Raw genomic sequence first — 225852 nt, 5'->3', positions numbered from 1 at the left:
ACCGGATCGCCGAGCTAGACCGTCAGGGTGTCGTCGAGGCGCTCAATTATCCGACGTTGGCGAGCCTCGTCGAGCACTCGTCGGCCGACGATCCGGAGCTCACGCTGGCCATCATCCATGCCCTCAATCAGTGGATGGCCGAGCACTGGTCGTACGTCTATGAGGAACGGTTGTTCTCCACACCGATCATCAACCTCTCCGAGGTCGCAGGCGCGCAACGGGAACTCGAGTACATCCTGTCCCAGGGTGCGGCGGTGGCGTTGGTCAAGCCGGGCCCCGTCCGCGGTGTGCACGGCTGGCGTTCACCGGCGCTGCCGGAGTTCGATCCGTTCTGGCGCGACGTCGAGGCCGCCGGCCTGCCGATCGTGCTGCACGCCAGCTATCCGCCGCTCGATGACTACGTCGGTAAGTGGGAGCCGCCGTACACGCAGAACTTCATGGCGATGAGCGCGTTCCGGTGGATGGTGCTGGGCCACCGCGAGATTGCCGACATGATCACCAGCTTGATCTGTCACGGCACGCTGACCCGGTTCCCGCGGCTGCGGATCGCGAGCGTCGAGAACGGCAGCTCGTGGATCCTCCCACTGTTCAACGACTTCGAAGATCTCTACAGGAAGATGCCGCAGAACTTCCCGGAACATCCCCACGACGTGTTCCGGCGCAACATCTGGGTCAGCCCGTTCTGGGAGGGCAGCGTCTCGGATGTGGTGAACACCGTCGGCTGGGACAAGGTGCTGTTCGGTTCGGACTACCCCCACCCGGAGGGCCTGGCCGAGCCCCGCGGTTTCTGGAAGTACGCCGAAGGCATGGACGAACGACGGACCTACGACTTCATGGGCGACAACGCCCGCCGGTTCATGGGTCTGCCACTGGCCAACCCGGACCCGGCCGCGCTCAACCCGCCGGTGCTGGCGGTCCCGTCTTAAGGAGCTGCGATGGATTTCACCGAAGTCGACCTGAGCGCCGAAGACGCGGCCTTTCAACGAGAACTGCGGGCATTCCTGTCAGAGATCGTCACCGAGGAGGTCATTCTGCGGGACCGTCAGACGGGGGACAACTTCGACGAAGGCGTGCACCTGGCGCTCGGCGCCCGCGGACTGCTGGAGAAGGAGTACAAGACGGGCACCGACGAGGGATTCAGCCGCGTGCAGCGCCGGATCTGGGACCTCGAGCGTCGGCGGGCGCACGTGCCGTGGGTGACGTGGGGGACCACCGTGATGGTGGCCCGGGCGGTCGCCGCGTTCGGCAAACCGGACCTGGTCGCCGAGGTCATGCCGAGGGTGTTCGACGGCACCGCCCGAATGTGCCTGGGCTACACCGAACCTGAAGGTGGTTCGGACGTGGCGACCTGCAAAACCCGCGCTGTTCGAGACGGCGACCAATGGGTGATCAAAGGCTCGAAGATGTTCACCACCGGTGCGCACAACTGCCAATACGTGTTCCTGCTGACCAACAGCGATCCGAGCGCGGCAAAACACAAGAGCCTCAGCATGTTTCTGGTGCCGTTGGACACACCGGGGATCGAGATCCAGGGCATCCGCACCGTCGACGGTGACCGCACGAACATCGTGTACTACACCGATGTGCGCGTAGACGACAAGTATCTGCTCGGCGAGGCCAACAACGGCTGGACCGTGCTGCGCGGGCCACTCGATGCCGAACACGGCGCGGCACCGACGGAAGCCGATGGGCTGTCGGACGTCTCGATCATGGCGCACCAGGCCGGCGTCATGGCTGCCGCTGTCGACGCGGTCGCCGCCCATGTGGGGCGGGTCGATGCAGGCGGAAGACGCATGGTCGACGACGGCGCGGTCGCGTACCGCCTCGGTCGTAGCGCGGCACGCCTGGAGGCATCCCTGTCCACACCAAGCATTTTCGGGCGGGTCGCGCAGGCCCAGACCATGCGCGACATCGCGCCGGATCTGATGGACCTCGCCGGTGCCGCCTCGGTGTTGCCGGTTGGCACCGAGGGGGCGGCCGACAACGGCGCGTCCGAATACGCCTTCCGGTTCGCGCCGCTGTTCGGCATCTACGGCGGGACGCTGGAAGTGTTCCGCAACATGATCGCGCAGCACGTCCTCGGACTGGGCAAGCCGAACTATTCACCACCGGCAAAGAAGGTCTCGACCTCCACATGACAACAACAGCGGTGGTCTTCGACCCGTTCTCCGAAGACTTCTTTGTCAGCCCGTACGACACCTACCGCCGGATGCGCGAGGAAGCCCCTGTCTATTACAGCCAGGAGTACGACTTCTACGCGTTGACCCGGCACGAGGATGTCGCCGCGGCGTTCAAGGACTTCGAGACCTTCTCGTCGGCGTACGGCGTCGACCTCGGTCAGGTACGGAAAGGCGAGGTCACCAAGCACGGGTCGATCATTGCGATGGACCCACCCGCGCACCGGCGGATGCGAAGCCTGCTCAACAAGGTGTTCACTCCTCGGGCAATCGAGGCGCAGCGCGCACTGGTCACCGAACTGGTCGAGAAGCATCTCGCTGCTGTCGACCCGTCCGGATTCGACTTCGTGCAGGACTTTTCGGCGCTGTTCCCGGTCGACGTCATGACCTCCATGCAGGGGGTGCCCGTCGACGACCGCCAGCAGATCCGGCTGTGGATCGACGAGCTGCTGCATCGCGAGACCGGCGACGTCGAGATGACCGAGGCGGGCCAAAAGGCCGCCGTCGACATGGCGATCTACTACTTCCGCCTGATTAAGAAGCGGCGTGATGACCTCGGCGACGACTTGCTGAGCAAGCTCATCGGCGCCGAGATCGAGCGCGAAGACGGCCAGATGGAGCCGCTGGACAATATCGAGATCACCGAATTCGCCACACTATTGGGTGGAGCCGGCGCAGAGACAGTGACCAAGCTGATCGGCAATGCGGCGGTGGTATTCGCACAGAACCCCGACCAGTGGCAGCTGTTACAGCAGGACCGCAGCAAGATTCCGCTGGCCGTCGAAGAACTACTGCGCTACGAGGCTCCGGCCCAGTACAACGTGCGCTGCTCGCTGCGCGAGGCCACCCTGCACGGTGTCACGATTCCGGCAGGCAAGCCGGTGTTCCTGGTCGGCGGATCGGCCAACCGCGACGGCGCGGCGTGGACCGACCCGGACCGTTTCGACATCGACCGCGACCGCACCCAGGCGCAGAACCTGGGACTCGGCTACGGAATCCACAGCTGCCTGGGCGCGGCCTTGGCACGCCTGGAGAGCGCCATCGCACTGGACAAGATGCTCGACTTCATGCCCCGCTTCGAGGTCGACTTCGCCGGCTGCAAGCGAGTCAACATGCAGAACGTCGCCGGCTGGAGCAACGTGCCGGTCAAGGTGTTGAGCTGACCCCGTATCTCTGTGGAATTATCAAGGTGCACTGTAGTTTTCAGTGTTGACCGCTAGGCGGCATCGTCGAGTCGCATGGTGCGCCGGTTGTATGCGGGCAATGGTGTTCGCTCTCGGTCGACCGTTGCGGGCGGGATGAGCCACGGATGTTTGTCGTAGCCGAGGATGACGTTCCAGCCGTTGTGGTGAACATCTGTGTGACAGCCCGGGCAGAGTAGGCAGCCGTTGTTCAGGCTGGTTTCGCCTTGGTGGCTCCAGTGCTGAATATGGTGACAATGGGTCCTGCTGGCAGGGGCACCGCACTTGATACAACACCGATCCCGCAGATACAGCGCTTTGCGCAGATGTGCTGGGAATAGGCGTTTGTCATGCCCCATGTATAGGGGAACCTGGTGTCCGTCCACGATGATCGTGGTGACGCTGGTATCGCAGGACAACCTGCTCAGGCTGGCGAGGCTGATGGGTCCCATGAATTCCAGCTCCGCAGCATCGGGGGTGTTGGCAGGCACGGTCAACAACAGCTGCGTGCTCGGCGGTGAGGCGCTGTCACCGGCGCGCGAGGCGGTGTCGAGTACCGCTTCCAGGGCATCGGCGCGGCGTCGCTCGGCAGGCCGGAGATCGGGTGTGCCGTCGGGCTCGGGGCGTGGTGCCGACCCCTCCTCCAAGGCGGCGGCGAGTTTGACGCCCACTTCGGCGTCCAGATCCCCGCGCACCCGCCAGCGGCCCTCGCTCGTTTTGACGCAGTGGATTTCGTTGATCGAGCGGTCTTCGGCCGCCGGTAACCCATCCTGCTCCTCGGCGAGCTGGTTGCCCAGCTTCCGTGCCCGATCAGCGATCTCGGCCGGAGTGGCCCCGGACAGGGCTTGCCCCAACAGGTCGACCTGATGTCGATACCGGCCGTCCTCATCGACCGGCTCCGCCGACCGTGTCCGAATATGGTTGGCGCCCTTCACCACTGCATCCACATGTTCACCGGACAACGCCCCGTCAGCGGCGTGGGCCATTACCACCGGCAACGTCTCGGCAGCAGCGCCGACACGGAGCATCCGCACGGCCACCGACGGTGCACACCCCAACGCCATCAAAATTTCTCGCGGTCGTCTCCCGCCGCGGGCCGCAACATCCAGACGTGCCAGAGCGCCGGCCAGCATTGCAGCTCGGTGATCGGCGAGATGAACTACGGCGAGTGCTGCCCGTAGTTCACTGAGCACATCACCATCATCGAGCTCCAGGTCGCGCAGTTCCTCGGCGATCCGGATGAGTTCCGCGGTTGCGGCGTTCACGTCTTAACGGTATTCGAACATATGTTCGATGTCAAGTCTGGCGGGCAACTGATTGGCCACTCGCCACCACTCCTAGATCACCGTTGCGATGCCGTCGCCGCCTTGAGCGCAGCGTTCGGATCGGATGCGCCGTGATCATGCTTGCTCAGTGCCTGGATGGAGACGTCGTGTCCCTCAGCAGCTTTGCGTAACGCGCCGATGTTCGCCTGGTCCTTCGCGATGTGGGTGAACGGGTCCCAGTGGTACCAGCGCATCGCGTTCTCGTAGGTCATCTTGTTGATCTCGTCGTCGGGCACGTTGTGTTCGCGCAGGACCTCGTCGAGTTGTTCGGGGGCGCCGGGCCACATCGAATCGGAGTGGGGGTAGTCGGCTTCCCAGCAGATGTTGTCGATGCCGACGTCGTTACGCAGTTGCACCCCGACGTGATCGGAGATGAAACAGGTCAGGAAGTGATCGCGGAACACCTCCGAGGGCTTCTTGCCCTTGAAGTCCTGCCCGGTCCAGGTCGAGTGCATCTCGAAGGTGCGATCGGCACGCTCGAGGAAATACGGGATCCAGCCGGTGCCGCCCTCACTCAAAGCGATCTTGAGATCTTTGTATTCCTTGATCGGCCGTGACCACAACAGGTCGGCGGCAGCTTGGACGATGTTCATCGGCTGCAGGGTGATCATCACGTCCATCGGCGCGTCCGGGGCGGTGATCGCCAGGCGCCCCGAGGAACCGATATGGACGTTGAGCACGGTGTCGGTGTCGACCAGGGCATCCCACATCGGCTTCCAGTGCTCGAAGTCGTGGAAACTGGGATAGCCCATGGCGGCCGGGTTTTCGGTGAACGTCAGCGAGTGCACGCCGCGGGCGGCGTTGCGCCGGATCTCCGCGGCGCAGGCCACCGGGTCCCAGATCACCGGCAGCGTCATCGGAATGAACCGCGCCGGATAGGCCCCGCACCATTCCTCGACATGCCAGTCGTTGTAGGCCTGCACCAACGCCAGCGAGAACTCCGCGTCTTCGGTGGCGAACAACCGGCCGGCGAAACCGGGGAACGACGGGAAACACATCGACCCCAGGATGCCCCCGGCGTTCATATCCTTCACACGTTCATCGACGTTGTAGCAACCGGGCCGGATCTCATCGAGACCCTGCGGCTCCAACCCGTACTCCTCCTTCGGCCGACCAGCGACAGCATTCAACGCAACATTCGGGATGACCACGTCCCGGAACTGCCAGCAGTCCGACCCATCAGGGTTGTGCACCAGCCGAGGAGCCTCGTCGATGTACTTCCTCGACAAGTGGTTTTTGAACATATCGGGCGGCTCGACAATGTGGTCGTCGACGCTGATCAGGATCATGTCCTCTTTACGCATGGCAGTACCTCTCGTCAAATGATGCCGTCGCGGCGCAGAGCCGCGATCTCGGAAGTCTGGTAACCGATTTCGGCCAGCACCTCGTCGGTGTGCTCGCCGAGCAACGGGGCTCGCCGCCGGATCGAGCCCGGCGTTGCGGACAGGCGAAACGGTGTCTCGATCAGCGGCACCGGCTTCGACGCGCCGGGAAACGGCACCCGCTTGAGGTAGCCCATCGCCGCCACGTGCGGATCGTCGAGCACTTCCTGCGGCGAATTCAACGGCGCAGCAGGTAGTTTCGCCGCTTCAAGCGCGGCGAGTGCCTCGGCCTTGGTCTTGCCCGAACACCACTGCTGCATCAGGTCGTTGAGGAAGTCGCCGTGCTCCCAGCGGGAGTCGTCGTCGGCGAAGCGCGGATCGTCGAACAGCTCCTCCCGACCGATCAGCCGGCACCACCGCTTGAACATTGGCTGACCGGCGATCTGCAACAAGACCCACCCGTCGGACACCTCATACAGGTCGCACGGTGCGACGGACGTGCCTCGGTTTGCCGCCCTGGGTTTGTCCACACCGAGCAGCTCACGTTCGATCAGAAACGCGTTGGACAGCATCAAAGCCGTTGGCAGCAAGGCGCCTTCCACGTGTTGTCCCTGCCCGGTCTGGCTCCGGTGGTACAGGGCCATCATCACCCCGATCGTCAGCGTGAGGGCGGTACCGAAATCGGCCTGGGGGACCACGGTGCGGATCGGCAGATCGGGCAGGCCCTGCCGGTACACCGCACCGGACATCACCTGGCCCGCGCCATCGAAGCCGATTCGGTCGCTATACGGGCCGCCCTCGCCGTACGCGGTCGCGCTGGCCAGGATGATGTCGGGCTTGACAGCGCACAGTGATTCGTAGTCCAGCCCGCTGGCTCGCATGCCGGCGGCGGGCATGTTGGCGATCACGATGTCCGATCGGGCCACCAGCCGCCGGGTGATGGCGGCGCCTTCCGGCGTCGTCGAATCGAGCGTCAGTGAGCGCTTGTTGCGGTTGCACTGCAGAAAGGTGCCACCTTCACCGCCGTCGGTGACCGACTGCACCCAGCGGTCTTCGCCCCCTTCCCGCTTCTCGACGCGCAGAACATCGGCGCCCATGTCGGCCAGCAGTGCACTGCACCACGGCGCGGCGATGAACCGGCCGTAGTCCAGGACCCGCACTCCGTCGAGAACCCCCATCGTTCAGCGGGTCAAGATTGTCGCGGCCGCGGTGCCCGGTGCGCCGTAGAGCTGCGTGAAACCGACCTTCGGTTCGCCGGGCACCTGGCGGTCACCGGCCTCGCCGCGCAACTGCCGGACGATCTCGTGGATCTGCCGCAAACCAGATGCGCCGATCGGCTCACCGTTGGCGATCAGGCCGCCGTCGGTGTTGATCGGCATGGAGCCGTTGATCTCGGTCTCGCCGTCGGCCAGCAACCGCTCCTGATCACCGTCGGCACAGAACCCACACTCGGCCATGTGAATGATCTCCGCGCCGGCGTCGGTGTCCTGCAACTGGATGACGTCGACGTCTTGTGGTGACACACCGGCCTTTTCGAATGCGGCCTGGGCCGCGAACACCGTCGGTGCCGCAACCTCGTCGACAGGGCCGAACGTGGTGTTGACCTCGTAGGCGCCGTACGTGCGGGTGCGGACCTCGACGGCCTTGAGGTAGACCGGCTTGGAGGTGTAGCGGTGCGCGATGTCGGCACGGCACATGATGACGGCTGCGGCGCCTTCGTCGGGTGCGCAGAACATGTACTGCCGCAGCGGGTAGTTCAGCACCGGCGATGCCATGATGTCCTCGACGGAGATCTCCTTGCGGCGGAACGCATTCGGGTTGAGCACACCGTTGCGGAGGTTCTTGTTGGCCACCCGCGCCAGCGTTTCCTCCGAGATACCGTGGTCGTGGATGTAGCGGTTGGCCTTCATGCCGAAAAATTGGGTGGTGAGGTACTGGCCGTTCTCGGCGTACCAGCGCGGCATTCCGACGAGGGCCGGATCCTCGGTGAAGGCCCCGCGGGGGTGCTTGTCCAAACCGATCGCGATGCCGATGTCGTAATCACCCAGCCGGATCCCGTCGGCACAGGCTTTGGCCGCGCTGGCCGCTGTCGCGCAGGCGTTGAAGACGTTGGTGAACGGGATCCCGGTCAGTCCGACCATGCCGACGATCGCGTCGGGGTTGGCGACGGTCCAGCTGCCGCCGGTGGCGAACTGGACGTCCTTCCACTCGATGCCGGCGTCGGCGACGGCGGCGAAGATGGCGTCGACAGCCATGGCCATCGCAGATTTGCCTTCGAGCCGGCCGAACGGGTGTAGGCCGACGCCGATGATGGCGACATCGTTCATCGATGGTTGTCCTCTCGGGATCCGCCGTATAGGCGAACGAACTGTAACACTTACAGTATCGTGGGCTTGTGGCTTCCACGATCGAGCACAAGACCACGTTCTGCCGTATCTGCGAGCCCCTGTGCGGCATGGTGGCCACCGTCGAGGACGGCCGGCTGACGGCACTGCGCCCGGATAAGGACCACCCGCTGTCCGCCGGTTTCGCCTGCCAGAAGGGCATCGCGTTCACCGAGGTGCAGAACGATCCGGACCGGGTGACCACGCCGCTGCGCAAGACGCCCGATGGGTACGAGCCGGTGAGCTGGGAGGCGGCACTGTCGGATATCGCCGCCCGGTTGGCCCGGATCCTGAAGGCCAACGGGTCGGGCGCGGTCGGCTGGTACATGGGCAACCCCGGAGCGTTCAGCTACGCGCATACCTTCGCGGCGCTGATGTTCATCAAGGGCCTCGGTCGCGACAGTCACTACTTCACCGCGTCGTCGCAGGACACCAACAGCAGGCTGATCGCCAGCCAGATGCTGTACGGGGCGCCGACCTCCGTGCCGATCCCCGATCTGACGCGCACCGACCTGCTGGTCATGATGGGCGCGAATCCCGTTGTTTCGCACGGCAGTTTCCTGACCGCGCCGCGGATCAAGGACCGCATGCACGACATCGTCAAACGGGGCGGGCGGGTGGTCGTCGTCGATCCGCGCCGCACCGAGACGGCGGCGGCGTTCGAGTGGCTTCCCGTCATGCCCGACGCCGACTCCTACCTGCTGCTGTCGCTGTTGCAGGTGATGTTCGCCGAAGGTCTGGTCAACACCGCGCAGGTGAAGGCGCTCGCCGACGGTGTCGAATGGTTGCAGGCGCTGTCTGCGCGGTTCACCCCCGAGTTCACGGCTGCCCAAACGGGCATCGATGCGGACAGTGTCCGGTCGCTGGCGCGGGATCTGGTGCGCGAGCCTCGGGCGGCCGTCTACGGCAGGCTCGGCACGTGCGTCGGGCGGTACGGCACCCTCACCACATACCTGATCGACGCGGTGAATCTCGTCGCGGGCAACCTCGATGTCCCCGGCGGGTCGGTGTTCAGTTCGATGGAGACCCTCGGGGGACGCTGGCAGGCCACGATGATGGGCCTGGCGATGCGCCGGTCGTATCGCAACCGGTCCCGCGTCGGCGGGATCCCCATCGCCGTCGCCATGGAACCGGCCGCGCTGATGGCCAAGGAGATCACCACCCCGGGCGACAGGCAGATCAAAGCGATGTTCGTCTCGGCGGGCAATCCGGTGCTGTCGGTGCCCAACGGCGACGAACTCGAGGCGGCCTTCGAATCACTGGAACTGTCTGTCGCACTTGACTTTTACGTCACCGAGACGACCGGCCGGTGTGACTACATCCTACCGGTGACCACAATGTACGAACGCGACGACTTCCCGTACACGTTTCAGGCCTTCCAGGCCACGCCGTTCCGGCAGGCCACCGAAGCCGTGGTCGCACCGGCCGGTGAGGCCCGCCCGGAGTGGGACATCGTCGAAGACCTCGCAGTCCGGTTGGCGCCCGACGTGCGCGCGTTCGCCGTTTTCGGCGGCCTGCGAAAGGCGTTGGGCCGCTTCGGCGTGTCCCTCAAACCGCGAATGATGATCGACGGTCTGATCCGGATGTCGCAGGGTGGGGACCTGTTCGGACTGCGTCGCGGTGGACTCACGCATCGCCGACTGACCGAGGAGCATCCGCACGGTGTCGTGGTGGCCCCGCACATCCGCACCGGTGTGCTGCGCAATGCGGTGGCGTATGTGTCGCGCCGGGTACGGCTCGTCCACCCCGGTATCGCCGACGAAGTCGACAAGCTCAGCCGCGGCAGCCATCCCGAGGGTTATCCGTTGCGGATGATCGGCATGCGCGAGCCACGTTCGGAGAACTCCTGGATGCACAATTCGCCGCTGCTGATGCGGGGCGAGCGGGGACAGCGGGCGCTGATGCACGTGGACGACGCGGCCGAATTGGCCATTGCTGACGGGGATTTGGTGCAGGTGACGTCGCCGTACGGCGCGATCACGCTGGAGGTGACCACCACCAAGGACCTGATGACCGGCGTGATCGCCGTGCCGCACGGGTGGGGGCATACGGGTACCGGCACATGGAAGCTGGCGAATCGTGCCGGCGGGTCGAACGTCAACCGGCTGACGTCGAGCGCGCCCGAGGACGTCGAGTCGCTGTCGGGGATGGCCTGGCTGACCGGCGTCCCGGTTCGGGTCGAGCGAGTCCGCGAGTCAGTCCCCAGCTAGGCGATCGCGCCGGACTCCTTGAGCGCCTCGATGCGGTCCCAGTCGATGCCGACCTCCATGAGCACGAGTTCGGTGTGCTCGCTGGCCTGCGGTGCGCGGGTGGTCTCGAGCGGTTCGTGATTGAACTGGACCGGGCCGCGAACCACCTTGAACGGCGCCCCGCCATCGGCAGCCTCCACCTCGACGATCATGTCGTTGGCGATCGCCTGCTCGTCGGAGGCCAGATCGACCAGACTTTGGAATGGCGCCCACTGGCCCTTCATCGTCTTGAGGTGCTGGCGCCAGTACTCGAACGGCTTGGCCGCGATCGCCTCGGTGATGAGCCGCACCCCTTCCTCGGCGTTCTGGATCAGCGGCATCACGTCGGAAAACCGGGGGTCGTCGGCGAGCTCGGGCAAACCGAGATGCTCCCAGGTGTCGCGGATATAGCCGGTCGGGCTGACGATGCACAGGTTGATCGTGCCGCCGTCGGAGGTCAGGTAGTTGGCCATGAACGGGTTGACCGATGTCGTGGTGCCGGGCATCAGCGACCGCATGGTTTCGCCGGTCTCCATGCCCTGGGTGACGCTGGCGCCGGCCGCCCACCACGCGGTGCTCAGCAGCGACACGTCGATCTCCACTGCTTCGCCGGTGCGTTCCCGGTGGAACAGCGCGGCGGAGATGCCGCCGGCGATGTTCATCCCGCCGATCGAGTCGCCGAAGGCCGGAATGCCTTGCGGCAGAGCGCCACCGATCTCTTCGGGCGTCAGGGCGTGGCCGACGCCGCTGCGGGTCCAGAAGGCGGTCCCGTCGAAGCCGCCGACGAGGCGCTCGGGTCCCTTGTCGCCATATGCGCTGCCGCGGGCGTAGATGATGTTCGGGTTCACCGCGCGGATGTGCTCGACGTCGAACTTGTTCTTCTGCCGGGCCTGCGGCATGTAGTTGGTCAGGAAGACGTCGGCGGTCTTGGCGATCTCGTAGAGCACTTCCTGACCGTCCGGGGTGGAGACGTCGATGCCGACGCTGCGCTTGCCGCGGTTGGGATGTTCGATCAGCGGGTGGCGGTTGGGGTCGAGCTGGAAACCACCCATGTTGATGAAGCCGCGCTGGGTGTCGCCGCGCACTGGGTGCTCGACCTTGATGACGTCGGCGCCCCAGTCGGCCAGGATCGCCCCGGCCGCCGGAACGAACGTGAATTGCGCGACCTCCAGTACCCGGATGCCGTCCATCACCTTGATCAAGATCATTCCTTTCGCCCGGCCGTGGTAACCACATTCTCATACCCCGGCCACTGGGGGCCAGGGAATCGGGCCGCCACACACATTGATTGCTACTGTAACCTTTACAGTTGACCGTCCCAGAACAGAAGGTGGTGCCCGGGTGGGCGAGCACGATACGAGCGTCGAGCTGGGCTTGCGCGCGGCCGAACGGGCCGAGTCGCGAATGCTCATCGACGGAAAGTTGTGCGCGTCGGTCGACGGCGCGGAGTTCGACAACCGCAGCCCGGCCACCGGCCGCGTGCTCGGAGTCACCGCGGCGGCTAGTGCCGCCGATATGGACCGCGCGATCGCCGCGGCCCGGCGTGCGTTCGACGACACCGACTGGTCCACGAACCGCGAGCTGCGCAAGCGCTGCCTGGCCCAGCTGCAGTCCGCGCTGGAATCCGAGAAGGAAGACCTGCGCGAGGAACTCGTCGCGGAGGTCGGCTGCCCGGTGATGTCGACCGGTGACGCCCAGCTGGAGTGGCCGCTGGCCGACTCGCTGCGCTATCCGAGCCGGCTGATCGACGAATTCGATTGGGAGCGAACGCTCGACGGCGGCAGGCTGTTCGGCGACCGCAACGTGCGCACCGTCGTCAAAGAACCGGTCGGCGTGGTCGCCGCCATCACGCCGTCGAACTACCCGATCGAAGTCATCCTCAACAAACTCGGCCCCGCGCTGGCCACCGGCAACACCGTCGTCCTCAAGCCGGACCCCAACACCCCGTGGAACGCCACCCGCATCGGGCGGCTCGTCGCCGAACAGACCGACATCCCGCCCGGCGTGCTCAATGTGGTTCCCACCCCCGACAACGCTGTCGCCGGTCTGCTGGCCACCGACCCGCGGGTGGATCTGGTGTCATTCACCGGATCCACCGCCGTCGGCAAGCAATTGATGCGCGACGGCGCCGACACCATGAAGCGAATGCTCCTGGAGCTGGGCGGCAAGTCTGCGCTGATCGTCCTCGACGATGCCAATCCCGCCCACATCGTCGGTGGTGCGGTCGGGGTGTGCGTGCACGCCGGGCAGGCCTGCGCGTTGACCACCCGGCTGGTGATCCACGAATCCCTCTACCCCGAGGCGTTGGCCGCCATCACCGCCGCGTATCAGGCCGTGCCGGTGGGTGACCCGGCGCTGCCGGGAACATTCGTCGGCCCGGTCGTCAGTGCCGCGCAGAAGAAGCGGGTGCTCGACGCATGTGACCAAGCCCGTCGAGACGGCGCCGAAATCCTCGTCGGGGGAGACAGTTTCGAGGACGTACCGGATTACCTCGCCGGCGGACACTTCGTTCAGCCGACCGTGATCATCGGCGTCGACCCGCGGTCTGCGATCGCTCAGCAGGAAATCTTCGGCCCCGTTCTGGTGGTGCTGCCGTTCCGCGACGACGAGGAGGCCATCCGCATCGCCAACGACAGCGCCTACGGGCTGGCCGGTGCGGTGCTCTCGGGCTCGCTCGAGCGGGGCACCGCTGTGGCGCGCCGGATCCGAACCGGCTCCATTGGGGTCAACGGGGGAATGTTCTACGGTGCCGACGCACCGTTCGGGGGCTACAAGAGCAGCGGCGTCGGACGCCAGTGCGGCATCGAGGGTTTCGGTCAGTACCTGGAGACCAAGACCCTCGCGTTTCGCACCCCACGCCAGTCATAGGAGGACGCCCAATGGGCAAGTTGGACAACAAGGTTGCCGTCGTCTCGGGAGCTGCGCGAGGACAGGGCCGGTCACATGCGATCGCGTTGGCCGCCGAGGGCGCCGATGTCATCATCTTCGACATCTGCGCCGATCTCGAGGGCAACACCTATCCGCTGGCGCGCCCGGAGGACCTCGACGAGACGGCCCTGCTCGTGGAAAAGGAAGGTGCGCGGTGCTTCTCGGCGATCTGCGATGTCCGTGAGCGTAGCGCGGTGTGGCAGACGATCGCCGATGCTGTCGAGGAGATGGGCCACCTCGATATCGTCGTCGCGAATGCGGGTATCTGCCCGATGGGTAAGGGGCAGACCCTGCAATCGTGGTCGGACACCATCGACACCGACCTGGTCGGGGTGTTCAACGTGATCCAGGCCAGCATGCCGCACCTCAACGACGGTGCCTCGGTGATCGCGACCGGTTCGCTGGCCGCGCAACTGGGCAGCGCCACCAACCAGGGCCCCGGTGGCTCGGCCTACAGCCTGGCCAAGCAGATGGTCGCGCACTACGTCAACGACCTATCAGTTCAGTTGGCCAAGAGGATGATTCGGGTAAACGCGCTGCACCCGACGAACGTCAACACCGACATGCTGCACAACGAGGGCATGTACCGGGTGTTTCGGCCGGACCTGGCGTCCCCGACCCGCGACGACGCCGAGCTGTCGTTCCCGGCGATGCAGGCGATGCCGGTGCCATACATCGAGCCGTACGACGTGTCGGCCGCCGTGGTGTTCCTGGCCAGTGACGACGCCCGTTACATCACCGGAACGCAGATGCGGATCGACGCAGGGGGATACGTAAAGACCAAACCCTGGAAGGGGTGATCCTCAGACGGCGTCGAAGGTCACCGGCAGTGCGGTCGGTGACCGGAACGGCTGACCGTGGATGTGCGGGTCGTCGTCGGTGATGAGCGTGATGTTCGTCAGCCGGTCGAGCAGCGACTCCATGGCCACCCGGGTCTCCATCCGTGCCAGATGCAGGCCCATGCAGGTGTGCTCGCCCGCGGCGAACGTGATGTGCGGCGTGTGCTTGCGGAAGATGTCGAACGCCTCGGAGTCCGGCCAGCGGTTCGCATCGCGGTTGGCCGAGCCCATGCACACGTCGATCACCGAACCCGCGGGTATCGCAACACCTTCCACTTCGCTGTCTTCGGTCGCGAATCGCTGCACCGTGGTCAGCGGTGTCTCGTAGCGCAGGCCCTCTTCGATGGCCGGCGCGAGCAGGTCGCGATTGGCCTGGACCGCCGCGAACTGGTCGGGGTGAGTCAGTAGTAGGTACAACAGGTTGCTCGACGACCGGTACGTGGTCTCCAGACCGGCGGGAAGTAGCAGCCGCAGGAACGAGTAGATCGCCTCGTCGGACAACTTCTCGCCGTCGATGTCCGCGCTCACCAGGTCGCCGATGATGTCATCGGTCGGCTTCGAGCGGCGCTTGTCGATCTGCTCGAGGAAGTAATCCTTGAGCGCGGCCGAGGCCTCGAAAGCTTTCTCGTAGTTGACCGCATAGCTGATCAGTTGAACCGCGCGGCGGCGAAACGTAGGGAGGTCTTCCTCGGGCAGTCCCAGCAGGCGGGTGATCACGCGGGTGGGGAACTCGAACGTGAACGCCTTCACCAGGTCGGCGTGCCCGTCGCGGATGAATTCATCGATCAGACCGTTGACGATGGGCCGCACGACCTCAGGCTCCCAGCGCGCCAACGACTTCGACTTGAAGGCCGCCGAGACCAGATTGCGGTGATCCCAGTGGACCTTGCCTTCCATTGCCAGCAACGACGGGCCGATGAACAGGCCGATCGTTGAGTCGTAGATCTTGGAGTTGAACACCCTCCCGTCGCGCAGCACCTTGTTCACGGCATCGAACGACACCGCCGCGTACTCCTGTTTCGGGCGAAGCGATTCCGGCGTCTTGGAGTAGTCCATGACCGTGCCGCGAAAGATTCCCGGTCCGCGGCGCATCTCGGCGAAGAAGGGGTAGGGGTCACGCAGGTAGCCCGCGGGCAGCTGTGGCACGACGGCGTCGGTGTCCTGGGTTTGGCTTCCCACGGCTGCCCCTCTGCTCGCGACCTACTGTAATAATTACAGTAGCGTACACGATTCCTGTTGGTACAGCCTCGGAGCCTCCCCAGCAAACGAATCAGTGAGCAACAGGTGTAAACCGCCCATGCATTTTCCGTTAATTGGCCTGCGCTGTTGGTGATGCTCAGGCAAAGTTCCGTACTTGTGTGCGCTGACGCACGCGTTTTGGATCCGCTCGCGACCCCGTCTGACGACCAAGGAGCCCAGTGATCACATCTCGCAGTCATCGTTCGAGCTGGCTTCGGCTAGTCGCTGTGCTGGCTCTCCTGCCCGCCTTCGCGGCGCCGGTCGCCCATGCCGACCCCGGCCAGGGCGCCTACATCACCGACATTCAGCACGTCAACGACCGCTGGGACAAGGTGTCGGTGTACTCGCCCGCGATGAACACGGTCATCGTCAACGACGTGTTCAAGGCGCCGCGCTCCGGTGCCCCGACGTTCTACCTGCTGCCGGGGATCGACGGCGGTAACGATCTGGATCCTGGAGGCACGATCCCGCCCGGAGGTAAAGCCTGGTTCGGGATGACCGACATCCAAGGCTTCTTCGCCAACAAGAACGTCAACGTCGTCTCCCCGCTGGGCGGTGCTTTCAGCTGGTGGACGGACTGGGTGGCGGACGGCAGTAAGCAGTATCAGACCTACATGACGCGAGAACTGCCGCCGCTGATCAACAAGGAGTATCACGCGAACGGCAAGAACGGCGTCGGCGGCTTGTCCAGCACGGGCGGTACCGCCATCGACTACGCCATCCAGGCACCCGGTGTCTTCAAGGCGGTCGGCTCCTACAGTGGATTTCCCTCGGTGTCCGATCCGGATGAGGCACAAAACATTTCGTTGACGTTGTCGGGCGGCGGCCAGAGCGCGGAAGCCATGTGGGGTCCGCTGGGTGGTCCGGTGTGGGTGCAACACGATCCGTCGAAGAACGCGCCAAGGCTCAAAGGCGTTGCGGTGTATGCGGCGGCGTCGGAGAGCGGCGGCGTGGGTGACGTCGACCGCCTCCCTCCCGGCTTCGGCCCCAACATCGCGGGTGGCTTCATCGAGCGCATCGTCGCCGACAGCACCAAGCGGTTCGCCGATGCGGCCGCGGCCGCCGGCGTCCCGATTCACTACGTCATCCGTCCGGAGGGCTCACACACCTGGGGGTTGTTCGAGTCGGAGATGCAGGAGTCGTGGAACACGACGATCGGACCGGCACTCGGGGCGTGACGCCGCAGGGCTAGCGTTGCCCGCCGCGGGCCGGCGACGCCACCCCTCCGTTGGCGCCGGACACCAAACCCGGTGGAATCTCCGACAACTGGGACAACTGGCTCATCAGCAGCTGCATGTCGAACATATGCGTGACGTCGATGTTCTCGGTTCTGTTTTGCAACGCCCGTAACTGAGCCCGCAGTGCCGCTTCCCGCTGCTGGACGATCGCGGACAGCTCCGACCGTGACAGCGCCGGCGTGTCCCGAGCGGCCGGCGCGGGTGCGGAATGAGCGGTGCCGCCGCTCGGGGAATCGGGCGCGGCGTTGGCCGGCGCCGTGGCGGCCAGCACCGCGGCGCCGACAATGGCAGCCGCCGCTGTGACCAGGTATTTCACGAACTCATGCTAGACCAGACCGCGGTCAGATGTTCTGTTGTGGTCACGGTCGCCAGCAGGCCCAAGGTGTTGTCGATGATGGCCGTCCCGTACTCGGTGGGCACGCCGGCCACCGCATCGCGTGGCAGGACCACACGGTAACCGGCATTGACGGCGTCCATCACCAGGTTGGGGATCGCGACGTTCAGTGACACCCCGACCGCGACGATGGTGGTCGCGCCGAGGTTGCGCAGGATCGCGTCGAGGTCGGTGCCGCCCATCGGGCCCAGCCCATGCCAGCGGCTGAGCACGAGATCTTCTGGCGCGGGCCCGAATTGGGGAAGCAGCGTGGCACCGGGACTGCCCGGCGCGATATCCACTCCGCCGGCGCCGATCGCGAACAGCTTGGCGTTGTGGTTGGAGCCCAGGCCGTCGGGCCGCCGTTGCACGAGACAGTGCACCACCGTCACCCCGGCAGCGCGTGCGACGGGCAACAGTCGCTCGATGTTGGGCAGTGCTTCCCGTTCTGCTTCGCGGGCCAATGCCGCCAGCCCGGCGTCGGGTCCGACGACCGCGCCTTGCAACTCCTGCGTGACGACGACGGTGTGGGCCGGGTCTACGAGTTCGGGTTTCATACCGGGGCCGCGGTCGATACGTCGTAGAACTGCAACGCCCACTTACGCATCGCCATATAGGGTTTCGCGTCGACCTTGGCCAGCGCCGGGTGCTCGACATACTTCTGGTAACGCCAGATCTCGAGGTCGTCCCACACGGTACCGAGGTATTGCTTCTCCACCCGCTCGCGAACGTCGTCGGGTGGAATGTCACTGGTGTCCCCGGCTTTTCGCGGCCACCAGATCGAATAGAACATATTGGAAACCTCGTCGTCGACAGGTGTGCAGGCGAAGATCAGCCGGTGATTCGACGAGCCTTCGAACGCGCTGATCGCGAAACCCAACCCGGAGAAGTGGCTATGAATGCGCAGCGCCATCTTGTTCGGGTCGTCGCTGCGGGCGTCCGGCCAGCCGGTGAGGAACCGCCACTCCTCGTCGATCGCTTCCCATTCCAGGCACACCGGCGTGACCGTCGCCTTGTGGACGTAGTGGAAATGCGCACTGTCCGGGCCGTTTTCGGCCACGATCTGCGGATGCACCGGCTCGTTCTCGGCGAAGCGGGAGAACTCCGGGTACGGCCGGTAGTACTCGTCGGGGGCCGCGGTGAACTGGGGGAACTTGGTGAACATGTCGGGAAGCTCCCACCGCGGCGGCTCGCCGGCCGGATGGTGCCACAGGAAGATGCAGCCGTGCTGCTCTTGAACCGGGTAGGTCCGCAGACGCAGACCCTTGTTGGGCCGGTCGGGTTGGTAGGGAATGTAGGTGTTCGCGCCGTCGGGTCCCCACCGCCAACCGTGGAACGGGCACTCGACGCAGTCGCCGACCACGGTGCCGCCGTGCCCGATATGCGCGCCGAGGTGCTTACAGTGGCCCTCCAACACGTGCAGTTCGCCGGTGGAGTCACGGTAGATCACCAGGTCCTCACCGAAGTAGCGCAGCGGCCGGACATCTCCCACCGCGTATTCCGCCGACCAACCGATCATGAACCAGCCGGTGACCTTCCAGGTGAAGGGAACTTTCACTCGGCACCTCCTTGTCCACTACTAGAGACCAGATCACCCGCGATGACGGCTTCGCCGAACGCCGCGATGTACTCGACGGCCGCAGCGGGGGTGGGCGCCTCGACGTGGGCCACGGCCTAGTTCGCGCCGTGTGCGGCGAGCTCACTCAACGTGTCCTGCGCCTGCCGCACCGAGGCACCGTCATCCAGATCGATCCACGGGCAGATCACCTGAACGTCAAGGGACTCCGGGTCCCGCCCGGCCTCGGCCAGAGCCTCACGCAGGCGGCCCAACCGCGCGCCGAACGCGGCGGCGTCCTCGAGCGCAACCGTGCCGACTGCCGATGCCATTCCCGCGGGTGCGATCAGCGGCATCCAGCCGCTGCCGTATTCGACGACGCGGCGCGCCGCGGCCGCCGTATTGCCGCCGATCCAGATCCGCGGATGTGGCCGCTGCACGGGTGGCTGAAGCCACATCGGGCTGGTGGCCGTGAATCCGGCTCGGCTGACCGGCTTTTCGGGCTCGGTCCAGATGGACCGAAGCGCGGCCAGGGCTTCGTCGAGCAGTCGGGCGCGGTCGTCGACGTTGACGCCGAGCGCGGCGAATTCAGAGCGCAGATACCCGGCTCCCACGCCGGCGATCAGCCGGCCTGCCGAGAGGATGTCCAGGGTGCCCAGAGCCTTCGCGGACAGGTACGGGTTGCGAAACGGGAGCACGAACAGGTTGGTCATCAACTTGATGTCGGTGGTGACCGCAGCCATGAAGCTCAGCGCCGCGACCGGGTCGAGGGTGTCGTGGCCGCCGTTGCGGCGCCACTTCAGAGACGGCGCAGGATGCTCGGACAGCGCGATCGCGGAGAACCCCGCGGCCTCGGCGCTCATCACGACATCGCGGATCACGTCGGGAACGAGGAAGTCGTCGGGTGCGGTCGGCAGTTCGCTCGGATACTCCAGTGTGTACCGCATTAGCCTCCAATACTGTAAGAGTTACAGTAGCATCCGCCGTGCGGTGAAGAGAAGGGTCCTCCGGATGGATAGTGCTGACGTACTCGTGATCGGAGCAGGGTTCTCCGGTCTCTACATGCTGCATCGGCTGCGGCAGCTCGGGCTGCGGGCGCAGGTACTGGAGAAGGCTGAAAAAGTAGGCGGCACTTGGCTCTTCAACCGTTACCCCGGCGCCCGCTGCGACATCGAGAGCATCGAGTATTCGTACAGCTTCTCCGACGAGATCCAGCAGGAGTGGGTCTGGACCGAGACCATGCCGGCCCAGCCCGAGATCGAGGCGTACCTGAACTTCGTCGCCGACCGGCTCGACCTGCGCCGTGATATCCGCTTCAACACCGACGTCACCGCGATGACGTTCGACGAGGACACGGCGACCTGGACGCTGCACACGAACACAGGGGAGACGTTCACCGCCCCCTTCGTGGTCGCCGCATCCGGCATCTTGTCGGTTCCGCTGGAACCCGACATCCCCGGCATGGACACCTTCGCCGGCCAGTCGCTGTTCACCAGCCGGTGGCCTGAGAACGGATTCGACCTCTCCGGCAAGCGGGTCGGCGTCATTGGCACCGGGTCGACCGGTGTGCAGATGATCCCCGTGATCGCCCGGGAAGTGGAGCAGCTGTTCGTCTTTCAGCGGTCACCGGCGTTCACGTTGCCGTGGGAAGTGCGGCGGTTCGAGGCCGGCGAGCTCGACGAGATGAAGGCGAACTACGGCGAGATCCGGGAGGCGCAGCGCCAACATCCGGTCGGTGCGGCACGGCTCTCGGCGTTCTCGGTGCTGATCGACATGTTGGTCAGCCCACCGACCAAGACAGCCAGCCGGGAGGAGCAACTGCGCGCCGTGGAGGAGCGCGGAGTGATGGGTGCGCTCAACTGGGGCGATATCTTCTTCGACATCAAGGCCAACCGGATGGCTACCGCGCTCTACGGCGAGGCGATCGCGCGGATCGTCGACGACCCTGACACCGCCGCGGCGCTGGTGCCCAGCCACCCTTTCGGCTGCAAGCGGCCGATCATCGACCAGGGCTACTACGAGACTTACAACCGCGACAACGTCACGCTGGTCGATCTGCGCAAGGATCCGATCCGTACCGTCGACCAGGACGGTATCTCCACGTCAGCTCAGCACTACGACCTCGATGTGATCATCTACGCCACGGGATTCGACGCGATGACCGGCGCGCTGACCCGCATCGACGTGCGCGGGCGTGACGGCGTCCTGCTGCGCGACGTCTGGGCGAGCGAGGGTCCGGTGTCCTACCTCGGTCTGGCCGTCGCCAGGTTTCCCAACCTGTTCACCGTGCAAGGCCCGGGTAGCCCGTCAGCGGCGACGAACTTCGTCACCGCGCTCGAACAGCACATCGAATGGATCGGTGACTGCATCGCCTATCTGAAGCGCAATGGTTACCGCACCATCGACGCGTTGCCGCAGGCGCAGCAGGAGTGGATCGAGCACACCACTTCCCTTGTGGCACCGACCGTTCTGGTTCATCCGAGCTGCAATTCGTGGTACAACGGCGCGAACGCCCCAGGCAAGAAACGGATGTACATGGGCTACACGGCGGGCATCCCCGAGTACCGGCGCCGCTGCGACGAGATCGCCGACGGTGGATACGTCGGCTTCAAGCTGGCCTGATCGCATGCGGCTCAGCAGTGCGCATCGCCTCGCCACCCAGCTCGGCGGCGTGCTGCCGCGGTCGGTGGCGGCGTTGCGTGCCGAGGACTGGAACCCACTGTCCGTGCGCGGGATACGTCAGGTGTCCGAGGTAGCGCTCGACGAGTTGGTGGTCACCGGGATGACCCTGATGTCCTCGCCACCGAAGATGGACCGGCCGGTCGAGGAGTACGCCGCAGTGGCGGCCGAGCTGGCGGCGCTCGGGGTGGCCGGAGTGCATCGCGACCCGGAGCCATTGCAGGTCAAGGTGATTCGACCGGTACGGGCCGGTGTGCTGTCCTATGAGCGGATGAGCTACGACCATCACCCGCGACTGGTCTCCCCGCTGGCCGACGGCCACGACGGCCCGGCCGGTGCCGAGGTGGTGCTGTTCCGGCATGATGACGGGCCGCGGCCCTGGCTGGTGTGGGTGCATGGTGCGGGTCAGGGCGGCATGTCTGACATCCTGGTCGCCAGAGTCGGACGGATTCACCGTGAGCTGGGCTTCAACGTTGCCCTGCCGGTGCAGCCGGGGCATGGACCGCGGCGCGACCGCTGGCCGGCGTATCCCGGAACCGACCCGGTCGCCAACGTCGCGGGCATGGTTCGGGCGGTCTCGGAGGTCCGCGCCGTGATCGGCTGGATCGAGCCGGACTCGTCGGGGATCGCGGTGTCCGGCCTGTCATTGGGCAGTGCGGTCGCGGCTCTGGTCGCCGGTCTGGACGCGCGGGTAGACGCTGTCGCGCTCTACACGCCGATCCTGGGTCTGAACGGAATGATCGCCCGGCATCTGCACCGCTGGGGATCAACGGCCGATATCGTCAGCGCGGCAATGGGATCCGATATCGTCTCCGACCTCACCTCGGTGATCGATCCGCTCGCCCTGGACCCGCTGCCACCTGCCGACCGGCGGCTGATCGTCGGTGCCTGGCATGACCAGATGGCTTACCGGCAGTGTGCGCTGGCCATGCACGAACGCTGGGGCGGAGAGCTGTACTGGCACGACGGCGGGCATGTCGGGCACCTGTTTTCGGGCGCCGTGCAGGCGCGGACCGAGCAGTTCCTGCGTGCGCTGGCTCAGACGCCGTAATCTCGCAGGATTCGTTCGCGCGCGTGCACCAGCTCGGTGTCGAGGTCGAACCCCGACGGGAGCGCGACCCACTGGAACGCCAGGCCGAAGAACGCGGCGGTGATATCACTGACTGCTCGGTCCAGATCGATACCCGGACGAACAGACCTGTCGCGCTGGCCTTTTCGTAGACCGTCGACCAGATTGGCGACGCCCTCGGCCAGCTGTTGCTGGACCCGTTCGCGAAGTGGAGACGTGGTCTTCATCGCCTCGAACGTGGAGACGAACATCGCGCGCAGCACGTCGCGGTCGTGCGCGTAGAGGTCGCGGATCCGGTCGATGTGGGCGAGTACCTGGTCCATACCCGTCGCCTGCGGCAGGAGATCCGGACTCAACCTGCTGACATACTCCTGAAGGAAGTCCTCGAGGATCGCCTCCTTGCCGCCGAAGCGGGCATGCACCATCGTGCGGCTGTATCCCGCCCGCCGGCCGATCTCGGCGGCCGTCGTTGCCTCCCAACCCTTCTCGACGATCAACTCCGCGGCAGCCTCCATCAACCGCCGTCGCGAGGTCTCGACCCGTTCGGGTTGCGTCAAGCCGCGTGCAGGAGTGGGCACCCTTGCATATTAAACAGGCGACAACTATCTTGCGAGGGTGACTTCAGCGACGGCAGCGGTGCCGTCAGGTATCGATGCCGTCGACCCGGCGTGGCTCTCCGACGCGCTGGGCGCGACCGTCACCGATGTGGTCGCCGAGCAGATCGCCCAGGACAGCGGGTTCTCGTCGCTGCTGTATCGGTTGCACCTGACCGGTGATGGCGTCCCGGCGACGGTGATCGCCAAACTCGCGGCGCAATCGGAAGCCCGGGGAGCCATGGAACTCCTGGGTGGTTACCGACGAGAGTTGGCGTTCTATCGCGAGATCGCCGGCCGCGCCCCGATGGGCACCCCACGCGTCTATACCGCCCGAATGGCCTACGACTCCGCGGATTTCGTGCTGCTACTCGAGGACCTGCAGGCCTGGGATAACGCCGACCACCTGGCCGGCTTGTCCATCGAACGGGCCCGGCTGTGCATCGAGCAACTGGCCGGCCTACACGCCTGGTCGGTCCAGCCGTCGAATGCCCCAGCGCTGCAGCTGTTTCCGAAATTCGACATGCCGGCGGTCCGTGACCTGTTGGTTCCGGCCTTCGGACCGGGATGGGACATCTATCGCGCGCACTCCGCTCAGCCGGTGCCGGAGGCCGTTGCGCGCTTTGCGGAGCGGTTCACCGAGCATGCTGTTACGGCGCTCGACGGGCTGACCGAGCGGTCGATGCTGTTGCACGGCGACATCCGCGCGGACAACATGTTCTTCTCGGGTGACCGAATGAAGGTGGTGGACTTCCAGTTCGCCTGCGTCGGTGCCGGGGCGGCCGATATCGCGTATCTGGTCAGCCAGGGATTACCCACCAATACCCGCCGCGGCCAGGATGAGGCGCTGCTGCGCGGTTACCTCGATGACCTCGGTACCGTCGGCTATTCGTTCGACGAGGCATGGCGACATTACCGGCTCGCGACCGGCTTTCTGATCGTGCTGCCCGTCATCACGCTGATCGGCTGGGATGCGCTGCCGCAGCGGTCGCGCGATCTGTGCCTGACGCTGACTGACCGAGCCGTCGCTACGATCGCGGAGATCGGTGCACTGGAGGTGTTCGGATGAGCCGCACGGCACGCGAGGTCGTCGAGGCCTACAACCTGGTGGTCTGGAACACCCGTGATGTCGGATTGGCTGAGGAACTGCTGGGCGACAGCGTGATTCGTCACGAGGTCGGCGAGGCAGTGGTGCTCACCCACGAGGAGGCGGTCAAGCGGGTCGTCGACCACCTGGAGATGTTCGACGAAATCCGGTTCGACCTCAATCTGGTGGTGGCCGGCGACGACGGCGAGCACGTCGCGATCGTCTACCAGTCACCGATGACCCTGAAGGACGGCACGCGGGTCGACATCGGCAGCATGGAGATCTTCCGGGTGATCGACGGCCGGATCACCGAGGTCTGGAACTGCGGGTACAAACAAGGAGTGTGGGCGTGACGTCTGAACGTGTTCTCGACGAACTCGGTTACTACCTGCTGGCCGGTGCCGGCGGCGAGGGTCCGGCCACTCTGATGGACGAGGCCCGCCGTGGTGAGGAATTGGGCTTCGGCACCGGCTTTATCTCCGAGCGCTGGAACGTCAAGGAGGCGTCGTCGCTGGTCGGTGCGGCGCTCGCAGTCACCAGTCGCATGCAGATCGCCACGGCGGCAACGAATCACAACACCCGGCATCCGCTGATCACCGGCTCGTGGGCCACCACGATGCATCGGCTCTCCGGCGGCCGGTTCACGCTCGGCATCGGCCGCGGGATCGCGGCGATCTACGGGGCGTTCGGAATCCCGCCGGTGACCACCGCGCAGATGGAAGACTTCGCCCAGGTGATGCGGCGGCTGTGGCACGGCGAGCTGATCTTCAATCATGAAGGGCCGCTTGGCAAGTATCCGGTGCTGTTCCTCGATCCGGACTTCAACGAGGACATCAGGCTGGCGATCGTCGCCTTCGGACCGGAGACGCTGAAGCTGGGCGGCCGGGAGTTCGACGATGTCAGCCTGCACACGTACTTCACGCCGGAAACCTTGGCGCGCAGCGTCAAAACCGTCAAGGATGCCGCCGAGCAGGCCGGCCGCGACCCGGCCAGCGTGCGGGTGTGGTCGTGCTTCGCGACCGTTGGTGATCACCTACCTGAAGAGCTGCGGCTGAAGAAGACCGTCGCGCGGCTGGCCACGTATCTGCAGGGCTACGGCGATCTGCTGGTGTCGACGAACAATTGGGATCCCACTGTGCTGGAACGCTTCCGCGCCGACTCGGTGGTGCAGTCCGTCGGCGGCGGCATCGATCACAAGGCGACCGCCGAGCAGATCGAGCACATCGCCACCCTGATTCCCGACGAGTGGCTCGAACCGTCGGCGACCGGATCCGCAAGTGAGTGCGTCGACCGGATCCGTAAGGAGTTCGACTACGGCGCCGACGCGGTGATCCTGCACGGCGCGACTCCCGACGAGCTGGAGCCGGTGGTTGCGGCCTACCGCCAGACGGTGAAGTAGCGGTCAGCCCTGGGCCTCAGGATAATTCGGGCGCAGGCAGCGGCAGCGCGCTCGCGCCTTCCGGGCGTAACCCGTCAAAGATGATCGCCAGGTAGCGGCGCCACAGGTCGGGCGGCGGATCGGAAAGACCGTCTATCACGTGCACCGGTGCGCACATCAGTAGGAAGACGTCGGTCCCGGTGACATCGGGGCGGATCACGCCGGCGGCGCGGGCGTTGGCCACGAGCATGTCGACGCCGGCATGCACCTCGTCGCGGATCGCCACCACCCTGGCGTCATTCGCGCTGTAGGTCATCAGGTAGGTCAGATCGTGCTGGCGTCGCTGGTCGGCTGCAATGGTGAGAAATTCCAGCAGGGCCGCACCCGGATCCTCTGCCTCCGCCAACCGGTGCACGGCGTCGGTGAGGGTGACCAGGTGCTCGCAGACGAGGGAGGCGATCAGGTCTTCCTTGGAGGTGAAGTGCCGAAACACCGTGCCCTTGGCCACTCCGGCGCGACGGGCGATATCCGCGACCGAAGCCTCCACGCCGCGCTCGGCGAACACCTCTTCGGCCGCAGCCAGAAGCGACTCGCGATTACGTGCGGCGTCGGCACGCAAGCCACGAGCGGATGAGGTCACGCTCGCATGCTAGCAAGTTGACCGCTCGGTCATCTTCTGCCTACAGTGAGTGAATCAATGTGACCGACCGGTCAACTTATCTTGAACCCCGAATCACGCGGAGGGCACATGAAATTGGCAGGTTCCACAGCTTTGGTCACCGGCTCCAATCGCGGTATCGGCGCGCAGTTCGCGACCGAACGGCTCCGCCGCGGGGCCAAGGTGTACGCCACGGCCCGACGGCCCGAGCTCGTCGATATCCCGGGCGCCGAGGTGCTGCGGCTGGACATCCTCGACCCCGTCTCGGTGCGGTCTGCCGCCGAAATCGCCGGCGACGTCGACATTCTGATCAACAACGCCGCCGACACCGCGGGCGGCAACCTGGTGACGGGTGATTTGGAGGCCGTTCGGCGGGTGATGGAGTCGAACTACTTCGGCACATTGAACGTCATCCGGGCGTTCGCGCCGGTTCTCGCGCGCAACGGCGGCGGTGCCATCGTGAACGTGCTGTCGGCGGCCGCGTGGCTCACTGTGGACGGCAACACCGCCTACGCTGCCGCCAAGTCGGCCGAGTGGGGTCTCACGAACGGCGTTCGAGTCGAATTGGCCGGTCAGGGAACGCAAGTCGTTGGTCTGATGCCCGGACTCATCGGCACCGAGACGCTGCTTGACTTCGCGCGGAGTGCCGGGATCGAGTTCCCCGACGGCGCGGTCACCGAACCGGCCGCCCTCGTCGAGCTGGCCCTCGATGGGCTGGAAGCAGGCGATATCGAGATCGCCGACGCGATCGGGCAGCGGGCCAAGGCAACGCTGTCTGGGCCACCGCAAGCCTTCGCGCTCTGAGGCGACTAGGGCGTGATGACCGTTCGGCTCACCGGCTCGGCGGCTTCCTGACGGCTGAAGATGCCGCGCTGCAACGCCAGGATCAGCGAGTTGCGGGTCTCCTCCGGTGAGATCAGCTCATCGAAGCCCAGGCTGCCTGCCGAGCGGTAGGACGCCTCGAGTTCCATGTTCTTCAAGATCTCGGTGACGTCTTCGTCGGCGTGCGAGGCACGGCTCAGCGCGGCCGCGCTCATCGCACCCATGGTGGCTCCCGGGAAGGCGAATGTTGCCACCTGGTTGTCGAACCCCAACAGGGCCATCACCATCGAGCCGAAGCCGAAGGCTTTGCGCAGTGTGACATGCAGTTTCAACGTGGTGGCCGCGGTCTGCGCGGCGAACATCCTTGCCCCGCTGCGCAATACGCCATTGCGCTCAGACTGGCTTCCCGGCAACATGCCGGGGTTGTCGGCCAGGAAGACGATCGGCAGGTGGAACGAGTCGGCGACCATGATGAAGTGCGCGGCCTTGTCTGCGGCGTCGGAGTCGATGGAGCCGGCCAGTTCGGTCGGCTGATTCGCGACGACCGCGACCGGATAGCCGCCCAGATGGGCCAGCGCGCAGATGATGGCCGGGCCGAACTTCGGTTGAACCTCGAACCAGTCCGTCTCGTCGAAGACGACGTCGAGAACGGTGCGCATATCGTAGATGTTGCGGTTGTCACGAGAGATGATGTCGAGTAGTTCCGGCGTCGGGCGAAGGCCGGCCTCCTCGTCGTACAGCCGGGTCGGGGGATATGACCAAGCGCTGGAAGGGAAGTAGGACAGATACTGCCGGATGTCGTCGAGGACCGCTTCGTCGGTGTCGGCGACATTGTGGATGACGCCACTGGGCAGCGCGACCGTCGGACCGCCGAGCTCCTCCTTCGAAATGTCCTCTCCGGTGGCCTCTTTCACGACCGGGGGCCCCGCGGTGAAGATTGCCCCCTGATTGCTCATGATCGATAAATCACAGACCGGTGCGACGAGAGCGCCGTGGCCCGCGGACGGGCCGAGGACCGCGGAGATGGTGGGGACCTTGCCGGAGCACCGAGCCTGGGCGATGAGATCGGTTGGGGTGCGGCCGTAATGCTCGCCGCCGGCGGCTCGGAATCCGGCGCCCTCCAACAGCATTACCAGCGGAATCTTGTTGCGCAGCGCGAGTTCGGCGAGGCGATAACGCTTGGCGTTGCCACCGGGTCCGATACTGCCTGCCAGCGTCGTGAAATCCTCGGCGCCGACCATCACCGGTGCCCCGTCGATGCGACCGGCGCCCCCCACCAGTCCGTCCGCGGCGATCTCGCCGCCGACGAGCGTGCCGAACTCCTGGAACGTTCCCGGGTCGAGGAGGTGATCGATTCGGCCGCGCGCGTCGAGCTTTCCCTTGGCGTGGTGCTTGGCCAGGCGTTCGTCGCCGCCCATCGAATGCGCGTGTTGGCGGCGTCGACTCAGGTCGTGGAGCGTCTCCTGCCAGTCCTGCGCGTTGCTCATCGACGTGTCCTAACCGTGGCGGCGTTGACCATACTGAATTGCTTACTGTAGCGTCTGCCGGCATGGGCGAGGTCGGCGGTCTCAAAGTCGATCGGGGCGTCATCAGCCGACTCGCCGAGGTTGCCGACGCGGCACGTGAGCTGGAGCGGCTCGGCTACGACGGGTGTTGGACCGCGGAAATCAGTCACGACCCGTTCCTTCCGCTGACCCTGGCTGCCGAGCACACCACGCAGATCGAATTGGGCACGTCGATTGCGGTGGCGTTCGCGCGCAATCCGATGAACGTGGCCAACATCGGCTGGGATCTGCAGGACTACTCGCACGGCCGGCTGCTGCTCGGTTTGGGCACGCAGATCAAGCCGCACATCGAGAAGCGGTTCAGTATGCCGTGGAGCCAGCCGGCGCGCCGGATGCGCGAGTTCGTCCTTGCGTTGCATGCCATTTGGGATTGTTGGCGGGACGGCAACAAGCTGAGCTTCGACGGCGAGTTCTACACCCACCGACTGATGACACCGATGTTCGTCCCGGAACCTCATCCCTACGGGTCGCCGAAGGTCGTCATCGCGGCGGTCGGTGAGTTGATGACGGAGATGTGCGGCGAGGTGGCCGACGGTCTGATCGCGCACGCCTTCACCACCAAGCGGTATTTCGACGAGGTGACGATCCCGGCGCTGCAGCGGGGGATGGCCACCTCGGGCCGCTCGCGTAGCGACTTCCAGGTCATGGCACCAATATTCGTGGTCACCGGTTCGGATGAGGCCGAGATGGCGATCGCGGCGGCAGCCTCGCGCGAACAGATCGCCTTCTATGCCTCCACGCCCGCATACCGAAAGGTGTTGGAGCTGCACGGGTGGGGTGAGTTGCAGACGGAGTTGCACCGGCTGTCGTTGGATGGCCAGTGGGACATCATGGCCACGCTGATCTCCGACGAGATTCTGTCCACGTTCGCGGTTGTGGCGCCCCTGGACTGCCTGGCCTCGGCGCTGAAGGAACGCTGCGACGGAATCATCGACCGGGTGATGGTCGGGTTGCCGTCGTCTGCTTCGGAGGAGACCGTGCGCACGTTCCTGGACGAGGTGCGCTCGGCCAGCCTGTAGTTGGCGACACGTCCACTCGCGATTCTTCGCGATAACGACAGGCTCGGTGAGGCGAGGGAATGAATCGACACCTGCGGCACTTGTAGGCAAGCATGACGTTCACGCTGACTGACGACTCAGCCCTGCTCCAGCCGATCACCATCGGGGCGAACACCGCCCGCAATCGGCTGTTCATGGCGCCGCTCACGCGGTCGCGTGCACACTCCGACGGCACGCCGAGTGACCTGCAGGTCGAGTACTACGCGCAGCGCGCATCGGCGGGGGTGATCATCACCGAAGCAACCGCCATCTCGCAGGTGGGTAACGGCGCCTACGTCAACACCCCGGGCATCTACACCGACCAGCATCAAGAGAAGTGGTCCGAAGTGGCTTCGGCCGTGCATGCTCAGGACGGGCTGATGTTCGTGCAGCTGTGGCACGTCGGCCGGATGGCGCACCCGGATATCAGCGGCGCGGAGTCGGTGGCCCCCTCGGCGATCGCGGCGAAGATGCTGGCGCACACCCCGGCCGGCAAGAAGCCGCTGCCGGTGCCGCGGGCCCTACGAACCGACGAAATCGCCGGCGTGGTCGATCAATTCCGCCAGGCCGCTCGTCGCGCCGTTGACGCCGGCATGGACGGAGTCGAAATCCATTCGGCCAACGGCTATCTGCTGCATCAGTTCCTGGCCGATGCCACCAACACCCGCACCGACCGTTACGGCGGATCGGCGGAGAACCGCGCGCGGCTGACCGCCGAGGTCGTCGAGGCGGTCGCCGACGAGATCGGCGCCGACCGGGTCGGGTTGCGCATCTCGCCGGGAAACGGCGCGGGCGACGTCAACGAGGTCGACACCGTCTCGGCCTATGAGGCTCTGCTGGAACGTATTTCACCGCTCGGCTTGGCGTACTTGCACGTCCTGATCAACCCGGACGCCCCCGAGTTCGGGATCGTGCGGGCGCTGTGGTCCGGGCCGTTCGTCCTGAACACCGGCCGCGAGGTCGACACCAGCTTCTGCGAGCTGGAGAACCTCGCCGACTGGGGTGCGATCAGCGCGGCCGCGGTGGGTCGGGCCTACCTGGCCAACCCGGACCTCATCGAGCGACTGCGCACCGGTGCCGAACTGGCCGAGCCCGACCTGGCCACGTTCTACTCACCGGGACCCGCGGGCTATGTCGACTACCCGACGCTCGCGCCGACCGCCTGAGCCGACTTTTCATGCAGCCGCTGCCGCTCGACGGTGGCGAGATAGAACGCCCAGGCGAACGCGAAGCTGGTGAATAGGCTCGACACGAAGTACAGCCAGGGGCGGCGAATGCCGCGCCGGTAGCCGTCGATGATCGTGAACAACGGCAGGAGGAGCACATTGCCGATCGTGTAGTCCTGGCTGGCTGATGCCGCCGCCGGGTTGTCGTAGCCCAGGGTGATGAACTGCCACCAGCTCCCCGCGCCGGTGAAGACGTTGCCGCTGCCGTCGGCGTACTGGTGCACGAACTGGATGTTGAAGTACCAGCCCAGCACGACCGAAGCGATGCCGATCAGGTAGTAGAGGATCTCGAGCGCACTGACTGCGGGACCATTCGCCGGCCGGCGGAAGACCGCGGAATTGGATCCGATGATCCATGCGACGACGAGGACGGCCAGCACTGCGTGAACGAGGAGCGTCATGGCTTCGTAACTGTAGTGAACTTCAATCACCGTTTTGTCAATTTTGACAATTCTCTTTGAGGTAGGTTACCCCCGTGGTTCGCCCTGCTCAGACCGCGCGCAGTGAGCGCACGCGCGATGCCCTGCGTCGCGCCGCTCTCGTGCGTTTTTTGGCCCAGGGCGTCGAGGACACCTCAGCCGAGCAGATCGCCGCCGACGCCGGCGTCTCACTACGCACCTTCTACCGGCACTTCACCTCGAAGCACGACTTGCTGTTCGCGGACTACGACGTCGGCCTGGAGTGGTTCCGCGCAGCCCTGCAGGCCCGCTCGCCCGGCGAGTCGATCCTCGAATCGGTGCAATCGGCCATCGACGCCTCGCCCTACGATCCCGAAGCTGTCGCTCAGATCGCCGCGCTGCGCGCCAGGGAACTCGACCCCGGTCGCATCGTGCGCCATACCCGGCAGGTGGAGGCGGAGTTCGCCGATGCGATCGTCGACCAGCTCTCCAAGAGCAACGCGCCGAACACACCCGACGAGCGCCTCCGGGTGATCGTGACCGCACGGTGCATCGCCGCGGCGGTCTTCGGTGCGATGGAGCTGTGGATGGTCGGCGAGGATCGGTCGCTGGCCGAGTTGGGACGGCTGTGCCGTACGGCGCTGGAGTCCCTGCGCCACGGCATCATCGACGAGTGACGGCGTCGTCCAGTTCGGCGGGCTCGGCGATCGTCAGCACGACGTCGACGATGTGCGGATCGGCTTCCAGCCTGCGTTCCAGATCGCGCAGCGTGTGCGCGATTCGCGACTCGATCTGATCGCCCTCGAGGTCGACACTGGCAACCACGAAAAGCTGTCGGGGACCGACGAATTCGAGCCTGACAAAGCGGACCGACGCGACCTCGTCAAGCTCTTCGATCGAGGCCACGACGGCATCGCGTAGCTGCGGAGTCCCGGGCTCCCCGGTCAGGAATCGCCGGTTGCGGTCGATCAGCAGCACCGCCACCAGACCGAGCAGCAACCCCACCAGAATCGACCCGGCGGCATCCCAGGCCGCGACGCCCGTCAGCTGGTGCAGCCCAATACCGGCACCGGCCAGCACGATCCCGATCAGCGCGGCACTGTCCTCGGCGAACACCGCACGAACCGTCGGATCGGAGGTCTGCATCGCGTACTCGAGCACCTCGCGATCCATCGCGTGCGCATCCGCGCGCAGCTGCCGGACCGCCTGCGCCCAGGAGATGCCCTCCATCACCAGCGCGATGCTAAGCACGATGTAGGCGATGAGGTAGTGCTCGTCGGCCGGCCGATCGACGAGCAGTTCGTCGACACCGCGCCAGACCGACACCGTGCCCCCGACGACGAACAGCCCGACCGCCGCCAGCAGCGACCAGACATAGGCTTCCCGGCCGTAACCCAGTGGGTGCCTGCGGTCGGCAACCCGGCTGCTGCGCCGGTTCGCGATCATCAGGAACGCCTGGTTACCGGTGTCCGCCCAGGAGTGCGCGGCCTCGGCCGCCATCGACGCCGACCCGGACAGCACGCCCGCCAGAGTTTTGGCGACCGCGACGACCAGGTTGGCGCCGAATGCGATCGCGACTGTCTTCGTGCTCTCTGTCGGTGCCGTCATTCCCGCAGGGGTACCCGTGGCATGCTGACCACATGCATGCCTTCCGTACCGCCGTCGAAGCCGGTGATTTCGATGCCCTGCCTGCTCTATGCGCCGAGGATGTCGTCTTCCGCAGCCCGATCGCGCACAAGCCATACCAGGGTCGCGATCAGATCGGCGTCATCCTGCGGGCGGTGTCGCGGGTGTTCGTCGACCTCACCTATATCAAGGAGATCGGCGGCGAGGGGCAGGCCGATTACGCGTTGGTCTTCACCGCGAAGGTCGGCGACCTCGACATCAACGGCTGCGACTTCCTGCACACCCGCGAAGACGGGCTGATCGACGAGTTCACCGTGATGCTGCGGCCGCTGAAGGCCGTCACCAAGTTCGCCGAGCTGATGGCCGTGGAATTTGAAAAGGAAATGGCCGCCGCCGGTTTGGCGTAATCGCTCGGCGTGGGTCCGCACATCGGCCGCTCGGGCGGCGCAGTATCTAAGGCATGGCCCGGATCGGTGACGACTCCCTGATCGTCCGCGGCGAACAGCGCGCCGACGGCACATGGCTTTTCACCATCCGCTACACCGTGCACTTCGAACCTGGCGAGCTCGGCACCCGCTTCGCCGACTCGGTGCAGGTGTCCGCGGACTCCCGCGCGACGTCGGTGCCGTTCCTCGCGTGCGGACGCTCGGTGCTGCGCAAGAAGCGTGTCGTCGTCGATGACAGGACGCTGACCGACGAGGCGTATGCGACGGTGTGCGTACGACGCCGCGGCGGCGCCGACGCGCTGACTCAGTCGGCGCGGTTACGCAGGATCTCCACCCAGTCGCCGGGCACCCGCCCGCGCGGACCGGGTGTGGTCTCCTCGGACGGCCGGCTCTCCGGTGGGGCCAGGTCCGGCCCGTCGTAGTACTGATTGGTCTGGTAGTCCCAGAACCAGTCCTCGCCCGGCTCGAACGACCGGATGATCGGATGCCCGCTGTCCCGCCAATGCGCGGCGGCGTGCCGCATCAGCGAATCATCGCAGCAGCCGATGTGGCCGCAGGCGGCGCAGCGCCGCAGGTGCACCCACCAACCGCCGGACGCGTCGCATTCAACGCATCCGGTGCCACTCGGCGGAATCGTCGGATCAACCGCTTCACCCATGGCTGTGAGCCTAAGCCTCCGTGCGGAACTCGCGTGCAAATGCCGCTCACCAACTAGGGTCCACGCCATGGCAACTAAAGATTCTCGCGAGGTCGTGATCGAGGCCAGCCCCGAGGAGATCCTCGCGGTGATCACCGACGTCGAGTCGACGCCGACGTGGTCCCCGCAGTACCAGAGTGCCGAGGTGCTGGAGGCCTACGACGACGGCAGACCGCACAAGGTCAAGATGGTGATCAAGGCGGCGGGTCTGACCGACGAGCAGACCGTCGAGTACACCTACGGCGACAACGAGGTGAGCTGGAGCCTGCTCAAGGCCAGCCAATTGCGTTCGCAGGAGGGCAAATACACGCTGACCCCCGACGGCGACAAGACCAAGTTGCGCTTCGACCTCTCGATCGACCTTGCCGTTCCGCTGCCTGGCTTCGTCGTCAAGCGCGTGATCAAGGGGGCGATGGACACCGCCACCGACGGCCTGCGCAAGCAGGTGCTGAAGGTCAAGAAGGGCTAGTTTCGAAACCGCGCTGGCGGGCAATGGTGCCGATATGGCCATCACCGAGACCCGCGAGGTCACCATCGAGGCAACACCCGACGAGATCCTGGCTGTGCTGTACGACCTCGAGTCACTGCCAACGTGGTCCTCGGCGCACCAGAAAGTCGAAGTACTGGAGCGAGACGACGACGGTCATCCGAGCAAGTCGCGCCAGACCGTCAAGGTCGTCGGCGTCAACGACGAGCAGGTACTCGATTACGCCGTTCACCCGGACGGGGTCAGCTGGAGCCTCGTCAGCTCCAAACAGCAACGGGCGCAAGAGGGTCGGTACACGCTGACCCCCGATGGCGAGTCGACCCGGGTGCGGTTCGAGCTCACCGTCGACCCGCTGGTCCCGCTGCCCGGCTTCGTGATCAAGCGCGGCGCCAAAGGTCTGATGGAGACCGCCACCGACGGATTGCGCAAGCAGGTTCTGAAGACCAAGAAGGGTGGCTGAGCTACCTTTCCCTGGTGACGAACACCGGACCCCTGGCCGGGGTGAGAGTCATCGAACTCGGCGGCATCGGGCCGGGCCCGCACGCCGGCATGATCCTGGCCGACCTCGGCGCCGATGTCGTCCGCGTGCGCAGGCCGGGCGGGTTGGCCATGCCCGCCGAGAACGTCGACCTCATGCACCGCGGCAAGCGGGTGGTCGACCTGGACGTCAAGACCCAGCCGGACGCGCTGCTCGACCTGGCGGCCAAAGCCGACGTCCTGCTGGACTGCTTTCGACCCGGCACCTGTGAGCGCCTGGGCATCGGGCCCGACGACTGCGCCGCGGTCAACCCGCGGCTGATCTTCGCCCGCATCACCGGCTGGGGCCAGGACGGGCCGCTGGCGTCGACCGCGGGCCACGACATCAACTACCTGTCCCAGACCGGGGCGCTGAGCGCGATCGGCTACCGCGACCGGCCGCCCGTCGCGCCGCTGAACCTCGTCGCCGACTTCGGCGGCGGGTCGATGCTGGTGCTGATGGGCATTGTCGCCGCGCTCTACGAGCGGGAGAAGTCCGGCCGCGGTCAGGTCATCGACGCCGCGATGGTCGACGGGGTCAGCATGCTGGCGCAGATGATGTGGACGATGAAGGCGACGGGTTCGCTCACCGACCAACGCGAGTCCTTCCTTCTCGACGGTGGTGCGCCGTTCTATCGGGTCTACGAGACGGCCGACGGCGGGTATATGGCCGTCGGCGCGATCGAACCGCAGTTCTTCGCCCAGTTGCTGGCCGGGCTCGGGCTGTCGGCCGACGATGTGCCCGGCCAGTACGACCGCGCGCGCTACCCCGAGATGCGCGAGCTGTTCACACGGACGTTCGCCGACAAGACCCGCGACGAGTGGACGGCCATCTTCGCCGGAACCGACGCGTGCGTCACGCCCGTACTCAGCTGGACTGAGGCCGCCGCAGGCGAACACCTTTTGGCGCGCCGAACCCTCATCGACGTCGACGGCACCCAGCAGGCGGCACCCGCACCGCGGTTCTCCCGCAGCGCTGCCGGACCCGTCGGCCCGCCACCGCAGGCCACGACATCGCTCGACGACATAGATTGGTAATGGTTCAACTCGGCGAAAGCCGACACAGCGGCCCGCTTCGGTAACTACGTTTGCTGATTGTGGCGGTACGGGCCTCGCGCGAGATTGTGATCGACGCCCCGCCGGAGGCCGTCCTCGATGCGATCGCCGATATCGAGGCGGTGCCGACGTGGTCGTCGGTCCACAAGCATGCCCATATCGTCGATCGCTATGACGACGGCCGCCCGCGGCTGGTCAAGGTGACCGTGAAATCGCTCGGACTGGTCGACCATGAACTTCTCGAATACCACTGGGGACGCGACTGGGTGGTGTGGGACGCCGACCGCACCGCACAGCAGCACGCCCAACACGGCGAGTACACCCTGAGTCGTGAGGGCACGGCGACCCGGGTTCGGTTCGACATCACCCTGGAACCCTCTACGCCGCTGCCGCACTTCCTGATCAAACGCGCGAAGAAGACGGTGTTGACCGCGGCGACCGAAGGTTTGCGTGGGTTCGTCCTGGCCGGCAAGGGTTCACTTCAACCCGAATAGATCGGAATGCTGGGCGGTTCGCCCGGCGTTGGCCCAGGCATGACGACCGGAGTGGTGCTGCTGCCTAGTGCCGAAGCCGACAACGCCGTGGACGATGTCATCGACCAGGCCCGAGCCGCGTACGCCGCGGGCGTCCGCCAGGTCTGGTTCGCCCAACGGTTCGACCTCGATGCCATCGCGCTGGCCGGTGTGGTCGGCGCCGCGGTGCCCGGCTTGGGCGTGGGAACCTCGGTGGTGCCGCTCAATCCGCGCCACCCGCTGATCGTTGCCGGACTGGCGCAAACGGCGCAGGCCGCCAGCCACGGCAACTTCAGCCTGGGCCTCGGGCTCGGTGCCCACGAACCCGAACGGGTGGCCTTCGGGCAGTCGTGGCCCAACACCATCGCCCGGCTGCGCGAACATCTCACGGTGCTGCGGTCCGTATTCGACAGCGGTGCAGTGCATTTCCACGGCTCAGAGCTGTCCGCCGCACCGGAATGGGGTGTCCGGGTGCCGGGTGGCACGCCAGTGCCGGTGTACGTCGCGGCGATGGGTCCCAAGGCGCTGGCCGTCACCGGTGAGCTGGCCGACGGGACGCTGCCGTATCTAGCCGGCCCGCGCACCATCGGTGAATTCATCGTCCCGGTGATCGGCAAGGCCGCCAGTGAAGCGGGTCGGCCGAGTCCCCGCATCGTCGCCGCAGTGCCGGTGTTGGTCACTGACGACGAGAGCGCAGGGCGTGCGGTCGCCGCCGAGGAACTCGCCTTCTACACCAGCATCCCGTCGTATCAGAAGGTGATCGCCCGCGAGGGAGTGGACAACGTCCCGAGCTCGCCGCCGTCGGTCCGGTCGAGGCAGTGGTGCGCCAACTGCGTGGCTATCTCGATGCCGGCGCAACCGATCTCGTGTTGAGCCCGTTGCGGTCGCAGTCGGCCCCGCCGCAGGCGCTATGCGAGGTCGCGGCCGCCTTCTAGGGCTGCGAGCCGGCGGATCGCCTCATCGAGGGTGTCGTCGCGTTTGCAGAAAGCGAAGCGCACCAAGTGATTCCACTCACCGATGTGCGGCGAGTCCAGATCGCAGAACGCCGACATCGGGATCGCCGCCACGCCGGCTTTTTCCGGCAGCTCGGCGCAGAACTGGGTGCTGTCGGAGTACCCCAGCGGTCGCGGATCGGCGCACAGAAAGTATGTGCCAGCGCTGTCGTGCACGTCGAAACCCAACTCGGTCAGTGCTGCGGAAAGCCGATTCCGCTTGGCCTGCAACGACTCCCGCAGGTCGTTCACCCAGTCTTGTTCGAAGTTGAGCGCATAGGCCACCGCGGGCTGGAACGGGGCGCCGCCGACATAGCTCAGGTACTGCTTGGCGGCACGCACGCCGGCGATCAGGTTCGGCCTGCCGCACACCCAGCCGATCTTCCAGCCGGTGCAGTTGAACATCTTGGCAGCACTCGAGATCGTCAGCGTGCGATCGGCCATCCCGGGGTAGGCCGCCAGCGGCAGGTGCTTCTTGGTGTCGAAGACCAGATGCTCGTACACCTCGTCGGTGATCACCAGAAGATCGGCGTCGACGGCCAGTTCGGCCAGGGCACGCAGATCGCGGTCCGCGAGCACCATGCCGGTGGGGTTGTGCGGCGAGTTCACGATCAGCGCCCGCGTTTTCGGTGTCACCGCGGCGCGCAGCGCGTCGACGTCGAGCGCAAAACCGCGACCGTCGCGCACCAGCGGAACCGGCACCCGCCGACAACCGGCCATCGCGATGACGGGGGAGTAGGAGTCGTAGAACGGTTCGATGAGCAGGACATCCGAGCCCGGCTCCACCAGCCCGAGGACGGCGGCGGCGATCGCCTCGGTGGCGCCGACAGTCACCAGCACCTCAGTCTCCGGGTCGTACTCGACGCCGTACTGGCGCTCGCGCTGGGCGGCGATCGCTTCGCGCAGTGGGGCGATGCCCAACCCCGGCGGGTATTGATTGATCCCCTCGGCGATCGCCTTCTGCGCGGCTTCCAACATTCCGGTCGGGCCGTCCTCGTCCGGGAAGCCTTGGCCGAGGTTCACCGCGCCGATGCGCGCGGCGAGCGCCGACATCTCCGCGAAGATCGTCACCGCGTAGGGCTGCAGACGCGAAACCGTCATAGCGCGCGAGCCTACTCAGTTAGCTGTTGATGGCGCGGCTACCGGGGGTATCGTGGCCGCACGCGTAGGTCAGGGTGCCGCGCGAGGAGTATGACCGCCGATGGGAACATCCAGAACACCGCGAACCGGGGCCGGTGGCCCGCGGCGGTCGTCGATGCTGCGCGCGGTCCACGAGCTTTTCGTAGCAGGGGAGGTCGACGCCCGCTACCTCGAGTCGAGTCCCTTGCGACCGATCGTGGCCAAGAGCTGGCAGCGCAGCCTGGCCAAGGGCGTCGACCCGGACGGTGCGGCGCAGCCCTCCCCGGTCGGTGAGAAATTGGCGCGATTGCGCGAGACGCATCCGCTGGCCCCGGCATTGCCGGTGATTCGGCGGTTGCTCGTCGACGACGCCGCAGGCACCGGGGTGCTGGTCGCCGTCAGTGGTGCGGACGGCACCCTGCTGTGGGTGGAGGGCGACGGGGGCGCCTGCCGGCGCGCGGAGGCGATGAACTTCGTCCCCGGTGCCGACTGGAGTGAGCGCGGCGCCGGCACCAATGCGCCGGGCACCGCCCTGGCCTTAGACGCCGAACTGCAGATCCACGGCTCCGAGCACTTCACCCGCGTGGTGCAGCCGTGGAGCTGCACGGCGGTACCGGTGCACGACCCGGTCACCGGTGCTCTGCTCGGCGCATTGGACCTGACCGGCGGATCGCGGGTTGCCACGCCGCAGGCTCTGGCGCTGGTCCGTGCCACCGTCGTCGCCGTCGAAACACATTTGGCACTGCTGCGTCTCACCGGCGGACCCGTCGAGGCCGCGCCGCCGCGACCCCGGCTCGCCGTGCTCGGCTCCGAACGCCCGCGCTGGCTGGTCACCGACGAGTTCGGACATCTGCGGGCCACCACGCTGACTGGCAGGCACGCCGACATCCTGGTGTTGTTGAGCCGCCACCCCGAGGGGCTCAGTGCCGATCACTTGGCGATGCTGCTCGACGAGAAGGACCTGGACGGCGTGACGGTGCGCGCCGAGATGTCGCGGCTGCGCAAGGTCGTCGGCGCCGAGACCGTCGAGTCTCGGCCGTATCGGCTGATGGTGCCGATCACCACCGACCTCGGCGAGGTGTACGAGGCGCTCGACGCCGGCGATGTCGCGGCGGCACTCGATCGTTACCCGGGTCCCGTTCTGCCGCAATCGGTTTCACCGGCCATCGGACGGCTACGCACCGAGCTGATGATGACCCTGCGTGCCGCGGTGCTGTCCACCGGCGATCCGGCATTGCTCCGACGCTGGCTGGACAGCCCAGACGGGCGCGACGATCGGGACGGGTGGCGTGCCCTGCACGACGGCACCCTGCCCGGCTCGGTGCAGCAGGCGCATGCCCGAGCCAGGCTGGCCGGACTCGACTTCGACCTGGCCTGATCCGCAGCTGCAACGTTGCACCATCACGTGCAACCGTGCTGCAACCCTGCACTGCCTACCTTGAGTGACGACCGACACATTTCGTCGTCTTGACCAGGCAGGAGAACACCATGACCGTATACGCGAGGCCCGGTACGGAGGGCTCGTTGATGTCCTTTGCGGCCCGCTACGAGAACTTCATCGGTGGTGAGTGGGTAGCGCCGGTGGGTGGTCTGTATTTCGAGAACCGCACGCCGGTGACGGGTGAGGTGTTCTGCGAGGTGGCGCGTTCCACTGAGGCCGATATCGAGCTGGCCCTGGACGCCGCCCACGCCGCGGCACCCGCCTGGGGCAAGACCTCCGCAGCCGAACGGGCGCTGGTCCTCAACAAGATCGCCGACCGCATCGAGGCGAATCTGGAGTCCATCGCGCTGGCCGAATCGTGGGACAACGGCAAGCCAATTCGGGAAACGCTCAACGCCGATATTCCGTTGGCGGTGGACCACTTCCGCTATTACGCGGGAGCGATCCGCGCCCAGGAAGGCTCGTTGTCCCAGATCGATGAAGACACCGTCGCCTACCACTTCCACGAGCCTCTCGGCGTGGTCGGACAGATCATCCCGTGGAACTTCCCGATCCTGATGGCCGTGTGGAAACTGGCGCCCGCGCTGGCCGCCGGTAACGCGATCGTCCTCAAACCGGCCGAGCAGACCCCGGCCTCGGTGCTCTACCTCGTCTCGCTCATCAGCGATCTTCTCCCCGCCGGAGTCCTCAACGTAGTCAACGGATTTGGCGTGGAGGCCGGCAAGCCGCTGGCGTCGTCGAATCGGATCGCGAAGATCGCATTCACCGGCGAGACCACCACCGGGCGGCTGATCATGCAGTACGCCTCCCAGAACCTGATCCCGGTCACTCTGGAACTCGGTGGCAAGAGCCCCAACATCTTCTTCTCCGATGTGATGGCCGCCAATGACGACTATCAGGACAAGGCGTTGGAGGGGTTCACCATGTTCGCCCTCAACCAGGGCGAAGTGTGCACCTGCCCGTCCCGCAGCCTGATCCAGGCCGACATTTACGACGAGTTCCTGGCGATGGCCGCCATCCGCACCAAAGCAGTCCGGCAGGGCGACCCGCTCGACACCGAAACCATGATCGGCGCGCAAGCCTCCAACGACCAGCTCGAAAAGATCTTGTCCTACATCGACATCGGCAAAAGCGAAGGCGCCCAGATCGTCACCGGTGGTGAACGCGCGCAACTCGGCGGCGACCTCAACGGCGGCTACTACGTGCAGCCCACGATCTTCACCGGTGACAACGCGATGCGGGTCTTCCAGGAAGAGATCTTCGGACCCGTCGTTGCGGTCACGTCGTTCACCGATTACGACGACGCCATCCGCATCGCCAACGACACCCTCTACGGTCTCGGCGCGGGAGTGTGGAGTCGCGACGGCAACACCGCCTACCGCGCCGGCCGCGACATCAAGGCCGGCCGCGTCTGGACCAACTGCTACCACCAATACCCCGCCCACGCGGCGTTCGGCGGCTACAAGCAGTCCGGCATCGGACGGGAAAACCATCTGATGATGCTCGACCACTATCAGCAGACCAAGAACCTCCTCGTCTCCTACTCCAACAAAGCCCAAGGCTTCTTCTGAGCAGAGCAACTCTCACGAAAAGGACATGACCATGACACAGACACTTGGCGCACCCGCCACATCGACCGACACCGACACCATGCGCGCCGCCGTGGTCACCGAATTCGGTGCACCGCTGCAGATCTCCGATCTCGACCTGCCCACCCCCGGCCACGGCGAAGCCCTGGTCAAGCTGGAGACCTCCGGGGTCTGCCACACGGATCTTCATGCAGCCCATGGGGATTGGCCGGTCAAACCGCAACCGCCGTTCATCCCGGGCCACGAGGGGTACGGCACCGTCGTGGCCCTCGGCGAGGGCGTCACCGACCTCAAGCTCGGCGATAAGGTCGGCAACGCCTGGCTGTGGTCAGCCTGCGGCAGCTGCGAATACTGCCGCACCGGCTGGGAGACGTTGTGCGAGAGCCAGCAGAACGGCGGCTACAGCGTCAACGGGAGCTTCGGCACCTACATGCTGGTCAATGCCGCCTACGCCGCCCGGATTCCGGACGGCGTCGACCCGCTCGAAGTCGCGCCGATCCTGTGCGCCGGCGTCACGGTGTACAAGGGCCTGAAAGTCACCGACACCCGCCCCGGGCAGTGGGTGGCGATCTCCGGCATCGGCGGCCTGGGGCACATCGCCGTGCAGTACGCCCGCGCGATGGGTCTGCGTGTGGTGGCGGTCGACGTGGACGACGCCAAACTCGCACTGGCGGCGAGCCTCGGTGCCGAGGTCACCGTCAACGCCAAGACCTCCGACGTCGTCGAGGAGGTGCAGAAGGCCACCGGCGGTGTGCACGGGGTGCTCGTCACCGCGGTGCATCCGCAGGCATTCGGCCAGGCGATCGGCCTGACCCGCCGTGGCGGAACCATCGTGTTCAACGGCCTGCCACCCGGCGACTTCCCTGCCCCGATCTTCGATATTGTGTTGAAGGGCTTGACGATTCGCGGTTCGATCGTCGGTACCCGGCAGGACATGACCGAGGCACTGGACTTCTACGCCCGTGGCCTGATCCATCCCACCGTGCAGGCCGCCTCGCTCGAGGACATCAACGACGTGTTCAGCCGGATGGAACGCGGCCAGATCGACGGCCGCATCGTCATCGACTACCGCTGAACGCGCGGCCGGCCGCGATCACGCCCATTATCTGCGGATAGGTCAATTACCATCGAAAGATGGTCGGACACCTGCGTGCGGGAGTGGGCGCGATCCTGGCGGCGGTGACGCTCATGCTCGGCTACGGCGTCGCACTGGCCGATCCCTCAGCCGGAACGCAGGGCGGCGTCTACGGCGACCCGGCGGCGGCCGCCCCGTTCTGGGCGGCGCAGTCCCTGGAGGACAACTGCGGCGCGATGTCGGTGGCCGACGTCGTCGGTCAACTCACCGGCAACCGGCCGACCGAGGCACAAATCCTCAAGGTGGCCGAGCGCACGCCGTCGGAGATGAATCCCGGCGACATGATCTACAAGCCGAACAACAACGGCATCTCGATCGGGGACCTGCCGGTGCTACTGAAGCACTACGGCATCACCTCGGTGAACAGCGACACCTCCGGTCCCGACGCGACCGGCCTGAACGCCCTCGAGCAGTACCTCGCTGCCGGCCGTAAGGTCATCGCCTTCGTCAACTACGCGATCGTCGAGGGCACCAGCGACCAGCGGACCGCGGCCGACCACTTTGTCGTGGTCACCGGCGTCGACCCTGGCAAGAACGTCGTGCACCTCAACGACCCCGCCGCCGACGAGGCAAACACCACGCTGTCGATCCCGAGCTTCATGAAGGCCTGGGACACCTCGAACGACTCGATGATCGTCACCGCCCCGGCCTGATCTGAGCGACTGCCCAACCATCCGGTTGGGCGGGCTTGGTAGGCTTCGCGGGCAGAGGACGACACTTGAGTAGATCGTCACGCCCAATTCCGAACAGGACCTGGAGAAAACACACATGTCCGAAGAAGCCTTCATCTACGAGGCCATCCGCACCCCGCGCGGCAAGCAGCGCGGCGGCGCGCTGAACGAGGTCAAGCCGCTGAACCTGGTGGTCGGCCTGATCGACGAGCTGCGTAGCCGCTTCCCCGACCTCGATGAGAGGCTGATCAGCGACGTCATCCTGGGCTGTGTCTCCCCGGTCGGTGACCAGGGTGCCGACATCGCCCGCACCGCCGTGATCGCGGCCGGAATGCCCGAGACCGTCGGCGGCGTGCAGCTCAACCGGTTCTGCGCCTCCGGCCTGGAAGCGGTCAACACCGCCGCGCAGAAGGTCCGCTCCGGCTGGGATGACCTGGTTCTCGCCGGCGGCGTCGAGTCCATGAGCCGCGTCCCGATGGGTTCTGACGGTGGTGCGATGTTCACCGACCCGGCCACCATGTTCGACAATTACATCGTCCCGCAGGGCATCAGCGCCGACCTGATCGCGACCATGGAGGGCTTCTCCCGCGAGGACGTCGACCGCTACGCCGAGCGGTCCCAGGAGCGCGCGGCCGCAGCCTGGTCCGGCGGCTACTTCGCCAAGTCCGTGGTCCCCGTGAAAGACCAGAACGGTCTGGTGATCCTGGATCACGACGAGCACATGCGTCCCGGCACCACCGTGGAAAGCCTCGGCAAGCTCAAGCCCGCCTTCGAGGGCCTGGCCGCGATGGCCGGCTTCGACGATGTGGCGCTGCAGAAGTACCACTGGCTCGAGAAGATCAACCACGTCCACACCGGTGGCAACAGCTCCGGCATCGTCGACGGCGCCGCCCTGGTGCTGGTCGGCAGTGAGGCCGCCGGCAAGTCCCAGGGGCTGACCCCGCGGGCGCGCATCGTGGCCACCGCCACCAGTGGCGCCGAGCCGACGATCATGCTGACCGGCCCGACGCCGGCCACCCGCAAGGTGCTCGACCGTGCCGGCCTGACCGTCGACGACATCGATCTGTTCGAGCTCAACGAGGCCTTCGCGTCGGTGGTGCTGAAGTTCCAGAAGGACCTGAACATCCCCGACGAGATCCTCAACGTCAACGGCGGTGCGATCGCGATGGGTCACCCGCTGGGTGCCACCGGCGCGATGATCACCGGAACCATGGTCGACGAGCTGGAGCGCCGCGGCGCCAAGCGTGCCCTGATCACGCTGTGCATCGGCGGCGGCATGGGTGTGGCCACCATCATCGAGCGCGTCTGAGCCGGGAAAACTAGGAGTAACGGAAAGTCATGGCAGAGAACACTATTGCGTGGGACAAGGATGCCGACGGCATCGTCACGCTGACGTTGGACGACCCGACCGGTGGCGCCAATGTGATGAACGAGCACTACAAGGAATCCATGCACAAGGCGGTCGAACGTCTTGTGGCCGAGAAGGATTCGATCACCGGTGTGGTGATCACCAGCGGCAAGAAGACCTTCTTCGCCGGCGGTGACCTCAAGAGCATGATCACCGCGGGCCCGGAGAACGCCGGCGAGATCTTCGCCGAGGTCGAGGACATCAAGCGCGACCTGCGCGCCCTGGAGACCCTGGGCAAGCCGGTCGTCGCGGCCATCAACGGTGCCGCACTCGGCGGTGGCCTGGAGATCGCGCTGGCCTGTCATCACCGAATTGTGGCTGACGTCAAGGGTGTTCAGATCGGGCTGCCCGAGGTCACCCTCGGCCTGCTGCCCGGTGGTGGCGGCGTCACCCGCGTGACGCGGATGCTCGGCATCCAGAACGGCTTCGTCAACGTGCTGTCCCAGGGCACCCGGTTCAAGCCGGCCGCCGCCAAGGACAACGGTCTGGTCGACGAACTCGTCGGCAGCGTCGAGGAATTGGTGCCCGCCGCCAAGGCGTGGATCAAGGCCAACCCGGAGTCGCACACCCAGCCGTGGGATGCCAAGGGCTACAAGATGCCCGGTGGCACCCCGGCCAGCCCGTCGCTGGCGGCTATCCTGCCGTCGTTCCCGTCTCTGCTGCGCAAGCAGCTCAAGGGCGCACCGATGCCGGCACCGCGGGCCATCCTGGCCGCCGCCGTCGAGGGCGCGCAGGTGGACTTCGATACCGCCAGCCGCATCGAGAGCCGCTACTTCACCGAGCTGGTCACCGGGCCGATCGCCAAGAACATGATTCAGGCGTTCTTCTTCGACCTGCAGGCCATCAACTCCGGTGGTTCGCGGCCCGAGGGCATCGGCAAGACCCCGATCACCAAGATCGGTGTGCTCGGTGCCGGCATGATGGGCGCGGGCATCGCGTACGTCTCCGCCAAGGCCGGTTTCGACGTTGTGCTGAAGGATGTTTCGCTCGAAGCCGCCCAGAAGGGCAAGGGCTACTCCGAGAAACTCGAAGCCAAGGCTCTCGAGCGTGGCAAGACCACGCAGGAGAAGTCCGACGCGCTGCTGGCCCGGATCACCCCTACCGGTGACCCTGCCGATTTCAAGGGTGTCGACTTCGTCATCGAGGCCGTCTTCGAGAACCAGGAGCTCAAGCACAAGGTGTTCCAGGAGATCGAGGACATCGTCGAGCCCAATGCGATCCTCGGTTCCAACACCTCGACCATGCCGATCACCGGGCTGGCCGCCGGGGTGAAGCGCCAGGAAGACTTCATCGGGATCCACTTCTTCTCGCCAGTCGACAAGATGCCGCTGGTAGAGATCATCAAGGGCGAGAAGACTTCTGACGAGGCGCTGGCCCGGGTGTTCGACTACACGCTGGCCATCGGCAAGACCCCGATCGTCGTCAACGACAGCCGCGGCTTCTACACCAGCCGGGTCATCGGCACCTTCGTCAACGAGGCGCTGGCGATGCTCGGTGAGGGTGTCGAGCCGGCATCGATCGAGCATGCGGGCAGCCAGGCCGGCTACCCGGCCCCGCCGCTGCAGCTCTCCGACGAGCTCAACCTGGAGCTCATGCACAAGATCGCGCTCGCCACCCGCAAGGGCGTCGAGGATGCCGGTGGCACCTACGAGCCGCACCCGGCCGAGGCCGTCGTCGAGAAGATGATCGAAATCGGCCGTCCCTCACGGCTTTCCGGTGCCGGCTTCTACGAGTACGTCGACGGCAAGCGGACCCAGTTGTGGCCGGGGCTGCGCGAGACCTTCAACTCGGGCACCTCGACCCCGCCGCTGCAGGACATGATCGACCGGATGCTGTTCGCCGAGGCGCTGGAAACCCAGAAGTGCTTCGACGAGGGCGTGATCACCACGACCGCCGACGCCAACATCGGCTCGATCATGGGCATCGGCTTCCCGCCGTGGACCGGTGGCGCCGCCCAGCTGATCGTCGGCTACCCGCACGGCGGGAAGGCCGGGTTCGTGGCGCGTGCCAAGGAACTGGCGGAGAAGTACGGCGAGCGGTTCAACCCGCCGGCGTCGCTGCTCTAACCACGCGAAGAGCCGCGAAACCCCCCGAAACCTCGATGTTTCGGGGGGTTTTGCGTCTGCTCGGCTAGCGTTGCGCGGGTGAGCGAGAGCGCCGCGACGATCAGTAGCAGGTTGGCCACCAGCCTGGCCGGCTACGGCGACGCGCCGTGCATCGAGTTCAACGGCCGCTGGTACACCGGCGACGAGATCGCCGCCTACGCCGGTGCGATCGACCACGCGCTGCGGGCGGCCGGTGTCGCCGACGGTGCGGCCGTCGGGGTGGTGGCCCGCAACCGGCCACCGCACGCGGCGGCGGTGGTGGGGCTGCTCGGCGCCGGGCGTTGGGTGTCGATGATCTATTCGTTCCAGTCGGCCGAGGCGATCGGGCGGGACATCGAACAGCTGGAGCTGGCCGCGGTGGTCGCCGACCGAGAGGACTGGTCCGAGCCGGTGATCGCCGCCGCGCGCCGGACCGGCACCGCGGGTATCGCAGTTGCGCTGACACCGCCCACCGTGGAACTCGTTGCCGGCATCGAGCGGGTGTCCGATCGGCTGCATGCGGCCGGCCGGGATGGCTCGACCGGATTGCAGGTGCTCACCAGCGGCACCACCGGGCCGCCGAAGCGGCACCCGATTCCCGCCTCGGTGCTGGAGCACACGGTGTCCAGCGTGGCCATCACCGGTGCCTCCGCCGATGAGCCACCTGAGCTGATGTACTGGCCGTTGGGCGGAATCGGCGGGGTGTGCCAGCTGATCACCGGGGCCTACCTGGGCAAACGGATCGCTCTGCTGGAGAAATTCAGCGTCGCGGAGTGGGTGCGGGTGGTGAAGACCTACGGCATCCGCCGCTGCGGCTTGCAGCCGGCGGCCGTCCGCATGCTGCTCGACGCCGACCTGCCGCGCGAGGACCTCGCCTCGCTGGAATACGTGATCAGCGCAGCGGGCCCGTTGGATCCCGAAATCCGCGACGCCTTTGAGCAGCGGTACGGCGTTCCGGTGCTCTTGGCTTATGGTGCAACCGAATTCGCGGGATCGGTGTGCACCTGGACCCCCGATCTGTATCGGGAGTTCGGCACCGCCAAGCGCGCCAGCTCGGGTCGGGTGATGCCCAATACCGAGGTCCGCATCACCGACCCGGCCGGCAGCGGCGAGGTGCCGACAGGTGAACAGGGAATCCTGGAAGCCAAGATCGCAGCCATCAGCCCGGAGTGGATCCGCACCAACGACCTGGCGTCCATCGATGCCGACGGGTTCATCACGCTGCACGGCCGGGCCGACGGCGCGATCAATCGCGGCGGATTCAAGGTGCTGCCGGAGATCGTCCGGCGGGTCCTCGTCGGCCATCCGTCGGTCCGCGACGCCGCGGTCGTCGGTGTACCCGATGCGCGGCTCGGCGAGGTGCCGTTCGCCGCGGTCGAGGTCATGCCGGGAACGCCCACACCCGACCCGGCCGAACTCGTGGACCTGGTCCGCAACGCCCTGCCCAAGCACTATGTGCCGGTCGAGGTGGTCGTTGTCGCGGAACTTCCACGGAACCAATCGCTCAAAGTTTCGCTTCGTGACATAGCCGCGATGTACCGCGGCGGTGCGGGTTAGGCGCCGGCCCGGGCCGGGTCATTGCCAGCACGTCGTGCGCGGCGCGATGGCCGGCTCGGCGAAGAATCCGGGGGTCTGGCCGATCGCCACGAAATCGCAAACCTTGTGGGCCGACTAGCGGGCCGGGGTGAGCAGGAACAACTGTCGCTCGCGACAATCCGAGCAAACTCACGTGCGTTTCACGATTGGCCATTTCGTGACGTCAGTTGCTGAACGAATTGCCTCACCGAATGGATAGCACCTGATTTGCCGCGACGACTGTTTCGATGAAGTGGGTCTGAACTCGCCATATGTCAGAACTGTATAGCGGGACGCCCGTTCTGGATTCATTTGCCTGCGCGCGCAAGAATTTTTGCTGAAATACTGCGTCTCAGCTTGCTCTCAGCTAGCTTTTGCGGTGTGATGGGCATTACGCCAGGGGAATGAGGAGGCAAGGGGGAGCATTGGCCCCTCCCGTATGGGAGGGGCCGATTGCCGTCTAGGGGCCGTCCAAAGCACTGATCGTCGCCGCTAGTCGGCTGGCTCGCTCGACCGTAGAGTCGGGCCATGCGCTTCGGACTGTTCATCCCGCAGGGCTGGCGACTCGATCTGGCCGGCATTCCCACTGACAAGCACTGGCAGGTAATGCGTGATCTGGCCGATCACGCCGACGCGGGTCCGTGGGACTCGCTCTGGGTCTACGACCATTTCCATACCGTGCCGATCCCGACCGACGAAGCCACGCACGAGGCGTGGACCCTGATGGCGGCCTATGCCGCGACCACCACACGGATCAAGCTCGGCCAGATGTGCACCGCGATGAGCTACCGCAACCCGGTCTACCTCGCCAAGGTCGCCGCCACCACCGACATCATCTCCGGTGGCCGGGTGCAGATGGGCATCGGCGGCGGCTGGTACGAGCACGAGTGGCGCGCCTACGGCTACGGCTTCCCCTCCGCCGGGGTGCGGCTGGCCCGCCTCGACGAGGGCGTGCAGATCATGCGCGACGCCTGGCAGATGGGAAAGGTGACCTTCGACGGCAAGCAGTATCAGGTGGATGGAGCGATCGTCGCACCTAAGCCGTTGCAGGAGAACGGGATTCCGCTATGGATCGCCGGCGGTGGCGAGAAGGTCACGCTCAAGATCGCGGCGAAGTACGCGCAGTACACCAACTTCACCTCCGAGCCCGACGGGTTCAAGCACAAGTCGCAGGTGCTCGCCGAACACTGTCGCGAGGTGGGTACCGACTTCGACGCGATCGTCCGCTCGGCCAATGTCAACGCGATCCTCGGCACTTCGGCCGACGACGTCAGCGCGCGGGTGAAGCGGGTGCGCGACCGGCTGGCCGGCGTCTGCGGCGACGCGGCCGCCGACGCGATGATGACGACGGTCAGTGCGCCCGGCTCGGCCGCAGGCACGCCCGAGCAGGTCATCGAGAGCCTGACGGAGCTGCGCGAGCTGGGCTGCGGGTACGTGATCTGCTACTTCCCGGAGGCCGCCTACGACCGGTCGGGTATCGAGCTGTTCGAGCGCGAGGTGATTCCCGCGCTCACGTGAGAAGCGCGTGCACTCAGATGAGAATGCGGTTTCCAACCAGAGCCAACAGTGTTGTACGATCCGGCTACTGACCTGGACTACGAAGGATGCCGCTATGCAAAAGGCCCTGGCGCCCGAAATCTCCACTTGGCCGGAAGACAATCCGCAGCTGATCGGTAGCAAATGTGCCAACTGTTCGGCCGTGGTCTTTCCCAGCCAGGAGCGCTGCCCGCACTGCAGCGCGGGCGGCATGAATGAGGTCAAGCTGCCCCGACGCGGCACCCTGGTCGCGTGGACCACGCAGGGCTTCCCGCCCGGCGCCCCCTATATCGGCCCGACCGGTAAGGACTTCGTCCCGTTCGGTGTCGGCCTGGTCCAGCTCGAGGACGTCGTGCGCGTCGAGGGCCGGCTCACCGAGAACGACCCCGAGAAGCTCAAGTGGGGCATGGACGTCGAGCTGACGATGATCCCGTTCGCCACCGACGCCGACGGCAATGAGGTCGTCACGTTCGCGTTCCAGCCGGCGGAGGCCTGAGCATGAGTAATGACGTCGCGATCATCGGGGTCGGCCTGCATCCGTTCGGACGGTTCGAGAAGACCGCCATGCAGATGGGTGCCGAGGCGATCGAGCTGGCGCTGAAGGATTCCGGCGCGGAGTGGAAAGACATCCAGTTCGGCTTCGGCGGCAGCTATGAGGTGTCCAACCCGGACGCGGTGACCCGCCTGGTCGGCCTGACCGGCATCACGTTCACCAACGTCTTCAATGCCTGTGCCACCGCGGCCAGCGCCATCCAGCAGACCGCGGACACCATCCGGCTCGGCAAGTACGACATCGGCATCGCCGTCGGCCTGGACAAGCATCCGCGCGGAGCGTTCACCGACGACCCGGCCAAGCTGGCGCTGCCGCAGTGGTACGCCCAGAACGGGCAGTTCGTCACCACCAAGTTCTTCGGCATCAAGGCCAACCGCTACATCCACGATCACGGTATCTCCGAAGAGACGCTGGCGCGGGTGGCCAACAAAAACTTCCGCAACGGCGTGCTGAACCCGAATGCCTTCCGGCGCAAGGAAATCTCCGTCGAGGAGATCATGGCCTCGCCGGTGCTGAATTACCCGCTGCGGCAGTACATGTTCTGTGCTCCGGATGAGGGCGCCGCCGCGGTCATCATGTGCCGCGCCGACATCGCCCACCGCTTCACCGACAAGCCGGTGTACGTGCGCGCCAGCGAGATTCGTACCCGCACCTTCGGCGCCTACGAGGTGCACGGCACGTCGGCCCCGCTCGACGAGGACGTGTCGCCGACTGTGTACGCGGCGAAGGCGGCCTACGAGGAGGCCGGCATCGGCCCGGAGGACATCGACATCGCCCAGCTTCAGGACACCGACGCCGGCGCCGAGATCATCCACATGGCCGAGACCGGACTGTGCGCCGACGGTGAGCAGGAGAAGCTGCTGGCCGACGGCGCCACCGAGATCCACGGATCGCTGCCGATCAACACCGATGGCGGGCTGATCGCCAACGGCGAGCCGATCGGCGCCTCGGGCCTGCGTCAGATGCACGAGCTGGTGCGCCAGCTGCGTGGCGAGGCCGGCGAACGTCAGGTGCCGGGCAACCCCCGCGTCGGACTCGCACAGGTGTACGGCGCACCCGGAACCGCTTCGGCGACAATCCTTTCGCTCTAGACGTTAGTCTCCTGACCCAGGAATCCCTGGACTGCCTGGATCAGGACGAGCGCCTCGATCAGGCCTGCCGTGGTGACCAGCCCGGTAGCGGCTGCGATCGGAAGTCCGATCGCGTTGACCAGCCCGTTGATCACGTCGCCGGAAAGTGCTTGCTGAATTCCGCTGAGGAACAGGTTGATTCCGTAGGCGGGCAGCACCGTGACGATGGCGTTGGCGATGTCGGCCGTCGGTAGCGCCGCCGCATAGAGTGCCGCCGCGGAATTGGAGATGGTGTAGGCGACGTCGGTGATCACCGTTTGCAGTGTCGAGATGACGCCCGCGGGGGTTGGGAGCACGGGGGCCGGTCCGGACGTCGGCAACTTCAGCGCCGCGAGTTCCTGCGACATCACCCCGCCCGGGCTGACGTCAGCGGCGAAGTCGTGCAGGCCCTGCCCGATGCCGGCAACGAACAGGTTGGCGACCTGTCCCCAGTTGACGTCGGGGATGAATCCAAACGTCGTCTGCTGATTGGCGAATCCGTTGGTGGACCATCCGTATTGGGGATCGCCGTAGCCGAGGTTCACGATGACCTTCAGCGCGGGCTGCAACAGATCGGCCACCGGGTTACCGATCACCGGCAGTAGGCGCAGCGGTTCAAGCAGCGGCAGATTCGAAGTCGGGATGATGTAGTACTTCTGGCTGGGGTCGGTGGTCGGCAGCGCAATGGCCGAATTCACCTGTTGGGAGGTCAGATCCGCGTACTTGGTGTGCACGAAGATGATGCCCAGCCCGGCGTTGAGCACCGAAAGGACGTTGAGCGGGTAGCGCGGGAAGTCGGCGAACCCGTCGTACTCCAGGGTGTAGTTCGTTGTGGGGAAGGCGTTTTCCGGTGTGGCACCATAGAACGGCAGGCCCAGACTCGGCAGATTCAAGCCGGGGAATCGGGACAGCATGCCGCCGTTGGGGTTCATCTCGTTACCGACCAACACAAATTCGACGGGTGTGCCCTGCGGGAGCTGGCTCATGATCAAAGACGAGATGATCGCGCTCTGGGAGTAACCGAAGACCGTGGCGGTATTACCCGCGGCGACCTGTTCGGCGATGGACGCGGCCAGGATCTGAATACCCTGCTGCACTGACACATTCAGTGGCAGGCTCTTCACACCGGTGATCGGATACAGGCCCTCGGGCGTATCCAGCTGGAATGGGATGGACCCCGGGTATGACGGTGCGATGTAGAGATTGAAGACGCTGCTGATGTAGCTCGGCTTGGGGATCGGAACACCGCTGGGGCCCATGATCAATGCGGTGTTCTGCGCAGCAGCGGCCTGTACCAAGGCTTCCGGCGCCAAGGATGCCGCCGCGGCTGTGCGGGCCGAGATGCCGGTGTCGCGACGGCTGCAGGCCAGCGCCGCCAGCTCCAATGGCGAATCGGCCGGCGGCGTCTGCGGTGCCGACGGATCCGACTGCGCCGTTGGTGTCGCCGTGGCCGGCACCGAGGTGATCGATTGGGCGCGCACTGTCGACACCGGACGCGACCGCCCGGACGCAGCCTTCGGGGCGGCGCTGTGCTTGGCCGGGCCTGCGGTCGTCTGACTGGACCCCGACCGGGCCGAGCCGGCCTGCGCCGAGGGACCGCCATCGTCGGCCCATGCCGTCGCGCCGCTGCACACCGCGGCACCCACGCCCAGCGCGACCGCCAAACCACCAACCCGACCGACAAATCCCGCTGCGCCCACGTTGTACCCCTTTGTCACCCGACCACGCTCGTGGCGAGACTAACGTGTCGTTGCTGGATTCGCCGTCGGATTCATTTCGTGGGGACAGCGCTGCGTTCAACGGGCAGCGAATTGTTGCTGACGTCCCGCTATGGCAGCTGGGTCAGGCTCAGATTGCGGGGCCGAGCAGGTCGTCGGCGTCCTTGATGACATAGCCGTAGCCCTGTTCGGCGAGGAACCGCTGCCGGTGCGCCGCGTACTCGGCGTCCAGACTGTCGCGGGACACGACGGAGTAGAACACCGCGCCGCCGCCGTCGTGCTTGGGGCGAAGCAGCCGGCCCAACCGCTGGGCCTCCTCCTGGCGCGAACCGAACGTGCCCGAAACCTGAACGGCCACCGACGCTTCCGGCAGATCGATCGAGAAGTTCGCGACCTTGGAGACCACCAGCGTCTTCACTTCACCACTGCGGAACGCGTCGAACAGCTGCTCGCGCTCGGCGTTCTTCGTCGAGCCCTGGATCACCGGCGCATTCAGCTCGGTGCCGAGCTCGTCGAGCTGGTCGAGGTAGGCGCCGATCACCAGCGTGGGCTCGTCGGGATGCTTGGCGAGGATCGACTTCACCACCGCGATCTTCGAATGCGCGGTCGAGCAGAGCTTGTAGCGCTCGTCGGGTTCGGCGACCGCGTACAGCATGCGCTCGTTGTCGGTCATCGTGACGCGGACCTCGATGCATTCGGCCGGTGCGATCCAGCCCTGCGCCTCGATGTCCTTCCACGGGGCGTCGTACCGCTTCGGCCCGATCAGACTGAACACGTCGCCTTCGCGGCCGTCCTCGCGGATCAGCGTCGCGGTGAGCCCCAGCCGACGGCGCGACTGCAGATCGGCCGTCATCCGGAACACCGGCGCGGGCAGCAGGTGCACCTCGTCGTAGATGATCAAGCCCCAGTCGCGGCTGTCGAACAGCTCGAGGTGCTTGTATTCGCCCTTGGTGCGCCGGGTGATCACCTGATAGGTGGCGATGGTGACGGGGCGAATCTCCTTGCGCTCACCGGAATATTCGCCGATCTCCTCCTCGGTCAGCGACGTCCGGGCAATCAGCTCCCGCTTCCACTGCCGTCCGGCCACCGTATTGGTGACCAGGATCAGCGTCGTCGCCCCGGCCTTGGCCATCGCGGCCGCGCCGACCAGCGTCTTGCCCGCACCGCACGGCAGCACCACGACGCCCGAGCCGCCGTCCCAGAACGAGTCGGCGGCCATCTGCTGATAGTCGCGGAGCTCCCAACCGTCCTGCTCGAGGTCGATCGGGTGTGCTTCGCCGTTGACGTAGCCGGCCAGATCCTCGGCCGGCCAGCCGATCTTGAGCAGCATCTGCTTTACCCGACCGCGTTCGCTGGGGTGGACGATCACGGTGTCGTCGTCGATGCGCGCACCCAGCATCGGGCTGATCTTCTTGTTGCGCAGCACCTCTTCCAGCACTGCCCGGTCGAGACTGACCAGTGTCAGGCCCTGCGTCGGATGCTTGACCAACTGCAGGCGGCCATAGCGGGCCATGGTGTCGACGATGTCGACCAGCAGCGGCTGCGGCACGGCGTAGCGCGAGAAGCTGACCAGCGCGTCGACCACCTGCTCGGCGTCGTGGCCGGCGGCGCGGGCGTTCCACAACGCCAGCGGGGTGATGCGGTAGGTGTGAATGTGCTCAGGGGCGCGTTCCAGCTCCGCGAACGGGGCGATCGCCGCCCGTGCGGCGCTGGCAAGTTCGTGGTCGACTTCGAGCAGCACCGTCTTGTCGGACTGCACGATTAACGGACCCTCAGTCATCTACGCCGCTCCTCCTCATCGCTCGTTCCTCGCTCTGCATCGGTCGCCGGCGGCATAACACACTCCATTATCCAGCGTCGGCGGACATCACCGACGTCACGCGGTGCACCGCGAATTCGCGGGGGCGGCCCTGGGTCGGATCCCAGGCCATCAGCTGACCGCCGCTGACGGTGAGCGGGCGCACCACTCGCTGGGTGGCGACACCTGCCGCGTCGACATAACCGATGACCACGTCTTTTTGTTCCATCGCCGCCTGCTGCAGCAGGGCCATCGACACCGCCGGGTCGAGGCGGACGTTGGCGAACGGGGTGGTGGAGTCCACCCGACGCAGCACCGACACCACCGAGGCCAGGGTGTCCGCGTTCGGCTTGGGCAGCGCGCGGAACAACCGGCGGTGCTGGGGCGTGGCCACCCGGGCGCCGCGCTGCCGGAGGTCGACGATCGCCCCCGATGAATCCTCGGCGGCCGGCGCGAAGCCTGCCGCGCGCAACGCCGCGAGCAGATCGCCGATCGGTGCCTGCGACACCGCCACCGTGGGGGCCAGCTGCCGCACCTCGAGATGTTCCAAGGCCGGCGCGGCGACCGCATGGGCGAGCAGCGTCGGGTCCTCGCAACGCAGGAACGACGACGCCATTCCGACCCGCAGCTGTCCGTGCCGCCGGGCGACGTCGTTGATCAGATACGTCAAACCTTGAGGGACAGGGGTTTTCGAGTGTCGCTCGAAGAAGGTGTGCAGCGCGCCCGCGGTGCGGCCGGTGTCCAGTGCGTGCCGGATGGAGGCTTCGCTGACCCGGTACACCATGGCCGCGCCCGCCGATTCCACCGCGGCAACCGCCGCCAATTCGTCGGCCAGCTCACGCTGCAGCGGACCGGGCACCACCACGGTCAGGTCGGCCTGCACCAGGAAGTGGTCAATCGGTGCGGGCAGCGCCTTGCCCATCGCCTCGATGGCGGCGTCCTCGTCGCCGTCGAGCAGGACGCGCGCCGGTGTGCTGAGCGCTCCGCGGCCGATCAGGCCCAGCGCGTGCGCCTCGTCGAGCAGATGCGCGACCGGCTCGGGCTGCAGCCGTGCCGCCCACCGCGGGCGGCGCCAGATCAAGGCCCGCGAGGCGTGCAGCGCATCGACGCCCGAGCCGGGCGGTAGCCCGGCGAGTAGCTCCAGGAGTAGCCGGCGGTCCAGCGGCGCGGCCGTCGAATACAGCGAATCAGACAGTGCCGCATAGGGTTTGCCGTCGGGTCCGCGGCTGCCGATCAAGCCCGGGCGGGACGGCAACTCCAGCCAATTGGTGGCCAGCAGGTGCCAGCGCGCGGCGGTCGGCGTCTCGAGGAATCGGTCGGCTGCCACCGTCGGCGTCCAGTACGGGGCCGAACCGTCCTGCGGCTCCGGGTCGGGGGTGCCGCTGGCGATCAGCCCGGCGGCCGAACTGACCTCGAGGACCAATCCCAGGCGCTGTTCGTCGATACCGGTGAGCTTGCTCAGCCGTTTGGCCTCACGCACCCCCAGCCCGCCACTGCGCAACTCGGGAACCGGTGCGGCAGAAAGGGATTCGATGACGAGCTCGATCTCGCGAATCAGGTCCAGCACGGCACCTGCCGCGGTCGCGTCGACGTCGGCGGCCGTCGTCGTGCTGGCCACCGGGTCGGGCGCCACCAGGCTCACCGGCCCCGGCTCCTCACCGCGCAGCACCTGGCCGACCTGTCGCGGCAGGATCACCGTCTCTTCGTCGAGTTGGCGCAGCAGCCCGGCGGCGAGCAGCCGCGGCACGGGTCGATCGGCGGGGGCGCCCGGCGCGGCATCGCGGGTGCGGCCGACGGGGGAGCCCATCAGCAGCCGGTCGAGCAGTTCGAGCTGCGGCTCGTCAAGGGCGTCGATGGCCGCGGAGATCTCCGCGCCCGATCGCGTGGAGTCTTCGAGAATCGCCTGCCCGGGATACCACGGCAGGCCGGCGGCCGCCTCGGCCGACACCCGAACCGCGCTGTCCCCCCACGCCAGGGCGCGCTCCCGCAGGTCGTCCAGCGCGGTAAGGATCGACTGCTCGTCGGCGCGCTCGCCGATGAGCGCCACCAGCTTGGACACCGGCGCGGCCGTGGTCTCGGCGTGCAGCACGATCAGGGCGTCGAGGACGGCCAGCCGCAGGTAGTCGAGCTCATCGGTGGCGGCCTTCACCGATTGCCGGGCCACCGCGCGGGCGGCCAGGGCCGCGATGCTGCCGGGGGCCGGTTGGGCGAGATCCGGCCGCAGCTCGAGCAGGCGGATCAGCCGATCGTCGGGCAGATCGGCCAGCCAGGCGCCCAGCGGCATCCCTGGCGAGGACGATTCAGTCATTGTTGACCAGCGTAAAACAGCCGCCTGTATGCACAACCCGGCCCGGCAGATGACAGAATGTTGCCGTGGCTGAGAAGAAGACAAGGTACGTCGACAATGGCTGGCCGACCAGCGACCCCGACGACCACGCCGTAAGCGAACTCGCTGCCGACAGAGCAGGCGCGCTGTCCCCGTTCGGTGACATCACGTTCCCGCTGCCGGCCTCTGACCTGCCGTATCTGCACCCGGTCACCGTCGTCAACAAGTAACGGTGACCAACGGGCCTCAGCGCCGCCTCTCGCACCTCGATGAGCACGGTGCGGCGCACATGGTCGACGTCACCGACAAGGCTGCCACCACCCGCACCGCGGTGGCGGCCGGTTCCGTTCACACCACCGCCGAAGTCGTCGCGCTGATCACGGCCGGGGGCCTGCCCAAGGGTGACGCGCTGGCGACCGCACGGGTCGCCGGCATTCTGGCCGCCAAGCGCACCAGCGACCTCATCCCGCTGTGCCACCACCTGGCACTGACCGGAGTGGACATCGAGTTCGCGATCGGTGACGCCGAGGTCGGCGTGACCGCGTCGGTGCGCACCACCGACCGCACCGGTGTCGAGATGGAAGCGCTGACCGCCGTCAGCGTCGCGGCACTGACGGTCTACGACATGATCAAGGCCGTCGACCCGGCCGCGCGCATCGAGAACATCCGGGTGCTGCGCAAGGAAGGCGGCAAGACCGGCCTGTGGGTGCGCCCGACGTGACACGGTCCGCACGGGTTGTGATCGCCTCGACCCGGGCCGCGACCGGTGTCTACGAAGACCGGACCGGCCCCATCGTCGTCGCCTGGCTAGCCGAGCGCGGCTTCGAGGTGCCCGACCCCAGCGTGGTTGTCGACGGCAGCGCCGTCGGCGACGCCCTGCGCGCGGCCATCGACGCCGGAGCCGACGTCGTCATCACCTCCGGCGGCACCGGGATATCGCCGACCGACGCCACCCCGGAGGCCACTCTCGGTGTCCTGGACTACCAGATCCCCGGGCTGGCCGACGCGATCCGCCGGTCCGGTCTGCCGAAGGTCCCGACGTCAGTGCTGTCCCGGGGTGTGTGCGGGGTGGCGGGCCGCACACTTGTGGTCAACCTGCCCGGGTCGACGGGCGGGGTGCGCGACGGTCTGGCGGTGCTCGCCGACATCCTCGACCACGCACTGGATCAACTGGCCGGAGGGGATCACCGCTGATGACACGCATCCTGCGGGCCGCGCTCGTCGAGGGGCCCATCTCACTGACCGAGCACGAACAGCTCGTCGCCGACGATGCCGCCGGCGCGGTGGTCGGCTTCTCCGGGGTGGTGCGCAACCACGACGGCGGCCGGGACGTGATCCGGCTGGAGTACTCCGCACATCCGCTCGCCGAGGAGACCTTGTTCGAGGCGATCGCCGAGGTGGCCGCGAAAGCCACCGGCGTGCGGGCGATCGCCGCGAGTCATCGGGTTGGCGTGCTGCACATCGGCGACGCCGCCCTGGTGGCCGCCGTGGCGGCCGACCACCGGAGGGCGGCGTTCGACGCGTGTGCTCTGCTCGTCGACACCGTCAAGGAACGATTACCGGTGTGGAAGCACCAGTTCTTCGCCGACGGAACCGACGAGTGGGTGAATTCGGCCTGACGGCTTACTGAGCGGGTGCCGGAGCCGGAGCGTCCGGTGCCGGCAGGACCGGTGCAGGAGCGCCGGGGCCGGGTGCCGGAGCGTTCGGGTCGGCCGGAGCCACACCCATGCTCGGATCGTTGGTCACCGGGGTGTTCAGCGGACGCTGGGTCAGCGCCAGCAGCGCGTCGCCCTTGCTCACCTGCTGAGTCTGGACCGCGTGCCACAGTTCCTTGAGGTACGTGACATTCGGGCCGTCCTGCGGGCCTTCAGGCTGGTCGCTGGTTCCCGGCGGCAGGTTCGACGGGCTCGTAAGGTGCGGGATGCCGTCGGGCAGCTGGCCGGTCGGGCCGGCCGCCACCACACCGGTGGCCGGGGCGGGCGCCGCGGCGGGATCAGCCGGGGCCGGAGCGGGAGCCGGCGGAAGCGTCGGCGGAACCGCCGGGTCGACCGGAGCCTGCGGCACGAAATGGATCGAGGACGCCTGCACCGTGATGGTCTGCTCGTCAGGGTTTGCCGGTGCCTCGGGGGCGGGTACCGGAAGGGCGGTGTCGATCACGGGCTCGGCGGCCGGCGGTGCGGCCTCTTGAGCCACCGGGACGACCTCGGGCTGCGGAGCGGGCGGTACGTCGACCGGTGCGGGCGGCAGGTCCTGCGGGGCCGGCGCCACATCCTGGGGTGCCGGCGGGAGATCCTGCGGAGCCGGGGGCAGGTCCTGCGGCGCGGGCGCCACATCCTGGGGTGCCGGGGGCAGATCCTGCGGGGCCTCCGGAGCGGGAGCATCCGGTGCCGGCGCGTCGAACGCGGCGGGCTGGATCTGTGCGTCGGCCGGAGTGGGCTCGTTGACTACGTTGCGCGGGGTCGCACCCGAGAGGCCACGACCGCACACCGGCCAGGCACCACGGCCCTGGCTTGCCAGAACGCGCTCGGCGATGGCGATCTGCTGGTCCTTGCTGGCCATGTTCGCGGCCGGGGCGTACTGACCGCCACCGTGCGCGGACCACGTGCTGGGGGAGAACTGAAGGCCGCCCTGGTAACCGTTGCCGGTGTTGATGCCCCAGTTGCCGCCGGATTCACAGCGAGCAACCTGATCCCATTCGGCATCGGGAGCTGCCTGGGCCTGCCCGGCGAGGGCGAGGCTGCCGCCTCCGATGACCGCACCGGTGACCGCGATCTTGGCGACGCTGACTGACGAAGAAGTGGGCTTGCGATGCCGTCCACTCATATGGCGAAGTGTTCCTCTCTTCAATGCGCCTGCGAGGTCAGCTGTCGGGTTCGGGCTGGAGAGGTCGCCCGGCCGTCGTCGTCTCTGGTGGAAACGATCTCGGCTTCACCCCGAGGAGCCGCAAGCGGCTCCAAGTCCTATCGGTGGACCGGTGGGTCCCCCGCCTCCATCCATGGTGTTCGTTGGTCTCCCCGCTCCTTGGATGGAGCTCAGCGCTAAGAGCGGAGAGGGTCTTCCCGGGTTGAGGGGGCTGACCTCCGACAGACGGTAATAGGAGACCGGAGTGCCGTCATCTTTTGCATTTCCGGGCGTTTCTGCTACCGGCAAACCTTAGAAAAGGTTAAAGCCCCTAGATAGCTCGGCGTTGGCCCAGGTAGTTACGACACTCAACCGCACCGTGGCCATCTCGTTACCTGATCGTGATGTGACGCAAATCACGGTCACCCGCCGGCGAACGGGGGTAGCACGTCGAGTGTCTGACCGGAGTGCAGCTCGGTGGCCTTGTCCCGGACCGCGACACCGTCGCGCAGAAACGAACAGCGCTGCAACACCCGCGCTAATTCCTCGCTGCGAGAACCCAATTCATTCACCACGTCGGCGACAGACGCACCGGGGTGCACAGTGAGCCGATCCGACTCCGTGCCCGCCGCGGCGCGGGCCGCGGCGAAGAAACGCACGGTCACCTCGACCGACTGGGCCACGTCAGCCACCGATCGCACTCATCGGGCGTTGCGGCTGTACGAAATCCGGATTGTTGATGCCGTGCCCGGCCGCTTTGCGCCACATCGCGGCGCGCCATGCGGACTCGAGCGCGTCGTCGTCCGCGCCGCGGCGCAGCAGCACGCACAGGTCGGATTCCTCCGCGGAGAACAAGCAGTTGCGGATCTGCCCGTCGGCGGTCAAGCGGGTCCGGTCGCATGCCGAGCAGAACGCGTGCGAGACCGAGGCGATGATGCCGACCGTGGCCGGGCCGCCGTTGACCCGCCACAGCTGAGCCGGGGCCGAGCCGCGCGGGGCAGGATCCGGCGTCAGGTCGAAGTGTGCGGCCAGCGCGGCGAAGATCTCGTCGGCACCCAGGTTGGCGTCGCGGCGCCACAGGTGACTGGCGTCGAGCGGCATCTGCTCGATGATCCGCAGTTGATAGCCGTGGCGCAGGCAGTACTCCAGCAGCTCGACGGCGTCATCAAGGCCGCTGTCATGGTCCAGGACCGCGTTGACCTTGACCGGTCCCAATCCGGCGGCCGCCGCGGCGGACAGACCGTCGAGCACGTCGGTGAGCCGGTCGCGACGGGTGATGGCGGCGAAGTGCTCCGCGTCGACGGTGTCGAGCGAAACGTTGACCCGATTCAGGCCCGCGTCGGCCAGAGCCTGGGCACGGCGGGCCAAACCCAGGCCGTTGGTGGTGAGCGCGATCTCCGGGCGCGGGCGTAACGCCGCCACCGCCGACACCACGTCTTCGAGCTCGCGATACAGCAGCGGCTCGCCGCCGGTGAAGCGAACGCTGGTGATGCCCAGGCGGGTCACGGCCAGCGTCAGCAGACGGACGAGTTCGTCGCGGGTCAGCAGCTCGTCGCCGGGCAGCCAGTCCAGGCCTTCGGCAGGCATGCAATAGGTGCAGCGCAGATTGCACCGGTCGGTCAGCGACACCCGCAGATCGGTGGCCACCCGGCCGAAGGTGTCGACCAGCGGGCCGCTGCGCGGCATCTCGGCCGGCGGTTCGTCGTCGTCGCGGCGGATCGCAGGCAGCCCGAGCGTGGTCAGTGTCATGCCGGCACCCGAGCGTCGGCGGACACGATCTCCTTGCCCAGCGGCACCAGCGACACCGGGATCAGTTTGAGATTGGCCAGCGCCAGCGGGATTCCGATGATCGTGATCGCCATGGCGGCCGCGCTGACCAGATGGCCGATCGCCAGCCACAGGCCGAACAGCAGGATCCAGATGACGTTGCCGACCAGAGCGCCGGGCCGCGGGCCGGGCTTTTCGACAATGGTTCGTCCGAACGGCCACAGGGCGTAGTTGGCGATCCGCAGCGCGGCGAACCCGAACGGAATGGTGATGATCAGAACGAAGCTCACCAGCGCGGCCAGCAGATAGCCGAGGGCAAGCCATAGCCCGCCGAACAGCAACCAGATGACGTTCAGGATCAGGCGCATGTCTCCTCCAGCGGTTTGCCCAGCCTACCCAACAGAACTCAGGTGCTGGGCACAGGTGTTCCCGAGTAGGATCACCGGCACGCGTCCTGCACCGGCGGGACGCTTCGTCATGTTGTCATGGACCCGTTAGACAAGCAGGTGAGACCAGTGCCGACCGGCAAGGTGAAGTGGTACGACGCCGAGAAGGGCTTCGGCTTCCTGTCCCAGGAGGAGGGCGAGGACGTCTACGTCCGTGCGTCGGCGTTGCCTGAGGGCGTCGAAGGTCTCAAGGCCGGTCAGAAGGTCGAGTTCGGGGTGGCATCCGGGCGTCGCGGCCCGCAGGCGTTGAGCGTCAAGCTGATCGATCCGCCGCCGAGCCTGACCCGGACCCGGCGTGAGGCCACGCCCGTCGAACGCAAGCACACCCCCGACGAATTGCACGGCATGGTCGAGGACATGATCACGCTGCTCGAAGGCGCTGTGCAGCCCGAGCTGCGCAAGGGTCGCTACCCGGACCGCAAGGTCGCGCGACGGGTCTCCGAAGTGGTCAAGGCGGTCGCCCGGGAGCTCGACGCGTAACGGGCGCACACTGGAGTCGTGGGTGCCTATGTCGCCGGAGGCGGCGAGTTCAATCGCGATACCAACTACATCACCACCCGGATCACCGCCGACGGTGCTGACGGCTATCCGGTCGAGGCCGGCCGGTACCGGCTGATCGTCGCGCGGGCCTGCCCGTGGGCGAACCGGACGATCATCGTGCGCCGGCTGCTCGGCCTGGAGGACGTGCTGTCCATCGGGTTCTGCGGGCCGACGCACGACGAGCGCAGCTGGACCTTCGATCTCGATCCCGGTGGTGTGGACCCGGTGCTGAAGATTCCGCGCCTTCAGGACGCCTACTTCGCCCGGTTCCCGGACTACCCCAAAGGCATCACGGTCCCGGCGATCGTCGAAGTCGCGACGGGTCAGGTGGTCACCAACGACTTCGCGCAGATCACGCTGGACTTCTCCACCGAATGGACGGCCTACCACCGCGAGGGCGCGCCGCAGTTGTACCCCGAGCCGCTGCGCGACGAGATCGACGAAGTGGCGCAACGCATTTACACCGAGGTGAACAACGGCGTGTACCGCTGCGGGTTCGCCGGTTCGCAGGAGTCCTACAACAGGGCCTACGACCGGTTGTTCACCGCGTTGGACTGGCTGTCCGAGCGGCTGGCCGATCAGCGATATCTGGTGGGGGACACCATCACTGAGGCGGACGTCCGGCTGTTCACCACGTTGGCCCGCTTCGATCCCGTCTACCACGGCCACTTCAAGTGCAACCGGTCGAAGCTCGCCGAACTGCCGGTGCTGTGGGCCTACGCCCGAGATCTGTTCCAGACACCGGGATTCGGTGACACATGCGACTTCGTCCAGATCAAGCAGCACTACTACATCGTGCATTCCGACATCAATCCCACCGGGATCGTGCCGAAGGGGCCAGACCTGTCGAACTGGCTGACACCGCATGGCCGGGAAGCCTTGGGCGGCAGACCGTTTGGCGACGGAACGCCGCCGGGCCCGACCCGAGAGGGTGAGCGGGTGCCTGCCGGGCACGGCGCGGGTTAGCGCGCGAAGACCGTCTCCATGGCGGCCCGGTCGCCGTCGATATCGACCTGTGCCGCAACGTCATCGAGGGTCAACAGCCCCGTCGCCAGCCCGAGAACGATCGACGCCTCGGTCTTGAGGACGGCATCGAAGGTGCGTCCGTCGGGCAGGCTCACGTCGACTCCCGAGCGGTTGGCGTGGGCCTGGATGATCTCGCCGTCGAGGTCGATTCCGACGGTGGCCGACCGGGTGGGCCTGCGGCCGGTGAACAGCGCGGGAAGTGCCAGCAGTAGCCATTCGGCGCGGAACTCATCGCCCTGTGCCCCGCGGATCATCAGCGGTGTCGACCACCGGATGAGCCCTTCGATCGGCTCGCGAAGTTGCGCTCCCCATTCGGTGAGTGCGTAGGTGATTGCGTTGGTGTCCTCGGCCAGTCGCCGCTCGACGACGCCTGCGGTCTCCAGCTCACGGAGTCGGTCGGTCAGCAGGTTCGTCGCGATGCCGGGCAGGCCGTCGCGCAGATCGCGGTAGCGGGCGGGCGCCACCAGCAGTTGGCGGACGATCAGCAGATTCCACCGGTCGCCGACCACATCCAGGGCCCGGGCCAGTCCGCAGTACTGACCGTAATCTCGACTCATTGCGCTCCACTTGCAAAGTTAATGTCTGCTTGATTATATCAAGTGACACCGAGGAGGGATCGATATGACGGTGACGCAGCGACCCGGATGGGTCGACGACGCCTTGTTTCCGTTCGTGAGCCGGTTCATCGATGTCGATGGTCACACCGTCCACTACATCGACGAAGGGGAGGGGCCGACGCTGCTGTTTCTGCACGGCAACCCGACCTGGTCATTCGTCTACCGCGATGTCATCAAGGAGCTGCGAAACAAATTCCGTTGCGTGGCAATCGATTATCCCGGATTCGGGTTGTCGACGGCAGCGCCGGGATATGGCTATCTACCCGTCGAGCACGCGAAGGTCGTCGGCGCGTTCGTGGAAGCTCTCGGGCTGCGCCGGGTGACGCTGGTGGTGCACGACTGGGGCGGCCCGATCGGGCTGTCGGTGGTGGAGAACCATCCGGACGCCTTCGAACGATTGGTGTTGGGCAACACGTGGGCCTGGCCGACGGAAGCCCCGCACGTCCAGATCATGTCGCACGTGATGGGCGGCCCGATCGGTCGACTGCTGATCCGGCAGTTCAACTTGTTCGTCAACCTGATGGTTCCCGCGGGGCATCGGCTGGCCAAACCCAGCCGCGCCGAGATGGGCCACTATCAGAAGGCCCTGGACAATCCGGCACGCCGCGACGCATCGGCGATCTTCCCTCGCGAGCTCACCGCCAGCCGCGCGTTTCTCGCCGAGGTGGAGGCCGGCCTGCCTGCCATCGCGGACCTGCCCGCGCTCATCATCTGGGGCGACGCCGACATCGCGTTCAGGAGCAACGAATTGCGGCGCTGGGAGCAGACTTTCGCCGACCACCGGACCGTGATCACGCACGGCGCCGGCCACTTCGTGCAATCTGATGCGCCTGAACAGTTCGCGGCTGCCATCCGGGACTGGCATCCGCGGGCGTAGTCGCTAGGGCCAGGCCAGGCGGACCGACCACTCCGCGTGCGGGGCGTCGCTGAGTTCGCCGTTCTGGTCCTGCACCAGGGTGAGCAGCTGCACGACCACACCGGTCAGCCGGCCGCGCTGCGGGTCCACGGTCGGAATCGTCACGGCCAGTTCGGTATTGGGCCGGTAGATCGTCGTCGTCGAATTGCGCTCGTCCTCGTAGACGCGCAGCAGCCGCCACGGTGCGCGGCCGATCGAGGTCGGCACCGACAACTGGACCGGATAGCGCTCGGTGACCGACAGCTGGCCCTGATTCTGCGGGTTCTGGCAGTCGTTGAGGTTCACCACATTGCAGTACACGTACGGCCCGACTCGCACGGCCTTGCCGTGCGAGTAGGCGCTGATCTCGGGCAGGTCCGATCCTGTGTCGCGGGTCAGAGCCCAGGCGCCGACGCCTGCGCCGGCCGACGCCAGTACGACCAGGACCACCAAAAGCCAACGTAGCCAACGGCTCACCGGTTGGTCACCGCCGATGCACCCTCCGGTTCGGCCAGCACGGGGCGGTTGCCACCGAAGCCGGGGATCAGTGAATTACCGCGGTAGCTGACGATGGTCTGGGCCAGACCGAGGATCAGTAGCGCGCTGATCGCGGTGAAGCCGACCCACAGCTCGGTGTAGACCAGCACCCCAATCGCCCCGCCCATCACCCAGGCCAGTTGCAGCACCGATTCCGAGCGGCCGAACGCCGAGGCTCGTGACTCCTCGGGCAGGTCGTCCTGCAGCGACGCGTCCAACGACGCTTTGCCGATCGCGGTCGCCGCCGAGGTGACCAGCGTGGCCACCGCCGCCACGATCAGGTTGCCGGTGACCGCGGCCACCAACGCCATCACCGTCACCGCGATCGTGCACCGCACGACCAGCATCGCGGGCCGGCCCAACCGCATTCGTGCCGCGGTGAAGTTGCCCGCGAAGTTGCCGATGCCGGCCGCGGCGCCGAGCAGGCCCAGCATGCCGAGCTGAACCCAGCCGCTGGCCTGATGCGCCTTGGCCACGAACGCCGGGTACAGGAACAGGAACCCGACCATCGCCTTGATCGTGCAGTTACCCCACAGCGAGGTGATGATGTTGCGGCCCAGGGGTTGTCGCCGCGCACCGGTCTTCGCGGCCGGCTCGTCAACCCAGCCCATCGGCCCGTTCTCGCCGTGGTAGGTCAAGGTGGCCGGCACCTCGCCCTCGGTGACCTCCACCCAGCGCGGGATCCGCATCGACAGCGAGGCGCCCGCCACGGCGACGAACACCACGACGAACAGCGCACCGGGCAGTTCGAACAGTGTGGTGAGCAGGTATTCGGCCCCGGCTGCGATACCGCCGCCAACGATCGTGCCGCCGATCAATCCGAACATAGTGAGCCGTGAATTCACCCGGACCAGGTCGATCGTCGGCGGCATCACGCGGGGGGTGACCGCGCTGCGCAGCACACTGAAGGACTTGGACAGCACCATCATTCCCAGCGCGCAGGGGTAGAGCACCCACGACGGATAGCTGCCGGTGGCGCCGTCGTAATCCATGATCAGCACGAACGCCAGCGCGGCGCGCAGGATGAACGACATCGCCAGCGCGGCGCGCCTACCGTGCTGCACGCGGTCCAGGGCAGGCCCGATCAACGGCGCGATCACCGCGAACGGCGCGATCGTGATCAGCAGGTAGAGCGCGACCTTGCCCTTGCTCTCACCGGAGGCGGCGGCGAAGAACAGCGTGTTGGCCAATGCCACGGCCATCGCCGAGTCCACTGCGAAGTTGGCGACCACCGGCCACGTCAGCGCGGTGAGGCCGGACTTGTCGGCGCCGTCGGCCGTGGCCGCGCGCTGCACCATCGAGTACACCTTGGTGCCCATCTCGCGGCTGCGCATCGCGGCACCACGACCGCGAGTGGCCCGCTCGTCGGCGCTTCGCGGCCCGGGCGGCGGGCCCAGGTTCTCGGTGCGCTGCTCGCCCAGCGGCGGCAGATACCGGTTGGAGCTGGGCGTCGGATTCGAGCGGTGGGGGGACTCGGAGCGCCGGTAACCGTCCCCATCGCTCGGGTAGTTGGCCATGCCCGGGTGTTCTCCGGATGCGCCGGCCGAGTACCGGCGATCCGGGCCGAACGCCGGATTCGCGCGGGGTTCGTCACGCCGGCTCTCAGACACGTCACGATTGTCCCCTATCCCGGCATGCCGGGCGCGCACGTGGCCGGTGTGGTTGCACGCACGGCCCGTGAGGCAAGATTGGTGACGATGGACAGCACTCTCGACGCGACAGAAGCCACGGCACCGGCGCCCGCCGCCGCGCCGTCGGATGCGGTTGCCGCCGTACTGACCGGCGCCGTGGATCAGGCCCGCCAGGCCATCGTCGAGCACAGCGGCGACACGGTGGGCGAATACCTCGGCGTCAGCTTCGAGGACGAGACCGCGGCGACGCACCGCTTCCTGGCGAACATGCCCGGCTATCAGGGCTGGCAGTGGGCGGTGGTGGTGGCGGCCTACCCGGGCGCTGATCACGCGACGGTCAGCGAGGTCGTGCTGGTGCCCGGCCCGACGGCACTGCTGGCTCCGGCCTGGGTGCCGTGGGAAGAGCGCATCCAACCGGGCGACCTGAGCCCCGGTGATCTGCTGGCTCCCGCCAAGGAAGATCCCCGGCTGGCCCCTGGATACACCGCGACCGGCGATCCGCTGATCGATGACACCGCCTATGAGGTGGGTTTCGGCCGTCGCCAGGTGCTCAGCGCGCTCGGCCGCGACGAGACCGCGCAGCGCTGGCACGACAGCGACCACGGCCCCGGCTCGCCGATGGCCCGCGCGACCAAGCGGGTGTGCCGCGACTGCGGCTTCATGGTGCCGCTGGCCGGAGCCCTCGGCGCGATGTTCGGGGTGTGCTGCAACGAGATGTCAGCCGACGCCCATGTCGTCGACTTCGAGTACGGCTGTGGTGCGCATTCGGACACCCCGCAGCCGCCGGGTAGCGGATCGCCGCTGTACGACCCGTACGACGACGGTGTGCTCGACGTCGTCGAGGTCGCCGCGACTGAGGCCCCGGCGGAAGAGGCCCCCGAGACACCCCAGGCGATCGAGACCGAGACTCCGGCGGAGGAGGCTCCCGAGGTCCCCGAGGCTCCGGAGAGCCCCGAGGCGGCCGACGACGCCGAGACCGTCGAAGAGGCCTAACCTTCGGCGGCGGCCTTGATCCGCGCCAGCGACGTGTTCATCCCGTCGACGAGTTCCTTCTCGAAGCTCGGTACGCCGCCCAGCACCGCGTTGACTGTCATCGTCGAGACGGCCTTGACGCCGTTCTCGGCGTGCCGGGTCTCGACGACCCGCGTGCCGGTCTCGGTCGGGGAGAGCTCATAGCTCCAGACGGTGTTGTTGGCGTTGACCCGGAACGCCAGCTTGCGCTCCGGAATCAGCTCGGTGATCGTCGACGTCGTCGGCCAGAACAGCTTGTTGCGCCGGTTGAGGTTGAACGTGCGGGTGCCCGGCTTGACCTGACCCAGTGGCTTCATCAGCCGGCACTGCGGGCTCCACTTGGGCATGTTGTCGAGGTTGGAGATCAGGGTCCACACCTTGGCGACCGGAGCGTTGATCTCGATCTCTGCTTGCAATAGCGGCGCTGCCATCGGTTCTCCTTCGTCGTTGACTGATTACTGTCCGCGCGGCTCGAGGCCGGTCTGCGCACCCCGCGCCCCGCGCCGAGCCGCGGTGCGCTGCCACAGGAAGATCGACGTGCCGACCACTCCCGTGCCCAGCCCTGCGATCGCGATCGGGCGCCAGGACTCCAACGCCGGAACCGTGAACGCGGCGATCGTCGCCAGTGCCCACAGCACGGCGCCCGCAACGATCACCGGCCACGGGTCGAGCAACGCGGCGGGCAGCGCCGGCGGCTCGGGTTCGGCCATCGGCGAGGGGCTCGGCTCGCGGTGATCGGAAGGCATTGCCGTTTAACCTAACTGATGGCCTGCGCGGCCCGGCGTGCATCTACCGGCTGGATCATCGGCGATCAGGCGTTGTTGTGTCGTACTGTTTGCGATTGTGTTGGACCGTGACCTGCGGCTGGCCAGTGATTTGTCATTGGCCGTCATGCGACTCGCGCGGCAGTTGCGCTTCCGCCGCCCCGAGTCGCCGATCACGCTGTCGCAGTTGTCCGCCCTGGCGACTCTGGCCAAGGACGGGGCGATGACGCCGGGAGCGCTGGCCGTGCGGGAACGTGTTCGGCCGCCGTCGATGACGCGGGTGATCGCGTCACTGGCGGACCTTGGTCTGGTGGTGCGCACGTCGCATCCGACCGACGGCCGTCAGGTGTTGGTCGCGGTGTCCGACGCCGGTGCCGCGCTGGTCGACAGTGAGCGCCGGGCCAGCCAGGAATGGTTGCGCGGGCGCCTGGCCACCCTGAACGGCGACGATCGCGACATCCTGCTGCGGGCCGCGGACCTGATGACCGTGCTCGTCGACGAAGACGCTTGAGCGACAACGCTTTTGGCGCGATAGACAGCTACCGCGTCATCGACGTGACCGACCCGGCCGATCCGCGCGTCGACGATTTCCGCGACCTCAATAGCGTCGACCGCAGACCGGACCTGCCCAGCGGCAAGGGACTGGTGATCGCCGAGGGCGTGTTGGTCGCGCAGCGGATGATCGCCTCGCGGTTCACCCCGCACGCGTTCCTCGGCACCGACCGTCGGCTCGCCGAACTCGCCGACGACCTGACCGAAGTGGCCGCGCCCTTCTATCGCGCCACGCCCGAGGTGATGGCCGAGGTGGTCGGCTTCCATCTCAACCGCGGAGTGCTCGCCGCTGCCCGGCGCCCGCCGGAGCTGACACCGGCCGACGTGCTCGACGGTGCGCGCACGGTCGCGGTGCTCGAAGGCGTCAACGACCACGAGAACCTCGGTTCGATCTTCCGCAACGCCGCCGGCCTCGGGGTGGACGCGGTGATCTTCGGCTCCGGCTGCGCCGACCCGCTGTACCGGCGAGCGGTGCGGGTGTCGATGGGCCATGCGCTGCTGGTGCCGTTCGCCCGCGCCCAGCAGTGGCCGGCCGACCTCACCGAGCTTCGCCGCCGTGGATTTCGGCTGCTGGCGATGACGCCCGATCCGGCGGCGCACACCCTGGCCGAGGCGATGGCCGGTCTGGCGGGAGACAAGGTCGCGGTGCTGGTCGGCGCGGAGGGCCCCGGGTTGACCGAGACCGCGATGCGCGCCAGCGATGTCCGGGTCCGCATCCCGATGTCGCGGGGCACCGATTCGCTCAATGTCGCGACCGCCGCGGCGCTGGCGTTCTACGAGCGAGTTAGGTTCAACCCGTGAACGAAGAGACGACGCCGTGGGGGACCGGCCTGACGGTGGCGGCTTTCGTCGCCGCGATCACCGGCGCCGCGATCGTGGTGCTCAGCCTGGGCATGATCCGGGTGCACCCGCTGGTGGCGATCGTGCTCAACCTGATCGCGGTCGGCGGATTGGCGCCCACGCTGTGGGGCTGGCGGCGCATACCGGTACGACGCTGGTTCGTCTTGGGCGCCGGCATCGGTGTCGCCGGCGGGTGGATCACCCTACTGGCGATGGTCGCCAGTCACTAGCGCGTCAGCGCTCGCCGCTGGAACGCACCCCGAGCAGTACGTCCTCCCAGCCGGGAACGGCGGGCTTGGCCTTGGCGCGCTTGGCCCGCGGTGCGGGCGCGGGTGCCGGAGCCGGGGCTGGTGCCGGCTTCTCCTCGACCGGGGCGGGCGCCGGTTGCGGCTGCTGCTCCTCGAACTCCAGCTGCGCGACCGCGGCCACCGGCCGCAGCGGACGCTCGAAGCTCGGATCGATCAGCTCGCTGGCGGCGTCGTCCAGTGCCGACACGGTGCCGCCGTGGGCTCCGGGGGAGAAGCGGAAGTGCGCGACGTTGTCGGACAGGCCGGCCTGCCAAGACATCTGAACGACCCAGCGGCCGTCTTCCCCGCGCCAGGCGTCCCACTCCGTGGCTTCGGGGTTGTGGCCACGCGCGACCAGCGCGGTGATCACGGTGTCCAGCAGCGTCGTCACCGCAGGCCCGTCGGCCAGCACCGGGTGCGCGGCGCCGGCCAGTTCCGCCGCCCGCGAGCGCTCCAGGAGCACCGGGTGGGCGAAGCGTTCGACCTTGCTGATGTCCATGCCGGATGACGCGGCAACTTGCTCGACGGACGCACCCGCACGGATGCGCGCCTGAATATCCCTGGGCCGCAACACGCCTTTGACCTCTTTGTCCCTCAGGGTCTGGCCCAGCGACCGGTCGCCGCGTACGGCGGCGCGCAGTCGGTCGTCGACCTGCAGGGTGAACTTGTCGGCCGGGTCGGGACCTTCACAAATGATGTGCCTGCCGTCGACATCGAGTCCGATCACCCTGAGTTCTCGCATGTCGACCTCCTTCTCCGTCCGGAATTTAACCCAGGCGGCGGAATATAACGGTTAGGACACGCCGGGAGACCTCAGAGGCGTTCGACCACCCAGTCGACGCACTGCGTCAGCGCGGAGACGTCGTCGGGCTCGATCGCCGGGAACATCGCGATACGCAGCTGGTTTCGGCCCAGCTTGCGGTAGGGCTCGGTGTCGACGATGCCGTTGGCCCGGAGCACCTTGGCCACTGCCGCGGCGTCCACCTCGTCGGTGAAATCGATCGTGCCGACCACCTGCGAGCGCAGCGCCGGGTCGGTGACGAACGGGGTGGCGTAGGACGACGCCTCGGCCCAGGAGTACAGCCGCTGTGACGAGTCGGCCGTGCGCTTGACCGCCCAGTCCAGCCCGCCGTTGCCGTTGAGCCAGTCGACCTGCTCGGCCATCAGCACCAGCGTGCCGATCGCCGGGGTGTTGTACGTCTGGTTCTTCAGGCTGTTGTCCACCGCGATCGGCAGCGACAGGAAGTCGGGCACCCAGCGGCCGGAGGCGGCGATGGCCTCGATGCGCGCCAGCGCGGCGGGGGACAGCACGGCCAGCCACAGGCCACCGTCGCTGGCGAAGTTCTTCTGCGGCGCGAAGTAGTAGGCGTCGACGTCGTTGACGTCGACCGGCAGCCCACCGGCGCCCGACGTGGCATCGATCAGGACCAGGGCATCGCCGTCGGGCCGGGTGACCGGCACGGCGACGCCGGTCGAGGTCTCGTTGTGCGCCCAGGCGACGACGTCCACCGACGGATCGGATTGCGGCTCAGGAGCGCTGCCCGCGTCGGCCTTGATGACGATCGGGTCATCGATGAACGGGTTGGCCGTGGCAGCCGAGGCGAACTTCGAGGAGAACTCGCCGTAGGTGAGGTGCAGCGAGCGCTTCTCGATCAGGCCGAATGCGGCGGCGTCCCAGAACGCGGTCGCACCGCCGTTGCCCAGGATCACCTCGTAGCCGTCCGGCAACGAGAAGAACTGGCGAAGGCCGTCGCGAACCCGGCCGACCAGGTTCTTCACCGGCGCCTGCCGGTGCGAGGTGCCGAACAACGCGGCCGACGCCTGCAGGGCCTGCAGCTGCTCGGGGCGCACCTTCGAGGGCCCACAACCGAAGCGGCCGTCGGCGGGCTTGAGGGAATCGGGAATCACGAGCTGATCAGCCATGCCCTTAAGCCTAGGAGTCCCCGCCACCGGGTATTACACCGAGGCGTTCGGCAAACCCGTGCACGGGTCTGGACAAGTATGCGATACCTGCGGTACCGTTTGGACATCCCCCGCCCCAATGTAAACCTCTGTTGAGGAGACTGTCATGGCGAGAACCAAGATGATCAGGCGCTGGCGCCGCAATATGGACGTCCACGACGACATCGCCTATGTCGAGAAGCTGAACACGCTGTCGGAGGGGTCGGTGCGGCGCAATTTCAACCCCTACACCGACATCGACTGGGATTCGCCCGAGTTCGCCGTGGTGCCGAATGACGAGCGCTGGATCCTGCCGGCGACCGACCCGATCGGCCAGCATCCCTGGTATCAGTCGCAGTCCACAGAGCGCCAGATCGAGATCGGCATGTGGCGTCAGGCCAACGTCGCCAAGGTCGGGCTGCACTTCGAGTCGATCCTGATCCGTGGCTTGATGGAGTACGCCTTCTGGACGCCCAACGGTTCACCGGAGTACCGGTACTGCCTGCACGAGGCGGTCGAAGAGTGCAACCACACGATGATGTTCCAGGAGATGGTCAACCGCATCGGCGCCGATGTGCCGGGTATGCCGCGCCTGCTGAAGTGGGTCCAACCGCTGATCCCGCTCGTCGCGGGGCCGCTGCCGATCCCGTTCTGGTTCGGCATCCTCGCCGGCGAGGAGCCGATCGATCACACGCAGAAAAGCGTTCTGCGCGAAGGCAAGACGCTGCACCCGATCATGGAGCGCGTGATGGCCATCCACGTCGCCGAGGAGGCGCGACACATTTCGTTCGCGCACGAGTACCTGCGTAAGCGCGTGCCGCACCTGCCGCGTCGCAAGCGGTTCTGGCTGTCGCTCACCGTGCCGGTGGTGATGCGGGTGCTGTGCTCGGCGATCATCGTGCCGCCCAAGGCGTTCTGGAAAGAGTTCGACATCCCGCGCTCGGTGCGCAAGGACATCTTCTTCAAGTCGGCCCCGTCGCGACAGATGTTGCGGGACATGTTCGGTGATGTCCGGATGCTGTGCCACGACACCGGATTGATGAACCCGCTGGCGAAGGTGATCTGGAAGATCTGCCGGATCGACGGTGCGCCGAGCCGCTTCCGCAGCGAGCCGGCCCGCCAGCACGTGGTCGCCGCCTAGGAGCGCTGGAGTCTTTCGATGCCTCACGTCATCACCCAGTCGTGCTGTAGCGACGGGTCCTGCGTCTACGCCTGCCCGGTCAACTGCATCCATCCCAGCCCGGACGAGCCGGGCTTCGCGACCGCCGAGATGCTCTACATCGATCCGGTGGCCTGCGTGGACTGCGGGGCGTGCGTCAGCGCCTGTCCGGTCGGTGCCATCGCGCCGGACAGCAAACTCACCGACAAGCAGCTGCCGTTCATCGAACTCAACGCCGGGTTCTATCCCGAACGGCCGGCGGGTGTAAAGCTGCCGCCGACGTCCAAGCTCGCCCCGGTGTTGCCCGCACCGCAGGTGCACCGCGGCGCGACCGACCTCACGGTGGCCGTCGTCGGCTCGGGCCCGGCGGGGATGTATGCCGCCGACGAGCTGCTGACCCAGAAGGGTGTGCGGGTCAACGTCTTCGACAAGCTGCCCACACCGTTCGGCCTGGTTCGCGCCGGTGTCGCGCCCGATCACCAGCACACCAAGGGCGTAACGCGGCTCTTCGATCGGATCAGCAAGCATCCGCGCTTCACGTTCTACCTCAATGTCGAAGTGGGACAGCATATCTCGCACGAAGAGCTGCTGCAGCACCACCACGCGGTGCTCTACACCGTCGGTGCGCCCAACGACCGCAGGCTCGACATCGCAGGCATGGACCTGCCCGGCACGGCGACCGCTACCGAGACGGTCGCCTGGATCAACGGCCACCCGGACTTCGCCGGACTGGACGTCGATCTGCGCCACGAGCGCGTCGTGGTGATCGGCAACGGCAACGTGGCCCTCGATGTCGCCCGGATCCTGACCGCCGACCCCGACGACCTGGCTCGCACCGACATCTCCGATGCCGCGCTGGCCGCGCTGCGTGGCTCGGCGGTGCGCGAGGTGGTCATTGCGGCGCGCCGCGGCCCCGTCGACTCGGCCTTCACCCTGCCCGAGCTGATCGGCCTGACGTCGACGGCCGAGGTCGTTCTCGACGCCGGTGACCACGACCTTGTCGAGCAAGATCTGGCCACCGCGACCGATGCCCTCGCCAAAGCCAAGCTCGAGATCCTGGCCAAGCTGCCGGTGGCCGCCGAGCTCACCGGCCGCCCCCGCATTCGGCTGGCCTATCGGCTCACGCCGCACCGCGTGCTGGGCACCGACCGGGTCGGTGGCGTGGAGTTCCTGCGCACCGGAACCGACGAGGTACTGCAGATCGATGCCGGCCTGCTGCTCACGTCGATCGGATATCGCGGTGCGCCGATCGCCGGCTTGCCGTTCGACGAGGCCGCGGCCGTCGTCCCCAACACCGACGGGCGGGTCATCGATCCCGCCACCGGCGATGCGGTCACCGGGGCGTACGTGGCGGGGTGGATCAAGCGTGGTCCGACCGGATTCATCGGCACCAACAAGTCCTGCTCGATGGAGACCGTCTCCAGCTTGGTCGACGACTTCAACGCCGGCCTGCTCACTGATCCGGGTGCGCGACCATCGTTGCTGGACAAGCTGATTCGCTCCCGCCAGCCCGATTTGGTCGACGCGCGGGGGTGGCGTGCCATCGACGCGGCCGAGATGGCCCGCGGCGAGGCGCAGGGACGGGCGCGGGTGAAGTTCACCGACGTGGCCGACATGGTTGCGGCGGCCGCCGCGGCGCCCGAGCCGCCGATGGCCAGACGGATCCTCGCCGGGTTGTTGCGCTAGGGCCGTTTCGCCGCGCGATCGGTGGCTACCCGGGGTCCGTAATCGAAACGGAGGGAGCTCAACGTGCCCAACCCCATTGGCCTCCAGAAGGCCCTCGCAGGCGCTGACTATCCGGCCGACCGGCAGCAGCTGGTCGACCTGGCCAAGAAGAACAACGCCGACCAGGACATCATCGAGGCACTCGGCGCACTGCCCGAGGGTGAGATCAGCGGCCCGGATCAGGTCCAGAAGGCTGTCTTCTAGCCCGTCAGGCCTTGTCCCGCAAGTAATTCAGCACCGCTGCCCAATCGGGGAACCGGTCCGAACCGAAGTGGACCCACTCGCCCTCGAACCGCTCGGCGCCATTGTTGGGCCGATCGTCGACGAGGAAGTCGCCGCGATTGAGGTCCTTGTGGTGGGTCAGGATGAGCCGCTTGTATGCCGGTGAATCCTCTTCGACGCCAAGGTGTTCGTGCACCCATTCGATCTTGTGTTGCCACCCCGACGGGTTGCGCCACGGCGCGGTCGACAGCAGGTAGGTGTCGAACAGCGTCGACAGTTCGGTGAAAGCCTCGATTGCGCCGGGCATCGAGCGCATCAACGCGAAGATGCCCGGCGCCTCGTCCATCCGGCCGCGGTACTTATCCACCACGACCGGATCGAGGCCCTCGATCCGATGGCCGAAGTCGACCATCGTGTTGTCGAGGTCGATGTAAAGGATCTTGCGGCGACCCTGCGTCACGCCTGCATTATGCCTGGCTCATCGCGTGCTGGATCTCGTCGTAGCTGACCTCGCGGACCGGCTGGCCCAGCGACCACTGATGCCCGAACGGATCCAGGACCACGCCGTACCGATCGCCCCAGAACTGGTCCTCGAGCGGCATCACGACCGTCGCTCCGGCGTCGAGCGCCCGCTGAAACTTGTCGTCGACGTCGGTGACGGTCAGATGGATCGTCACCGGTGTGCCGCCGAGCGCGGGCGGCGTCATCGACTTGCCGTCGGACATCTCGGGGAAGTCGTCATTGAGCATCACCATCGCCCCGTTGATCTGCAGTGCGGCGTGGATCAGCTTGCCGTCGGGGCGGGGCACCCGGCCGATCTCGGTGGCGCCGAACGCCTTGACGTAGAAGTCGATCGCCGCGGGTGCGTCGTCGACGACGAGGTGCGGGGTCACTGCGGGCTGTACATCGATCGCCATGGGAAGCCTCCTGTCGTGGAAGACGGCCGGCGGGGCCGTCACCGGTGTAGACATCGCGGGCGGGCAGAACTCATCACCCACGCCGCCGATGCAACCACCGGGGACCGACAAGTTGGGCCGGCTATACGGGAGAGTGTGCGATCTCGTTCCAGCCCTCGACCGCCTCCGGCGATCGCGGCGCGGGCCCGACGTAGATCGCCGAGGGCCGCACCAACTTGCCGAGCTGCTTCTGCTCGAGAATGTGGGCACACCAGCCGGCGGTACGGCCGCAGGTGAACATCGCGGGCATCATCTTGGCCGGCACCTGGGCGAAGTCCAGGATCACCGCGGCCCAGAACTCGACATTGGTCTCGATGGCCCGATCCGGCCTGCGCTCGCGCAGTTCGGCCAGCGCCGCCTGCTCGAGGGCCACGGCCACTTCGTAGCGCGGCGCTGCCAGCCGCTTGGCGGTGGCACGCAGCACCCGCGCCCTCGGGTCTTCGGCCCGGTAGACCCGGTGACCGAAGCCCATCAGCTTTTCCTTGCGGTCCAGCACACCCTTGACGACCGCGCGGGCGTCACCGGCGCGCTCGACCTCCTCGATCATCGGCAGCACCCGGGCGGGGGCACCGCCGTGCAGCGGGCCGCTCATCGCGCCGATCGCTCCGGACAGCGCGGCCGCGACGTCCGCACCGGTCGAGGCGATCACCCGTGCGGTGAACGTCGAGGCGTTCATGCCGTGTTCGGCCGCCGACACCCAGTAGGCGTCGATCGCCTCGACATGGCGCGGATCCGGCTCGCCCTGCCAGCGGGTCATGAAACGTTCTGTGACGGTGGAACATTCGTCGATCACGCGTTGCGGGACCGCCGGTCGGTAGATGCCGCGGGCGGACTGGGCAACATAGGACAGCGCCATCACCGACGCGCGGGCGAGGTGGTCGCGAGCGGTTTCACCGTCGATGTCCAGCAGCGGTGCATAGCCCCAGATCGGTGCCAACATCGCCAGGCCGGCCTGGACGTCGACGCGCACATCACCGGTGTGGATCGGTAGCGGGAACGGCTCGGCGGGCCGCAGCCCGTTGCCGAAGCGGCCGTCGACGAGCAGCGCCCAGACGTCACCGAATGTCACCCGGTTGCCGACCAGTTCCTCAATGTCGACACCGCGGTAGCGCAGCGCGCCACCGTCCCTATCAGGCTCGGCGATTTCGGTGGTGAAGGCCACCACCCCTTCGAGGCCTGGCACGAAGTCGTCGGGTACCACCGTCATGAGTGGATTCTCCCACTCGCCGGTCGGGTCGCCGCTATCGGTCGGTAACAGGCGGCCGAACCTTTGCGGCGTACCGTTGGTGCGTGGAATCACCCCGGGAGAATCGCCTCGCGGCGATGCGCGTGGAGTACGGCTCGGTCGAAAAGGACGGCAGCAGCGACCTCGACGTCGACTGGCTCGCCGACGGCTGGCTTGCGTTGCTGCACAGGTGGATCGCCGACGCCGAAGCGGCCGGCATCGCCGAGCCCAATGCCATGGTGCTGGCCACCATCGGCACGGGATCAGACGCGGGAAGACCGGTCAGCCGCACGGTGTTGTGCAAAAGCGTGGACGAGACCGGAATCACCTTCTACACCAACTACGACTCCGCCAAGGGCAGCGAGCTGGCGGCAACGCCGTATGCCGCCGTGACGTTCCCCTGGTACGCGCTGGGCCGGCAGGTGCACATCCGCGGCGCGGTGACCAAGGTGAGCGCCCAGGAGACCGAAGAGTACTGGTCCAAGCGCCCGCGCGGCTCACAACTGGGTGCGTGGGCGTCGGCGCAGTCGCGCCCGATCGGCTCGCGCGCCGAGCTGCTCGGCCAGCTCGCTCAAGCCACCGAACGCTTCGCCGCCTCCGAGCAGGTTCCCGTACCCCCGCATTGGGGCGGCTACCGGATCGCGCCTGAGGTCATCGAGTTTTGGCAGGGTCGAGAGAACCGGGTACACAACAGGATTCGCGTCACCAGCGACGGCCAGATCGAGCGGTTGCAGCCCTAGGTGGCAAGGCTCTTCGCCGACACCACCCCGCTGAGAACGCCGGACTTCCGGCGGCTGTGGGTGGCCGGCATCGTCACGGTCATCGGGGCCAACCTCACGATCTTCGCCGTCCCCGTCCAGCTGTACGCACTCACGCAGAGCTCGGCATACGTCGGGCTGTCCGGAGTGTTCGCACTGGTGCCGCTCGTGGTTTTCGGCCTGCTCGGCGGAGCGTGGGCCGACGCCATGGACCGGCGGGTGTTGCTGATCATCACCTCCTGCGGCCTGGCGGTGGCATCTCTGCTGCTGTGGCTGCAGGCCGCGCTCGGGCTGAACAATGTGTGGGTGGTGCTGTGCCTGCTGTCGGTGCAGCAGGCGTTCTACGCCATCGACAGCCCCACTCGCTCGGCGGCGATCCCGCGGATGATCCCCGGTGACCAGCTGGCGGCGGCCAACTCGCTGAACTTCACGGTGTTTCAGTTCGGCGCGATCGTCGGCCCGCTGATGGCCGGGGTGATGCTGCGCTGGATCGACCTCTCCACGCTCTATCTGCTCGACGCCCTCACCTGCCTGGTGCCGATCTGGGTCGCCTGCCGGCTCGCGCCGATCCCGCCGGCCATCGGTGGGAAGGGCATGGGATTCGACGCGCTGCGCTCGGTCGTCGAAGGCTTCCGGTTCCTGTCGGGCAACAAGGTTGTGCTGATGTCCTTCGTCGTCGACCTGATCGCGATGATCGCCGGCATGCCACGGGCGCTGTTCCCGCAGATGGCGCATGAGAGTTTCGGCGGCCCGATCCAGGGCGGCACCACCATGGCGCTGCTGGCGGCCGCGATGTCGGTGGGTGCGGTGGCCGGTGGGGTGTTCTCCGGGTGGTTCCCGCGTATCCAGCGTCAGGGCCTGGCCGTGGTGATCGCGATCGTGGTGTGGGGTGCGGCGATGGTCGGCTTCGGCGTGGCCGGTGGGCTGGCGCACGGCCACACCGGCCTGTTCTTGTGGATTGCGTTGGCCTGCTTGGCGATTGGCGGTGCGGCGGACATGGTGTCGGCGGCGTTCCGGTCGACGATCCTGCAGCAGGTGGCCTCCGACGACTTGAGGGGCCGGCTGCAGGGCGTCTTCACCGTCGTGGTCGCGGGTGGTCCCCGGCTGGCCGACGCCGCGCACGGCGCGGCCGCCGCAGTGGTCGGCACGACGATCGCGGCGGCCGGTGGTGGCGCGCTGGTGGTGGTCGGTGTGCTGATCGCCGCCGCGCTGGTCCCGATTTTCGTTCGCTATCGGGTGCCCGCCGCGAAGCCGTAAATCGGCACGTAACGACTAGGATCGGGGCCTGGCCGACGTCATCGCGCAGCCACCTCCGGGACTGCGCGAACGAAAGAAGCAACGTACCCGCGCCATGCTGGTCGATGCCGCTGTGAAGCTGTGCATCGAACGCGGATACGGCAATACGACCGTCGAGCAGATCGCGGCCGCCGCCGAGGTGTCGCCGCGGACGTTCAGCCGATATTTCCCGACCAAAGACGCGGTGATGATGACCGTGCTCGACGACCTGGTTCACGCCGCCGTCGCCGAACTCGCCACGATCGGCGCGGACGTCGCCCCACTCGCCGCGCTGGCCCGCGCGCACAGCCAGGCCCTGCGCAGGGTGCCGACCGGTGAGGTCACGGAGTTGACCACGCACCGGCTGGTCCTGATGGTCAACGTCATCTCCTCGTCCAGCGCGCTGCGACTAGCCGCTGCGGCGACGCGACTGCAACCGTTGGCCGTCGCGGTGGCGGCGCGGATGGGTGCCGACCCGATGGACCGGCGGGTGGCGCTGATCGTGTCGGTGTGGGGCGCGATCACCGCGGCCGCATGGGGGCAGTTGGTGATCGGACCCGATGACTACACCAACTGCGCGGCGATCATGGCCGAGCGACTCGACCTCGCCTTCGGTGAATTCCGCGATATCGCCGCCCTGGAGACGGGAACGGCGCTACCCTCTACCGTCTGACGTCGGGGGGCGCCCACAGGTCGAGGGGGGAGGCGCGACGTGGCGACTATCACGAAAATTCCCGTCCCCGGCCTGCGTGAACTCAAGAAACAACGAACCAGGTCGATGCTGATCGACGCCGCCGTCCAGCTGTGTATCGACCGGGGCTACGACAACACCACCGTCGAGCAGATCGCGGCCGCCGCCGAGGTCGCGCCGCGCACTTTCAGTCGCTACTTCTCGGGCAAGGAGGCGGTGATCGTCGCCATCCTGGACGAGGTCGCCGACGACGTGGCGGCCGCCTTTGCCCGCCAGCCACTCGACATCACCCACTACGAGGCATTGGCCCGCGCTCACCTCGAGACCTTCGGCAGCGAGCAGTACGGCACCTCGACGTCGTTCGAGCGGATGCGACTGTTGCTGACGATCGTGAATTCTGCTCCGGCGATCGGGCTGGCGCCGTTCATGTTCCGCGCGGACGGGTTCCACCACGGCGCGGTCGAGGTCGCGGCACAGCGGATGGGGGTGTCCGCCGGACACCCGTCGATTCGCATCCTCTTCGACACCTGGGCGGTGGTGATGGGGGTGGCCTGTTACGGGCTCGGTACCCCCGGCCGTCCGCCGATCGAGCCGGACGTCGTCCGCGACCGAATCGAGTCGGTGTACGCGCTTTTCACCCAACTTTGGACGCCGTAGGCGACCCCGGGCCAAACCCCCGCGGGCGTATCGGCAGAATAGCGACTACCTTCACCTACATACGGACGCATCGCATGCGTCGACGAGCTCAGAAGGGGTTCATGTGGCCGCAACCGACGAGACCGCCTCCCTGAAGTACCCGGGCGGCGAGTTGGACCTGGACATCGTCAAGGCGACGGAGGGGTCTGACGGGATCGCGCTGGGCTCGTTGCTGGCCAAGACCGGATACACGACGTTCGACCAGGGTTTTGTGAACACCGCGTCGACCAAGAGCGCCATCACCTACATCGACGGCGACGCCGGCATCCTGCGCTACCGCGGCTACCCGATCGAGCAGCTCGCCGAGAAGTCGACCTTCATCGAGGTGAGCTACCTGCTGATCTACGGTGAGCTGCCGACCACCGAGCAGCTGGAGAAGTTCACCACCCAGATTCAGCGGCACACCCTGCTGCACGAAGACCTCAAGCGGTTCTTCGACGGCTTCCCGCGCGATGCACATCCGATGCCGGTGCTGTCCAGCGCGGTCAACGCGTTGAGCGCCTACTACCAGGATTCGCTGGATCCGCTCAACAAGAAGCAGGTCGAGCTGTCCACGATCCGGCTGCTGGCCAAGCTGCCGACGATCGCGGCGTACGCCTACAAGAAGTCCGAGGGTCAGCCGTTCCTGTACCCGGACAACTCGCTGACGCTGGTGGAGAACTTCCTGCGGATGACGTTCGGCTTCCCGGCTGAGCCCTACGAGGTCGATCCCGAGATCGTCCGCGCGCTGGACATGCTGCTGATCCTGCACGCCGACCACGAGCAGAACTGCTCGACGTCGACGGTGCGGCTGGTCGGCTCCTCGCAGGCCAACCTGTTCACCTCGATCTCCGGCGGCATCAACGCGCTGTGGGGTCCGCTGCACGGCGGCGCCAATCAGGCCGTGCTGGAGATGCTGGAGAAGATCCGCGTCGGCCAGGACGATGTGCAGACGTTCGTCAAGAAGGTGAAGAACAAAGAAGACGGCGTGAAGCTGATGGGCTTCGGGCACCGCGTCTACAAGAACTACGACCCGCGGGCGCGCATCGTCAAGGAGCAGGCCGACAAGATTCTCGGCAAGCTCGGCGGCGACGACGAGTTGCTCGACATCGCCAAGCAGCTCGAGGAGATCGCGCTCACCGACGATTTCTTCATCGAGCGCAAGCTCTACCCGAACGTCGACTACTACACCGGCGTGATCTACCGCGCGATGGGCTTCCCGACCCGGATGTTCACCGTGCTGTTCGCCCTCGGCCGGCTGCCGGGCTGGATCGCGCACTGGCGGGAGATGCACGACGAGGGCAGCAGCAAGATCGGCCGCCCGCGCCAGATCTACACCGGGTACACCGAGCGCGACTACGCGACCATCGACACCCGCGGCTAAACCTGACTGTCTACTAAGCCACACCGGCTTGACCGTCGAACGGTTGTAGATTCACAATAGTTGTGTGATTACAACTGTCGGTGAGATCAGCGCGCGGCGCAAGACGATCATCCTGGCGTCCTGCTGCCTGAGCCTGCTGATCGTGTCGATGGATTCGACGATCGTGAACGTCGCGATCCCGGCTATCCGCACCGACCTGCATGCCACCGCCTCGCAGATGCAGTGGGTCATCGACATCTACACCCTGGTGCTGGCGTCGCTGCTGATGCTGTCGGGGGCCACCGGTGATCGCTTCGGTCGCCGCCGGATCTTCCAGATCGGCCTGGCCACCTTTGCGGTGGGCTCACTGCTGTGCAGCCTGGCGCCCGACATCGACACTCTGATCGGCGCCCGCCTGGTTCAGGGATTCGGCGGTTCGATGATGAATCCGGTTGCGCTGTCGATCATTTCGCAGATCTTCGTCGGCCGGGTGGAGCGCGCCCGCGCGCTCGGGCTGTGGGGCGCGGTGGTCGGTATCTCGATGGCGCTGGGCCCGATCGTCGGCGGCTTCCTGATCGAGGCGATCAGCTGGCGCGCGGTGTTCTGGATCAACCTGCCCATCTGCGCGGCCGCCATCATCCTCACGGCGATCTTCGTCCCCGAGACCAAGTCGGCCACCATGCGCGATATCGATCCGGTCGGGCAGCTGTTGGCCGTGCTGGCGCTGTTCGGCGTCGTCTTCGTGCTCATCGAGGGGCCGGGTATGGGCTGGACCAACCCGCGGATCCTCGCGATCGCGGCCGGCGCGGCGGTGGCCCTGCTGGCCTTCCTGCGCTACGAGTCCCGCCGCCACGACCCCTTCATCGATCTGCGGTTCTTCCGCAGTGTGCCGTTCTCGTCGGCTACGGTCATCGCCGTGTGCGCCTTCGCCGCCTGGGGGGCCTTCCTGTTCATGATGTCGCTGTACCTGCAGGGGGAGCGCGGGTATTCGGCCGCCCACACCGGCCTGATCTACCTGCCGATCGCGATCGGTGCGCTGTTCTTCTCGCCGCTGTCGGGCCGGCTGGTCGGCCGGTTCGGCGCCCGCCCGTCGTTGTTGGTGTCCGGTGTCCTGATGACCATCGCGTCGGTGATGCTGATCTTCCTCACCCCGACTACACCGGTCTGGGGGCTGCTGGCGATCTTCGCGGTGTACGGCATCGGGTTCGGCATGGTCAACGCGCCGATCACCAATGCGGCGGTCAGCGGTATGCCGCGCGACCGGGCCGGTGCGGCCTCGGCGGTGACCTCGACCAGCAGGCAGGTGGGCGTGAGTATCGGTGTGGCACTGTGTGGTTCGGTTGCCGGCTCGGCGCTGGCGGTCGCGGGCGCCGACTTCACCGCCGCCGCCAGGCCGCTGTGGTTCCTCAACATCGCCCTGGGCGTGGTGATCGTGGTGCTCGCGATCGTCTCGACCTCGGCGCGGGTCAAGCTCTCTGCGCAGCGGCTGGCGCCGCTGATCGACGATCACCGAAATGAGCATGCCCATGTCGGGTAATCCGGTAGCCGACCAGGTGTGGCGGTCGATGTCGAGCCTGGTGCTGGACAATAAGGACCGCTGGCGCCGAGCGGTGGTGGATCGAACGGGCTTGCCGTTCAGCAGAATTCGGATCCTGCGTCGGCTCGCAGCCCAGCCGATGACGGTCAAAGAGGTCGCCGAGGCGGCGACCATCGACGCACCCGCCGCCACGGTGGCGGTCAACGACCTGGAGGCCCGCGGACTGGTGGTCCGCCAGCCCCATCCGGAGAACCGACGCTGCAAGCTGGTGTCGCTCACCGACGCCGGCCGCGACGTCATCGCCGTCCTCGATGAGACCGACGACCCGGCACCGCAGATGCTGGCCTCGCTCGACGAACAGGACCTTCAGGCGTTGCAGGAGATCCTGGCTCGCGTGATCAGCTGAGGTAGCCCTCGACCTCGTCGCCGGGCCGCACGCTGGCCTGGCCGGGGTCGCCGCCCGTCTCGCGCAGAGCGCGACGCTGCCGAAGCAGGTCCCAGCACTGGTCGAGCTCGGTTTCGATGGCCCTCAGGCGCTCGTGCTCCTCGGACGGGTCGAGTTGTCCGTGTACCACCCGCTCACGCAGTTCGCGCTCCTGCGCGACCAGGTCGTGGATGCGGGACAGGGTGTCGTTGTCGTCTGCCACTGCTCCAGTGTGCCCGACGACGACGGCTCAAGACGGCGAAGCGAGCGCGCCGGCGAACTCGGTGCAGAACCAGTCGACGTCGGTGCTCGAGAAGACCAGCGGTGGGCGGATCTTCAGCACATTGCCGTCGCGGCCGCACACCGAGATCAGCACCCGGCGCTCGCGCATGGCGTTGACGAGTTCCCGGGCGCCGGCCCGGTCTGGCGCGCCGGTCTCGTCGATCACCTCGACGCCGACGTACAGCCCGGTGCCGCGGACATCACCGATGCGCGGATGGTCGGCACCGAGGCGCGCCAATTCGGTGCGCAGCTGCGAACCGACGTCCGCGGCGTTGCGCATCAGCTTCTCTTCTTCGATGACGTCCAGCACGGCCGCCGCCGCGGCGATCGTCACGGGGTTACCGCCGAAGGTGTTGAAGTAGGGCACCTCGCGGGCGAAGACATCGAGGACCTCCGAGCGGGCCGCCATCGCCGCGATCGGCATGCCGTTGCCCATCGGCTTGCCCATGGTCACCAGGTCCGGCACAACGCCGTGGCGCAGGAAGCCCCACATCGCCTCGCCGGTGCGGCCGAATCCCGGCTGCACCTCGTCGGCGATGAACACCCCGCCGGCGCGATGCACCGCCTCCACGGCGGGCGCCAGCACGGAGGGATCGGGGTAGATGCCGTCGGAGGAGAAGATGGTGTCGACGATCAGTGCGGAGAATTTGACGCCGCGTTCCTTCAGGTCGGTGATGGCGGCGACGACGTCGGCGGTGAACGTCTCGGCGAGTTCGGCGGCCGGCACGCGGTAGCTGTCCGGCGGCGGGACCGTGCGGACATGGTCGCCGAGCACCGTCGCCCCGCCGATGGACGGCGAGATCGCGGTGACCGCGGCGGTGTTGCCGTGATAGGCGTCGGTGGTGACGATGACACCCTTTGCGCCGGTGTACATTTCGGCAACGCGCAGGGCCAGGTCGTTGACCTCCGAGCCGGTGCAGGCGTACATCACCTGATCGATCTGCTCGGGCATCGTGTCCAGCAGGCGCTCGCTGTAGTTCACGATCCCGCCGTGCAGGTAGCGGGTGTGCGTGTTCAGGGTGGACAGCTGACGGGTGACGGCCTCCACCACGTGCGGGTGGCAGTGGCCGACGCTGGCGACGTTGTTGTAGGCATCCAGGTAGCAGGCGCCGTCGGCGTCGTAGAGCCGCGTCCCCTCGCCGCGGACCAGGTGTACCGGCCGTTGGTAGAACAGCCGGTACGCCGGGCCCAGGATGCGGTCACGGGCCGCGATCAACGATTCGGTGGCGGGGTCGACGGGGTGATCCGCCGAGTAGCTGTTGGAATCCATGATGTTGGAAAAGCTCATGCTGCTACTTCCTCGTTGATGCGGCCCGTGACTGTCCTCACTGGCGTTCGTGCGACTCTTCGAGCACCGTCCGGCCCAGCTCCGAATAGCGCTGCGGGGAGCGGTATTTCAGGACCACAGCAAGCAGGATGCCGCCGATGCCGACCACGCCGACCACGTAGGGAATCGCAGCGAAGACCCAGTCCGACGCCGCGGTGCCCGCTGCGAACGAGGCGTTCTTGGCCAGCAGGTAGGTCACGTAGAGCATGCCGAGACCGCCCAGCAGCGGTGCCAGGAAGGTCCGGAACCAGTTGGCTGTCTCGGGGTGATTCTTGCCGACATGGAAGTAGGCGATCACCGAGAAGGCGGCCAGCGCCTGCACGATCATGATCGCCGTGGTGCCGAGCAGCGCCATCAGCCCGTACAGCCCGGTGTAGGGGTCACGTCCGGTGAGTGCGAAGAACAGCACGACGACGGTCGCGAAGGCGGTCTGTACGAATCCGGCGATGTGCGGCGAGCCGTGCGAGGAGTGCGTGGCGCCCAGCGTCTTTCGCATACCGGGGATCACGTTCTCCCGGCCGATCGCATAGATGTACCGGGCGGCGCAGTTGTGGAACGCCATGCCGCAGGCGAACGATCCCGTCATCAGCAGGACCTTGAAGACGTCGACGGCCCAGACGCCCAGGTGGGACTGGATGGGTCCGAAGAAGATATCACCGGCGGTGGCCGAATCCTGGGCCAGCGCAATGGCATTCTGCGGACCGGTACCGACGATCGCCAACCACGAGACGAGAACGTAGAAGACACCGATGCCGACCACCGAGCTGATCACCGCGATCGGGATGATCTTCTTCGGGTTCTTGGACTCCTCGCCGTACATCGCGCTGGATTCGAAGCCGACCCACGACCAGAACGCGAAGAACAGGCCGATGCCTGCCGATCCGGCCACCGTGAGCATCTGGCCGCCGGGGCCGGCGACGGTGCCGCTCAGGTTCTGGAAAGCGTTGAGCGGGTTGAGCGAACCCCACGACCAACCCTGCGGCCCACCGCCGGTGAACAACACCGAGAGCGCCAGCAGCGAGAGCATGACGATCTCGGTGATCAGGAAGACTCCGAGCACGCGGGCGGCGACGTTGATGTCGAAGTACGTCAGCAGCGCGTTGATCGCGAGCATGGCGATGGCGAACACGATCCACGGAATGTTCACGTGGAAAAGGGAATTGAACGTGTCGTTACCGAAGAACGCGAAGATGCCGATGATCGAGGCCTCGAACACCATGTAGGCCATCGCGGTCAGGAACCCCGCGCCGAGGCCGACGATGCGGCCCAGGCCGTGCGAGATGTAGCCGTAGAACGCGCCGGTGGCGGTGATGTGCTTGCTCATCGCGGCGTAGCCGATCGAGAACAGCGTCAGCACGATCGTGGCGACGAAGTAGCCGGCGGGGGCGTACGCGCCGTTGCCGAACCCGACGGCGATCGGCACATTGCCGACCATGGCCGTGATCGGTGCGGCGGTCGCGACGGCCATGAAGAGGACGCCGATCAATCCGACGGCATTGGGCTTCAGCCGCTGAACCGTGTCGGATTTGGCATCGGTACCGGCGGGCGCCGGCGGATCGATGATCTCGCTCATTGTGTGGATTCCGATCTCGAACGTGACTGGAGGTCGCGCTGTTTTTTGGTCTGGTATTTCCCTGATGCGGACGCACCCGGGGGCTGATGGCGATGTCGGCACGGCTTTGTGGTGCGACGACGACATTGTTACCCCCGCCAGATCCCCTGGTCAACAGGAACTTACGCCCAATACGCAAGAGATGTTTCCTGTGTGTTTCCCAAAACCGGGCCAGGAAACAAAACCGTTAAATGTGCCGATTTGGTCTGCTCGACGCTCGGTTATGGTCCACACTGTTCGCATGCCGGGATTGCCGCCGACTCATGAGTCCTTCGCGCGCGCAGCACTGCCCGCTTACGGTCGTGTCAGCGATACACCATTGCGGCTGCTCAGCCTGTCGGAGAACGCCACCTATCTGGTCGAAGACGACGACCCGATCGTCCTGCGGGTGCACCGCCCCGGGTATCACTCGCTGGAGGCGATCCGCTCCGAGCTGGCGTGGATGCAGGCGCTGCGGACGGAGACCTCGGTGGCCACGCCGGAACTGGTCGCCGCGCGCGACGGCACCGATGTGGTCGCCGCGGAGTTCGACGGCGATGTCCTGCACGTCGACGCCGTCACTTTCGTCGCGGGCTGCACGGCCGAGGAGGATCCCGACGCGGTCGGCTTCGACCAGCTCGGCCGGCTCACCGCGGTCATGCACGAGCACGCCAGGAACTGGACATTCCCCAAGGGTTTCACCCGGTTCCGCTGGGATCTGGAGACGATCCTGGGCCCGGACGCCCGCTGGGGCAACTGGCGGCTGGCACCCGGTCTCACCGACGACGACCGGGTGCTGATCCAGCGCGCCGCCGACGACATCACCGCCAAGCTGACCGAGTTCGGCTCAGCGCCAGACCGTTTCGGCCTGGTCCACGCCGACCTGCGGCTGGCCAACCTGATGGTCAATCCGTCCGACAACGGCGCGGGCATCACTGTGATCGACTTCGACGACTGCGGATGGTCCTGGTACCTCGCCGATCTCGGGGCGGCGGTGTCGTTCATCGAAGACACTCCGGCCGGTGAACGCATCATCGCCGAGTGGCTGACCGGCTACTTCCAGGCCGGTTCGATACCCGAGGACCACCTCGCGCTGATTCCGTCCTTCGTGATGATGCGGCGGATCATGCTCACGGCGTGGATCGCGTCGCACTTCGACGCCGACGCCGCGATCGGCGTCGGGGCGGACTTTGCCCCCAACACCGCTCGGCTGGCACAGCGATATCTCGAGGACCGAACCTGGCTGCAGGACGCGATCTTCGGCTCGCGGGTCTAAAACCCTTTCCAGACAAGGAGTTACGCGTGTTTGATCTGCAGTCCACGTCCGTCGTGGTGACCGGCGGGAGCAAGGGGATCGGGCGCGGCATCGCCTCGGTGTTCGCCACCGCGGGCGCCAACGTGGCGATCGCCGCGCGCTCGGCGGCCGAATTGGATTCCGCAGTCGCCGATCTGGATGCGCTGGGCAGCGGCAAGGTGTTGGGAATACAGACCGATGTCGCGGATCCGGTTTCCTGCGCCAACCTCGCTGCCGCGGCCGTCGATGCCTTCGGCGGCATCGACGTCGTCTGCGCCAACGCGGGAATCTTCCCGGATGCCCCGCTGGCCACGATGACGCCCGCGCAGCTGGCGGAGGTCCTCGACGTCAACGTCAAGGGCAACATCTTCACCGTGCAGGCGTGCCTGGACGCGCTGATCGCGTCCGGGCGCGGCCGGGTGATTCTCACCTCGTCGATCACCGGGCCGATCACCGGCTTTCCGGGCTGGTCGCACTACGGGGCATCGAAGGCCGCACAGCTCGGCTTCATGCGCACCGCCGCAATCGAATTGGCGCCACACGGGATCACCGTTAACGCCGTCCTGCCGGGCAACATCTTCACCGAAGGCCTCTACGACAAGGGCGAGGACTACATCGCCGGCATGACCAAGGCGATCCCGGCAGGCACGCTGGGCAAGCCAGAGGACATCGGCCATCTGGCTGCTTTCCTCGCCACCGTCGAGGCCGGATACATCACCGGCCAGGCGATCGCCGTCGACGGCGGTCAGGTGCTGCCCGAATCGCCGGATGCACTGAATACCTAGTCCGATGGAGGAGTCGGAAGGGGGACCGATCGCGGAGGATGTGCGTCGGCGCATCCTGTCGATGCTCGCGCAGGGCACCCTTCGGCCGGGCTCGCGGCTGGGTACCGAACGCGAGATGGCCGACCGCTTCGAAGTTTCCCGATCCACTCTGCGCAGTGCGCTGTTGCCGTTGAGCCGCGCCGGCGTGCTGGAGCGGCGGACCGGGCGTAACGGAGGCACATTCGTGCGCGCCGACGTGGTGCAGCGCAACGCCGCCGAGCTGGCCGGTCTGCCGGCACGATTGGCAAGCGGCGGGCATACCAGTGCGACCCGCGTGTTGGCGACGGACCGCAGGCCGTCCACCGCGGCGGAAGCCGCGGCCCTGGAAATCGAGCCCGGCGACGACGTTTTCGCGATCCGCCGGTTGCGCTTCGCCGACGGCGTGCCGCTGTCGGTGGACTTCTCGTGTTTCGTCGCCGGGCATGTCATCGATCTGCTGGAACAGCCGCTCGGCGGCTCGCTGTACGAGTTGATCGCCGTACGCTACGGCCTGGTGCCGGCCACCTCGAGCGAGACGATCGAGGTGGTCAGCGCCAGCCCGCGGGAGGCCGACTGGCTCTGCATCGCGCACCGGCGGCCGCTGGTGGCGATCACCCGGATCACGCGCGACGCCGACGACCGGCCGTTCGAGTACGCCTACGACCTGTTCCGCGCCGACCGGGTGCGGCTCACCGCCACCACGTCGACGGTCACCGCGCGGGAGCGCCGAGGTACGGATGGACGGGTGGAACGCTCGGTCAGCAGTGCGTGAGGGACTACTGTGTGACCGGTGACGAGCAAACCCGTGATCGAATTCCCCGACGGCCCGGCGCCCAGCGAACTGGTCATCAAAGACCTGGTGGTCGGCGAGGGCGATGAAGCCAAGCCCGGCGCCGTCGTGGATGTCCACTATGTGGGTGTCGAGTACGACACCGGCGAAGAGTTCGACAGCTCGTGGAACCGCGGGGAGTCCATCTCCTTCCCGCTGCGCGGGCTCATCCAGGGCTGGCAGGACGGCATCCCGGGGATGAAGGTGGGCGGCCGGCGGCAGCTCACGATCCCGCCCGAGCAGGCGTACGGCCCGGCCGGCGGCGGACATCAGTTGTCCGGCAAGACGCTGATCTTCGTCATCGACCTGCTGGCCACCCGCTAGCAGCACTGTCGGCCTGCGCGCTGAGCGCAGGCAGCGTGGACGGATCGCGCAGCAGCCCGCGCACCAACATGGCCGCCAGTTCGCGGGCGACGTGCTCGCGCGAGTAGTTCGGGTGCCGGAACGGGCTGGTGCCGTCCGGGGTGTGCGCCGCCGAGTTCCGGTAGCGGCGCTGCACACCCTCTTCAGCGGCGCAGATGTTCAGTGCGGCGAATTCCGGGTCGCACTCGATGAATTCGCCGCACGCGATGCCGTCGCCGATGAGTGTCGCCACATGCCGGTGCAGTGCCGCGGTGTCCGCCCAGAACTGAGCGAAAACCTCGGGTTGTTGTTCGGCGAGTACCTCGACCTCACAGATGTCGACCGCCGCCGTGCACAGCTCTCCGATGTCCAAGCGCAGCAGGCGCAGCAGCCGCACGGCAGGTGAACCGGGCGCGGCCACCATGCGTTCGGCGAACTCGATCGATGCCCGGTTCACGGCGAGGAGCCCGAGGAGGATGTCCTCCTTCTGGCGGAACCAGTAGTACAGCGAGGACTGGCCCAGTCCGCAGGTGCGGGCGATCTCGGTCATCGTGGTGTTGAGATAGCCGCGCTCGGCAAACAGCCGGGCGGCGACCACCAGGATGTCATCGCGACGGTCGAACTCGGTCTTCACGACATCAGCATCCCGCCGTTGATCTGCACGCACTCACCGGTGAACGCGCTCGCACCGGCGAGGAACCGCACCACGTCGGCCACGTCGGCGGGCTGCACCAACCGGCCAATCGGCATGTCGGCGGTGTACTCGAGGTGCAGCTGTTCCAGGCTCACGCCGCGGAATTCGGCGTCGCGATTGAGCTGTTCGGTCTCGGTGGGTCCCGGGGCAATCGCGTTGACCCGCACGTCGGGCGCCAGCTCGCGGGCGAGCGAGCGGGTCATCCCGAGCAGTCCGGCCTTGCTCGCCGCATACGCGCTGAAGCCCGGTTCACCGCGCAGGCCGGAGATGCTGCAGATGTTCACGACCTGCCCACCGGCTGCGCGCAATGCCGGCGCGGCAGCCTGAGTCAGCCACAGCGGAGCCGTCAGGTTCACGTCGATGTCGCGCCACCACAGGGACATCGTCGCTTGTGTGGGTTCGACAACCGTCATCGTCGCGGCATTGTTGACCAGCAGATCGAGCCGGCCGAAGTGTCCGACGACGGCGTCGACAACCGACCGGCACGCCGCCCGGCCGCGCAGGTCCGCCGCCAATATCTGTGCAGCACCTGGGATTTCGCCGACTCCGGGCAGGTCCGTCGCGGTCACGGTCCAGCCGGCCTCGGCCAACGCCGCCACGATCGCGCGGCCGATACCGCCACCCGCACCGGTGACCAGGGCAACCGGCGCACTCACTGGATCACCACGCCGCCGTTGAGAGACACCACCTGGCCGGTGAGCCACGTCCATTCGGCCACATCGACGATCGCGCGCGCCACTTCGTCGGGTGTGCCGAACCGCTCCAGCGCGATGCTGCGCCGGTAGTCCTCGCCGCGCCATCGCTCGGTGAGCATGTCGGTATCGGTCGGACCCGGGCAGATGATGTTGACGCGCACCTGATCCGGGCCGTACTCGCGGGCGACCGAGCGAACCAGCCCGATCATCGCCGCCTTCGCCGTCACGTACGGCACGTGGTTCTCGTCACCGAGCAGAGCCAACTCCGAGGAGATGCCCACGATGGAGCCGCGCCGCCGTGCACGCATCCGGGGACCCACGGCCGCAATCACATTGGCGCATCCGCCGAGGATCACCGACAGGCTGCGGTGCCAGAGCTCCTCGGTCACGTCGGCCAGCGGCACGTCGACATCGAAGCCCGCACAGGCCACCGCGACATCGATCGGGCCGAGATCCGACTCGACCGCGCAGACCAGTGACTCGACGGCGTCGATGTCGGCGACGTCGGCCTCGTACGCGATGCCACCGATATCGTCGGCCACCTGCTTGGCCTTGGCCTCGTCACCGAGATGGTCGACGGCGACCCGGTAACCGCGGGCGGCAAGGAGATACGCTGTGGCACGGCCGATTCCGGTGGCGCCACCGGTGACCAGGGCGGTACCCGCCACGTCAGCTCCGCTGATCGGCGGTCAGCTGCATGGCCGTCCGCTCGATCGGTTCGAACTCGGCGTCGAGGATCGACACGATGTGGTCGACGATCCGCTCGGTCAGCAGTTCGCCCTTGGCGACACTGGCCTGTGTTGCCGAGGCGAGTATGCCGGAGGCGGTCGACATCGACGGGTCGATCGGCAACACGTCCCACGGCACGTTACGGGCCGGCGCGTCGTCGATGATGCGGTCCATCCGCACCGTGGCCGGGCGGAGATATTCGAACAGTGAGGTCTCGATGACCGCGGCATGCTCGAGCGCGAGTCCGGGGAAGCCGTCGGGGAACAGCACCTCCAGATCGGCGGCGTCGAATTCGGGCATCGCGTTCTCGACGACGACGATCTTCACGCCGGGGAACCGCCCGGACACCAGGTAGGCCGGCTCGTACACGAAGTTCGTGTTCTCGAAGTGCCAGCTGTACAGGACAATTCGGCGAAACCCGGTGCGAATCAGTTCTTCCAGCAGGTCTTCGATCATCGCGATGAAGGTGGTGGCACGCAGCGAGAGCGTGCCCGGGAAATGCTGGCCGCCACCGCTGGCCGGACGCGACCGATAACCGAGCCGAAGCGACGGCCCCACCACGAACGGCCGCTTGGCCGCTGCCAGCCGCAGGAGTGCTTGCGGGATAACCCAATCCGCGCTCACCGGCAGATGGGGACCGTGCTGCTCGGTTGACCCCACCGCGATGACGACGGGTGCGTCGGCGGCGGCGGCCGCCGCGATCTCCGGCCAGGTCATCCACTCGTATTCGACGGTACCGGCCCCGAGGACGGGACTCATCAGATCGTCAGTCATCGCTCACCTTCGCTGCAATGCCGCATTTATCGGCTGGCTAATTGATAACACGGCAGCGCGAATTCCGCTGTTTCGATACGTTATCGAAACAGGCGGTTCTCGCCGGCGAAACACGTCAGTTTCGGACGTATCCCAGGGCTGGGTCGACGATGTTGTGCAACCGCTCGCCACGCAGCCAGCGCCGCAGGTTGTCGACGAAGACGCCCATCATGTCGACCTCGAACCCGACGTAGTCCCCGGACATGTGCGGCGAGACGAGGACGTGGGGCATCGACCACAGCGGTGAGTCCGCGGGCAGGGGCTCCACCTCGAAGACGTCGAGTGCGGCCCCCGCGATCGTGCCCACCCGCAGGGCTTCGACGAGAGCCGCCTCGACCACCGTAGGTCCGCGGCCGACGTTGACGAGGAACCCGTCCGGGCCCAGCGCGGCGAGCACCTGCGCATCGATCAATCCGGTGGTGGCGGGGGTCAACGGCACCGCGGCGATGAGAATGTCGACCTCGGCGGCGACGGCGGCCAGGTCACCGGACTCCCGGCGGCCAATGAGCGTGACCTGAACATCAAGCCTGCTCAGGCGGTCGGCGATGGCCCGGCCGATCGAACCGGTACCGACGACGGCGGCCTGCTTGCCGGCCAGTCGGCCGGTGGTGCGGTACTGCCACGTGCCGGTGCGCTGAAGCGCGAGGGTGTCCGCGATGCCCTTCACGTGGCTGAGCACCGCGGCCAGTACCCACTCGGCGATCGGGGTGTCGAAGACGCCGCGCGAGTTGGTCAGCGTGACACCGCGTTCGGTGAGCTCGGGGCAGATCAATCGATTGACGCCGACGGACGCGGCGTGCACCCAGCGCAGCCGCTCGGCACTGCGCAGCGCCGCCGCCAGATCGGCGAAGCGGTGGTCCCAGACGTACAGCACCTCGGCGTCGGCGAGCTGTGCCGAGGTGGGTGTGCCGTGCACCTCGACGACGTCGACGTCGGGCGGAATCAGCCCGAGCGGTGGAGGCGGCAGTTCAGGATCGGGCTCGGCGAGCACCAGCACCCGGGGACGACTCGACAAGGCTGCTCCATTCGGCTCGCCACGACGCACACGACCAATGTCGATAAAGTGTTTTCGAAAGCCTATCGGAATAGGACCACTGTGGCTGATGTCAGCAATTTCCTCGATCCGGATGCCGGTGAGCCGGTCATCACCGATCCGGCCGAACTGCGCGCTCATCGCAAGCGCCGTCTTGCGCTGGCGTACCGGGTGTTCGGCGCCATGGGCTGGGGGTCGCTGGGCGACGGGCACATCTCCGCGCGTGACCCGGAGCGGACGGACTCCTTCTGGCTCGGTCGCTACGGCGTGCCGTTTCGATTCATGACCATCGATGATCTGGTCTTGGTGCACGCCGACGGAACGATCGAGGGCGGCGGCCATATCAACGTCGCCGCCTACTACATCCATGCCCCGGTGCACGAGGCTCGTCCGGACGTCGTCGCCGCCGCGCACTGCCATACCCCTTATGGGACACCGTTTTCGGCGACCGTCACCCCGCTGGCGCCGATCTCGCAGGAGGCCTGTGCGTTCTTCGACGATCACGAGATCTTCGACGACGAGGAAGTCAACATCGGCTCGACCGACGGCGGCAAGCGCATTGCGGCCGCCATCGGTGGAGCAAGGGCCGCGATCCTGCGCAACCACGGGTTGCTCACGGTGGGCGGCAGCGTCGACTCGGCGGTCGGCTACTTCCTGATGATGGAGCGCAGCGCGGAGGTTCAGGTCAAGGCGCGCGACGCCAAGCCGATCGGAGCCGACGCCGCGCGGCGGGTGCACGATATGTTCGACGAGGTGGCCGCCTGGCAGGTATTCCAGTGGGCGCAACGGACATACGTTCCCGACGCATCCTGACGCTCAACTGTTGGCCACGATCAGACTGAGCAGGTCGAAGACCACCGTGGCTGCGGCGATCGAGGTGATCTCGGCATGGTCATAGGCCGGTGCCACCTCGACGACGTCAGCGCCGACGATGTTGATTCCGTTGAGCCGCCGCAGCATTCGCAGCAGCTCGCGTGAGGTGAGCCCCCCGCATTCGGGGGTGCCGGTCCCGGGGGCGAAGGCGGGATCCAGGACGTCGATGTCGATCGAGAGGTACACCGGCAGATCGGCGACGCGCCGGGCCACGACGTCCACGGCGGCCTCGACGCCCATGACGTCGAGGTCACCGGCCCGGATGATCTTGAATCCCATCCTGGCATCGTCGTCGAGGTCCATCTGGTCGTAGATCGGGCCGCGGATGCCGACGTGTATCGAGTGGTCCTCGATCAGCAGGTCCTCTTCGAACGCCCGGCGAAATGGGGTGCCGTGCGTCACCGGTGCGTTGAAGTAGGTGTCCCAGGTGTCCAGGTGCGCGTCGAAGTGCACGAGCGCAAGCGGACCGTGAAAAGCCCGAAGCGCCCGAAGGTTCGGCAAGGCCACCGTGTGGTCGCCGCCGATCGCGACGAATTTGCGTGCGCGCTCGCCGATGATGTCGCGCATGCCGTTCTCGATCTGGCGACAGGCTTCCGGGATGTCGAACGGCGTGATCGTCACGTCTCCGGCATCGACGATTTGCACCTGCTCCAGCGGCGCCACGCCGAGATCGACGTGATAGCCGGTCCGCAACGTCCGGGCGGCCTGGCGCACGGCCATCGGGCCGAACCGCGCTCCCGGCCGGTAAGAGGTGCCACCGTCGAACGGTAGACCGACGACCGCGATGTCGTAGTCGGGTACCTCGTGGATGTCGGCGATCCGGGCGAATGTGCCCTTGCCTGCGTAGCGGGGGACCTGGGTAGCCGGCGTGGCGCCAACGGGCTTCTCGGCCATCAGTGGTGGTGGTGGGGTCGGGCGCCGCCCTCACCGCGGCGGCGCGCTTCTTCGCCCTCGGTGATCAGGCGCAGTTGTTCGTCGACTTCCCGTCCGGCCAGCAGGGGCTGCATCGGATCCCAGGTCGTGCCGTTCGCTCGGTCCCTGCGTCGGCGCGCGATCGCGGAGATGACCTCCAGCACAACGCGATTGCCGAGCAGTGCGGTGATATCCGCGTGGTCGTAGGGCGGCGCCACCTCGACCACATCCACTCCGAGGACGGGTAGTTCGTAGCAGATGCGGCGCACCGCGTCGAGCAGCTCACGGGCCGAGAAGCCGCCCGGCTCAGGTGTTCCGGTGCCCGGTGCATGTCCGGGATCGCACACGTCGATGTCGACCGAGATGAACACACCCTCGCAGTCGGTGGTGGCGATCTCGAACGCCTCGGTCAGGCACGCCTCCAACCCGCGGGCGACGATCTCGGTCATCTCGTATGACCGCAGGCCGTGGGCGGCCATCCACTGCAGGACAGGCTCGTCGGGCCAGTACCCGCGCAATCCCAACTGCAGGAACCGGTCTCCGCGCAGGGCGCCGGATTCGATCAGCCTGCGCATCGGGGTGCCGTGGCCGACCAGCGAGCCGTTGAGGATGTCGCCGGTATCGGCGTGGGCGTCGAAGTGGATCATCGAGACGTTGCCGAACCCGTGGTGGCGGGCGACACCGGTGTGGTCGGGCCAGGCGATCGTGTGGTCCCCACCGAGGATGATCGGGATCGCGCCCGCGGCGGTGATCTTGTAAACGTCCTCCTCGATCAGCCTGACCGCCTGCTCGATGTCACCGCTGTAGAGCATCACGTCGCCGGCGTCGTAGACGCGCAGATCCTTCAGGCCGTCGACCCGCAATGCGAGGCTGGGCCGCGAGCCGTCCTGTGGCAGGTAACACGCCTGACGCAATGCAGACGGTCCGAACCGGGCGCCGGAACGGTAGCTGGTGCCGCCGTCCAGTGGGGCGCCGAGAATGACGATATCGGCGTCGGCATAACTTGATTCGTCGGTGAGGTCGCACCGGGGTACACCGAGGAAGGTGATGTCCGGACCGAACAGGACTCCTGCCATGTGTGATTGCCTTTCGTTACTCAGGTGCCGTGCAGTGCGATGACGGCTTTGAACGCGTGCCGCAGGGTGGCCCGGATTCGGCGTTTGTCGACCGGGCCCAGCGGGCGGTAGAGGTTGTCGATCTCCAGACCCGCCATCACCGCCATCACCGTCCGGGAATCGAGTTCGGGCTGTCCGGACCCCAACTCGCGGAAGAGCCGGCTCAGCGCGGGAATCATTGCCGCATACCAAGCTTCGAACATCGGCCGCAATCGTTCGTCGCGACTCGCTTCGGTGACCAGTTCATAGCGCGTGACTATCGCCCCGCGCGGAGAGCTGAACCCGTCGATGATCATGTCGGCGACCAGATCGGCGAGCTGTTCGGCAGGCATCGAGGGCTCGAGGCGTTCGGCGGTGGCCACCACGCGGTCGATCTCGCGGTCCGAGAGTTGTGCGAACGACTGGGCGATCAGATCGGACTTGTCGTCGAAGTAGTAGCTCAACGCGCCCAGCGGTATCTGAGCCTGGTTGGCCACCAGGCGCATTGACAATCCGGCCAGCCCGACTTGGGCCATGACCTCAATCGCGGCATCGATGATCTCGGTGCGGCGGGCCGCGCCGCGGGCGGTGGTACCCGCCGTCATCCCTGGTGCTTCAGTGTGGAGAAGTCGGTGTCCCACATCCACGCCGGCTGGCTCTGCCAACCGGAGTAGCCCTTCCGCGCGGCGACCGTGTTGTACAGGTCAGACAGGTGGATCCAACACAGTGAGTCGCGGTAGGCCTTGGCTGCCTCGACGTACAGGGCCTGCGACTTGGCCGGGTCGGGTTCGGCGCTGCCGGCGTCCAGGAGCTTGTCCGCCTCGGGCACCGAGCAGCCCTGGATGTTGACCGGCGCGTTGGTGTATTGGTAGATCCGCGAGAAGGTATCGGGGTGAGCCGCATCAGGATTCCACGACTCCGCGAACAGATCGGGGCGCTGGTCCGGATTCTGGGGCAGCGCGAAGAGTTGCGCCGACGGGAAGTCGCGGATCGTGGCCTTGAAGCCCGCGGCCTGCAGAATCACCTGGGTCTGGTTGGCCAGGTCTTGGAGGGCGCTGTCACCGGACGGATAGCCGATGGAGACCTCACCGCCGCTGCGGCCGATCGCGGCGAGCTTCGACGGATCGTAGGTGTGTGTGTCGGGTACCGCCCCGTCCGGGAGCATCCCGGCCGGGTAGAACTGCGTCGACGGAGTTCCCTGTGCACCGAAAACCTGTGTGGTCAAAGCTTTCTGATCGAGTGCGGCGGACAAGGCCGCGCGTGCGTCTTTCAAGGAGAAGACCGCCGAGGTCGGATTCACCATGATCATCGTCTTGATCAGCGCCTTCTGCTGCAGTACCTCGGTGTCGGCGCCGGTGGCCAGGGCCTCGTAATCGCCCTTGGACAACCCGTGCAAGACCATGTCGAGTTCGCCGTTGCCGAGCTGGAGGCGCTGCACCGCGGAGGCGGTGACCACTGGCATTTCCACGGAGGTGATCTGCGGGGCGGGGCCCCAGTAGTTCTTGTTCGCCGCCATCGTGTAGTGACTGGCCGGGACCGCTTCGGTCAGCTCGTAGGGGCCGGTGCCCGCGGTGTGTGATGCCAGCCACGCCGACGCATGGTCGTTGCCGCTGGCATGTTGGGCGACCGCGGTCGGGCTGGTCATCAGCGGACCGTAGGGCGAGGCGAGGTAATCCAGAAAGGGTGCAACAGGTTTGGTGAGAGTGACCACGAAGGTGTGTGGGTCGGGAGTCTGCATGTCCTTGACGTCGGCCAGCATGTAGGCCGGACCGCCGGCCATGTCGGTCCGCCGCTGGAAGCTGGCCTTGGCGGCCGCTGAGTCGAATGGCGTGCCGTCGGCGAACTTGACGCCGTCGCGCAGCGTGAAGGTGTAGGTCAGCCCGTCCGGTGAGACGTCCCACTTGGTGGCCAGCAGCGGCGCGATCGTCGTCGAGCTCGGCGCGTACTGCAGTAGGCCCTGGTAGGCCGACGTCATGATCAGCAGGCCCTCGGGTTGGTAGAACGTGTCCGGGTCCAGCGACGGCGGGTCGGACATCAGCGGAGTGCGCACGGTCGACGCCGCGGCGGCATTAGTGCTGGGACTGTTGGTCTTTCCCGAGCATGCGGTACCGGCGAACAGCAGGGCGACGATCGCCAGGGGCGCGATTCCCGACGTGAGTTTCATCTGGCCAGCTTCGGGGCGGCTGATTTCCGCTGTGTGACATGACGGTTACCACCTTGTACGAACGTCCAAGACTTGGACGTTCGACCTAGAAATGCCGGCCGGGGCGCTCTAGTGTCTGGCGGGTATTTCCGAAATTTGAAGGGAGCCAGCACAATGCCTGCTACGACGCCAGCCGCATTCGATCTCACGGGCCAGGCGGCCCTGGTGACCGGGTCGAGCAGCGAGATCGGCATCGGCTTCGCGTCGGCCCGGCTGCTGGGTCAACTCGGCGCAGCGGTGATGGTGACCGGCACCACTGACCGAGTCCATCAGCGTGCACGGGAGCTCGCGACGGAAGACATCCGCGCCGAGGCGCACATCGCCGACCTGTTCGACCCCGATGCGGCGCGCGGGCTGGTCGAGGCCACCGAGGCGGCATTCGGAAAGCTCGACATCCTGGTGAACAACGCCGGTCTCGCTTCGGTGCACAGCCCCGAAGAACCGAACTCACTGGCGGCGATGACCGATGAAGAGTTCTCACTTGCGTTGCGACGCAACCTGCACAGCGCGTTCTACGTCACCCGGGCAGCGTTGGGCGGCATGGTCGATCGGAACTATGGCCGCATCGTGAACGTCGGCTCGACCGCCGGGGTGCTGACCGCGTATACCGGCGACGTCGGCTACCACACCGCGAAGGCGGCGATGCTCGGCATGACCCGCTCCGTGGCCGTCGACTACGCCAAGACCGGGATCACCGCCAATCTGGTGCTGCCGGGCTGGATCGCGACGGCGGCCCAGCTTCCCTCGGAGGTGGCCGCCGGGAACGCCACCCCGATCGGCCGGTCGGCTACCGCGGACGAGGTCGCGTCCGGGGTGGCCTATCTGGCCACCCCGGGTGCGTCCTACGTCACCGGCACCACGCTGATCATCGACGGCGGCAATGCGATCTGCGGGGCGACTCCGGCGGCCTAGCAGGGTGCGGGCAACCGCAGCATCAGCCGCGCGCCACCGAGCGGGCTGTCCTCCAACGAGGCTGTGCCGCCGTGGATTTCGGCCTGCTGCGCGACGAGGGCCAGCCCCAGCCCGGAACCCGAGTGTGACGCCGTCGACCCGCGGGCGAACCGTTCGAACACCGCCGAGCGCTCCGCCTCCGGCACGCCGGAACCGTTGTCGTCGATCGCGATCTGGACACCCTCGCGCGAGCTGACCGCCGAGAGCTGCACCCGCGTCGCGCCACCGTGTTTGACCGCGTTGGCGATCGCGTTGTCGACCGCCAGCCGAAGACCGGCGGGCAGGCCGATGATGATGCACGTCGGCGACGGCACCAGCGACACCTCGAGATCGGGGTAGACCCGCATCGCATCGTGTGCGGCGCGGTCGAGCAGTTCGGTGATGTCGACCGGAACCTGGTCGGCTTCGGTTGAAAGTTCGCCCTGGGCAAGGCGTTCCAGCGCGCCCAGAGTCGCCTCGATCCGGGTCTGGGTGCGCACGACGTCGCCGAGCACTTCCTTGCGTTGCTCGTCGGTCATGTCCAGAGTGGCCAGCACCTCGAGGTTGGTGCGCATCGCGGTCAGGGGCGTCCGCAGCTCGTGGGCCGACACCGCGGCGAAGTCGCGGGCCGAGGCCAGCGCGGCCTGGGTCCGGTCCTGTTCGGTCCAGATCCGTTCCAGCAGACCCTTGATCGCTTCGCCGATCTCGATCGCCTCGGTGGCGCCGCCGATCTCGACGTCGGGCGCCTTGTCGCCGGCCTGGATCTCCCGGGTCTGTGCGGCCAGCCGCCGCAGTGGCCGCACGGCGAACGTCGCCAGTACCCAGCCCAGTAGCGCGGCGGCGCAGACCGCGAACACACAGATGATGAGCACCCGCCGGTGCAGATTGTTGGTGTCGGCGATGGTGTCGTCGAAGGTGGCTCCGACCTCCAGTGTCGTCGGCTCCGGGTAGGAGAGCTCCACCGTGCGCACCCGGTAGCGAACGCCGTCGACCTCGGCGGTGCCGTAGTCGGAGTTCAGCCGCGGCAGTACGACGTCGGAGTTGGACCGCACCGCGTCGCCGCGGCGGACCGTGATCACCACGTCCTGGTCGTTGGGTGACGGGGGGATCTGGTCGAGTCCGCGGGGAACGAACGGGACGGCGAAGCCCGCCGCCTCGTCGAGGCGGCGGTCGAGACGTTCCAGTCGGTCGTTGGTGATGCCGATCCACACGATGGTGCCGACGATCGTGACGACGATCGCCGCGCCGATCGCCGTCGCGAAGGCCACCCGGGTGCGCAGCGAGGGGGTGCGGCGGAAGATGCGCGGCAGCGTCACAAGCCGGTCACTGGGTGCGCAGCACGAAACCGACGCCGCGCACGGTGTGCAGCAGTCGGGGCGCGCCGCCGGCCTCGAGCTTGCGGCGCAGATAACCGATGAAGACGTCGACGACGTTGGTGTCGGCGGCGAAGTCGTAACCCCACACCAGCTCGAGGAGCTGAGCCCGGGACAGCACGGCCGTCTTGTGCTCGGCGAGCACGGCCAGCAGGTCGAACTCGCGCTTGGTCAGATCGACGTCGACGCCGTTGACCCTGGCTCGGCGGCCGGGGATGTCGACCTCCAGCGGACCCACCTGGATGGTCTCCGAGGAGAAGGTCGCCGTGGATCCGCGTCGGCGCAACAACGCCTTCACCCGGGCCACCAGCTCGGCGAGCACGAACGGTTTGACCAGGTAGTCATCGGCGCCGGCCTCCAGCCCGGCGACCCGGTCGTCGACCGAACTGCGCGCCGAGAGCACACAGACCGGGACGTCGTTGTCCATCGCGCGCAGTGCGGTCACCACGCTGACACCGTCGAGCACCGGCATGTTGATGTCGAGGATGATCGCGTCCGGTTTGGTTTCGGTGGCCGAGCGAAGGGCTTCGGCGCCGTCGACGGCGGTTGAGACCTCGAATCCGGAGAGCCGCAGACCGCGGTCGAGCGAGGCGAGCACGTCGGGATCGTCGTCGACCACCAGTACTCGGGGTGCGGCTAAACCACTGTCCATGGGCACTATCTTGCCTGATCGACGCCCGTATCAGTGGGAGGCCGACGCGACACGATGACCTGCGCCGGAAGGGTTTGACCTCAATCATTGTTGAGGTCCTAGGGTGCGAATGGCGTGGCGGATAACCGATTGCGGTGCGTGGAATCATCGAATGCGGGGGAGTCGTGTCATACGTGCCGCATATGTTCAGCGGTGATCGGTATCGAGATGGTGATGGGGTGGACGAGGTGACTTCCGGAATGGTGTCGGAACCGGCCATCGCCGCACCCCGCGCGACCCCGAGGGCCGGGTCCGACCTCTTCCGGTTGCTGCCGTATCTGATGCCGTACCGGGCGCGCTGGATTTCGATGCTGATCGTCGCGGTCACCAGCCTGGTGGCCACCGTCGCGATCCCGCTGATGACCAAGGCGGTGATCGACGGACCGGTCCGTCACCAGGACCAGCGGGGGCTGTGGGTGGTCGGCGCCGCTGCGATGGCAGTCGGCATCACCGAGGCCGTGCTGTGGTTCATCCGCCGCTGGCTGGTGTCCCGGGCCACCATGGGCGTGGAGGCCGACATCCGTAAGGATCTCTACGCCCGGCTGCAGATCCTGCCGATGTCGTTCCACGGCCGGTGGCAGTCCGGCCAGCTGCTCTCGCGAATTATGAACGATCTCAACGTGATTCGACGGCTGCTGTCCTTCGGCCTGGTGTTCCTGATCCTCAACATCCTGCAGATCACCGTCGTGACGATCATCCTGCTGGCCATGTACTGGCCGCTGGGTGTGGTGGTGCTGGCCTCGATCGCGCCGATCACGCTGATCGTGCTGCACTTCGAGCGCACCTTCACCCGGCTGGCCCGCCAGGCTCAGGATCAAGCCGGCCACGTCGCCACGCACGTCGAGGAGTCGGCGCTGGGCCTGCGCGCGGTGAAATCCTTCGGCCGCGAGGACTACGTCTACGAGGGCTTCGACACTCAAGCCAGCACGCTGTATGACACGCAGCTCCAGAAGGTCGCGGTGTCGGCGAGGTTCTGGACGCTCCTCGAGGTGATTCCGAACCTCACGCTGATCGTGGTGCTCGGCTTCGGCGCCTACGCCGCCGGGCACGGCCTGGTCACCATGGGCACGCTCGTCGCGTTCATCACGATGATGCTGTCGCTGGTGTGGCCGATCGCCTCGCTCGGCTTCCTGCTGTCGATGACGCAGGAGGCGATGACCGCGGCGAACCGGATCGCCGAGATCTTCGACGCTCCCCGCGAGATCACCGACGGGCCGCGTACGGCCGCGCCGCGGGGCGGCCGGCTGGAACTCGACGATGTCGGGTTCAAGTTCCCTGACAGCGACACGTTCGCGCTGCGGCACGTCAGCGTGACCGTCGAACCGGGGGAGACGCTGGCCCTGGTCGGCGCCACCGGCTCGGGCAAGTCGGTGCTGGCGGGTCTGTTGCCGCGGCTCTATGACGTCACCGAAGGCGCGATCCGCATCGACGGCACCGACATTCGCGAGCTGTCGCTGGACGCGCTGCGCACCACCGTCGCCACCGCCTTCGAGGATCCGACGCTGTTCTCGATGTCCGTCGCCGAGAACTTGCGGCTGGGCCGCCCGGATGCGACCGACGACGAACTGCGCAGCGCCGTCGAGATTGCCGCCGCACAGTTCGTCTACGACCTGCCCTACGGCTTGCAGACCCGCATCGGCGAACAGGGTATGAGCCTGTCCGGCGGTCAGCGGCAACGGCTTTCGCTCGCCCGCGCCATCCTGGCCGCCCCGCGCGTCCTGGTGCTCGACGACACCCTGTCCGCGCTCGACGTGCATACCGAGGCCACCGTCACCGAGGCGCTGGGCCGCGTGCTGGCCGGCGTCACCGCGGTGGTGGTCGCCCACCGCGCGTCGACGGTTCTGCTGGCCGACAAGGTCGCGCTGCTCGACACCGTCGACGGTGCGGGCACCATCACCCACATCGGCACTCACGCCGAACTGCTGGCCGAAGTGCCGCGCTACCGCTTCCTGCTCGCCGCCGACGACGAACTCGACGACGGCTGCGAGGTGCGCTGCGACTGGGAGGACGACGACGAGCGGCAGCGTCTGGACCGCGCCTATGAGGAAGCCTGCGAGCAGCGCGGTGCTTCCCGACGCACCGCCGACTATGCCGCGTCGGAGGGCAGGCAGCGATGACCGCCACCGAATGGCGGGGCAAGCTCGACGAGGAACCTGACGACCTGCCGATCGACGAGGCCACACCGCGCCGGCGGGAGGCCCGCGCGCTGTTGGGTTCGCTGCTGGCGCCGTTCAAGATGACCGTCGGCCTGCTGGCGTTGGTCGTGGTGGTGGAAAACGCTGCGCGACTGTCGGTTCCGCTTCTGGTCCAGCGCGGCATCGACCATGCCATCCCGCCGCTGCTCGCCGGTGGATCGGCCCGCGAGCTCATCATCGTCGTCGCCGTGTTGTGCGGTGTGGTGTGCGTGCAGGCGATCAGCCGGATGACGTTCCTCAAGCGTTCCGGTCGCATCGGCCAGAGCGTGCTGCTGGAGGTGCGCCGCCGGGTGTTTCGGCACTTCCAGCGCCTCGACGTCGCGTTCCACGACCGCTATACGTCGGGCCGGGTGGTCAGCAGGCTGACCAACGACGTCGACGCCATCCAGGACATGCTGGAGACCGGTTTCGACAGCCTGATCACCGCGGTGCTGACGCTGTTCGGCACGGCGATCCTGCTGGTGACCCTCGACGTCAAGCTCGGCCTGATGTGCCTGGCTGCGTTCCCGATTCTCGTTGCGCTGGTGTGGTGGTTCTCCTCGGAGTCGGCCAAGACCTATCGCCGGGTGCGGGAGAGCGCCGCGCTGGTGATCGTGCAATTCGTCGAAACGATGACGGGTATCAAAGCGGTGCAGGCCTACCGTCGCGGGCCGCGCAATCAGGAGATCTTCGACGACGTCGCCGACCGCTACCGCGCGGACAACGAACGCACCTTTCGGCTGCTGGCGATCTTCATGCCCGCGGTCAAGCTCGTCGGCAACCTCACCACCGGCGTGGTGTTGCTCTATGGCGGCTACCGGGTGCTGCACGGCGAATGACGATCGGCACGCTGGCGGCGTTCCTGCTGTATCTGCGGATGTTCTTCGAGCCGATGCAGGAGATCTCCCAGTTCTTCAACACGTTCCAGTCCGCGTCCTCGGCGCTGGAGAAGCTCGCCGGTGTGCTCGCCGAGAAACCGGCGATCGCCGACCCGGCGGCGCCGGTCCAGCTGGACCGGATCAACGGTGAAATCGCTTTCCGCGACGTGCACTTCAGCTATGTGCCGGACCGGCCGGTGCTGCCCGGGCTGTCGCTGGTGGTGCCGGCCGGCCAGACCGTCGCACTGGTCGGCACCACCGGGGCGGGCAAGACCACGATCGCCAAGCTGATCGCCCGGTTCTACGACCCGACCGAAGGTGCGGTCACCCTCGATGGTGTCGACCTGCGGGACTTCGCGCAGAGCGATCTGCGCCGCCACGTCGTGATGGTGACCCAGGAGAACTTCCTGTTCTCGGGAACTGTCGCCGACAACATCCGGTTCGGCCGCCCGTCGGCCTCGGATGCCGAGGTGCGCGCGGCCGCGGCCGCGGTCGGGGCCGACGAGTTCATCGAGGCGCTGCCCGACGGTTACGACACCGATGTCGCCACCCGCGGGGGACGGTTGTCGGCCGGGCAGCGGCAGCTGGTCGCGTTCGCCCGGGCCTTCCTCGCCGACCCGGCGGTGCTGATCCTGGACGAGGCCACGTCGTCGCTGGACATTCCCAGCGAGCGGCTCGTGCAGCGCGCGCTGCGCACGGTGCTGGCCGACCGGACGGCGCTGATCATCGCTCACCGGTTGTCGACCGTGGAGATCGCCGACCGGGTGCTGGTGCTCGAGCACGGACGCATCGTCGAGGACGGCCCGCCCGCCGAGCTCGTCGACTCGCACGGCCGGTACGCCGCACTGCACCGCGCATGGCTGGAATCGTTGGCCTAGGCGGTCAATACTCGAAGGTATGCAGCGTTACGCCGACCGGGCGGACGCGGGCCGCCGGCTCGCCGAGTCGCTGACGGCCTACCGCAGCCGTGACGTCCTCGTCCTCGGCCTGCCGCGCGGCGGTGTGCCGGTGGCCTTCGAGGTCGCCAAGGCGCTGGGCGCCCCACTGGACGTGCTGGTCGTGCGCAAACTCGGGGTGCCCAGCCAGCCCGAACTCGCCTTCGGCGCCATCGGCGAGGGCGGGGTGCGGGTGATCAACGACGCGGTGCTGCGGCACGTCTCGGTGAGCGATGCCGACATCGCCGAGGTGGAAGCCGCCCAGCGCACCGAACTGCAGCGCCGCGTCGAGCGTTACCGCGGCGACCGGCCACCCGAGCCGCTCGCAGGGCGGGTGGTGCTGATCGTCGACGACGGGTTCGCCACCGGCTCCACCGCCCGCGCGGCCTGTCTGGTGGCTCGCGCTCAGGGCGCGGCCTCGGTGGTGCTGGCCGCGCCGATCGGCGCGCCCGACACGATCGCCGAACTTCGGGCCTACGCCGACGACGTCGTATGTCCCGGCGCGCCACAGTATTTCAGCGCAGTGGGCCAGGGGTACGACAACTTCCACCAGACCTCCGACGAGGAGGTGTGCACGCTATTGGAGTGCGCCGAACGCGGCTTTACGCAATGATGAGTTAATTAGCGATACAACGAAAGACCGGCTCAGCGACTTTCCACACCCGCATGTGGCTGTCGACACCGCACTGCTCACCCTCGACCCGGCCGATCCCGAACTGCTGGTATTGCAGGTGCGCCGCATCGACGCTCCCGGTTGGGCGCTGCCCGGCACGTTCCTGCATCCCGGTGAGCGACTCGCCGACGCGGTCGAGCGCTCGCTGCAGTCCAAGGCCGAGGTGCGCGGGCTGCGGCCGCGCCAGTTGCACGTCTACGACGAGCCGTCCCGCGACAGCCGGGGTTGGGTGTTGTCGGTGGCGCATGTCGAGGTCGTGCCGATCCGCCGGCTCGACTCCCGCAGGCCGGGTGACACCCGGTTGGTCCCGGTGGCTCGCCCCGGCCGGCTCGGGTACGGGCACGGCGAGATCATCGCCCGGGCAGCCCATGAGGTCCGGGATCGCTACGCCGAGAAGCCGGACCCCGACCACCTGCTGGGCCGCCAGTTCACCCTGGGTGAGCTGCATCGGGTGCACCAGGCGGTCGCGGGTAGACCGCTGCAACGTGACGGGTTTCGGCGTCTGATGAAACCGCTACTGCGGCCCACCGGCCATCTGGTCACCCGCACCGGCGGTCGTCCCGCGGAGCTGTTCCGGCGAAACGTTTAACCGGGCAAGCCAATTCGGCGGTAGCGCGCCAGCCGTGCCGCATACCGCTGCTCCGAGGGCTGCTCGCGCAGGTCGTGGATCTCGCGGGCGATCGCGGTCGACAGCCGCCTCGCGAACTCGACTGGCTCGTCGGCGGCGTCGGGGTACTCGGGCACGATCGCGTCGACGATACCGTTGCGTAACAGGTCGGCCGACCGAACTCCCTGTGCGGCAGCCAGTTCCGGGGCGTGGTCGGTGTCGCGGAACACGATCGCGCTGGCGCCCTCCGGCGGCAGCGGGGCCAGCCAGCCGTGCTGGGCGGCCAGCACCCGGTCGGCCGGAACCATTGCCAGCGCGGGTCCGCCGCTACCCTGCCCCAGCAGTACCGACACCGTCGGGGTGTCCAGCATGACCAGCTCGGACAGGCAGCGGGCGATCTCACCGGCCAGACCGTCCTGCTCGGCCTCGGCCGACAGCGCGGGCCCGGCGGTGTCGATCACCAGCACCAGCGGCAGCCGCAGCCCGGCGGCCAGTGCCATCCCGCGGCGGGCCTCGCGCAGTGCGGCCGGCCCGACGACTCCGCCCACCACGCGTTGCTGCCCGACGACGACGGCCGGCTGCCCGCCGAAGCGGGCCAGCGCCAGGGCGGTGGTGGCGGCGTCGCCGTGCGTCCCGGACAGCAACACTCGGTCGGTGGCGCCCTCGCGCAGCAGCCAGCTCACCCCGGGCCGGTCCGGACGGCGGGAGGCGATCACCGACTCCCACGCCGGCACATCGGGGATCGACTCGTCGGGCAGCGCATCCGGCGGTTCACCCGGCTGGTCGCTGATGACCGTCAGCGCGCGGTTCAAGGTCGGGCGCAACACCTCGAGGCCGACGACGGCGTCAATTACGCCGTGCCGCAACAGGTTTTCCGCGGTTTGTACGCCCGCGGGGAACGGTTCGCCGTAGAGCTGCTCGTAGACCCGTGGCCCGAGGAAACCGATCAACGCACCGGGCTGCGCGGCCGTGATGTGGCCCAGCGAACCCCAGGACGCGAACACCCCGCCGGTCGTCGGGTGCCGCAGGTACACCAGATAGGGCAGGTGCGCCCGTTTGTGCTGGGTGACGGCGGCGGCGATCTTCACCATCTGCAGGAACGCGACGGTGCCCTCCTGCATGCGGGTGCCACCAGAACTGGGCGACGCCAGCAGCGGCAGCCGCTCCGCGGTTGCACGTTCGATCGCCGCGGTGACGCGTTCGGCGGCCGCCACCCCGATGGACCCGGCCAGGAAGTCGAATTCGCACGCCACGACCGCCACCCGGCGGCCGAAGATCGTCCCCTCACCGGTCAGTACCGCCTCGTCGAAACCGGACTTGGCGCGGGCCTCTTCGAGTTCCCGGGTATAGGCCTCATCGGGGCCGACATCCAGCGGCGCGCTGTCCCAGCTCCGGAACGAACCAGGGTCCAGCGCGGCGTCACGTAGCTCGGCAGCCCCGATCCGGCTCACGAGTTTCTCCTATGTCAAGCCGCTGCTGTTTGGCAAGGCTGAGTTCGATTTCTGTGATCGGTGTGGAGATGGCTGTAGACGACGCGGGCCAGTCGGCGTTTGAGGCAGCGCAGGGCCTCGGTGCTGGAATCGCCTTGTGCGAGTCGGTGTCGGTAGTAGGTCTGTCCGAGGCCGGGAAGGCGGATCTGGGTGACGGCGATGCGGTGCAGGGCGGCGTTGAGTTGGCGATTGCCCGTGCGGGTCATGCGGACCCGTCCGGCGGTATTGCCCGACCACACAGGAATCGGCGCCACACCGCTGTGACGGGCGAAAGCCGCCTCGCTTTTGAAGCGGGGCACCCCGGCGGTTTCACCGATGATCTTGCCCGCGGTCAGTTCCCCGCACCCCGGCATCGCCAGCAGCACCGGGGCGATGACCCGCACGCGTTCACCGATCCGCTTGGCTAGCGCATCGATCTGTTCGGTCAGCCGGGTGATGTCGGCCAGCTCGTCGCGGGCGAGCTCGGCGACCAGACCAGGCACCGTCGCCAGCCAGTCGCCCAACAGCGTGCGATGCTTGGCGAGATCCAACGAACCCGGCCTGGGAGCCCGACTGGGATCCAACTCATGAACCCGCCACAACAATCGATTGATCGTCGACGTGCGTTGCCCGACAAGGTCTTCACGGCGATCTACTAACAACTTCAACTCCCGCGACACCTCATCATGGGAGGCGATCGGCAGATCGGGCTCCCGTAAGTAGGCCCGCGCCACAGCCAACGCATCGATCGGGTCAGACTTACCCCGGGTGCGCGCCGAGGCTCTGGCATAGGCCATCAACTTCGGCGGTACCCGGACCACCTTCTGATCAGCGGTCAGCAGATCTCGCTCCAGCCGCGCCGACAAGTGCCGGCAATCTTCGATCGCCCACACCACCTCGACGCCGAACTGGGATCGGACCCACTGCACCGCCTGACGATGCCCGTCAGTGGTGGCCTTGACCACCTTCTCCCCGAGCTTGCGGCCCACCTCGTCGACGGCGACGAAGGTGTGCGTGCGCTTGTGTACATCGGCTCCAACAACAACCATGGTGGTTGCCTCCATTCACTGTGAGGTGACGGTTGGGCCGGTCGGCGGACACATCTCAGTGGGGGCGATGCCACGCTCCTATCAAGTCACGCCGGCCGGTCCTTCACACCTGATGCCGACAAAACGCATGCACGCCAACCCGAAGGCGGCACCGAGACTACGAGCCAGACACCAGGTGATCAGGATCCAACCACCGCAACAGCGGCGACTTCACCTTGACACTGAGACGAGATTATCCGGCCAGTACCCTCAAACCATGATCGGTATCAACCGCGTGGGTGATGTGACCACCATCGAGTTGCAGCGTCCGGAACGACGCAATGCGCTCAACTCCGAACTCGTCGACACGCTGCGGGAAACGGTCGAGAAGGCCGCCGCCGAGAACGTCCGCGTGATCGTGCTGACCGGCCAGGGCACAGTATTTTGCGCCGGCGCAGATCTTTCCGGCGACGTGTTCGCCGCCGACTTCCCGGACAAGGCGATAGCACTGAATAAGGCGATCGACGCGGCGCCGATGCCGGTGATCGCGGCGATCAACGGCCCCGCGATCGGCGCGGGTGTGCAGCTGGCGATGATCTGCGACCTGCGAGTGGTGGCCCCCGGTGCCTACTTCCAGTTCCCGATCGCGAAATACGGTCTGGCGCTCGATAATTGGAGTGTGCGTCGGCTGTCCTCGCTGGCCGGCTACGGCCGCGCCCGCGGCATGCTGCTGGGCGCCGAGAAGCTGGATGCCGACACGGCGTTGATGACGGGGATGGCGAACCGGCTCGGCGACCTGGCCGACGCCCAAGCCTGGGCGCAGGAGATCGCGGGGTTGGCGCCGCTGTCGCTGCAGGCGTCCAAGCGGGTGCTCAACGACGACGGTGCCTACGAGGAGCAGTGGCCCACCCACAAGGAGCTGTTCGAGAAGGCGTGGGGGAGCCAGGACGTCATCGAAGCCCAGGTGGCGCGCATCGAGAAGCGCGCCGCCGAGTTCAAAGGCGCCTAAATGTTGCGCGCAGCGCTTCGCCTCGCCGCCGGGACCGCGTCGTTGGCAGGAGGCGGCTGGTTGCTGCGCGCCCTGAACGACGCCCCCGCATCGCTGGGTGCCGGGCCCGGCGAGATCCGGCCGGTCGCCGACGGATCGCCCCATTACCGGGAGGGCGTCTTCCACAACCTCGAGCCCGCCAGCGCCCTGCGGCTGGACTCCGAGGAGAGCCGCCTGGTCCTGTTCGACATGTTCTCGTCCCGCACGGCCAGCCGTCCCGCGGGAACGGTTCCGCTGGTGGCGCCGGCAGCGACCAGCTCCGAACCTCTCGCGGTCAGCTGGCTGGGCCACTCGACGGCCCTGCTCGAGATCGACGGCTACCGGGTGCTCACCGATCCGGTGTGGAGCGAGCGCTGCTCGCCGTCGCGCACGGTCGGGCCGCAGCGGCTGCATCCGGTGCCCGCCCCGCTGGAGGCTCTGCCCGCGCTGGACGCCATCGTGATCAGTCACGACCACTACGACCATCTCGACATGGACACCGTGCTGGCGCTGGCCCGCACTCAACGCGCACCGTTCGTCGTTCCGCTCGGTGTGGGCGCGCATCTGCGGCAGTGGCGCATCCCGGCGCAGCGCATCATCGAACTGGATTGGAACGAAGAGGCCCGCATCGGCGACCTGACCCTGGTGTGCACGCCCGCACGGCATTTCTCCGGCCGGTTCCTGTCCCGCAACACCACGCTGTGGGCGTCGTGGGCGATCAAAGGTCCGCAGCACCGCGCGTACTTCGGCGGCGACACCGGTTACACCCGCAGCTTCGCCGACATCGGCGCCGAGCACGGACCGTTCGACCTGACGCTGATGCCCATCGGGGCATACAACAAGTCGTGGCCGGACATCCACATGAACCCCGAGGAGGCGGTGCGCGCCCATCGCGATGTCACCGATGCCGGGTTGCTGGTGCCGATCCATTGGTGCACCTTCCGGCTGGCCCCCCATCCCTGGGCAGAGCCGGTCGAACGGATGCTGGCGGCCGCCGACGACGCCGGGGTGCAGGCGGCCGTGCCGAAGCCGGGCGGGCGGGTCGTGGCGAGCGCGGCGGGGGCAATAGACCGGTGGTGGCAGCTGTGAGCCACTACGGTGCAAGCCATGACCGCTCTGGCAGCCCGTGCCGCGATCGTCGCTCTCGTCGCCGCGCTCACCGCGTGTAGCGGTACGGCATCCAAGCCCGAGGCGCCCACGCCACTGTCGGATCAGCCGCCGCCCTTGGTACCTGCCATGGCGCTGCCGGACAACGCCGTCGACAACGCCGTCGCCAAGCTCGACGGGATCGCCGCGGACCTGATGAAGTCCTCCGGCATCCCCGGTATGGCGGTGGCCGTCGTCCATGCCGGGAAGACCGTGTACGCCAAGGGTTTCGGGGTCAAGGACGTCAACCGTCCCGCCGACGATCCCGGCAACAAGGTGGACCCCGACACGGTGTTCCAGCTGGCGTCGGTGTCCAAGCCGATCGGGGCCACGGTCGTCGCCCACCAGGTCGGCCGCAACGCCATCGGCTGGAACACCCCGGTGACCGAGAAGCTGCCGTGGTTCGCCCTGTCGGACCCAGCGGCCACCAAAATGGTCACCGTCGGTGACCTGTATTCACACCGATCCGGATTGCCCGACCACGCCGGGGACCAACTGGAGGACCTCGGCTACGACCGGCGCTACATCCTAGAGCGGCTGCGCCAGCTTCCGCTGGCGCCGTTCCGAATCTCTTACGCCTACACTAACTTCGGACTGACCGCGGCGGCCGAGGCGGTGGCGGTCGCAGCGGGCAAGTCCTGGGAGGACCTCAGTGCCGAGGTGCTGTACCGGCCGCTGGGCATGGCGTCGACCAGTTCGCGCTTCGCCGACTACGAGGCCAGGGCCGACAAGGCGGTCGGGCACATCCGCATCGACGGCACCTACAAGCCGCTCTACCAGCGCAACGCCGATCCCGAAGCGCCCGCCGGCGGGGTGAGCTCCTCGGTCAACGATCTGACCCACTGGCTGACGATGATGCTGGCCAACGGGAAGTACAACGGTCAGCAGATTGTCGACTCCGCCGCACTGTTGCCCGCGGTGTCGCCGCAGATCGTGTCGAGCCCGCCGGAGGAGCCGGCGATGCGCTCCGGCTTCTACGGATACGGCTTCAACGTCGGCACCACGTCGGCGGCCCGGGTGCAGCTGAGCCACTCGGGGGCCTTCGACCTCGGCGCCGCAACCAACTTCGTGATCATCCCGTCGGCCGATGTCGCGATCGTCGCGCTGACCAACGGCACCCCGGTCGGCATCCCGGAAACCCTGACCGCCGAATTCGCCGATCTGGTCCAGTTCGGCGAGGTTCGCCAGGACTGGCGCGCGCTGTACGCCCACGCGTTCGCCGACATGGACAAACCGTTCGGCACGCTGGTGGGCAAGACGCCGCCGGCCAACCCCGCCCCCGCCAAGCCGCCCGCCGCCTACGTCGGCAACTACAGCAACGACTACTGGGGTGCGGCGGTGGTCGCCGAGAAAGACGGCAAGCTCACGCTCTCGCTGGGCCCGCGCCCGGACACCCTCGAGCTCACCCACTGGGACGGCGACGTGTTCACGTTTCGATTCCCGAGCGAAAACTTCCCTCCCGGAAGCATTTCCAAGGCGACGTTCGACGGGGCGACGTTGACGCTCGAGTACTACGACGAGGACAAGATGGGGACCTTCACCCGATGACCGTCGATGTAGCGGCCGGCCTGTCCGCTGATGACGTCGCCGCCCGGGTCGCCGCGGGCCAGACCAACGACGTCCCGACCCGCGCCTCGCGCAGTGTCGCCGAGGTGGTGCGGGCCAACGTGTTCACCCGCATCAACGCGATTCTCGGCGTCCTGCTGATCATCGTGCTGTCCACCGGCTCGTTGATCAACGGCATGTTCGGGCTGCTCATCATCGCCAACAGCGGCATCGGCATCATCCAGGAACTGCGCGCGAAGAAGACACTGGATAACCTGGCCATCGTCGGCCAGGCCAAACCGACCGTCCGCCGCCAGACCGGGACAAAACCGTTGCCGCCCAACGAAGTCGTGCTCGACGACGTCATCGAGCTGGGGCCGGGTGATCAGATCGTGGTCGACGGCGAACTGCTCGAGGCCGCCAACCTCGAGGTCGACGAGTCACTGCTCACCGGTGAAGCGGATGCCATCGCCAAACACAGTGGCGACCCGGTGATGTCGGGCAGCTTCGTGGTCGCGGGCTCCGGCGCCTACCGCGCCACCAAGGTCGGCCGGGAGGCCTACGCCGCCAAACTCGCTGAGGAGGCCAGCAAGTTCACGCTGGTGAAATCCGAATTGCGCAGCGGCATCAACAAAATCCTGCAGTTCATCACCTACCTGCTCCTGCCCACCGGCCTTCTGGTGATCTACACCCAGTTGTTCACCACAAATGTCGGCTGGCGGGAGTCGGTGTTGCGGATGGTCGGCGCACTCGTGCCGATGGTCCCCGAGGGTCTGGTGTTGATGACCTCGATCGCCTTCGCCGTCGGCGTTATCCGGTTGGGACGCAGGCAGTGTCTGGTCCAGGAACTGCCCGCCATCGAAGGACTGGCCCGGGTCGATGTGGTGTGCGCGGACAAGACCGGCACGCTCACCGAGAACGGTATGCGGCTGGCCGAGGTCACCCCGGTCGAGCAGGACGACAGGGTCGCCGACGTGCTGGCGTCGCTGGCCGCCGACGACCCCAAACCCAACGCCAGCATGCAGGCCATCGCCGAGGCGTATCCGGACGCGCCCGGTTGGACCGCAACGGCCGCAGCGCCATTCAAGTCCGCCACGAAGTGGAGCGGGGTCTCCTATGGCGAGCACGGGAACTGGCTGATCGGCGCACCCGATGTCCTGCTGGACCCGGACTCGCCGGCGGCCGCCCAGGCCGAGGACATCGGCTCGCGCGGTATGCGCGTGTTACTGCTCGGTGCCAGCGATCAGCCCGTCGACAGCCCGGACGCCCCCGGACGCGTCACTCCCGTGGCGCTGGTGGTACTCGAGCAGCGGGTCCGGTCCGATGCCCGTGAAACGCTGGAATACTTTGCTTCCCAGCACGTCTCGGTCAAAGTGATCTCCGGAGATAACGCGGTCTCGGTCGGTGCGGTAGCGCAGACACTCGGCCTGCACGGCGAGACGATGGACGCCCGCCGGCTGCCCACCGAACCGGACGCGCTGGCCAACACGATGGCCGAATACACCACCTTCGGCCGGGTGCGCCCCGACCAGAAGCGGGCGATGGTGCATGCCCTGCAGTCGCGCGACCACACCGTCGCGATGACCGGCGACGGTGTCAACGACGTGCTGGCCCTCAAGGACGCCGATATCGGCGTCGCCATGGGCTCGGGTAGCCCGGCATCGCGGGCGGTGGCCCAGATCGTGTTGTTGGACAACAAGTTCGCCACCCTGCCCTATGTGGTCGGCGAGGGCAGGCGGGTGATCGGCAACATCGAGCGGGTCTCCAACCTGTTCCTCACCAAGACCGTGTACTCGGTGCTGCTGGCCCTGCTGGTCGGGCTGGCCGGGTTGTCGCACAAGCTGTTCGGCACCCCGCCGCTGCTGTATCCGTTCCAGCCGATCCACGTGACGATCGCGGCGTGGTTCACCATCGGCATCCCCGCTTTCATCCTGTCGCTGGCGCCGAACAACGAACGGGCCCACACGGGGTTCGTGCGGCGCGTGATGACCTCGGCGCTGCCGTCCGGGGTGGTGATCGGGGTGACCACCTACGCGTCGTACCTGATCGCCAACCACGGCATCAGCGTGACCACGGCCGACCAGACCCAGACCTCCACCGCAGCGCTGATCACCCTGCTGATGGGGGCGGTCTGGGTATTGGCGGTCGTCGCCCGGCCCTACCAGTGGTGGCGGGTGGCGCTGGTGGCCGCTTCCGGCCTGGCGTACGTCGTGATCTTCGCCATACCGGCGGCCCGCACGGCATTCATGCTCGATCCGTCCAACCTGGAGGTGACGACGACGGGCGTCGCGATGGGCCTGCTGGCCGCCGGTCTGGTCGAAGTTCTGTGGTGGGTGCAGGGCCGGGTGCTGGGCGAACGGCGGATGTTGTGGCGAACCGAGCCCCCGGTGCAAGATTGACCGATGGGATTCCTCGACAAAGCCCTCGGCAAGACCAAGGAAGTTCTGGGCTCCAATGCCGACAAGGTGGAGCAGGCCATCGACAAGGCCGGCGACATCATCGATCAGAAGACGCAGGGCAAGTACTCCGGCACCGTCGACAAGGTGCAGGACGCCGCCAAGAACTACGTCGACTCCAACCGCACCGACAAAGGCGAGCAACCCAACTGACCTATGGCGAAACTCTCAGTCTCCGTTGACGTTCCACTTCCACCAGAGCAGGCCTGGCAGCACGCCTCGGACCTCTCCCGCTACAAGGACTGGCTGACCATCCACCGGGTGTGGCGCTCCAAACTGCCCGACACCCTCGAGAAGGGCACCGTCGTGGAGTCCATCGTCGAGGTCAAGGGCATGCCCAACCGGGTGAAGTGGGAGATCGTCCACTTCAAGGCCCCCGAGGCCATGACGCTCAACGGCGCCGGCGTCGGCGGGGTGAAGGTCAAGCTGATCGGCAAGGTGCGGGCCAACGACAAGGACCCCAACACTTCGGTGGTGACCATGGACGTCCATCTGGGCGGTGCGGCGCTGTTCGGGCCGATCGGCATGGTCGTGGCCGGTGCGCTCAAGGGCGACATCAAGGAGTCGCTGAACCGCTTTGTGACGGTATTCGCGCCGTCGTAAGACTCAGTTCCTGATGACCCGGTGGGGACTCGGATAGGGGCTGACCCGCGGGGCGCCGTGCCGGGCCGCGCCCAGACCGGGCAGCGGATGCCGAGCCTGCTCGCTGCGGGCAGCCTCCGCGACGAGGAACCGCCGCTCCAGTCCCGAGATCAGATCCTGCACCGAGCGACGCTCCCGTTCAGCGGCGCGGATCATGCCGCGAATCCGCCGGGCCTGCGTCTGCTCACCGCGCCGCTGGTAGCGCTCGAGCGCCGAGCCGTACGTCGCAAGGTCGGTGTCGAGTTGCTCACACTGGCCCAGCAACATCTCCCGGAGATGCTCGGCCTGAAGGCGATTCGCGGACTCGGGGGTCTGGTCGCCGGCGTCCACATTGCTCGGTGAGGTCACGGGCGAACTGTATCGGACTGTGATGGCCTGCGTGCACCGGGTGGAATGACCAAGGCGCCACAGCTTTTTGTTCATTTGTCCGCCACCCGGGCGTCATCCGCCGTCGTGACGGTAGTTGCGCAAACCGCGTATTTCGTCCGATGATGTCCGGCGTGGACCGTGCTGACGAGCAGCGCCAGATCGATCAGGTGGTGAGCCGCCTGACGGAATTGTTCCCGTACGTGCCGGACCACATCATCACCGAGACCGTGGACAGTACCTACCGCCGATTCGACGGCGCCCGGATCCGCGAGTTCGTGCCGCTGTTCGTGGAGCGGTCCTGTCGCGCGACGTTCGTCCTGCAGCCCGCGGTCGAGATCTCGGTCTGAGCTACGGCGTCACCATCGGGCCGGGGTCACTGCCGCGCAACGACTCGGCGGCGAAGAGCGCGGCCTGGGTGCGCCCGGCAAAGCCGAGCTTGAGCAGCAGTCGTGACACGTAGTTCTTCACGGTCTTCTCGGCCAGGAACATCCGCTGGCCGATCTCCCGGTTGGTCAGGCCCTCGCCCAGCAGTTGTAGCAGCGTGCGTTCGGTCGACGACAAGTCCCGCAGCCGCTCGTCCTGCTCGGTGTCCTTGCGCAGCCGGTGCATCAGGGCCGCCGCTGCGCGGTTGTCCAGCAACGACTTTCCGCTCCCGACGGTTTTGATCGCCTCGGCCAGCGCCATCCCGCGGATGTCCTTGACCACGTACCCGCTCGCCCCGGCCAGGATCGCGTCGAGCATGGACTGTTCGTCGGTGAACGCCGTCAGGATCAGGCAGCGCAGATGGTCATCTGCGGCCAGTAGATCCCGGCACAGGTCGATACCGCTTCCATCGGGCAGGCGGACGTCCAGGACCGCGACGTCGGGGGCGGCGGCGGGGATGCGTGCCAGCGCCTCCGCCACCGTCGCGGCCTCGCCCACCACGGTCAGTTCAGGGTCGGCACCGAGAAGGTCTGCCAAACCGCGGCGCACGACTTCGTGGTCGTCAACCAGGAACACCTTGAGCACACAGCAGTGAAGCTCGCAGGGGTTGCGCGCCGGTAGGGACTTTGGTCCTGAAAACCGCGGACAATCCCCGTCGGCCGAGGTCAGGCGCCGTTCTCTTACACTGCGTCGATGACCGTCAGGTACTCACCCGCCATCGACGTCGCCGCGGTCGACGCCATCGACTTCCACACTCACGTCGAGATCGACTCGAGCGGCCACTGCGCCTATGACGACGAGCTGGCGCACGCCACCGGGCATTACTTCAAGCTCGGAGCCGACTACTTCGCCCGCGTGGACGACCTCGCCGCCCACTACCGGCAGCACAACACCGCGGCGGTGGTGTTCACCATCGACGCCCACACGGTGTCCGGGCATCAGCCCAACTCGGTCGAGGAGCTGATCGCGGGGACGGTGCGCAACAACGACGTCCTCATTCCGTTCGGCTCCGTCGACCCGTGGGACGCCGACGCGGTGCGGCGGGTGGGGGAGTTGGCCGGCGACTACGGCGTCAAAGGCTTCAAGTTCCACCCGAGCCTGCAGGGGTTCGAGCCCAACGACCGCCGGTTCTACCCGATCTACGAGGCCATCGCCGCTGCCGGCGTTCCGGCACTGTTCCACACCGGCCAGACCGGACTGGGGTCGGCGCTGCCCGGCGGGCACGGGATCAAGCTCCGCTACTCCGACCCGATGCTGCTCGACGATGTCGCCGCCGACTTCCCGGAGCTGTCTGTCGTGATGGCCCACCCGGCGGTGCCGTGGGTCGACGCGCAGATCGCGATCGCATCCCACAAGGCCAACGTGTTCGTGGACCTGTCCGGCTGGTCGCCCAAATACTTTCCGCCACAACTGGTGTCCGCGATCGGTCGGCAGCTGCGGACCAAGGCGCTGTTCGGCACCGACCATCCCTACATCGCGCTGGACCGCTGGCGGCGGGACTTCGAGGCCCTCGACATCGATCCGGCGGTGGTGCCGCTGATCCTCAAGGACAACGCCGTGCGCGTGCTGGGACTGTCTTAGCCGACCTGAGAGTCGACGACCATCTCCGAGGGCGCGTTGCGTTCCCACAGGACCGCGCCCACGCACGCCGTCACCACCCAGCCGGTGCCTACGGCGCCGCACCAGATCAGCAGGGCCATCGCCACGCCGATCGGTCCGAACCCGTCCCAGCCGTGCAACAGCGAGGGGAACAGCAGCCGGGAGCCCAGCGGAATCGCGACGCCGTCGATCACCACACCGGCCAGCCCGGCCAGCGCAAGCGAGCGAAGCCCCCGGCCACCGTCGCGCACCAGCAGAGCCGGCGTCACCGACCAGAACAGCCACACCGGCAACAGACCCACGACGAACAGCAGCGCCCGGGGAAGGCCGTGGTGATGATGGCCGAACATGATTCGCTCCCGCACCGCGATGCTGACGAGGTACAGCGCGAACCACGCGGTGCCGCGCAGTAACCGGGTCAGCAAGCCGTATTGCTCGCGGCGCCACGCCTTGGCGAAGATCGTCGCGACCGAAGCCGCCATCGGGATGCCCCAGACGAGGAAGCTCGCGACGCCGATCAGAGTCCAATCCGCGCGCAATCCCGCGGAATTGCCGAACGCTTCCCGCACCCGGTCGGTGAGCGGATGTTCCAGACCGAACTGCCGGGTGAAGATTGTCCCGGGGCTCGCGTTGTCGGCGAAGCCCTGCATATAGCTGAAGCCGATGATCATCAACGGAATCACCGTGGTGAACAGCTGGGTGGACACCACGGCGCCCTGAGTGCCGCCGTCGATCTCGGTGAAGCGCGACACCACTGCTGTGAACGGACTGAGCCTGCGGGATTCCGCAAGACGCCGGTAGCGCTCCCCGAGGCGACGGCGAATGTCGTCACGCCTCGTCAGCGACTCACCCGACTGCGTCATGAGCAGAGAGTAGGTGATCAACCTGCCCGTGTTGGGCCACTGATCGTTCCCGGCCGCGACGCGTGTTCCCCCTTGCGGAGGGTGGCGATCAGTTCGCGGTACGGGCCGACCAGATAGGCGGTGTCCCCGGCGATCAACTGAGTGTCGCGGCGTGGATGCAACCGCAGCGGGGCGTCATCGCGGCCGATGGCGATCACCCGGGTCTGGGTGGAGAGCTGGAACATCCGGATCCCGTCCAGCTCGCTGCCGGGCTGGACCTGCACCGCACCGACCATGAACGACCGCTGCCCCACCGAGAAGGTGCCCAGCACGTCGAGTCCCATCGCTTCCCCGATGAACCATGGCGTGGCCAGATCGACGGTGGAGCGGACGAACTCGAACTTGAACCGGGTGCCGACGGCGGATCCCAGTGCCCGGTCATAGATGCGCAGCACGATCGGGACGGCAGGACGCTGGAGTTCGGGAAGTGTTCGCGCACCCAGCATTTCGCGCACGACGATGCCCGTCTCGATGTTGACCACGTCATCCTGGGTGAGCACCGCGACCGCGCGGGCGTCACGAACACGGGCGGCTTCCAGGGTTTGCCGCAGCGTGGCGTCACCGAAGATGACCGGTACCCCCAGTTCGGCTGCCGCCGACAGGTAGCGGCTGTCCTCGTCGCGTTCGATCACGGCCACGTCGTGCCCGGCGGCCTTGAGCACCGCCGCCACCCCGATGCCGAACGACCCGAGGCCCACCACGACCACGTGGCGCTGCAGGTGACGCACCTTCTGCCGGCTGGCTGCCTGCGAAATCCGCTGTGACAGAAGAACATCGGCGACGAATGCCACGACGATCGCCGTGGTGGCCACGCCGGCGAACATCATCACCACGCCCCAAATGCGCAGCCAGGTGGGCTGTTCGAGGAAATTGAAATCGCCGTACCCGACGGTCGCGATGGTCTCCGCCGAGAAATACAGCGCATCGATCCAGCCCATCCCGGGCTGCTTGTAGGCGAAGCGCAGCATGATCGTCGACCCGATCAGGAGCGAGGCCGACACGGCCAGCGCGCGGTAGAACATCGGGTTCAGGTCGTCGGCGAATGCCCGCACGCCGTCGGCGATCCGGACGAACAGTGGGCGCGCTCGCGGCGATGCCGGGATCGGCTTGGCGACCTCGATACTCTGCTCGGCAAGTTCGTCGGCGGTACCGATCATGGCGGTCCAGTCACCGGTACGCACCTGCATGTCGCGGCCGGGACAGGCGATCACCTCGCCGGGGTTTTCCGAGTCGTCGCCGCGGATGACCGCGACCGGCGCGAGATCGCCGAAAATCTCCCGCAGGCTGCCGTCACGGCCGGCGGTGGTGCCGCTGACGACGAAGTCCACCCCCGCCACCGAGATCGTGTGGGTGGTCCGCTTCAGCAGCGCCTCGACCACCGAGGGCGCCGCCAGGTCCGCGACGTCGAGGATGGCGCCGGGCCCGTTGCCTTCGGCCATCGCCTCGCGCAGCACCGCATTGGACAGCCGGGCCACGATCCGTGCCCGGGGATTGGCCTGCCGGGCCAGCAGTGCGATCTCCAGGTTCAGCGCGTCGTCGTCATCGGCGCAGATCACCGCGGCGGCGGTGGCGATCCCTGCCGCGTCCAGGTCCTCGGGTGCCTGCGAGATCGCGACGGTGACCCCGGCGTTGTTCAGTTCGTCGATGATCCGCAGTCCGAGTGCGTCGTCCCCGCAGACGATGGTGTGGCCCCGCATGGGGAAACGCTACTTCGGAAAGTGGCGCCGTGAGGGGTGAGAATGACGTTATGGCCCAAGCTCCCTATGTGAAAGCCTGTATCAACGGCGCCCGAACCCCCGATCAGCACGCCGGACTTCCGGTGTCGCCGGAACAGTTGGCGGCCGCGGCGGTCGCCGCGCACGGCGCCGGGGCGATGGCGGTACACCTGCACCCCAAGACCGCCGACGGGGTGGACTCGCTGGAACCCGAGATCGTCGGGGCCGCGGTGAGCGCCGTCCGGCACGCCGTGCCGGGTCTGCCGCTGGGGGTGACGACGGGATTCTGGGCGCTGCCTGATCCGCAGCGGCGGTTGCGCACCGTCGAGGCGTGGACTGTGCTGCCCGACTTCGCGTCGGTCAACTGGCACGAGCCCGGCGCCGAGGAACTGGCGCAGCTGTTGCTGAGCCGGGGCATCGGAGTGGAAGCCGGCATCTTCCATGCCGACGCCGCGCAGGCGTGGGCGGACTCGGAGGTGGCTCCGCACTGCCTGCGGGTGATGGTCGAACTGGGACCCGACGGGACCACCGAGATCGCCGACGACCTTCTGGCCCGGATTGCGCGGGCACAATCGCCGGCGCCGATGCTGCTGCACGGCCTCGACGACAGCTGCTGGCCGCTGCTGGCCCATGCGGGTGCGCGGGGAGTGCAGACCCGCATCGGGCTGGAGGACACGGTGCTGCTACCGGACGGGTCGACGGCGCCGGGCAACGCCGAGCTCGTTGCCGCCGCGTTCGAGGTGCTGGCGTCCGTCAGTCGGTAGGGGGCGCGAGGGCGAAGTCCGCGAAGTCGAAGCCCGGCACCACCACACAGCTGACCAGGGTCGGCTCATCGTCGCGGGGACGTGCCCGCTGCCAATGTCCCGGCGGCACCAGAACCTGCGGCTGCTGACCGGCGAGGATATCCGGACCGAGCAGAACCGTTGTGGCGCTTTCCTTTTCCGGTCCGATCTCGAGCAACAACGGGCCGCCGCGGTGATACAGCCACAGCTCGGCGCTGCGCACGGTGTGCCACGCTGACTGCTGGCCGGGCAGCAGCACGAAATAGATGGCGGTTCCGGCGTTGCGCGGGCCGTTGTAGTCGGGCGGTAGTGCCGATTCACCGACAACGAGCTCGCTGCGCCAGGTCTCGCGGAAGAAGCCGCCTTCGGGGTGGGGTCCCATGTCGAGCGCGCGAACCCAGTCGGGGAGATCCATGGCTTCAGCGTAGGGATAAATCGGTTGCCCGCACCGCAGTTACGCCACTACCGTGGCCGTCGTTCCTGCCCGCGCGTCGAAAAGGAGGGTCCCCACCGTGGATCACAGCGCCGCTCACCTGCCCGCTGACGACCACCTGGAGACCCATGCCTACCGATTCCGCAATCACTCTGATCGACCTCGACTTCGCCTGGCCGGACGGGACGGTGGCGCTGCGCGGCCTTGACGCCACGCTGTCGACCGGCCGAACCGGCCTGATCGGCGCCAACGGCAGCGGCAAGTCAACGCTGCTGCGGCTGATCGCCGGTGACCTCGTGCCCACCGGCGGCCGGATCATCACCGGCGGCGACGTCGCCTACCTGCCGCAGACTTTGACGTTGGACACCACGCTGTCGATCGCCGACGTGCTGGGTGTCGGTGCCAAGCTGACCGCACTGCGCGCGATTGAATCCGGCAGTGCGACCGAGCGGGATTTCGAGGTGATCGGCGAGGACTGGGACGTCGCGGACCGCGCCGCGGACGCGCTGCGCGTCATCGGCCTGACACCCGCGGACTTGGACCGGACAGTCGGGCAGGTATCCGGCGGGGAGGCGATGCTGTTGGGGATCAGCGCCCTTCGGCTGGAGCCGGCCGCGATCACTCTGCTCGACGAACCGACCAACAACCTCGACCGTGAGGCCCGGGCCCGGTTGTTCGACGTGATCGACGACTGGCCTGCAACGCTGGTGATCGTCAGTCACGATGTGGCACTGCTGAATCGGATGGACCACACCGCCGAGCTGCACAACCACCGGCTGACGTCGTTCGGCGGTCCCTATCGCGAATGGCGCGCCCATTTGGAGAATGAGCAAGCCGCGGCGGCACAGGCGGTGTCGGCCGCCGAGCAGATGGTGCGGGTACAGAAGCGACAGCGCGCGGCTGCCGAGACCAAGTTGGCTCACCGCAATCGCAAGGCACAGAAGGATTACGCCAACAAACGCGCACCGAAGATCGTGATGAACAACTGGGCCTCGTCCGCGCAGGTGTCAGCGGGCAAGCTGCGGGCCGGACTCGACGACAAGGCAGCCGAGGCCGCGGACGCGTTGCAGGCGGCCGAGGCCAGACTGCGCAGTGACGAGCACATTCGCGTCGACCTGCCCGACCCCGGTGTACCGGCCAGTCGCAGGCTCGCCGAATTACCCGGCGTGCGTGGACCATTGGTGGTGATGGGTCCCGAGCGCGTCGCGGTGGTCGGGCGCAACGGCATCGGTAAGACGCGGCTTCTGGAGGGTCTGATCGCCGGCACCACGGGCCGATTGCTGACCGACCGCGTGGGCTATCTGCCGCAGCGTATCGACGGCCTGGACGATACGGCCAGTGTCCTGGACAACGTGCGCGCCACCGCACCGGACGCCGACTCCGCCCTGGTGCGCACCCGCCTCGCGCGGTTCCTGCTACGGGGTGACGCGGTGTACCGGCCGGTGGCCACCCTGTCCGGCGGTGAACGGTTTCGGGTGGCGCTTGCGCGGCTGCTGCTGGCCGAGCCGCCGCCGCAGCTGATCGTGCTGGACGAACCGACGAACAATCTCGACTTGGCCAGCGTCGACCAGCTGGTCGACGCGCTGCGGGCCTATCGTGGTGCGCTGATCGTGGTCAGCCACGACGACGAGTTCCTGGCCCGGCTGGATCTGGATCGGACCTTCTCGATGCGGCAGCCCGGCGTCGTGGACGTGGCGGGTTAGGGTCAGACCATGGCACACCTGCGTGCGGGCTGGTTCGTCGTGCTGTGTGCGGCGATACTGGCCGTCAGCGCCTGGCTGCCGTGGTTGACGACCTCGGTCAAGGGCGGTGGCCGCGCCAGCGCGATCGGTGGCACTGTCGGCAGTATCGTGCTGCCGCCGCGCTTCGGGGCCGGCCAGTTGATCGTGCTGCTGGCGTCGGCCCTGATCGTCACCGGTGCGATGGTGGCGCGCAACCTGTCCCCGCGCCTGGCCGCCGCGGCGGCGCTGGTGATCTCGGTGCTGCTCGGTGTGCTGACCTACTGGTACTACCACCTCAACGTCGGCGGATCGGTGTCGGTCGGGTACGGCTTCTACATCGGGGCGGTGTGTGCGGGTGGCGCGCTTCTCTCGTCGGTGTGGGCGTTGATCACCGCCCTGGCGCGCCGCAGATGAGCCGATTCGTCGAACCGGTGACTTTGACCGGCGCGCAATGGGTTTCCCTCGAACCGCTGCACGACTCTCACATCCCCGAACTCGCCGCTGCCGCGGCCGACGGTTCGCTGGGGGAGTTGTGGTTCACCAGTGCGCCGTCGCCGGAGACCGCCGCGGCGTGGGTGAGCCGGATGCAGACCATGCAGGCCTCCGACGACGGTGTCACCTATGTGATCCGGCGGCGGACGGACGGTGTGGTGGTCGGCTCCTCGAGTTTGTTCCATGTCGACGCCGCCAACCGCCGGCTCGAGATCGGCCACACCTGGTACTCGGCATCGGCGCGGCGCACCGGAGTCAACACCGAGACCAAGTTGGTCATGCTCTCGCACGCGTTCGACCAACTCGGTTGCGTCGCTGTCGAATTCCGCACCCACTTCTTCAATCGCGGGAGCCGGGCGGCGATCGAACGCCTCGGCGCCAAGCTCGACGGTGTGCTGCGCAGCCATCAGCTGCTCGCCGACGGGTCTCGCCGCGACACCGTGGTGTACTCCATTCTCGACATCGAATGGCCGGCGGTACGCAACAATTTGACCTTCCAGCTCAGGCGACATTCCTGACGGAGGGTGCTGTGGAGAGATTGATTCAGGCACTGACGGCGTCGATGGACCCGGCGTCGCTGGTCGGGCGCGTCTCCGAGCAGGTGTGTGCGTTCGTGCCGAACGCCGACGGGGCGGCCGTGACGTTACTTCGCGGCTCCGACAACGCCTACGTCACCGTCTCGGCACACGGTCTGGTCGCGGCCGCCACGGGTTTCGTGGTGCCCGCCGATAGCAGCTTCCAGGGACTCGCGGCGCGGGAACGACGTCCGAAGCTGTCCCACGACGGAATGACCGACGAGCGACTGTCGGCACGTGTTCGCGCGGTGAACAAGCAGTGGGACAGCCGGTCCTGGGCGGTGATTCCGCTGATGTACCACGGCGACCCGATCGGTTCGCTGCTGTTGGCGGCGTCGGCAGCGGGTGCGTTCACCGACGCGGATCTCGACGCGCTGCTGGCCATCAGCGAGTTCGTCTCCGCGTTGGTCGGCGCCCAGCTGCAACTCTCAGCGCTGCTGACCCAGGTGATGACCGACGGCGATGACCGAGGACGGCGCGCACTCACCGCGCGGTTCATCGCCTCGGTGATGGTGCCGGAAGCCGCCGAAACCGAGGGCCTGCAGGAACGATTGGACGCCCTGCTGGCGCAGCCGGACGCGCTGAGGGCGGTCTTCCAGCCCATCGTGCGTCTGGACAACCGGACCACGGTGGCCTACGAGGGCTTGATGCGTTTCCCCGCCTCATCGGGCGTGACACCGATTCAATGGTTCAGCGCGGCCCGTCGGCTCGGCCGCGGTGTCGACCTCGAATATGCCGCGCTTCGTACGGTTTTGAGCGAGGCGAGTCCGATCCCCGGTGATTGTCCCGTGTCGGTCAACCTGAGTCCGAGCGCGGTGCTGGAGCCGGCGATCCAGGACATGTTGGCTGCGCAGGACCGTGCGTTGGTCGTAGAAATCACCGAGCACGAACCGTTTCCCGCTGACCTCGTGCTCGGGTTGAAGTCGTTGCGGGATCGCGGTGTATCGGTCGCGGTGGACGATGCCGGCTCGGGCTATGCCAACTTCACTCAGCTGCTGAGGCTCCGTCCGGAGATGATCAAGATCGACGGCGAGTTGATCGCCGCCATCGACGACGATCCCGTCGCCCGTGCGATGGCGACCGCACTGAAATCGTTGGCCTCGGAGCTGAAGGCGAAGACGGTCGCCGAAGCCGTCGAGACACCCAGCCAGCTACAGACTCTCATCGGTCTCGGCATCGAATACGGTCAGGGCTTCTATCTCGGACCGCCCTCCGATGCAGTCGACCTTATTCGTCAATTGTGAAGTAGGAGAGTCGATCTCGGCACAGCCGTCATGTACGGCCGACCTGCAACCGGACAAGGACATGGTCACCGTCGTCGATGCCTTCGGGCCGGCGTAGTGCCACCTTCAGCGGCACCAGATACACGCCCTCTTTCGGCATCAGCGATGTCGTCACCTCGGTGCCGCCGATGCGCACCCGCGCCGGGATGACACCCCAGCCGTAGGTCAGTTCGCCGAGGTGGGCGTGCAGAAAGTCATCGACATGCGCTGGCGTCTCGACGAAGAAGTACGGCGCCGGACCACGCCATTGGAAAACCTCGGCCTCGAACTCCCAGTCCACGCCGATCACGCTAAAGCCGCGCGCCGGGCCGCGCACACCGAATCGTGAGCCGAACGTCCGGCCCGGCCAGCAGGCCAAGCCGGACGTTCGGCGCTCGTTGGGCTCAGCCCGCTTCGACGGTCGTCGCCTCGATGGGCTTGCTCTCGCTAGAACGGGTGACTTCAATGCGGCGCGGCTTGGCGCGCTCGGCCAGCGGGATCGTCACCGTCAGCACACCGTTCTCGTAGGTGGCCGAGATCTTGCCGGTGTCAATACCTTCGCCGAGTGCCAGCTGGCGCCGGTAGGTGCCGAAGAACCTCTCACTGGTCAACCACTGCACCGAATCCTCGGAACGGGCCGAGCGGTGCGCCGTGAGCGTCAGGGTCCCGTTGTCGACGTTGACGTCGATCGAACCGGGATCCACGCCGGGAAGGTCGGCGGTCAGCACGTAGTGGTCGTCGACCTTGTACAGGTCCATCGGCATGAATCGGGGGCTGCGATCGGTTCCGGTTTGGCTGGTCAGCAATCCCCGGGCCATGGCATCAAGGTCATTGAACGGATCGAAGCGAAGCACAGTACTCACCTCCTGCATCGCTGAACGCAAGCCCACCACCCTGGCGGGCAGCTTTACTGTGCATCGCCAGATTAGCACTCGAAGGGAGAGAGTGCTAACACTTTTCGACGAGATTTTTTCGGCCCCCGGTAGGCTGGGCCGGGCTTTCGAAGGGGTGACATTGCGCAAGGTGACTTCAGTCGTGTCGGCCGCTCTGGCGGTCGCACTGACGGTGACGATCACAAGTTGTTCGGACGACAAGAAGAAGCCCGACGCCGCCAAGTGCGACTCGGTGTCATTGCCGATGACCGACATCCCCACCCGGACCGACCAGGAGCCGAGGTTGCGACTGCCGCAGCCGCAGGGCTGGGAGCGGACCACGAAACTGGACTCCGAGTCCATCCGGTACGCCATCCGCAATCCGGGGCTCACCGATGAGGGATTCACGCCCAATGCCGTCGTCACCCTGCAGAAGGTCAGCACCGACGTGGGCCATGCGCAGGCGATCCTCGACGCCCAGAACCAACAATTGCAGGCACGGCTGAAGGTCAAGGACCTCAAGACCACCCCGGCGCAGGTATGTGGGTCGACGGCCCAGACCACCTCCTACACCGCGCCGGCGATGGGCAAGATCCCGGCCCGCAGCGCCACCTCGCTCGCGGTGGTCTACCAAGACGGCGACATCAACTACGTCAGCACGTTGACGGTGCAGACGATCAAGCCCGACAACCCCACCTACGCAACCGATTCGGCGGCGATCCTCAAGGGATTCCAGATACTTCCGCCTAAATAGCGACGGTGCTGACCTCGGCGCCGCTCAGCCGCTCGGTGCAGCGGTCGCAGGCCAGTTCGCCGGTGAAACCCGAACCGCACTCGTGGTGGGTCATCACCACGGCCGGCCCCTCGGGGGCCTGGAACCACCACTGCGCCCACTGCAGCGCGGCGATCAGCACCGGGAAAAACGCGAGCCCCTTCTCGGTCAACAGGTAGGCGGCCCGCTCGGGCCCAGACCGTTCCGCCGGCGCAGTGGTGAACACGCCGAGGCTGCAGAACGTCTGGAGCCGCTCGGCCAGCAGGCTAGGCGGGGCGCCGAGCTGGGTCTGAAAGTCGGTGAAGCGGGTGGTGCCCAGGAACGCCGCCACCAGAAGAGCTGCGGCCCAACGGTTGCCGAACACGCTCATGGTTTCCGGGAACAACCCGGCACCCCGCGCCGCGCTTTCGGGATCCGATCGGCGTCGCGTGGACGCGGCAGGCGCCGACCGCGACCAGTCTCCGCTCGGCCCCAGGCGCAGCCCCACCTCGGATCCGGTGACCACGGCCTGACAGGTGTTGCAGCGCAATAACGGTGCGAAATGCGATCCGCACGCCATGTGACGCATCGCCGGTAGCGAGGCCCGATGGTCGGTGACCCAGTTGCGTTCCCACTCCCAGATCGACAACAGCGCCGGCCACAGTGAGCGGCCGCGGTCGGTGATCAGATACTCGGTGCGCGCCCGGGTGGAGGTGTGCACCTTGCGGGTGAGCAGGCCGTCGCCGACCAGCGTCCGTAGCCGGCTTGTGAGAACGGAGTTCGAGATCGGCAGCCGCGACATGAACTGGCTGTAGCGGCTGGCGCCCAGCAGTGCCTGCTGGACGATCAGCAGGTTCCATTCGTCGCCGAGTAGGCCGAGCATCCGGCCGATGGCATTGGGACTGTCAGGGGCCAAGACGGTGGGCGTCTCGGCGGAATGCAGATCGGTCACTACAGTCCGATCGCCTCGGCGGCCGAGTCCGCGGTATGCCAGCGGCGCAGTGATTCTCCCGCGACCCAGGTGGAGTGGGTGCCGCTGGAAATCCGTTCCGGGAGTTGAAGTTTGCACACCGGCCCGTCGCCCAGCCGGGCGGCGTCGAACACCAGGCAGTACGACGCGTCGGCGCCCATATCGGTGGTCAGCGTGACCAGGTAGCCGTCGTCCTCCGCCTGACTGCCGACGCGGGGCGCCATGGCCGTCTCGCTGCCGTAGACCCCGTCGCCGAAGGAGTAGCGCTCCTCGCTGCCGGTGCGCACGTCGTGGCGGACCAGCCCGTCGAACAGAAACCAGCCCGGCTTGCCGGTGGCCGCCCAGGTGTACCGGTACGGCTCACCGAGGTGACCGGTGTTGATCATCCCGAACTCGGTGATGCTGTCCGACAACGGTTCTTCGGTGAGTCCGCCGGTGCGCAGGTTGAGCCGCCAGCGGTGCAACCGGGCCTGCATCCGGTCGAGCGCGAGGAACCGGAACGCCCGCTGCCACTTGGTGCCGGTGCCGTTGTCTTGTGGTTCGGGGTCGCCCTGGAAGAAACCGTCCAGCACGACTTCGTCGCCGTCCTCGTAGGCGTTGACGAAGTGCAGCACGAACGTCGGGTCGGCCTCGAACCACTGGATCGCCTCCGTGGTGCCCCGCCGGGGCAGCACCGCGAACCGCGACGGCATGTCCCGATGGAACCGGGCCATGTGCACGTCGCGCTCCAGCAGTTCGGGATCCCAGAACAGCGGGAAGTCGTTGAGGATCACGTAGTTTCGGGTGAACGCCATATCGTGCGGCAGTCGCGGGCCGGGCAGGGGAACGTCGACGTAGTGGACCAGATCGTTGTTCGCGTCCACCACCCCGTAGTGCATGTAGGGCGCGTTCTTGGAGTAGTTGAAGAACAACATCTCGTCGGTGCGTTCGTCGACCTTCGGATGCGCCGAGACACCCCAGTCGCCCGGGAAGTTGCCGCCCCACGTCTCCTTGCCGAGCGTCTCGGCGGAGTACGGGTCGACGCGGTAGAGGTCGCCGCACTGGTAGAAGCTCGTCAATGCGGTGCCCCGGTGCACCACCACGTCGGTGCTCGAGGCGTCCTTCATCAGCGTGCGCGCGCCCCAGCCGTAGTCGACCTTCGCCAGCGACAGCGGCTCGGCCAGGCCCGGCCACAGCGGGCCGCCGGCCGCGTTCTCCGCCTCGAACCCGTCAGTGCGGACGAAACGGTTGCGGTAGAACGCTTTTCCGTCACGGAAACCCACGATATGCAGCATGCCGTCACCGTCGAACGGGTGATACGCCTTCAGTGCCGGGTGAAGCGGGTTCTCGGTGTTGCGCAGATACACCCCATCGAGGTCGGTGGGGATCTCTCCGTCGACGACGGTGAGGTCGTCAGCGCGCCACTCGGTGGTCTGCGGTCGCCAGGGGCCGGTGCGGTAGGGGTGGTCGTCGTCCTCGGGCAGCGTTGAGAGGAACTTGCCGACGATCTCAGTGTCCATCGTCTGCCGATCTGATCACGAAACTGACTGTGGTCGCAGTGCTTCCGCCGAAGTTCAGTGTGCCGAACCGGCGGGCACCGCCGACTTGGTAGTCCCCGGCGAGGTCACTCACCTGTTTCGCGGCGTCGAGCATCATGCGGATGCCCGATGCGCCCACCGGGTGGCCGCCGCCGATGAGACCACCGCTCGGGTTGATCGGCAACCGACCGCCGATCTCGATCTCCCCGTTCTCGATCGCCTTCCACGACTCGCCCGGACCGGTCAGGCCGATATGGTCGATGGCGAGGTACTCGCTCGGGGTGAAGCAGTCGTGCACCTCGATGCCGTCGAGATCATCGAGTCCGATCCCGGCCCGGCCGAGCGCGTCGTGCACGGCGGCCCGAACATGGGGCAGCACATAAAGATTCGCCGCGTCGCGGTCAAGCTTCTGCCGCAGGCCCAACCCGACTGTGCGGTGACCCCAGCCTTCGATCAGCCCGATCGGGCGCACGCCCGGATGATCACGCAGAAACTCGTCGTTGACCAGAACGACGCCCGCGCCGCCGTCGGTCATCTGGCTGCAGTCATACCGGCGGATCCGGCCTTCGGTCGGCGGGTTGACGGCGTCGTCGCTGCCGTGCGCGATTAGATCCGGCACCACCCAGTCCCGCGTCTGCGCGTTGGGGTTGCGTTTGGCGTTGGCGAAGTTCAGGGCCGCGATCGCATGCAGGTGCGCATCGTCGATACCGAAGCGGCGGTCGTACTCGTCGGCGACTTCGGCGAACATCGACGGCCACAGGTATGTCGCGTCGGCGCCCTCATGCCCGGTCCACGCCGCGGCCCCGAGGTGGGCGGCCGCCGTATCGCCCGGCACCGTCTTCTCCAGTTCCACGCCGACGACGAGTGCGGTGCGGTAATTGCCCGCCCGCAGATCGGCCATCGCAGCCAGTGCGGCAACACTGCCCGAGGCGCAGGCCGCTTCGTGGCGGGTGGCGGGGGTGTCCCACAGACCGTCGTGGACGGTGGCGGGCATCGCGCCGAGGTGGCCTTGACGGGCGAACATCTCACCGAAAGCGTTCGCCACGTGCACGACGTCGATGTCGGCCGCGTCGATCATCGACTCAGCGAGGGTCAGGTCGACGACCTCACCGGTCAGCGCCGCGAAATCGCGGTCTTCGCGAGTGAGGTTGCGGGCGAAGTCAGTCTGATAGCCACCGAGGATCCAGACATTTCTCGCCATTGCGCCGAAGTTACTACAGCTAAAAGAGCGACGGGTCGGATTCGGCGGAGCCGTCACAATCAGGGGCGGCCCCGTCGGCTCGCGGTCTGAACCGACAGGACCTCAGCGGGCGTGGGTGTCGACCACCGCGCCCGCTTGCGCCCAGCATTGCCCCACTCATTGATTAACAAACGTTTTCATTGCCCGGGCGCGTGCGACGATTTGGTCACGGTGGGGCACACTTGCTGGATGTCTTCGCCCACCCACGATCTGGCGCTGCGGATGGCCGAGCTGGCCAGGGCCACTGCGTCGCCCCGCAGTGTCGACGACGTGCTGGCCGGTGTGACCGCCGCGGCGACGGAAATGATCCCCGGCACCGACACCTGCGGCGTGCTGTTGATCGGCAAAGGCGGCAAGTACGAGTCGATGTTCGGGACGTCGGAGCTGATCTACAAGATCGACGCGCTGCAGGAAGAATGCGGGGAGGGCCCGTGCATCCAGGCGGCGATCGACGAGCTGATCGTGCGCACCGACGACTTCACCACCGAGCGGCGCTGGCCCAAGTACAGCGCCGCGGTCACCGAACTGGGCGTGCGCAGCGGCTTGTCGTTCAAGCTGTACACCGGTGACACGACCGCCGGTGCGCTGAACCTGTTCGGTCTGAAGCCCCACGCCTTCGACGGCGAGTCTGAGGTGATCGGATCGGTGCTTGCCGCGCACGCGGCGGCGGCGATCCTGGCGAGCCGTCACAGTGAGCAACTGGAATCCGCGCTGAACTCTCGGGACGTCATCGGTCAGGCCAAAGGCGTGATCATGGAGCGGTTCAACGTCGATGCCATGCGCGCGTTCGACATGTTGCGTGAACTGTCCCAGACCTCCAACACCAGGCTGATCGACATCGCCAACCGGGTGATCGAAACCCGGGGTACCTAGCCGCCGCGAAGGGCACGGAACCACCGGTATCGTGGGTCCGAAGTTTTCAGTGCTCGTGGGGGTCGCTCGATGGTGAGGGATGCGCTCAAGCGTTGGTGGCAGCAATCCACTCATTACGAATGGTTGAGCGGCTACCTGGCCGCTCGAGGCATGCGTGGTGCTGCGCGTGCCCTCATGGCGTTTCTAGCCGCATCGTTCGTCGCGTGTCTCCTGGCGTTGCTCGCCTCTGCTGACGGGCCCGTTGGAACGTTGCCGGTGGTCATGACCTGGCTTGCCATCGCAGGCGGGGTCGGCGGGGCTGCGTTGTTCATCGTGAAGTGGCCAAGCCGGCGTGAGTCACTGGCATTCGCGTTGGTCACCAATGCCTCGGTGGCGCTGGCGTGCCTGGCGTATCCCGCCCCGCTGCCCGCGGTGATCGGCTGCATCGCTTTCGCGACGATCGGCGCCTACATCGCGTTCATGCACACCACGGCGCTGGTCTTGTACAACTTCGCCGTCGCGGCAGCGGTGGTGAGCAGTGGCGCCGTGCGGATGGCCGCCGCCGGACATCCGGCCCTGGCCGCCGTCGACTGGTGGCTGATCATCCAGATCAACATCGCGTTGCCACTGGCCATCCAATTCCTGGTCCGCGCACTCAGGACGGATCTGCTGCGTGCCGAACGCGACCCGCTGACCGGGTTGCTCAACAGGCGGACGTTCCGCCGCCAGGCGTCCCGGCTCATCAAGCTCGGCAGGGAAGTCGACGACGCACATCTGGTGGTGGCGCTGATCGACCTCGACAAGTTCAAGTTGGTCAACGACCGGTACGGTCACGCCGCCGGCGATACGGCGTTGGTTCATGTGGCGCGCGCCCTGGAACGCGCTGCCGGCACCAATGCGGTCGTCGCGCGCAGCGGCGGCGAGGAGTTCGTGGTGGCGGTCGCGTCGCCCAGCGCCGACTGCCACGAACTGGCCGAACGGATATGCAGGTCTATCGGGGAGTCGCCCGCTGGCGTCACCGCCAGTGTCGGAACCACTGCGGTCCGGTTGTCCGACACCGACGGCGACTACAAGGCGCTCGTCGACCGGCTCGTCGACACCGCCGACTGGGCGATGTACCGCGCCAAGCGCGCCGGCGGCAACGGATGCCGCCACCAGGACACCGACCCCATCGACCGGCGCCCACCGGATCTCGGTGAAGACGCCAACCAGTCGATCGCCTAGCGCTTCGCGTTGTCGATGAAGCGCTTCAGGGCGGCGTGGTCCTTGAAGCCGTCGGGGCCTTTGGTGCCGGAGTTGACGTCGACGCCGTAAGGCCGCACCTGCCGGATCGCTTCGCCGACGTTGTCCGGGTGCAGGCCGCCGGCCAGAACCACCGGGACCGCCAGCCGTTCGACGATCTGCCGGCTGATCGACCAGTCGTGGGTTCGGCCGGTGCCGCCGACCTGGTCGGTCGCGACATTGACCGTATCGAGGACGATCGCATCGACAGTGCCGGCGTATTGCCGTGCGGCGTCGATTGATTGGTGGTCGACGACGTGAATTGCCTTGAACGTCTTGATCGATGGCAGGCGGCTCTTGACCTCCGCGGCCTGGGCCGGTGAGGTCTGGCCGTGCAACTGGATCGCGGTCACGCCGACCGACCTCGCGAGCGCGACGATCTCGTCCGGTTCGGCGAGGTGGGTGACCAACACCGACGTGACGGGCAGCGGCAGTGCGGCGACGATCGCGGCCGCATCTGACGCGGCGAGGAAATCGGGGGAGTGGTGCTGCTGACCGACGAGAACGCCGACCGCGTCAGCGCCGCAGGAGACGGCGGCCAGTGCGTCCTCGAGCCGCCGGATACCGCAGATCTTCACATAGGTCATGGGTCAATTCCGTCGCATCGACCAATCGTGGCGATGGTGAACGTCGTGCGATCCTGACACGAGGCGCACAGGTGAGCGAGGATTTGTCATGTCTGAAGAGAACGAAGATCTGGTCAGCGTCCGCTACGTCGTCGACGACGTCCAGGCCGCAATCGACTTCTACACCGGCCACTTCGGCTTCGTCGTGCGGTCGGCGCATCTACCGGCCTTCGCCGACGTCACGCGCGGGCGGCTGCGGCTCCTTCTGTCGGGTCCGCAGAGTTCCGGTGCCCGCGCCACTCCGGCAGATGCAGATTCGGCGGGCAGGAACCGTATCCATCTGATCGTCGAGGATCTCGACGCCGAGATCGCCCGCTTGCAGGCCGCTGGGGTGGTGCCGCGCAGCGAGGTGATCAGTGGTCCCGGCGGACGCCAGGTATTGGTCGCCGACCCGGCCGGAAATCTGGTTGAGTTGTTCACGCCCGCGCCGCCCGCATAGGTGCCGGCAGGTCCACAAAAAAGTGCCCCCGGCAGTGTGGTGTTTCAGGACATCGGAATGGGGTGTCTCAAGACATCGGAATAGGTGGTGGGCCAGTTTCGGCTGGTGTCGAAGGCTCGGTTGGTCATCACCGCGGTGCTTGTTGAGGGCCGCTCACAGTCGCAGGTCGCCCGGGATTACGGGGTATCGCAGGGCTGGATCTCCCGGCTCATCGCCCGCTACACCGAAGAAGGCGAGGCAGCGTTCAAACCTCGCTCACGCCGGCCCCACAGCAGCCCCACCCGACTACCGCAGGCCACCATCGATCTGATCATCGAATTGCGCGCCACCCTGGCCGGCAAAGGCCTCGACAACGGTCCGCACACCATCGCCTGGCACCTACAACACCACCACCAACTGATCGTGTCGGCAGCCTCGATCAGCCGACACCTCCACGCCGCCGGCCTGGTCGAACCCAACCCGCGTAAACGACCCAAGACTTCCTACATCCGCTTCGCCGCCGAACAACCCAACGAACGCTGGCAAGCCGACTTCACCCACTGGTGGCTCACCGATGGCACCCACACCGAGATCCTGTGCTGGATCGACGACCACTCCCGCTACGCCCTATCCGTGACCGCCCACCGCCGCGTCACCGGGCCCATCGTCCTCGACGAATTCCGCAAAGCCGTTGCCCGCCATGGCATCCCATACTCAACACTGACCGACAACGGCATGGTGTTCACCACCCGCCTCGCCGGCGGCAAAGGCGGACGCAACCACTTCGAAGCCGAGCTGCGCCACCTGCAAGTCCGCCAAATCAACTCCACCCCCAACCACCCCACCACCTGCGGGAAAGTCGAGCGCTTCCACCAAACCCTCAAAAAAGCACTCACCAAGCAACCACCCGCGGCCAGCATCACCGAGCTGCAAACCCAGATCGACGCCTTCGTCGACGAGTACAACCACCGCCGCCCACACCGATCACTACCCCACCGGGCCACCCCCGCCACCATCTACACCAGCCGACCCAAAGCCAACCCAGCAAGCCGCATCGACACCCACAACCGCGTGCGCACCGACCGCGTCGACCAAGCCGGGTCAGTCACCCTGCGCGTCAACGGCCGCCTGCACCACATCGGCATCGGACGCCACCACTACCGAACCCGCGTCCTGATCCTGGCCCAAGACCACCACATCACCGTCATCAACGCCGCCACCGGAGAAGTACTGCGCGACCTCATCCTCGACCCCACCAGGGACTACCAACCCACCGGAGCCCCCAAAGGCCCCAAACGGAAAAAGCCCTGAACCCAAAGCAGGCTCAGAGCTATTCCGATGTCTCGAGACATCACAAAAGTGCCCCCGGCAGGATTCGAACCTGCGACACCGGCTTTAGGAGAGCCGTGCTCTATCCCCTGAGCTACGGGGGCGCAACGGCTGGCAGCTTACCGCGTGACGGGCACAGAGCGACCAGCGCGCAGTGGCCCTGCGCCGGCGCAGCCGCGGGATAGTCGTGCCGGACCCAGGCGACGATACGACGCATCATGACCGTCGCCGCCCTGCCAGTAGTGCACCCCACTCATAGCGGGCGACGGCCGTCGCATTGCTGTCGACCTCGGCTTCCACGCCTTGGGCCAACCGGATCAGCGCCTGCGCCACCCGCCGGATGTCCAGGCGATGGCGCCGCGACACCCGGTCGATCTCTCCGAATGCAGCGTCCACCGTGCATCTCTTCAAACCCACGAGAACGCCCTCGGCGCACTGTTGCACCTTCGCGTCGTCGTAGCCGTCGTGCTCCGTCAAGAAGCCTTGTAAAACTGTCATGCTCGTTGCCTCCCGTATCAAAGGCGATTGCCACGCCCGCGGGATCGCAAACCCTTAGCGCAGCTCCTCGATGACCTTGGCGAAGTACTCGGCGTGGTAGTCCTGCACGGTGAAGTAGGTGATCCCGTATTCGTCGCGGCGCGCGCGCAGGGTGTCGGCGATATCCCGCGGCGTGCCGGTGAGAACCGTCGGCAGGGCCAGCAGCTGCTCCTCGGTGGCGTCCGGGGCGTAGCCGCGGGTCAAGGCGAGATCCGGGATGCCCGACGAATCCGTCGGCACACCGGTGATCGCAATGTTCAGTTCGAGATCGGCGAACCGGTCACCTGCTGCGCTCCGCACGAACTCGATGCGCTCGGCCAGTGGGTCATGGCCGGGGTACTGCGGCACCCCGCCTCCGGTGAGGCCGATGATGTCGGCGTGCTGGGCGGCGATCCGCAGCACCCGGTCGCCGTTGCCGGCGATCAGAATCGGGATCGTCGGCGCCGTCTGCTTGAGGTACTGCGTGGTGTGCCGGAGGTGGTCGACCCGCTCGCCGGCGCTCGGGTACGGCATCTCGGCGGCCTCGAACTCCTCACGCACATAGCCGGTACCGAGCCCGAGATCGAGCCGGCCCTCACTCAGCACATCGACGGCGACGGCGTCGCGCGCGAGCAGCGCGGGTTTGTAGAACGCCGCGTTGATCACGAACGTGCCGACCCGCATCGTCTTCGCGGCCTCGGCGGCGGCCACCATGGTGGGGAACGGCGCCGGCACCCCGAACCGGCCGAGATGGTCCGGCACGTGCAGGACGTCGAACCCCAGATCTTCGAAGCGGCGCACCGTCTCGCGCAGCCGCTGTGCCGACTTGACCGACCGCACACCGATGCCGAAGCGAAAGTCTTTGCCCATCTGTCGGATGCTAGGTCCGGGCGCCCCGCGATCGACAGTGTCGGTCCCGCTATGTGGCACGGCTGACCTTTGGGTTTGACCCCACCCCGGCGTGGGCATCTCGTGGACCGTGAAACCGCCCAGCGTCGGCGTGGAGGAGGAATTCCTCCTCGTCGATCCCGCCACCGGGGAACCGGTCGCCCTCAACACCGAGGTCGCCAAGTATGCCGCCGAGCGCGGGGTGGACCTGCAGCTCGAACTGACCTCGTGTCAGGTCGAGACCACCTCTGATGTGGCGCAGACGAGTTCGCAACTGCGCCAACAGCTCATCGAGCTGCGGCGGGTGGCGGCCGAATCCGCCGAGAAGGCTGGCGCGCGGCTGTTGGCCGTCGGCCTGCCGCCCACGGTGCCGCGCAGCTTCCCGATCACCGACAAGCCGCGCTATCGCGAGATCGCCGACCGGTTCGGGATGATCGCCCACGAGCAGGGCATCTGCGGATGCCACGTCCACGTCGAGGTGCCCGACAGGGAGGCGGCCATCGCCGTCAGCAACTGGTTGCGGCCGTGGCTGCCGATCCTGTTGGCGTTGACCGCCAACTCCGCGATCTATCGCAACGCCGACAGCGGCCACGCCAGTTGGCGCAGTGTGCTGTGGGGACGCTGGCCCAGCGCCGGTCCGCCGCCACACCTCGACTCGGTTGAGCACTACGACTCGATCGTCGCGCTGATGAACGACGCCGGTGCCATGCTCGACGAAGGCATGGTCTATTGGGATGTCCGCCCTTCCAAGAAGTTCCCGACGGTGGAGATCCGGGTCGCCGACGTGCCGGCCACCGCGGCCGAGACCGTCTTGCTGGCGACGTTGGCCCGCGCGGCGGTGATGACCGCGCTGGCCGCCGAGCGCGGCGGCCACCAGGCGCCCAAGGTCGACGACCACATCGTGCGAGCCGCGTATTGGAAAGCCGCCCACGACGGGTTGGACGGCCAGATGATCGACGTCATCGAGGGGTGGGCGACCGCGCCGACGTCACGGGTGCTGGGCGAGTGGCTGGGGCTGCTGCAGCCGGCGCTGGACGAACTCGGCGACAGCGAGTGGGTCCATGCCGAAGTGGGCCGGCTGCTGCGGGATGGCAACGGCGCCATGCGACAACGAGCCGCCTGGCGTGAACGCCACCAGATCGCCGACGTCATCGCCGTCGCCGCCAAGGCGACGACAGAGACGGCCTGACTCAGGCCAGCGGCAGTTCGGCGACGACGGCGCCGGTCGGCTGGGTCGAGCCCGTCCCGGGTTCGACGGTGAACTTCAGCGCCTTCGAGTCACCGAGGTCCGGCAGCACCGCTGTCGTCGACGGCGTCACCGCGCTGTCGTCCATCGTTCCGGCCGACGTGGCGCCGCTGTTGTCGACCAGCCACATCTGATACACGGTGCCCGGGGCCGGTTTTGGCACATCGTTCATCACCAGCACGCCTGCGTTCGTCTCGCGGGAAAACACCAGCGTCGCGGTGCCACCACCGGGAATCGCGCCGGAGACGGTGTGAACGTCCTTGGCGGCGAACACCTGCTGCGCGGTCGACACCTTCGCCGGCTCGGGCCGCAGCGCAATACCGACACCGACCGCGCCCAGACCGATCACCAGCGCAGCCGCCACCGCCAACACCGCACCCCGCCAGCCGCGGCCCGTCGAAACAGGCTGCGCTGCAGGGAGACTGCGCACGTTGTCGGCGGCCACCGCGGACAGCAGCCGCTCACGCAGATCGGCAGGCGGCTCGCTCGCGCTCACGGACGAGACCACGGCCATGGTCTCGCGGACGGCCCGCACCTCGTCGTAGAAGGCGTCGGCGTCCGGGCGGGCCAGGGTGGCCAGCCGGTCCTCGATCTCACCGCGCTCAGCGTCGGACACCGCATGCAGCGCATACGGCACAGCAAGTTCCAGCAGATCGCTGTTGTGTGGTTCAGTCATCGCACACCCAAACAATTACGCAAGCCGCGGAGCGCGTCGCGCATCCGCGACTTCACGGTAGCCAGGTTGGCGGCCAGTCGCTCCGACACCTGTACGTAGGTCATTCCTTGGTAATAGGCGAGTTCGATGCACTCGCGCTGCACTTCGGTGAGCCCGTCCAGACAGGCGGCCACCTGTCGTCGTTCGTCCTCGGTGATCACCGCGTCGGCGACGTGATCCGACGGCGGCTCAACGCTCGCCGCGCCATAGCGGGACTCGCGCTGGGTGGCGGCCTGCTCGGAGCGCACCCGATCCACGGCACGGCGGTGCGCCAGGGTGAGCAGCCAGGCCACCGCGCTGCCCGAGGCGGGGTCGTAGCTTTCGGCCGTCCGCCACACCTGCAGGTAGACGTCCTGAGTGGTCTCTTCGCTGTAGCCCTGGTCCCGCAGGACTCGAGTGACCAGGCCGTACACCCGCGAACGGGTGGCGTCGTAAAAAGAGGCGAAGGCGTCTGCATCGCGCTGAGCGACCCGGCGCAGCAGCGCGTCGAGTTCAGCGGCCGCGGTCGTCAACGCCGCCATCCAAGTGTTGCTGGCATCGTGGCGTAGCCTAACGGCCCCTGTGGCCGCACATGTCACGATGGCATCCACGAACATTTCTGTGCGCTCCAACCGGGGCGAATGGCCACCGTCTGCGGCGGCCGTTCCGGCAGCTCGGCCGGGCGCGGCATCGGCGGCACACCCCGCAGTCGCAACACGAATTCATGGACCCGCATGCTCAACGCGGTCATCTGCGGAGCCAGCGGAGCCGTCACCTGTAGCCGCAGAACCTGTCCGGCCGTCGCGGGCCGTCGAGTGCCGCGCACGGTGGCGACCAGAGCGGTCTCGTGGTCGCGGACCAGCGACATGCGCAGATCCAGTTCGTCGTCGGGCCGCGGGGCACGGATCACGAACTGGCCTGCCGTTCCGCCGAACGGCGTCGAGTATTCGCCCGGCGGCAGCAGGTAGGCGTGCCGCCGGCCGCCGTGCTGCATCTCGGCGAGCACACACCGCAGGACACCGGCGGCGTCGTGACACCAGAACAGGCTCAGCGGGTTGCACGTCCGGCCCAGCACGCGCGGCACCAGCAGCGCGGTGATCCGGCCGCCCGGCAGGTGGACGCCATGGTCGGCCAGTACCGCGTCGACTCGCTGGCGCAAAGTGTCGTCGGGGGCGCCGTGGAAGTGGTCTTCGGCTTTGAACCGGGCGAACGGCTGCAGCCAGCGGGGGAGGCGGGGCAGGTCGTCGATGTCGACGTACCAGCTGTAGCTGCAGCGCTCGGTGTGGTGGCGCACCGGTGACCTGCGTAACTGCGTGATGCGGGTCCGGTACAGCGCGGTCGTCGGGCGGCGGGTGCTTGTCGGTTCCACATCCGTTATTCGGAGCGGCCCCGCGCGTGGATGGGTGGTAGTCGAGCTTCGGCGGCTACACCGGCCAGGAGTGCGCGGCCGCGGCCAAGCCCTGCACCAATGCCGAGGTGGCCGGCGAGAGGCCGTCGTCGTTCGGCGGCTGACTCCGTGGGCTGATGCCTCGCACCCGGGTCGGCAACTCCAGCTGGGTGCCGCCGCCGCGCATCCGGTTGACCGGGTTGTCGGGATGCAGGCCGCGCAGCTCGGCCGGGATGGCCTCGAGGTCGGTGACGACCCGGTAACCGGGCAGCTCGAGATGGCCGGCGACGTGGGCGGCGAGTTCCCGGTTGCGGCCGCCGGCCAGCAGCTCGGTGCTGCGGCCGATGCGGCCGTATCCGTGCAGTGACACCGCCACCTCGACGTGGTCGAGAAACGCCGCGAGTTGTTCGGATTCGGCGCTGAGATAGCGCGCCGAGGGCAGGTGGTGCGGATAGTCCTTGGGATGGCGCAGCAGATACAGCGACGCGCCCGCGGCGTCGGCGGCCCGTTCGGCGATGACGTCGGTCATCTGCTCCAGACCGCCGCCGTGGATGGCCAGGAACCCGAACCGCGAGCGCAGCCGGCTCACCTCGACAACCGACGGATCGGTAAGCAACTCTGAAAGAGTCTGCGGCCCAGAGGAATTCGAAGCCAAGGATCGCGGCCAGTGCGCCGGGTCCCACCGGCGCAGGAAGTCGACCCAGCGCTGCGGCAGGCCGTGGTGCAGGGCGCCGTCGATGATGCGTTCCAGATAACCGGGGCGGGGCGGACCGGGTTCGGTGCGGTGATCGATGTACACCCAGGCCGGGGCGGGCCCGTCGGCGGTGTGCACGGTCAGCCGGTCGCGGCGGTAGCGCACCGGCACCCCCTCGGCACTGTCCAGGGTGGCCAGGTCGTGGTCGCTCAGCGACCACAGCACCCCGTGAACGGTGCTGCCCGCGAAGGGCTCGACGGTGGCCACCCCGCGCTCGTTGATCAGCCAGTCATGATCGGCCAGCGTCGCCGGCCGCGGGTCGGCGGCCTCGGGGCAACGCCGGGCCATCTGCTGCACGCAGAGGTTGGACCCGTAGGCGAAGTACGGGTGACGCATCTCAGTGCGCGAGAGTCAGATAGATCAGGACCACGTTCAGCAGCGTAATGACCGCGGCCACCGCCCAGCCGAATGCCGTGGTCAGCCGGCTGTTGACGTCGGAGCCCATCAGCTCGGAGTTACTCGTCAGACGCACCAGCGGTACGAGCGCGAACGGAATCCCGAACGACAGCACCACCTGCGAGATGACCAGCGCACGGCTGGGGTCGACGCCGACGCCCAGCACCACCAGCGCCGGGATCAGCGTGACGAGCCGGCGCATCAGCAGCGGGAAGGTCTTGTGCAGCAGACCCTGCATGATCATCGCCCCGGCGTACGCCCCGACCGACGTCGACGCCAGGCCCGAGGCCAGCAGTCCGATCGCGAAAAGTAGTGCGACCGTAGGACCCAACGCGTCGCGGACGGCGGCGTGGGCCGCCTCGATCGAGTCGGTGTCGTCACGGCCCTGCAGGTTCGTCGCGGCGATCAGCAGCATCGACATGTTGACCGCACCCGCCACCAGCATGGCGATGCTGACGTCCCACCGCGTGATCCGCAGCAGCCGGGCGCGTGGCGCGCCCGCCTCGGGGTGTCCGTGCCGGTCGCGGGCCAGGCCGGAATGCAGGTAGACCGCGTGCGGCATCACGGTCGCGCCGAGCATCGCCGTGGCCAGCAGAACACTCTCCGGGCCGTCGAATCGGGGCAGGAGGCCGCCCAGCACGTCGGCGGCGGGCGGTGTCCGGACGAAGAGGCTGGACAGGAAGCCGATCGCGATGACCATCAGCAGACCGGTGATGACGCGCTCGAACACCCGCTGCCCCCGGCGATCCTGCACGGCCAGCAGCACCAGCGACACCACTCCGGTGATCACCCCGCCGAGCAGGAACGGCAGTCCGAACAGCAGCCGCAGCGCGAGGGCGCCGCCGACCACCTCGGCCAGATCGGTGGCGATCGCGACCATCTCAGCCTGCAGCCAATACCCGATCCGGGTCGGGGTGCGGGTGTTGTCCCGCACGGCCTCGGGCAGTGTCCGTCCGGTGACCAGGCCCAGCTTGGCCGACAGGTATTGGACCAGCCCGGCCATCACGTTGGCCATGACGATCACCCACACCAGCAGGAACCCGAACTGCGCGCCGGCACTGATGTTGGCCGCGACGTTGCCAGGGTCGACGTAGGCGATTGCCGCCACAAAGGCGGGACCGAGCAGATATAAGCCCGCGCTACGGCCGCGCGTCACCTGTGCCAATCCCCGAGCCTTCTATCCGGTACCTCAAACTCGAAAGTGAGGGTAGCCGAAAAAGCCCGTCAGAAACCGATGAAGATTCCGCCGAGTCCGATGCCGACGCCACCCCAGCCCCAGCCGGCCAGCGGGTTCTGCAGGGCCGGGTTGGGCGACGTGGTGATCTGCGAATGCCCGGGGGTTTCGCAGATCGTCGTGCTCGGGCCGGGGTTGGTGCACTGTGCCGGGCGGGCGACCGCCGGGGCGGCCAGCATCACGCTCGCAACCGCAATCAGGACAGGAGTGCCAAGAACAATCTTGGTCCGCATGGTGGCCTCCTTCGTGGCCGTACTTCTTTGGTCAGCGGCCTCCGCCGCCGTGGCCGCCGCCACCACCGCCGGCTGCGGGGCCGGGGCCGCCGAAAATCAGTGCGGGACCGTAGAATTCGTCGCCCCAGGGGTAGGCGAAATCCTCCGGAACTTCCGGGGTGGAGTTGAGCTGGACGTTGCCCGGGGTCGCGCATTCGGTGGTCTGGCCACCGATGACCGTGCTGCCTCCGGTGTCGACGCAGTTGGGAATCGTCGGGTTGATCAAGGTCGTGTCAGCGGACGCGGCCGGCGCCAGGACACCGGCAACCGCACCGGCGGCGATGACGATCGGAAAGACGTAGCGGAGCCTTTGCCGCATGCACATTCCCTTCCTGGCAGTTCCCTACTAGGGAGCGTACAGCCCTTTGCCGGTGACGAGCGGCAAGTCGATTGTGGTGCAGATGCCTGCCGGCGCCGCCACCACCGACGGGATCGCGTTGACGAGACGCATCGCGGTGGCCACCAACCCGGCGTGGTTGTGGTCGCCGTTGGGCGAGCCCAGGCACACATCCACGGCATAGGACGGTTCGCCGGTGATCTCGATGCGGTAGTTGCCGCCGGGCTGGGCTGGCTGCGGCCATTCCGGAAACAGGTCTTCGCGTAAGCGGGTGACATGCTCGAGCACGATCGCCGGCGCGCCGCCGACCAAGCCGATCACCTCGAAGCGCAGTCCCGCGGCGGTGCCCTTGGCGATGGTGCCCGCGGCGATCTCGATGTCCTCGGGCGCGGGCTCACGCACGTACATGTCTTCGATGCCGTCGAGTTCGACACCGAGGCCGGCCGCGATCTGGCGGATCACCGAGCCCCAGGCCAGGCTCAGTACGCCGGGCTGCAGCAGCATCGGGATGTCGTCGAGCGGCTTGCCGAAGCCCATCACGTCGAACATCACTGTGGCGCTGTCGTAGGTGGCGTAGTCGAGGATCTCCATGCAGCGGATCTGCTCGATGCTCTGGCAGGTGCCTGCCAGCGCCAGCGGCAGCAGGTCGTTGGCGAATCCGGGATCGATGCCGTTGACGAAGAGGCTCGAATTGCCTTGCTGGGCAGCATCTTCCAGCGGCTTGATCATCTCGTCGGGAATCACCTCCCACGGCCACTGCAGGAACACCGGGCCGCTGCCCACCACATTGACCCCGGCGGCCAGGATGCGCCGGTAGTCCTCGAGCGCCTCGGGCAGGCGGTTGTCGGCCAGTGCGTTGTAGACGACAGCGTCCGGTTTGGCCGAGAGAATCGCGTCGAGATCGGTGGTGGCCTCGACGCCGGTGGCATCGGAGAGCCCGGCCAGCTCGGCGGCGTCCTTGCCCGCCTTGGAATCCGAGGAGACCCAGACACCGGTCAGCTCGAACGCCGGGTTGGTGATCAACGCCTTGAGCGCGTGGACACCGACATTGCCGGTGCCGACTTGTGCGACGCGGATGGTCATGGCGCTCCTTACAGGTCCGGGATCGGGAGGTCGAGGTTCGGGACGATGAGGCCGCCGTCGACCTCGATCATCTTGCCGGTGAGGTAGCTGGCGGCGGGCGACGCGAGATAGACCGCTGCCGCGGCGATGTCGAGCGGATCGCCGAGTCGCTTCATCGGCGTCGCCTTCTCCATCGGGTCGCGCAGCGCGTCGTTGGAGGCGACGATCTCCAGGGCCGAGGTGAGGATGGACCCGGGCGCGATCGCATTCACGCGAATCTTGGGGGACAGGTCCAGTGCGGTCAGCCGGGTGTAGTGCGCGAGCGCCGCCTTGGCGGTGCTGTAGGCGGCGAATCCGCGGCCGGCCAGCCGGCCCATCGTCGAGGTGATGTTGATGATGTTGCCGCCGCCGGAGTGCTCGATCATCAGCGGTACGGCGGCCAACGTGAGGGCATGCGCGGTCAGGACGTTGAAGGTGAAGGCGTCCTTCATATCCTTGACGCTGGTGTTGAGCAGCGCGTTGGGCATGGTGCCGCCGACGTTGTTGACGACGATGTCGAGCTTGCCGAACGCCTCGACGGCCTTGCCTGCCAACTCGGCCGTGGTCTCCGGATGGGCGAGGTCGCCGACGACGATGTGGGCGCGACGGCCCACCGCCTCGATCTGCTTGGCGACCGACTCCAGCTCGGACTGGGTGCGCGATCCGATGACGACGTCGGCGCCGACTTCGGCGAAAGCGACCGCGATCGCCGCGCCGAGGCCGCGGCCGGCGCCGGTGACCACTGCAACTTGACCATCAAGTCTGAACTTGTCGAGTATCACGTGTCTCTCTTCCGTTGTCGGCGAACACCGTAACAAGACCGCTGCGGTTGATGACGCTCATTTCGGAACGTAACTGAAACACGTTCTACTTTGGCGCCGAGTTCGAAAATCGGCGAAAAATTCACATCCTGAACGGGTCAGGACTTCTTCGCGGGGGCCTTTTTGGCTGCCTTCTTCGCGGGCGCTTTCTTGGCCGCCTTCTTGGCAGGGGCCTTCTTCGCGGGTGCCTTCTTCGCCTCGCCGTCGCTGTCACTCGATTCGCCGCGGCGGCGTTTGACGCTGGCTTCGAGCTTGGCCAGCAGATCCGAGACGTCCTCGGTCTCGTCGAGCTCGGCCGGCTGTTCCTCAGTGGTGAATGCCTCGCCGCCTTCGAGCTTGGCCTGCACCAGTTCCTTGAGCTGCTCCTGATACGTGTCGCGGAACTCGTCGGGCCGGAAGTCGTCGGCCATCGACTCGACCACCTGGCCGGCCATCTTCAGCTCGGCGGGCTTGATCTCCACCTCTTTGTCGAGCACCGGGAAGTCAGGATCGCGGATCTCGTCGGGCCACAGCAAGGTGTGGATGACCATCACGTCCCGCTTCGAGAAGTCTTTGACCCGAAGCGCGGCGAGGCGGGTCTTGTTGCGCAGGGCGAAGTGCACGATCGCCACCCGATCGGTGTCGGCGAGCGTTTTGGCCAGCAGCACATAGGACTTGGACGACTTGCCGTCGGGCTCCAGGAAGTAACTGCGGTCGTACATCAGCGGGTCGATCTCGCTGGCGGCGACGAACTCGACCACCTCGATCTCGTGGCTGCGTTCCTCCGGCAAGGTGGCGATGTCCTCGTCGGTGATCACCACGGTCTGGCCGTCGTCGGATTCATACGCCTTGGCGATGTCGCGGTATTCGACGACCTCGCCGCACACCTCGCACACGCGCTTGTAGCGGATGCGGCCGTTGTCCTTGGCGTGCACCTGATGGAACTTCAGATCGTGGTCTTCGGTGGCGCTGTACACCTTGACAGGGACGTTCACCAGACCGAATGCGATCGAGCCTTTCCAGATGGAACGCATATGTCCAGTATGCAGGGCTTCGTAGCTGCCGCGGTCAGATGACGGGCTCGACACCCGGGTTCAACCCGAGCGGGGTATCCGGGTTCGCACCCGGCGAACCGCTCATGTACCCCTGTTCAGGCGGATCCTGGCAATTGCTGTTCATCGGGGTCTGGTCACCCGAGCAGTAGGGGACGTGATCCTCCGGATCGGCGACGGCCTGGGGTGCGCCGATCAACGCGGGTAGCGCTACCAGAGCGGCCACCAGCATTTTCTTCACTAGTCCACGGTATCAGCGGGTAATACCGTGTGATGGTGAATGACGTGTGGCCGCCGGGGGCGACGAGAGGACCGCGGGTCACGCTGACCAACGCCGACAAGGTGCTGTATCCGGCCACCGGCACCACCAAGGCCGACGTGTTCTCCTACTACACGACGATCGCTGACGTGATGCTGCCGCACATCGCCGGCCGGGCGGTCACCAGGAAGCGTTGGCCGAACGGTGTCGACGAGCCGTCGTTCTTCGAAAAGCAGCTGGCCAGTTCGGCGCCCGGTTGGCTGGAGCGCGCGACGGTCGACCACCGCTCGGGCAGCACCACGTATCCGATCATCGAAACCCCCATTGGGCTGGCCTGGATCGCGCAGCAGGCGTCGCTGGAAGTCCATGTGCCGCAATGGCGGTTCACTCCGGACGGAAAGCCCGGGCCTGCAACACGTTTGGTCTTCGACCTGGACCCGGGTGAGGGCGTGACGATGCCGCAACTGTGCGAGGTTGCCAATGCGGTCCGGGAGCTGATGGAGGACATCGGGCTGACGGTGTATCCACTGACCAGTGGCAGCAAGGGGTTGCATCTGTATGCGCCGCTGGCCGATCCGGTGAGTAGCAGCGGTGCCGTGACGGTGGCGCGCCGGGTCGCCCAGCAGCTGGAGAAGAGCATGCCCAAGCTCGTCACCGCGACGATGACCAAGAGCCTGAGGGACGGCAAGGTGTTTCTGGATTGGAGTCAGAACAACGGGTCCAAGACGACGATCGCGCCGTATTCGTTGCGCGGCCGGGCGACTCCGACGGTGGCCGCGCCCCGGACGTGGGAGGAGATCGGCGATCCGGAGTTACGGCATCTGGAGTATCACGAGGTGCTGGCGCGGGTCGCCGAGCAGGGTGATCTGCTGGCCGGACTGGACGACGATGTGCCGCGGTATGACCGGCTGACCACGTACCGCAGCATGCGGGATGCGGCCAAGACACCGGAGCCGGTGCCCGCCGCCAGGCCGGCGATCGGGGAGAACAACACGTTCGTGATCCAGGAACACCATGCGCGACGCCTGCACTACGACTTCCGGCTGGAGCGTGACGGCGTGCTGGTGTCGTGGGCGGTGCCGAAGAATCTGCCAGACACCCCGGCGGTGAACCATCTGGCCGTGCACACCGAGGACCATCCCCTCGAGTACGCGACTTTCGAAGGGGACATCCCGAAGGGGGAGTACGGCGGCGGGAAGGTCATCATCTGGGACTCCGGCACGTATGAGGCGGAGAAGTTCCGGGACCGTGCCCCCGACGGTCCGGCCAAGGGCGGCGAGGTGATCGTCGACCTGCACGGCCAGCGAATCTCGGGCCGCTATGCGCTGATCCAGACCAACGGTGATCAGTGGCTGGCGCACCGGATGAAGGAGCAGCCGGCCCCGCGCCTGCAGGACTATTCGCCGATGCTGGCCACGCTGGGGTCGGTCGAGAAACTGACTGCGGCGCAATACGGGTTCGAGGGCAAGTTCGACGGTTATCGGCTACTGGTCGAGATCTCGGGCGGGCAGCTGCGCGCACAATCACGCAGCGGGCGCGACCTGACCGCCGACTATCCGCAATTGGCTTCGCTGGCAGCCGATCTCGCCGACCACGACGTCATCCTCGACGGTGAGGTCGTTGCACTGGATGCCGACGGGGTGCCGAACTTCGGCGAGATGCAGAACCGGGTGCGCGCCACCCGCATCGAGTTCTGGGCGTTCGACATCCTGCGGCTCGATGGGCGTTCACTGCTGAAGGCCAAGTATCGCGACCGGAGGAAGGTGCTCGAAACGTTCGCGCAGGGAACAAATCTGATCGTGCCGCCGCTGCTCGACGGTGACGGTCCGGAGGCACTGGAGTTCTCCCGCAAGAAGAAGTGGGAGGGTGTCGTCGCCAAAAAGTGGGACTCCACGTATCAGCCCGGCCGGCGATCGGCGGCGTGGATCAAGGACAAGAACTGGAACACCCAGGAAGCCGTGATCGGCGGGTGGCGAGAGGGTAATGGCGGACGCTCAAGTGGGATCGGTGCGCTGCTGCTCGGCATTCCGGAAGACGGCGGCCTTCGGTTCATTGGCCGGGTGGGCACGGGGTTCTCGGACAAGGAGCTGGGCCGGTTGAAGAAAATCCTTCAGCCGCTTCACACCGATGAATCACCTTTTGCCACACCGCTTCCCAGAGTGGACGCCAAGGGCGTCACCTACGTGCGGCCGGAGCTGGTCGGCGAGGTGCGCTACGGCGAGTGGACGTCCGACGGCCGACTGCGGCATCCGAGCTGGCGTGGCCTGCGGCCCGATAAGGCGCCCGCCGACGTGGAGCTGGAGTCGCCGAGTTAGGCCGCGTCATCTCCCACATCGTCGGGCGGCCGATCTCCGCCCAGCAGCCGTTCCGGGTGGTGGAAGTCGTTGACGCCGCCGCGCAGCATCGGAAGTCCCGGTGGCGGTATCCATTCGGTGTCGCCATTGGGTAATTGCCGGGTTCTCCAGCCGCCGGATTCGACGAGTTCGTTGTCGGGTGGGCAGGCCAGCGTAAGGTCATCGATGTCGGTATTGCCGCCGGTCTTCCAGTCTTGTGCGGCGTGATGGACATCGCTGTGGTAGCCGGGTGCGTCGCAGCCCGGTCTGCTGCAGCCGCGATATTTGGCATGCAACATGATTCGCTGGTCTGCCGTGGCGATGCGTTTGGTGCGGCCCAACCACAGCGCTCGTCCGTCGACACCGTCGAACAGGGCCAAGTAATGATAGGCGTGGCTGGCCATCCTGATCACGTCCGACATCGGCAGCAGGGTCCCGCCGGCGGTAACCCCGTGCCCGGTCTGAGCCTGAAGGTCTTGTAGCGTCGCGCTGACGATCACCGTGACGGGTAAGCCCTTGTGTTGACCGAGTTTCGGATCCCCGAGCTGTCCGCGCATCATTGCTTTGAGCGCATCATGCTGGCGTTGACCCCTGGTACGGGAATCCCGTTGCCGTGCGTCATCGGTGGGCTCGTCGAGAACGGTGGGGGTCTCGTCGGCCGGGTTGCACATGCCCGGTGCGGCGAACTTGGCGAACGCGGCGTCGATCAGTGCCCGTGTTTCGGGGTCGGCGACAATCCTGCCTTCGCTCATGCCGTCGGGGCGTTGGCGACGGCTCCAGGTGAAGCTGCGTTGGCGTGCACGGTCTTCGTCGGAGAACAGGCCATCCGGGTTCAGGTGCGCCGCAAGGCGTTCGGCTACGTTCTCCAAATGATCGGGGCGCAGCACGGCCGCCTTCTGGGCGAGAATGCGTTCGGCTTTTTCCATTGCGGCCGGCGGCACATGGCTGGGCAGTTGGCGGAAGAATTTCTGGATCACCTGCAGATGTTCAACATCCAACTCACCGGCGGCCCACGCCTCGGCGGTCTCGGGCAACACCGGGGGCAGCGGTTCTCCGGTCAAGGTGGTGCGCGGCGCCAACTGTGCGGCATCGCGGAGGCGGCGGCGCGCCTCGGTAGGACTGACCCGCAACACGTCCGCCAACGTGAGATCCAGCTTCGGGCAGCCCTCGAACCGCTCCAACTTGCTGACCAACGAATGGGCCACCGCCACCTGACGCCGCCGCGCGGTCTCCATTCGCTCCAGGACCACAAATCGCTCCGGTGGCGACAAGACATCGAGATCGACCGCGGCCAGCGACTCGACTGCTTCGTCGAGTGCCTCCAATACCACGTCGATCGAACTCATGTTCGAAAGACTACGCCGACCCGCCGACAAGTTTTTGTGCCATGCGACAGTGGGCACCGATGGGAATGAGAACGTTGGCCACTCAAGAACGTGACGAGTTCGCCGACCTGCTCAGTGGCTTGAGCAACGAGCAATGGAACGCTCCGAGCCTGTGCGGGGATTGGCGGGTCCGCGACGTTGCCGCTCATGTCATCGGTTACCTCGACCGCAGCCGGGCCGCGTTCGCTTTCGCACTTGTCAAGCATCGATTCCATGTGGACCGGCTCAACGCCGCCGACGTAAAGCGCTATTCGGTCTGTCGGCAAGAAGAGATAGTCGACGCCATGCGAGATCGCGCGGCGCCTCGAGGTGTTGGATCGGGCTTCGGCAATCGAATTGCACTAGTGGAGAGCATGATCCATCAGCAAGACATTCGTCGCGCGCTGAACCGGCCGCGCGCGATACCGGCCGAACGCCTCGCCGCTGCTCTTCAGTTCACCACGGCAGCGCCCCTCATTCGCGGTGGCTGGTACACCCGCGGAGTCCGGCTGGTTGCCACTGATGTGGAATGGGCAAGCGGACGCGGTCCCGAAGTTCGTGGCCTCGGCGAAGCGCTGCTCATGACCATGGCCCGCCGCCGCGGCGTGCTGGCCGAGCTGACCGGCCCAGGCGTGCGAATCCTCAGTGGACGGTCACGATAGCGCTCTAGATCGCAACCCCCGCCGCGGCGATTGCCTCGTGCAAACCGCGCGTCGCCAACTGGTCGGCCAGCTCGTTGTCCGCGACACCTGAATGGCCCTTGACCCAGAACCACTCCACGCGGTGGCGTTCGCAGGCGAGCTGAAGCCGCTGCCACAAGTCGACGTTCTTCACTGGCTGCTTGGCGGCGGTCATCCAGCCGTTGCGCTGCCAGCCGACCACCCACTTGGTGATGCCGTTCCGGACGTACGTGCTGTCGGTGTAGAGGTGCACGGTCACAGACCGGGTGAGTGCCTCGAGCGCCATGATCGGCGCGGTCAGCTCCATCCGGTTGTTGCTTGTCGCGCCGGCCTCGCCGCCGCACATCTCACGGACGTGTTCACGCATGCGCAGCACCGCGCCCCACCCGCCGGGACCGGGGTTGGGTCGGCAGCCGCCGTCGGTGTGGATGACAACAATTTCGCTGACCTCCGCGCTCATGAGTTTCTCCTATGTCAAGCCGCTGCTGTTTGGCAAGGCTGAGTTCGATTTCTATGATCGGTGTGGAGATGGCTGTAGACGACGCGGGCCAGTCGGCGTTTGAGGCAGCGCAGGGCCTCGGTGCTGGAATCGCCTTGTGCGAGTCGGTGTCGGTAGTAGGTCTGTCCGAGGCCGGGAAGGCGGATCTGGGTGACGGCGATGCGGTGCAGGGCGGCGTTGAGTTGGCGGTTGCCCGTGCGGGTCATGCGGACCCGTCCGGCGGTATTGCCCGACCACACAGGAATCGGCGCCACACCGCTGTGACGGGCGAAAGCCGCCTCGCTTTTGAAGCGGGGCACCCCGGCGGTTTCACCGATGATCTTGCCCGTGGTCAGTTCCCCGCACCCCGGCATCGCCAGCAGCACCGGGGCGATGACCCGCACGCGTTCACCGATCCGCTTGGCTAGCGCATCGATCTGTTCGGTCAGCCGGGTGATGTCGGCCAGCTCGTCGCGGGCGAGCTCGGCGACCAGACCAGGCACCGTCGCCAGCCAGTCGCCCAACAGCGTGCGATGCTTGGCGAGATCCAACGAACCCGGCCTGGGAGCCCGACTGGGATCCAACTCATGAACCCGCCACAACAATCGATTGATCGTCGACGTGCGTTGCCCGACAAGGTCTTCACGGCGATCTACTAACAACTTCAACTCCCGCGACACCTCATCATGGGAGGCGATCGGCAGATCGGGCTCCCGTAAGTAGGCCCGCGCCACAGCCAACGCATCGATCGGGTCAGACTTACCCCGGGTGCGCGCCGAGGCTCTGGCATAGGCCATCAACTTCGGCGGTACCCGGACCACCTTCTGATCAGCGGTCAGCAGATCTCGCTCCAGCCGCGCCGACAAGTGCCGGCAATCTTCGATCGCCCACACCACCTCGACGCCGAACTGGGATCGGACCCACTGCACCGCCTGACGATGCCCGTCAGTGGTGGCCTTGACCACCTTCTCCCCGAGCTTGCGGCCCACCTCGTCGACGGCGACGAAGGTGTGCGTGCGCTTGTGTACATCGGCTCCAACAACAACCATGGTGGTTGCCTCCATTCACTGTGAGGTGACGGTTGGGCCGGTCGGCGGACACATCTCAGTGGGGGCGATGCCACGCTCCTATCAAGTCACGCCGGCCGGTCCTTCACACCTGATGCCGACAAAACGCATGCACGCCAACCCGAAGGCGGCACCGAGACTACGAGCCAGACACCAGGTGATCAGGATCCAACCACCGCAACAGCGGCGACTTCACCTTGACACTGAGCCGAGAATAGGCGGCGAAATCATCGCCGTGCGGACCGACATGCCCAGATCTCGATGCCGCAGTGTGGTGATCCGGCGCCCCGGCTGCACGGCGTCTTTCACCGGCAGCGTCCGGTCGCCGAAGAACGCCGCCGTCGCGTCGATGTCGGCGACGACGTAGGTGATTCCCCACAGCGACGACGGTCCGTCACCCGCCGCCGATGGCGACCCGACGACCTCGAGGATCACCGGGCCCAGCCGGAAGAAGACCTGCCGCATCGGTTGTCCGCCGAGTTCGGCATCCCGTTCCCGGCGCGGCTGCAGCCCGATCGCACCCAGTGCGGCAACGGTGCGGGCGAGGTTGGGGGACAACAGCACGACGTGATCGATCGACGTCACCCCGTTCGGATGCGTGGCGGGCGCGGCGACCTCAGCATCGGACGGCAGGGTCGGAATCCCGTCCAGCTCGCCCTGCGAAGCCGCGCCCCGCAACGTCCATCCCACAATCCCGGTGCCACCCATACCCAGTCGCACCCGGACGTCGCCGATGCGACACACCGAGTCGTCGTCGACGCTGAACCCCGCGTCCCGCCACACCGAGGCCGGATCGCCGATGTGGATCTCGTCGATCGTGACGGTCATGGCCCCTGAAGGATCGGCTTCAACGTCTCCAGCACGGTCGGATCCTCGATGGTGGACGGCACCGGCTCGTCCTTGCCGTGCGCGATGCCGCGCATCGTCTTACGCAGGATCTTGCCGGACCGGGTCTTCGGCAGTGCCGGCACGACATCGACCAACCGGAAGCACGCCACCGCACCGATCTCCTCACGCACGGCGGCCACCAACTCCTCGGCCAGCCCCTCGGCCGACGCCCCGGCCTTCAACACTACGAAGCCGCGCGGCACCTGGCCCTTGATCTCGTCGGCCACCCCGATCACCGCGCATTCGGCCACCGCGGGGTGCGCGGCCAGTACCGCTTCGATCGATCCCGTCGACAATCGGTGTCCCGCAACGTTGATCACGTCATCGATGCGGCCCATCACGAACAGATAGCCGTCCTCGTCGAGATAGCCTCCGTCGCCGGTCAGGTAGTAGCCGGGGTGCTCGCACAGGTAGGACGCCTCGTAGCGCGCATCGTCGCCCCAGAGCGTCGGAAGCGTGCCCGGCGGCAGCGGCAGGCTGATGCAGATCGCACCTTCCTCGTTCGGCTCGCACTGCGAACCATCCACCCGCAGGATTCGCACGTCGTAACCCGGCATCGGGACCGTCGGCGAGCCGGCCTTCAGCGGAAGATGTTGCACGCCCATCGGATTCGCCGCGATCGCCCAACCGGTCTCGGTCTGCCACCAGTGATCCACAACGGGTACGCCGAGTTTCTCCGACGCCCACGCGTAGGTATCGGGATCCAGCCGCTCGCCGGCCTGGAACAGATACTTCAGCCCCGACAGGTCGTAGCGAGCGGCATGCGAGGCCTGCGGGTCCTCCTTGCGGATCGCCCGGATCGCCGTCGGTGCGGTGAACAACGCCTTCACCCCGTGCTCGGCGACGACGCGCCAGAATGCGCCGGGATCCGGTGTGCCGATGGGCTTTCCCTCGTACAGCACGGTCGTCGCGCCCGCCAGCAGCGGTCCGTAGACGATGTAGGAATGGCCGACCACCCACCCGACATCGGAGGCCGCCCAGAACACGTCGCCCGGGTCGATGTCGTAGATGTGCCGCATGCTCCACAGCAGCGCGACGGCGTGGCCACCGTTGTCGCGCACGATGCCCTTGGGCTTACCCGTCGTGCCGGACGTGTAGAGCACATAGAGCGGATCGGTCGCGGCCACCGGAACAGGGTCGACGGGCTCGGCCGACGCCATCGCGGAGGTCCAGTCGATGTCGCGCCCGGACACCAGATCGCAGGTGTGCTTGTCGCGCTGCACGATCACGCACGCCGCGGGCTTGTGCGACGCCAGCTCCAGCGCGTGGTCGAGCATCGGCTTGTACTCCACCACCCGGGTCGGCTCGATACCGCACGATGCCGACACGATCGCGACGGGCTGCGCGTCGTCGATGCGGGTGGCGAGCTCATGCGCGGCGAAGCCGCCGAACACCACCGAATGCACCGCGCCCAAGCGGGCACAGGCCAGCATCGCGATCACCGCCTCGGGGATCATCGGCATGTAGAGCACCACACGGTCGCCCCTGCCGACGCCCAAGTCACGCAACACACCGGCGAATCGCGCTGTCTCGTCGAGCAATTCGCGGTAGGTGTACAACCGTTGAGTGCCGGTGACCGGCGAGTCGTAGATCAGGGCGGCCTGGTCGCCGCGTTCGTCGATGTGCCGGTCGAGCGCGTTCGCGCACGTGTTCAGCTCACCGTCGGGAAACCATCGGTAGAACGGCGGGTGGCTGTCGTCGAGAATCCGCTTCGGTGCGCGAGTCCACGTAACCGCGCGGGCAGCCTGCGCCCAGAACGCGCAGGGGTCAGCGACGCTGGCGTCGAACAGTTGGCGATACTCGCCCATCCCGGCTTCCTCCCGTCATTGGGTGTAAGCACGGTAGCGCGGTCATGTGACGCAGTCGTCACCTATCAGGGGTTTGTCGCCGAACGCACCGGCATCTGCGCCGAGCGGCACGCCGTCAGGCCAGCGCGGCCAGATTCGACACCGATTTGCGGACATCTGATTCCAGCACTTTGGCCACCAGCCGTCCGATCGGTCCGTTGAGGACCCCGCCGGAGATGTCGGAGATCAGGTGAAAACAGGTGCGGCCGTCAGCATCGGTGACGTTCATCGTGATGCAGATCTTGACGGCGGGCCAGCCGGTTCCGGTCAGCTCGATCGTGTGCGGCTCGTCGTATCTGGTCACCCGCCAGTGGATGGTGTTGCGGAAGCCCTTGACCTTGATCAGTGACGACACCTCGGTGCCTTCGGCGATCGTTTCCGGCACCGGACCGCGCCAGCCGGCGAAGATCGTCATCCACTCGTCGAAGCGGTTGAGATCCGAGGCGAGTTTCCAGGCCTGCTGCGGCGCCACGTCGGAGGGCACGGATACATCAACGGTAGCCATGGGCGGCCTATACCCGATGGATGGCCACCGCTAACGTGCAGCACATGGCTGCGGTGGAATTTGAAGAGGTCGAAGACGGGATCGCCCACGTCACGCTGAACCGGCCGAATGTGCTCAACGCGATCGACGGTGCCCTGATGGACGGTGTGGACGACGCCCTCGACGAGCTGAGCTCGTGGAAGTACCGGGTCGCCGTCCTGACCGGCGCGGGACGCGGCTTCTGCGCGGGCGCCGACCTCAGCGGTACCGGCGAGCCGTGGACCGAGCCGGCCGCCGCGCAGTTCAAGACGACCTATGACGCGCAGGTGCGGCTGGCCGATTAGCTGACCCGGCTCTATGAACTGCCCATACCCGTGGTCGCGGCGGTCAATGGGGTGGCCGTCGGCGGGGGACTGGCCTACGCGCTGCATTGCGATATCCGACTCGCCTCGCAATCCGCACGCTTCGGTTCGGTGTTCATCAAGGCTGGGTTCTCATCGCTCGACATGGGCACCAGCTATCTGCTGCCGAAGATCGTCGGGGCGGGCGCGGCCCGCGAGATGATGCTGACCGGACGAATCATTGACGCGGCCGAGGCTTACCGAATCGGGCTTGTGCACGAGGTGGTGTCCGAGGACGACCTCGCCGGCGCCGCTCTGGCGATGGCGCGCAGCATCGCCGCGAACAATGCATTCGGGGTCTGGCAGACCAAGACCGGTCTCAATGCGGCCCTGGATGCGCCGAGTCTGCGGCACGCCAAGGAGATCGAGAACCGGACGCAGGTTCTGACCGGGTTCACCAATAACCCGCGGGAGGCCGCGATGGCGCACCGCGAGAAGCGCGCGCCGAAGTGGGATCCGCTGTGACGGTTAGACTTTGGCGATAACGTTCTCGGCGAACCACTCGAGGTTGCGGATCTTGGCATCCAGCGGCTCGGTGTCGGGGCCCTTGATGTAGGGGATCCGGAACCCGACGATCACGTCGGTGACGCCCTTGTCCTCCAGCCGTTTGACGCCGTCGACGGTGAAGGCGTCCGCCGAGATGACGTGGATCTGGAAGTCCTTGTCCGCCGTGCCTTCCTCTTCGCGGTAGCGGTTCAGCTTCGCCAACAGCTCGTCGAGATCTTCGGTGCCACCGCCGTGCATCCACCCGTCGTTGCGGGCCGCCCGCCGCAATGCGGCGTCGGCATGTCCGCCGATCAGGATCGGCAGCGGCTCGGTCGGGGCCGGCGTCATCTTTGTCTTGGGAATGTCGTAGAACTCGCCGTGGTACTCGAAGTAGTCGCCGCTGGTGAGGCCGCGGATGATGTCGATGCACTCGTCCATGCGCTTGCCGCGCTTGGCGAACGGCACGCCCATCAGCTCGTAGTCCTCCGGCCAGGGGCTGGTCCCGACGCCGAGGCCGACACGGTTGCCGATCAGCGCGGCCAGCGAGCCGGCCTGTTTGGCCACCAGGGCCGGCGGCCGGATCGGCAGCTTGAGGACGAAGAAGTTGAAATGCAGCCGTTCGGTCACCGCGCCGAGCGCCGCGGTGATCACGAACGTCTCGATGAAGGCCTTGCCGTCCAGAAACTCTCGATTGCCATCCGGTGTATACGGATACGTGGAGTCCGACTCGAACGGATAGGCCACGCTGTCCGGAATCGTCATCGCGTGATAACCCGCCGCCTCGGCGGCCTGAGCGAGCGGGATATAGAACGTCGGATCGGTCATCGCCTCGGCGTAGGTGAATCGCATGTCGCGATAGTAGAACGTGTTCTACTTCCCGGGTCCCGGATGCGGGTTGTCGACCTGAATAAACGGTTGCATCATGTAAGGATCACGTCAGATTCGGGTTCGGGGACCGACTGCCTAGGGACGAGGAACGTTCTGAGCGCGCGACCCAGGTGCGCGTCACAACGTGTTCTCGGGGCCGATCGCACACCACACCACCTTGCCGGTGGTGGTGGGGCTGCACCCCCACGTGCGGCAGATCGCGTCGATGATCTTCAAACTCGAGAGTTTCTCGGTGCAGGGAAACCGCTCGAGGATTGCTGGTGCGATCGTGCTGCTGTCCTCGACCGCCACTGTCAGCACATCATCTCGCATCTCCAGTCGCACGGCGGTGGCCCCGCCTGCGTGTAGCGCAGCGTTCTCCACCAACGCGGAGACCACGACCTTGGCTGCCGGAATGACTTCCGGGCGCGCCCAGTCCTGCATGCACTCGGAGACCAGTTGACGTGACAGGTGGACGCCGTGGGAGTCGGGGGTCAATACGATCCGCGCACGCCGGCGCTCAGGTGTTTCGTGCGCGGCTACTGCAGCGGCTGCCTGCTGGACAGCGGGATAGACAGGAAGGAATCGGCTGATGCCGTTGCGGCGCAGAAGGTTTCGTCCGTCGGGAGTGCAACACACCAGGAGTAGTGGAATATCGGGCCAGCGGGCGATGTGCCACCGGGCGCTGGTGAAAACGGCCAGGGCGCTCTCGGTCGGCACGACGAGTTCGGTCATATCGACAATCACGGCCCGCGGGGCGTCGATCGCGGCCTCGATGATGACGTCTCGAAGCTGGCGGTAGCTGACGCTTTCCAGAATGCCGTGGACAGTCAGCACTGTCGCGCCGTCATTGACCTCGCTCCGGGTGCGGACTCGCTCCATTCTCATGTTGACTTCCCGGCGGTGGGGTGGCTCGCGCACGACGTTCGTCGCATGCCCCGGACGATAGCGCCACCAGGTTGCTTCACCACACGCTGAAGTCGGCGAGCTGTTCGGGGCGGCTGACTCATACGCAAAGCACTACCCGATAGAGGGACAGGCAACCGGCTTGTTGCCTTCGCTTTCACCTGCCGCGGGGTAGTGTTGCCACAGAGCTGAGAACAACGCTCGAGCCGCACGACCTCATGACGAATGCCGCAGCCGTGCTTCTGCGCGTTTCGCCTCGGTGGCTTGGGCCGCCGTTCAAAGTCAGGACGAACAATCACAGCTCTCACTCCGGTGCTTCCGCACCACACCACCTGCACCACCGCCGATCCGGACGCGGCCGCCGCGTTCTTCAAGAGCGCCTGGGGTGCCGACGGTCGCATCGACGGTCTCGATCCTGACCACCCCATCCGCCTGTCTCGGATGGAGATCGGAGAAGTCAGCGTCACCGACGCGGAGCTGCCGAGCACTCTCAAGTTCGAGACCGGTGAGTGGTCGTGTTATCTCGTCACCCAGGTCAAGGCAGGCAATGCGCGGATCGGTACCAACGCCCGAGCTGAGCAGTGCGCGGCCGGCGACGTGGTGCTCGCCGTGCGCCCGGGCCGGCCGTGCTGGGCGCAGACCGAGGATGCCGAGCTGTCAGTGGCGGCACTCGTGCCGGAGGCACTGCTGCGGATCACGGGGGACCTCGCGGCCGACGGTGGGTCCGCGGTCCGTTTCACCTCCGCGCGCCCCCGCTCGCCCGCCGCGGCTGCGCAATGGGAGACGACCGTCGGCTACGTGACGTCGACCCTGACCGGCGTCCGCTGTCCGGATGATGCCGCGTTGGTGGTGGGTGGCGCCGTTTCGCTGCTGGCGTCGACGCTGTTGCATGTCTTCCCGAACACCTACGCAGACGCCCAACCCGTCGAGCAGCCACAGGTCTCCGCGCCACTGGTGCGCCAAGCGATCGACTACATCCAGGACAACTGCGCACGGGACATCTCGATGAGCGATATCGCCGCGGCCATCAACGTCACGCCCAGAGCCGTGCAGTACATGTTCCGGCGGCATCTCGACACCACGCCGATGGCTTACCTGCGGCGGGTGCGCCTGGATCGCGCGCACCGAGATCTGCTGGCGGCCGACCCATCCCACGACACCGTGTCGGCGATCGCCACTCGCTGGGGCTTCGCCCACACCGGGCGGTTCAGCCAGGTCTATCGCGCGGAATTCGGAGAGTCACCGAGCGTCACCCTGCACGGCTGAGGGGGTTTGGCGCCGCGGGTCACCGGGAAGCACTGCCGTGAGCAGAAAGGAGCGGCGATGAGCGCGATCTCGAAAGCGATGTACCTGCCCCTGTCGATCGGCACCAGCGTGGCGGGTGGTCTTCTGGCCGGTGCGCTGTTCACCCAGGTGTGGAAGCGAGTCGGCGACACGAACGAGGCCCCGCCGGATCCCAAGGATCTCAACAGATCCGGCCGCGAGGCGTTGCTTGCGGCGGCCCTACAGGGTCTGGTGTTCGGCGTCGTCCGCGCCGCGGTCGACCGCGCCGGTGCCCGCGGCTACCGGGCGGTGACCCATCAGAACCCGGTGTGACTCAAGCGATTTGACTCCAGGTGGCCTTCGCCCCTGAGTCACCGATGCGGTACACCTGCACGATCGTCGCGACGCCGGCCACCACCACGAACACCGCGACGACGGCCGCCAGGACGCTGGACACCGCCCGCCCGCGGGCGGCACTGACATGAATGACCGCCAGCAGAACCGCCCCGACGAGCAGCGCCAGCGAGAAGAAGAGCATGGTGTCGCCGATCTCCGCGTGCGCCTCGATCAGCGGCGACCGGCCGACCTTGTCCTCCAGCCACTCGCCGGCCTCAGTGGTCAGCGGCGTCAGCACCGTGACGATCAGCGACAGCGCCAACACCAGCCACACCAGACGCTGGCGGGCCGCGGGCCACACCGCGCACAGAATCGCCAACAGAGCCGTCAGCGGCGCCAGCGCCACAATGAAATGAACGAACAGCACGTGGGCCGGTAGACCGTTGAACGTCGACACGGGGCGAATGCTACCGGGGCCGTGGTAGATAATCGCGCTCAAATGGCGTCCTGGCTGACCCGCAATGTCCGGGTGCTCTCGGCGGTGTCGTTCCTTCAGGACGCCGCCAGCGAGCTGCTGTATCCGTTACTGCCCATTTACCTGACCGCAGTACTGGGCGCACCCGCCTCGGTCGTCGGCGCGATCGAAGGGGCCGCCGAGGGTGCGGCGTCATTGACCAAGCTCGCGGTCGGGCCGCTCGGCGATCGGTTCGCCAAACGCCCGTTGATCGCAACGGGATACGGGATGGCCGCGCTCGGCAAGGTCATCATCGCCGTCGCCGCCGCGTGGCCCGGAGTGCTGGCCGGGCGGGTGGTCGACCGGCTCGGCAAGGGAATCCGCGGTGCACCGCGGGACGCGCTGCTGGTCGAGGGCATCGATACACCGTTGCGCGGCAGGGTATTCGGTTTCCACCGCACCATGGACACTCTCGGCGCGGTGGTCGGACCACTGCTCGGGCTGGCCGGTTACGAACTGCTGGATCATCACATCGCGCCGCTGCTCTACATCGCGATCGTCCCCGCGGTGCTGTCCGTGCTGCTGGTGGTCCTGGTGCGAGAGCCGCGGCGCACTGTCCCTCGTGCCCAGCGTCAGCCGGTGTTCCGCGGCCTGCGGGAGTTGCCCCGGCGGTACTGGCGGGTGACCGCTCTGCTGGTCGGCTTCGGCATCGTCAACTTTCCCGACGCGCTATTGCTGTTGCGGCTCAACGAGATCGGCTTCGGCGTCGTCGAGGTGATCCTCGCCTACGTCGGGTACAACCTGGTGTACGCGCTGGGCAGTTTCCCGGCCGGTGTGCTGGCCGACCGGTTACCGCGTTCGGTGGTGTTCGGCTTCGGCCTGGTCTTCTTCGCCGTCGGCTACATCGGCCTCGGGATGACCACCGATCCGCTGGCGGCGTGGTTGCTGATCGCGGCCTACGGAATGTTCACCGCGTGCACCGACGGCGTCGGAAAGGCGTGGATCTCCTCGCTCGTCGGCGGCGACCGGCAGGCCACCGCGCAGGGAGTGTTCCAGGGCGCAAGCGGTTTCGCGGTGCTGGCCGCCGGGCTGTGGGCCGGACTGCTGTGGGGCGGCGACGGCCGCCTACCGCTACTGATCTCCGGCATCGCCGGGGCGTGTTTCGCGGTGATACTCCTGGTTCCGACCGCGTTGCGGCGCTTTCGTTAGGCTGCCCCGGTGCGCACCATCCACGTCATCGGCATCGGAGCCGGCGACCCCGACTACGTGACATCGCAGGCGATTCGTGCGCTCAACGACACCGAGGTGTTCTTCGCGATGGACAAGGGCGAGGCGAAAAGCGACCTCGTCGCCTTGCGGCGGGAGATATGCCAGCGCTTCATCACCGAGCCGGGCTACCGCTTCGTCGAACTACCCGACCCGAAACGCGCGGCCGACGGCGACTACACCCAGGCCGTCGCCGACTGGCATCATGCCCGCGCCCAGTTGTGGGCCAAGGCGATCGAAACCGAGCTCGGCCCGGATGGGGTCGGCGCCTTTTTGGCGTGGGGAGACCCGTCGCTCTACGACAGCACCCTGCGAATCCTCGACGAGGTCGTCCGACATGTCGAGGTCGACTACGACGTCATCCCCGGCATCACCGCGATTCAGGCGCTGACCGCCCGGCATCGCATCCCGCTCAACGACGTGGGCGAACCCGTGTTGATCACCACCGGACGTCAGCTGCGCACCACGGGCCTGACCGGTTCGGCGGTGGTGATGCTCGACGGTGACTGCGCGTTTCTCGGATGCCCGCCGCAGACCCGCATCTGGTGGGGCGCTTACCTCGGCACGCCCGACGAACTGTTGATGGCGGGCACCGTCGGCGACGTCGGTGAGCGCATCGCGAAGCTGAGGGCCGAAGCCCGCGCACAGCACGGCTGGATCATGGACATCTATCTCCTGCGGGCCTGATCTGGGAAGATCCCCGCATGGGACCGTTCCTGCTTCGTGCCGCGGTGACCGGGCTGGCGCTGTGGGTGGTGACGCTGATCGTGCCCGGCATCACCTTCGTGGGCGGTGACACCACGCTGCAGCGGGTCGGCATCGTTCTGGTCGTCGCGATCGTGTTCGGGGTGGTGAACGCAATCGTCAAGCCGATCGTGCAGTTCGTGTCGATCCCGCTCTACATCCTGACGCTCGGCCTGATTCACGTGGTGATCAATGCGCTGATGTTGTGGATCACCGCGTGGATCACCGAGCACACCACTCATTGGGGACTGCAGATCGACCAGTTCTGGTGGACCGCGATCTGGGCGGCGATCGTGCTGTCGATCGTCGGCTGGCTGTTCTCGCTGCCGCTGCGTGACGCCGAGCGCCGCTAACCTGGACGTATGCCTGAACTGCCGGAAGTCGAGGCCTTGGCCGATCATCTGCGCCGGCATGCGGTCGGCCAGACGGTCGGGCGCGTCGACATCGCGGCGCTATCGGTGCTGAAGACGTTCGACCCGCCGCCGACCGCGCTGCACGGACAGCCTGTGACGGGCGCGGCCCGCTGGGGCAAGTACCTCGGTATGCAGGCCGGCGGCCTGTGGTTGATCACCCATCTGTCCAGGGCCGGCTGGCTGAAGTGGAGCGACAAGCTCGCGGCCGCCCCGCTCAAGCCAGGTAAGGGCCCGATCGCGCTGCGCGTGCACCTCGGAACACCCGGTGAAGCAGCCGGTTTCGACCTGACCGAGGCCGGCACCCAGAAGCGGCTGGCCGTCTGGATCGTCGATGACCCGGCCAAGGTACCTGGCATCGCAACGCTGGGCCCCGACGCGCTGGAGATCGGTCAGGAGCAGCTTGCGGAAATCCTCAAACCGCATAGCGGGCGGATCAAGACGGTGCTCACCGACCAGAAGGTCATCGCCGGAATCGGCAATGCCTACAGCGACGAGATCCTGCATGTCGCCAAGCTGTCGCCGTTCGCGACGGCCAACAAGCTCACCGCCGCGCAACTGGGCGCCCTGCATGACGCGATGATCACGGTGCTGACCGATGCTGTGCAACGGTCGGTGGGTCAACAGGCGGCAACCCTGAAGGGCGAGAAGCGATCTGGACTACGGGTGCATGCCCGCACCGGGTTGCCCTGTCCGGTGTGCGGTGACACCGTGCGCGAGGTGTCGTTCGCCGACAAATCGTTTCAGTACTGCCCGACCTGTCAGACCGGCGGCAAGGTGCTGGCCGACCGAAGGATGTCACGGCTGCTGAAATAGGTCCGGCGGGCTGGGGGTACCTCCCGGCCGAAGGCGAGGGGGAGAGCGAAGCGACCCGGGGATTATTCTTGGCAAGTGACTCGCCAGAGAATCCTCATCACCGGTGCCAGTTCCGGACTCGGGGCCGGGATGGCCCGAGCGTTCGCGGCCCAAGGACGTGACCTGGCGCTGTGCGCACGCCGCGTCGACCGGCTGGACGAACTGAAGGCCGAACTGGCGCAACGACACCCGAACATCACGGTCGCCGTCGCCGCTCTCGACGTCAACGACCACGATCAGGTGCCCAAGGTCTTCGCCGAACTGTCTGATCAACTCGGCGGGATCGACCGGGTCATCGTCAACGCCGGAATCGGGAAGGGCGCGCCGCTCGGCTCGGGCAAATTGTGGGCCAACAAAGCCACCATTGAGACCAATCTGGTCTCGGCGCTCGTGCAGATCGAAACCGCACTGGAGATGTTCGCCGGGGCGGGCTCCGGGCACCTGGTGCTGATCTCGAGTGTGATGGGCAACCGAGGCGTGCCCGGGATCAAGGCCGCCTACGCGGCGAGCAAGGCGGGCCTGACCTCACTGGGCGAGTCGCTGCGGGCCGAATATGCCTCGGGCCCAATCACAGTCAGCGTCATCGAACCCGGCTACATCGAGTCGGAGATGACCGCCAAATCGAAGACGACGATGCTGATGGTCGACACCGACACCGGTGTGCGGCAGATCGTCGCCGCCATCGAACGCGAGTCCGGGCGGGCGATCGTGCCGGCGTGGCCGTGGATTCCGTTGGTGGCGCTGATGAAGATCGTGCCGACGCGGTTCACCAAGCTGTTCGCTTAGCGGGTCCGGCCCCTTTCGGCCCGATACCGCCGCACCAGCTCGTCGGTCGAGCTGTCGCTCTGCTGTGCGGGCGATCCGTCACTGGTGATCACTCCGAGCAGCGCCTTGGCCTGTGTCTTGCCCAGCTCGACACCCCACTGGTCGAACGAGTCGATACCCCAGATCACGCCTTCGGTGAACACCTGATGCTCGTAGAGCGCGATCAGCTGGCCTACCACCGACGGCGTCAGCCGGTTCGCCAGGATCGACGTGCTGGGCCGGTTGCCGGGCATCACCTTGTGCGGCACCACGTTTGCCGGGGTTCCCTCGGCGGCGATCTCCTCGGCCGTCTTGCCGAACGCCAGCACCTGGGTCTGGGCGAAGAAGTTGCTCATCAGCAAGTCGTGCATGCTGCCCGAGCCGTCGGCGGTTGGCAGGTCGTCGGTGGGCTCGGAGAAGCCGATGAAGTCGGCGGGCACCAGCCGGGTGCCCTGGTGCAGCAATTGGTAGAACGCGTGCTGACCGTTGGTTCCCGGTTCGCCCCAAAAGATCTCACCGGTCGGGGTGGTCACGGGGGAACCGTCGGCCTTCACCGACTTACCGTTGGACTCCATCGTCAGCTGCTGCAGGTACGCCGCGAACCGGGACAGGTCATTGGAGTAGGGCAGCACCGCCCGGGTCTCGGCGCCGAAGAAGTCGGAGTACCACAGGCCGATCAGCCCCAGCAGGGCCGGTGCGTTGGATTCCAAAGGCGCAGTGGCGAAATGGCGATCGACGATGTGGAAGCCGGACAGGAAATCGGCGAACGCTTCCTTGCCGATCACCGCCATCACCGACAGGCCGATCGCGGAGTCCACCGAGTAGCGGCCGCCCACCCAGTCCCAGAAGCCGAACATGTTGGCGGTGTTGATGCCGAAGTTGTCGACGAGTTTCTTGTTGGTCGACACGGCCACGAAGTGTTTCGACACCGCGGCATCACCGAGGGCATCGGTGAGCCAGCGGCGCGCTGCCGTCGCGTTGGTCAAGGTCTCCAGCGTCGAGAACGTCTTCGAGGCGACGATGAAAAGCGTTGTGGCGGGCTCGAGTCCGTCGAGCTTGGCGACCAGGTCGGCCGGGTCGACGTTGGAGACGAACCGTGCCGAGATGCCGGCGTCGGCGTAATGCCGCAGCGCCTGATACACCATCACCGGGCCCAGGTCCGAACCGCCGATGCCGATGTTGACGACGGTCTTGATCCGCTCACCGGTGGCGCCGGTCCACTCGCCGCTGCGCAGCCGGTCGGTGAAGTCGCCCATCCGGTCGAGTACCTCGTGCACGTCGGCGACAACGTTCTGGCCGTCGACCTCGAGTGCGGCGTCGCGCGGCAACCGCAGCGCGGTGTGCAGCACCGCGCGGTCCTCGGAGGTGTTGATGTGCTGGCCGGACAGCATCGCATCGCGGTGCTGTTCGAGGTTCGCGGCCCGGGCGAGATCGACCAGCAGCGACAGCGTCTCCCGGGTGACGCGGTGCTTGCTGTAGTCGATGTACAAGTCGCCGACGGTCAGCGTGAGCTCGCGGCCGCGGTCCGGATCCTCGTCGAAAAGTTCGCGGAGCGTCTTCCCGGCGATCTGGTCGTGGTGGCGACGCAGCGCGTTCCATTCTCCGGTTGCGGAAATGTCTCCAGTCATTCGTTCGACCCTAGTGTGACGAGGTGTCCAAAGGTGTACATGATGGAGGTATGAGCACCCCAGACATTGAACGGCTGTTGTCGTCGGTTCCCACGGGATTGTGGATTGGCGGTGAAGAGCGCAAGGGCTCGTCGACCTTCGAGGTCTTCGACCCGTCGAACGACAAGGTCATCGCGACGGTCGCCGACGCGACCGCCGAGGACGCCATCGCCGCGCTCGACGCAGCGTGCGCGGTCCAGGCCGAGTGGGCGGCCACCCCGGCCCGGGATCGCGGTGAGATCCTGCGCTCGGTGTTCGAGACGATCATCGACCGCGCCGACGATCTCGCGACGCTGATGACCCTGGAGATGGGCAAGGTCGTCGCCGAGTCCATGGGTGAGGTCAAGTACGGCGCGGAGTTCTTCCGCTGGTTCGCCGAGGAGGCGGTCCGCATCGGAGGTCGCTACACGCCGTCCCCGGCGGGCACCGGACGGATCATCGTCACCAAGCAACCCGTCGGCCCCTGTTACGCGATCACGCCGTGGAACTTCCCGCTGGCCATGGGAACCCGCAAGATCGGGCCCGCGTTCGCAGCGGGCTGCACGATGATCGTCAAGCCGGCTCAGGAGACGCCGCTGACCATGCTGCTGCTGGCCAAGCTGATGGCCGAGGCCGGCCTGCCCAAGGGTGTGCTGTCGATCCTTCCCACCAGCCATCCCGGTGATGTCACCAAGACGCTGATCGACGACGGCCGGCTGCGCAAGCTGACCTTCACCGGTTCCACCGGCGTCGGCAAGGCGTTGGTGGCCCAGTCGGCGGACAAGCTGCTGCGCACGTCGATGGAGCTCGGCGGCAACGCGCCGTTTGTGGTCTTCGACGACGCCGACATCGACGCGGCGGTCGACGGCGCGATGCTGGCCAAGATGCGCAACGGCGGTGAGGCGTGCACGGCGGCCAACCGGATCCACGTCGCCAACGCGGTGATCGGCGAGTTCACCGACAAGTTCGTCAAGCGAATGGCCGAGGTCAACCTGGGCAACGGGCTCGACCCGTCGGCCAAGCTCGGCCCCCTGGTGAACACCAAGCAGCTGGCCAAGGTTCAGGAACTCGTCAACGACGCCGTGGAGAAGGGCGCGACGGTCGCGCTCGGCGGTGAGGCGCCCGGCGGCCCCGGCAACTTCTACCCGGCCACGGTCCTCACCGACATCCCGGCCGACGCCCGCATCCTCACCGAGGAGGTGTTCGGACCTGTCGCGCCGATCATCGGCTTCGACACCGAGGAAGACGGCGTCGCCGCGGCCAATGCCACCGAATACGGGCTGGCGTCCTACATCTACACCGAGTCGCTGGACCGGGCACTGCGGGTGGCCGAGGCCATCGAGTCGGGCATGGTCGGCGTCAACCGCGGCGTGATCTCCGATCCGGCCGCGCCGTTCGGCGGGGTCAAGGAATCCGGCTTCGGTCGCGAGGGCGGCACCGAAGGCATCGAGGAGTACCTGGACACCAAGTACATCGCGCTGACCAAGTAGTGGTGGGCATCACGCTTGCAATTGCAAGCGCTGGGTAACCCCTACGCCATGAAGATCAGCAGTCGTCAGCGCCCCGCGCACCGAGGGGTGCCTGAGCTCGTCGTCGCGCAGCTGTCCGGCGCGGTCGGGGGTCTGATGCTGGCTCTCGACCAGCTGCGGCCGGAGGCGCCGAAGCGCCCCAAGATCGTCGATCGGGACCTGACGCGCTGCTGATGCTCAGCTGACCGAGCGGTCCGAGTCCGTCCAGAATTTGGCCCGCAGTTCCCGTTTGAGCACCTTGCCCGCCGCCGACACCGGCAGCGCGTCGACGACCTCGAAGCTGCGGGGAATCTTGTACCCGCCGATGAGCGTCTTGCAGAACTCTCGGAGCTCGTCATCGCTCGCCTGCTCCCCGCTGGTGAGAACCACGACGGCGTGCACCCGTTCCCCCCAGCGTTCGTCCGGAACCCCGATCACCGCACACGTCGCCACGGCCGGGTGGCGGGCCAGCGCGTTCTCCACCTCGACGGAGTACACGTTCTCCCCACCGGACACGATCATGTCCTTGATGCGGTCGACGACGAACACGTAACCCCGCGCGTCCATGTAGCCGGCATCGCCGGTATGCATCCAGCCGCCTCGCAAAGCGGCCGCGGTCTCCTCGGGCTTGTTCCAGTAGCCGGCCATCACATGCGCGCCCCGCACGGTGATCTCACCGACCTCGCCGCGCGGCAACTCGGTGTCGTCCTCGCCGACGATGCGTACCTCCGAGTGCGGGGCGGCGCGCCCACCGGAGCGGCGCAGCACCGGGTCGGCGTGGTCGGCCGGCGACAGCAAAGTGGCGACCGGCGATACCTCAGTCATGCCGTAGGCCTGGACGAACGAGGCTGTCGGCAGCCGCTGCGCCGCCCGCTCCAACAGCGCGGCCGAGATCGGCGAACCGCCGTACAACACGGCCCGCACACTGCTGGTGTCGTGCGCGGACAACGCCGGATCGTCGACCAGCATCTGCACCATCGTCGGCACCAGCAGTAGATCGGTGATCCGGTGCTGCTGCATCGCTTCGAGCACCCAGTCAGGCCGGAATGCCGGGATGAAGACATGCGTACCGCCCCGACAGACCTGCGCCGTCCAGATCGCCAGATCCGCGAGGTGGAACATTGGCGCGGCGTGCAGCAGCGGGCCGCCCGATGTGAGGAACAACCCCGACGCCAGGCAGCCCAGCGCCGACGTCATCAGGTTGTCGTGGGTCAGCATGACGCCCTTCGGATGCCCGCTGGTACCGCCGGTGTAGACCAGGCCGGCCAGATCCGACCCGCAGCGGTGCGCGTCGGGCACCGGGTCGCTGGCCGCGACCAGCTCCTCATAGCTCAGCAGTCCCTCCGGCGCATCGCCGTCGCCGCAGTGAATGACATGCGCCAAATCCGGGAATTGCGAACGTAATTCGGGAAGCAACGGGAGGAAGGTGTCATCGATCAGCAAGGTGCGGGTGTCGGAATCGCGCAGGCTGTAGGCGATCTCGGCGCCGCTCCAGCGGATGTTGATCGGGTTGAGCACCGCGCCGGCCCACGGCGTGGCAAGCAGATACTCCGAATAGCGATCAGAGTTCAGCGACAGGATCCCGACGCGGTCACCCGTGCTGACGCCGAGTGTGTGAAGGGCGCCGGCCAGTCGGGCCACCCGGTCGGTGACCTCGGCGAAGGTCCGGACCCGCCCGGCGCAGATCGTCATCGTGTCGTGCGGGGTGGCCCGCACGGCCCGGTGCAGGCCCTGCGTCAGGTACATGCCGGTGGTCATCGCGGCGTGAACCGGAACGGCAGACGTTTGATGCCATGAATGAAGTTGGTACCCAACAGGTCTGGCTCGCCGGTCTCGAATTCGGGTATGCGCATCAACAACTCCCGTGTTTCGGCCCGAAGCATCGACCGGGCCAGGTTGGCACCCAGGCAGTAGTGTATGCCGCCTCCGCCGAAGCTCACATGAGGATTGGGGGAGCGGGACAGATCGAATGCCCGGGGGCGGTCGAAGGCGTCGGCGTCGAAATTGCCCGCCAGATAGATCATCACCACTTTGTCGCCCGGCATGATCGTCTGGCCACCGAGTTCGGTTTCGACGACGGCGGTGCGGCTGAAGGTGAGTAGCGGTGTCGCCCAGCGGATGAACTCCTCGATGGCGGTGCTGATGCGTGCGTCGAAGTCGTCGAGCAGCCACGTGCGCTGATCGGGGAAGAGCGACAGTGCCCGTACCGCGTGGCCGAGGGTGGTCTTGGTGGTGTCGGTGGCCGCTCCGGACAGCAGGCAGAAGAACGACGCGATTTCGAAGTCCGTCAGCTTCTGCCCGTCGATCTCGGCCTGCGTCATCGAGGAAATGATGTCGTCGCCGGGCTCCCGGCGGCGCAGGTCGATGATCTCCTTGGCCACCTGGTGCAACCCGGCGATTGACTCGAGTTGCACTTCGGCGGCGCTGCGTCCAGCCAGATACTCCTCGTCGGCCCATGACACCGAACCGATGACGTGTTTGACGGTCGCTTCTTCGAGATGCTCTGGTACGCCGAACATCTCACAGAACATCCGTACGGGCAGAAGGCTCGCGCAGCGATCCATGAACTCGATCTCACCCGACGGATCGGTCGCGATATCGTCGATGATCTGCTTGGCCGCCAGCTCGATTTTGTCCTCGATGCGTCTGATCTGGCGCGGGGTGAAGGCCTTGCTGACCAGCCGGCGCAACTGGTCGTGCCTCGGTGGGTCCATCGCGAGGAAGGACAGCGCCATCTCCAGGAACAATGGGGGCAACCTGTCGAAGAACACGCCTTGCCCGGAGACGAAGGTCTGGTTGTCGTGGCTGACCCGCTTGATGTCGGCGTGTCGCACGACGGCCCAGAAGCCGGGATCGTCGGGGTCGGGCACCACGGCACCTTCGATGGGACGCTGCCAGGACACCGGCTGCTCGGCGCGGAGCTGGGCGAACACCTCGTCCATCTCCAGGGCCGGACGGGCCCAGAACGACTTGCTCGATACCTCGATGTCGCAGTAGTCGGGCTTGTTGTCCGAGGTGGCGGGAAGAATGCCCTCGATATGCATGGTGCCTCCAGTGCGCGCGGTTTGCATCGGCCTTCAGTGTCGAAGGTGCCGACCTGTGCCGGCATCCCCCCAAAAGGGCCTGTTTGCCTGCCGATCGGACATCTGGGTCACGCAGACACCTGCAACCAGTACGACACCGCCTCGGCACGGTTGGCGGTACCGAGCTTGCGGAAGATGTGCTTCATGTGGCCCTTGACCGTTCCCTCGGAGATGGTCAGTGCCCGCGCGATCCGTGCATTGGTGGCACCGCTTGCGACCAGTTCGAGCACCTCGAGTTCTCGACGGGTCAGGACGCTGGCCGCGGTGGCCCGGCCCGGGCTGGGTGGGCCGGCTGCATCGAGCGCGCCGCGGAACAGCGACGGGCGGCGGTAGGTACGACCGGACCAGCTGCGCTCCAGTTCGGTGATCCGCGATGTGATGCCGTCCGCCTGGACGCGCAGCGCCCGTAGTTCGTCGAGCATCATCAGGCGTGACATCGTGGACCCGAGGTATTCACCGAACAGTCCGAGTAGGCGAATGTCGCTGTTGACGAATCGGCGCTTCCGGTAGAACGCGTCGGCGTGAACGAAGCCGATCACGTTGCGGCAGGAGATGATTGGCGCAGCGATGTACCGTTGGCCCTTGGAGATGTCGATGATGGTGGCATAACAGCGCGGCAGTCTGTGTGCGTCGTCGACGAGGATCGGCCGCAACCTGCGCAGCATTTCGGCCTCGGGCAGCGCTGCGTCGATGACTTCGGGATGCTCCTGTCCTGCCGCCACAATCTGCGAAGCCCAGCTGGGATCGCGTTCGATGTGTCCTGCGACGGGCACCCATCGGCCGTCGCTCACCGACGAGATCATCGCCCTGTCGAATCCGAGATTGGTGGCCGCGATTGCGGCGCGGTCGAGCAGATGGGCAGGGTCGTCGATCTGGTCGAGCTCCGCGGTTGCGTCACGAAGCCCGGCCAGCGCATGGTCGACTCGTTCGACCTCGCGGGAGTGGATGCGGGTGAGTGCCGACTTCACCCGGGACAGCAGGTCGATGTCGTGTGGGTCGGCCGGTGTCGCCGCGGTCAAGGCGTGGACGGCGGCCTGCCACACCGCATCAAGGGCGGCGAGTGCGTCGGCACAGTCCTCGACGACATCGGCCGGGCCGATCCCGGGATAGCGGCCGCGCGCGGTAGCGACGATGTCGGCGACCTCGGCGTGGTCATGGGTCTGCAGGCTCAATCCCCGCCGCCGGGGCGATCGCACACTGCTGACAACGGGCGCACTGGCCATGAAACCTCCTTCGAGCACCGCTGCTGTAGCAGCCTAAGTGAATGATAGTAGCTTCCCTACGGCCGGTATATCCGTGATATATCAGGAATAGATTGGTTCAAGTGAAGTGTCACTAGTCTAATCTGAGGACCATGACCACCGACGTCGTCCGTATCGCCACACCTGCCGACCACATCGCGGTGGTGGAGCTGAATCGCCCGGAGCTGCTCAACGCGCTCGACGAGGAGCTGATGGCGGAACTGGACGTTGCGCTCACCCGACTCGCCGGAGATGACGACGTCCACGTGGTGATCCTGACCGGCGCCGGCCGGGGCTTCTGCTCGGGTGCCGACATGAGCATCCTGTCGGTGCTCGCGGAGTCCGACTCGACGGTCGCGATGATGAAAGACGTCAGCCGGCCGGTGATGACGCTGCACCGGATGCCGCAGCTGACGATCGCGGCGGTCAACGGGCCGGCCGCCGGTGCCGGTTGGGGATTGGTCCTGGCTTGCGACATCCGTATTGCCGCGAGCTCGGCCCGGTTCGGCGCGACCTTCGCCCGCATGGGGCTCGGCCCGGACTACGGGCTGTCCAAAACCTTGCCGGCAGCTGTCGGTAGGGACCGCGCGCTGGAGCTGCTGATGAGCGCGAAGATCATCGACGCGCGCGAAGCCGAGAAGATCGGTGCGGTGTCGGCCGTCGTCGACGACGCCCGTGCCGAAGCGTTGCGGCTGGCGACGGATGTGGTCAGGGCACCGGGGCGCACTATCCGCTCCGTCAAACGAACACTGCGGTTCGCCGAGACCGCCGACTTCGCCTGCGCGGTCGACGAGATCGAGGCGCAGGCTCAGGCCGAGCTCTTCAACCACCCGAACTTCATGGATGTCGCGTCCGGGTGGATCTCGCACGTGGTCGGCTAGAAGTTGAATCCGCCTCCGCAGACCAGAGTTTGGGCGCTGATGTAGTCCGACTCGGGGGTGCACAGCAGATAGACGGCGCCGGCCGCCTCCGCGGGTGTGCCGGCACGGCCGAGCGGAATCGCCTGCTCCATGGTGGCCAGCAGGCCGGGGTTGACGCCGACCTTGATCTCCTGGCCCCGCACGGTGATGGTTCCGTCACCGTCGGCCGGTGTTTCGGTGAGACGGGTCTTGATCAATCCGAACGCGACGCTGTTGACCGTGACGTTGTAGCGGCCCCACTCCTTGGCCAGCGCCTTCGTCAATCCGATCACGCCGGCCTTGGCGGCGGCATAGTTCGCCTGCCCCGCGTTGCCACCGACACCGGCCAATGAGGAGATGTTGACGACCTTGCGGCAGCCGACCGGTTGCCCGGATTCCTTGGCGCCCTTGACCAGTTGGCTGATCACCGGTTGTGCGGCCCGCAGGATGTGAAAAGGGGCCTTGAGATGAACGTCGAGGATGGCATCCCACTGCTCGTCGGTCATCTTTTGAATCACCGAATCCCAGGTGTAGCCGGCGTTGTTGACGATGATGTCCAGCCCGCCGAAGGCATCCATCGCCGTCTGGACGAACCGTTCGCCGAAGTTCTCGTCGGTGACGCTGCCGACGCACGCGACGGCACGGCCGCCGGCGGCTTCGATGGCGGTGACCGTTTCGGTCGCGGGGTCTGCGTCCAGGTCGTTGACGACCACCGACGCGCCCTCGGCGGCGAGTTTGAGCGCGATTTCACGCCCGATGCCTCGCCCCGAGCCCGAGATGACGGCCACGTTGCCGGGTAGATTTCCCATGTGTGACAGAACCTTTCAGTTGATGGCAATGACGGCGTCGCCGGACAGCGTGACGGTGCCGTCGGCGAGGGTGACGGTGAGGTCGACGGTGGCGCGTTTCTCACCGTCAACCTCCTGGATCGCGCTGACGCGGCCGCTGCAAGTGGGTTGGCCGTGCACGGGGGTGATCGAGGCGAACCGGACCCGATATGAGCGCAGGTTCTCCTGCGGGACCCAGTTGGTCAGCAGCCGCCCCAGATAGGCCATCGACAGCATCCCGTGGGCGAACACGTCCGGCATCCCGGCCGATTTCGCGGCGTCGAGATCCACGTGTATCGGGTTGTGATCCCCAGACGCGCCGGCGAACAGGGCCAAGGTCAACCGAGAGATTGGTGGCACCGTCAACGGCGGCAGCTCGGTGCCGACGGCGATGGGATCGGTGACGGTCATGCGCTGCCTTCCGGGTTGCGGACGACGATCACCGATCGCAGGTCGGCGATCGGTGTTCCGTCGATGCGGGTCACTGTCGTTTCCTTGGCGATGAACTCCAGTGCGCCAGCCTTTTTGGTGTACACATCGGTGATGCGCGGGTGCGCCACGAGCTCGTCACCGGGGTAGGCGGGTTGGTGATAGACGAAGCTCTGTTCGCCGTGCAGCACGAAGCGCAGGTCGACGCCGAGCGCAGCGAGGTATGCGAATGGGTCGGGTGCTTCGAGTTCGATCGAGAACAGGAAGGTCGGCGGTGCCGGGAGGTCCGGATGCCCGGCGGCGATCGCGGCGTCGAGCTCTGTGTAGACGGGGTTTGTCTCGCCGATCGCCTTGGCGAAGAAGCGCAGCCGGCCTCGATCCACGGTGACTGTGGTCGTTGGCAATTGGGTGCCGATGACGCCGGGATCCACCCCCATCGTCAGCTCACCTTCTCGTAGAGGGTGACGACCGCGGCGCCGCCCAGGCCGATGTTGTGTTGCAGCGCCACCGTGGCGTCGGCCACCTGGCGGGCCTGCGCCAGGCCGCGTAGCTGCCACACCAGCTCGGTGCACTGCGCAAGACCGGTGGCGCCCAACGGATGCCCCTTGGATAACAATCCCCCCGAGGGATTGGTGACCACCCGGCCGCCGTAGGTGTTGTCCCCGTCGAGGATGAACTTCTCGGCGGTGCCGACCGGCGTCAGGCCCAGGCCCTCGTAGGTGAGCAGCTCGTTGGCGGTGAAGCAGTCGTGCAACTCGACGACCCGAATATCCTCCGGCGCAACGCCGGACGCCTCGTAGACCTGGTCGGCGGCTGCCTTGGCCATGTCGTAACCGACGACCTTGATCATGTCGCCGGTGAACGTCGAGGGCGAGTCGGTGGCCATGGCCTGCGCTTTGATCGCGACCTCGACCCGCAGGCCGTGCGTGCGGGCGAACTCCTCGCTGACCAACACCGCAGCGGCCGCACCACAGGTCGGCGGGCAGCACTGCAGGCGGGTCAACGGACCGTAGATGTGTGGGGAGGCCAGTACCTCTTCGACGGTGACCTCGTCGCGGAACACCGCGTAGGGATTGTTCTTCGCGTGCGCCCGCGCCTTGACCGCAATGCGGGCGAAGACTTCAGGTCCGGTGCCATAGGTATCGGCGTACTGCCGGCCTGCGCCGCCGAAGTACTGGGCCGCCATCGGAGCGGCATCATCCCAGCCCTGCAGGGCGCGGGTGGTCTCGTCGAAGCGGTCGAACGGGCTTGGCCGGTCGGTCCACATCGACGCCAGCGCTCCCCGCTGCATCTGCTCAAATCCCAGTGCCAGCACGCAGTCCGCGGCACCGTTCTCGATCGCCTGGCGCGCCAGCCATAACGCGGTGGAACCGGTGGAGCAGTTGTTGTTGACATTGACGATCGGAATTCCGGACTGGCCGACACCGTACAGAGCTGCCTGTCCAGAGGTTGAGTCTCCATACACATAGCCGACGTAGGCCTGCTGCACCGCGGAATAGTCGATTCCGGCATCCGCGAGGGCATTGCGCACGGATTGTTCTGCCATAACGGGGTATGGCTCCGTCCGGCTCGGTGTGGTGAACGGAATCATCCCCACTCCCGCGACGATGGTGCGACTCGCCATGAAAACCTCCATATGACTAGTGAAAGTTCACTTAGGCTAGACCGTGGTGGATCGGGGTGGCAAGCTCGGACCTCGGGCGGCGTTAGGCTGTCTGTCGTTCACCGCCGCCGAACGAAAGGGGCAGACAACGTGACCACGGCTGCCCGCCCGGAGCGCGGCACCCGGCCGGCCAACCGTCGGGCGCTGATCGTCGCGGCGGCCACCGAACTGTTCTGCACCCGCGGGTATGAACATGTCGCCATGGGCGACATCGCCGAGGCCGTCGCCGTTGGCGCCTCGGCCCTGTACAGGCACTTCTCCAGCAAGCACGAATTGCTGGAGGAAGTGGTCTTCACCGGCCTGGACTCGGTTGCCGAGGTCGTCGGCGCCATGGAATTCGCCGACGCCGACCAGTCCCTGCTCGAGGTGGCCGAACTGGCAGTGGCCAGCCGCCACATCGGGATCCTGGTCGAGCGCGAGGCCCGGCATCTATCCGATGACGCGCAGACCCGGCTGCGCGAGGCCAGCCAGAACGTCGCGCGACGGTTATCGGAATTCTTGAAAGCCGCGCGACCCGACCTGAACGCCGACGCTCGCGACCTGTTCGCCTGGATGATCCTCGGCGTCGTGGTCAGCCCGTCGTTCTATCAGTCGGACCTGTCGGCCAGGGACCAGTCTCGGCTGCTGGCAGAACTCACCGGGCGGGTGCTCACAGCGCCGGCTCCCGTCGAGTTCGCGATCGGCCGGCGCCGGCGCAAGCCCGCCGGATTGTTGCCGCGCTCGCGTCGAGAAGCGTTGCTGCAGAAGGCAATCCAGTTGTTCGCCGAGCGGCGGTACGCCAGTGTGGGGATCGAGGACGTGGCGGCGTCCCTCGGCATCGCCGGACCAAGCGTCTATAACCACTTCGCCAACAAGGCCGACCTGCTGGCGACCGCGCTCACGCGCGGTGCCGCCTACCTCTACATGCAGGCCTCGGACGTGCTGGCAGCATCGAGCACGCCCGCCGGGGCCCTGGGCAGTCTGATCACCTCGTATGTGGAGTTCGCACTCGGGCACCCGGCATTGGTCGATCTGCTGATGACCGAAGTGCGCAACCTGCCCGAACCGCACCGCGATGCCGCGCTGGCCGCGCAACGCGACTACGTCGAGGAATGGGTGCACCTGCTGCGCCAGTACCGCACCGAGCAGACCGAATCGACCGCCCGGCTTCAGGTGCAGGCCATGCTGACGCTGGTCAACTACGTCGTGCGGGTGCCGCATCTGCAGTCGGCGACCGGTATCGCGTCCGCGGCCAGCACGACCTGCGCGCATCTGCTGGCGCTGCCGCCAAGGAATTGACGTAAACGACCGCGCGCCTGCGCTGATCAGTCCTCGTTGCGAACTAGATTTCACAGCACTGACGATCTAGGAGGGCATGGGTGTGACGGCGCGCTCCCTCGCGCAAAGTCCCTGGGTTGATCCCGTCTCGCAACCGAGCCAACTGCGCAGGCCACGGCCCCGCGGCTCGGGCATTCCTGCGTTGAACGGGATCCGCGGGGTTGCCGTCGCTCTCGTCCTGCTCGGGCACAGCGGAATCCCCGGTGTGACAGGCGGATTCATCGGGGTCGACGTCTTCTTCGTGCTCAGCGGATTTTTGATCACGTCGCTGCTGCTCGACGAGATCGGCCGGACCGGCGAACTCGACCTCGGCGCGTTCTGGATCCGCCGGGCCCGCCGGCTGCTGCCCGCCCTGCTCTTGATGGTGTTGGCGGTGATCGCCGCGCGTCTGCTGTTTCCGCCGGAGGCTGTCAGCGGTCTGCGCATCGACGCGGTCGCCGCGTTCCTGTGGGTGGCGAACTGGGCGTTCGTGTCGCATGAGACCGACTACTTCAGCCAGGGCGCCCCGCCGTCACCGCTGCAGCACACCTGGTCGCTGGGCGTCGAGGAGCAGTACTACCTGATCTGGCCGGTGCTGATCGTCGCGGTCACGGTGCTGCTGGCGATGATCGCCCGGCGTCGGCAGAAGACGCCGACGATCACCGCGGTCCGGTGGGCGGTGCTGGTGCTGGCTCTGGCCGGAACAGCCGCATCGGCCACCGAGGCGATCCTGCTGTCGTCGGACGACTCGCTGAACCGGGTTTACTTCGGTACGGACACCCGCGCCCAGGCTCTGCTGATCGGTGCCGCGGCCGCCGCTCTGCTGGTCCGCGACTGGCCGGCGATGATGGCGGGCTGGCCGCTGATCCGGTCCCGGTGGGGGAGGTGGCTGGCGGCGAGTCTGCCGGTGGCGGGGGTGGCAGTGCTGGCCGCGATCACCCACGTCGCGACCGGCAGCGCCGCCGAGTTCCGCAACGGGCTGTTGATCGTCGTCGCCGTCGCCGCGGTCGCGGTGATCGCGCCGGTCGCCCTGGAACAACGCGGTCCGGTGGCCTGGGTGCTCGCCACCCCGCCGCTGGTGGCCCTCGGCGTCATCTCCTACGGCGTGTACCTCTGGCATTGGCCGGTGTTCCTGGTGCTCACCGGGGAGCGGACCGGCTGGACAGGTTTTCCGCTGTTCGGTGCCCGCTGCGCGATCACGGTGCTCGCGGCGGTGGGGTCGTGGTGGCTGATCGAGCGGCCGGTGCGGCGCTGGCGGCCCGTGCACGTCCCGCAGCTGCGGCTGGCCGCCGCGACGATCGGCACGGCCGTCGCGCTCGCGACCGTCGTCGTCCCGGTGGGCATCCGCATCGACCCGTCCAGCCCCGACGTCACCCAGGCCGCACTGGTCTCACCGGTGGAGACGGTGCGGGTCGCCGCGCCGGTGCAGGACGGCCCGCGCCCGCACACCGTCTCGGTGTTCGGTGACTCCATCGGGTGGACGATGATGCGCTATCTGCCCCCCACCCCCGGCGTCAGCTTCCTGGATCGCACCACAATCGGCTGCGGCCTGGTGCGCGGTGGGCCGTACCGATACTCGGGTCAGGTCCTGGAGCAGAAGCCCGAGTGCGATGCGTGGCCGGAACGCTGGGCGCAGCGGATCGGCCACGACCGGCCCGATGTCGTACTGATGATGATCGGGCGCTGGGAGGTGGTGGACCGCAAATGGAATGGCAGTTGGGCCCACATCGGCCAGCCCGATTTCGACAAATACCTGGAGAGCGAGCTGCGGCACGCACTGGACATCCTCGGCTCCACCGGGGCGCTGGTAGTGGTTGCGACCGAGCCGTACAGCCGGCACGGGGAGCAGGCCAACGGCAACCTGTACCCCGAGGATCAGCCCAGTCGGGTCGACCAGTGGAATGCCTTGCTGCGCAAGGTCGTAGCCGATCGCAAGAACGTGACCGTGCTTGACCTGAACAAGAAGCTCGCGCCGAACGGCACCTACACCAACAAGATCAATGGTGTGCAGGTGCGCATCGACGGCGTGCATCCCACACCGAACGCGGTCAAGTGGATGACGCCCTGGCTATTGGACGCCGTGCGCTAGCTGTGCCCGAGCCGGCTCTGCCCGATGGCCGGCGTCAGTGCCCGAGCCGGCCGCGGCCCATGCGCAGCAGCAGCATTGCCAGATCCTTGCCGTCCGGACCCAACTCGCTGTAGCGCTCGATGACCTTCATCTCCCGGCTGTGCACCAGCCGGGTACCGCCGGAGGCCATCCGGGCCCGGCCGATCTCCTGGGACACCTCGGTGCGGCGCTTGACCGCGGCCAAGATCTCGGCGTCGAGCCGGTCGATCTCGCCACGGAGGCTGTCGATGTTGTTCTCGGCTTCAGGAACCATTTCCAGAGTCATCGCTTCGTTCTCCTCATGTGTGGGTCTGGTCTCATCCGATCCCGGGCCTCACACAAGAGACGAGCCCCGGGTCCGGATGCGGACCGCGGGGCTCTCGGGTTGAGCAGCTAGATACCCACGGGCACCGCGGACCGGTACCCGTAGAAAAATCGACGCTGCCAGGAAAGCACGAATCGAGTGTGCCACTCCAACGCCCGGCTTCGCAAAAAAACTGTCGCCATACAGCGGTAAGTTGGTGCAGACATGAGTGTGCACGTGACCGATTACAGACCTCCGGCCGACGCGGCCGAACTTCTCGAGGGCCTCAACCCCCAGCAGCGCCAGGCTGTGCTGCACGAGGGGCCGCCGTTGCTGATCGTGGCAGGAGCCGGTTCGGGGAAGACGGCCGTGCTGACGCGGCGGATCGCCTATCTGCTGGCGGCCCGCGACGTCGGACCGGGCCAGGTGCTGGCCATCACGTTCACCAACAAGGCTGCCGCCGAAATGCGCGAGCGGGTGGTCTCGCTCGTCGGTCCGCGGGCCCGCAACATGTGGGTGTCGACGTTCCACTCCACCTGCGTGCGAATCCTGCGCAATCAGGCCTCGCTGCTGCCGGGGTTGAACTCGAACTTCTCGATCTACGACGCCGACGACTCGCGCCGCCTGCTGCTGATGATCGGCAAGGACATGGGCCTGGACACCAAGCGGTATTCGCCGCGGGTGCTGGCCAACGCGATCTCCAACCTCAAGAACGAGCTGATCGTCCCCGAGGACGCGGTGGCCGCACTCGAGCCCGGCTCCGACGACCTGTCCCGCACCGTCGCCAGCGTCTACGGCGAATATCAGCGCCGGCTGCGGGCGGCCAATGCGCTGGACTTCGACGACCTCATCGGCGAGACGGTCAGTGTGCTGCAGAACTTCCCGCAGATCGCTCAGTACTACCGCAGGCGGTTCCGGCACATCCTGGTCGACGAGTATCAGGACACCAACCACGCCCAGTACGTGCTGGTGCGTGAACTCGTCGGGGTCAACGCGCCCGACACCGACACCGTGCCGCCCAGCGAATTGTGCGTCGTCGGTGACGCCGACCAGTCGATCTACGCGTTCCGCGGCGCGACGATCCGCAATATCGAGGACTTCGAGCGCGACTTCCCCAACGCCACCACGATCCTGCTCGAGCAGAACTACCGCTCGACCCAGAACATCCTGAACGCGGCCAACTCGGTGATCGCGCGCAACCCGAACCGGCGCGAGAAGCGGCTGTGGACCGACGAGGGCGACGGCGAGCTGATCGTCGGCTACGTCGCCGACAACGAACACGACGAAGCGCGCTTCGTCGCCGGGGAGATCGACGCCCTGGCCGACCGCGGTGACATCAACTACAACGACGTCGCCGTGTTCTACCGCACCAACAACTCGTCGCGATCGCTGGAAGAGGTGTTCATCCGCGCCGGCATCCCGTACAAGGTGGTCGGCGGCGTTCGGTTCTACGAGCGCAAGGAGATTCGCGATATCGTCGCGTACCTGCGCGTGCTGGACAATCCCGGCGACGCGGTCAGCCTGCGGCGCATCCTCAACACCCCGCGCCGCGGTATCGGTGACCGTGCCGAGGCATGTGTGGCGGTGTACGCCGAGAACACGGGCGCCACCTTCGCCGACGCGCTGAGCGCCGCGGCGGCCGGCAAGGTGCCGATGCTGAACACCCGCTCGGAGAAGGCGATCGCGAGCTTCGTCAACCTGCTCGACGAGTTACGCGGCAAGCTCGACGACGAGTTGGGCGACTTGGTCGAGGCGGTGCTGGACCGCACCGGCTATCGCAACGAGCTGGAGTCCTCCAGCGACCCGCAGGACCTGGCCCGGTTGGACAACCTGAACGAATTGGTCAGCGTTGCACACGAATTCAGCATCGACCGCGCCAACGCCGCCGCGCTGGCAGACGAGGATGCCGACACCGACGAGGACGTCCCCCAGACCGGCATACTCGCGGAGTTCTTGGAGCGGGTGTCGCTGGTGGCCGACTCCGACGATCTGCCCGAGCACGGTTCCGGAGTCGTCACGATGATGACCTTGCACACCGCCAAGGGGTTGGAGTTCCCGGTCGTCTTCGTGACCGGCTGGGAGGACGGCATGTTCCCGCACATGCGGGCGCTGGGGGATCCGGCCGAGCTGTCCGAGGAGCGTCGCCTGGCCTATGTGGGGATAACCCGTGCGCGCCAACGGCTTTACCTCACCCGCGCCAAGGTCCGCTCGTCGTGGGGACAGCCGATGCTGAACCCGGAATCGCGCTTCCTGCGCGAGATTCCGGAGCACCTGCTCGACTGGCGTCGCACCGATCCCACGCCGTCGTACAGCGCGCCGGTCAGCGGAGCCGGCCGATTCGGCACCCCGCGTCCGTCGCCGATGCGCCCGGCAGGCGGCAGCAAGCGTGGGCTGGTGGTCCTGGAACCCGGCGACCGGGTCAACCACGACAAGTACGGCCTCGGCCGCGTCGAGGAGGTCTCCGGGATGGGGGAGTCGGCGATGTCACTGATCGACTTCGGCAGCGCCGGCCGCGTCAAGCTCATGCACAATCACGCACCGATTCAGAAGCTCTAGTCGACGATCGTGGGATCTTGACTGCCCTCGTAGTGGCCGCACTCCTGATCTGGAGCCTCGTGTTCATCTGGGTGGCGCGCCATCAGGGCTTCTTCGTAGCAGCGCTGACGCGCCTGCGTGAGACGGGCCTGGCCGTCGCGGTGCGGACGTGGGCGATTCGCCACCTCGGCGCGCCGCTCACGAGGTTGGCGCAGTGGTTGTCGGTGGATGTGACCGCGGCCTTGGGGCTGGTGTCGGGGATCGTGGTGGTCGCGCTGCTGGCGGCGGGTTTCACCGAGTTGCTCGACGATGTGCTGGAGGGTGAGCTCGACACCTATGTTGATCAGCCGGTGGGTCAGTGGTTCGCCGCCAATCGTGACGCATGGTTGACCGGGGTCATGAAAGTGCTTACCCACGTTGGTGATCCATTGTCGTTGGTGGCGATCGTCGTCAGCGTCAGTGCGTGGGTCTGCTGGCGGATCCGGTCGTGGGCTCCCGCGCTGCTGGGGCTGTCCGGGCTGATCGGTGTCGGGGTGGTGCTGGTGGTGGCCAAGTGGATGGTTGGTCGCAACCGTCCACCGTCGTGGACCGCGGTGATCGTCGAAGACGGTTTCTCATTTCCCTCCGGCCACGCCACCGGCGGTTTCGCCGTGGCGGTCCTGCTTGCCTGGATGGCGGGCTCGGTGATCCGCGGCTGGACAGCCCGAGTGAAGCTGTGGGCGTTCGCCTTGACGGCCGCCGGAGTGGTGGCTTTCTCTCGCGTCTACCTCGGTGTGCACTATGTCAGTGATGTCGCCGCGGGGGCTTTCCTCGGTGCCGCGTGGGCGGTCGGGGTCATCGTCGTGGGGGAGTGGTGGACGAGCCGCCGACGGTCAGCGCTGGCGGCACCACCGGCGGGTTGACGGGTGCAATGCCAAGACCAGGCTCGCCAACGGCAACACCGGAATCAGATACACCGCCAACGGAATTCGGGCTCCCGCGACGAACACACTGCCGAACGTCAGCAACGCGATGACGGCACCGAACGCGATCAGATAGCGCCCGACCGAACGGCGTAGCAGCAGCGTGATCACCCCGGCGATGGTGGTGATCGCGAACAGCAGGGTCAGAAAGCCGACCGCCAGGCAGAACAGCAGGTCGGTGCCCCACCACCCGGTGATCAGGTCGGTGGCCACGACGCCGGTGGCCCACCCGCTGATGATGCTGACGGCGCTCGCCGCGATCGCGGTGCGACCGGTGGACACGTCCACCACGCCCGGCCGGGCCGGTACCGCGACCGGGGTGGCGCGGCGGATCAGTCCGGTGGGGGCGTCGTCGACGGGTGGACGCGGGATGTTCGTGGTGCGGTCATCGGGAGACTGGGGGATGGGCCCGGTGGGCGCGCGACGGATGATGCCGGTGCGCGGCTCTTCGGGTTGGGGAATCGGCCCGGACGGCTGGCGCCGGATGATGCGGGTGTGCGGTTCGTTCGGTTCAGACACCGGTCAGCCGACGTAGGGGCCGACGGACAGCCCCCGCTGCGCCAGCCAGGGCGCCGGATCAATCCTGTTGGTGCCGCCCAGAAGAACTTCGAAGTGCAGGTGCGGTCCGGTCGAGTTGCCGCGGTTGCCGATGGTCGCGATCTGGTCGCCGGCGAAGACCCGCTGACCGATCTGGACCGTCCAGGTGTTGACGTGGCCGTACAGCGTGACCGTGCCGTCGGAGTGGCGCAGCTTCACCCAGGCGCCGTAACCGGCCGTCGGGCCGGCGTCGATCACGACACCGTCGGAGACCGCGACGATCGGGGTGCCGATCGGGCCGGCCAGGTCCACGCCTGCGTGCAGCGCGCCCCAGCGGTAGCCGAAGCCCGAGGTGTAGACGCCCTTGGTGGGCATGACGAACAGCGGCCGCTGCAGCCGGGCTTCGCGCTCGGCGCGTTCCTGGGCGAAGGCGTTGCCGTTCGCCAGTTCCTCGCCGTGCACGGCGGCGTCGGCGACGGGCTTCACTGCGATCAGCTGCACGCCGCGGGGAGCGGTCGCGCTGCCGTCCATGGACGTCGTGTCGGCGGCCAAGACGGTCTGAGTCGTGGTCTCGGTGGTGGGCTTGACCGCGGTGTAGGCGGCAGCTGCGGCGGCGCCGGCGGCCATGGCGGCGATCATCACGCGGCCCTTGGCGGCACTCGTCGGTTGCCTGCGGTGCTGCGGGGTACGCGGCAGAACGTCGGTGTTGTCGCTGTTGATGAAGTGCGGTACGTCGGCGCGCTCGTCGCGCGGCGCGGCGAATTCGGTCGGCACGGCCAGCCGCAGCGGTTGCGCGTCATCGGCGTCGTGGAGGTCGTCGAGTTCGGGGCAGTGCGCGACCTGGAGGCTGTCGAAGGCGGCGCTTTCGCGGAAGTCGATGTCGCAGAGGTCGCCGAACTCGTTGAACGGGATGATGTCCGTGACGTCCACGCGCTCAGGGTCCAGGGCTCGAGTCGACGGCGCCTGGCGATCAGAAGTCCTGGTCAAAGGCTGCGAGGCCGAAAGATCTCCGAGGGAAGTCGGGGTCGGCCGATGCTGCGTCAAAACTCAAAGTCCCTTGTCGTGACCAAAGCGTTATCTCAGACCCCGACGACGTTAACGAAGAACGGAAGGGGGTGGCAACCCAAGACGTTATTCCACGGAGGATTGTGAGTTGAATCACTTCAACTCCGCGGTGAGATGTACCACATGAGTGGTAGGCGGGGACGGAGTCCCGGAGCCGTCTAGATACAGTTCCCCCCGGAGCGACTTCCCTAATCAAAATGTCAGCGCCGACCAGACAGTGAGCCCATGGATCTTTTCGAGTATCAGGCGAAAGAACTGTTCGCCAAGCACAACGTTCCCACCACCCCGGGCCGGGTCACCGACTCGCCTGAGGACGCCAAAGCCATCGCCGAGGAAATCGGTAAGCCGGTCATGGTCAAGGCTCAGGTGAAGGTGGGTGGCCGCGGAAAGGCCGGTGGCGTCAAGTACGCCGCGACCCCCGACGACGCCTACACCCACTCCAAGAACATTCTCGGCCTGGACATCAAGGGCCACATCGTCAAGAAGTTGCTGGTCGCCGAGGCCAGTGACATCGCCGAGGAGTACTACATCTCCTTCCTGCTCGACCGCTCCAACCGCACCTACCTGGCCATGTGCTCGGTCGAGGGCGGCATGGAGATCGAAGAGGTCGCCGCGACCAAGCCGGACCGGCTGGCCAAGGTGCCGGTCGACGCCGTCAAGGGTGTCGACCTGGCCTTCGCCCGTGAGATCGCCGAGAAGGGCCACCTGCCCGCCGAGGTCCTCGACGCCGCGGCCGTGACCATCCAGAAGCTGTGGGAGGTCTTCACCAAGGAAGACGCCACCCTGGTCGAGGTCAACCCGCTGGTGCGCACGCCCGACGACCAGATCCTGGCCCTGGACGGCAAGGTCACCCTGGACGCCAACGCCGACTTCCGTCAGCCCGGCCACGCCGAGTTCGAGGACAAGGACGCCACCGATCCGCTCGAGCTGAAGGCCAAGGAGAACGACCTCAACTACGTCAAGCTCGACGGCGAGGTCGGCATCATCGGCAACGGCGCGGGTCTGGTCATGTCGACCCTCGACGTCGTCGCCTACGCCGGCGAGAAGCACGGTGGTGTCAAGCCCGCCAACTTCCTCGACATCGGTGGCGGCGCCTCGGCCGAGGTGATGGCCAACGGTCTGGACGTGATCCTCGGCGACAGCCAGGTGAAGAGCGTGTTCGTCAACGTGTTCGGCGGCATCACCGCCTGTGACGCGGTGGCCAACGGCATCGTCAAGGCGCTGCAGATCCTGGGCGACGAGGCCAACAAGCCACTGGTCGTTCGCCTCGACGGCAACAACGTCGAAGAGGGTCGCCGGATCCTGGCCGAGGCCAACCATCCGCTGGTGATCCAGGCCGAGACCATGGACTCCGGTGCTGACAAAGCCGCCGAGCTGGCCAACAAGTAAGGGACTGAACCAATGTCGATCTTTCTGAACAAGGACAACAAGGTCATCGTCCAGGGCATCACCGGTGGCGAGGGCACCAAGCACACCGCGCTGATGCTCAAGGCCGGCACCCAGGTCGTCGGCGGCGTGAACGCCCGCAAGGCCGGTACTACCGTCACGCACTTGAACAAAGAGGGCCAAAGCGTCGATTTACCGGTGTTCGGTTCGGTGGCCGAGGCCATGAAGGAGACCGGCGCCGACGTGTCGATCGCCTTTGTGCCGCCGGCCTTCTCGAAGGACGCGATCATCGAGGCCATCGACGCCGAGATCCCGCTTCTGGTCGTCATCACCGAGGGAATCCCGGTGCAGGACACCGCCTATGCGTGGGCCTACAACGTCGAGAAGGGCGAGAAGACCCGCATCATCGGCCCGAACTGCCCCGGCATCATCACCCCCGGTGAGTCGCTGGTCGGCATCACGCCGAACAACATCACCGGCAAGGGCCCGATCGGCCTGGTGTCGAAGTCCGGCACGCTGACCTACCAGATGATGTACGAGCTGCGCGATCTCGGTTTCTCGACCGCGATCGGCATCGGCGGCGACCCGGTCATCGGCACCACCCACATCGACGCCATCGAGGCGTTCGAGAAGGACCCCGAGACCAAGATCATCGTGATGATCGGCGAGATCGGCGGCGACGCCGAGGAGAAGGCGGGCGCCTACATCAAGGCCAACGTCTCCAAGCCGGTCGTCGGCTACGTCGCCGGGTTCACCGCGCCGGAGGGCAAGACCATGGGCCACGCGGGCGCGATCGTGTCCGACGGCGCGGGCACCGCGCAGGGCAAGAAGGAGGCCCTCGAGGCCGCCGGGGTCAAGGTCGGCAAGACGCCGTCGGAGACCGCCAACCTGGCCAGGGAGATTCTCTAGAGTCTCTAGACCATCGAGTTCGCCGTCAGGGCTGTGATCCACACCGGATCGCAGCCCTGATGTCGATTTCGACGCCGGCGACGAATCGGTTAGCCTGTCGAACTATGGTGGATTCGCGTACCCCCGTCATCGTCGGCGTCGGCCAGTTCACCGAGCGCATCGACGACCCGGACTACCGCGGCATGTCGGCGGTCGAGCTGGCCACCGAAGCGGTTCGTGCCGCGCTGGCCGACACCGGGGCCGACGTCACCGCCGTCGCCAAGGCCATCCAGGTGTTCGCCGGCCTGCGGCAGTTCGAGATCTGCACGCCGTTCGCCAGCGCGCCGCTGGGCTGCTCGGACAACTACATCCGCTCGGTGGCCCAACGGGTCGGGGCGGACCCCGCCCGCGCGGTGCTCGAGTCGATCGGCGGCAACGGCTCACAGAAGCTGGTCACGGAGTTCGCCGCAGAGATTGCGGCCGGTGACATCGAGGTGGCGTTGATCCTCGGCTCGGAGAACGGCTCGACCCTGAAGACGTTCGCGGGCAAAGACGACAAGCCCGACCACAGCGAGACCGTTGGCGGTCAGCTGGACGACCGCGGGTACGGCTTCGAGCAGTACATGAGCGAATACACCGCCGGCCACGGACTCACCGGCGCGCCGGTGCAGTACGGCCTGCTGGACAACGCGCGCCGCGCACGGCTCGGCCTGAGCGTCGAGGAATACCGGCTGAAGATGGCCGAGCTTTTTGCGCCGTTCTCGAAAGTGGCTGCCAAGAACCCGTTCTCGTCGTCGCCGGTCGAGCGCACGGTTGAGGAACTGGTCACGGTCACCGCCGACAACCGGATGATCTGCGATCCGTACCCGCGGCTGATGGTGGCCCGCGACACGGTGAACCAGGGCGCAGCCGCTCTTCTGATGTCGGTGGCTGCCGCACGCAAACTCGGTGTGCCCGAGGAGAAGTGGGTGTACCTGCACGGCCACGCCGATCAGCGCGAGCAGGATCTACTGGACCGTGAAGACCTCAGCGTGAGCTACTCGTCGAAACAGGCTGTGGCAGAAGCGCTTCGCGTCGCCGACATCGGCATCGACGACGTGGCCACCTTCGACCTCTACAGCTGCTTTCCGTTCCCCGTCTTCGTGGTGTGTGACGATTTCGGGCTGGCTGCCGACGACCCGCGCGGGCTGACCCTCACCGGTGGTCTGCCGTACTTCGGTGGGCCCGGCAACAGCTACTCGTTGCACGGGATCGCCGAGACCGTCGCGGCAATGCGTGACAAGCCAGGTGCTTTCGGCCTGGTGGGTGCCAACGGTGGGATCATGAGCAAGTACTCGGTCGGTGTCTATTCGACCACGCCGGTCGACTGGACACCCGATCGCAGCAAGGAACTGCAGGCGGACATCGCCGCGCTGCCGAAAGTGCCGGTCACCCGCAACGCCAACGGCGCCGGCGTGATCGAGACCTACTCGGTGCGCTACGACTGGCCCGAGCGCACCGGCATCATCATCGGCCGACTCGACGCCGACGGCAGCCGCTTCATGGCGATCAGCACCGATGAGGCTCTGGTGGCGTTGATGAGCGACGGCGACCCACTGGGCGCCGCGATCACCGTCACCGCCGGCGAGGACGGCAAGAATCGCGCGGTTCTCGCCTGAGAGCCGTTACCCTGCTCCATCTTTCGTGCAGAAGAGGGCTAGCGCACTGTTTCGTGCGGCAACTCCCGCCGGGCCGATGAAAGCGGCCAGTCGGGTCATCAGTTGGTCGCGCTGCGAAGCTTCCAGAATCAGATGGTTCGAGTGGGTCGACACCATGCCCAGCCACTCCGTGCTGGTGTAGTGCAGATCCTCGTCGAATTCGACCCGCTCGACGGCAAACCCGTGGCTCTCGATCTCTGCGATCACCGCCGCCTCCGCGGCGGGGTCGATCGGTGTCGACGGCGCCGCCGTCGGATAGTCAACGTAAACCTCAGCGAGGTCTGCGTGACTCGGCCTGACCGGAAAAACGCGGTTCCACATCAACACCAGCCGACCACCCTCGACCAGCAGCTGAGCGATCTTCGCCAGCGCGGGCCCGGGTTGTACCCAGTGGAACGACTGGCCGAACACCACCGCGTCGTACCTGCGTCCGGCGGGATCCCACTCTTCGAAAAGGCTGCGCTCTACAGCAATTCCCTTGGACACACAGATATCGGCCATCCGATCGTCGGGCTCGATCGCCAGCACCCGGGCGCCGGCGTCGGTCAATTGTGCCGACGAGATTCCCGTTCCGGCGCCGACGTCGAGCACGTGAAGATTCCGGCCAGAGGTGATCCGGGCGATGAGCGCGGCCGGATACTTCGGTCGATGACGGTCGTAATCGGATGCGACAGCGCCGAAGGCTTGGGCGCGGCGCCGGTCGGTGTGTACGGGCTTCGGATCGGGCACGCCTCCAGCATGCCCGCCGTACCTTAGAGGTTCATGGCCGCGAGCTTGCCGGCCAATCGCTCCACATAGGCGGCGACCTCGTCCTCCGGCTTGTCCGGCAGACCGAACAGCACCTCGGTGACGCCAATGTCCTTCCAATGCGCCAACTTCTCGGGCACCGGCTTGAAGTCGAGCGCCACGATCTGTGGGGCACCGTCGCGACCGGCAGCCGCCCAGGTGTCTTGCAGCAGCTTCACCGGCTCGTCGATATCGAAGTCGCGCGGGGTGGTGATCCAGCCGTCGGCGCTACGCGCGATCCACTTGAAGTTCTTCTCGGTGCCTGCCGCGCCGACGAGCACCGGGATGTGCGACTGAACCGGCTTGGGCCACGCCCAGCTGGGGCCGAATTTGACGAACTCGCCGTCGTATTCGGCTTCTTCCTTGGTCCAGAGCTCGCGCATGGCCTCGATGTATTCACGCAACATCGTGCGGCGGCGGCCCGGCGGAACGTTGTGGTCCATCAGTTCATCGGTGTTCCAGCCGAAGCCGACTCCGAGGCTCACCCGCCCGCCGGACAGATGATCAAGGGTGGCAATCGATTTCGCCAGCGTGATGCAGTCGTGCTCGACCGGCAGGGCGACTGCGGTGGACAGCCGCACCTTCGAGGTCACCGCGCACGCGGTGCCCAGGCTCACCCATGGGTCGAGGGTGCGCATGTAGCGGTCGTCTGGCAGCGACTCGTCACCGGTGGTGGGGTGCGCGGCTTCCCGCCTGACCGGGATGTGGGTGTGCTCGGGCACGTAGAAGGTCGTGAAGCCGTGGTCGTCGGCGAGCTTGGCCGCCGCGGCCGGAGCGATACCGCGGTCACTGGTGAACAGAACGAGCCCGTAATCCATGGGCTGCATTAGAACTTTTCACCTACCCGCGAGCAAGGCGCCGTCCCAGTAGGCGACATCTGCACTCTCGGCGAGTTAAAGGGGTGACCCGGCCCGACCCAATCACCACGATGCGAACCATGACGACCGAACGCATCGCCGACCATGTGAAATTCGCCTACTGGGTTCCCAACGTCAGTGGTGGCCTTGTCACCAGCACCATCGAGCAACGTACCGACTGGAATTACGACTACAACGTCAAGCTCGCGCAGACCGCCGAGAACAACGGCTTCGAATACGCGCTGTCGCAGGTCCGCTACGAGGCCAGCTACGGAGCTGAATTCCAGCATGAATCCACCAGCTTCTCGCTGGCACTGTTGCTGGCCACTCAGCGGCTCAAACTCATCGCCGCCGTCCACCCCGGTCTGTGGCAGCCGGGTGTGCTGGCCAAACTCGGCGCGACGGCCGACCAGCTCTCCGGCGGCCGCTTCGCCGTCAACGTGGTCTCCGGTTGGTTCAAGGACGAATTCACCCACCTCGGCGAGCCCTGGCTCGAGCACGACGAGCGCTACCGCCGCACCGCCGAATTCCTGCAGGTGCTGCGCAAGATCTGGACCGAGGACAATGTGGACTTTCGCGGCGACTTCTACCGCATCCACGACTTCACCCTGAAGCCCAAACCGCTCAACACCTCCGAGCGGCCCAACCCCGAGATCTTCCAGGGCGGTAACTCTACTGCTGCGCGGCGCAACGGCGGTTACTACGCCGATTGGTACTTCTCCAACGGCAAGGACTTCGACGGTGTCACCGAGCAACTCGTCGAGGTTCGTGACCATGCCCGCGACGCCAACCGTGAGGTCAACTTCGGGCTCAACGGCTTCATCATTGCTCGCGACACCGAGAGAGAAGCAAAAGAGGTGCTCAGAGAGATCATCGCCAAGGCCAACAAGCCCGCGGTCGAGGGATTCCACGCGGCCGTGCAGCAGGCCGGCAACTCGACCGGCGACAAACGCGGTATGTGGGCCGACTCGTCGTTCGACGACCTCGTCCAGTACAACGATGGCTTCCGCACCCAGCTGATCGGAACACCCGAGCAGATCGCCGAACGCATCGCCGCGTACCGCAAGCGCGGGGTGGACCTCATCCTCGGCGGCTTCCTGCACTTCCAGGAGGAGATCGAATACTTCGGTGCCCGGGTGCTGCCCCTGGTGCGTGAAATTGAGGCAGCCGAAAGCGATTCGATTTCGGTACCACTTCAGGCCTCCGCCTAGCCGGCGAGGGCGGTTACCAACTGCCTGTGTGACACGCCGATGGTCGTGGCGGGCGTGGCGCTGTGCGATAGCGTGGTGTGCGAATCGGACCTGCGGGTCCGTTCGCGAGCCACAACCGACGCAGCGCCGCGGGGGATGCGCGGCGTGACAAGGCTGAAGGAGAGGCCATGACTTACCCGCCCACCAATCCGGGCTATCAACCATCGCAGCCGACCGGTCCCTATGGCGCGCCCACGCAGTCGTTCGCGCCGACTGAGGCTGGGCCGAGCAAGCTGCCGCATTACCTGAACATCGCCGTCATCGTGCTGGGCCTGGCCGCTTACCTGGCCAGTTTCGGACCGATCCTGACCGTCAAGGCCGACCTCGGCCCGTTCGGTGGCGCCGAACTCACCGGCGGTGGCGGCGGCTACCCGGTGGTCGCCACGCTCGTGGCCGCGCTGCTTGCGGCGGCCGCCCTGCTGCCGAAGGCCAGGGACTACGGCGGTGTGATCGCCACGGCATCGGTGATCGCGGTGTTGATGGCGATCGCCCAGGTCATCAGCAAGCCGACCGGTTTCTCGGTCGGCTGGGGACTGTGGCTGCTGCTCGCCTTCACCCTGTTGCAGGCGATCGCCGCGGTGGCGGCACTGCTGCTGGAAGCCGGCATCATCACCGCCCCGGCGCCGCGGCCGCGCTACGAGCAGTTCGGTCAGTACGGTCCGCCTCCCGGTGGCTACTACGGCCAGCCCGGTCCGCAGCAGGGCCCGCCGCAGGGACTTCCGCCGCGGCCGAATTACCCGTCGCAGTACGGCGGCTACGGATCCGGCGCGTCGACCGGTGGTTTCGGCGGTGCCCAGAGCGGTCCGCCCACCCCTCCCACCGGGTTCCCCAGCTTCAGCCCGCCGCCGTCCAGCGGCTCGGGCCAGCAGCCCGCACAGCCGGAACAGCAGCAGCCCCAGGCGCCGTCATCGTCGCCGTCGGGCCAGAACCCGTCCTAACCGGGCGCTCTTCGCGCACCACGCCTGACCGGCGCGTCGAGTGACACGGATGGAGGACAAGCGGCCAGTCGGTGCGCGTCAAGCGCGTGACCTGGTCCGGGTTGCGTTCGGCCCGTCGTTGGTCGCACTGGTTGTGATCGCCGCGGTGACGCTGCTGCAGCTCGTCATCGCCAATAGCGACATGACCGGCACCCTGGGCGCCATCGCCAGCATGTGGCTGGCCGTGCACCAGGTGCCGATCTCGATCGCCGGCCACCAGCTGGCGGTGCTGCCGCTGCTGCCGGTGCTGCTGATGGTGTGGGGGACGGCACGTACTACCGCCCGGGCGACCTCGCCGCGCGCCTCCTGGTTCGTGGCCCGCTGGATCATCGCCTCGGCGATCGGCGGCCCGCTGCTGTTCGCCGCGATCGCGCTGGCCGTCATCCACGACGCCTCGTCGGTGATCACCGAGCTGCAGACGCCCAACGCGCTGCGTGCGTTCTCTTCAGTGTTGGTGGTGCACGCCATCGGCGCGGTGATCGGCGTCGGTTCCCAGATTGGGTGGCGGACGCTGCAGGCTCTGCGGCTGCCGCTGTGGCTGGGCGACACCGTCCGGGCCGCGACCGCGGGCCTGCTGGCCCTGCTGGGATTGTCGGGTGCGGTCACCGCGGTGTCGCTGGTCGTGCACTGGGGCACCATGCACGAGCTATACGCGGTCACCGATTCGCTGTTCGGGCAGCTCAGCCTGACGTTGCTGTCCGCGCTGTACGTGCCGAACGTGATCGTCGGGACGTCAGCGATGGCGGTCGGCTCCAGTGCGCACATCGGGTTCGCGACGTTCAGTTCGTTCACGGTGTTCGGCGGTGACATCCCGGCGCTGCCGATCCTGGCCGCCGTCCCGACCCCACCGCTGGGGCCGGTGTGGGTTGCGCTGCTGATCGTCGGTGCCGCATCGGGCGTCGCGGTGGGGCAACAATGCGCGAGCCGGCCGCTGCCCTGGCCGGCGGCGCTGGCGAAACTCGCGGTCGCGTCCCTGCTGGCCGCCATCGCGATGGCCCTCTTGGGCTATGCCGGTGGCGGACAGCTGGGCAACTTCGGCGAGGTCGGCGTGGACCAGAGCACCTTCGGTCCCGCGGTGTTCCTGTGGTTCTTCGTCATCGGGGCGCTGACGGTGCTGCTGACCGGTGGCGTGCGGCGCCGCCCGAAGCGGGTGAAGCCGGTCGTCCCGGTCGAAGAACCTCTGTTCGACGAGGATGTCGAGGACGACGACGAAGCGCTCACCACTCCGATCCCCGACGTGGCGGCCGAATCCGACGTCGAACCCGTGCCCGAGCCCGAGCCCGAGCCCGAAGAGGAACCCGAGCCGGCGCCGCCGCCGAAGCCCGTCCGGCCCGCGCCCGACCTGGAGGACGTCGAGGACCTGATGGTCGTCGACGACGACATCGAGACCGAGCGCGACCGCTAGCTAGCCGCCGGCCGGCACGGGGTATCGGTCGTTGATGTCGGCGTTGCTCGACTTCCGCGCGCAGTGAGCGCAACAGAAGATCGCGTCCTCGGTCTCCACGCCGTGCCCCAGGATCCGGCAGCCGCAGTGTGCACACTGCGGGGCCAGTTCGACGGCAGCGCACTCGATACTGTCGAAAGTGGCGGAGTGCCCATCGGAGAAGGTGACGCTGAACGCCTTGTCGTAATCATTTCCGCACGTGTCGCAAATCGCCATGGGACCTCGGGTGCCCGGCGACCGGTACCGACAAACACCCTCGGTTAGGCTCATCGCCGTGCAGCATCCGATCCACATTCCGCCGAGCGCGCCGGCACGCCTTGTCGTCCTGGCCTCGGGGACCGGATCGCTGCTGGAGTCGCTGCTGAGTGCCGCCGTCGACGATTACCCCGCGCGGGTCGTCGCCGTCGGCGTGGACCGCGACTGCCGCGCCGTCGACGTTGCCCAGGCCGCATCGATTCCGACGTTTCGCGTGCGACTGAAGGACTATTCCGATCGAGCCGCCTGGGACACCGCGATCGCCGATGCCACCGAGGCGCACCGGCCCGACCTGATCGTTTCCGCGGGATTCATGAAAATACTTGGGCCGGAATTCCTTTCGCGATTCCTTGGCCGTGTCGTCAACACGCACCCGGCGTTGCTGCCCGCATTCCCTGGCGCGCACGCGGTACCCGATGCCCTGGCCTACGGGGTCAAGCTCACCGGTTGCACGGTCCACCTCGTGGACGCCGGCGTGGACACCGGCCCGATCCTGGCCCAGGAGCCGATCGAGATCCTCGACGACGATGACGAAGACACATTGCACGAACGCATCAAGGTCACCGAACGGCGGCTGTTGGTGGATGTGCTGGCCGCGCTGGCGCAGCGCGGCGTGACCTGGAGTGGCAGAAAGGCGACCATAGGATGACCGCGGGGATTGAAGGCAAGAGGCCGATCCGGCGCGCGCTGATCAGCGTGTACGACAAGAGCGGCCTGATTCCGCTCGCGCAGGGTCTCCACGAGGCGGGGGTGGCCATCGTCTCCACCGGGTCGACGGCGAAAATCATTGCCGACAAGGGTATTCCAGTCACCCCGGTGGAATTCGTCACCGGCTTCCCCGAGGTGCTCGACGGCCGGGTCAAGACCCTGCATCCGCACATCCACGCCGGCCTGCTCGCCGACACCCGCAAGCCCGAACACGTCAAAGCCCTCGGCGAACTCAAGATCGAGCCGTTCGACCTCGTCGTGGTCAACCTCTATCCGTTCAGCGAGACCGTGGCCTCCGGCGCGGATAACGACGAATGCGTCGAGCAGATCGACATCGGCGGTCCCTCGATGGTGCGCGCGTCGGCCAAGAACCATCCCAGCGTGGCCGTCGTCGTCGACCCGCTCGGTTACGACGGTGTGCTGGCCGCGGTCCGCAGCGGCGGCTTCACTCTCGCCGAGCGACAGAAGCTGGCGGCGTTGGCATTTCGGCACACCGCCGAGTACGACGTGGCCGTCGCCAGTTGGATGGGATCGGAGCTGGCGCCCGAGCAGGGCGACGCGCCGGAGTTCCTGCCCCCGTGGTTCGGCCGCACCTGGCGACGCACCTCGCAGCTGCGCTACGGCGAGAACCCGCACCAGCAGGCCGCGCTCTACAGCGACGACGCCGGCTGGCCGGGTTTGGCTCAAGCCGAGCAGCTGCACGGAAAAGAGATGTCCTACAACAACTTCACCGACGCCGATGCGGCCTGGCGCGCGGCGTTCGACCACGAGCAGATCTGCGTGGCCATCATCAAGCACGCCAACCCGTGCGGTATCGCGATCTCGTCGGTGTCAGTGGCCGATGCGCATCGCAAGGCGCACGAATGCGATCCGCTTAGTGCGTTCGGCGGCGTCATCGCGGCCAACACCGCGGTCAGCGTCGAGATGGCCGAATTCGTCTCGGAGATCTTCACCGAGGTGATCATCGCGCCGGCGTACGAGCCCGGTGCGGTGGAGATCTTGGCCCGCAAGAAGAACATTCGCGTGCTCGTTGCCTCGGAGCCGCCGGTCGGCGGGGCTGAGCTGCGCCAGATCAGTGGTGGCTTGTTGATCCAGGAACGCGACGCCCTGGACGCGCCCGGCGACGACCCGGCCAACTGGACGCTGGCGACCGGCACCGCAGCGGACGCGGCGACGCTGGCCGATCTGCAGTTCGCCTGGCGCACCTGTCGCGCGGTGAAATCCAACGCGATCGTGGTGGCCGCCGACGGGGCCACCGTCGGTGTCGGCATGGGCCAGGTCAACCGCGTCGACGCGGCCCGGCTCGCGGTGGAGCGCGGCGGCGAACGGGTTCGCGGGGCGGTCGCGGCCAGCGACGCGTTCTTCCCGTTCCCGGACGGGCTGGAGACGTTGACGGCGGCCGGTGTGAAGGCCGTCGTGCACCCCGGCGGATCGATGCGCGACGAGCTCGTCACCGAGGCGGCGGCCAAGGCCGGGATCACGCTGTATCTCACCGGAGCCCGCCACTTCGCGCACTGACCGCGGGTATTCCAGATGACCCATATGTGACTTTGCGCTGACCGCGTAATGCCTCCTCGGCGTGGCAGTCGTAGCGTGGAGAGGTGACTTCACCTGACAACTTCCCCCGCACTCTTGGCGAACTGCGCGCAACCGGGCATCGCGAGCGCAGCGTCAAGCAGGAGATCCGGGAGAACCTGCTGACCGCGCTGGCCGAAGGTGATGACGTCTGGCCTGGCATTTTCGGCTTCGAAGACACCGTTTTGCCGCAGCTGGAACGGGCGTTGATCGCGGGACACGACTTCGTTCTGCTTGGCGAGCGGGGGCAGGGCAAGACCCGCCTGCTGCGTTCATTGCAAAACCTGCTCGACGAGTGGACGCCGGTGATCGCCGGATCCGAACTAGGTGAGCACCCCTACACCCCGATCACGCCGGAATCGATTCGGCGGGCATCCGACTCCGGCGACGACCTGCCGATCGAATGGCGCCACCGCAGCGAGCGCTACTTCGAGAAGCTCGCGACGCCCGACACCAGCGTGGCCGACCTGGTCGGTGACATCGACCCGATCAAGGTCGCCGAGGGGCGCAGCCTCGGTGACCCGGAGACGATTGCCTACGGCCTGATCCCGCGGGCGCATCGCGGCATCGTCGCGGTCAACGAGCTGCCGGACCTGGCCGAACGCATTCAGGTCTCGATGCTCAACGTCATGGAGGAGCGCGACATCCAGGTTCGTGGCTATACGCTGCGGCTGCCGCTGGACGTGTTGGTGGTCGCCAGCGCCAACCCCGAGGACTACACCAACCGCGGGCGCATCATCACCCCGCTCAAGGACCGCTTCGGTGCCGAGATCCGCACGCACTACCCGCGCGAGCTCGACGCCGAGGTCGGCGTGATCGCCCAGGAAGCGCATCTGTCGGCGCAGGTTCCGACCTATCTGATGCAAATCATTGCCCGGTTCGCGCGCTATCTGCGGGAGTCCACTTCCATCGACCAGCGTTCAGGTGTGTCGGCGCGGTTCGCGATCGCCGCCGCCGAGACCGTCGCCGCCTCTGCGCGCCACCGCGGCGCGATCCTCGGCGAGGACGAGCCGGTGGCCCGGGTGGTCGACCTAGGCACGATCATCGACGTGCTGCGTGGCAAGCTCGAATTCGAGTCCGGCGAGGAGGGCCGTGAGCAGGCGGTGCTCGAGCATCTGCTGCGCCGCGCGACCGCCGACACCGCCCAACGGGTGCTCGGTGGTATCGACGTCGGCCCGCTGGTGGCGGCCGTCGAGGGCGGCTCGGCGGTGACGACCGGTGAGCAGGTGGCGGCCAAGGACATGCTGGCCGCGCTGCCCGACCTGCCGGTGATCGACGCGATCGCCAAGCGGCTCGAGGCCGACACCGAAGGGGAGCGTGCTGCCGCACTCGAATTGGCTCTGGAGGCCCTGTATCTGGCCAAGCGCATCGACAAGGTGACAGGAGAAGGCGAAACCGTCTATGGCTAAACCCGATCGGGGACACGCCCACGACTCCCGGTACTCGGCGTACACCGGGGGCCCCGATCCGCTTGCCCCGCCGGTGGATCTGCGCGACGCGCTCGAGCAGATCGGGCAGGACGTCATGGAGGGCACCTCGCCACGGCGGGCGCTGTCCGAACTACTGCGGCGCGGAACGAAGAACACCAAGGGCGCCGACCGGCTCGCGGCCGAGGTGAATCGACGGCGTCGAGAGCTGTTGAGCCGCAACAACCTTGACGGCACTCTGCAGGAGATCAAGCAGCTGCTGGACGAGGCGGTGCTCGCCGAGCGCAAGGAACTGGCGCGCGCGCTCGACGACGACGCCCGATTCGCCGAGCTGCAGATCGAGTCGCTGTCGCCCTCGCCGGCCAAGGCTGTGCAAGAGCTGTCGGACTACAACTGGCGCAGCCCCGAGGCGCGCCAGAAGTACGAGCAGATCAAGGATCTGCTCGGCCGGGAGATGCTCGATCAGCGGTTCGCCGGCATGAAGCAGGCGCTCGAAAACGCCACCGATGAAGACCGGCAAGCCGTCAACGAGATGCTCGACGATCTGAACGACTTGCTGGACAAGCACTCTCGCGGCGAGGACAGCGCGCAAGATTTCCAGGACTTCATGCGCAAGCATGGCCAGTACTTCCCGGAGAATCCGAAGAACGTCGAGGAATTGCTGGACTCGCTGGCCCAGCGGGCCGCGGCCGCGCAGCGGTTTCGCAACAGCCTGACCCCCGACCAGAGGGCCGAGCTGGATGCGTTGGCGCAGCAGGCGTTCGGCTCACCGCAGCTGATGAACGCGCTCAACCGGCTCGACTCGCATCTGCAGGCGGCCCGGCCGGGGGAGGACTGGAACGGTTCGTCGGAGTTCTCCGGCGACAACCCCCTCGGCATGGGGGAGGGAGCGCAGGCGATGGCCGACATCGCCGAGCTCGACCAGCTCGCCGAGCAGCTGTCGCAGAGCTACTCGGGCGCCAGCATGGACGACGTCGACCTCGACGCACTGGCCCGTCAACTCGGCGATCAGGCCGCCATCGACGCGCGGACCCTGGCTGAATTGGAACGGGCTCTGATGAACCAGGGCTTCCTGGACCGCGGCTCCGACGGGCAGTGGCGGTTGTCGCCGAAGGCGATGCGGCAACTCGGGCAGGCCGCGCTTCGGGATGTCGCTCAACAGCTTTCGGGCCGACACGGGGAGCGGGACACCCGTCGTGCCGGCGCGGCCGGTGAACTGACCGGCGCCACCCGCCCGTGGGCATTCGGCGACACCGAGCCGTGGAACGTCACCCGCACGCTGACCAACGCGGTGCTGCGGCGGGCCGGTACGGACACCGACGGTCCGCTGCGGATCAGCGTCGACGACGTGGAGGTATCGGAGACCGAGACCCGCACCCAGGCAGCGGTGGCGCTGCTGGTCGACACCTCGTTCTCGATGGTGATGGAGAACCGGTGGGTGCCGATGAAGCAGACGGCGCTGGCGCTCAACCATCTGGTGAGTACGAGATTCCGATCCGATGCGCTGCAGATCATTGCGTTCGGCCGCTACGCGCGAACCGTCACCCCGGCGGAACTGGCCGGACTCGAGGGCGTGTATGAGCAGGGCACCAACCTGCACCATGCGCTGGCATTGGCCGTGCGGCATCTGCGCCGTCACCCTAACGCCCAACCGGTGGTGCTGGTCGTCACCGACGGCGAGCCCACGGCACATCTGGAGGATTGGGACGGTCAGGGTTCGTCGGTCTTTTTCGACTACCCGCCCCATCCGCGGACGATCGCACACACCGTGCGCGGCTTCGACGAGGTCGCGCGACTCGGCGCGCAGGTCACCATCTTCAGGCTGGGCAACGACCCGGGGCTGGGTCGATTCATCGACCAGGTCGCCCGCCGAGTGGAGGGGCGAGTCGTCGTCCCGGACCTCGACGGACTGGGCGCAGCAGTCGTCGGCGACTATCTCCGGTCGCGCCGGCGGCGGCGCTAACCTGAGAAGTTCTCAGGTGCTCAGCAAACCGGAGCATGGCATATTCGGTGGGCTGTCGACGGGTGCGGGTAGCAAACGGCTCGGCAAACCAGATTGTTATTGACGTCAACGTTCGCTGGCTCAACACCCTGGCGAACACGTGCAACACGTCAGTAACCCGGACGTTTCTCAACCGTCAATAAGCTACCCACGCCGGTCCGTCCTGCGTGATTGGTGTGCAAAAAGAGAAGTACTTAAGTCCCTAAATTCCTTGGTATCGCTTGCCGAGGGGCAAACAGCCCCTTAGTATCTATCAGGATCTTCTAAGATTCGTATCAGCAAAGCAACGAGTTCGTCACGACCTGGGCGAACCAGCACTAGCAAGGGGAACTAGCAATGGCGTCTCGAACTCGGCCCTTCATGATGACGGGCGCAGCGTTGGCTTCTGCGGCGGCGATCGTCGCTGCTTCGCCGGCCGCGCTACCGGCGCACGACACCGCCATCTCGAGCGCCGCGCCGACCCCGCTCAAGCTGTCTACCGCCAAGTACGAGCTGACCGCCATTTCCGACATCAACCTCGCGACACTCAACTACGTCTACTGGAATGGTTACGGCGGGTTCGTCGGCAGCAGCTCCTTCAACGGCAACCCCGATCCGTACTTCCCCAACGTCAATGGCGTGTATGTGTCGGGTGCACCCGGCGCCCTCTACTATTTGGTCGACAACCTGGTGCCCGGAAACCTCGACAACTACTACTTTGAGATCCCGGCAGCGAGTCAGGATCCGTACTTCCAAAACACGGGAAATCCGTCTTACAGCGGGTTGGCGGCCGTGTTGCTGGTAGGTGCGGACGAGTACCTGGGATCTGGACCCGCGTCGCTTGTCTATACATTGCAGAACCTTCCGGCGGTGATCAATAGCACCATCGTCGGCGCGGCCTCGCTGCTCCCCACCTTTAACGTTGGCCCGGTTCAATTGGGCGGCGGAACGCTCGCCAGCCTCTACTTCAACGGGCAAACGCCGGACTACAACTCCACTACCGGGACCGGATATAGCTACGGCACGCCCGGTCTATCGGCGATTGCCGCATACATCAATACCTCCATCAACGGTGGCGTGACGCATGCCGCGGCAGCGACCAGCGCGGCGGCGACCAGCGTCGCAGCGGTCACCGCCAGCAGCAGCCCGAGCGCTACGGCCATGCTGTTCAAGCTCCCGGCTGCGAACGCGACCGGAAACCCCGTTCAGTCCTTCATCGGTTTCTTCATTGGCAATGGCGCGAATGCGCCTGCCGACTGCACCGGTACGGCCTGCAATGGCGGCAACGCCGGCATCCTATTCGGCAACGGAGGCGCTGGCGCCAATGGCGGCCACGGTGGAAGTGCCGGATTCTTCTGGGGTAACGGCGGTAACGGCGGCAACGGCGTCGACGCCTCCATCGACGAAAATAACAACTACACTGCCCCCACCGGCGGTGGCTATGGGGCATCGGGCGGCCTGTTTGGCGGCAACGGCGGTAACGGCGGTAACGGCGGTAACGACGACACCGATGCCACTGGCGACGGAACAGCCGCAAACGGCGGGAGCGGCGGCGGCGGTGGTCTCTTCTACGGCAATGGTGGCAAGGGCGGCGACGGCGGCAAGATCACCAGCGTCGACGGCAGCGCAACCGGCGGAGACGGCGGTTGGGGCGGCGGCGCCGGCATCTTCGGGACCGGCGGCGCCGGTGGCAATGGCGGGAAAGCCGACGCCACCAGCACAGACCCCACGGCTGAGGCTAACGGTGGATTCGGCGGCGGTGGCGGCAACGCCATCTTCGGCAATGCCGGCAAGGGCGGCACCGGCGGTGACGGTGTCGGTCACGGCAAGGCAGCCGGTTTCGCCGGGCCGGGCGGAAACGGTGGCAGCACGACGGCGGGCACGGCCGGTGACGGCGGCCCCGGCGGCAATGGCTCGGCCGAGGACGGTGATGCCGCTGGGGCCTACGGTGGCGACGGCGGCGGCGTCGTGACCGGGACAGCGGGCAGCGGCGGTGCGGGCGGAAACAGCACCAAGCCGGGTAACAGCACAACCGGCGTCAATGTCGGTGGCGATGGCGGCTATGGCGGCAGCGGAGTCTTTGGCGCCAAGGGTGGCAACGGCGCGAAAGGCGGCAATGCAACCGGTGGCGGCAAAGCTGGCACGTCGTCGTCGCCGAACCCGGTCGGCGGCTACGGCGGAGGTGCCGGATCGGGTGGGTTCGGCGGCGCTTCCGGCACTGCCGGCGCCGACGGAACTCCCACCCCGCCTGCGAGCAGCGCCGCTTCTACCGCAGCGTCCAAGTCGGGTGCCGCCAAGACCGCCTCGGATGGCCCGGCCAAGAAGGTGGGCGCACACCGCGCGAGCGACTGAATACCTGCACCAAGACTTCGGCCCCTTCCGGATCGGAAGGGGCCGAGGTTGTTTCGGGGCTCAGTTGCCCGGTGGCTACGGGGAGTCGGGGGCGCTGGGCTTGCGCTTCTTGCGTTTGATGCCGACGCCGCCCCACAGCGAGAAGCCACGGATGGTGACCGTCGGCGCGCCCGGCGTACCCGGACCGTCCACGTCGTGGTCGAACCCGCCCATCACACCGATCCCGTGAACCTCCACATTGATTTCCGGCGGCAGCAGAATGGTTTGGCCGCCCATGATCGAATACGCGTGAATCTCCACGCTGGCGGAGGTGAAGTCGGCGTAGCGCAGGTCGACGACCCCGCCGCCGAACAACGTGAAGGTCGTGATCCGACCGGGTACGTTCCACCGGCCGCGGCGTTCGAAGCCGCTGAGGATCGCCAGCAGTAGCGTCTTGGGCGCCGGCTTGGAGGCACCGCGCCGATGCGAGGCGTCGGCGGCCTCCGGCAAGTCCTCGGTGAGCCGGTCCAGATCGTCATAGGTCTGCGCGGCGTACGCCTTGGCCAACCGCTGCTCGTATTCGCTGAGCTGCAGACGTCCCTTGGCGGCGGCGTCGGTGAGCAATTGGGCAACCTGGATGCGGTCTGTGTCAGCAGCCCGCGTCGATGCGTCCCGCGGTGTCAAGTTGCTCATCGCTTACGAGGGTACGACTCTGATCGGCAACCGCAAGAGTGTTCGCTGTTCTCTCACGCCTGTGTTATCGCAGCCAGCGTGGCGGGCGTTTCTGCAGAAACGCGAGCATCCCCTCGTGGGCCTCCTCGGAGACGAACAGCCGCGCCGATTCCCGCGCCAACTCCTCGGCATCACGATCGAACCGAGCCAGGATATCGGCCGTGGTCAGGGCTTTCGACGCTGCCAACCCCTGCGGCGAGCCGCGGCCGAGGTCGGCCACGATGCCGGCGATCGCCGTATCGAGGTCGTCGGCGGCCAGCGTGATCAAGCCGATCTCGGCCGCTGTCGGTGCGGTGAACGTCTCACCCGTCAGGTAGTAGCGGGCAGCCGCACGAGGCGTCATCTTCGGCAGCAATGTCAGAGAAATGACAGCAGGCGCCACCCCGATGCGGGCCTCGGTCAGGGCGAACGTGCTGCGCGGGCCGGCGACCGCGATGTCACAGGCCCCGACCAGACCCAGTCCGCCGGCGCGGACGTGGCCGTCGATGGCCGCCACCACCGGCACCGGTGACTCGATGATCGCCCGCAGGACCGCTGTCATCTCCCGTCCGCGCGCGACGGTGGTCTCGAAGGGGTCGCCGTCCGACGCCTCGCTCAGGTCGGCACCGGCACAGAAAGTGCCGCCGGTGTGACCCAGCACCACGGTTCGCACCGCGGGGTCGGCGGCGGCATCGCGCAATCCGGCGTGCAGCTGTTCGACGAGCCGGGTGGACAGCGCATTGCGGTTGTGTGGTGAGTCGAGCGTCAGCCGGGCGACGTGACCGTCGACGGCGTAGGTGACCAAGGTGTCCATCAGTACGACCGGGGCAGGCCCAGCGACGTCTGCGCCACGAAGTTCAGGATCATCTCCCGGCTCACCGGAGCAATGCGCGCCAGCCGCGAAGCGGTGAGCATCGAGGCGACGCCGTACTCCTTGGTCAGCCCGTTTCCGCCGAGCGACTGGACGGCCTGGTCGACGGCTTTGGTGGACGCCTCGCCCGCGGCGTACTTCGCCATGTTGGCCGCCTCGGCGGCACCGAAGTCGTCACCGGCGTCGTAGAGCGCGGCCGCCTTCTGCATCATCAGCTTGGCCAGCTCTATCTCGATGTAGTTCTGCGCCAGCGGATGTGCGATGCCCTGATGCGCACCGATCGGTGTCTTCCACACCTGACGGGTCTTGACGTACTCGGCGGCCTTACCGAGAACGTGGCGGCCCGCGCCGATCGCATTGGCGGCGCCCATGATTCGTTCCGGGTTCAGCCCGGCGAACAACTGCGCGATCGCCGCGTCCTCCGAGCCGACGAGCGCATCGGCCGGCAGCCGGACGTCATCGATGAACACCTGGAACTGGCTCTCCGGGCTGACGATCTCCATGTCGATCTTGGTGAAGGTGAACCCGGGGGTGTCGGTCGGCACGATGAACAACGCCGGCTTGAGGTTTCCGGTCTTGGCCTCTTCGGTGCGGCCGACGACCAGCACGGCCTGCGCCTGGTCGACGCCGGAGATGTACACCTTCTGCCCCGACAGGACCCAGTCGCTGCCGTCGCGGCGCGCGGTGGTCGTGATCTTGTGCGAGTTCGAGCCGGCGTCGGGTTCGGTGATGGCGAACGCCATCGTGATCGAACCGTCGGCGATACCGGGAAGCCAGCGCTGCTTCTGGTCATCGGTGCCGAACTTGCTGATGATCGTGCCGTTGATCGCCGGCGACACCACCAGCATCAACAGGGCGCACCCATTGGCGGCCATTTCCTCCATGACCAGCGACAGCTCGTACATGCCTGCGCCGCCGCCGCCGTACTCCTCGGGAAGGTTGACCCCGACGAAGCCGAGTTTGGCTGCCTCGGCCCACAATTCGTCGGTGTGCTCACCGGCGCGAGCCTTCGCCAGGTAATAGTCCGAACCGTAGCTCGCCGCCATTGCGGCGACCGCCTTTCGCAACTCCTGGCGTTCGGCACTCTCGATGAAGCCGGTGTCGGTCATGACTCTCCTTCTGGGCTTTCCACCCGCGCGAGTACGGTCCCCACGTCGACCTGCTGGCCGACACTGACCTCGAGTTGGGTCACCACGCCATCGGCGGGCGCGGTGATCGTGTGTTCCATCTTCATCGCCTCGAGCCACACCAGCGGCTGGCCGAGGGTGACCGTGTCGCCAAGGGCCGCGCCGAGCCGGATCACCGCGCCGGGCATGGGTGCCAGCAGCGAGCCCTTCTCGACGGTCGACCCGGGTTCGGGGAATCGGGGAACGACCGTCAACGCGACCGAACCCAGCGGCGAGTCGACGAATACCTCAGCACCGTAACGGCTTACCGCGAATGTGCTGGCCACCCCGGCCTCGTCCGCCAGCACGACCTGGTCGGGCTGTGCGGACACCAGCGTCACACCGGGGTCGTCGGGCAACACCACGCCGTCCCGGGTGAACCGGTAGGCGACACGGTGTTCCTGCCCGCTGTCGGAGAAGCTCTTGAGCTGGTTGCCGGATACGACGTTGCGCCAGCCGCTGGGGATCTCACCGAGCGCCGTTGCGGTGACACGGTTGTGGGCGGCGTCGGCGAGCGCGGCGGCGACGGCGGCCAGCCGGGTGACGCGGTCATCGGCCAATGGGCGAGCCAACGCATCGAGACCGTGGGTGTCGAAGAACGCGGTGTCGGTGGCGCCGTCCAGGAAGCCCTGATGGCGAAGGACATTCACGAGCAGGTCGCGGTTGGTGCGGATGCCGTGCAGTCGCGCACCGGCCAGTGCGCTGGCGAGCACCTGCGCCGCGCGTCGCCGGGTCGGGGCGTAGGAGATCACCTTGGCCAGCATCGGGTCGTAGTGGATCGACACCGTCGCCTGTCCGTCGATGCCGGAGTCCAGCCGGATACCGGTATCGGTGATCAGACCGAAAGTGGTTGCCACGCCGGGCACCTCGAAGTCGTGGATGCGGCCGGCCTGCGGTTGCCAGTTCTTGGCCGGATCCTCGGCATAGATGCGCGCCTCGATCGAGTGGCCGCGCGCGGCCGGTGGCTCGGTGCCGAGCCGTTCACCGTCGGCCACCGCCAGCTGCAGCTCCACCAGGTCCAGGCCGGTGGTGAGCTCGGTGACCGGATGCTCGACCTGAAGCCGGGTGTTCATCTCCAGGAAGTAGAACTCGCCGTCATCGTCGGCCAGGAACTCCACGGTGCCCGCGCCCGCGTAGCCGATCGCTCCTGCGGCCAGGCGAGCGGCGTCAAACAGCTTCTCCCGCATCCCCGTAATGCGTTCGACTAGCGGGGAGGGTGCCTCCTCGATGATCTTCTGATGCCGGCGTTGAATCGAGCATTCGCGCTCGCCGACCGCCCAGACCGTGCCGTGCTCGTCGGCCAGCACCTGGACCTCGACATGGTGACCGGTGGGCAGATACCGCTCGCAGAACACCGTCGGGTCGCCGAACGCCGACTGTGCTTCGCGCTGGGCGGCTTCGACCTGGCCGGGCAGCTCGGCCAGGTCGGACACCACGCGCATGCCGCGGCCTCCACCGCCGGCCGACGCCTTCACCAGGACCGGTAGCTGCGCTGCGGTGACAGTGGCGGGGTCGAGCTCGTCGAGAACCGGCACACCGGCGGCGGCCATCATTTTCTTCGCCTCGATCTTGCTGCCCATCGACGCGACGGCGGCCACCGGCGGCCCGATCCAGGTCAGGTCGGCGTCGATGACGGCTTTCGCGAAATCAGCGTTCTCGGAAAGGAATCCATAGCCGGGATGGATGGCGTCGGCGCCGGCGGCCTGTGCCGCGGCGATCACCTGGGCTGCATCGAGGTAACCGCTGTTGCCGTCGAGGCGGACGCGGGCGTCGGCCTCGGCGACGTGCGGTGACTGGGCATCGGGGTCGGTGTAGACCGCGACGGTCGCGATGCCGAGCCGGCGGCAGGTGGCGAAGACCCGGCGGGCGATTTCGCCGCGATTGGCAACGAGAACTCGTGTGATCATCGGGGGCTCACATCCGGAAGACGCCGAAGTTCGACGTCCCCTCGATCGGTGCGTTGGCAATGGCGGACAAGCACATTCCCAGGACGGTCCGGGTATCGCGGGGATCGATCACTCCGTCGTCGTAGATCCGCCCGGACAGGAACATCGGCAGCGACTCGGCCTCGATCTGTGCTTCGACGGCCGCGCGCAGTGCCGCGTCGGCCTGCTCGTCGACTGTGCCGCCGCGGGCCTCGGTGGCCGCGCGGTTGACGATGGACAGCACGCCGGCCAGTTGGGCTCCACCCATCACCGCGGATTTGGCGCTGGGCCAGGCGAACAGGAAGCGAGGGTCGTAAGCGCGTCCGCACATGCCGTAGTGGCCGGCCCCATAAGAGGCGCCGATCAGTAGCGAGATGTGCGGCACCCGCGAGTTGGACACGGCGTTGATCATCATCGAGCCGTGCTTGATCATCCCGCCTTCCTCGTAGGCCTTACCGACCATGTAGCCGGTTGTGTTGTGCAAGAACAACAGTGGTGTGTTGGACCGGTTGGCCAGCTGGATGAACTGGGTCGCCTTCTGCGACTCCTCGCTGAACAACACGCCCCGCGCGTTGGCGAGGATGCCCAGCGGATAGCCGTGCAGGGTGGCCCACCCGGTCACCAGGGATGGGCCGTACATGGCTTTGAACTCGTCGAAATCCGAGCCGTCGACGATGCGGGCGATCACCTCGCGCGGATCGAACGGGATCCGCAGATCGGAGGAGACGATGCCGAGCAGCTCGTCGGGGTCGGCCAGTGGCGGCGTCACCGGACGCGGCGTCGGCCCCTGCTTGGTCCAGTTCAGCCGGGCCACGATGCGGCGGCCGATCCGGATGGCGTCGACCTCGTCGACGGCGAGGTAGTCACCCAAACCTGAGACCCGAGCGTGCATTTCGGCCCCGCCGAGTGATTCGTCGTCGGCCTCCTCGCCGGTGGCCATCTTCACCAGGGGTGGTCCGGCCAGGAAAACTTTGGAGCGTTCCTTGATCATCACGACGTGATCGGACATGCCGGGGATGTAGGCGCCGCCGGCGGTGGAGTTGCCGAACACCAGCGCGATCGTCGGGATGCCCGCCGCGGACAGCCGGGTGAGGTCCCGGAACATCTGACCACCCGGTATGAAGATCTCCTTCTGGGTGGGCAGGTCGGCACCGCCGGACTCCACCAGCGAGATCACCGGCAGCCGGTTCTCGAAGGCAACCTGGTTGGCGCGCAGGATCTTCTTCAAAGTCCAGGGATTACTGGTGCCGCCTTTGACGGTGGGGTCGTTGGCAACAAGCAGACACTCGACGCCTTCCACCACGCCGATGCCGGTCACCAGGCTGGCGCCGACCTGAAAGTCACTGCCGTAGGCGGCCAGTGGACACAGCTCCAGGAATGGGGAGTCGGGGTCGACCAGCAACTCGATGCGTTCGCGGGCGGTCAGTTTGCCGCGCGCGTGGTGCCGGTCGACGTACTTGGGCCCGCCACCGGCCAGTGCCTTGGCCAGTTCACCGTCGATCTCGGCGAGCTTGGCGGTCATCGCCTCGGCCGCCTCGACGTATGTCGGCGCCTTCGGGTCGATGGTCGAGTGCAAGACGGTCATGCTTGGTATCCAAGTGCCTTGGCGGCCAAGCTGGTGAGAATTTCGGTGGTTCCGCCGCCGATCCCCAGGATCCGCATGTCCCGGTACTGACGTTCGACTTCGCACTCGGTCATGTAGCCCATCCCTCCGAAGAGCTGAACAGCCTGGTGTGCCACCCATTCACCGGCTTCTACCGCGGTGTTCTTCGCAAAGCACACCGCCGCGATCAAGTCCGTCTCGCCCGCCATCTGACGCTCGACGACACTGCGCGAGTAGACCCGCGCGACGTCGATGCGGCGCGCCATCTCGGCCAGCGTGTTCTGCACGGCCTGCCGCGAGATCAACGGCCTGCCGAACGTCTCGCGGTCGCGGCACCACTGCACGGTTAGGTCCAGGCAGCGTTGCGCCGATGAATAAGCCTGCGCTGCAAGGCCGATGCGCTCGGAGACGAAGGCCTGCGCAATCTGGGCGAAACCGGTGTTCTCGCCGCCGACGAGGTTGGCCACCGGCACCCGGGCTTCGGTGTAGGAGAGCTCAGCGGTGTCCGACGACCGCCAGCCCATCTTGTCCAACCGGCGCGTCACGTCGAATCCCGGCGTGCCCTTCTCGACGACAAGCAGTGAAACCCCGGCCGCGCCGGGCAATTCGGGGCCGCCGGTTCGCACCGCGGTGACGACGTAGTCGGCCCGCACCCCTGAGGTGATGTAGGTTTTCGCGCCGTTGACCACGAATTCGTCGCCGGCTCGGGTGGCCGTGGTCCGCAGGTGGCCGACGTCGGACCCGCCGCCCGGCTCGGTGATGGCCAGCGAGCCGATCAGCTCACCGGCCAGCGTGGGCCGCACGAACTTCTCGATCAGTCGTTCGTCGCCGCTGGCGGCCATGTGCGGCACGGCGATACCGCAGGTGAACAGCGATGCGAAAACCCCTCCCGGAGTGCCGGATTCGTGGAGCTCCTCACAGATGATCAGGGAGTCCGCGGCGTCGCCGCCACCACCGCCGACCGACTCGGGCAGTTCGGCGCCCAGCAGGCCCGCGGCCGCCGCCCGCCGGTGCAGGTCGCGGGGGAGTTCGCCGGCGCGCTCCCATTCCTCCACGTGCGGCAGGATTTCGCGTTCGGCGAAGCTGCGCACGGTCTTGCGCAGCTGCTGGCGTTCGGGGGTGTTCCAGATGTTCACAGAATCTCTTCCGGGATGTCGAGGTGTCGGCTGCGCAGCCACTCGCCGAGGCCTTTGGCCTGCGGGTCGAATCGCGCTTGGTAGGCGACACCCTGTCCGAGGATGCCGTCGATGACGAAGTTCACAGCCCGCAGGTTCGGCAGCAGATGTCGCGAGATCGTGAGATCAGCTGTCTCCGGCAGTAACTCACGCAGTTTTTCGACGGTCAGCGTGTGCGCCAGCCAGCGCCACTGTTCGTCTGTGCGTACCCACACGCCCACGTTGGCCGCGGCGCCCTTGTCCCCGCTGCGCGCGCCGGCAATCGTGCCGAGCGGCACGCGTCGCACGGGTCCGGGCGCCGGTGGTTCGGGCAGCGGTGGCGCGTCGACGGCGGCCAGTTCGACCGTGGTCGTGGCGGCGGCGATGTCGGCGCGGCTGCCGTCCGGCCGCACGGCTACCTGTGCGACCTCGGCTGCGGGCACATAACCGGCGGTGAATACGCCGTAGACCTGCCCGTCACCCGGCGGAGCCGTCGACGTGAAGCCTGGGTAGGAGGCAAGCGCGAGTTCGACTGCCGCCGAGGAGAATTGGCGACCCACCGTCTTGGGGTCGGGATCGCGGACCACGCAGGTGAGCAGCGCGCTTGCGGTCTCTTCGGTGTCGGCGTCGACGTGATCGGTACGTGCCAGCGTCCAGCCGATCTCGGCGGGCTGCACGCGCAGCGCGGACTCAAGCTGCCGGCGCACCAGTGCCGCCTTGGCCTCGATGTCGAGGCCGGTGAGCACGAAGGTCACCGCGTTGCGGAATCCGCCGATGCTGTTCAGTGAGACCTTCAACGACGGGGGCGGCGCCTCACCGCGCACACCGCTGATGCGGACGCGGTCGGGGCCGTCACCGGACAGCGTGATCGTGTCGAATCGGGCGGTGACGTCGGGGTTGGCATAGCGGGGGCCGCCGATTTCGTAGAGCAGCTGTGCGGTGACGGTGCCCAAGCTCACCTGCCCACCGGTTCCGGGGTGTTTGGTGATCACCGAGGAGCCGTCGGCGTGGACCTCGGCCAACGGGAAGCCGGCGTGGCCCAGGTCGGCGACCTCGGTGAAGAAGGAGTAGTTGCCGCCGGTGGCCTGTGCGCCGCACTCGATGACGTGGCCGGCCGCGACTGCCCCGGCGAGCCGGTCATAGTCGTCGCGGGCCCAGCCGAAATGCGCGGCGGCCGGACCGACTACTACGGAGGCGTCGGTGACCCGGCCGGTCACGACGATGTCGGCGCCGGCCGTCAAACAGTCGACGATGCCCCACGCGCCCAGGTAGGCGTTGGCCGTCAGCGGCGAACCCAATCCGAGTTCGGTCGCGCGGGGGAGAAGGTCGTCGCCTTCGACGTGGGCGACGTTTGCCGGGATGCCGAGTCGCTCGGCCAGCCCGCGAACCGCGTCGGCAAGGCCGGCCGGGTTGAGTCCACCGGCGTTGGCGACGATGCGCACCCCGCGTTCGTGGGCCAATCCGAGGCATTCCTCGAGTTGAATCAAGAACGTCTTGGCATAGCCACGCTCGGGATTTTTCATCTTGTCCCGGCCCAGAATCAGCATGGTGAGCTCGGCCAGGTAATCACCGGTCAGATAGTCGAGCTCCCCGCCGGTGAGCATTTCGCGCATCGCCGCGATGCGGTCGCCGTAGAAGCCCGAACAGTTACCGATCCGCACCGCATCTGCCATGCGCGCTGTCTTCCCTTCCGTGGGCCAACCAACCGGTAGGTTACTTGGGACCGCCGGTTCGCCGTCAAGAGGCAAGTTCACCCATTCCGGCTGTTTTGGAGCCGACGCAGGTGAGCCGCTATCCTGAGATGCAACTGTTGGCCGCCGGCACTCCTTGAGTCTCTGCGCGGCGACACCCCTGATCAAGGAGAAGCACGTCATGGCTGTGCCCAAGCGCAGAATGTCGCGCGCGAACACCCGCAGTCGGCGCGCGCAGTGGAAGGCCGAGGCCACCGGTCTGGTCAACGTTTCCGTCGGCGGCCGTCAGCACAAGGTTCCCCGGCGGTTGCTCAAGGCTGCGCGCCTCGGACTGATCGATCTCGACAAGCGCTGACGCCGTTCGCCGGGCGCGAATTGCCTGTTCGCGCGGCGTGCCTCTCAGCCCAATCTCAGGCGTTGGGTTGAGACTGTGGCTGTGCGAATACTTGTCGTTGATGATGATCGCGCTGTGCGCGAGTCGTTGCGCCGGTCTCTTTCCTTCAATGGATATTCGGTAGACCTGGCCCAGGACGGTGTCGAAGCTCTCGATGCGATCGCCAATGACCGGCCCGATGCGCTCGTGCTCGATGTGATGATGCCCCGGCTTGACGGGCTCGAGGTCTGCCGGCAGCTCCGCAGCACCGGCGACGATCTCCCGATCCTGGTTCTGACCGCCCGCGACTCGGTGTCCGAGCGGGTCGCCGGCCTGGACGCCGGTGCCGACGACTACCTGCCCAAGCCATTCGCCCTCGAAGAGTTGCTGGCCCGGATGCGCGCCCTGCTGCGCCGGACCAGCCCCGAGGAGCAATCCGATTCGGCCGTGATGACTTTCGGCGATCTGACGCTCGATCCGGTGACCCGCGAGGTGCACCGCGGCAAACGCGCCATCAGTCTGACCCGCACCGAGTTCGCGTTGCTGGAGATGCTGATCGCCAATCCGCGACGGGTGCTCACCCGCAGCCGCATCCTCGAGGAGGTGTGGGGTTTCGACTTCCCGACCTCAGGCAATGCGCTGGAGGTATACGTCGGTTATCTACGACGGAAGACGGAAGCGGAAGGAGAGCCGCGGCTGATCCATACCGTGCGGGGTGTGGGCTATGTGCTGCGTGAGACACCGCCCTGATGTCACGACTGAGGCGGCGCGCGCGGGCTGAGCGGGCGCCGGAAGAACCGACGTCATCGCTGTCACTGCGATGGCGGGTGATGTTGCTGGCCATGTCCATGGTGGCCATGGTGGTGGTGTTGATGGCCGTCGCGGTGTACGCGGTGGTCTCGGCCGCGCTCTACACCGACATCGACAACCAGCTGCAGAGCCGCGCGAGTCTGCTGATCGCCAGCGGGTCCCTGGCCGCCGATCCCGGCAAGGCCATCGAAGGCACCGCCTATTCCGACGTCAACGCGATGCTCATCAACCCTGGCCGCTCGACGTATACCGCCAACCAGCAGGGCCAGAAGTTGCCGGTCGGCGAACCGGAGAAGTCCGTCATCAACGGCGAGTTGTTGATGTCTCGGCGCACGGTGGGCAATCAGCGCGTGCTGGCGGTTCACCTGCCCGACAACAGATCACTGCTGATCTCCAAGAGCCTCGCACCCACCAATGCGGTGATGACCAAACTCAAATGGGTGCTGCTCGCGGTGGGCGGTATCGGTGTCGTGGTCGCGGCGATCGCCGGCGGGATGGTGGCCCGAACGGGCCTGCGGCCGGTCGCGCGGCTGACCGAAGCGGCCGAACGCGTCGCGCGCACCGACGATCTGCGGCCCATTCCGGTGTTCGGCAGTGACGAACTCGCCAGGCTCACCGAGACCTTCAACACGATGCTTCGCGCCTTGACCGAGTCGCGTGAGCGCCAGGCTCGCCTGGTGGCCGACGCCGGGCACGAGCTGCGCACGCCGCTGACCTCGCTACGCACCAACGTCGAGCTGCTGATGGCGTCGATGAAACCGGGTGCCCCGCGGCTTCCGGAGAGCGAGATGGCCGATCTGCGCACCGATGTGATCGGGCAGATCGAGGAATTGTCCACTCTGGTAGGCGATCTCGTCGACCTCACGCGAGAGGATGCCGGCGGGCTGGTGCATGAGGCGGTAGACCTGAGCGACATCGTCGACCGCAGCCTCGAACGAGCGCGCAGGCGCCGCAACGACGTTCAGTTCGACGTCGACGTCGTGGGATGGCAGGTGTACGGCGACCCGGCCGGTTTGTCGCGCGCGGTGGTCAATCTGCTCGACAACGCGGCGAAGTGGAGTCCGTCGGGCGCCCACGTCGGGGTGCGGCTGCGCCAAGTGGACTCCGCCCATGCCGAGCTGGTGGTGTCGGATTACGGCCCCGGAATCCCGCCGCAGGAACGGGGTCTGGTGTTCGAGCGGTTCTATCGCTCGGCGTCGGCGCGTGCGATGCCGGGGTCGGGGCTCGGTCTGGCGATAGTCAAACAGGTCGTCGTCAAGCACGGTGGCATGATCCGCATCGGCGAAACCGTGCCCGGCGGGCAGCCGCCCGGTACGTCGTTCTACGTCCTGCTGCCGGGTTTGCCCATCGTCGCCGACGCCTATGACGAAGATTCAGCTGAGAGTGAAAATACGGCAAATAACGGCAGGATCAACGGTGATCGTCGGTCTCACGAGCGCAAATCCACGGCTGCACCGAGTGTTATCTCAGTCGATTCTCAGTAGTGCAAGGCAAGCTGTGAGTCAGCAATTTAGGCATTTTGCGAACAGGAAGAGCGACCTGACGACATGACCGACCCCTCGAGGTATTCGCCGCCGCAGCAGCCCGGTAACCCTGGGCCGAATCAGTCTGTGGCGCCGGGGTATTCACCCCCGCAGCGGACGGCCGGTTATCAACAGCCGTACGACTGGCGCTACGCCACCCAGCCGCATCCGCAGCAGTACCGTCAGCCTTATGACCCGTATCAAGCTGCGCGGCAAGGTAATCCGCCCACCGCGGTGAACTATGGCCCGATGCCGCCGCGTCAGCGCTCGCGCGCCGGCGCCCTGGTGGCGGGCGCGCTGGCGATCGCGGTCGTATCCGCCGGGATCGGCGGCGGTGTGGTGCTGCTCGCGCATCCCGATCATCAGCCGGTCGGCTCCGTGCTGGGTGGGTCGCCCAACGGGGGCACCAACGTGCCGGCGGCCAATCTGCCGGTGGGCTCGGTCGAGCAGGTCGCGGCCAAGGTGGTGCCCAGCGTCGTCAAGCTCGAGACCGAGTTCGGCCGTCAGTCCGAGGAAGGCTCGGGCATCATCCTGTCGTCCGACGGGCTGATCCTGACCAACAACCACGTCGTGGCCGCGGCCAAGGGTGGCGCCCCGGCACCGGCCCCCGGCGCGCCGGGCATTCCCGGTCTGCCCGGTATCCCGCTTGCGCCGGGCGGCCCGGGCGCTCCGCCGTCGGGCGGCCCCAGCGCGGGCCCGGGCGGGGGAGCCCCGACGACGACCGTGACCTTCGCCGATGGGCGCACCGCCTCCTTCACCGTGGTGGGCACCGACCCGGCCAGTGACATCGCCGTCGTCCGCGCACAGGGCGTGTCGGGCCTGACGCCCATCTCCTTGGGTTCGTCGGCCAACCTGCGGGTCGGTCAGGACGTGGTGGCGGTCGGTTCGCCGCTGGGTCTGGAAGGGACCGTGACCACCGGCATCGTCAGCGCGCTGAATCGTCCGGTCGCCACCGGCGGTGACGCCAACAACCAGAACACCGTGCTCGACGCCATCCAGACCGACGCCGCGATCAACCCGGGCAACTCCGGTGGTGCGCTGGTCAACATGAGCGGTGAATTGGTGGGGGTGAACTCGGCGATCGCCACGATGGGCGGCGATTCCCCTGACGCTCAGAGCGGTTCGATCGGGCTGGGCTTCGCGATCCCGGTCGACCAGGCCAAGCGGATCGCGGACGAGCTGATCAGTACCGGCACGGCCAGTCATGCGTCGCTGGGCGTGCAGGTCAGCAATGACACCACCACGCATGGAGCGAAGATCGTCGATGTCACCAAGGGTGGCGCCGCCGCGGCCGCCGGCCTGCCGAACGGGGTGGTGGTGACCAAGGTCGACGACCGCGTGATCGGCAGTGCCGGCGCCCTGGTGGCCGCCGTGCGGTCGCGGGCGCCGGGGGACAAGGTGACGCTGACCTACAAGGACCCGTCCGGATCGGACCGCACCGTGCAAGTCACGCTCGGAAAGGCCGCCCAGTGATCCGGGTGCTGGGTGAACATCCGATGACGCTGACCGGTGCGACTGCCGGGCTGTCGCAGGGCAGATATACGGTGACATCCATGGAACAGCCAGGGGAGCTGGTGGGGCGCGCGCTCGTCGTTGTTGTCGACGACCGCACGGCCCACGGCGATGAGGAGGACCACAGCGGGCCGTTGGTCACCGAGCTGCTCGCGGAAGCGGGCTTCGTGGTGGATGGCGTCGTGGTGGTGTCCGCCGATGAGGTCGAGATCCGCAATGCGCTCAACACCGCCGTGATCGGTGGCGTCGACCTCGTGGTGTCGGTGGGTGGAACGGGTGTCACCCCGCGCGACGTGACGCCGGAAGCCACCCGAACCATTCTCGACCGTGAGCTGCTGGGCATCTCGGAGGCGCTGCGCGCCTCGGGACTGTCCGCGGGCATCACCGACGCGGGTCTGTCGCGCGGGCTGGCCGGCATCTCCGGCAGCACGCTGGTGGTCAACATCGCCGGCTCGCGGTACGCGGTCCGCGACGGCATGGCGACGCTGAACCCGCTGGCTACGCATGTCATCGGCCAGCTGTCGAGCCTCGAGATCTAAGCAAGCTCCGCACCGTCCGCCTGCGGTCGATTATTACCGGGGCGTAACGTCAATTATGGCCCGCGCATCCAGGGTCGGAGGCACTGTGTTAACACCCTGTGAACTGCACAAATATCGAGATTGTGATCTTTATCACAATCTTGGGGCGTTGTGATGGCGACACCACGCGACAACCGAATCGCAGTTAACAAGATTTTCGGTTCCGATATTCCTCAGGAGTCCTCCGATGAGCGCGATCCGGACCGAAATCGAGACGCGGATGACCGAGACGAGTGGTTGCGCGATAACGTCCCGCCCCACCACGGCGGATGATCAGCAGGTGGTGATGGGCAGGTCCGGGGGCGCCGGGCGGTTGGCGCGCCGTTTCTGCGGCGCGGTTGGCGTGTCCGGTTCGCGCCCGATTTTGTGCAGCGGAATCAGTTCCCGGTTAACCGCGGCTTTCGTCCCAGCAAACTTCCCCACGCAAAGACCGATTCGGCGCATGGCGCGCCTATGCGTTGCCGCCCCGAAGTCATCCCGTTATGTTCCTCGTGTCAACGATGAGCAGAGCGTAAGAGCGGTGTGTGAGGGACTCTCATTGAACCGCTGTGCGCCGTGAGCGGTGTCAGCATGGTTGGGACCCGAGCACGAAAAACACTCGGTGAGCCCTCGGGTCAGCCGTCGACAAGCTAGGGAGAACATGAAGGTAATCGGTCGGGTACTGGTGGCGATGATCGCTGCCGTCGCGGCGTTGTTCGTCGGGACAGGTACCTCGCACGCAGGTTTGGACAACGAGCTGAGTCTGGTTGACGGCGGTGGCCGCACGATGACGGTTCAACAGTGGGACACCTTCCTCAACGGTGTGTTCCCCCTGGACCGCAACCGGCTCACCCGTGAGTGGTTCCACTCCGGCAAGGCCGTCTACAGCGTGGTCGGCCCGGGTGCCGATGAGTTCGCGGGCACCTTGGAGCTGGGCTACCAGGTCGGCTTCCCGTGGTCGCTGGGTGTGGGCATCAACTTCAGCTACACCACCCCCAACATCCTGCTCGACGACGTGAGCATCTCGCCGACGGGCTTCAACCCGCTGGGCTCGGTGATCACCCCGAACCTGTTCCCGGGTGTGTCGATCAGCGCCGACCTGGGCAACGGCCCCGGTATCCAGGAAGTCGCCACTTTCTCGGTGGACGTCTCGGGCCCCAACGGCTCGGTGGCCGTGGCCAACGCTCACGGCACCGTCACCGGCGCTGCCGGCGGCGTGCTGCTGCGGCCCTTCGCCCGCCTGATCTCCAAGGCCGGCGACAGCGTCACCACCTACGGCGAACCCTGGAACATGAACTGATTCCCTTCGCACGTCAACAAAATGGCCCCCGGCTTCGAGCCGGGGGCCATTTTGTATGGCCGTCAGTCTTTGTCGGCGCTCGTCGTCTTGGCGGTATCGGGGCTCGGCCCGGTGCCCGGGCCGACGGTCTTCTTGGGTGTGCCGCTGGCGTCGGCCAGCAGATCGCGAATCTCGGTGAGCAGGCTCAGCTCGGTATCGCCGGCCTGCTCGACCTCGCCCTTCTTGCGCAGCCGGTTGTAGGGCACGACGACCAGGAAGTACACCACGGCCGCCACCAGGACGAAATTGATGAACGCGGACAGCAGGATGTTGAGGTCGATGGCCTGTCCGCCGCCGATGCCGATGCGCAGGATGCCGTAGCTCGTGTCCTTTCCGGCGCCGATGCGGCTGATCAGTGGCTGAATGATGCTTTCGGTGAACTTGGTGACCAGCGCGGTGAACGCGGTACCGATCACCACCGCGACCGACAGGTCGACGATGTTGCCGCGGGCGAGGAACTCCTTGAAGCCCTTCAACACGGTTGTCCCCTTTCTGGTTGGCGTCTCCCCGAGACCTCGAAGGGTAGTACGGGTCGGTCAGCGCGGCGGCCGACCTGTTAGCTTGGCAGCGGACGTCTTTCGAGGGGAAACACCATGTGGATGCGCGCGGTTGCGAGTGCGGCCTTGTGCGGTGCGCTGGCGCTCTCCGGCGGCGTCGCCGCCGCCGCTCCGAACCCCACGCCCGCCCCCGGGGCGCCGAACACCTCGTCGTCCGATGAGATCGCCGACATGGTGATGGATGCGATCCAGCAGCCGACGCCGCCACCCAGCACGCCGGTGCCCGCGCCGCCCGCCGAGTAGCTCAGTGGATCGTCAGCGTGACGGTCTGAACCAAGGTCGCCGCGGCCAACGCGTGCGCTCCCGCGGCCGGCAGTGCCACCAGCACCACCCGGTCGTCGCCGGCCCCGGCCGACTTCGGCTTGGGCGAAACAAGGACCACGACGGCGTTCGTCGCGGCCAGCATCGGTTTGGCGTCACCGCCCGCGTCCGCGGCCCCCATGACGTCGACGACATCGCCGGGCCGAATGACATCGAGCACCGCGGCGTCGGCGAGGTGCAGTGGCACGACCCGGGCGTCGGGCCCGGCGCTGAGACCGGTCAGGCGTGAACCGAGCACCCGGGCGTCGGTCAGCACTTCGCCCCGGCGTGCCGGCCCGGCCAGGGTGGCTCCGACCACGTCGTCGCCCGTCGTTCGCGCGCCGTCGGGAACTGTTGCGGCAGAACGTTTTTCCACCCGGATGTCGTCGGGAGACAGGGTCAGGCCGGGGCTGAGGTCGTGGGCGGCGACCACCACCTCGGTCTGCTGGCTGTCCGGGTCGGACCGCAGCGCAGCGATGCCCGCCAATACGACCAGCGCGCCGGCGACGACCCGTCGTGCCAACACCGTGCGGGTGAAGTCGGGGCGTAGTAAGTGCCGAATCCGGCTCGGCAGTGTGGGGTTGAGCGACTCGCTCATGCGCCCACCGTAGATCGGCGGAAGGCATCGTGATTCCGCGCGCATACCCGCCTGTTGATAACTGCGCGGTCCGCCGATGCATTGTTTGCAGACAACGGCGTTTTCGCATTATGGATGCCCTGCATCAGGTTTGCCTGTAACTTGAGTATCGGTAGTTTCTTGCGCCTGGGCGGGGAGAGGAGGCGCGGTGGTGAACGCCGACCAGCTCCTTGCGCGCAGACTCTTGGCGGCCTTGGCATCCGGTGGCGTGGAGCCGTTCTTCCAACCGATCGTCTCGCTCGACGACGGGCATGTTCTGGGGTTCGAAGTTCTCGCCCGGTGGCACGACCCGGAGCAGGGCTTCATCGGCCCGGACCAATTCATCCCGATCGCTGATCGTTTTGGTCTGCTCGATCGTCTGCTGGACCAACTGATGCGGGCGGCGTTCTCGGCCGCCGCCGACTGGCCGCACAACATCTTTCTCGGTTTCAACGTCTCGCCGACGCAACCGCGCAATCCGGAGTTGGCGACCAGAATCGCCAAAGCGGCTATCGATTCGTCATTTCCATTGAGCCGCGTGCACATTGAAGTCACCGAGAACGGTTTCATCGACGACCTGACGCAACCGCGATGCACGCTCGACCGGCTGATCAACCTCGGCTGCATGATCGCCATGGACGACTTCGGCACCGGCTATTCGAGTCTGACGTGGCTGAGCACTCTGCCGTTCTCCAAACTCAAGATCGACGCCAGCTTCGTGATGGCAATGGAAGACCATCGTCAGAGCCGCAAGATCGTCGACGCGGTGGTGGGCTTGGGTCACAGCCTGGGATTGGCCGTCGTCGCCGAAGGGGTCGAGACCGCCGGGCAGGCAGATCTGCTGCGGGGGATGGGCTGCAAGCTGGCGCAGGGCTACCTGTTCGGACGGCCGACGCCGGCCCACCAGGTCCCAAATGCATTGCGCCAGTTCGCCTCCGCCCGGCAGAACGGCGGCCTATCGGCACCGATGTCCCTGGAAGTCCGCGCCGACCGGCTCGACGAGGACTATGCCCCGGGAACCGCCGTCGCGCTGATGGATCCCGCAGGCACCGTGGTGGCGTCCAGCAAGGCGTTCGACAGAACTATGGATGCCAACGGGGCAGAAGTTGCCGGGCGCCACATCTGGGACCTGATCGGGGTGACTCCGGAGACGATGGCCCAACTGCGTGCCACCGATCTGCTCGACGAGCCGTTCCCGGCTTTTGATGGCAGTGCCGCGGATGGCTCGACCGTCCAAGTCCACATCCGTCCGGTCAAGGACGAGAGCAGTGAATTGGTCGGCTATTCAGTCGAATACAGGGACATCAGCAATCCGGCGGGGCTGGCTTCCTGAACAGCTGAAAAGCTGTGCGCCCCAACGAGATCGGGCTGCTAGCTCGACGCTGCTGCCGCAGGCGCGGAGGAACTCGACGAACTCGACGAGCTGGACGTACTCGACGAGCTCGATGAGCTGGACGACTCGCTGGAGCTCGACGACTTCTCTGAACTCGACGACGACGACGAGTCCGACTTGCTGCTGTTCTTGCCCGATTCGCGGCTGTCCGTGCGGTAGAAGCCGCTGCCCTTGAACACCACGCCAACCGAGTTGAACAGTTTGCGCAGCCGACCGGAGCACTGGGGGCAGCTGGTCAGCGCGTCTTCAGTGAACGCCTGCACCGCGTCGAAGCGGTTGTCGCACTCGGTACACGCGTAGCTGTAGGTCGGCACATGAACCTCCGGGACGAAACTTGGTGCTTTTAGCACTCTACCGTGCCAAGTGCTAGAACCGCCATGTGGCACGTATCATTCCCCCAAGCCGCGCCGGGGGAACAGCGCGACGAAATGGGGAGAAAAGCCTGCGAGGGGGCGTGTTGGGGTGCATGGTAGGCCGATGCCTGCACTAGGTGTTGGCCAGCGCAAACAGACCGTGTTTGGGGGTGAGGACATGGGTCATTCGAACGTCATGAGGTTCGCTGGGCAGTTCGTCGACAACTTCGGCGTCGCGGACCACCGCGATGAGCTTGGTGGTGGGTCGGCAGATCGGCAACGACCGGTCGTAGAAGCCGCCGCCGCGTCCCAGCCGCACACCCCGGTGGTCGACCGCCAGCGCAGGCACCAGCACGAGGTCCGCCTCGCCCAGCGCCGAGCTCGGCAGCCACGGCTCGGCCGGCTCGAGCAGGCCGAACCGGGCGCTGACCAAACCGCCGGGCACGTACACGCCCCAGAGCAGCGCCAGCGCACCGCCGTCCTCGTCGGACCGGGCCACCGGCAACAGGACGCGGGCGCACAGCTCGCGCAACCGGTCCACCAGCTGCGGCGAGCCCGGCTCGGTGCCGACCGGCAGGTAAGCGCACACCGTGTCGTTGGCACTCACGAACTCGCCGAGGTGCTCGCACAGCGCCAGGGCCTCGGCTGCCCGAACCGCGTCGGGCACGTCCCGGCGCGCCGCCAACAAGGCGGCCCGGTGTTGGGCTTTAGTACCGGCGAGCACGCCGTCCACCATGTCAGCGCACATCTCTTTTCCGCCAGAGTGAAGGACCAACATGTTGTCGTTAGGGTGTGAACGATGAGGCCGCCAGAGGTCCCGATTCCGCGGACAGCGATCGTTCCCGCGGCCGGACTGGGTACGCGATTCCTGCCCGTGACCAAGACAGTTCCCAAGGAACTCTTGCCGGTCGTCGACACCCCGGGTATCGAACTGGTCGCCGAGGAGGCTGCCGAGGCGGGCGCCGAGCGGCTGGTGATCGTCACTTCTGAGGGCAAGGACAGCGTGGTCGCCCACTTCGTGGAGGACCTGGTGCTCGAGGGCACGCTGGAGGCCCGCGGTAAGAAGGCGATGCTGGAGAAGGTGCGCCGCGCGCCGGCCCTGATCAAGGTCGAGTCGGTGGTGCAGCACGAGCCGCTGGGCCTGGGCCACGCCGTCGGATGCGTCGAGTCGGTGCTCTCCCCGGACGAGGACGCCATCTCGGTGCTGCTGCCGGATGACCTGGTGTTGCCGACCGGTGTGCTGGAGACAATGGCGAAGGTGCGCGCCAAGCGCGGCGGCACGGTGCTGTGCGCGATCGAGGTGTCCGACGAGGAAGTCAGCTCCTACGGCGTTTTCGACGTCGAGCCGGTTCCCGACGCGGCAAACCCGAACGTGCTCAAGGTCAACGGCATGGTGGAGAAGCCCAAGCTCGAAGACGCGCCGTCGCGGTTCGCGGCGGCCGGTCGCTACATATTGGACCGCGCGATCTTCGACGCGCTACGCCGCGTCGACCGCGGAGTCGGCGGCGAGATCCAGCTGACCGATGCCATCGAGTTGCTGATCAAGGAAGGGCATCCGGTGCATGTCGTGGTGCACCGCGGCTCTCGACACGACTTGGGAAATCCCGGCGGGTACTTGAAGGCTGCGGTTGACTTTGCGTTGGATCGTGACGACTATGGCCCGGATTTGCGGCGATGGTTGACGGCGCGCCTAGGCCTGGCCGAAGAGACCGAACAGTAGGAGCTGCGGCGGGCCCGCGCGACCCGAGCTCGAGGCAGAAAGGCGCGCGGTGCGTTCGGTAGAGGAACAGCAGGCCAGAGTGGCGGCCGCTGCGGTGGCGCCACGACCGGTGCGAGTGCCGATCGCCGAGGCGCAGGGCCTGATGTGCGCCGAGGAAGTGGTCACCGAACAGCCGCTGCCCGGCTTCGATCAGGCCGCCATCGACGGCTACGCGGTTCGCAGCGTGGATGTCCAGGGCATCGGCGCCGATCCCGACGACGATTCCGGTGAAGGTCAGATCAGCCTGCCGGTGATGGGTGTCATCGAAGCGGGTGCACGCACGCCGAGCCGGCTGCAGCCCAAACAAGCCGCCCGTGTGCAGACCGGCGCGCCGATGCCGACGCTGGCCGACGCCGTGCTGCCGTTGCGCTGGACCGACGGCGGTCAGGCCCGGGTTCGGGTGCTGCGCGGGGTGCGGTCCGGCGCCTATGTGCGCCGCGCCGGTGACGACGTGCAACCCGGCGATGTCGCCGTGCGCGCGGGGGCGAT

The 225852-nt window shown here is 66.9% G+C and carries 224 protein-coding genes, 1 tRNA gene, 5 pseudogenes and 1 riboswitch (2 of these 231 only partly in view); of the genes and pseudogenes, 121 read left to right on the top strand and 109 right to left on the bottom strand.

Going from position 1 to position 225852, the window contains the following annotated elements; all coding sequences use genetic code 11:
* The 3 genes in view from K0O64_RS24695 to K0O64_RS24685 are tightly spaced (at most 9 nt apart) and all read left to right on the top strand, a layout consistent with a single transcriptional unit that may run on beyond the window.
* Positions 1-926, top strand: partial view of an amidohydrolase family protein gene (locus K0O64_RS24695; protein WP_071949180.1) — the 3' portion only. 313 nt of this gene lie to the left of the window's left edge; 926 of the gene's 1239 nt are visible here — the last part of the coding sequence; the start codon falls outside the window, past its left edge; its stop codon occupies positions 924-926.
* Positions 927-935: 9 nt separating this feature from the next.
* Positions 936-2138, top strand: coding sequence for an acyl-CoA dehydrogenase family protein (locus tag K0O64_RS24690; protein WP_071949181.1), 1203 nt, complete (start codon positions 936-938; stop codon positions 2136-2138).
* Entirely contained in the window at positions 2135-3340 is a 1206-nt protein-coding gene (locus K0O64_RS24685; RefSeq protein WP_071949182.1) for a cytochrome P450, read from the top strand. Before K0O64_RS24690 ends, K0O64_RS24685 begins: the two co-directional genes overlap by 4 nt.
* Before the next feature lie 53 nt (positions 3341-3393).
* On the opposite strand, the gene K0O64_RS24680 is transcribed toward K0O64_RS24685, so the two are convergent.
* The 4 genes from K0O64_RS24680 to K0O64_RS24665 form a co-directional block, all read right to left on the bottom strand.
* On the bottom strand, positions 3394-4623 hold the full coding sequence (locus tag K0O64_RS24680) for an HNH endonuclease (protein WP_071949183.1): 1230 nt from the start codon (positions 4621-4623) through the stop codon (positions 3394-3396).
* A gap of 77 nt (positions 4624-4700) precedes the next feature.
* The gene (locus K0O64_RS24675) at positions 4701-5987 is read right to left on the bottom strand and encodes an amidohydrolase family protein (RefSeq protein ID WP_071949184.1); all 1287 of its coding nucleotides are present in this window, start codon (positions 5985-5987) and stop codon (positions 4701-4703) included.
* A 14-nt stretch (positions 5988-6001) separates the two neighbouring features.
* Positions 6002-7183, bottom strand: a complete 1182-nt coding sequence (locus tag K0O64_RS24670) for a CaiB/BaiF CoA transferase family protein (RefSeq protein ID WP_071949185.1) — start codon at positions 7181-7183, stop codon at positions 6002-6004.
* A gap of 3 nt (positions 7184-7186) precedes the next feature.
* The gene (locus tag K0O64_RS24665; protein WP_071949186.1) at positions 7187-8332 is read right to left on the bottom strand and encodes a thiolase family protein; all 1146 of its coding nucleotides are present in this window, start codon (positions 8330-8332) and stop codon (positions 7187-7189) included.
* Positions 8333-8400: 68 nt separating this feature from the next.
* On the opposite strand from K0O64_RS24665, the gene K0O64_RS24660 reads away from it, so the two are divergent.
* A complete protein-coding gene (locus K0O64_RS24660; protein WP_071949187.1) occupies positions 8401-10599 on the top strand; it encodes a molybdopterin-containing oxidoreductase family protein in 2199 nt (732 codons plus the stop codon).
* On the opposite strand, the gene K0O64_RS24655 is transcribed toward K0O64_RS24660, so the two are convergent.
* On the bottom strand, positions 10596-11807 hold the full coding sequence (locus tag K0O64_RS24655; protein ID WP_071950306.1) for a CaiB/BaiF CoA transferase family protein: 1212 nt from the start codon (positions 11805-11807) through the stop codon (positions 10596-10598). The genes K0O64_RS24660 and K0O64_RS24655 overlap by 4 nt on opposite strands.
* 214 nt (positions 11808-12021) lie before the next feature.
* On the opposite strand from K0O64_RS24655, the gene K0O64_RS24650 reads away from it, so the two are divergent.
* Positions 12022-13485: an aldehyde dehydrogenase family protein gene (locus K0O64_RS24650; RefSeq protein ID WP_096313009.1), complete on the top strand. Its 1464-nt coding sequence runs from the start codon at positions 12022-12024 to the stop codon at positions 13483-13485.
* A gap of 11 nt (positions 13486-13496) precedes the next feature.
* Complete coding sequence (locus K0O64_RS24645; RefSeq protein ID WP_096312272.1) at positions 13497-14345, top strand: mycofactocin-coupled SDR family oxidoreductase; 849 nt, start codon at positions 13497-13499, stop codon at positions 14343-14345.
* Between the two features lie 3 nt (positions 14346-14348).
* On the opposite strand, the gene K0O64_RS24640 is transcribed toward K0O64_RS24645, so the two are convergent.
* Positions 14349-15563: a cytochrome P450 gene (locus K0O64_RS24640; protein ID WP_225933538.1), complete on the bottom strand. Its 1215-nt coding sequence runs from the start codon at positions 15561-15563 to the stop codon at positions 14349-14351.
* A gap of 287 nt (positions 15564-15850) precedes the next feature.
* Between K0O64_RS24640 and K0O64_RS24635 the strand changes: the two genes are divergently transcribed.
* Positions 15851-16801, top strand: coding sequence for an alpha/beta hydrolase (locus K0O64_RS24635; RefSeq protein WP_083542833.1), 951 nt, complete (start codon positions 15851-15853; stop codon positions 16799-16801).
* Positions 16802-16811: 10 nt separating this feature from the next.
* Here the strand turns inward: K0O64_RS24635 and K0O64_RS24630 are convergent, their stop codons facing one another.
* From K0O64_RS24630 to K0O64_RS24615, 4 genes are all read right to left on the bottom strand, one after another.
* Positions 16812-17177, bottom strand: a complete 366-nt coding sequence (locus K0O64_RS24630) for a DUF5407 family protein (protein WP_096312271.1) — start codon at positions 17175-17177, stop codon at positions 16812-16814.
* Positions 17174-17791 (bottom strand): cysteine hydrolase family protein, encoded by a 618-nt coding sequence (locus K0O64_RS24625; RefSeq protein ID WP_071949191.1) that lies wholly within the window; start codon positions 17789-17791, stop codon positions 17174-17176. Before K0O64_RS24625 ends, K0O64_RS24630 begins: the two co-directional genes overlap by 4 nt.
* Positions 17788-18792, bottom strand: a complete 1005-nt coding sequence (locus tag K0O64_RS24620; RefSeq protein WP_071949192.1) for an aromatic ring-hydroxylating oxygenase subunit alpha — start codon at positions 18790-18792, stop codon at positions 17788-17790. Before K0O64_RS24620 ends, K0O64_RS24625 begins: the two co-directional genes overlap by 4 nt.
* Before the next feature lie 116 nt (positions 18793-18908).
* The gene (locus K0O64_RS24615; protein ID WP_096312270.1) at positions 18909-19736 is read right to left on the bottom strand and encodes a TIGR03619 family F420-dependent LLM class oxidoreductase; all 828 of its coding nucleotides are present in this window, start codon (positions 19734-19736) and stop codon (positions 18909-18911) included.
* A gap of 64 nt (positions 19737-19800) precedes the next feature.
* Between K0O64_RS24615 and K0O64_RS24610 the strand changes: the two genes are divergently transcribed.
* Complete coding sequence (locus K0O64_RS24610; RefSeq protein ID WP_220045823.1) at positions 19801-21411, top strand: flavin-containing monooxygenase; 1611 nt, start codon at positions 19801-19803, stop codon at positions 21409-21411.
* Between the two features lie 4 nt (positions 21412-21415).
* Complete coding sequence (locus tag K0O64_RS24605) at positions 21416-22519, top strand: alpha/beta hydrolase family protein (protein WP_071949194.1); 1104 nt, start codon at positions 21416-21418, stop codon at positions 22517-22519.
* Here the strand turns inward: K0O64_RS24605 and K0O64_RS24600 are convergent.
* The gene (locus K0O64_RS24600) at positions 22507-23115 is read right to left on the bottom strand and encodes a TetR/AcrR family transcriptional regulator (RefSeq protein ID WP_071949195.1); all 609 of its coding nucleotides are present in this window, start codon (positions 23113-23115) and stop codon (positions 22507-22509) included. The genes K0O64_RS24605 and K0O64_RS24600 overlap by 13 nt on opposite strands.
* Before the next feature lie 37 nt (positions 23116-23152).
* On the opposite strand from K0O64_RS24600, the gene K0O64_RS24595 reads away from it, so the two are divergent.
* From K0O64_RS24595 to K0O64_RS24585, 3 genes are read left to right on the top strand one after another with little or no spacing between them, the layout of a single operon-like run.
* On the top strand, positions 23153-24199 hold the full coding sequence (locus K0O64_RS24595; RefSeq protein WP_071949196.1) for a phosphotransferase: 1047 nt from the start codon (positions 23153-23155) through the stop codon (positions 24197-24199).
* Entirely contained in the window at positions 24196-24570 is a 375-nt protein-coding gene (locus K0O64_RS24590; RefSeq protein ID WP_071949197.1) for a nuclear transport factor 2 family protein, read from the top strand. Before K0O64_RS24595 ends, K0O64_RS24590 begins: the two co-directional genes overlap by 4 nt.
* Positions 24567-25616, top strand: a complete 1050-nt coding sequence (locus K0O64_RS24585; protein WP_425574843.1) for a TIGR03857 family LLM class F420-dependent oxidoreductase — start codon at positions 24567-24569, stop codon at positions 25614-25616. The genes K0O64_RS24590 and K0O64_RS24585 overlap by 4 nt, the downstream gene beginning before the upstream one ends.
* A gap of 16 nt (positions 25617-25632) precedes the next feature.
* Here the strand turns inward: K0O64_RS24585 and K0O64_RS24580 are convergent, their stop codons facing one another.
* A complete protein-coding gene (locus K0O64_RS24580; RefSeq protein ID WP_071949199.1) occupies positions 25633-26235 on the bottom strand; it encodes a TetR/AcrR family transcriptional regulator in 603 nt (200 codons plus the stop codon).
* Positions 26236-26343: 108 nt separating this feature from the next.
* Here K0O64_RS24580 and K0O64_RS24575 point away from each other — a divergent pair, with 108 nt between their 5' ends.
* On the top strand, positions 26344-27057 hold the full coding sequence (locus tag K0O64_RS24575) for an SDR family NAD(P)-dependent oxidoreductase (protein ID WP_071949200.1): 714 nt from the start codon (positions 26344-26346) through the stop codon (positions 27055-27057).
* 5 nt (positions 27058-27062) lie between these two features.
* Here K0O64_RS24575 and K0O64_RS24570 read toward each other — a convergent pair whose 3' ends face one another.
* Positions 27063-28562: an acyl-CoA carboxylase subunit beta gene (locus K0O64_RS24570; RefSeq protein ID WP_096312269.1), complete on the bottom strand. Its 1500-nt coding sequence runs from the start codon at positions 28560-28562 to the stop codon at positions 27063-27065.
* Between the two features lie 62 nt (positions 28563-28624).
* On the opposite strand from K0O64_RS24570, the gene K0O64_RS24565 reads away from it, so the two are divergent.
* Positions 28625-29659 (top strand): LLM class F420-dependent oxidoreductase, encoded by a 1035-nt coding sequence (locus tag K0O64_RS24565; RefSeq protein ID WP_096312268.1) that lies wholly within the window; start codon positions 28625-28627, stop codon positions 29657-29659.
* 92 nt (positions 29660-29751) lie between these two features.
* Positions 29752-30843, top strand: coding sequence for an alkene reductase (locus K0O64_RS24560; RefSeq protein WP_096312267.1), 1092 nt, complete (start codon positions 29752-29754; stop codon positions 30841-30843).
* On the opposite strand, the gene K0O64_RS24555 is transcribed toward K0O64_RS24560, so the two are convergent.
* Positions 30816-31304, bottom strand: a complete 489-nt coding sequence (locus tag K0O64_RS24555) for a DUF2834 domain-containing protein (RefSeq protein ID WP_096312266.1) — start codon at positions 31302-31304, stop codon at positions 30816-30818. The genes K0O64_RS24560 and K0O64_RS24555 overlap by 28 nt on opposite strands.
* A 74-nt stretch (positions 31305-31378) precedes the next feature.
* Here K0O64_RS24555 and K0O64_RS24550 point away from each other — a divergent pair, with 74 nt between their 5' ends.
* A complete protein-coding gene (locus tag K0O64_RS24550; RefSeq protein ID WP_096312265.1) occupies positions 31379-31978 on the top strand; it encodes a TetR/AcrR family transcriptional regulator in 600 nt (199 codons plus the stop codon).
* Here the strand turns inward: K0O64_RS24550 and K0O64_RS24545 are convergent.
* Positions 31965-32909, bottom strand: coding sequence for a cation diffusion facilitator family transporter (locus K0O64_RS24545; RefSeq protein WP_096312264.1), 945 nt, complete (start codon positions 32907-32909; stop codon positions 31965-31967). The genes K0O64_RS24550 and K0O64_RS24545 overlap by 14 nt on opposite strands.
* 32 nt (positions 32910-32941) lie before the next feature.
* Here K0O64_RS24545 and K0O64_RS24540 point away from each other — a divergent pair, with 32 nt between their 5' ends.
* The gene (locus K0O64_RS24540) at positions 32942-33334 is read left to right on the top strand and encodes a nuclear transport factor 2 family protein (RefSeq protein WP_096312263.1); all 393 of its coding nucleotides are present in this window, start codon (positions 32942-32944) and stop codon (positions 33332-33334) included.
* A 53-nt stretch (positions 33335-33387) separates the two neighbouring features.
* The gene (locus K0O64_RS24535) at positions 33388-33795 is read left to right on the top strand and encodes a hypothetical protein (protein ID WP_125477495.1); all 408 of its coding nucleotides are present in this window, start codon (positions 33388-33390) and stop codon (positions 33793-33795) included.
* Here the strand turns inward: K0O64_RS24535 and K0O64_RS24530 are convergent.
* Entirely contained in the window at positions 33678-34031 is a 354-nt protein-coding gene (locus tag K0O64_RS24530; RefSeq protein WP_096312262.1) for a UBP-type zinc finger domain-containing protein, read from the bottom strand. The two genes, K0O64_RS24535 and K0O64_RS24530, sit on opposite strands and share 118 nt — an antisense overlap.
* A gap of 67 nt (positions 34032-34098) precedes the next feature.
* Between K0O64_RS24530 and K0O64_RS24525 the strand changes: the two genes are divergently transcribed.
* From K0O64_RS24525 to K0O64_RS24505, 5 genes and pseudogenes are all read left to right on the top strand, one after another.
* Positions 34099-34539 carry an SRPBCC family protein gene (locus K0O64_RS24525; protein WP_096312261.1) on the top strand — a complete coding sequence of 147 codons (441 nt, stop codon included), beginning with the start codon at positions 34099-34101 and terminating at the stop codon, positions 34537-34539.
* A gap of 34 nt (positions 34540-34573) precedes the next feature.
* Complete coding sequence (locus K0O64_RS24520) at positions 34574-35017, top strand: SRPBCC family protein (RefSeq protein WP_096312260.1); 444 nt, start codon at positions 34574-34576, stop codon at positions 35015-35017.
* 14 nt (positions 35018-35031) lie between these two features.
* Positions 35032-36111, top strand: a complete 1080-nt coding sequence (locus K0O64_RS24515; protein WP_096312259.1) for a CaiB/BaiF CoA transferase family protein — start codon at positions 35032-35034, stop codon at positions 36109-36111.
* A 59-nt stretch (positions 36112-36170) separates the two neighbouring features.
* A complete protein-coding gene (locus K0O64_RS24510; RefSeq protein ID WP_096312258.1) occupies positions 36171-36623 on the top strand; it encodes an SRPBCC family protein in 453 nt (150 codons plus the stop codon).
* A gap of 39 nt (positions 36624-36662) precedes the next feature.
* A pseudogene (locus K0O64_RS24505) lies at positions 36663-37576 on the top strand (LLM class F420-dependent oxidoreductase).
* On the opposite strand, the gene K0O64_RS24500 reads toward K0O64_RS24505, so the two are convergent.
* Entirely contained in the window at positions 37550-38734 is a 1185-nt protein-coding gene (locus tag K0O64_RS24500; protein WP_096312257.1) for a pyridoxal phosphate-dependent aminotransferase, read from the bottom strand. The pseudogene K0O64_RS24505 and the gene K0O64_RS24500 sit on opposite strands and share 27 nt — an antisense overlap.
* 100 nt (positions 38735-38834) lie before the next feature.
* Between K0O64_RS24500 and K0O64_RS24495 the strand changes: the two genes are divergently transcribed.
* The 10 genes from K0O64_RS24495 (at position 38835) to K0O64_RS24450 (ending at position 51835) form a co-directional block, all read left to right on the top strand.
* The gene (locus K0O64_RS24495; RefSeq protein WP_096312256.1) at positions 38835-40130 is read left to right on the top strand and encodes a helix-turn-helix domain-containing protein; all 1296 of its coding nucleotides are present in this window, start codon (positions 38835-38837) and stop codon (positions 40128-40130) included.
* A gap of 110 nt (positions 40131-40240) precedes the next feature.
* A complete protein-coding gene (adh, locus tag K0O64_RS24490; RefSeq protein ID WP_096312255.1) occupies positions 40241-41764 on the top strand; it encodes an aldehyde dehydrogenase in 1524 nt (507 codons plus the stop codon).
* A 31-nt stretch (positions 41765-41795) separates the two neighbouring features.
* Positions 41796-42857 carry an alcohol dehydrogenase AdhP gene (adhP, locus tag K0O64_RS24485; RefSeq protein WP_096313008.1) on the top strand — a complete coding sequence of 354 codons (1062 nt, stop codon included), beginning with the start codon at positions 41796-41798 and terminating at the stop codon, positions 42855-42857.
* Between the two features lie 59 nt (positions 42858-42916).
* Positions 42917-43570, top strand: a complete 654-nt coding sequence (locus K0O64_RS24480) for a C39 family peptidase (protein ID WP_096312254.1) — start codon at positions 42917-42919, stop codon at positions 43568-43570.
* A gap of 115 nt (positions 43571-43685) precedes the next feature.
* On the top strand, positions 43686-44897 hold the full coding sequence (locus K0O64_RS24475; protein ID WP_096312253.1) for an acetyl-CoA C-acetyltransferase: 1212 nt from the start codon (positions 43686-43688) through the stop codon (positions 44895-44897).
* Between the two features lie 29 nt (positions 44898-44926).
* Positions 44927-47062, top strand: coding sequence for a 3-hydroxyacyl-CoA dehydrogenase NAD-binding domain-containing protein (locus K0O64_RS24470; protein ID WP_071949238.1), 2136 nt, complete (start codon positions 44927-44929; stop codon positions 47060-47062).
* 78 nt (positions 47063-47140) lie between these two features.
* Positions 47141-48637: a class I adenylate-forming enzyme family protein gene (locus K0O64_RS24465; protein ID WP_071949240.1), complete on the top strand. Its 1497-nt coding sequence runs from the start codon at positions 47141-47143 to the stop codon at positions 48635-48637.
* A gap of 546 nt (positions 48638-49183) precedes the next feature.
* A complete protein-coding gene (locus tag K0O64_RS24460; protein ID WP_071949242.1) occupies positions 49184-50173 on the top strand; it encodes an LLM class F420-dependent oxidoreductase in 990 nt (329 codons plus the stop codon).
* 94 nt (positions 50174-50267) lie between these two features.
* A complete protein-coding gene (locus tag K0O64_RS24455) occupies positions 50268-50687 on the top strand; it encodes a Zn-ribbon domain-containing OB-fold protein (protein ID WP_071949244.1) in 420 nt (139 codons plus the stop codon).
* A gap of 2 nt (positions 50688-50689) precedes the next feature.
* Positions 50690-51835, top strand: coding sequence for a thiolase family protein (locus K0O64_RS24450; protein WP_071949246.1), 1146 nt, complete (start codon positions 50690-50692; stop codon positions 51833-51835).
* On the opposite strand, the gene K0O64_RS24445 is transcribed toward K0O64_RS24450, so the two are convergent.
* From K0O64_RS24445 to K0O64_RS24435, 3 genes are all read right to left on the bottom strand, one after another.
* Complete coding sequence (locus tag K0O64_RS24445; protein WP_217353542.1) at positions 51832-53553, bottom strand: PE-PPE domain-containing protein; 1722 nt, start codon at positions 53551-53553, stop codon at positions 51832-51834. The genes K0O64_RS24450 and K0O64_RS24445 overlap by 4 nt on opposite strands.
* A 148-nt stretch (positions 53554-53701) precedes the next feature.
* Complete coding sequence (locus K0O64_RS24440; protein ID WP_071949252.1) at positions 53702-55351, bottom strand: DNA repair helicase XPB; 1650 nt, start codon at positions 55349-55351, stop codon at positions 53702-53704.
* Positions 55352-55418: 67 nt separating this feature from the next.
* Positions 55419-57677 carry a helicase-associated domain-containing protein gene (locus tag K0O64_RS24435; RefSeq protein WP_071949253.1) on the bottom strand — a complete coding sequence of 753 codons (2259 nt, stop codon included), beginning with the start codon at positions 57675-57677 and terminating at the stop codon, positions 55419-55421.
* 65 nt (positions 57678-57742) lie between these two features.
* Here K0O64_RS24435 and K0O64_RS24430 point away from each other — a divergent pair, with 65 nt between their 5' ends.
* Genes K0O64_RS24430 through K0O64_RS24415 form a run of 4 tightly spaced genes read left to right on the top strand, consistent with a single transcriptional unit; the run spans position 57743 to position 59314 of the window.
* Positions 57743-57925: a hypothetical protein gene (locus K0O64_RS24430; protein ID WP_071949255.1), complete on the top strand. Its 183-nt coding sequence runs from the start codon at positions 57743-57745 to the stop codon at positions 57923-57925.
* A 59-nt stretch (positions 57926-57984) separates the two neighbouring features.
* Positions 57985-58416 carry a cyclic pyranopterin monophosphate synthase MoaC gene (gene moaC, locus K0O64_RS24425; protein ID WP_083542991.1) on the top strand — a complete coding sequence of 144 codons (432 nt, stop codon included), beginning with the start codon at positions 57985-57987 and terminating at the stop codon, positions 58414-58416.
* Positions 58413-58889, top strand: coding sequence for a MogA/MoaB family molybdenum cofactor biosynthesis protein (locus K0O64_RS24420; protein WP_071950311.1), 477 nt, complete (start codon positions 58413-58415; stop codon positions 58887-58889). The genes moaC and K0O64_RS24420 overlap by 4 nt, the downstream gene beginning before the upstream one ends.
* Entirely contained in the window at positions 58889-59314 is a 426-nt protein-coding gene (locus K0O64_RS24415; protein ID WP_071949259.1) for a molybdenum cofactor biosynthesis protein MoaE, read from the top strand. The genes K0O64_RS24420 and K0O64_RS24415 overlap by 1 nt, the downstream gene beginning before the upstream one ends.
* 4 nt (positions 59315-59318) lie before the next feature.
* Here K0O64_RS24415 and K0O64_RS24410 read toward each other — a convergent pair whose 3' ends face one another.
* The 4 genes from K0O64_RS24410 to K0O64_RS24395 all read right to left on the bottom strand — a co-directional run bounded on the left by K0O64_RS24410 (position 59319) and on the right by K0O64_RS24395 (position 62671).
* Positions 59319-60518, bottom strand: coding sequence for a transglycosylase family protein (locus tag K0O64_RS24410; protein ID WP_071949261.1), 1200 nt, complete (start codon positions 60516-60518; stop codon positions 59319-59321).
* 11 nt (positions 60519-60529) lie between these two features.
* Positions 60530-60743: riboswitch (cyclic di-AMP (ydaO/yuaA leader) on the bottom strand.
* A 215-nt stretch (positions 60744-60958) separates the two neighbouring features.
* Positions 60959-61228 (bottom strand): MoaD/ThiS family protein, encoded by a 270-nt coding sequence (locus K0O64_RS24405; protein ID WP_071950312.1) that lies wholly within the window; start codon positions 61226-61228, stop codon positions 60959-60961.
* Positions 61221-62285, bottom strand: coding sequence for a GTP 3',8-cyclase MoaA (gene moaA, locus K0O64_RS24400; protein ID WP_071949262.1), 1065 nt, complete (start codon positions 62283-62285; stop codon positions 61221-61223). Before moaA ends, K0O64_RS24405 begins: the two co-directional genes overlap by 8 nt.
* Entirely contained in the window at positions 62282-62671 is a 390-nt protein-coding gene (locus K0O64_RS24395) for a YccF domain-containing protein (RefSeq protein WP_071949263.1), read from the bottom strand. The genes moaA and K0O64_RS24395 overlap by 4 nt, the downstream gene beginning before the upstream one ends.
* Positions 62672-62818: 147 nt before the next feature.
* On the opposite strand from K0O64_RS24395, the gene K0O64_RS24390 reads away from it, so the two are divergent.
* Positions 62819-63229 (top strand): cold-shock protein, encoded by a 411-nt coding sequence (locus tag K0O64_RS24390; RefSeq protein WP_047332145.1) that lies wholly within the window; start codon positions 62819-62821, stop codon positions 63227-63229.
* 18 nt (positions 63230-63247) lie between these two features.
* Entirely contained in the window at positions 63248-64255 is a 1008-nt protein-coding gene (locus K0O64_RS24385) for a glutathione S-transferase family protein (protein WP_071949264.1), read from the top strand.
* Here the strand turns inward: K0O64_RS24385 and K0O64_RS24380 are convergent.
* Positions 64252-64872, bottom strand: coding sequence for a winged helix-turn-helix transcriptional regulator (locus K0O64_RS24380; RefSeq protein WP_096312252.1), 621 nt, complete (start codon positions 64870-64872; stop codon positions 64252-64254). The two genes, K0O64_RS24385 and K0O64_RS24380, sit on opposite strands and share 4 nt — an antisense overlap.
* A gap of 64 nt (positions 64873-64936) precedes the next feature.
* Between K0O64_RS24380 and K0O64_RS24375 the strand changes: the two genes are divergently transcribed.
* A complete protein-coding gene (locus K0O64_RS24375; RefSeq protein WP_096312251.1) occupies positions 64937-65809 on the top strand; it encodes an alpha/beta fold hydrolase in 873 nt (290 codons plus the stop codon).
* Positions 65810-65812: 3 nt separating this feature from the next.
* On the opposite strand, the gene K0O64_RS24370 is transcribed toward K0O64_RS24375, so the two are convergent.
* Both K0O64_RS24370 and K0O64_RS24365 read right to left on the bottom strand, forming a co-directional pair.
* Positions 65813-66304 (bottom strand): DUF2771 domain-containing protein, encoded by a 492-nt coding sequence (locus tag K0O64_RS24370; RefSeq protein WP_096312250.1) that lies wholly within the window; start codon positions 66302-66304, stop codon positions 65813-65815.
* Positions 66301-67881: an MFS transporter gene (locus tag K0O64_RS24365; RefSeq protein ID WP_096312249.1), complete on the bottom strand. Its 1581-nt coding sequence runs from the start codon at positions 67879-67881 to the stop codon at positions 66301-66303. Before K0O64_RS24365 ends, K0O64_RS24370 begins: the two co-directional genes overlap by 4 nt.
* 171 nt (positions 67882-68052) lie before the next feature.
* Between K0O64_RS24365 and K0O64_RS24360 the strand changes: the two genes are divergently transcribed.
* Complete coding sequence (locus K0O64_RS24360) at positions 68053-68988, top strand: DUF3027 domain-containing protein (protein ID WP_425574846.1); 936 nt, start codon at positions 68053-68055, stop codon at positions 68986-68988.
* On the opposite strand, the gene K0O64_RS24355 is transcribed toward K0O64_RS24360, so the two are convergent.
* Both K0O64_RS24355 and K0O64_RS24350 read right to left on the bottom strand, forming a co-directional pair.
* Entirely contained in the window at positions 68985-69437 is a 453-nt protein-coding gene (locus K0O64_RS24355; protein ID WP_071949270.1) for an SRPBCC family protein, read from the bottom strand. The two genes, K0O64_RS24360 and K0O64_RS24355, sit on opposite strands and share 4 nt — an antisense overlap.
* A gap of 24 nt (positions 69438-69461) precedes the next feature.
* Positions 69462-69752 (bottom strand): DUF2530 domain-containing protein, encoded by a 291-nt coding sequence (locus tag K0O64_RS24350; protein ID WP_225933537.1) that lies wholly within the window; start codon positions 69750-69752, stop codon positions 69462-69464.
* Positions 69753-69849: 97 nt separating this feature from the next.
* On the opposite strand from K0O64_RS24350, the gene K0O64_RS24345 reads away from it, so the two are divergent.
* Genes K0O64_RS24345 through K0O64_RS24335 form a run of 3 tightly spaced genes read left to right on the top strand, consistent with a single transcriptional unit; the run spans position 69850 to position 71392 of the window.
* Complete coding sequence (locus K0O64_RS24345) at positions 69850-70281, top strand: Rv0880 family HTH-type transcriptional regulator (RefSeq protein ID WP_096312248.1); 432 nt, start codon at positions 69850-69852, stop codon at positions 70279-70281.
* Positions 70278-71123 (top strand): TrmH family RNA methyltransferase, encoded by an 846-nt coding sequence (locus K0O64_RS24340; protein ID WP_164520138.1) that lies wholly within the window; start codon positions 70278-70280, stop codon positions 71121-71123. The genes K0O64_RS24345 and K0O64_RS24340 overlap by 4 nt, the downstream gene beginning before the upstream one ends.
* Complete coding sequence (locus tag K0O64_RS24335; RefSeq protein WP_096312247.1) at positions 71120-71392, top strand: DUF2537 domain-containing protein; 273 nt, start codon at positions 71120-71122, stop codon at positions 71390-71392. Before K0O64_RS24340 ends, K0O64_RS24335 begins: the two co-directional genes overlap by 4 nt.
* A gap of 4 nt (positions 71393-71396) precedes the next feature.
* Here K0O64_RS24335 and sepH read toward each other — a convergent pair whose 3' ends face one another.
* Both sepH and serC read right to left on the bottom strand, forming a co-directional pair.
* Positions 71397-72191, bottom strand: coding sequence for a septation protein SepH (gene sepH / locus K0O64_RS24330; protein ID WP_096312246.1), 795 nt, complete (start codon positions 72189-72191; stop codon positions 71397-71399).
* Positions 72192-72262: 71 nt separating this feature from the next.
* Positions 72263-73372 carry a phosphoserine transaminase gene (gene serC / locus K0O64_RS24325; RefSeq protein WP_096312245.1) on the bottom strand — a complete coding sequence of 370 codons (1110 nt, stop codon included), beginning with the start codon at positions 73370-73372 and terminating at the stop codon, positions 72263-72265.
* Positions 73373-73517: 145 nt separating this feature from the next.
* Between serC and K0O64_RS24320 the strand changes: the two genes are divergently transcribed.
* The 3 genes from K0O64_RS24320 (at position 73518) to K0O64_RS24310 (ending at position 76478) form a co-directional block, all read left to right on the top strand.
* Positions 73518-74531 carry an AurF N-oxygenase family protein gene (locus tag K0O64_RS24320; protein ID WP_096312244.1) on the top strand — a complete coding sequence of 338 codons (1014 nt, stop codon included), beginning with the start codon at positions 73518-73520 and terminating at the stop codon, positions 74529-74531.
* Between the two features lie 18 nt (positions 74532-74549).
* Positions 74550-76235 (top strand): FAD-dependent oxidoreductase, encoded by a 1686-nt coding sequence (locus K0O64_RS24315; RefSeq protein ID WP_096312243.1) that lies wholly within the window; start codon positions 74550-74552, stop codon positions 76233-76235.
* Positions 76236-76298: 63 nt separating this feature from the next.
* Complete coding sequence (locus K0O64_RS24310) at positions 76299-76478, top strand: DUF2795 domain-containing protein (protein ID WP_071949282.1); 180 nt, start codon at positions 76299-76301, stop codon at positions 76476-76478.
* A 4-nt stretch (positions 76479-76482) separates the two neighbouring features.
* Here K0O64_RS24310 and K0O64_RS24305 read toward each other — a convergent pair whose 3' ends face one another.
* The 3 genes from K0O64_RS24305 to K0O64_RS24295 all read right to left on the bottom strand — a co-directional run bounded on the left by K0O64_RS24305 (position 76483) and on the right by K0O64_RS24295 (position 78659).
* Positions 76483-76956, bottom strand: a complete 474-nt coding sequence (locus K0O64_RS24305; RefSeq protein ID WP_225933536.1) for a 5' nucleotidase, NT5C type — start codon at positions 76954-76956, stop codon at positions 76483-76485.
* Positions 76957-76963: 7 nt separating this feature from the next.
* Positions 76964-77413, bottom strand: a complete 450-nt coding sequence (locus K0O64_RS24300; RefSeq protein ID WP_071949283.1) for a VOC family protein — start codon at positions 77411-77413, stop codon at positions 76964-76966.
* A gap of 121 nt (positions 77414-77534) precedes the next feature.
* On the bottom strand, positions 77535-78659 hold the full coding sequence (locus K0O64_RS24295) for a citrate synthase 2 (RefSeq protein ID WP_071950315.1): 1125 nt from the start codon (positions 78657-78659) through the stop codon (positions 77535-77537).
* 116 nt (positions 78660-78775) lie between these two features.
* Here K0O64_RS24295 and pdxH point away from each other — a divergent pair, with 116 nt between their 5' ends.
* The 7 genes from pdxH (at position 78776) to K0O64_RS24260 (ending at position 85382) form a co-directional block, all read left to right on the top strand.
* Complete coding sequence (gene pdxH / locus K0O64_RS24290; RefSeq protein ID WP_071949284.1) at positions 78776-79417, top strand: pyridoxamine 5'-phosphate oxidase; 642 nt, start codon at positions 78776-78778, stop codon at positions 79415-79417.
* On the top strand, positions 79418-80692 hold the full coding sequence (locus tag K0O64_RS24285) for an MFS transporter (protein ID WP_071949285.1): 1275 nt from the start codon (positions 79418-79420) through the stop codon (positions 80690-80692).
* A gap of 94 nt (positions 80693-80786) precedes the next feature.
* The gene (locus K0O64_RS24280; protein ID WP_220045822.1) at positions 80787-81383 is read left to right on the top strand and encodes a TetR/AcrR family transcriptional regulator; all 597 of its coding nucleotides are present in this window, start codon (positions 80787-80789) and stop codon (positions 81381-81383) included.
* Between the two features lie 39 nt (positions 81384-81422).
* On the top strand, positions 81423-82058 hold the full coding sequence (locus tag K0O64_RS24275) for a TetR/AcrR family transcriptional regulator (protein WP_071949287.1): 636 nt from the start codon (positions 81423-81425) through the stop codon (positions 82056-82058).
* Between the two features lie 103 nt (positions 82059-82161).
* Positions 82162-83460 carry a citrate synthase gene (locus K0O64_RS24270; protein ID WP_071949288.1) on the top strand — a complete coding sequence of 433 codons (1299 nt, stop codon included), beginning with the start codon at positions 82162-82164 and terminating at the stop codon, positions 83458-83460.
* A gap of 64 nt (positions 83461-83524) precedes the next feature.
* Positions 83525-84976, top strand: a complete 1452-nt coding sequence (locus tag K0O64_RS24265) for an MFS transporter (RefSeq protein ID WP_096312241.1) — start codon at positions 83525-83527, stop codon at positions 84974-84976.
* Entirely contained in the window at positions 84966-85382 is a 417-nt protein-coding gene (locus K0O64_RS24260; protein WP_071949289.1) for a MarR family winged helix-turn-helix transcriptional regulator, read from the top strand. Before K0O64_RS24265 ends, K0O64_RS24260 begins: the two co-directional genes overlap by 11 nt.
* Here the strand turns inward: K0O64_RS24260 and K0O64_RS24255 are convergent.
* From K0O64_RS24255 to K0O64_RS24245, 3 genes are read right to left on the bottom strand one after another with little or no spacing between them, the layout of a single operon-like run.
* Positions 85375-85623: a DUF2630 family protein gene (locus tag K0O64_RS24255; RefSeq protein WP_071949290.1), complete on the bottom strand. Its 249-nt coding sequence runs from the start codon at positions 85621-85623 to the stop codon at positions 85375-85377. The two genes, K0O64_RS24260 and K0O64_RS24255, sit on opposite strands and share 8 nt — an antisense overlap.
* A 27-nt stretch (positions 85624-85650) precedes the next feature.
* Positions 85651-86970 (bottom strand): aspartate aminotransferase family protein, encoded by a 1320-nt coding sequence (locus K0O64_RS24250; RefSeq protein ID WP_220045821.1) that lies wholly within the window; start codon positions 86968-86970, stop codon positions 85651-85653.
* Between the two features lie 37 nt (positions 86971-87007).
* The gene (locus K0O64_RS24245; RefSeq protein ID WP_071949292.1) at positions 87008-88582 is read right to left on the bottom strand and encodes an APC family permease; all 1575 of its coding nucleotides are present in this window, start codon (positions 88580-88582) and stop codon (positions 87008-87010) included.
* A 280-nt stretch (positions 88583-88862) separates the two neighbouring features.
* Between K0O64_RS24245 and K0O64_RS24240 the strand changes: the two genes are divergently transcribed.
* Genes K0O64_RS24240 through K0O64_RS24225 form a run of 4 tightly spaced genes read left to right on the top strand, consistent with a single transcriptional unit; the run spans position 88863 to position 91850 of the window.
* A complete protein-coding gene (locus tag K0O64_RS24240) occupies positions 88863-89876 on the top strand; it encodes a phosphotransferase enzyme family protein (protein WP_071949293.1) in 1014 nt (337 codons plus the stop codon).
* A gap of 26 nt (positions 89877-89902) precedes the next feature.
* Positions 89903-90679, top strand: coding sequence for a 3-oxoacyl-ACP reductase FabG (fabG, locus tag K0O64_RS24235; RefSeq protein ID WP_071949294.1), 777 nt, complete (start codon positions 89903-89905; stop codon positions 90677-90679).
* A 4-nt stretch (positions 90680-90683) separates the two neighbouring features.
* The gene (locus K0O64_RS24230) at positions 90684-91469 is read left to right on the top strand and encodes a GntR family transcriptional regulator (RefSeq protein WP_071949295.1); all 786 of its coding nucleotides are present in this window, start codon (positions 90684-90686) and stop codon (positions 91467-91469) included.
* Between the two features lie 18 nt (positions 91470-91487).
* Entirely contained in the window at positions 91488-91850 is a 363-nt protein-coding gene (locus K0O64_RS24225) for an FKBP-type peptidyl-prolyl cis-trans isomerase (RefSeq protein ID WP_071949296.1), read from the top strand.
* Here K0O64_RS24225 and K0O64_RS24220 read toward each other — a convergent pair.
* The 5 genes from K0O64_RS24220 to K0O64_RS24200 all read right to left on the bottom strand — a co-directional run bounded on the left by K0O64_RS24220 (position 91825) and on the right by K0O64_RS24200 (position 95814).
* Positions 91825-92502: a TetR/AcrR family transcriptional regulator gene (locus K0O64_RS24220; RefSeq protein WP_220045820.1), complete on the bottom strand. Its 678-nt coding sequence runs from the start codon at positions 92500-92502 to the stop codon at positions 91825-91827. The two genes, K0O64_RS24225 and K0O64_RS24220, sit on opposite strands and share 26 nt — an antisense overlap.
* A complete protein-coding gene (locus K0O64_RS24215) occupies positions 92499-93218 on the bottom strand; it encodes an SDR family NAD(P)-dependent oxidoreductase (RefSeq protein WP_220045819.1) in 720 nt (239 codons plus the stop codon). Before K0O64_RS24215 ends, K0O64_RS24220 begins: the two co-directional genes overlap by 4 nt.
* The gene (locus K0O64_RS24210; protein ID WP_220045818.1) at positions 93215-93925 is read right to left on the bottom strand and encodes an SDR family NAD(P)-dependent oxidoreductase; all 711 of its coding nucleotides are present in this window, start codon (positions 93923-93925) and stop codon (positions 93215-93217) included. The genes K0O64_RS24215 and K0O64_RS24210 overlap by 4 nt, the downstream gene beginning before the upstream one ends.
* Before the next feature lies 1 nt (position 93926).
* Complete coding sequence (locus K0O64_RS24205; RefSeq protein WP_225933535.1) at positions 93927-94760, bottom strand: creatininase; 834 nt, start codon at positions 94758-94760, stop codon at positions 93927-93929.
* Between the two features lie 115 nt (positions 94761-94875).
* The gene (locus K0O64_RS24200) at positions 94876-95814 is read right to left on the bottom strand and encodes a D-2-hydroxyacid dehydrogenase (protein ID WP_225933534.1); all 939 of its coding nucleotides are present in this window, start codon (positions 95812-95814) and stop codon (positions 94876-94878) included.
* An 81-nt stretch (positions 95815-95895) separates the two neighbouring features.
* On the opposite strand from K0O64_RS24200, the gene K0O64_RS24195 reads away from it, so the two are divergent.
* The gene (locus K0O64_RS24195) at positions 95896-96645 is read left to right on the top strand and encodes a class II aldolase/adducin family protein (RefSeq protein ID WP_096313001.1); all 750 of its coding nucleotides are present in this window, start codon (positions 95896-95898) and stop codon (positions 96643-96645) included.
* A gap of 3 nt (positions 96646-96648) precedes the next feature.
* On the opposite strand, the gene speB (K0O64_RS24190) is transcribed toward K0O64_RS24195, so the two are convergent.
* From speB (K0O64_RS24190) to K0O64_RS24175, 4 genes are read right to left on the bottom strand one after another with little or no spacing between them, the layout of a single operon-like run.
* Positions 96649-97599, bottom strand: a complete 951-nt coding sequence (gene speB, locus K0O64_RS24190; protein ID WP_220045817.1) for an agmatinase — start codon at positions 97597-97599, stop codon at positions 96649-96651.
* Positions 97599-98693: an agmatinase gene (speB, locus tag K0O64_RS24185; protein ID WP_220045816.1), complete on the bottom strand. Its 1095-nt coding sequence runs from the start codon at positions 98691-98693 to the stop codon at positions 97599-97601. The genes speB (K0O64_RS24190) and speB (K0O64_RS24185) overlap by 1 nt, the downstream gene beginning before the upstream one ends.
* A gap of 20 nt (positions 98694-98713) precedes the next feature.
* On the bottom strand, positions 98714-99316 hold the full coding sequence (locus tag K0O64_RS24180; RefSeq protein WP_071949307.1) for a TetR/AcrR family transcriptional regulator: 603 nt from the start codon (positions 99314-99316) through the stop codon (positions 98714-98716).
* Positions 99313-100875, bottom strand: coding sequence for an ABC transporter substrate-binding protein (locus tag K0O64_RS24175; protein WP_220045815.1), 1563 nt, complete (start codon positions 100873-100875; stop codon positions 99313-99315). Before K0O64_RS24175 ends, K0O64_RS24180 begins: the two co-directional genes overlap by 4 nt.
* A gap of 153 nt (positions 100876-101028) precedes the next feature.
* Here K0O64_RS24175 and K0O64_RS24170 point away from each other — a divergent pair, with 153 nt between their 5' ends.
* Positions 101029-101826 (top strand): SDR family NAD(P)-dependent oxidoreductase, encoded by a 798-nt coding sequence (locus K0O64_RS24170; protein WP_220045814.1) that lies wholly within the window; start codon positions 101029-101031, stop codon positions 101824-101826.
* Here K0O64_RS24170 and K0O64_RS24165 read toward each other — a convergent pair.
* A complete protein-coding gene (locus K0O64_RS24165) occupies positions 101823-103160 on the bottom strand; it encodes a HAMP domain-containing sensor histidine kinase (protein WP_071949312.1) in 1338 nt (445 codons plus the stop codon). The two genes, K0O64_RS24170 and K0O64_RS24165, sit on opposite strands and share 4 nt — an antisense overlap.
* Before the next feature lie 7 nt (positions 103161-103167).
* The gene (locus K0O64_RS24160; protein ID WP_425574842.1) at positions 103168-103869 is read right to left on the bottom strand and encodes a response regulator transcription factor; all 702 of its coding nucleotides are present in this window, start codon (positions 103867-103869) and stop codon (positions 103168-103170) included.
* A 239-nt stretch (positions 103870-104108) separates the two neighbouring features.
* Between K0O64_RS24160 and K0O64_RS24155 the strand changes: the two genes are divergently transcribed.
* The 4 genes and pseudogenes from K0O64_RS24155 to K0O64_RS24140 all read left to right on the top strand — a co-directional run bounded on the left by K0O64_RS24155 (position 104109) and on the right by K0O64_RS24140 (position 109157).
* On the top strand, positions 104109-106025 hold the full coding sequence (locus K0O64_RS24155; RefSeq protein ID WP_220046533.1) for an ABC transporter ATP-binding protein: 1917 nt from the start codon (positions 104109-104111) through the stop codon (positions 106023-106025).
* Positions 106022-107838: pseudogene (locus K0O64_RS24150) on the top strand (ABC transporter ATP-binding protein). The gene K0O64_RS24155 and the pseudogene K0O64_RS24150 overlap by 4 nt, the downstream one beginning before the upstream one ends.
* Before the next feature lie 19 nt (positions 107839-107857).
* Positions 107858-108505: pseudogene (locus K0O64_RS24145) on the top strand (phosphoribosyltransferase); the annotation flags it as partial.
* Positions 108506-108563: 58 nt separating this feature from the next.
* Positions 108564-109157, top strand: a complete 594-nt coding sequence (locus K0O64_RS24140; RefSeq protein ID WP_225933533.1) for an NUDIX hydrolase — start codon at positions 108564-108566, stop codon at positions 109155-109157.
* Here K0O64_RS24140 and K0O64_RS24135 read toward each other — a convergent pair.
* Together K0O64_RS24135 and K0O64_RS24130 are read right to left on the bottom strand one after the other, a co-directional pair.
* Positions 109154-110626 carry a carboxyl transferase domain-containing protein gene (locus tag K0O64_RS24135; RefSeq protein ID WP_220045813.1) on the bottom strand — a complete coding sequence of 491 codons (1473 nt, stop codon included), beginning with the start codon at positions 110624-110626 and terminating at the stop codon, positions 109154-109156. The genes K0O64_RS24140 and K0O64_RS24135 overlap by 4 nt on opposite strands.
* Positions 110627-110640: 14 nt before the next feature.
* Positions 110641-111708: an IS110 family RNA-guided transposase gene (locus K0O64_RS24130; RefSeq protein WP_434085466.1), complete on the bottom strand. Its 1068-nt coding sequence runs from the start codon at positions 111706-111708 to the stop codon at positions 110641-110643.
* A 241-nt stretch (positions 111709-111949) separates the two neighbouring features.
* Between K0O64_RS24130 and K0O64_RS24125 the strand changes: the two genes are divergently transcribed.
* From K0O64_RS24125 to K0O64_RS24100, 6 genes are read left to right on the top strand one after another with little or no spacing between them, the layout of a single operon-like run.
* Positions 111950-112681 (top strand): enoyl-CoA hydratase, encoded by a 732-nt coding sequence (locus tag K0O64_RS24125; protein ID WP_071949319.1) that lies wholly within the window; start codon positions 111950-111952, stop codon positions 112679-112681.
* Between the two features lie 3 nt (positions 112682-112684).
* Positions 112685-113788: an MBL fold metallo-hydrolase gene (locus K0O64_RS24120; protein ID WP_174714209.1), complete on the top strand. Its 1104-nt coding sequence runs from the start codon at positions 112685-112687 to the stop codon at positions 113786-113788.
* A gap of 18 nt (positions 113789-113806) precedes the next feature.
* Entirely contained in the window at positions 113807-115393 is a 1587-nt protein-coding gene (locus K0O64_RS24115; RefSeq protein WP_220045811.1) for a serine hydrolase, read from the top strand.
* Positions 115390-117789: an HAD-IC family P-type ATPase gene (locus tag K0O64_RS24110; protein ID WP_220045810.1), complete on the top strand. Its 2400-nt coding sequence runs from the start codon at positions 115390-115392 to the stop codon at positions 117787-117789. The genes K0O64_RS24115 and K0O64_RS24110 overlap by 4 nt, the downstream gene beginning before the upstream one ends.
* Before the next feature lie 3 nt (positions 117790-117792).
* Positions 117793-117999, top strand: a complete 207-nt coding sequence (locus K0O64_RS24105) for an antitoxin (RefSeq protein WP_220045809.1) — start codon at positions 117793-117795, stop codon at positions 117997-117999.
* Positions 118000-118002: 3 nt separating this feature from the next.
* Positions 118003-118449, top strand: a complete 447-nt coding sequence (locus K0O64_RS24100; protein ID WP_096312225.1) for a type II toxin-antitoxin system Rv0910 family toxin — start codon at positions 118003-118005, stop codon at positions 118447-118449.
* Between the two features lie 3 nt (positions 118450-118452).
* Here the strand turns inward: K0O64_RS24100 and K0O64_RS24095 are convergent, their stop codons facing one another.
* Positions 118453-118836 (bottom strand): hypothetical protein, encoded by a 384-nt coding sequence (locus K0O64_RS24095; RefSeq protein WP_096312224.1) that lies wholly within the window; start codon positions 118834-118836, stop codon positions 118453-118455.
* Positions 118837-118979: 143 nt separating this feature from the next.
* On the opposite strand from K0O64_RS24095, the gene K0O64_RS24090 reads away from it, so the two are divergent.
* Entirely contained in the window at positions 118980-119204 is a 225-nt protein-coding gene (locus tag K0O64_RS24090; protein ID WP_225933532.1) for a three-helix bundle dimerization domain-containing protein, read from the top strand.
* Between the two features lies 1 nt (position 119205).
* Here the strand turns inward: K0O64_RS24090 and K0O64_RS24085 are convergent, their stop codons facing one another.
* Positions 119206-119865 carry a response regulator gene (locus K0O64_RS24085; protein WP_071949331.1) on the bottom strand — a complete coding sequence of 220 codons (660 nt, stop codon included), beginning with the start codon at positions 119863-119865 and terminating at the stop codon, positions 119206-119208.
* Positions 119866-119973: 108 nt separating this feature from the next.
* Here K0O64_RS24085 and K0O64_RS24080 point away from each other — a divergent pair, with 108 nt between their 5' ends.
* Positions 119974-120861, top strand: coding sequence for an amidohydrolase family protein (locus K0O64_RS24080; protein WP_096312223.1), 888 nt, complete (start codon positions 119974-119976; stop codon positions 120859-120861).
* Here K0O64_RS24080 and K0O64_RS24075 read toward each other — a convergent pair.
* The gene (locus K0O64_RS24075) at positions 120858-121742 is read right to left on the bottom strand and encodes a hypothetical protein (protein ID WP_096312222.1); all 885 of its coding nucleotides are present in this window, start codon (positions 121740-121742) and stop codon (positions 120858-120860) included. The genes K0O64_RS24080 and K0O64_RS24075 overlap by 4 nt on opposite strands.
* Positions 121743-121759: 17 nt before the next feature.
* The gene (locus K0O64_RS24070; RefSeq protein WP_096312221.1) at positions 121760-123478 is read right to left on the bottom strand and encodes an NAD-binding protein; all 1719 of its coding nucleotides are present in this window, start codon (positions 123476-123478) and stop codon (positions 121760-121762) included.
* A gap of 50 nt (positions 123479-123528) precedes the next feature.
* On the opposite strand from K0O64_RS24070, the gene K0O64_RS24065 reads away from it, so the two are divergent.
* The gene (locus tag K0O64_RS24065) at positions 123529-124260 is read left to right on the top strand and encodes a 3-keto-5-aminohexanoate cleavage protein (RefSeq protein WP_096312220.1); all 732 of its coding nucleotides are present in this window, start codon (positions 123529-123531) and stop codon (positions 124258-124260) included.
* Here the strand turns inward: K0O64_RS24065 and K0O64_RS24060 are convergent.
* Positions 124250-124693 (bottom strand): cupin domain-containing protein, encoded by a 444-nt coding sequence (locus tag K0O64_RS24060; RefSeq protein ID WP_096312219.1) that lies wholly within the window; start codon positions 124691-124693, stop codon positions 124250-124252. The genes K0O64_RS24065 and K0O64_RS24060 overlap by 11 nt on opposite strands.
* A gap of 146 nt (positions 124694-124839) precedes the next feature.
* Between K0O64_RS24060 and K0O64_RS24055 the strand changes: the two genes are divergently transcribed.
* The 4 genes from K0O64_RS24055 to K0O64_RS24040 are packed head-to-tail and all read left to right on the top strand — an operon-like array spanning position 124840 to position 128743.
* Positions 124840-126414 carry an ABC-F family ATP-binding cassette domain-containing protein gene (locus tag K0O64_RS24055; RefSeq protein ID WP_096312218.1) on the top strand — a complete coding sequence of 525 codons (1575 nt, stop codon included), beginning with the start codon at positions 124840-124842 and terminating at the stop codon, positions 126412-126414.
* Between the two features lie 9 nt (positions 126415-126423).
* Positions 126424-126846 (top strand): hypothetical protein, encoded by a 423-nt coding sequence (locus K0O64_RS24050; RefSeq protein ID WP_096312217.1) that lies wholly within the window; start codon positions 126424-126426, stop codon positions 126844-126846.
* Positions 126843-127442 (top strand): GNAT family N-acetyltransferase, encoded by a 600-nt coding sequence (locus K0O64_RS24045; protein ID WP_096312216.1) that lies wholly within the window; start codon positions 126843-126845, stop codon positions 127440-127442. Before K0O64_RS24050 ends, K0O64_RS24045 begins: the two co-directional genes overlap by 4 nt.
* A gap of 11 nt (positions 127443-127453) precedes the next feature.
* Positions 127454-128743: a sensor domain-containing phosphodiesterase gene (locus K0O64_RS24040; RefSeq protein WP_164520134.1), complete on the top strand. Its 1290-nt coding sequence runs from the start codon at positions 127454-127456 to the stop codon at positions 128741-128743.
* A gap of 28 nt (positions 128744-128771) precedes the next feature.
* Here K0O64_RS24040 and K0O64_RS24035 read toward each other — a convergent pair whose 3' ends face one another.
* Together K0O64_RS24035 and K0O64_RS24030 are read right to left on the bottom strand one after the other, a co-directional pair.
* Positions 128772-129062: a DUF1905 domain-containing protein gene (locus tag K0O64_RS24035; protein ID WP_071950324.1), complete on the bottom strand. Its 291-nt coding sequence runs from the start codon at positions 129060-129062 to the stop codon at positions 128772-128774.
* A gap of 103 nt (positions 129063-129165) precedes the next feature.
* Positions 129166-129615 (bottom strand): Hsp20/alpha crystallin family protein, encoded by a 450-nt coding sequence (locus tag K0O64_RS24030; protein ID WP_096312999.1) that lies wholly within the window; start codon positions 129613-129615, stop codon positions 129166-129168.
* Between the two features lie 169 nt (positions 129616-129784).
* Here K0O64_RS24030 and K0O64_RS24025 point away from each other — a divergent pair, with 169 nt between their 5' ends.
* The gene (locus K0O64_RS24025) at positions 129785-130387 is read left to right on the top strand and encodes an LpqN/LpqT family lipoprotein (RefSeq protein WP_164520133.1); all 603 of its coding nucleotides are present in this window, start codon (positions 129785-129787) and stop codon (positions 130385-130387) included.
* Here K0O64_RS24025 and K0O64_RS24020 read toward each other — a convergent pair.
* From K0O64_RS24020 to K0O64_RS24010, 3 genes are all read right to left on the bottom strand, one after another.
* Entirely contained in the window at positions 130380-131267 is an 888-nt protein-coding gene (locus K0O64_RS24020) for a winged helix-turn-helix transcriptional regulator (protein ID WP_164520234.1), read from the bottom strand. The genes K0O64_RS24025 and K0O64_RS24020 overlap by 8 nt on opposite strands.
* Positions 131268-131335: 68 nt before the next feature.
* Positions 131336-132853 carry a carotenoid oxygenase family protein gene (locus K0O64_RS24015; protein WP_096312212.1) on the bottom strand — a complete coding sequence of 506 codons (1518 nt, stop codon included), beginning with the start codon at positions 132851-132853 and terminating at the stop codon, positions 131336-131338.
* On the bottom strand, positions 132843-134072 hold the full coding sequence (locus K0O64_RS24010) for an acetyl-CoA acetyltransferase (RefSeq protein ID WP_096312211.1): 1230 nt from the start codon (positions 134070-134072) through the stop codon (positions 132843-132845). The genes K0O64_RS24015 and K0O64_RS24010 overlap by 11 nt, the downstream gene beginning before the upstream one ends.
* A 228-nt stretch (positions 134073-134300) precedes the next feature.
* On the opposite strand from K0O64_RS24010, the gene K0O64_RS24005 reads away from it, so the two are divergent.
* Both K0O64_RS24005 and K0O64_RS24000 read left to right on the top strand, forming a co-directional pair.
* A complete protein-coding gene (locus K0O64_RS24005) occupies positions 134301-134984 on the top strand; it encodes a GAF and ANTAR domain-containing protein (protein WP_096312210.1) in 684 nt (227 codons plus the stop codon).
* A gap of 261 nt (positions 134985-135245) precedes the next feature.
* Positions 135246-136187, top strand: a complete 942-nt coding sequence (locus tag K0O64_RS24000; RefSeq protein WP_344791959.1) for a GGDEF domain-containing protein — start codon at positions 135246-135248, stop codon at positions 136185-136187.
* On the opposite strand, the gene K0O64_RS23995 is transcribed toward K0O64_RS24000, so the two are convergent.
* Entirely contained in the window at positions 136184-136831 is a 648-nt protein-coding gene (locus K0O64_RS23995) for a phosphoribosylanthranilate isomerase (RefSeq protein WP_096312209.1), read from the bottom strand. The genes K0O64_RS24000 and K0O64_RS23995 overlap by 4 nt on opposite strands.
* A gap of 88 nt (positions 136832-136919) precedes the next feature.
* Here K0O64_RS23995 and K0O64_RS23990 point away from each other — a divergent pair, with 88 nt between their 5' ends.
* Together K0O64_RS23990 and K0O64_RS23985 are read left to right on the top strand one after the other, a co-directional pair.
* Entirely contained in the window at positions 136920-137309 is a 390-nt protein-coding gene (locus K0O64_RS23990) for a VOC family protein (protein WP_096312208.1), read from the top strand.
* 105 nt (positions 137310-137414) lie between these two features.
* The gene (locus tag K0O64_RS23985) at positions 137415-138599 is read left to right on the top strand and encodes an IS481 family transposase (RefSeq protein ID WP_096312749.1); all 1185 of its coding nucleotides are present in this window, start codon (positions 137415-137417) and stop codon (positions 138597-138599) included.
* A 49-nt stretch (positions 138600-138648) separates the two neighbouring features.
* On the opposite strand, the gene K0O64_RS23980 is transcribed toward K0O64_RS23985, so the two are convergent.
* From K0O64_RS23980 to K0O64_RS23970, 3 genes are all read right to left on the bottom strand, one after another.
* A tRNA-Arg gene (locus K0O64_RS23980) sits at positions 138649-138721 on the bottom strand.
* A gap of 112 nt (positions 138722-138833) precedes the next feature.
* On the bottom strand, positions 138834-139115 hold the full coding sequence (locus tag K0O64_RS23975) for an ANTAR domain-containing protein (RefSeq protein WP_096312207.1): 282 nt from the start codon (positions 139113-139115) through the stop codon (positions 138834-138836).
* A gap of 54 nt (positions 139116-139169) precedes the next feature.
* Positions 139170-140003, bottom strand: coding sequence for an LLM class F420-dependent oxidoreductase (locus K0O64_RS23970; RefSeq protein ID WP_220045808.1), 834 nt, complete (start codon positions 140001-140003; stop codon positions 139170-139172).
* 109 nt (positions 140004-140112) lie between these two features.
* On the opposite strand from K0O64_RS23970, the gene K0O64_RS23965 reads away from it, so the two are divergent.
* A complete protein-coding gene (locus tag K0O64_RS23965) occupies positions 140113-141210 on the top strand; it encodes a glutamate--cysteine ligase 2 (RefSeq protein WP_096312997.1) in 1098 nt (365 codons plus the stop codon).
* Position 141211: 1 nt separating this feature from the next.
* Here the strand turns inward: K0O64_RS23965 and K0O64_RS23960 are convergent, their stop codons facing one another.
* The 11 genes from K0O64_RS23960 to K0O64_RS23910 all read right to left on the bottom strand — a co-directional run bounded on the left by K0O64_RS23960 (position 141212) and on the right by K0O64_RS23910 (position 149526).
* Positions 141212-141943 carry an anti-sigma factor gene (locus K0O64_RS23960; RefSeq protein WP_096312205.1) on the bottom strand — a complete coding sequence of 244 codons (732 nt, stop codon included), beginning with the start codon at positions 141941-141943 and terminating at the stop codon, positions 141212-141214.
* Positions 141940-142503, bottom strand: coding sequence for a sigma-70 family RNA polymerase sigma factor (locus K0O64_RS23955; RefSeq protein WP_096312204.1), 564 nt, complete (start codon positions 142501-142503; stop codon positions 141940-141942). The genes K0O64_RS23960 and K0O64_RS23955 overlap by 4 nt, the downstream gene beginning before the upstream one ends.
* 53 nt (positions 142504-142556) lie before the next feature.
* Positions 142557-143339: a DUF1365 family protein gene (locus K0O64_RS23950; RefSeq protein WP_083542845.1), complete on the bottom strand. Its 783-nt coding sequence runs from the start codon at positions 143337-143339 to the stop codon at positions 142557-142559.
* Between the two features lie 46 nt (positions 143340-143385).
* The gene (locus K0O64_RS23945; RefSeq protein ID WP_071949351.1) at positions 143386-144438 is read right to left on the bottom strand and encodes a poly-gamma-glutamate hydrolase family protein; all 1053 of its coding nucleotides are present in this window, start codon (positions 144436-144438) and stop codon (positions 143386-143388) included.
* Between the two features lies 1 nt (position 144439).
* A complete protein-coding gene (locus K0O64_RS23940; RefSeq protein WP_071949352.1) occupies positions 144440-145663 on the bottom strand; it encodes an Nramp family divalent metal transporter in 1224 nt (407 codons plus the stop codon).
* Positions 145664-145722: 59 nt separating this feature from the next.
* On the bottom strand, positions 145723-145965 hold the full coding sequence (locus K0O64_RS23935) for a hypothetical protein (RefSeq protein ID WP_071950328.1): 243 nt from the start codon (positions 145963-145965) through the stop codon (positions 145723-145725).
* A gap of 31 nt (positions 145966-145996) precedes the next feature.
* Positions 145997-146323: a hypothetical protein gene (locus K0O64_RS23930; protein WP_071949353.1), complete on the bottom strand. Its 327-nt coding sequence runs from the start codon at positions 146321-146323 to the stop codon at positions 145997-145999.
* A gap of 27 nt (positions 146324-146350) precedes the next feature.
* On the bottom strand, positions 146351-147424 hold the full coding sequence (locus K0O64_RS23925) for an NAD(P)H-dependent amine dehydrogenase family protein (RefSeq protein ID WP_071949354.1): 1074 nt from the start codon (positions 147422-147424) through the stop codon (positions 146351-146353).
* A gap of 8 nt (positions 147425-147432) precedes the next feature.
* The gene (locus K0O64_RS23920; protein ID WP_071949355.1) at positions 147433-148224 is read right to left on the bottom strand and encodes an SDR family oxidoreductase; all 792 of its coding nucleotides are present in this window, start codon (positions 148222-148224) and stop codon (positions 147433-147435) included.
* A 137-nt stretch (positions 148225-148361) separates the two neighbouring features.
* Positions 148362-149276, bottom strand: coding sequence for a non-homologous end joining protein Ku (ku, locus tag K0O64_RS23915; protein ID WP_071949356.1), 915 nt, complete (start codon positions 149274-149276; stop codon positions 148362-148364).
* Between the two features lie 34 nt (positions 149277-149310).
* Positions 149311-149526: a hypothetical protein gene (locus K0O64_RS23910; protein ID WP_071949357.1), complete on the bottom strand. Its 216-nt coding sequence runs from the start codon at positions 149524-149526 to the stop codon at positions 149311-149313.
* Between the two features lie 44 nt (positions 149527-149570).
* Here K0O64_RS23910 and K0O64_RS23905 point away from each other — a divergent pair, with 44 nt between their 5' ends.
* Entirely contained in the window at positions 149571-151868 is a 2298-nt protein-coding gene (locus K0O64_RS23905) for an ATP-dependent DNA ligase (protein WP_425574778.1), read from the top strand.
* On the opposite strand, the gene K0O64_RS23900 is transcribed toward K0O64_RS23905, so the two are convergent.
* A complete protein-coding gene (locus tag K0O64_RS23900) occupies positions 151865-153232 on the bottom strand; it encodes an HNH endonuclease signature motif containing protein (RefSeq protein ID WP_096312202.1) in 1368 nt (455 codons plus the stop codon). The two genes, K0O64_RS23905 and K0O64_RS23900, sit on opposite strands and share 4 nt — an antisense overlap.
* A gap of 59 nt (positions 153233-153291) precedes the next feature.
* Between K0O64_RS23900 and K0O64_RS23895 the strand changes: the two genes are divergently transcribed.
* Positions 153292-153912, top strand: a complete 621-nt coding sequence (locus K0O64_RS23895) for a maleylpyruvate isomerase family mycothiol-dependent enzyme (protein ID WP_071950329.1) — start codon at positions 153292-153294, stop codon at positions 153910-153912.
* Between the two features lie 4 nt (positions 153913-153916).
* On the opposite strand, the gene rnhA is transcribed toward K0O64_RS23895, so the two are convergent.
* From rnhA to K0O64_RS23870, 5 genes are all read right to left on the bottom strand, one after another.
* The gene (gene rnhA, locus K0O64_RS23890; RefSeq protein WP_071949360.1) at positions 153917-154390 is read right to left on the bottom strand and encodes a ribonuclease HI; all 474 of its coding nucleotides are present in this window, start codon (positions 154388-154390) and stop codon (positions 153917-153919) included.
* A gap of 14 nt (positions 154391-154404) precedes the next feature.
* Positions 154405-155472 carry an IS110 family RNA-guided transposase gene (locus K0O64_RS23885; protein WP_425574777.1) on the bottom strand — a complete coding sequence of 356 codons (1068 nt, stop codon included), beginning with the start codon at positions 155470-155472 and terminating at the stop codon, positions 154405-154407.
* Positions 155473-155667: 195 nt separating this feature from the next.
* On the bottom strand, positions 155668-156303 hold the full coding sequence (locus tag K0O64_RS23880; protein ID WP_096312201.1) for a VOC family protein: 636 nt from the start codon (positions 156301-156303) through the stop codon (positions 155668-155670).
* Positions 156300-158171: a propionyl-CoA synthetase gene (locus tag K0O64_RS23875; RefSeq protein WP_071949362.1), complete on the bottom strand. Its 1872-nt coding sequence runs from the start codon at positions 158169-158171 to the stop codon at positions 156300-156302. Before K0O64_RS23875 ends, K0O64_RS23880 begins: the two co-directional genes overlap by 4 nt.
* Positions 158172-158286: 115 nt before the next feature.
* On the bottom strand, positions 158287-158715 hold the full coding sequence (locus tag K0O64_RS23870) for a type II toxin-antitoxin system Rv0910 family toxin (protein WP_071949363.1): 429 nt from the start codon (positions 158713-158715) through the stop codon (positions 158287-158289).
* Between the two features lie 44 nt (positions 158716-158759).
* On the opposite strand from K0O64_RS23870, the pseudogene K0O64_RS23865 reads away from it, so the two are divergent.
* Positions 158760-159560, top strand: a pseudogene (locus K0O64_RS23865) (enoyl-CoA hydratase/isomerase family protein).
* Positions 159561-159563: 3 nt separating this feature from the next.
* Here K0O64_RS23865 and K0O64_RS23860 read toward each other — a convergent pair.
* On the bottom strand, positions 159564-160430 hold the full coding sequence (locus tag K0O64_RS23860; protein WP_096312200.1) for a TIGR03619 family F420-dependent LLM class oxidoreductase: 867 nt from the start codon (positions 160428-160430) through the stop codon (positions 159564-159566).
* A 156-nt stretch (positions 160431-160586) separates the two neighbouring features.
* A complete protein-coding gene (locus tag K0O64_RS23855; RefSeq protein WP_125477492.1) occupies positions 160587-161336 on the bottom strand; it encodes an STAS domain-containing protein in 750 nt (249 codons plus the stop codon).
* 330 nt (positions 161337-161666) lie between these two features.
* Here K0O64_RS23855 and K0O64_RS23850 point away from each other — a divergent pair, with 330 nt between their 5' ends.
* Both K0O64_RS23850 and K0O64_RS23845 read left to right on the top strand, forming a co-directional pair.
* A complete protein-coding gene (locus K0O64_RS23850) occupies positions 161667-162620 on the top strand; it encodes a helix-turn-helix transcriptional regulator (RefSeq protein WP_220045806.1) in 954 nt (317 codons plus the stop codon).
* A gap of 57 nt (positions 162621-162677) precedes the next feature.
* Positions 162678-162950 carry a DUF4235 domain-containing protein gene (locus tag K0O64_RS23845; RefSeq protein WP_096312197.1) on the top strand — a complete coding sequence of 91 codons (273 nt, stop codon included), beginning with the start codon at positions 162678-162680 and terminating at the stop codon, positions 162948-162950.
* Between the two features lies 1 nt (position 162951).
* Here K0O64_RS23845 and K0O64_RS23840 read toward each other — a convergent pair whose 3' ends face one another.
* Positions 162952-163410 (bottom strand): DUF2231 domain-containing protein, encoded by a 459-nt coding sequence (locus K0O64_RS23840; RefSeq protein WP_096312196.1) that lies wholly within the window; start codon positions 163408-163410, stop codon positions 162952-162954.
* A gap of 42 nt (positions 163411-163452) precedes the next feature.
* Here K0O64_RS23840 and K0O64_RS23835 point away from each other — a divergent pair, with 42 nt between their 5' ends.
* The 5 genes from K0O64_RS23835 (at position 163453) to K0O64_RS23815 (ending at position 167468) form a co-directional block, all read left to right on the top strand.
* Positions 163453-164616, top strand: coding sequence for an MFS transporter (locus K0O64_RS23835; protein ID WP_096312195.1), 1164 nt, complete (start codon positions 163453-163455; stop codon positions 164614-164616).
* Positions 164617-164625: 9 nt separating this feature from the next.
* Positions 164626-165360: a precorrin-6A synthase (deacetylating) gene (gene cobF, locus K0O64_RS23830; RefSeq protein ID WP_096312194.1), complete on the top strand. Its 735-nt coding sequence runs from the start codon at positions 164626-164628 to the stop codon at positions 165358-165360.
* A gap of 17 nt (positions 165361-165377) precedes the next feature.
* On the top strand, positions 165378-165770 hold the full coding sequence (locus K0O64_RS23825; RefSeq protein WP_096312193.1) for a phage holin family protein: 393 nt from the start codon (positions 165378-165380) through the stop codon (positions 165768-165770).
* Positions 165771-165779: 9 nt separating this feature from the next.
* The gene (locus tag K0O64_RS30220) at positions 165780-166643 is read left to right on the top strand and encodes an Fpg/Nei family DNA glycosylase (RefSeq protein WP_096312192.1); all 864 of its coding nucleotides are present in this window, start codon (positions 165780-165782) and stop codon (positions 166641-166643) included.
* Positions 166644-166718: 75 nt separating this feature from the next.
* Positions 166719-167468, top strand: coding sequence for an SDR family oxidoreductase (locus K0O64_RS23815; RefSeq protein WP_096312191.1), 750 nt, complete (start codon positions 166719-166721; stop codon positions 167466-167468).
* Here K0O64_RS23815 and pgi read toward each other — a convergent pair.
* Positions 167465-169114 carry a glucose-6-phosphate isomerase gene (gene pgi / locus K0O64_RS23810; RefSeq protein WP_096312190.1) on the bottom strand — a complete coding sequence of 550 codons (1650 nt, stop codon included), beginning with the start codon at positions 169112-169114 and terminating at the stop codon, positions 167465-167467. The genes K0O64_RS23815 and pgi overlap by 4 nt on opposite strands.
* Positions 169115-169164: 50 nt before the next feature.
* Here pgi and K0O64_RS23805 point away from each other — a divergent pair, with 50 nt between their 5' ends.
* Positions 169165-170622 (top strand): NAD-dependent succinate-semialdehyde dehydrogenase, encoded by a 1458-nt coding sequence (locus tag K0O64_RS23805; RefSeq protein WP_096312189.1) that lies wholly within the window; start codon positions 169165-169167, stop codon positions 170620-170622.
* Positions 170623-170670: 48 nt separating this feature from the next.
* On the top strand, positions 170671-170835 hold the full coding sequence (locus K0O64_RS23800) for a hypothetical protein (RefSeq protein ID WP_156909893.1): 165 nt from the start codon (positions 170671-170673) through the stop codon (positions 170833-170835).
* Positions 170836-170838: 3 nt separating this feature from the next.
* On the opposite strand, the gene K0O64_RS23795 is transcribed toward K0O64_RS23800, so the two are convergent.
* The 3 genes from K0O64_RS23795 to K0O64_RS23785 form a co-directional block, all read right to left on the bottom strand.
* Entirely contained in the window at positions 170839-172398 is a 1560-nt protein-coding gene (locus K0O64_RS23795; RefSeq protein WP_096312188.1) for an acyl-CoA synthetase, read from the bottom strand.
* Positions 172395-173711, bottom strand: coding sequence for a cytochrome P450 (locus tag K0O64_RS23790; protein ID WP_425574799.1), 1317 nt, complete (start codon positions 173709-173711; stop codon positions 172395-172397). Before K0O64_RS23790 ends, K0O64_RS23795 begins: the two co-directional genes overlap by 4 nt.
* Before the next feature lie 80 nt (positions 173712-173791).
* Positions 173792-174946: a LuxR C-terminal-related transcriptional regulator gene (locus tag K0O64_RS23785; RefSeq protein ID WP_125477491.1), complete on the bottom strand. Its 1155-nt coding sequence runs from the start codon at positions 174944-174946 to the stop codon at positions 173792-173794.
* 131 nt (positions 174947-175077) lie between these two features.
* On the opposite strand from K0O64_RS23785, the gene K0O64_RS23780 reads away from it, so the two are divergent.
* On the top strand, positions 175078-175845 hold the full coding sequence (locus K0O64_RS23780) for an enoyl-CoA hydratase/isomerase family protein (protein WP_096312186.1): 768 nt from the start codon (positions 175078-175080) through the stop codon (positions 175843-175845).
* Here the strand turns inward: K0O64_RS23780 and K0O64_RS23775 are convergent.
* Genes K0O64_RS23775 through K0O64_RS23760 form a run of 4 tightly spaced genes read right to left on the bottom strand, consistent with a single transcriptional unit; the run spans position 175842 to position 178743 of the window.
* On the bottom strand, positions 175842-176672 hold the full coding sequence (locus K0O64_RS23775; protein ID WP_096312185.1) for an SDR family NAD(P)-dependent oxidoreductase: 831 nt from the start codon (positions 176670-176672) through the stop codon (positions 175842-175844). The genes K0O64_RS23780 and K0O64_RS23775 overlap by 4 nt on opposite strands.
* Before the next feature lie 15 nt (positions 176673-176687).
* Entirely contained in the window at positions 176688-177101 is a 414-nt protein-coding gene (locus tag K0O64_RS23770) for a MaoC family dehydratase (protein WP_096312184.1), read from the bottom strand.
* Positions 177098-177556 (bottom strand): MaoC family dehydratase N-terminal domain-containing protein, encoded by a 459-nt coding sequence (locus tag K0O64_RS23765; RefSeq protein WP_096312183.1) that lies wholly within the window; start codon positions 177554-177556, stop codon positions 177098-177100. The genes K0O64_RS23770 and K0O64_RS23765 overlap by 4 nt, the downstream gene beginning before the upstream one ends.
* Positions 177557-177558: 2 nt before the next feature.
* Positions 177559-178743, bottom strand: coding sequence for a lipid-transfer protein (locus K0O64_RS23760; RefSeq protein ID WP_096312994.1), 1185 nt, complete (start codon positions 178741-178743; stop codon positions 177559-177561).
* Between the two features lie 129 nt (positions 178744-178872).
* Here K0O64_RS23760 and K0O64_RS23755 point away from each other — a divergent pair, with 129 nt between their 5' ends.
* Both K0O64_RS23755 and K0O64_RS23750 read left to right on the top strand, forming a co-directional pair.
* Positions 178873-180060 (top strand): TetR/AcrR family transcriptional regulator, encoded by a 1188-nt coding sequence (locus K0O64_RS23755; RefSeq protein ID WP_220045805.1) that lies wholly within the window; start codon positions 178873-178875, stop codon positions 180058-180060.
* An 82-nt stretch (positions 180061-180142) separates the two neighbouring features.
* On the top strand, positions 180143-182167 hold the full coding sequence (locus K0O64_RS23750) for an SGNH/GDSL hydrolase family protein (RefSeq protein WP_225933531.1): 2025 nt from the start codon (positions 180143-180145) through the stop codon (positions 182165-182167).
* A 34-nt stretch (positions 182168-182201) separates the two neighbouring features.
* Here K0O64_RS23750 and K0O64_RS23745 read toward each other — a convergent pair.
* Positions 182202-182506: pseudogene (locus K0O64_RS23745) on the bottom strand (chorismate mutase).
* A 208-nt stretch (positions 182507-182714) separates the two neighbouring features.
* On the opposite strand from K0O64_RS23745, the gene pcrA reads away from it, so the two are divergent.
* Positions 182715-185045: a DNA helicase PcrA gene (gene pcrA / locus K0O64_RS23740; RefSeq protein WP_220045803.1), complete on the top strand. Its 2331-nt coding sequence runs from the start codon at positions 182715-182717 to the stop codon at positions 185043-185045.
* A 17-nt stretch (positions 185046-185062) separates the two neighbouring features.
* Positions 185063-185926, top strand: a complete 864-nt coding sequence (locus K0O64_RS23735; protein ID WP_220045802.1) for a phosphatase PAP2 family protein — start codon at positions 185063-185065, stop codon at positions 185924-185926.
* Here the strand turns inward: K0O64_RS23735 and K0O64_RS23730 are convergent.
* Positions 185897-186505 carry a hypothetical protein gene (locus K0O64_RS23730; RefSeq protein WP_220045801.1) on the bottom strand — a complete coding sequence of 203 codons (609 nt, stop codon included), beginning with the start codon at positions 186503-186505 and terminating at the stop codon, positions 185897-185899. The genes K0O64_RS23735 and K0O64_RS23730 overlap by 30 nt on opposite strands.
* A gap of 3 nt (positions 186506-186508) precedes the next feature.
* Entirely contained in the window at positions 186509-187567 is a 1059-nt protein-coding gene (locus tag K0O64_RS23725) for a M23 family metallopeptidase (protein ID WP_220045800.1), read from the bottom strand.
* Between the two features lie 246 nt (positions 187568-187813).
* Here K0O64_RS23725 and sucC point away from each other — a divergent pair, with 246 nt between their 5' ends.
* The 3 genes from sucC to K0O64_RS23710 all read left to right on the top strand — a co-directional run bounded on the left by sucC (position 187814) and on the right by K0O64_RS23710 (position 191520).
* Positions 187814-188977, top strand: a complete 1164-nt coding sequence (gene sucC / locus K0O64_RS23720) for an ADP-forming succinate--CoA ligase subunit beta (RefSeq protein WP_220045799.1) — start codon at positions 187814-187816, stop codon at positions 188975-188977.
* A 12-nt stretch (positions 188978-188989) separates the two neighbouring features.
* Positions 188990-189883, top strand: a complete 894-nt coding sequence (sucD, locus tag K0O64_RS23715; protein ID WP_220045798.1) for a succinate--CoA ligase subunit alpha — start codon at positions 188990-188992, stop codon at positions 189881-189883.
* 104 nt (positions 189884-189987) lie between these two features.
* Positions 189988-191520 carry an acetyl-CoA acetyltransferase gene (locus K0O64_RS23710; RefSeq protein ID WP_220045797.1) on the top strand — a complete coding sequence of 511 codons (1533 nt, stop codon included), beginning with the start codon at positions 189988-189990 and terminating at the stop codon, positions 191518-191520.
* A gap of 6 nt (positions 191521-191526) precedes the next feature.
* On the opposite strand, the gene K0O64_RS23705 is transcribed toward K0O64_RS23710, so the two are convergent.
* Both K0O64_RS23705 and K0O64_RS23700 read right to left on the bottom strand, forming a co-directional pair.
* Positions 191527-192288, bottom strand: coding sequence for a class I SAM-dependent methyltransferase (locus K0O64_RS23705; protein WP_220045796.1), 762 nt, complete (start codon positions 192286-192288; stop codon positions 191527-191529).
* 23 nt (positions 192289-192311) lie between these two features.
* Positions 192312-193163 carry an LLM class F420-dependent oxidoreductase gene (locus K0O64_RS23700; RefSeq protein ID WP_220045795.1) on the bottom strand — a complete coding sequence of 284 codons (852 nt, stop codon included), beginning with the start codon at positions 193161-193163 and terminating at the stop codon, positions 192312-192314.
* Between the two features lie 119 nt (positions 193164-193282).
* Here K0O64_RS23700 and sfnG point away from each other — a divergent pair, with 119 nt between their 5' ends.
* The 3 genes from sfnG (at position 193283) to K0O64_RS23685 (ending at position 196834) form a co-directional block, all read left to right on the top strand.
* Positions 193283-194413: a dimethylsulfone monooxygenase SfnG gene (sfnG, locus tag K0O64_RS23695; RefSeq protein ID WP_220045794.1), complete on the top strand. Its 1131-nt coding sequence runs from the start codon at positions 193283-193285 to the stop codon at positions 194411-194413.
* A gap of 167 nt (positions 194414-194580) precedes the next feature.
* On the top strand, positions 194581-195390 hold the full coding sequence (locus K0O64_RS23690) for a DUF5336 domain-containing protein (RefSeq protein WP_220045793.1): 810 nt from the start codon (positions 194581-194583) through the stop codon (positions 195388-195390).
* A gap of 49 nt (positions 195391-195439) precedes the next feature.
* A complete protein-coding gene (locus tag K0O64_RS23685; RefSeq protein ID WP_220045792.1) occupies positions 195440-196834 on the top strand; it encodes a cell division protein PerM in 1395 nt (464 codons plus the stop codon).
* Here the strand turns inward: K0O64_RS23685 and K0O64_RS23680 are convergent, their stop codons facing one another.
* The gene (locus tag K0O64_RS23680; protein WP_220045791.1) at positions 196835-197089 is read right to left on the bottom strand and encodes a metallothionein; all 255 of its coding nucleotides are present in this window, start codon (positions 197087-197089) and stop codon (positions 196835-196837) included.
* 58 nt (positions 197090-197147) lie between these two features.
* Between K0O64_RS23680 and purN the strand changes: the two genes are divergently transcribed.
* From purN to K0O64_RS30200, 5 genes are all read left to right on the top strand, one after another.
* Positions 197148-197777 (top strand): phosphoribosylglycinamide formyltransferase, encoded by a 630-nt coding sequence (gene purN, locus K0O64_RS23675; RefSeq protein ID WP_096312176.1) that lies wholly within the window; start codon positions 197148-197150, stop codon positions 197775-197777.
* The gene (gene purH, locus K0O64_RS23670) at positions 197774-199354 is read left to right on the top strand and encodes a bifunctional phosphoribosylaminoimidazolecarboxamide formyltransferase/IMP cyclohydrolase (protein ID WP_164520129.1); all 1581 of its coding nucleotides are present in this window, start codon (positions 197774-197776) and stop codon (positions 199352-199354) included. The genes purN and purH overlap by 4 nt, the downstream gene beginning before the upstream one ends.
* A gap of 83 nt (positions 199355-199437) precedes the next feature.
* Positions 199438-200820 (top strand): sigma 54-interacting transcriptional regulator, encoded by a 1383-nt coding sequence (locus K0O64_RS23665; RefSeq protein ID WP_220045790.1) that lies wholly within the window; start codon positions 199438-199440, stop codon positions 200818-200820.
* Positions 200813-202801 (top strand): VWA domain-containing protein, encoded by a 1989-nt coding sequence (locus K0O64_RS23660; protein ID WP_220045789.1) that lies wholly within the window; start codon positions 200813-200815, stop codon positions 202799-202801. Before K0O64_RS23665 ends, K0O64_RS23660 begins: the two co-directional genes overlap by 8 nt.
* A 375-nt stretch (positions 202802-203176) precedes the next feature.
* Entirely contained in the window at positions 203177-205171 is a 1995-nt protein-coding gene (locus K0O64_RS30200; protein ID WP_156909896.1) for a hypothetical protein, read from the top strand.
* 75 nt (positions 205172-205246) lie between these two features.
* Here the strand turns inward: K0O64_RS30200 and K0O64_RS23650 are convergent, their stop codons facing one another.
* The 7 genes from K0O64_RS23650 to K0O64_RS23620 form a co-directional block, all read right to left on the bottom strand.
* Positions 205247-205843: a DUF1707 SHOCT-like domain-containing protein gene (locus tag K0O64_RS23650; RefSeq protein ID WP_220045788.1), complete on the bottom strand. Its 597-nt coding sequence runs from the start codon at positions 205841-205843 to the stop codon at positions 205247-205249.
* Positions 205844-205907: 64 nt separating this feature from the next.
* Positions 205908-206675, bottom strand: a complete 768-nt coding sequence (locus K0O64_RS23645; RefSeq protein WP_071949403.1) for an enoyl-CoA hydratase family protein — start codon at positions 206673-206675, stop codon at positions 205908-205910.
* Positions 206675-207841 (bottom strand): acyl-CoA dehydrogenase family protein, encoded by a 1167-nt coding sequence (locus K0O64_RS23640; protein WP_096312170.1) that lies wholly within the window; start codon positions 207839-207841, stop codon positions 206675-206677. Before K0O64_RS23640 ends, K0O64_RS23645 begins: the two co-directional genes overlap by 1 nt.
* Positions 207838-209805 carry an acetyl/propionyl/methylcrotonyl-CoA carboxylase subunit alpha gene (locus tag K0O64_RS23635; protein ID WP_220045787.1) on the bottom strand — a complete coding sequence of 656 codons (1968 nt, stop codon included), beginning with the start codon at positions 209803-209805 and terminating at the stop codon, positions 207838-207840. The genes K0O64_RS23640 and K0O64_RS23635 overlap by 4 nt, the downstream gene beginning before the upstream one ends.
* 7 nt (positions 209806-209812) lie before the next feature.
* The gene (locus K0O64_RS23630; protein WP_071949406.1) at positions 209813-211408 is read right to left on the bottom strand and encodes an acyl-CoA carboxylase subunit beta; all 1596 of its coding nucleotides are present in this window, start codon (positions 211406-211408) and stop codon (positions 209813-209815) included.
* Positions 211405-212562, bottom strand: a complete 1158-nt coding sequence (locus K0O64_RS23625) for an acyl-CoA dehydrogenase family protein (RefSeq protein WP_220045786.1) — start codon at positions 212560-212562, stop codon at positions 211405-211407. The genes K0O64_RS23630 and K0O64_RS23625 overlap by 4 nt, the downstream gene beginning before the upstream one ends.
* Positions 212559-214241, bottom strand: coding sequence for an acyclic terpene utilization AtuA family protein (locus tag K0O64_RS23620; protein ID WP_220046531.1), 1683 nt, complete (start codon positions 214239-214241; stop codon positions 212559-212561). The genes K0O64_RS23625 and K0O64_RS23620 overlap by 4 nt, the downstream gene beginning before the upstream one ends.
* 211 nt (positions 214242-214452) lie before the next feature.
* On the opposite strand from K0O64_RS23620, the gene rpmF reads away from it, so the two are divergent.
* The 6 genes from rpmF (at position 214453) to mspA (ending at position 220346) form a co-directional block, all read left to right on the top strand.
* Positions 214453-214626, top strand: a complete 174-nt coding sequence (gene rpmF / locus K0O64_RS23615; protein WP_005139771.1) for a 50S ribosomal protein L32 — start codon at positions 214453-214455, stop codon at positions 214624-214626.
* An 81-nt stretch (positions 214627-214707) separates the two neighbouring features.
* Positions 214708-215394: a response regulator transcription factor gene (locus K0O64_RS23610; RefSeq protein ID WP_071949408.1), complete on the top strand. Its 687-nt coding sequence runs from the start codon at positions 214708-214710 to the stop codon at positions 215392-215394.
* Complete coding sequence (locus tag K0O64_RS23605; RefSeq protein ID WP_096312165.1) at positions 215394-216938, top strand: sensor histidine kinase; 1545 nt, start codon at positions 215394-215396, stop codon at positions 216936-216938. Before K0O64_RS23610 ends, K0O64_RS23605 begins: the two co-directional genes overlap by 1 nt.
* Positions 216939-217001: 63 nt before the next feature.
* Complete coding sequence (locus K0O64_RS23600; RefSeq protein ID WP_220045785.1) at positions 217002-218450, top strand: S1C family serine protease; 1449 nt, start codon at positions 217002-217004, stop codon at positions 218448-218450.
* Positions 218451-218473: 23 nt separating this feature from the next.
* Complete coding sequence (locus tag K0O64_RS23595) at positions 218474-219028, top strand: MogA/MoaB family molybdenum cofactor biosynthesis protein (protein WP_071950339.1); 555 nt, start codon at positions 218474-218476, stop codon at positions 219026-219028.
* Positions 219029-219707: 679 nt separating this feature from the next.
* A complete protein-coding gene (gene mspA, locus K0O64_RS23590) occupies positions 219708-220346 on the top strand; it encodes a porin MspA (protein ID WP_220045784.1) in 639 nt (212 codons plus the stop codon).
* Between the two features lie 62 nt (positions 220347-220408).
* On the opposite strand, the gene mscL is transcribed toward mspA, so the two are convergent.
* The gene (gene mscL, locus K0O64_RS23585) at positions 220409-220864 is read right to left on the bottom strand and encodes a large-conductance mechanosensitive channel protein MscL (RefSeq protein ID WP_071949411.1); all 456 of its coding nucleotides are present in this window, start codon (positions 220862-220864) and stop codon (positions 220409-220411) included.
* 114 nt (positions 220865-220978) lie between these two features.
* Here mscL and K0O64_RS23580 point away from each other — a divergent pair, with 114 nt between their 5' ends.
* Complete coding sequence (locus K0O64_RS23580; protein ID WP_071949412.1) at positions 220979-221185, top strand: hypothetical protein; 207 nt, start codon at positions 220979-220981, stop codon at positions 221183-221185.
* Between the two features lies 1 nt (position 221186).
* Here K0O64_RS23580 and K0O64_RS23575 read toward each other — a convergent pair whose 3' ends face one another.
* Positions 221187-221840, bottom strand: a complete 654-nt coding sequence (locus K0O64_RS23575) for an SAF domain-containing protein (RefSeq protein ID WP_071950340.1) — start codon at positions 221838-221840, stop codon at positions 221187-221189.
* Between the two features lie 187 nt (positions 221841-222027).
* Between K0O64_RS23575 and K0O64_RS23570 the strand changes: the two genes are divergently transcribed.
* The gene (locus K0O64_RS23570; protein ID WP_096312162.1) at positions 222028-223191 is read left to right on the top strand and encodes a sensor domain-containing phosphodiesterase; all 1164 of its coding nucleotides are present in this window, start codon (positions 222028-222030) and stop codon (positions 223189-223191) included.
* A gap of 38 nt (positions 223192-223229) precedes the next feature.
* Here K0O64_RS23570 and K0O64_RS23565 read toward each other — a convergent pair whose 3' ends face one another.
* Entirely contained in the window at positions 223230-223565 is a 336-nt protein-coding gene (locus K0O64_RS23565; protein ID WP_096312161.1) for an FmdB family zinc ribbon protein, read from the bottom strand.
* A gap of 172 nt (positions 223566-223737) precedes the next feature.
* Positions 223738-224352, bottom strand: coding sequence for a 5-formyltetrahydrofolate cyclo-ligase (locus K0O64_RS23560; protein ID WP_225933527.1), 615 nt, complete (start codon positions 224350-224352; stop codon positions 223738-223740).
* 51 nt (positions 224353-224403) lie between these two features.
* On the opposite strand from K0O64_RS23560, the gene K0O64_RS23555 reads away from it, so the two are divergent.
* Both K0O64_RS23555 and glp read left to right on the top strand, forming a co-directional pair.
* The gene (locus K0O64_RS23555; protein WP_071949415.1) at positions 224404-225324 is read left to right on the top strand and encodes a UTP--glucose-1-phosphate uridylyltransferase; all 921 of its coding nucleotides are present in this window, start codon (positions 224404-224406) and stop codon (positions 225322-225324) included.
* Between the two features lie 49 nt (positions 225325-225373).
* A protein-coding gene (gene glp / locus K0O64_RS23550) for a molybdotransferase-like divisome protein Glp (RefSeq protein ID WP_071949416.1) crosses the window boundary here: on the top strand, positions 225374-225852 show its 5' end (the start). 778 nt of this gene lie beyond the right edge of the window; the window shows 479 of its 1257 coding nt (coding positions 1-479); the start codon lies at positions 225374-225376; its stop codon lies off the right edge, out of view.

It is taken from the genome of Mycolicibacterium pallens, from assembly GCF_019456675.1.
In the GTDB taxonomy this organism is placed as follows: Bacteria; Actinomycetota; Actinomycetes; order Mycobacteriales; family Mycobacteriaceae; genus Mycobacterium; species Mycobacterium crocinum.
This window is presented reverse-complemented; position numbering and strand designations above follow the sequence as displayed.

Excerpts from the sequence above, each read along its gene's own strand:
- K0O64_RS24690 (WP_071949181.1), top strand. The coding sequence starts at position 936 with ATGGATTTCACCGAAGTCGACCTGAGCGCCGAAGACGCGGCCTTTCAA.
- K0O64_RS24685 (WP_071949182.1), top strand. The coding sequence starts at position 2,135 with ATGACAACAACAGCGGTGGTCTTCGACCCGTTCTCCGAAGACTTCTTT.
- K0O64_RS24675 (WP_071949184.1), bottom strand. The coding sequence starts at position 5,987 with ATGCGTAAAGAGGACATGATCCTGATCAGCGTCGACGACCACATTGTC.
- K0O64_RS24670 (WP_071949185.1), bottom strand. The coding sequence starts at position 7,183 with ATGGGGGTTCTCGACGGAGTGCGGGTCCTGGACTACGGCCGGTTCATC.
- K0O64_RS24665 (WP_071949186.1), bottom strand. The coding sequence starts at position 8,332 with ATGAACGATGTCGCCATCATCGGCGTCGGCCTACACCCGTTCGGCCGG.
- K0O64_RS24655 (WP_071950306.1), bottom strand. The coding sequence starts at position 11,807 with ATGGACGGCATCCGGGTACTGGAGGTCGCGCAATTCACGTTCGTTCCG.
- K0O64_RS24650 (WP_096313009.1), top strand. The coding sequence starts at position 12,022 with ATGCTCATCGACGGAAAGTTGTGCGCGTCGGTCGACGGCGCGGAGTTC.
- K0O64_RS24645 (WP_096312272.1), top strand. The coding sequence starts at position 13,497 with ATGGGCAAGTTGGACAACAAGGTTGCCGTCGTCTCGGGAGCTGCGCGA.
- K0O64_RS24625 (WP_071949191.1), bottom strand. The coding sequence starts at position 17,791 with ATGAAACCCGAACTCGTAGACCCGGCCCACACCGTCGTCGTCACGCAG.
- K0O64_RS24615 (WP_096312270.1), bottom strand. The coding sequence starts at position 19,736 with ATGCGGTACACACTGGAGTATCCGAGCGAACTGCCGACCGCACCCGAC.
- K0O64_RS24610 (WP_220045823.1), top strand. The coding sequence starts at position 19,801 with ATGGATAGTGCTGACGTACTCGTGATCGGAGCAGGGTTCTCCGGTCTC.
- K0O64_RS24605 (WP_071949194.1), top strand. The coding sequence starts at position 21,416 with ATGCGGCTCAGCAGTGCGCATCGCCTCGCCACCCAGCTCGGCGGCGTG.
- K0O64_RS24590 (WP_071949197.1), top strand. The coding sequence starts at position 24,196 with ATGAGCCGCACGGCACGCGAGGTCGTCGAGGCCTACAACCTGGTGGTC.
- K0O64_RS24575 (WP_071949200.1), top strand. The coding sequence starts at position 26,344 with ATGAAATTGGCAGGTTCCACAGCTTTGGTCACCGGCTCCAATCGCGGT.
- K0O64_RS24570 (WP_096312269.1), bottom strand. The coding sequence starts at position 28,562 with ATGAGCAACGCGCAGGACTGGCAGGAGACGCTCCACGACCTGAGTCGA.
- K0O64_RS24565 (WP_096312268.1), top strand. The coding sequence starts at position 28,625 with ATGGGCGAGGTCGGCGGTCTCAAAGTCGATCGGGGCGTCATCAGCCGA.
- K0O64_RS24560 (WP_096312267.1), top strand. The coding sequence starts at position 29,752 with ATGACGTTCACGCTGACTGACGACTCAGCCCTGCTCCAGCCGATCACC.
- K0O64_RS24555 (WP_096312266.1), bottom strand. The coding sequence starts at position 31,304 with ATGACGCTCCTCGTTCACGCAGTGCTGGCCGTCCTCGTCGTCGCATGG.
- K0O64_RS24545 (WP_096312264.1), bottom strand. The coding sequence starts at position 32,909 with ATGACGGCACCGACAGAGAGCACGAAGACAGTCGCGATCGCATTCGGC.
- K0O64_RS24540 (WP_096312263.1), top strand. The coding sequence starts at position 32,942 with ATGCATGCCTTCCGTACCGCCGTCGAAGCCGGTGATTTCGATGCCCTG.
- K0O64_RS24535 (WP_125477495.1), top strand. The coding sequence starts at position 33,388 with ATGGCCCGGATCGGTGACGACTCCCTGATCGTCCGCGGCGAACAGCGC.
- K0O64_RS24530 (WP_096312262.1), bottom strand. The coding sequence starts at position 34,031 with ATGGGTGAAGCGGTTGATCCGACGATTCCGCCGAGTGGCACCGGATGC.
- K0O64_RS24525 (WP_096312261.1), top strand. The coding sequence starts at position 34,099 with ATGGCAACTAAAGATTCTCGCGAGGTCGTGATCGAGGCCAGCCCCGAG.
- K0O64_RS24520 (WP_096312260.1), top strand. The coding sequence starts at position 34,574 with ATGGCCATCACCGAGACCCGCGAGGTCACCATCGAGGCAACACCCGAC.
- K0O64_RS24500 (WP_096312257.1), bottom strand. The coding sequence starts at position 38,734 with ATGACGGTTTCGCGTCTGCAGCCCTACGCGGTGACGATCTTCGCGGAG.
- K0O64_RS24495 (WP_096312256.1), top strand. The coding sequence starts at position 38,835 with ATGGGAACATCCAGAACACCGCGAACCGGGGCCGGTGGCCCGCGGCGG.
- adh (WP_096312255.1), top strand. The coding sequence starts at position 40,241 with ATGACCGTATACGCGAGGCCCGGTACGGAGGGCTCGTTGATGTCCTTT.
- adhP (WP_096313008.1), top strand. The coding sequence starts at position 41,796 with ATGACACAGACACTTGGCGCACCCGCCACATCGACCGACACCGACACC.
- K0O64_RS24480 (WP_096312254.1), top strand. The coding sequence starts at position 42,917 with ATGGTCGGACACCTGCGTGCGGGAGTGGGCGCGATCCTGGCGGCGGTG.
- K0O64_RS24475 (WP_096312253.1), top strand. The coding sequence starts at position 43,686 with ATGTCCGAAGAAGCCTTCATCTACGAGGCCATCCGCACCCCGCGCGGC.
- K0O64_RS24470 (WP_071949238.1), top strand. The coding sequence starts at position 44,927 with ATGGCAGAGAACACTATTGCGTGGGACAAGGATGCCGACGGCATCGTC.
- K0O64_RS24460 (WP_071949242.1), top strand. The coding sequence starts at position 49,184 with ATGCGCTTCGGACTGTTCATCCCGCAGGGCTGGCGACTCGATCTGGCC.
- K0O64_RS24455 (WP_071949244.1), top strand. The coding sequence starts at position 50,268 with ATGCAAAAGGCCCTGGCGCCCGAAATCTCCACTTGGCCGGAAGACAAT.
- K0O64_RS24450 (WP_071949246.1), top strand. The coding sequence starts at position 50,690 with ATGAGTAATGACGTCGCGATCATCGGGGTCGGCCTGCATCCGTTCGGA.
- K0O64_RS24440 (WP_071949252.1), bottom strand. The coding sequence starts at position 55,351 with ATGACTGAGGGTCCGTTAATCGTGCAGTCCGACAAGACGGTGCTGCTC.
- K0O64_RS24435 (WP_071949253.1), bottom strand. The coding sequence starts at position 57,677 with ATGACTGAATCGTCCTCGCCAGGGATGCCGCTGGGCGCCTGGCTGGCC.
- moaC (WP_083542991.1), top strand. The coding sequence starts at position 57,985 with ATGGTCGACGTCACCGACAAGGCTGCCACCACCCGCACCGCGGTGGCG.
- K0O64_RS24415 (WP_071949259.1), top strand. The coding sequence starts at position 58,889 with ATGACACGCATCCTGCGGGCCGCGCTCGTCGAGGGGCCCATCTCACTG.
- K0O64_RS24410 (WP_071949261.1), bottom strand. The coding sequence starts at position 60,518 with ATGAGTGGACGGCATCGCAAGCCCACTTCTTCGTCAGTCAGCGTCGCC.
- moaA (WP_071949262.1), bottom strand. The coding sequence starts at position 62,285 with ATGACACTGACCACGCTCGGGCTGCCTGCGATCCGCCGCGACGACGAC.
- K0O64_RS24395 (WP_071949263.1), bottom strand. The coding sequence starts at position 62,671 with ATGCGCCTGATCCTGAACGTCATCTGGTTGCTGTTCGGCGGGCTATGG.
- K0O64_RS24380 (WP_096312252.1), bottom strand. The coding sequence starts at position 64,872 with ATGAGTCGAGATTACGGTCAGTACTGCGGACTGGCCCGGGCCCTGGAT.
- K0O64_RS24375 (WP_096312251.1), top strand. The coding sequence starts at position 64,937 with ATGACGGTGACGCAGCGACCCGGATGGGTCGACGACGCCTTGTTTCCG.
- K0O64_RS24365 (WP_096312249.1), bottom strand. The coding sequence starts at position 67,881 with ATGGCCAACTACCCGAGCGATGGGGACGGTTACCGGCGCTCCGAGTCC.
- K0O64_RS24355 (WP_071949270.1), bottom strand. The coding sequence starts at position 69,437 with ATGGCAGCGCCGCTATTGCAAGCAGAGATCGAGATCAACGCTCCGGTC.
- K0O64_RS24350 (WP_225933537.1), bottom strand. The coding sequence starts at position 69,752 with ATGCCTTCCGATCACCGCGAGCCGAGCCCCTCGCCGATGGCCGAACCC.
- sepH (WP_096312246.1), bottom strand. The coding sequence starts at position 72,191 with ATGCGAGAACTCAGGGTGATCGGACTCGATGTCGACGGCAGGCACATC.
- serC (WP_096312245.1), bottom strand. The coding sequence starts at position 73,372 with ATGGCTGATCAGCTCGTGATTCCCGATTCCCTCAAGCCCGCCGACGGC.
- K0O64_RS24320 (WP_096312244.1), top strand. The coding sequence starts at position 73,518 with ATGGCGAGAACCAAGATGATCAGGCGCTGGCGCCGCAATATGGACGTC.
- K0O64_RS24315 (WP_096312243.1), top strand. The coding sequence starts at position 74,550 with ATGCCTCACGTCATCACCCAGTCGTGCTGTAGCGACGGGTCCTGCGTC.
- K0O64_RS24300 (WP_071949283.1), bottom strand. The coding sequence starts at position 77,413 with ATGGCGATCGATGTACAGCCCGCAGTGACCCCGCACCTCGTCGTCGAC.
- K0O64_RS24295 (WP_071950315.1), bottom strand. The coding sequence starts at position 78,659 with ATGACGGTGGTACCCGACGACTTCGTGCCAGGCCTCGAAGGGGTGGTG.
- pdxH (WP_071949284.1), top strand. The coding sequence starts at position 78,776 with ATGCGCGTGGAGTACGGCTCGGTCGAAAAGGACGGCAGCAGCGACCTC.
- K0O64_RS24280 (WP_220045822.1), top strand. The coding sequence starts at position 80,787 with ATGCTGGTCGATGCCGCTGTGAAGCTGTGCATCGAACGCGGATACGGC.
- K0O64_RS24260 (WP_071949289.1), top strand. The coding sequence starts at position 84,966 with ATGTCGGGTAATCCGGTAGCCGACCAGGTGTGGCGGTCGATGTCGAGC.
- K0O64_RS24250 (WP_220045821.1), bottom strand. The coding sequence starts at position 86,970 with ATGAGCTTTTCCAACATCATGGATTCCAACAGCTACTCGGCGGATCAC.
- K0O64_RS24245 (WP_071949292.1), bottom strand. The coding sequence starts at position 88,582 with ATGAGCGAGATCATCGATCCGCCGGCGCCCGCCGGTACCGATGCCAAA.
- K0O64_RS24240 (WP_071949293.1), top strand. The coding sequence starts at position 88,863 with ATGCCGGGATTGCCGCCGACTCATGAGTCCTTCGCGCGCGCAGCACTG.
- K0O64_RS24230 (WP_071949295.1), top strand. The coding sequence starts at position 90,684 with ATGGAGGAGTCGGAAGGGGGACCGATCGCGGAGGATGTGCGTCGGCGC.
- K0O64_RS24205 (WP_225933535.1), bottom strand. The coding sequence starts at position 94,760 with ATGACTGACGATCTGATGAGTCCCGTCCTCGGGGCCGGTACCGTCGAA.
- speB (WP_220045817.1), bottom strand. The coding sequence starts at position 97,599 with ATGGCCGAGAAGCCCGTTGGCGCCACGCCGGCTACCCAGGTCCCCCGC.
- speB (WP_220045816.1), bottom strand. The coding sequence starts at position 98,693 with ATGGCAGGAGTCCTGTTCGGTCCGGACATCACCTTCCTCGGTGTACCC.
- K0O64_RS24180 (WP_071949307.1), bottom strand. The coding sequence starts at position 99,316 with ATGACGGCGGGTACCACCGCCCGCGGCGCGGCCCGCCGCACCGAGATC.
- K0O64_RS24175 (WP_220045815.1), bottom strand. The coding sequence starts at position 100,875 with ATGAAACTCACGTCGGGAATCGCGCCCCTGGCGATCGTCGCCCTGCTG.
- K0O64_RS24170 (WP_220045814.1), top strand. The coding sequence starts at position 101,029 with ATGCCTGCTACGACGCCAGCCGCATTCGATCTCACGGGCCAGGCGGCC.
- K0O64_RS24160 (WP_425574842.1), bottom strand. The coding sequence starts at position 103,869 with ATGGACAGTGGTTTAGCCGCACCCCGAGTACTGGTGGTCGACGACGAT.
- K0O64_RS24155 (WP_220046533.1), top strand. The coding sequence starts at position 104,109 with ATGGTGTCGGAACCGGCCATCGCCGCACCCCGCGCGACCCCGAGGGCC.
- K0O64_RS24130 (WP_434085466.1), bottom strand. The coding sequence starts at position 111,708 with ATGGAGGCAACCACCATGGTTGTTGTTGGAGCCGATGTACACAAGCGC.
- K0O64_RS24125 (WP_071949319.1), top strand. The coding sequence starts at position 111,950 with ATGATCGGTATCAACCGCGTGGGTGATGTGACCACCATCGAGTTGCAG.
- K0O64_RS24115 (WP_220045811.1), top strand. The coding sequence starts at position 113,807 with ATGACCGCTCTGGCAGCCCGTGCCGCGATCGTCGCTCTCGTCGCCGCG.
- K0O64_RS24110 (WP_220045810.1), top strand. The coding sequence starts at position 115,390 with ATGACCGTCGATGTAGCGGCCGGCCTGTCCGCTGATGACGTCGCCGCC.
- K0O64_RS24105 (WP_220045809.1), top strand. The coding sequence starts at position 117,793 with ATGGGATTCCTCGACAAAGCCCTCGGCAAGACCAAGGAAGTTCTGGGC.
- K0O64_RS24100 (WP_096312225.1), top strand. The coding sequence starts at position 118,003 with ATGGCGAAACTCTCAGTCTCCGTTGACGTTCCACTTCCACCAGAGCAG.
- K0O64_RS24090 (WP_225933532.1), top strand. The coding sequence starts at position 118,980 with ATGTCCGGCGTGGACCGTGCTGACGAGCAGCGCCAGATCGATCAGGTG.
- K0O64_RS24080 (WP_096312223.1), top strand. The coding sequence starts at position 119,974 with ATGACCGTCAGGTACTCACCCGCCATCGACGTCGCCGCGGTCGACGCC.
- K0O64_RS24075 (WP_096312222.1), bottom strand. The coding sequence starts at position 121,742 with ATGACGCAGTCGGGTGAGTCGCTGACGAGGCGTGACGACATTCGCCGT.
- K0O64_RS24070 (WP_096312221.1), bottom strand. The coding sequence starts at position 123,478 with ATGCGGGGCCACACCATCGTCTGCGGGGACGACGCACTCGGACTGCGG.
- K0O64_RS24065 (WP_096312220.1), top strand. The coding sequence starts at position 123,529 with ATGGCCCAAGCTCCCTATGTGAAAGCCTGTATCAACGGCGCCCGAACC.
- K0O64_RS24060 (WP_096312219.1), bottom strand. The coding sequence starts at position 124,693 with ATGGATCTCCCCGACTGGGTTCGCGCGCTCGACATGGGACCCCACCCC.
- K0O64_RS24055 (WP_096312218.1), top strand. The coding sequence starts at position 124,840 with ATGCCTACCGATTCCGCAATCACTCTGATCGACCTCGACTTCGCCTGG.
- K0O64_RS24050 (WP_096312217.1), top strand. The coding sequence starts at position 126,424 with ATGGCACACCTGCGTGCGGGCTGGTTCGTCGTGCTGTGTGCGGCGATA.
- K0O64_RS24045 (WP_096312216.1), top strand. The coding sequence starts at position 126,843 with ATGAGCCGATTCGTCGAACCGGTGACTTTGACCGGCGCGCAATGGGTT.
- K0O64_RS24020 (WP_164520234.1), bottom strand. The coding sequence starts at position 131,267 with ATGCTCGGCCTACTCGGCGACGAATGGAACCTGCTGATCGTCCAGCAG.
- K0O64_RS24015 (WP_096312212.1), bottom strand. The coding sequence starts at position 132,853 with ATGGACACTGAGATCGTCGGCAAGTTCCTCTCAACGCTGCCCGAGGAC.
- K0O64_RS24010 (WP_096312211.1), bottom strand. The coding sequence starts at position 134,072 with ATGGCGAGAAATGTCTGGATCCTCGGTGGCTATCAGACTGACTTCGCC.
- K0O64_RS24005 (WP_096312210.1), top strand. The coding sequence starts at position 134,301 with ATGTCTTCGCCCACCCACGATCTGGCGCTGCGGATGGCCGAGCTGGCC.
- K0O64_RS24000 (WP_344791959.1), top strand. The coding sequence starts at position 135,246 with ATGACCTGGCTTGCCATCGCAGGCGGGGTCGGCGGGGCTGCGTTGTTC.
- K0O64_RS23995 (WP_096312209.1), bottom strand. The coding sequence starts at position 136,831 with ATGACCTATGTGAAGATCTGCGGTATCCGGCGGCTCGAGGACGCACTG.
- K0O64_RS23990 (WP_096312208.1), top strand. The coding sequence starts at position 136,920 with ATGTCTGAAGAGAACGAAGATCTGGTCAGCGTCCGCTACGTCGTCGAC.
- K0O64_RS23975 (WP_096312207.1), bottom strand. The coding sequence starts at position 139,115 with ATGACAGTTTTACAAGGCTTCTTGACGGAGCACGACGGCTACGACGAC.
- K0O64_RS23970 (WP_220045808.1), bottom strand. The coding sequence starts at position 140,003 with ATGGGCAAAGACTTTCGCTTCGGCATCGGTGTGCGGTCGGTCAAGTCG.
- K0O64_RS23960 (WP_096312205.1), bottom strand. The coding sequence starts at position 141,943 with ATGACTGAACCACACAACAGCGATCTGCTGGAACTTGCTGTGCCGTAT.
- K0O64_RS23955 (WP_096312204.1), bottom strand. The coding sequence starts at position 142,503 with ATGGCGGCGTTGACGACCGCGGCCGCTGAACTCGACGCGCTGCTGCGC.
- K0O64_RS23945 (WP_071949351.1), bottom strand. The coding sequence starts at position 144,438 with ATGCGTCACCCGTACTTCGCCTACGGGTCCAACCTCTGCGTGCAGCAG.
- K0O64_RS23935 (WP_071950328.1), bottom strand. The coding sequence starts at position 145,965 with ATGCGGACCAAGATTGTTCTTGGCACTCCTGTCCTGATTGCGGTTGCG.
- K0O64_RS23930 (WP_071949353.1), bottom strand. The coding sequence starts at position 146,323 with ATGCGGCAAAGGCTCCGCTACGTCTTTCCGATCGTCATCGCCGCCGGT.
- K0O64_RS23925 (WP_071949354.1), bottom strand. The coding sequence starts at position 147,424 with ATGACCATCCGCGTCGCACAAGTCGGCACCGGCAATGTCGGTGTCCAC.
- ku (WP_071949356.1), bottom strand. The coding sequence starts at position 149,276 with ATGCGTTCCATCTGGAAAGGCTCGATCGCATTCGGTCTGGTGAACGTC.
- K0O64_RS23910 (WP_071949357.1), bottom strand. The coding sequence starts at position 149,526 with ATGCTGGTGGCCGCTCTGGTAGCGCTACCCGCGTTGATCGGCGCACCC.
- K0O64_RS23900 (WP_096312202.1), bottom strand. The coding sequence starts at position 153,232 with ATGAGTTCGATCGACGTGGTATTGGAGGCACTCGACGAAGCAGTCGAG.
- K0O64_RS23895 (WP_071950329.1), top strand. The coding sequence starts at position 153,292 with ATGGGAATGAGAACGTTGGCCACTCAAGAACGTGACGAGTTCGCCGAC.
- rnhA (WP_071949360.1), bottom strand. The coding sequence starts at position 154,390 with ATGAGCGCGGAGGTCAGCGAAATTGTTGTCATCCACACCGACGGCGGC.
- K0O64_RS23885 (WP_425574777.1), bottom strand. The coding sequence starts at position 155,472 with ATGGAGGCAACCACCATGGTTGTTGTTGGAGCCGATGTACACAAGCGC.
- K0O64_RS23880 (WP_096312201.1), bottom strand. The coding sequence starts at position 156,303 with ATGACCGTCACGATCGACGAGATCCACATCGGCGATCCGGCCTCGGTG.
- K0O64_RS23875 (WP_071949362.1), bottom strand. The coding sequence starts at position 158,171 with ATGGGCGAGTATCGCCAACTGTTCGACGCCAGCGTCGCTGACCCCTGC.
- K0O64_RS23870 (WP_071949363.1), bottom strand. The coding sequence starts at position 158,715 with ATGGCTACCGTTGATGTATCCGTGCCCTCCGACGTGGCGCCGCAGCAG.
- K0O64_RS23860 (WP_096312200.1), bottom strand. The coding sequence starts at position 160,430 with ATGCGATTCACCTACGCCGAGGCGATGACCGATCCGACGTTCTATATC.
- K0O64_RS23855 (WP_125477492.1), bottom strand. The coding sequence starts at position 161,336 with ATGAGAATGGAGCGAGTCCGCACCCGGAGCGAGGTCAATGACGGCGCG.
- K0O64_RS23845 (WP_096312197.1), top strand. The coding sequence starts at position 162,678 with ATGAGCGCGATCTCGAAAGCGATGTACCTGCCCCTGTCGATCGGCACC.
- K0O64_RS23835 (WP_096312195.1), top strand. The coding sequence starts at position 163,453 with ATGGCGTCCTGGCTGACCCGCAATGTCCGGGTGCTCTCGGCGGTGTCG.
- K0O64_RS23825 (WP_096312193.1), top strand. The coding sequence starts at position 165,378 with ATGGGACCGTTCCTGCTTCGTGCCGCGGTGACCGGGCTGGCGCTGTGG.
- K0O64_RS30220 (WP_096312192.1), top strand. The coding sequence starts at position 165,780 with ATGCCTGAACTGCCGGAAGTCGAGGCCTTGGCCGATCATCTGCGCCGG.
- pgi (WP_096312190.1), bottom strand. The coding sequence starts at position 169,114 with ATGACTGGAGACATTTCCGCAACCGGAGAATGGAACGCGCTGCGTCGC.
- K0O64_RS23805 (WP_096312189.1), top strand. The coding sequence starts at position 169,165 with ATGAGCACCCCAGACATTGAACGGCTGTTGTCGTCGGTTCCCACGGGA.
- K0O64_RS23800 (WP_156909893.1), top strand. The coding sequence starts at position 170,671 with ATGAAGATCAGCAGTCGTCAGCGCCCCGCGCACCGAGGGGTGCCTGAG.
- K0O64_RS23795 (WP_096312188.1), bottom strand. The coding sequence starts at position 172,398 with ATGACCACCGGCATGTACCTGACGCAGGGCCTGCACCGGGCCGTGCGG.
- K0O64_RS23790 (WP_425574799.1), bottom strand. The coding sequence starts at position 173,711 with ATGCAAACCGCGCGCACTGGAGGCACCATGCATATCGAGGGCATTCTT.
- K0O64_RS23785 (WP_125477491.1), bottom strand. The coding sequence starts at position 174,946 with ATGGCCAGTGCGCCCGTTGTCAGCAGTGTGCGATCGCCCCGGCGGCGG.
- K0O64_RS23780 (WP_096312186.1), top strand. The coding sequence starts at position 175,078 with ATGACCACCGACGTCGTCCGTATCGCCACACCTGCCGACCACATCGCG.
- K0O64_RS23775 (WP_096312185.1), bottom strand. The coding sequence starts at position 176,672 with ATGGGAAATCTACCCGGCAACGTGGCCGTCATCTCGGGCTCGGGGCGA.
- K0O64_RS23770 (WP_096312184.1), bottom strand. The coding sequence starts at position 177,101 with ATGACCGTCACCGATCCCATCGCCGTCGGCACCGAGCTGCCGCCGTTG.
- K0O64_RS23765 (WP_096312183.1), bottom strand. The coding sequence starts at position 177,556 with ATGGGGGTGGATCCCGGCGTCATCGGCACCCAATTGCCAACGACCACA.
- K0O64_RS23760 (WP_096312994.1), bottom strand. The coding sequence starts at position 178,743 with ATGGCGAGTCGCACCATCGTCGCGGGAGTGGGGATGATTCCGTTCACC.
- pcrA (WP_220045803.1), top strand. The coding sequence starts at position 182,715 with ATGAGTGTGCACGTGACCGATTACAGACCTCCGGCCGACGCGGCCGAA.
- sucC (WP_220045799.1), top strand. The coding sequence starts at position 187,814 with ATGGATCTTTTCGAGTATCAGGCGAAAGAACTGTTCGCCAAGCACAAC.
- sucD (WP_220045798.1), top strand. The coding sequence starts at position 188,990 with ATGTCGATCTTTCTGAACAAGGACAACAAGGTCATCGTCCAGGGCATC.
- K0O64_RS23710 (WP_220045797.1), top strand. The coding sequence starts at position 189,988 with ATGGTGGATTCGCGTACCCCCGTCATCGTCGGCGTCGGCCAGTTCACC.
- K0O64_RS23700 (WP_220045795.1), bottom strand. The coding sequence starts at position 193,163 with ATGGATTACGGGCTCGTTCTGTTCACCAGTGACCGCGGTATCGCTCCG.
- sfnG (WP_220045794.1), top strand. The coding sequence starts at position 193,283 with ATGACGACCGAACGCATCGCCGACCATGTGAAATTCGCCTACTGGGTT.
- K0O64_RS23690 (WP_220045793.1), top strand. The coding sequence starts at position 194,581 with ATGACTTACCCGCCCACCAATCCGGGCTATCAACCATCGCAGCCGACC.
- K0O64_RS23685 (WP_220045792.1), top strand. The coding sequence starts at position 195,440 with ATGGAGGACAAGCGGCCAGTCGGTGCGCGTCAAGCGCGTGACCTGGTC.
- K0O64_RS23680 (WP_220045791.1), bottom strand. The coding sequence starts at position 197,089 with ATGGCGATTTGCGACACGTGCGGAAATGATTACGACAAGGCGTTCAGC.
- purH (WP_164520129.1), top strand. The coding sequence starts at position 197,774 with ATGACCGCGGGGATTGAAGGCAAGAGGCCGATCCGGCGCGCGCTGATC.
- K0O64_RS23660 (WP_220045789.1), top strand. The coding sequence starts at position 200,813 with ATGGCTAAACCCGATCGGGGACACGCCCACGACTCCCGGTACTCGGCG.
- K0O64_RS30200 (WP_156909896.1), top strand. The coding sequence starts at position 203,177 with ATGGCGTCTCGAACTCGGCCCTTCATGATGACGGGCGCAGCGTTGGCT.
- K0O64_RS23650 (WP_220045788.1), bottom strand. The coding sequence starts at position 205,843 with ATGAGCAACTTGACACCGCGGGACGCATCGACGCGGGCTGCTGACACA.
- K0O64_RS23645 (WP_071949403.1), bottom strand. The coding sequence starts at position 206,675 with ATGGACACCTTGGTCACCTACGCCGTCGACGGTCACGTCGCCCGGCTG.
- K0O64_RS23640 (WP_096312170.1), bottom strand. The coding sequence starts at position 207,841 with ATGACCGACACCGGCTTCATCGAGAGTGCCGAACGCCAGGAGTTGCGA.
- K0O64_RS23635 (WP_220045787.1), bottom strand. The coding sequence starts at position 209,805 with ATGATCACACGAGTTCTCGTTGCCAATCGCGGCGAAATCGCCCGCCGG.
- K0O64_RS23630 (WP_071949406.1), bottom strand. The coding sequence starts at position 211,408 with ATGACCGTCTTGCACTCGACCATCGACCCGAAGGCGCCGACATACGTC.
- rpmF (WP_005139771.1), top strand. The coding sequence starts at position 214,453 with ATGGCTGTGCCCAAGCGCAGAATGTCGCGCGCGAACACCCGCAGTCGG.
- K0O64_RS23605 (WP_096312165.1), top strand. The coding sequence starts at position 215,394 with ATGTCACGACTGAGGCGGCGCGCGCGGGCTGAGCGGGCGCCGGAAGAA.
- K0O64_RS23600 (WP_220045785.1), top strand. The coding sequence starts at position 217,002 with ATGACCGACCCCTCGAGGTATTCGCCGCCGCAGCAGCCCGGTAACCCT.
- K0O64_RS23595 (WP_071950339.1), top strand. The coding sequence starts at position 218,474 with ATGACGCTGACCGGTGCGACTGCCGGGCTGTCGCAGGGCAGATATACG.
- mspA (WP_220045784.1), top strand. The coding sequence starts at position 219,708 with ATGAAGGTAATCGGTCGGGTACTGGTGGCGATGATCGCTGCCGTCGCG.
- K0O64_RS23580 (WP_071949412.1), top strand. The coding sequence starts at position 220,979 with ATGTGGATGCGCGCGGTTGCGAGTGCGGCCTTGTGCGGTGCGCTGGCG.
- K0O64_RS23575 (WP_071950340.1), bottom strand. The coding sequence starts at position 221,840 with ATGAGCGAGTCGCTCAACCCCACACTGCCGAGCCGGATTCGGCACTTA.
- K0O64_RS23560 (WP_225933527.1), bottom strand. The coding sequence starts at position 224,352 with ATGTGCGCTGACATGGTGGACGGCGTGCTCGCCGGTACTAAAGCCCAA.
- K0O64_RS23555 (WP_071949415.1), top strand. The coding sequence starts at position 224,404 with ATGAGGCCGCCAGAGGTCCCGATTCCGCGGACAGCGATCGTTCCCGCG.